A 195,371-nucleotide genomic window follows, 5' to 3' on the forward strand; every position below is an offset into this window, starting at 1 on the left:
GACGGCGATACCGATACCCATGCCCATGGCCAGGTTGCCGAGTGCCACTCCCAGGGCGGCACCGATGGCGACGCCGACGGCGATGCCCATGGAGAGTCCGGTGGCGGCCTTCGACGCTTCGTCTTTCTCATCCATGCGTCTGCCGCTTCCCCCGCTCCGGTGGAACATGCGCCCCATCGGGCAGACATCTTGGCGCGTCGGCCTTCCTTACTCACACGGACGCACGACGGCGGGCCCGGCCGGACGAATCCGGCCGGGCCCGCCGTGTTCCATGAGACGGATACCGGGATCAGGCGACGACGGAGCGGAGCGGAATGCCCGCGCCGTCCAGATCACGGATCAGGTCGCGAACGTACGGGTGCTCGTCGGCCGTCAGGCCGTCGGGGTTGGGGATCGTGATGTACGTCGAGCCCGCGGCGGACGCCGTCTGTGCCGTGTCGGTGTACTTCTCGATCACCGCCTGTGCCCGCGCGAGGTCGGCGTCGGCCACCTCGATGGTGATCGGCCGCCACTCCCCGCCCAGGTTGGGCAGTTCCTCCGCCTGCTCCGCGGCGCTGCGCGAGGGCTCCGCACGCAGGGTCCGCTGCTGGGCGGCGGGCGTTGCCCCCTGGTACAGCAGGGCGTTCGCGACGAGGTGGATACCGTTCTCGTTGTACGCCCTGAACAGCGGGTTGTAGGCGAAGAGGACGGCGCGTCCGGCACCGGTCGGCTCGTCGACGATGGCGGCCGTGCCCTTGAGCGCGTCGGACCCCACCGTGTAGCCGTTGGACCAGAACCTGTCGTCGGACGGGTAGGTGAGGACGTTCCTGCCGGTGGTGCTCGGGTTCAGGATGGGGTCACCGTTGTTGAACTGGAAGTCCTCCAGGGGACGGCCGAGCGCCACCGGGTTGTCGCTCGCCACGTCCACTCGGAAGTGCGATCCGATGACCTGGTAACCGGTCGGCTTGGGCTTCTCGGTCGTGGAGGTCAGACCCGCGGCACGGGCGACCCGGGTGCCCTCGTTGCGCAGTCCGATGTAGGTGCCGCCCGCGGCCACCCACTGCTTGAGGTTGGCCTGGCCCGTGGCGGTCAGGCCGCCCGTGGAACTGCTTCCGTCGGGCACGAGCACGACGGTCCGCTCGGTGAAGGCCGGGGTGTTGTCGTTGATGTCGGCCGTGGTCACCGGCTTGAGGTCCAGGCCCCAGCGGTTGCCGAGCACGTAGCGGGTCTCGCCGTACGACCCGGAGGTCGTGCTGATGCCGGTTCCGGCGAACAGGCCGACGTCCGGGGTGCGCAGCGGGCTGCCGGAGGCCGCCGCCGAACCGCCCGTGACGGTGACGCCGAGCGACTTGGCGAGCTTGTCCAGCGTGTTCGGGGTGAGCGCGCCCGCGGGCAGGCTGACCACACCGCTCGTCAGGTCACGCGAGAGCGGCACGCCCGAGGCGAGCAGCTTGAAGGTGAGCTCGGAGGCCGCGGCCGAGTCCAGCGGGTAGGAGTAGGAGCCCTTCGGCGGAGCCGAGGAGGCGATCCCGCCCTCGATGTCCTTGACGAGGTCGACCTTGGGTGACAGCTCGTCCCCGGTGTAGATCGTGTCGACCCCCATCAGCAGCGGGTTGCTCCACGAGGAGACGTCGTAGAAGTACGGGAACGGGGCGTAGGGGTTCTCGCCGATGAGCGCCTGGATCCAGTGCTTCTGCGGCTGGTTCATCGGGATCCAGTAGGCGCCCTTGGGAACCGTGAGGTTGGCGGCGCTCCGGCCGCCGAGAATCTTGGCGCTGGGCACCGTGACGGGGTTCTTCAGCCGGTAGACCTCGACGTCCATGTCGCGCAGCCGCTCGACCAGCCGGCGCACGTCGCCGATCTGCCGGTCGGGCAGCAGGAAGTACGAGCGGATCTTGATGTCGGGCACCGGGAACTGGACCGTGTTGGTCGGCTGGACGACCTCGTTCGGCTGAAGGGTGCCGGCCGCCCCTTCCTCGATCGCGGTCCGCCAGATCGAGTAGTAGCCGTTGAGGACCTCATTCTTGTTGTCGGCGGCCCAGCCGGTCGTGGCCCACTGGGTGTTGAACTGCTGCTGCACCCGGTCCTCCACGGCCGAGGCGCTGCCCTTCTCGTACGTCATGCCGGCGGCGCCGAAGCCCGCGGCCGGCACGGTGTCGCCGTAGCCCATGTAGAACAGGTCGTACGTCGAGTAGTTGAAGTAGCACTCGGTGGTGACGCCGGGGCGGCAGGCGCCGTTGTAGCCGAAGCCCTCGCCGTTCGCCGCTCCGATACGGTTGATCCAGTTCACCGGCTGGTCGGCGATCTCGTGGTGGATCGGGTCGGCGTTGGGCGGGAAGAAGTACTGCCGGCCGCCCATCTCGTGCGCGTCGACGAAGACCTGTGGCGGGTATTTCCGCAGCATCTCGATCTTGGCGTCGGTCTCCGGCTGGGTGCGGGCGAACCAGTCCCGGTTCAGGTCGAAGCCGTAGTTGTTCTGGCGGCGGTTCGCGTCGCGGCCGTCCGGGTTCTGGGTCGGCACGATGACCGTGACGAGGTTGTCGTTGCGCTTGGCGACGTCGCAGGACAGGCCGCTCGCGAGTTCGTACAGGGTCCTGAGCGCGGCGTCCGCGCCGCTCTTCTCGCCGCCGTGCACGTTGCCCGTGATCCAGACGATGGCGGGAGAGTCCTTGGCGATCCGCGCCGCCTTGTCGGCCTTCAGCGAGCGCGGGTCACGCAGCGAACCGACCTGATCGGCGATCTTCTTCAGCTGGCCGGGAACCATGTGGTGCTGGTCCGACACGATGGCGTAGGGCAGTTCCTGGCCGGAGACGCTGTGCGCCATCGTTCCCGTGACCACGCGCTTGGAGGCGCTTCCCACGGCCTTCAGATAATTGTTGATCTCTTCTGTCGTGAGGACCCTGGGCTGTCCCTGGCCCAGTGGGAAGCCGAAGAACTGCTCGGGGCTCGGCACGTCGGCCGCGTGGGCGGTGGGGTCGGTGCTGCACTTGTCGCCGGCTGGACCGGCCTGCGCCGAGGAGGTCGGTGTCAGGGCGAGCACGGCCGATACGAGGACCGCGACACCTAGCACCTTCCCATAGGGGGATTTTCTGCACGTCGTCGTGCGAAACCGCATTTCAACTCCAGACAGGGGGCGGGGGGTGACTCTGGGGAGAGCCCCGGCCAGGAAAGGATGAATTCACGGCGAACAGTATTAGAAAGCAGCAAACCGGACAAGGGGGAAGGAAACTTCACAACACCATGCGAATTGTCGTGATTTGTCGTTTCTCCAGGTGGGGGCATTGGCGAGTGGCCGAATCAGCTATACCGGAGTGCGTTGGACGGTCAGGACTCGGCTGAGGTGAAGGACGCTCATGCCGAACAGCAGCACCCCCAACGGGAGGTGCAGGGTCGTCATCCCCGCGATGCCCAGCGCCACCTGCGCCAGCGTGAGTCCCAGGAACACGGCCGCGTACAGGATGGGCCTGGGTGAGCCGCCGCCCGGACGCCACAACAGGATCGCGGTGGCCAGGTGCACCACCGCCACGGTGAACACGCTGTACGCCGAAGCGCTGTGCAACGCCCGTCCGCCGGGCGAGGACAGCAACAGGCCCGCGGTGATCGGCGCGGTGAAGACGACCAGGGTTTGCAGAGCGATCACGACACGCAAGAACACGGATGACTCCTTGACGGCTGCGGGACGGAGGAAGACGGCGACGGCGGCGTGCCTGCTATGCCGTCGTCCAGGGCCGGAGCTTCTCGGGGTTGCGTACGGCCCAGATCCGGGTGACCCGATCACCCGCGACCTCGAACGCCATCACCGCCTCGGTGACGCCATCGCGCTGAGCGACCAGACCGGGCTGACCGTTGACCGTTCGCTCCAGGATCGTCATCCCGGGCGCCAGGTCGGCGATCGCCATCGCGTAGCGCGCGATCTGCTCGCCGCCCTCGATCGGGCGGAGCAGGGCGCTGACGACACCGCCCCCGTCGGAGACCATCGTCACCTTGGGGTCGAGAAGTCCGATGAGAGCGTCGATGTCCTTGGCCTCCCACGCCCGCTTGAAGTCCCTGACGACGTCGGCGCGCCGGGCCGCCGGGGTCGCGGGGACCTGTGCGGCGCGGATGCGGCGGCGGGCCGAGGAGGCCAGCTGGCGGCAGGCCGCCGGGGTACGGCCGACGATCTCGGCCACCTCGGCGAAGGAGTAACGGAAGACGTCGTGCAGGACGAACGCGACGCGTTCGGCCGGGGTCATCGATTCGAGCACGACGAGGAAGGCCATGTTGACCGACTCGTCGAGAGTGACCCGATCGGCGGGGTCGGTCAGGTCGGTCACGGCGCCGCCCGGCCGCCCGCCGAGCAGCTCCGTACGGTCCGGCAGCGGCTCGGGGATCCACTCGCCCACGTAGCGCTCCCGCCGGGCACGTGCCGAACCGAGCAGGTCGAGGCAGACGCGGCCGGCGACCGTCGTCAGCCAGGCGCCGGGCGACTCGATGGCCTCCCGCTGTCGCCGCGACATGGCGTACCAGCGGGCGTAGGTCTCCTGCACGACGTCCTCGGCGTCGGCCAGGGAGCCGAGGAGCCGGTAGGCGAGATTGATCAGCTGACGCCGCTCGCTCATGACCGCGCTCAGGCTCGGATCGGTCCGGTCGTCTCCTGGCTCGGGCGGGACGGTCATGGTGTCGTCGGCTCCCTCGGTGTGGTTGCTGGTGTGGCTGCGCTCACCGGATCGACGAGACAGCGCGCCGAACTGTGAGGCCGGTCGCGTCGCCTCACATTCTCGGCGGTTGTGTCGTCGGAGTTCCCGGACACCGTCCAGCACGCGGGAGACCGCTAAAGAACGCTGGAGAACTCCGCACCCCGACCCGGGACGCGGGTCACCGTCGGAAGTCTCACCTCGGAAGACGGGCCGTCCTCCACGGGGTCGAGGACGGCCCGCCGCCGGGGCGTGAGCTTCGGAAACACCGCTGACATCGAGAGGAAGACATCGTGACGTCCACCCCCAGCAGTACCGAGCAGGACGACCTCAGGTCGCGTCTGCCCGATCCCTCCCAGTTCTTTCCCGAGGTGATGTCGATCGCCGGAGCCATGATCAAGGCCGTCCAGAACGGTGCGATTCCGCAGATCACCGTCGGCCTGGTACAGCTCCGCGCCGGGCAGATCGTCGGCAGCACCTACCACGCGATCCGACAAACCGACAATCTCCGCAAGGCCGGTGAGACGGAGGAGCGCATCACCGCCGTGGCGTCATGGCGGGACGCCCTCTACTTCACCGACGCCGAACGGGTCGCGCTGGAACTCGTGGAGGCCGTCCTCACCCCGAACCCGTCCGGGGAGCGCGTCCCCGACGAGCTGTACGCCAGAGCGTCGGCTCACTACGACGACAAGGCGCTCTGGACGCTCATCCTCGCGATCGGCCAGATCTGCTTCTTCATCCCCGTCGCCCTCATCGCCAAGCCGATCCCCGGCATGCCCCCGGGCAAGAACTACCGGGCGTAACATCCCTCGGACGTGAGCACCATCCCTGGCGGGGGCACCGGTTGTGGGCTACCTTGCTTGACGTGATCAGGGGCGCGGGTATGACGTTCGTGTCAAGCGAGGGAGCGGAGTCATGAGCCGCCTGGACACCACGGGTGACGACTACCGGGCGCGGCGTGAGGCGATGCTCGCCAAGCTGGCGGAACTCGACGCCGAGCACGCCAAGGCCGTGGCGGGCGGCGGCGAAAAGTACGTCGACCGGCATCGCGCGCGAGGCAAGCTCCTCGCCAGGGAGCGGATCGAGCTGCTCGTCGACCCCGACTCGGCGTTCCTGGAGCTCTCACCGCTCGCGGCCTGGGGCAGCGACTTCCCGGTGGGGGCGAGTGTGGTCACCGGGATCGGGGTGGTGGAGGGCGTCGAGTGCGTGATCGTCGCCAACGACCCGACCGTGCGGGGCGGCTCGTCCAACCCGTGGACGCTGCGCAAGACGCTCAGGGCGGCCGACATCGCCTTCGAGAACCGGCTGCCGCTGATCAACCTGGTGGAGTCCGGCGGTGCCGACCTGCCGACCCAGAAGGAGATCTTCATCCCCGGCGGCCGGATCTTCCGCGACCTGACCCGCCTGTCGGCGGCCGGGATTCCCACGATCGCCCTGGTCTTCGGCAACTCCACGGCCGGTGGGGCGTACGTGCCGGGGATGAGCGACCACGTGGTCATGGTCAAGGAGGGCGCGAAGGTCTTCCTCGGCGGGCCGCCGCTGGTCAAGATGGCCACCGGGGAGGAGTCCGACGACGAGTCGCTGGGCGGCGCCGAGATGCACGCCCGCGTCAGCGGCCTGGCCGACTACCTCGCCGCCGACGAGCACGACGCGTTGCGGATCGGACGGCGAATCATCAAAAGCCTGAACCGGCGCCGGCCCGGCCGCTCCCCCGGCGTCGTGCGTGACCCCCTGTACGACGAGGACGAACTGCTGGGCATCGTGCCGGAGGACCTGAAGATCCCGTTCGACCCGCGCGAGGTGATCGCGCGGGTGGTGGACGGCAGCGAGTTCGACGAGTTCAAGCCCCTGTACGGCGGAAGCCTGGTGACCGGGTGGGCCCGCCTGCACGGCCATCCGATCGGGATCCTGGCCAACGCCCGCGGCGTGCTGTTCAGCGAGGAGGCGCAGAAGGCGGCGCAGTTCATCCAGCTCGCCAACCAGGTCCGCGTCCCGCTGGTCTTCCTGCAGAACACCACCGGCTACATGGTCGGCAAGGACTACGAGCAGGGCGGCATCATCAAGCACGGCGCGATGATGATCAACGCGGTGTCCAACTCGTCCGTCCCGCACATCACGATCGTGATGGGCGCCTCCTACGGCGCGGGCAACTACGGGATGTGCGGCAGGGCCTACGATCCCCGCTTCCTGTTCGCCTGGCCCAGTGCCAAGTCGGCCGTGATGGGTCCCGCCCAGCTCGCCGGGGTGCTGTCCATCGTCGGCCGGGCCGCCGCGCAGGCGCGAGGACAGGTCTACGACGAGGAGGGCGACGCGGCGATGCGACAGCTGGTCGAGGCGCAGATCGAGGCCGAGTCACTGCCGTTCTTCCTGTCGGGCCGCCTCTACGACGACGGCGTGATCGACCCCCGCGACACCCGGACGGTCCTCGGCCTGTGCCTGTCCGCCATCGACAACGCCGCCGTCGGCGACACCACCGGCGGCGCCGCCTTCCACGGCGCGGCGGCCGGCAACACCACCGCCCCGCGGCCCTCGGGCTTCGGCGTCTTCCGGATGTGATCGTGACCACGCCCATGCCCATGACCACGCCCATGTTCCGGATGTGACCGTGACCACGCCCATGACCGGCGCCGCGCCGATCCGCCGCCTGCTCGTCGCCAACCGCGGTGAGATCGCCCGCCGCGTCTTCCGCACCTGCCGCGACCTCGGTGTCGAGACCGTCGCGGTCTTCTCCGACGCCGACGCGGACGCGCCGCACGTGGCCGAGGCCGACCATGCCGTACGGCTCGCCGGTGTCAGGCCCGCCGACACCTACCTCGCGGTGGAGAGGATCGTCGAGGCGGCCCGCCTGGCGGGGGCCGACGCGGTGCACCCCGGCTACGGCTTCCTGTCGGAGAACGCCGCCTTCGCGCGGGCCGTGACCGAGGCCGGGCTGACCTGGGTCGGTCCTCCGGCCGAGGCCGTCGCCGCGATGGGCTCCAAGATCGAGGCCAAGGCGCTGATGGCCCAGGCGGGGGTCCCGGTGCTGCCGGGCTTCGTCGCGGGACCCGGTCACTCCACAGACGACTTGGAGGCCATGTTCTCCCGGATGGGTGGACCGATCTCCGAAGGGGCCTTTCCCCTGCTGGTGAAGGCGTCGGCCGGTGGCGGCGGGCGCGGGATGCGCGTCGTGCGACGCGCCGAGGACCTGCCGGAGGCGGTCGAGTCGGCGCGCGGGGAGGCCGCGTCGGCGTTCGGGGACGGCACGGTGTTCGTCGAACCCCTGCTGGAGGGCGCCCGGCACATCGAGGTGCAGATCCTGGCCGACGGGCACGGGACGGTGTGGGCGCTGGGCGAACGGGAGTGCTCGATCCAGCGGCGGCACCAGAAGGTGGTCGAGGAGACTCCGTCCCCGGCGATCTCCGCCGCGATGCGGGCGCGGCTCCTCGACGCGGCGGTCACCGCCGCGCGGGCCATCGGGTACGTCGGCGCCGGTACCGTCGAGTTCCTCGTCAGGGAGGAGACGGTCGCCTTCCTGGAGATGAACACCCGCCTGCAGGTGGAGCACCCGGTGACCGAGTGCGTGTACGGCGTCGACCTCGTCGAGTGGCAGTTGCGGATCGCCGAGGGCGCCCGGCTCCCCGCGTCGCCGCCCGAGCCGTCCGGGCACGCCGTCGAGGTGCGCCTGTACGCCGAGGACCCGGCCCGCGACTGGCTTCCGCAGAGCGGCGTCCTGCACCGCTTCGAGGTCTTCGGGGTGGACTCCCGCTTCGCGTCCCCGCCGGGTGGGCGCCACGGCCTGCGGCTGGACTCCGGGGTCGAGGACGGTTCGGAGATCGGCGTCCACTATGACCCGATGCTCGCCAAGGTCGTCTCCTACGGTGCGAGCCGCACCGACGCGGTGCGCAGGCTCGCCGCCGCGCTGGCGGGTGCGAGGATCCACGGTCCGGTCACCAACCGGGACCTGCTGGTCGAGGTCCTGCGTCATCCGGCCTTTCTCTCCGGAGAGACCCACACCGGATTCCTGGAGGAGCACGGGCTCACCGGGTCCGGCCGAGACGCCCACGGGGTCGTGCGCCTGTCCGCCCTCGCCGCCGCGCTCGCGGGGGCGGCGGCGAACCGGGCGACGGCGACCGTGCAGGCCGGACTGCCGAGCGGGTGGCGCAATGTGGTGTCGCAGCCGCAGCGCAGCTCCTTCGCGGAGGCGGAGATCTCCTATCGGATCACCAGGGACGGCCTGCGCGCCGAGGGGTTTCCCGATACGGTCCTGATCGGCGCGACGCCCTCGCTCGTGGTGCTGGAGACCTCGGGCGTGCGGCACCGATTCGCCGTCGCCCGCTACGACGACGTGACGCACGTGGACTCCCCCCTCGGTTCCGTACGGCTCACCCCGCTGGCCCGCCTGCCGGAACCGGTGGAACACGTGCTGCCCGGCTCCCTGGTGGCACCCATGCCGGGTACGGTGCTGCGGGTCGACGTCGAGGTCGGCGAGACCGTCGGGGCGGGGCGGGTGGTCGTGGTGCTCGAGGCGATGAAGATGGAGCATCGGATCGCCGCGCCCGCGCCGGGTACGGTGGCGGCGGTGAACGTGGCGCCCGGCCGCCAGGTCGAGGCGGGGGCCGTGCTGGCCGTCATCGAGGAGCGGACGTGACCTTCCGGCTCTCCGACAGGCTCCGTGGAGTCCCGGGGAACGGGAGAAGGTCTTGGAGGAAAGGACCGAAATGAGGACCGACGGCGGCTGGCCGGTGGAACGCCTGGTGCACAAAGAGGTGTCCGGCGGGGTGGCGACGATCACCCTCGACTCCCCCCGCAACCGCAACGCGTTGTCGGTGCGGCTGCTCGGCGACCTGGAGGACCGACTCAACTGGGCGCTCGCCGAGGAGAGTGTCCGGGTGATCGTGCTCACCGGGACCGGTCCCGTGTTCTGCGCGGGCGCCGACCTGAAGGAGCAGCGGGTCGCGCCGGGGGACGCGCACGAGGCGCCGGTGACCGCGTCGTTCCCGGAGATCATGAGCCTGATCTGGGAGAGCCCGAAGCCGGTCGTCTGCCGACTGAACGGTACGGCTCGGGCCGGAGGGCTCGGCCTGGTGGCGGCCTGCGACTTCGCGATCGCCCCCGACTCGGCGTCGTTCGCGTTCAGCGAGGTGCGGCTCGGCGTGGTGCCCGCGATGATCTCGGTGACCGTGCTGCGGCGGCTCGACCCGCGCGCCGCCGCCGAGTACCTGCTCACCGGCGAGACGTTCGACGCCGCCCGCGCCGCGCAGATCGGGCTGCTCACCCGCGCCGTGCCCGAGGAGGAGCTGGACGCGACGGTCGCCCACTACACCGGCATGCTGCTGCGCGGCGGCCCCGAGGCGCTCGCCCTCACCAAGCAGCTGGTGCGGACCGTGCCCGAGCTGAGCGTCGAGGAGGGCATGCGCCAGATGGCCGAGCTGTCCGCGAAGCGTTTCACCTCCGCCGAGGGCCAGGAGGGGATCGCCGCCTTCATGGAGAAGCGGCCCGCGTCGTGGATTCCCGCGCCGGAGTCGAGCTGATGTTGCGCGTCGCCAACTGCTCCGGCTTCTACGGTGACCGGCTTTCCGCCGCCAGGGAGATGGTGGAGGGCGGTCCGATCGACGTGCTCACCGGCGACTGGCTCGCCGAGCTGACCATGCTCATCCTCGCGGGGAACCGGTCGAAGGGCCGTCCCGGCTACGCGCCGACCTTCCTGCGGCAGCTGGAGGAGGTCCTCGGGACATGTCTGGAGCGGGGCGTCAAAATCGTCTCCAACGCGGGCGGGCTGGATCCGGCCGGGTGCGCCGAGGCCGTGCGTGAGCTGGCCGGACGCCTCGGGCTGCCGGTGCGGGTCGCCCACGTCACCGGTGACGACCTGACCGGCCGTGACCTGGGCGGCGCGCCCAACGCCGACACCGGTGAGCCGCTGCCCGCCCCCGCCCTGACCGCCAACGCCTACCTGGGGGGCCGCCCGATCGCCGCCGCCCTGTCGGCCGGGGCGGACGTGGTGGTGACCGGCCGCGTCACGGACGCCGCCCTGGTCACCGGGCCGGGGATCTGGCGGTACGGGTGGGGGCCGGACGACTTCGACGCGCTCGCCGGTTCGGTGGTCGCCGGGCACGTCATCGAGTGCGGCTGCCAGGCGACCGGCGGCAACTACGCGTTCTTCGGCGAGGTGCCCGACCTGGCGCACTGCGGGTTCCCGCTGGTGGAGCTGGAGGCCGACGGCTCCAGCGTGGTCACCAAGCACCCGGGGACCGGCGGGCTGGTCTCGGTGGGCACGGTCACCGCGCAACTGCTGTACGAGATCGCCTCACCCCGCTACCTCGGTCCCGACGTGGTCGCGCGCTTCGACACGATCCGGCTGGAGCAGGAGGGCCCCGACCGGGTCCGCGTCTTCGGGGTGCGCGGCGAGGCGCCTCCCGACTCGCTCAAGGTCGCCGTCAACTACCTGGCGGGCTACCGCAACACCATGACGCTCGTGCTGACCGGCCTGGACATCGAGGCCAAGGCCCGGCTGGCCGAGGAGGCCATCTGGTCGCGGGTGCCGAGGGAGTCGTTCGACCAGGTCCACGTGGAGCTCACCCCGCTCGCCGGGACCGCCCTGCTGCGCGTCACCGTGATGGACGCCGACCGGCGGAAGGCCGGGCGCGCCTTCTCCTCGGCCGTGGTCGAGACCGGCCTGGCGAGCTATCCGGGCTTCTACGGCCTCACCCCTCCCGGTGACGCCTCGCCGTACGGGGTCTACTGGCCCACGCTCGTCCCGGCGGAGACGGTGCGGGCCCGCGTCTGGCTCGACGGCCGCGAGCTTCCGGCCGTGCCCGGTAGGGACGACGCGTCAGGCGCGGGCGAGGCGTCCGGCACGTACGTACCCGGCACGGACGAGAAGCCCGGTGTGCCCGGATCCTCGGAGGTGACGGCCTCGCCGGCCGCGAGCGGCGGTGGAGGTGAGGCGGCGGGCTCGGTGGACGACGCCGACCTCGGACGGCACGGCGGCGAGCGCGGCGACGGTGAGACCGCCCGGGTCGCGCTGGGAACGGTCGTGGGCGCCCGCTCGGGTGACAAGGGCGGCAACGCCAACCTGGGGGTCTGGGTCGCCACGCCGGAGCGGTTCGAGTGGCTGGAGGCCCACCTCACGGTCGACCGCCTGGCGGAGCTCCTGCCGTTCACCGCCGGCCTGCGGGTCGAGCGCTTCGAGCTGCCCAACCTGCTCGCCCTCAACTTCGTCGTGCACGGCCTGCTCGGCCGGGGTGTGGCCGCGAGTCCTCGTCTCGACGCCCAGGCCAAGGCCCTCGGGGAAGAACTCCGCGCCGGGTTCGCCGACATCCCCCGGCGCCTCCTCTGATCCGCTCACCCCGCCACGGCGACCTTCCATCACGCCGGGCCGGGGAGTACGCGGTGACGGCCTGCCGCAGACTCGGCATCGTCTTGAGGGCGCCCGCGGGGGCAGGGGTCCGGCAGCCGGGGTCGTGCTCCGCGCCACCCCGTTGAACCGGTTCGCCCTCGTCCGCAGATTCATGTCACATACGGGGAGATGTTCAGCTGCCGTGCGCCGAAATAGGCGGAATACGCGCCGTCCGGCTTTGAAACCTTCATGCAACCTTCCGAAATCTAGGATTGCACGCAATTGCTCCATGAGTGTGATTCGGGGAAGGACTCAAACATGCGCCTCCGGTTTCTTGGCTCCACCTCTGAGGCGGGGGCCTGTCCCTCCCTCTACGAAACCGATCGCGGGACCATCGTGGTGCAGGGTCTCCGGGTGACCGACGCCGAGGCGATGGCCGACCTGCGCCACGTCCTGGACGGCGAAACCGCCGTCGAGGTACCCCGTGAGCTTCTCGTAGAGATCGCCCGCCGAGTACTTTCTGTAAATATTGGTCACGATTAGGAGTGCTCTATGGTTTGATCCACATGCTCGGGGCTAGCGTCGTTCCGCACCATGGGGAGGCGACGTGAGCACGCGGGAACGACGGGCGGACCACAGCCGCGGCACACGGCCCGCAGGAACGGCCGAGGAGATCGGGTGAGCGGGTTCCAGCAGGCCAGGACCGAGCTCGGCATGCGACTGCGGCACCTGCGAGAGACCGCCCACCTGTCGGGCAAGGACCTGGCCGAGCGGCTGAGGTGGCAGGCGTCCAAGGTCTCCAGGATCGAGAACGCCCGCCAGACCGTCACCGAGGACGACGTCACCCGGTGGGCGCGGGCGGTGGACGCCTCCCCCGAGGTCGTCCAGGCGCTGTTGGAGCAGGCCGCGGGCCTGCTGGACCGTCAGGACTCCTGGCGGCAGCGGCACCGCGGCGCGCTGGTCACACTCCAGGAGGACATCCGCGACGTGGAGGCGCGGACGACCCTGCTGCGGGCCTTCGAGCCCGGCGTGATCATCGGGCTGCTGCAGACCACCGAGTACGCCCGGAGCATCTTCACGCGGATCAAGCGCCTCTACCGGGAGCCCGAGGAGATCGACGCGGCCATCCGGGTGCGCATGCAGCGCCAGGACGTCCTCTACGACCAGAGCAAACGCTTCAGGTTCGTCATCCCGGAGGCGGCGCTGCGCTACCGGCTGGCCCCGCTGAACGTGATGCGCGGGCAGCTCGACCGATTACTCGCGGTGACCGCGCTGCCGAACGTGGAGTTCGGGGTGATCCCCTTCGAGACGCCCCTGCCCTCGGCGCCGCTCAACGGTTTCTGGGTGTACGACGAGGACCATGTGACGGTGCCGACCAGGACGAGAGACCTGCTTCTGCGCGACCCGGAGGACGTCGCCTTCTACATGCAGGCTTTCGAGGAACTCCGCGAGGTCGCGGCCTTTGGCGAGGGCGCCAGATCGGTGATCGTCCGAGTACTCAGCGATTTATCCGGACAATTAAAGGACTAAACCCTGCAATTGCTTGATTAGCATCCCAAGATCGTGCAATTCTCTGTCCAGACGGAGGTGACTCACGATGCTGGACACGCTGTCTTGTCTTGAGAGATTCATTGCCGCCATACGGCTGCACGGCGACCTTTCCGTGCAGCGGATCTCGTTCGGCGACCCCGCGTACGTCTACGTCCGCAACCGTTTCAGCAACACCCTGGCGGAGACCGTGACCTGCGCCCAGGACGGCGGCTTCATCACCTCGTGGGGATATCGGCTCGGCACCAGCGACGACATCGACGACGCCGCGGCCCGGCTCGCCTTCCTCCTCGCCGCCATGCCCACCCCCCGGATCTGAGCGCCCCGGCACCGGGCCGGTCTCCCGTACGCCGGGTGCCGCGAAACCGCCCTCGCGCGTGGGCGCACGTGGGTCCGCCACTCAGTCCTGTCCATGCCGCCTCGACCCGTCCGACCGCGAATCCCGGTGCCGCCAATCGGACGGCAATCGGTCGTTCATCGCCTGCTCGGACACTCGTGGGGAGGCAGGCCGCCGATCCCGGCGGCCTTGCCGGCGCGTGACGCCTGTCGGGGCGATCGAGGCGGTCCGTCATCCAGCTCACACCGACGGAGAGGACTCCGATGTCCGAGCAGACGAGCACACCCACCTTCGCCGACCAGGTGCCGGAGACGGACTTCCCGGAGTGGGCCAGTGCCGTTCGAACCGACCTGCAGACCTATATCAAGACCCACGTGCCCGACTTGGCCAGCAAACGAGACCCTTTCGAGGCCATCGACAAAAAGCTGTCAAGCCTGACGTACGCCATCGCCTACTACGACAAGGCCGAGAGCACGGCTCGCGAGGAGTTCATCGCGTGGCTGGAGGAGAACGACACGGGCGCTTGGGGGACCTTCGTCGCCCATACGACCCGGATGGAGACGCTGAAGGCTCAGGAGAAGGAGAGGAAGGACAAGGACTCACTCGCCTCCAAAGCGCTGGAAGAGGCGCAGCGCCTGACCAGGAAGTACGGTGCGGGCGCGGGCAGAAAGGCGGGCACGGTGATCGCCGTCGTCAGCCATGCCGGGACGGGCAAGACCTGGTCGGGGACGAGCGGAGAATACTCCCTCTCCACGAAGCATCCGCTCATGGCGAAGGTCCTGACCGGCGTGAGCCAGGTCGAGGATTGGCCGATCACCGCGTGCGGAGAGGTCGCCGCGATGAACGCGTACCTCAACAGCACCGGTATCACCGAGATGGCCAAGATTCCCAAGGACATGCTCTACTTCCACGCCCAGACCTGGAACGCGACCGGCGGGAAGTGGCAGGCACGCTCCGCGTGCGGGAACTGCGACCAGTGGCTGAAGAAGATCGGCGCCAAACGGATCTGAGACCCGCTCGCGCCGGCCGCGCTCCGGCTCACCTTCCCCCCTGATCGAGGGCTGAGGAACAGGCGGTCCGCGCCGTCGCCCGGATGCGTGCCGAAGCCGTGCTCACCAGGATCAACCGAAGCCCCCGGGCCGACCGGTTCGGGGGGAGGGTCACCCGGGGACGTCAGCTCTCGGCCGGCACGTCGGGGAAGTCGGCGAGGCCGCGGCCGACCTCGCGGGCGGCGGCGACCCGGGCGTGATGGAGCATCCGGCTCCGCGACATGTTGCCGGCGTGCAGGGTGTATCGGACCACGAGGCCGTCGAGCATGCCGTCGATCCGCTCGGCCGAGCCCAGCGGGTCGTCGCAGGTGAACTCGCCCGAGGCGACACCGTCGGAGATCACCTGGCCGAGGATCTCGATCCAGGCGCCCTCAAGCTCCAGCAGGATCGCGCGGACGTGTTCCTCGCGCACCCCGACGGCCCAGGCGTCGACCCAGAGGATCCAGCTCTGGTCGGAACGGGAGGCGGGGATGTAGAAGCGCAGGACGCGGTCGAGACGCTGGAGCGCGGTGCCGGGACCGGCGACGATCTCCTTCAGCCGCTGGACCTCGGAGTCGCTGGTGCTGCGGAGCATCTCGGTGATGAGATCGTCCTTGGTGGCGAAGTGGTAGTGGATCAGCCCGCCGCTCACGTTCGTCGCCTTGGCGATGTCGGCGACGCGGGTGCTGGCCAGCCCGCGCTCCAGCACGACTCGCCTGGCGGCTTCAAGGAGCTCTGCTCGACGCTGGTCGGCCTGGTCGGCGCGGCTGCTGCGCGCCCCTCCTCCGCTATGCACGGCGCAAGACTACAGCAGCTCGGACCGCCGCTCACTACTCCTGATCAGCGGATCAGTCAATACCTGCACGCCTGTCTCATCGGCTGTATTCGGTCACCGTACGGGCGAAGAAGACGGTGACCGAATACGGGCGACCGCCGGGGCGTCGCAACGTCACCGCCGGCCTCAGCCGCGGCGGTGGAAGGGCTGGTCGGAGGCACAGGACGAACTCCCTCCTCTGCCCTCGGACGACGTTGAAGCCCGTGGAGAGCCCGCGAAGAGCCCGGTGCGGACGGCCAGGTCGCCGTGGCCGGTACGTCGCGGTGAGAGAGGCCTCGGCCATGGCCGGGGGCTGTGCTCAGAGGGTCATTTCGCGGCGGGGGCGGAGAACGTCATCACCCCGAGGTGGCCGTCGCCCTCCACGGTCAGCTTCATCAGCAGGCTGTCGTCGTAGATGGAGTCGGATTCGTTCCTCAGACGCTGCCCGGTGTGGTCGGCGTACGGCCGTGCCGCGTAGACCTGGTCGGAGACCGTCTCGTCGCAGAACATCTGGGTGGTCAGCACCCGGGAGTCGCCGATGTGCACCATCGCGTGGATGTGCACGCTACGTCCCTGATACCAGCCCGGGTAGATCGTGACGAACTCCACGATGCCGTCGGTGTTGGTGACCTGGGCGCCGCGCAGGTAGCGCTTCTCGTCGGTGGGCGTGGCGTCGGCCATGCCGTCGTCCGCTCCCGGCCCCTGGACGCCCTCTCCCTGGCCGCCGGGGCCGCCACTCGGCGGCGCGCCGGTCGGGCGCTCTCCCGTGGGGCCACCGCCCGCCGCCTGGGAGGCGCTCTCGAAACCGGAGTAGACGCCTCCCGCGTCGCAGTGCCAGATCTCCACCACCGCGCTGGGAATCGGTTCACAGGTGGCGGCGTCCAGCACCCGGATCGCCACCCGCAGCGTGCTCCCCTGCCTGTCCTCGCGGATGTCGCTGCGGATCTTGCCCGCGTCGAAGTGGTACGGCCCCTGGGTGGTCTCCTCGGTCAAAACGCACGTCGGCGCGTCCTCGAACAGCGCGGCCAGTCCGGTCGAGGAGGCGGTGGTCGGCTGAACGGTCGCGGTGCCTCCCGTCGTCGTCGCCACCTGCGTGGTGGTGCTGTCCGATCCGGCGCAGGCGGCCAGCAGCGTCCCGAGGCCCACGGTGCCGAGCCCTGCCAGAGCCGTTCTCCGGTCGATGTTCTTCATGGCGATGCCTTCCTCGTGTCGGCCCCTCGTGTCGGCCCCCACGCTCACCGCGCCCTCTGGACTCTCGCTGAGCGGGTCCTTAACGCTTGATGAGAAGCCTCACGGCGCCGCGGGAATGTGGGCGCGGGCCGAGGAGCCCGGCAGGCGGACCCGCGCCAGGATGCCGCCGCCCTCGGCGTTCCTCAGCTCCACCTCTCCCCCGGCGTCACGCACCGCCTTGGCGACGATGGCCAGCCCGAGCCCCGAGCCGGGCATGCTGCGGGCCGAGGAGGACCGCCAGAACCGGTCGAACACGTACGGCAGCTCCTCCTCCGGGATGCCGGGGCCGTGATCCCGCACGGTCAGCTCGCCGTCGCCGAGCCGCACCTGCACGGGTGCGGCCCGGTCGGCGGAGAACTTCACCGCGTTGTCCAGCAGGTTCACCACGGCCCGCTCCAGGGCCGCCTGGTCGCCCAGCAGGTACCAGGGGCTCAGCTCCACCTCGATCGAGGTGTCGGGGGCGCGCAGCCGCGCCCTGCGTACGGCCGCCTCGACGACGTCGTGGAAGGCGACCTCGACGTGCGGTTCGTGCTCGTCCTCCGACCGTGAGAGCTGCAGCAGGTCCCCGACGAGCGTGGACATCTCCTCGAACTGGGCCTTGAGGTTGGTCAGCAGCCTGCGTTTGGGAGCGGCGTCGAGAGGGCGCCCGGCGTTCTCGCTGCGCAGCAGCAGGTCGATGTTGGTGCGCAGGCTGGTGAGCGGGGTGCGCAGCTCGTGGCCCGCGTCGGCGATCAGCCGCCGCTGGCGCTCGCGGGAACCGGCCAGCGCGGTGGTCATCGCGTTGAAGGAGACCCCCAGTCTGGCGATCTCGTCGTTGCCCTCGACCGGGATCCTGGTGTCGAGGTCCTCGGTCCTGGCGACGTACTCGACGGCCTCGGTGAGGCGGCCGACGGGACGCAGCGCCGTACGGGAGACGAGCAGCCCGGCGGAGGCGGCGCCGAGCACGCCGAGCGCGGTGACTCCCGCGAGGATCCCGGCGAGCGTGGCGAGGGTGGTGCGGACCTCCTCCAGGGATCGGGACTCCATGACCGCGACACCGGGCCGGACGTTCCTCGTCAGTACCCGGACCTCCTCGCCGTCGTCGGTGACGCCGTTCCTGAACACCTGCCGGCCCGGGGGGCCGTGGGTCAGGGCCAGGTCCGCCGGGGTGACCTTGACGGGGGTGGAACCGGCCACGCACCTCTCGCCGTCGGCGTAGAGGAGCTGGATGGGCGCGAGGCGGGGCAGCGGCCTGCGACCGGGGGCCTCTCCGGGGTGATCGGGACCATCGGGGACCTTTCCGGGATGGTCGGGACCTCCCGGAACCCCCACCCCTCGCGGCCCTTCGTGGCAGTAGGGAGCGATCCACTCGATGCCCTGCGGCCGTCCCTCCAGCGAGCGCTCCACCTGCCGCAGCAGCTCGGCCTTCACCACGAACCAGCACAGCGCCGCGCACACCGCGATCGCGAGCGCCACGGCCGCCGCCACCAGCAGGGTGAGCCGGGAGCGCAGGGAGCGGCGCCCGTTCACGCGGAGGTCCGCAGCACGTATCCGACGCCCCGGACGGTGTGGATCAGCCGGGGGCGCCCGCCGATCTCGGTCTTGCGGCGCAGGTACATGACGTAGACGTCGAGGGAGTTGGAGGACGGCTCGAAGTCGAAGCCCCACACCTCGCCGAGGATCTGCTCCCGGGTGAGCACCTGGCGGGGGTGGATCATGAACAGTTCCAGCAGCAGGTACTCGGTGCGGGTCAGCTCCAGCGGCTCGCCCGCGCGGGTGACCTCGCGCCCCGCGGTGTCCATCCGCAGGTCGCCGAAGATGAGGACCCCGTCGTCTTGGGCCGTGGGGGCGCTCAGGGCGCCGCGCCGCAGCAGCGCCCGGACGCGGGCCAGCAGCTCGTCCAGCTCGAACGGCTTGACCAGGTAGTCGTCGGCCCCCGCGTCCAGGCCGGACACCCGGTCGCCCACGGCGTCGCGGGCGGTGAGCATGAGCACCGGCAGGTGGTTGCCCGCCGCCCTGAGCCTGCGGCAGGCGGTCAGCCCGTCCATCCTGGGCATCATGACGTCGAGCAGGACCAGCTCGTACGGCTCCCGGTCGATCGCCTCCAGCGCCGCCTGGCCGTCCGGGGCGACGCCGACCCGGTAGCCCTCGAACTCCAGGCTGCTCTGCAGCGCCTCCCTGAGCGCGGGCTCGTCGTCCACGACCAGCACCCGCGCCGCCTCACCCTCAGCCATGACCTCCACGGTAGACGCACACCATGAGAGCGGGATGAACGCCTCAGGTGAGCGGCGCCATCGCTGCCATCGCGGCGTTGTGGCCGGGGATGCCGCTGACGCCGCCGCCGCGCCTGGCGCCCGCGCCGCAGAGCAGGACGCGCTCGAAGGCGGTCTCCACGCCCCAGCGCCCCGGTTCCCCGTACGGCCAGGACAGGTCGCGGTGGAAGATGTGACCGCCGGGCAGGCCCGCCTCGTTCTCCAGGTCGACCGGGGTCTTGGCCTCCAGGCAGGGGCTGCCGTCGGGGGCGCGCAGCAGGCAGTCCTCGACGGGTTCGGCGAGCACCTCGTTCATCGAGGCGAGCGTGGCGCGCAGCGCCGCCTCGCGCGCCCCCACCGGGTCCTCCCGGAACAGCCTGGCCGGCATGTGCAGGCCGAACAGCGTCATCGTGTGGGCTCCGCTCCGGCGCAGCTCCGTGCCGAGGATGGAGGGGTCGGTCAGCGAGTGGCAGTAGACCTCGGCAGGGGGCAGCGAGGGGATCAGTCCCGCCGACGCCTCCCGGTACGCGCGGGCGAGCCGGTCGCGGCCCTCGTTGATGTGGAACGTGCCGCTGAACGCGGCCGCGGGGTCCACGCCGGTGTCCCTCAGGCGCGGCAGCCGGGAGAGCACCATGTTGACCTTGAGCTGTGCCCCCTCGGGGGTGGCGGGCTCGGCGTCCCCGAGCAGCCGGGCGAGCACGGCGGGCGGCACGTTGGCCAGAATCCGCTCGCCCGTCACCGTGTGCTCCCCGAGGGTGTCGCGGAAGGAGACCTCACCGGAGGGGTCGACCGCGAGGACCTCGGCGCCGGTCAGGATCTCCGCCCCCGCGGCGCGGGCGGCGTCGGCGAGCGCGCCGGAGACCGCGCCCATGCCGCCGACGGGGACGTTCCAGTCGCCGGTACCGTCGCCGATCACGTGGTAGAGAAGGCAGCGGTTGGCGAGCAGGTCCGGGCCCGCGGGGTCGGCGAAGGTGCCGATGAGGGCGTCGGTGAGGACCACGCCGCGTACGGTGTCGTCGGCGAACCGCTCGTCCACCACCTCGCCGATCGGGCGTTCGAACAGGTCGCGCCAGGCCTCCTCACCGACGAGGTTCCGCGTCGCCGCGCGGTCGGCGAGGGGTTCCAGCAGCGTCGGCGCGATCCGCCGGGCCACCTCGGCGGTCATCCCGTAGAAGCGCCGCCACGCCTCCAGCTCACCGGTGCCTCCGGTGACCCGGGCGAAGGAGGCGGCCGTCCGCGCGGCGTCGCCGTTGTCGACGAGCAGCCCGGTGTCGCCCACCGGCGTGTACGAGGCGTACCTGCGCCGGCGCAACTCGATCTTGAGCCCCAGGTCGGTGACGATCTTCGAGGGCAGCAGGCTGACCAGGTAGGAGTAGCGCGAGAGCCTCGCGTCGACCCCGGGGAACGCCTGCGCCGAGACGGCGAGGCCGCCGACGTGACCGAGGCGTTCCAGGACGAGGACGCGTCGTCCGGCGCGGGCGAGGTAGGTGGCGGCGACCAGGCCGTTGTGGCCGCCTCCGACGATCACGGCTTCGTAGCGAGAGCGGAGCACGAGACCTCCCGATCGGTGATGGATGAGGTGGATGGGATGAGGTGAGGGAGCCGGTCCGGGGTCATCGCCGCTCGCGGGCGGCGGAGAGGGTGATGTCGAGGAGGGTGGCGGCGGGGCCGGTGAGGACGCGGCCGTGGCGCCACACCGCCCGCAGGCGGCGCGTGAGGTCGATGTCCTTCGTGGGCACCTCGACCAGGCGGCCGGTGGCCAGTTCGGCCTCCACCGCGTAGCCGCTGAGCACGGCCGGGGCGGCGCCCTCGCGGGCGGCGCCCTTGACCGCGGTGTTGGAGCCGAGTTCCAGCCTCGGGGGGGCGACCGTGTGGCCGGTGAGCGCGAGGTCCAGCGTCTCGCGGGTGCCCGACCCCCGCTCGCGGACGACGAGCGGGGTGGCGGCCAGCTCCGCGGCGAGCAGCGGGGTGCGACGACGCGCCCACGGATGCCCCGGCGCGACCACCACCACGAGCCTGTCGGTGGCCACCACCCGCGACACCAGCCCTGCCGGGACCGATGGCCCCTCCACGAACCCGAGCTCGATCTCCCCTCCGATCAGCCTCGCCACCTCGGCCGAGTTCTGCACGTCCAAGCCGACCTGGACCTGGGGCTCGCGATCCTGGAGCTCGCCCAGCCAGCGCGGCAGCAGGTATTCGGCCACCGTCATGCTGGCGGCGATGTGCAGGTGCGCGGCCCGGCCGTGCCGTACCGCCTCCGCCCCCCGCATGAGCTCCTCCGCCGCGGCCAGCACCTGCGCGGCCCAGGCCGAGACCATCACGCCCTGCGGGGTGAGGGTGGATCCGCGCGGGGTGCGTTCCAGCAGGGGCAGCCCGAGACGGCGTTCCAGCAGGGAGATGCGCTTGCTCACCGACGGCTGCGCGATGCCCGCGGCCCGGGCGGCCTGGCCGAGACTGCCCAGGCGTTCCACGTCGACGAGCAGGCGCAGGGATTCGAGGTCGGGCAGCTCACTCATAGCGCCAGGCTATGACCTGCCACAGAGGTGACGGCTACCGGCCTCCCGGCGTCACACCGACACTCGGGGCATGCCCGTCTCGCACTCCCCCCGTCCTGTCGGCTCCGCCACTCAGTCCCCGACGACGCCCGTACGCCCGGCACCAGGCTCGGCCGCGGCACCGACATCGGCACCGGGCGCGCGGCCCGGAACCCTCGGGGCGTTCGGGAGGCTCGCGCCGGGGCTCGGGGCCGCGATCGTCGCGGTGGTCCTGGCGACGGCCGCGACCGGGGTCGTTCCGGGGGTGAGCGCCGGCGTGATCGCGGTGTTCCTCGGGGTCGCGCTCACCAACCTCGGCGGCCTGCGCCGGTCGCTCGTCCCCGGGCTCGGGTTCGTCTCCCGCCGGGTGCTCCGCCTGGCGATCGTGCTGCTCGGCCTGCAGATCGCGTTGCCGGAGCTGCTGGCGCTCGGCTGGCGGGCGCTCGCGGTGGTCGCCGCGGCGACGGGCGTCACGTTCGCCGCGACGCGGTGGATCGGCGGCCGCCTCGGGGTGGGGCCGCACAGGTCCCTGCTGATCGCGACCGGCGTGTCCGTCTGCGGGGCGGCGGCGGTGGCCGCGATGCACGAGGTCGCCGACAGTGACGACGACGACGTGGCGGCCGCGGTCGGCGTGGTCGTCCTGTACGGCAGCGCCTCGATCGTCACGCTGCCCCTGCTCGCGGGGGCGTTGGGACTGACGTCGCGGCAGCTGGGACTGTGGGCGGGGGCCTCGGTCCACGAGGTCGCGCAGGTGGCGGCCATCGGCGCGGCGGCCGGAGCGGGTGTCCTGGTGAGCGCGGTCGCCGTCAAGCTGGCCCGGGTCGTCCTGCTCGCCCCGATCGTCGGGCTGACCTCCGTCTCCCTGCGCCGTGCCGCGACGGACCGCTCCAAGACCGGGGGCCCTCGGAACGCGGAGAGCGCCGCAGACGACGGGAACTCCAGGAGCACCGGGAGTGCCGGGAGCACCGACGGCACGCTGCGGCGCCCGCCGGTGGTGCCGCTGTTCGTCGCCGGGTTCGTCGCGGCCGTGGCTGCGCGGAGCCTGGGCGCGGTGCCGCCCGAGATCATCGAGGTGGTTCCCGGTCTCACGGCGGTGCTGCTCGCCGCCGCGCTCTTCGCCCTGGGTACCGGTGTGGATCTGAGAAAGCTCGCGCGGGGCGGGCGATCGCTGCTCCTGGGCGGGATCGCCACGGCCATCATCGGCGGGATCTCACTGTTCGGGGTGCTGGTCATTGGCTGATCTTTAAGTGGACGTCTCCCCGCAACCGCCGTAACGTGCTCTTTTTGGGGAAGACGGTGTCGTTTACACCGTTCCAAAAGCAAGCAATGATTACGACCTCGGACAAGGAGACAGAACCAGCTCATGCGTACCACCCGACAGGCCCTCTCCGGTGTGCTCCGCCCCTCGGACGAGGTGGCCGAAGCACTGGAGCGGGGTGCCCCGATCGTGGCACTGGAGTCCACGATCATCTCTCACGGCCTGCCTCAGCCCCGCAACCTCGAGGTCGCGGTGGAGCTGGAGCGGATCGTCCGGGAGACCGGGGCGGTGCCCGCGACGATCGCGGTGCTGGACGGCGTGGCGCGCATCGGCCTCGACAAGAGCGAGCTGGAGCGCGTCGCCGGCGAGCCGGGGCTTCGCAAGCTGGGCTTTCGCGACCTGCCCACCGCCGCCGCGCTCGGGGCGAGCGGGGCGACGACGGTCTCCGCCACCTCGTTCCTCGCCGCCAGGGCGGGCATCCGGGTCTTCGCCACCGGCGGCCTCGGCGGCGTGCACCGCGGCTGGACCGAGAGCCAGGACGAGTCGGCCGACCTCGACATGCTGAGCCGGACCCGCATCACCGTGGTCTGCGCGGGGGTGAAGTCGATCCTGGACGTTCCGGCCACCCTGCAGCGGCTGGAGACGCGCGGCGTCACGATCGCGGGGTTCCGCACCGACGAGTTCCCCGGCTTCTACCTGCACTCCTCCGGCGAGCCGATCGACTGGCGCATCGAGACCCCCGACGAGGCGGCGGGCATCATGCGGGCCCAGGACGCGCTCGGCGGCCCGGAGACCGCGCTCATCGTCGCCAACCCGGTGCCGCTGACCGAGCAGCTCGACCCCGGGCTGCACGACCGCGTCCTCGCCGGCGCCCTCGCCGAGGCGGAGGAGCGGCGGATCACCGGTCAGGCCATCACCCCGTTCCTCCTGGGCTACCTGGTGCGCGGCACCGACGGCGCCTCGCTGGAGGCGAACCTGGCCGCGGTACGGGGCAACGCGCGTGTCGCCGGGCAGATCGCGGCCTCCTGGAGCCGGGGAGACTGAGGGCACCGTGGCCGGAACGGGTCTGCTGATCATCGGCGACGTGGTGACCGACGTCGTCGCACTTCACGGCGGGTCCGCCAGGAGCGGTCTGGCCGTCGGGACGGACACCGCCGCCGACATCGTGCTGCGTCCCGGCGGCTCCGGCGCCAACACGGCCTCCTGGGCCGCCTGGCTGGGCGCCGACGCGCGGATCCTGACCCGGGCCGGCTTCGACACCGCCGACTGGCACGCCGCCGAGCTGCGGCGGTTCGGGGTGCGGCCGCACCTGCGGGTCGACCCCGACCGGCCCACCGCGGTGGTGATCGCCATGGTGGACGTGACCGGGGAGCGTTCCATGCTCACCAACCGGGGCGCGGGCGGACACATCGGCACGGGCGACTGGGACGAGACCCTGCTCGACGGTGTGGGTCATCTCCATCTGTCCGGATACACACTGTTCGCCGAGCCTGGGCTCCAACTTTCCCGGCTGGCGATGGCCGAGGCGTCCCTGCGCGGGGTCTCGATCAGCGTGGACCCGGCCTCGACCGGTTTCCTGCGCTCGTTCGGCGTCGAGCGGTTCGTCCGGGAGACCCTCCCCGCCCAGCTGGTCATTCCCAACCTGGACGAGGCGCTGCTGCTCACCGGCGAGACGACCCCCGAGGGGGCGGCCGAGAGTCTGAGCCTGCGCTACGGGGCCGCGGCGGTGAAGCTGGGATCCCGCGGCGCGCTGATGGCCAGGGAAGGAAAGTTGGCCGCCCGGGTTCCCGCGCTCACCACCGAGGTGGTTGACTCCATTGGAGCGGGGGACGCGTTCGCCGCCGGGCTGCTGACGGCCCTGCTGAGCGGGGCCGCCGACGAGGTCGCGCTGGACGCGGGACGCCGTGCCGGGGCGGAGGCCGTGACGGTTCTGGGTGGCCGTCCACGTGTCCTACCGTCTGATTTGGGTACCAGGGAGCTTTACCCTCTTAATGCCAATTGATAGCTTGCGGCGTAAGCTGCACCATTAGCCACACGCGTCACTTTGGGGAGGTTACGGTCCGCCGATGGATGCCGAGTCATCGATCTGCCTGAGTGATCTGGTCCCGGCCCTGCGCTGGAGCCGTCCCCAGCAGGTCGCCGAAGCCCTCGCCGACCCCCGGCTGCCCGCCGGCTGGTGGTCGTCGGTCACCCTGCCAAAGGCCCTCGGCGCCGCGGGGCTCGACTGGGTTTGCGACAGGCTGGCCCGGCTCTCGCTGTCACGCTGGGATCATCTGCCGTTGAGCGACGTGCTGCCCGCGCTGCACGTGCACACGGTCGATCCCACCCTGCCCGACTGGCCGGAGCCCGCACGCTCGGCCATCGCCGGCCTGGGCGGCTGGAGCCGCCTGCGCCGCCTGACCGCGGGAGACCTGAGCGCGCCCGCGACGCCCTCCCCGGAGATCGTGGTCACCGCCGTCTTCCGCGAGGTGCTCAGCCACGTCCCCGGGCTCGCCGAGCAGACCGCGCCGTCCGCGCCGGCCGCCGTCCACGCCCAGGTCCCGCTCCAGGAGCGCGACCAGGACCCGGCGCAGACACCCGCGCCGCGGATTCCGGCTCAGCCGTCGGCGCCGTCGGCGCCCCAGGTGCCGGTCCCCGAGCCCGCGGCCGCAGAACCGGCGGTCCCCGAACCGGCCGCCCCCGCGCCCCCGGTCAACCTCAACGACTATCCGCTGGTGCGCCTGGTCGACAACATGTTCCGCGACTGGAGCCCGCTGGAGCGCGCGGTCGCCGTGGAACGGCTCTTCGCGGTCGAGCCGATCAGCCTGCGCGCGCTCGCGCACAAGCTGAACGCCGACCGTGACGCGCTCTCGGCGGCCCAGCGCGCCGCCGAGGAACGCATCCTGCTCTGGCTGCGCTCCCCGGAGTCCGCCCCGCTCACCGGGCACATGTTCGGGCTGACCGAGTGGCTCGGCGCCGCCGCCACCAAGGACCAGCTCATCGGCGCCGACCCCGCGCACCCGATCGAGGTTCCGACCCTGCGGACCCCGCTGTGGAGGGTGCTCGTCACGCTCATGCCGGACCGGCGGCTCCAGGACGACTGGCTCGTCGTGGGCGATCTGGGCGGCCTGCGCGAGCGGACCCGCCAGCTCCTGTCGAACAAGCCGATCGACAGCGACTCGCTCAGGCTCATGGAGCACCAGCTCGGCATCCGTGCCCACTCGGCCCAGCCCTGGCTGGACGCCCTCGCCGCCGCGAGCACCGCGCAGGAGGCGGCCCTTCAGGAGGGTTCCTCCGAGGAGGTCAGGCAGCTGCCACGCCGCACCCCGGGGGCCAACGGCCACCACCACCGCGGCGGGCAGCCGATCCCGCAGGTGAACGCCGGCGCCATCGACCCCCGCGCGGCCCTGGCCACCCTGTCGGCCCTGGCGAGCGGAAACTCCAGACCGCACCTGATCACCAGCCAGCGGGCCCCGCTGCACTCGCCCGCGAGCCCGTCGTCCGACCCGGGCCGCTGGCAGCGCATCGAGGTGACCAGCGACCACCTGCGGGGCGGTCCGGTGGCCGTGCCCGAGGGATACGCCACCCGGCTGGGCATGCGTCCCGGCACGCTGCTGTCGGTCACCGGCCCCGGCGACAACGCGGTGGTCCTGGTCTGGCGGGACCACCCCGTCTTCGACTCGCTGCAGCCCGTCCTGATGCGTCTGAACGCCCGTCCCGGCGACCAGGTCTACGTCACCGTCGACGGCTACCGCCTGGACGCCCAGCTGCCCGCCTGAATCCCGCGCCTCCCCTGCCCCGGACTTGAGGAAAAGGGCCCCGGGGAGGTGGGTCAGGGCTTTCCTCGACCACTCCCGAACAGGTCACTCCCAGACATCATCGTCAGGGCGCGGAACCGGACGATCTTTCCCGGCCGCTCTTCTTCGGCGCTATGCTTTTGGGACTCAAGTGACTTGGCAACACCACTGTGACCCGTTTTGACGAACGGGCTCTCATTGGTGTTGTTTTCTATGACTTTTTGTCAAGAAATTGTCATCGTTTCTCCAACAGCGGGAGTCCGTATAGCTCTCTCCCTCCATTGCCTTGTGAGGTGTTCCCTAGAACGCGGACGGGGACGGCGGGCGACCAGGTCGCGCTGGGGCACCCGGGATCAGAGAGCGACTTCGAACTAGCCGATGAGAAAATTCGCCCGCGTCTGGCTGGGGATGACATTCTCGACCGTGGGGTCACGAGCCGTGAGTGTCGCCTATCCCCTCCTGGCATTGACTCTGACCGGTTCCCCGGTGCAAGCGGGCTGGACCAGTTTCGCGCTGACCTTCCCGATTCTGGTCTTCTACATTCCGGCGGGTGTCCTGGCGGACCGGGTGAACCCGCGCTCGCTCATGCTCCTCACCGAGACCCTGCGAGGACTGATCGTCTTCACCGTGTTCCTCGCGCTCGTCCTGGACCGCCCGTCCCTGACACACCTCCTGGCGGCCGCCTTCCTCGAGGGCACTCTGTGGGTGCTCTACTCGCTGGCGGAGACGGCGCTGATCTCGTCCCTCGTCCCAAAGGATCAGGTCTCCCTCGTGATGGCGAGGAGCGAGACGATCTCGCATATCGCAGTGCTGGCGGGCAGGCCGCTTGGAGGGTGGCTCTTCGGGGTCATGTACGCGATGTCCTTCGCGGTGAACGCGGCGCTGTTCTTCCTCGCCCTCCTCTCTCCCCTGAGCGTGGCCGGCGGCAGGACGGAGCACAGGACAGGTCGTCCGCGACTGCGGGTGCTCCGCGAGATAGCCGACGGGGTGCGAAGCCTGGCGGGACGGCACCTGCTGAGGGAGATATCCGATGGTTTCCGGGAACTGTCCAGGCACAGCTTCCTTCGCAGGGCGATGGCCGTGACCACGGTCACCAACCTGATGGTGAACGCGCTCATCATGATCTTCATCGCGGGGTCGGCGAACCTGCCCTCGCACCAGGTCGGCCTGGTCCTCGCCGCCGGAGGCCTGGGCGGCGTGGCGGGATCGGCCCTCGCCCCCTATCTCAGGCTCGAACCGAGGAACTTCACGCTCTTCGCCCAGCTGTGGATATGGGTGCTGGCGCTCTTCGTCGCGGCGTACGGGGAGAGGCCGCTCTTCTTCGGGCTCGCGATACTGCTGACCGGCTGCACCGGGGCGCTCAGCAACGTGGCCATCAGAACCTTCGAGGTCGGCACCGTCGACAAGGGCAAGCTCGGGCGGGTGATGAGCGTGCATCGGCTCGTCGCGCACGGTGCCGTGTGCGTCGCCGCCCCCCTCGGCGGGATCCTGGTCGCCGGGTTCGGCGTCCGCAGAGCGGCCGTCATCCTGACCGTCCTGATGTTCGCCGTCGCCATGGGGGTGACGTTCACGTCACTGCTGCGCCTCCACGCCCGGCTCGGTCTCGCGGGGACGACCAGGAAAGTGAGGGCGACCGGTGCCCACGTGGCCGCCCGGGCGCTCACGACGTGGCGAGCAGCCGATCCGCTTCGGCCGCGAGATGCGCAGGCAGACTGGGCGCTCTCGCCTCCCTCGCCCGCCGGGCCAGATCGGCCGCCGACGCGGCGTCACCGGTCAGGGCGTAGACGCGGGCGGCGTACAACAGCGCCGGACCATGATCTCCCGCCTCGGCCGGCACCGCCCTGACCTCCCGTTCCGCCTCGGAAAAGCGTCCCAGGACAGCCAGCGCGAGAGCGTGGGCGGCCCTGGTGGAGGGCCACTGCAGCGGCCGGACCCTGTCGAGGTCGCGTAGCGCGGCCTCGGGCTGGCCGAGGCCGACGAGGATCTCACCGCGGGCGCGCAACGCCTCGGCGAGGTTCCCCTCCCTGCCCAGCACGTCGTCGAGGACGTCACGCGCCGCGTCGGGATGGCCGTCGTACCAGAGCGCCCAGGCGAGCTCGGTCTGGATGTTCATGTCATCGGGCAGGCGGCGTATCGCCGAGTACAGCTCCCGCACCGCGGCCGAAGGGCGTCCCTGGGCCAGTCGCAGCCTGCCGATCCCGGCGAGAAGGCCGCCGACCGCCGAGGTCGCCCCCAGCGACTCGAAGAGGACCGCGGCGGTGCGGTAGTGGGAGACGGCCTTCTCGAAGTCCTCGCGCCGGTGCGCGACGTTACCGAGGAAGGACTCGATCTCCGCCCGCGACCTGGTGTTGTCACCGCAGCGCTCCAGGGCCTCCTCCGCCTGCTTCGCGGCCAGCGCGAACTCCCCGTCGCGGAACGAGAGTTCGGCGGCGCGCAGGTAGTCGTCGGGGAACGACCCGCTCTCGGCCCGCACGACGAGATGGTCGTTCTGGAGGATGGGCTGGATGAGACGCTCGTGCGAGAGCTCACACCACCGAGTTCCGGCCTTGATGTCCTCACGCAGGATGTGGCGGTCGACCAGCGCCCTGACCAGCGCGTTCGGCATGCCGGCGGTGACGGTCTCCCCCTGGTAGACGACCTCGCGGGTGCCGAGCTCGGTGATGAAACAGCGGCGCAGCCAGCTCCTGAGCTCCGCGACGTCGTCCCCGAAGTGGTCACGGGCCACCTCGGAGATCATCCGCTCGGAGAAGTCGGTGAGCGAGCGGTCGGCGTTGGCGAACCTGCGGACGTGGTCGGAGGAGATGACCCGCACCTCCTCGGGCAGGGAGCGCCACATGGCCGAGCACACGACCTGCAGCTGGACGGGCTCGACCACCTTGGCGTCGGCGACGACCTCCTCGCCGAGCGCCCTGCCGACCCTGATCATGCGCAGGTCGTCCACCAGCCCCCGCGCCGCGCCGGGGGCGAACGAGCGGCCCGTCCCCTCGAGCGGCCCCTCGGTCGCCCGGACCGCGGCGGCCGTGTCGAGGGCGGTCAGTGAGAAGCGGCTTCTGGCCATGCCCGCCAGTTTCGGCTCGTGGGGCAGGATCGCGGCGAGGTGGTCCTCCCGGATCGAGACGAGCAGGCGCAGGTTCGGGTCGTCGTCCAGCGCCTCGACGAGCTGGCCGATGAACCACTCCCGGTACGGCTGGCGGTGGGCGAAGCCGCCGAAGAGCTCCTCGGCCTGGTCGATCGCGGCCAGGGTGAGCACCGGATCGCCGTACGGATCCTGGCGGGGCGGGCGCCGGCCCAGGAACTCGCGGATCGTCAGCCCCGCCAGCCGGGTGGGTGTCTCCAACGGGGACCACGACGACAGCAGCGCGAACACGTGCGGGTTGTGGCGTGAGAGCGCGGCGGAGGGGAAGGGCGAGCCGTGCGAGACCCGTCCTATCGGCAGGACGTCGGTCCTGCCCGCGTCCAGCAGCGGGAGCACCCCGGCCTGGATCAGCGAGGTCTTGCCCACGCCGGACGGCCCGTACAGCACGGTCAGGCGCCCGGCCTGCCACAGGTCGGAGACCTCGCGAGCCTCCCTGTCGCGGCCGAAGAACTTGGCGCGGTCCTCGCGGCGGAAGGCCCGCAGGCCGACGTACGGCTGGCCGGTCGCGTCGGACCTGTCGCGATCGGGGGTCACCTCGAAGGTCACGGCACCGGTCCCATCCGCCGGCGCAGCTCACGGCAGAACTCCTCCGCCGTCCCCCAGAAGATGGAGATCCGCCAGTCTTCGTAGTATCTGGCCAGCTGGCGCTGGACCTCCAGCACGTCCGCCTTCGTGCTGGCGAGCGAGGGGGCGAGCTGGACGCTCACGTGCCTGCGGCGGTTGATGCCGGGAACGGCTTTCAACAGCCCGTGGAAAAGCACGCGAAACGTCCAGTCCTGCAGGCTGTAGCCGATGAACAGCAGAGGTCTCCTGGTCAGCGCCGCGAGAATGGAGGTGGGCAGCATGCGCTGCCCACCCGCGACGCCGTCCACCGCGAGGTTGGTGAGAAACTCCAGATAGTCGTCCTCGGCCAGCACGATCGACGCCGGATCCTGCAGGTTGCCGTGCAGATGATAGATGAGCGGAGCCTCGGGCCTGGGGTTCCAGCCTGCCTCGCTGCTGAACAGATCTTCCGCGTAGGCAAGCCCTTTGTTCCATGGGCAAATTGCCACATTCGGCCTTTTTCCCACTGCTTCGAGCGAGCGCAGGATGAAGTCGTCGTAGTTCGTCGTCAGGTACACCGGAAGAGGGAAACTCGCCAGCAGGGCGTGCGGCTCAAGCGGGTCGAGGAAGTCGGGAGCTCCCCCGGCATCGAGTTCGTCGCAGATCCGCCTCTTCACATATACCGAATCCCCATATCTCATCACCGCGAACTGCGTCACCCTGGGGAGATCGTGGTCGTCGGCGAAGGGATAGTCCCATCGGCGCGCCATGTCGCGGCTCAGCGCCGTCCCCGTCGGCAGGGTGCCCACGCACGCCCCCGACCCCAGGAAGGGCGTGCAGTCTCCGCTGTTCAACTGGTCGAGCAGGCGCTCCCACTCGGCCTCCCCCATGTCGTGCACGCAGGGCACCACCTCACGGACGGCAGGTCCAATCAGGTCATGGACTCGATGCCGTACGACTCTATTGGCATGGTCAATCCCCCCCGCACGGTAAGGCATCCCCTGTGTCACCGAGGCGACCGGAGTGGGCGAATGATTCACGATCACCTTTCTGCCGCAACCCGCATGAAACGGCAAGGTGATTCCTCAGATCGAACTCGTGAATCCCGCCGCGGGCTCCGCCTTCTCCAGCAGCAATGGCTCCAGCATCCTGCGCAGCCAGGCCTCGTCGACCTCCGTGAGCTTCTCCAGGGAGAGGCCCTCAAGGTCGATGAGACCTCCCGGCCTTGAATCGTCATCGCGCATGCGTGCTCCCTATGACGTCGCGTCGCCTCCGGACCGACCCGGCACCGGTTTTTAGGACGCCCTAAAAGGGGGCGCGATACCACTCCCGAAAATTTCCGAGGCCAGGTTTTTTCTCAATGTGATTCTGTAATACCCCACTCTTCGAATCAACCTTTAGGATGACCGTACGATCCCTTTGGCTAGAAAAAGGCGGTGGCCCGAGGTGGTGGAGCTTTCACACGCGGCGAACACGGTGCCCGAGCGGCAGCCCGAGATCTGGGAGAAGGTCCCACCCCGCAACAGAAACTTCACCGGGCGCGACGACATGCTCCTCAAGCTCCGCCAGGGCATCAGCACCGTCACCGCCGTCGTCCCCCAACCCCAGGCGCTGCAGGGGTGGGGTGGTGTCGGCAAGACCCACCTGGCCATCGAGTACGCCCACCGCTACCGCTCGCACTACGACCTCGTCTGGTGGATCCCCTCCGACCAGCGCGTGCTGGTGCCGTCCGCACTGGCGGCGATGGCGCCCTACCTGGGCCTGCCGCCGGCGTCGGCCACCGGCGTCGAGGAGGCCGCCGAGGCGGTGCGCAGGACGCTGCAGAGCGGCACCCCCTACCGCCGCTGGCTGCTGATCTTCGACAACGCCGAGGAGCCGGGGCAGGTTCAGGAGTTCATCCCGCGCGGGCCGGGACATGTCCTGATCACCTCACGCAACCCCAAGTGGGAGGACCACTTCGAGACCCTCCAGGTCGACGTCTTCACCCGCGAGGAGAGCATGGCGTTCCTGAGGAAGCGGCTGCGCCGGGAGGTCCCCGACGACGACGCCTCGCGGCTCGCCGAGCAGCTCGGCGACCTTCCCCTCGCCCTGGAGCAGGCCGGCGCGCTGCAGTACGAGACCGGCATGTCGGTCGACGAATACCTGGAGCAGCTCAACGAGCAGGCGAGAAGGCTGCTGGGGGCCAACAGGGCACCGGGATATCCGCTCTCGATGACGGCGGCGTGGAAGGTGTCGGTGTCGCTGCTGGAGGACCGCCTCCCCGAGGCGATCACGCTCCTGCGGTCCTGCGCCTTCTTCGGCCCCGAGCCCATCCCCCGCGACGTCTTCCGCAGGGGAAACAAGGCCGTCGCACCCCGGCTCGGCGGAATCCTGTCCGACCCGATCCTGCTCGCCACGGCGCTGAGCGAGCTGAGACGCTTCGCACTGGCCAGGATCGAACCCACCACCCGCACCATCCAGGTGCACCGGCTGATCCAGGCGCTCCTGCGCGACGACCTGCCGGAGAAGGACCAGGCCGACATCCGGCACGAGGTGCACGTGCTGCTGGCCGGCAGCGCCCCCAACGATCCCGACGAGAGCGCCAGGTGGCGCCGCTTCGAGGAGCTGGTCGCCCACGTCACCCCCTCAGGCCTGGAGGAGTGCACCGATCCGGCCGTCAGACGGTTCGCCCTCAACATCACCCGTTACCTCTTCGTGTCGGGCAACTACCAGTCGGCCCGTTCCTTCCTGGAGAGCTTCGTCAAGAGGTGGACCGAGGTCAGCGGGGCGAGGCACCCGGACGTGCTCGTCGCGTACAAGCACCTGGGCAACGTGCTGCGCGGGCTCGGCCAGTACTCCGCGGCGTACGAGATCGACCGCCGGACCCTCGACGACATGCGCGAGGTCCTCGGCCACGACCACAACGAGACGCTCCTGACGACCAACGGCTACGGGGCGTCCCTGCGGGCGCGCGGCGACTTCATCGCCGCCAGGAAGCTGGACGAGGAGTCCCTGGCCGCGCACTCCGCCGGCCGTGGCCCCGGCCATCCGTCCACCCTGCGCGTGCTCAACAACCTGGCCCTCGACTACGCCCTCACCAGTGACTACACCGAGGCGCGGCGTCTGCACCAGGAGACGTATCTGGAGATGAGCGACGCGGGGGAGGGCATCGGCAGGACCGTCCTGCTGCTGTCGTGGAACGGCCTGGCCAGGGCCGTGCGGCTCTGCGGCGACTACACCGAGGCGTGCGACCTGGGCGAGGAGGCCTACGCCTACGGCGTCCAGGAGCTGACGCTCGACCATCACGCCACGCTGCTGACGGCGAAGGACCTGTCCATCGCCAAGCGACGCTCGGGCGAGGTGACCGAGGCGCTGGAGCTCGCGCGTGACACGCACACCCGCCTTCAGCGACTCTTCGGGGACGAGCACCCCGACACGATGGCCGCGGCGATCAACCTCTCCAACGCGCTGCGGACGACCGGCGACCTCGACGAGGCGTTCGCGACGGCGGAAAGGACGGTCGCCCTCTATCCCAGGGTGTTCGGCGAGGAGCACCCCTACAGCCTCGCCTGCGCCGGCAACCTGGCGATCCTGCATCGGTTGCGCGGTGACGTCGCGACGGCGAGGCGTCTGAACGAGAGGGTGAGGGAGGGCCTGATCGCCAAGGTCGGCCGGGAGCACCACTATCCGCTGACGTGCGCCATCAGCCTCCAGACCGATCTCGCGACCCTGGGGGAGACCACCCGGGCGTGCGAGCTCGGCGAGGAGACGCTCGCCCGGCTGCGAGGGCTCTTCGGCGAGAACCACTTCCTGAGCCTGTCCTGCGCCAACAACCTCGCCCTCGACCTGAGGGCCGCGGGCGAGAAGGAGCGGGCCGAGATCCTGTACGACGACACGATGCGACGCTACGAACGCCCGCTGGAGACCGGCCATCCCGACGCCCTCCTCGCGAGCGAGGGCCGTCGCATCGACTGCGACTTCGACCCCCCGCCGATCTGACCGCCGCCCCGTCCCGCTCCGGTGGAACGCCTTTGACCCCGCACTTTTTGGCCGGAACGCCGGTTTTCCGCCGCGGTCTCCCGGTCAGGGGCCGGTGTGGAGCCACCCGTTCGCCCGGAACCCGGGGTTGCGCCTTCTCCAGGCGTCGAGGTGACGCTCCGCCTCGCGCCGGGCCTGGCTCTCCGCGGCGGAGTCGACCGGTTCCGCGGCGCACTCCTCCAGCGTCTTCCTCATGCGCGCCACGAACTCCTCCCCGCGCTCGTTCAGGCCCCCGCTCGCCAGCAGCGTGCCGGTGACCGCGTAGGCGGCCCGCCTCCAGCGGGCGAGTTCCACGCGTGCCCGGAACGCCTCGGCGTCCCGCTCGAAACGGTGCTGCCTGCGCCAGAACTCCGCCACCCCGAGATAGGCGTACGAACCCTGCAGCAGGCCGTAGACGGGGCGCGGATCGTCCCGCCAGGGCGCGTAGTGGCGGGAGCCGTCGTCCGGCAGGGTGAGCGGGATCGCCTCGGTCAGCGCGGTGAGCTTCGCGTGCTGGATCTCGTGGGCGAACGTGGCCGCGAGCCCCACGCCGTGCCACGGGTCGGACATGGCGACGGTCCCGAACGTCTCGCGCGAGGTGGCGCTGTTCTGCCCCCGTTCCGGCGCCTTGACGGGGGTGAGCACCGACACGGTGAGCCTCACCTCCTCGGCCACGGTCGCGTGGTGCGCGGCGAGGATCCGCCAGGCGTCGTCCAGGTGCGTCCCCCACGCGCGAAGCCGCCCAGGGTCCAGCCGCGGCTCCGCGACCTCCTTCGCGGACCACCGGTACGGGTCGAGGTCGTCGACGACCGGCTCGAATCCCGGAGTCACCCGCAGCCCGTGAAGCGCCTGCCAGCCGGGCCGGTCGCCGCGGGGACGGACGCGGACCGTCAGGCCTGCGGCCTCGAGTTCGGCGCCGTCGGCGTCCGGTCTCACCGTGATGTCGACCGTCTCCTCCGCCCCCTCGGGGAGGGTGAGACGTCCCAGCGACGGCAGCATGATCGCGCCGTCACGGACGGGCAGCCGGACCCGGCAGGCGATCCGGGCCCGCACCGCGGCCACCACGGCCGGCGCGCCCAGCTGCGCGGGATCGTCGGACGTGCCGTTCCCGCTCCGCAAGGACCGGTAGGTCCGCCACGCCCACGCCCCCACCGCCGGATAGCGCAGCACGCGCTCGACCTCCTCGCCCGCCTCCACCTCCAGATCCGCCAGGAGGTCGTAGGCGCGTGCCGCCAGGGCGGCGCCGGGGTGGCTCGCCGAGCGCGCCTCTGTCACGACCCCGCGAATCAACATCCTGTTCTTGAGGCGCTGGAACGCGCTCAGCTCGGCCACGGCGTCGGCTCCGCCCTCACCGGCCGCCAGCGCGAGAACCGTCGTGTCGGACACTCCCTGCGCACCGAGCCTCATCGACTTCCCTTCAGCCGGGCGACGTCTCTCGCGAAACCTGTACGGATGTGGGTGATCAACCGGTAGAGGTCGGGACAGTAGACCGAGGGGCCCTTGAAACCGGTGGCCTCGCTGTATCTGTGCGCGTACAGCCCTCCGCCGCAGACCGAACGCAGGTCGCAGGCCAGGCAGGCGGGGGCGAGCGCGAGCTCGCCGATCTGCCGGGCGGCCATGGCCGGATGCCTGAGCGCGTCGTCGAAGGAGTCGCGGAGCAGATGCAGCCGGGTCGCGGCCGCTCCGTGGTAGCTGGACTTCAGGATGTCCGACTGCTCGATGCTGCCGTCGGTCTCCACCACGGCCATCCTGGCGGGTGAGAGCCCCACCGTCTCGCTGCGCGAGGCGCCTCCCGTCAGCAGGCGCAGGATCTCGCGGAACAGCCGGATCTCCGTCTGGTCGGCGGCCGAGCCGTACCAGCGGTCGAAGATCGGGATCAGCCAGTCGGCGTACGGTGTCACCTCGTCGTCCGGGAGGCGGTACGGCGGCGGGGCGGACCAGTTGCCGTGCGGGAGCAGGAAGTCGACGGCCGGTGGGTCGAAGGCGAGGAGCGCCTCGTAGGTCGCCAGCGGGTCGTTACGGACGTCGACGGTGCACAACAGGCCGCTGAACAGGTGGTGGAACGGGCCCGCGGTCAGCCTGCGGAGCGCGTCCGCGACGATCGCGTGGCTGCCCCGGCCGTCCGCGTAACGCCTGTGCCGGTCGTGGCCCTCGGCGTAGCCGTCCATGCTCACCCCGACGCGGATCTCCAGGCTCTCGAAGAGCCTCAGGTAGGCCTCGTCCAGGCGCAACCCGTTGGTCTGCACGCCGACGCGGACGCGGGTCCCGACGTCGGCGGCGGCCCCCCTGATGGTGCGCACGGCGTAGGAGATGAGATCGGGCCCGGCCAGCAGGGGCTCTCCCCCGTGCAGGATGACCTCGACCTCGGCCAATTCGTGGGCGAGCGCGTGCTCGGCGACGCGTCTCGCCGTACAGTCGACGATCGCCTTCGACATGCGCCGCGGCTGGGCCTTCCACGACTGGTCGGCCATCTCGTAGATGTAGCAATGGCGGCAGGCGAGGTCACACCTGCTGTGGATCTTCAGGATGAACTGCCGGAAAGCCGCCGGCCGCCACCCCGAGTCCAGCAATCCCCCGACATCGAGCGTCGCGGGGAACACGCTTCGAGGCAGGGGGATTATGGGGTCAGGTTTCTCCGGCAAACGTGGCACACCTCTCTTGCGCCATTCCCTATCTGGCATGACTTTGCCCCAATAGTCAAGTTTTCAGCCCCGCGCATTCCTACCCCTTCATCGACATGATCACTGGTTTTTCCTTCAATCTGGAACGACGGCCGAGCATCATCTATCGTGGAAACATCTTTCGGGCGTCACATAACGTGGTCTCGGCAGGGGGCTGATCAGCGATGCGCGAGTGGCCGTCGACTCTCGATATCGGAGGGCTGATGGCCGATGGCTGGCGGCCGACTCCGTTCCGGCAGTTCATCCTGAAGATCCACAGTAGGTGCGATCTTGCCTGCAAATATTGCTACATGTACGAAATGGCCGACTCCTCCTGGCAGACGCGACCGAAACAAATGTCACGGGAGATCTTCACCGCCACGGCCGAGAGAATCGCCCAGCACGCCCACCGCCACAACCTGGCCCACATTGAGCTCATCCTGCACGGGGGCGAGCCCCTGCTCGCCGGTCGTGAGGCGATCCGCGAGCTCGTCACGCTGGTCCGCTCCGCGGTCGGCCCCGCCACCAGGACCACCGTCGGCCTGCAGACCAACGGCACCCTGCTCGACCTCCGCCACCTCCGCCTCTTCGACGAGCTGGGCGTCCGGGTCGGGGTCAGCCTCGACGGCGACGAGACCATGCACGACCGGGGCCGCCGCCGCGCCGACGGCCGGGGAAGCCACGCCGACGTGCTGCGCGCCCTCGGACTGCTGGGCTCTCCCACCTTCAGGCACCTCTTCAGCGGCCTGCTGTGCACCGTCGACCTCAGGAACGACCCGATCGGGGCCTACGAGGCGCTCCTCGCCTTCGACCCACCGGCCGTCGACTTCCTGCTCCCGCACGGCAACTGGTCCGCGCCACCTCCCGGCCGGACCCCGGACACCGAGGCGACACCGTACGCCGACTGGCTGATCCCGATCTTCGACCGCTGGTACGCCGCGTCGCGGCGCCCCACCTGGGTCAGGACGTTCAACGAGATCATTCGCGGACTGCTCGGCCGCTCGTCGTCGAGCGAGCAGATGGGCCTGTCCCCCGTCGCGATGGTCGTCGTGGAGACCGACGGCGGCATCGAGCAGTCGGACGCCCTGAAGTCGGCCTACCGGGGAGCACCGGAAACCGGTCTGCACGTGGCGCGCGACTCCTTCGACGACGTCCTGCTCCTGCCCTCGATCGCCGCCCGCCAGATCGGCGAACTGGCCCTCTCCCCGACCTGCCGGGCGTGCCCGGTCTCCCGCGTCTGCGGAGGAGGCCACTACGCCCACCGCTACCGCTCCGGCCACGGTTTCGCCAACCCCTCCGTTTACTCCCCCGACCTCCTCCGCCTCATCGGGCACATCAAGGGAACGGTCGAAGCCGATCTGCGGGCCCGATCGAAACGGCAGAGAAAGGGCACGATGAACCTGCGTGAGCACCGGATCGCGGCCGGCACGTTCTCAGAACTCGCCGCCGGCGGTGGGGGCACCACCGCGGTCGCCGAACTGTCCGCCGCACAGCACAGCAAGCACATCCTGCTCGTACGCGGGGTGCTGGAAACCGCGCGGGCGAGCGGCCATCCCGACGCCGCCGCCACCCGCCGCGCCTACGACCTGCTCGCCACCGTCCAGCGCCGCTACCCCGGCGTCGTCAACGCGGTCCTGCGCCACCCGTCGGTGGGCGCCTGGGCGCGCCGTACGGTCAAGTTGCTCGACGCCGGCGACCGCGACGCGGCTCCGGGACAACTCGCGGCCCTCGCCGCCGCGGCGGCGATCCGTTCCGGAACCGCCTGCGAGATCGACGTACCGGCGGTGGAGGGGGTGGTCACACTGCCGTCACTGGGGCAGGCGATCCTGTCGCCGACCGTCTCGGTGGCCACGGTCGAGTGCGGCCCGGACGACACCGAGATCACCGCGGACGGGATCATCGTCAGGATTCCCGGCGACCCCCGCCAGGACGCCCCGGGCTGGCGAGGGCTGCGTTCGCTGTTCAGCGAGGCGGACGGCATCTCCCTCCGCCTGGTCATCGACGACCTCGACCCTTACCGGATGCCGGGGACGGGCAACATCGGCGGGCGTCTCACCGAGGCCGAGACCGAGCGGTGGCAGTCGACGCTGCATGAGGCATGGGATCTGCTGGTGCGTCACCACCGGACCGTGGCCGAGGAGGTGGCCACGGCGATCACGGTCCTCACGCCGCTCGTCGCGCCCGCCAGGGGCCAGTCGAGCTCGTCCTCACGGGAGACCTTCGGGTGCGTGGCCCTGTCGACGCCGCCGGACGCGTCCTGGCTCGCGGTCACGTTGACGCACGAGACGCAGCACGCGAAGCTCTCGGCCCTGCTCGACCTCGTTCCCCTCACCCTGCCCGACGACGGCTCCCGCTACTACGCTCCCTGGCGCGAAGATCCACGCCCCGTGCCGGGACTGCTCCAGGGCGCGTACGCCTTCCTGGGGGTGGCGGGCTTCTGGATGCGCCAGCGCGAATGGGAGTCGGGGGCGGCGGCCCTGCGCGCGAACGCGGAGTTCTTCCAGTGGCGCGAGGCCTCGCACCTCGTCACCGCCACCCTCCTCGGCAGCGGGCGGCTCACCCCCGCCGGTGAGAACTTCACGGCCGGTATGGCGCAGCGCCTCGACGACTGGTCGAGGGAGAGCGTGCCGGCCCGCGCACGAGCCATGAGCCGTGAACGCTCCGACGACCACTACGCGCGCTGGCTCGAACGCAACGGCTAGCGGCCGGAGCGGATCGGTCACGACATGACGTCCGGCGCACGGGAAATGCGGCGCGGCCGCCCGGACGCGCCGGTCACAGCGCGGGCATGCCGGTCACAGCGCGGGCGGATCGAAGTCAAAGTCGAGCCGCTCCCCCCTCAGCGCCACCGTCGTGTCGGGGTGCTCCTCGCCCAGCACCCGCCGATAGCGCTCGAAGGTGTCGGCCCGTAGTGTCTCCGCCTCCGCCGAGGCCCCCCGCGTCCGCAGGTCGATGACCAGGTTGTTCGCACAGGCGAGGGTGAGCGGGTGGTCGATGCCCAAAAGCTCCCGCAACTGGGCCAGGGTCTCTTCACCCAGTCGCCCGGCCTGGGAGACCTCTCCACCGGCGGCGAGGTCACTGGCGAGGTTGATCGCGCAGGTGAGCGAGTAGTGGTGCTCACGTCCCAGCGTGCGGTCGAAGCCCTCCAGAGATCTCAGGTCGAGCTCGGTCGCCTCCTCGATGTCTCCGTTGACCCGCAGCAGTAGCGCGAGGTTCATGTTGCAGCCGAAGGTGAAGGGGTGCTCGTCCCCGTAGCGCCTGGGATAACGGGCCGCCGTATCGCGCAACAGTCCCAGCGCCTCGTCGACCTCACCCCTGGTGCGCTGCGCGTTGGCCAGGCACAGGGCGGCCGCGAGCGTGTCGGGGTGGTCGCGGCCGAAGATGCGCTCCTCCAGCTCGAACGTCCGCTGGGCGATCTCGAACGCCTCGTCGATCAGTCCCGCCCTGCGCTTGGCGATGGACAGGTCCTTGGCCGCACGCAGGGTCCTGGGGTGGTCGGCCCCGAGCTCCTGGACGCTGAAGTCGTAGGCGTCCTCGCCGATGTCGCAGGCCTCCGAGTATTCGCCCCTGAGCCGCACGATGCGGGCCAGGCCGTTCCATGAGGTGAGGATGGACTGCTGGCTCGACTTGGAATCGCCGGAGCGCTGCAACGTGTAGGCGGTCTGCTGCAGCTCGCTCGCCTTCTGGTAGTCGCCGAGCAGCATGTAGTCGAGCGCGAGGTTGTTCATGGTCCGCAGCGTCCGGCGGTGTTTCTGGCCGAACAGCGTCCGGTGCTGACGCAGCGACTCCTCGTCGTGCGCCAGGGCGGCCGCGAAGTCACCTCGCATCCTCAGGTCGCCGCCGTGGCTGTTGGTGATCAGCAGGGTCTCCTCGTGGTCGGGTCCGAGGACCTCCCGCATGTGCGCCAGGGTCTCGCGGTTGAGCTCGAAGGAGGCCCGGTAGTCGCCGAGCTCGCGCAGGATGATCCCGAAGTGCCGCTGCGCGGAGAGCACGTACTGGTCCTCGTCCCCGCTGTCGGCCCGCCACCTCTCGATCAGGCGCCCGACAAGGTTTCTCGCCGACTGGTAGCCCCCCGACGAGTAGAGGTAGCGCACGACGTCCAGGGCGAAGGCGCGAACGCGGGGATCCTGGCTGACCTCGACCGCCGCGGGGGTCACGTGGGTGAGCAGCTCGGCGTAGCGTGGCCACAGGACGTTGTTGTCGGGGAGGCCCGGCACCGCCGCCGCCAGCAGCAGGTGCACCTCATGGAGGAAGGACGCCTGCTCCTCGTCGCTCAGCTCGTTGCGCAGAAGTGCCTGGATCAGCCGGTGCACCTGGATGGTCCGGTTCTCGGAGTCGATCCGGACGAGGGCGTAACGCCCCAGCTCCCTGATGGCCTTGCTCAGCAGGATCGGGTCGGCGAGGATCGCGCCGAGAGACGACCCCGGAGCGAACTCCTCGGTGAGCACTCCGAAGACGTCGCGAGGGATCGGATCCGGTCCGAAGAAGGCGCAACAGCGCAGGAGTTGCACGGCCTCGGGCAGTTTCGCCTTGAGCTGCGACACCGACAGCGACCACGCCGCGGTCATGGACAGCGGGTAATCGGGCGCCTTGTTGGCCCCGAGCAGCTGGGCCGTCTGCTCCCGCAGCAGCCGGAGATACTGCTCGACGGACATCCCGGTCTCCGTCTGCAGGGCCCCGGCCTGCTCCAGGGCGAGCGGCAGGTCGCCGAGCTCCTCGGCCAGCCGGTTCCTGTCGTCGAGGCTGGTCGAGCTGGGCACCCGCTTGCTGAGGAACTCGATGCTCTCGGCCCGGGTGAAGACGTCGACGGGCAGGGTGTCGACCACGCTCTGCCAGGCGTGGTTGCGTGAGGTGATCAGGACATGCCCTGGACCGCGCGGGATGATCTCGTTGATGTCCTCCGGCTGCTCGGCGTTGTCGAAGACGAGCAGCCAGCGGGAGTAGGGCTCACCGCGGCGCAGCGCGTCCAGCACGGCCGCCGAGGCGTCCTCCACGCCCATCGAGGAGGAGGAGGGGACTCCCAGGTGCGGGGCGAGCGCGGCCAGCGAGGAGCGCACCAGCATCGGCTGGTCCGCGGGAATCCACCAGACCAGGTCGTACTCGTGCCGGAAGCGGTAGGCGTACTCGATCGCGACGTGGGTCTTGCCGACGCCGCCGAACCCGTGGAGGGCGTGCGGAACCACCGCGGTGACCTCGGCGGTGACCCCCGTGTGCAGCTTGTCGAGAAGATCTTCCCTGCCGGTGAAGTTCTTGTTCTGCTGGGGAACCTTGCCCCAGATCTGGGGCTGGCGTCCCGTTGTCCGGGAAGACCCCGACGACTGTGAAATGGGCACGCGACCGCCTCCACTCACCCGATTTGGGATCAGCCTAGACGCCCGCCCCTCACACGCGCATAAACAAAGAGGTCAGAGTCTTATGGCTATGTCCCAAAAGGAGATAACTGTCACACCTTAAAAAGGATTGTTATCCGTAAACCATACCGGCCCGTCTTCCAAATTATCTTCGGAGGCACTCGTCCGACCACCGGAAGAGTGTAACGATGGGCCAGGGCGGGGACACACGGAGAGCCGGAAACGCAGGGGTGCGAGGGAGACCGCATGAGCGACGAAACCGTCATAGCCGACACCGATTACCACAAAGGCCTGATCGACCTCACAGGGATGAACCTAGCCGATCTTGATGGGATCGACGATTCCGCTCTTGGACTCGCGCTGCGGGAAATAGTCGAGGACGAGGACACCGGCCCGGTGGCCGGATTTGATTCGTTCATATCAAAACCTTTGTGACACCCCGGCGATGTGCGACATTGGAGTGCGATACTCACGCTCTTTGTCGACAAACATGGTGGAGCCGTGGACGACACCGACTGGGAACGTTTGATCGACCAGCTCGGCAGGGGTGACTGCGCCCCTTTTCTCGGAGCGGGGGCCTGTGCCGGCACCCTGCCCACCGGCGCCGCTCTCAGCAACCAGTACGCCCTCCGCTACGGCTATCCGTTCTCCGACGCGGGCGACCTGGCCCGTGTGATGCAGTACGGCGAGGCCGTGGTGCGCGATCCGGTCGACCTCAAGGAGACGGTCTGCGGCCACCTGCGCTCGCACGGCCGGCCTCCGGTGACTGATCCCGGCGAGCCTCACCGGCTGCTCGCCGGTTTCCCGCTCACGACGTTCCTCACGACGAACTACGACGACTTCCTGGCCGAGGCGTTGCGGGCGGAGGGCAAGGATCCCCACGTCGCCGTCTCCCCCTGGTGGGACACCGACCCCGGCGCGGCCCCTCTCCTGCCGGAGCCGACGGTGGAGCGGCCCATCGTCTACCACCTCCACGGGAGCTGGGCGGAGCCCGCGTCGCTGGTGCTGACCGAGGCCGACTACCTGACGTACCTCGTCAACATGGTGGACGCCGTCGCGACCGACGGGCGGCATCCGCTGCCGATCCCGATCCTGCGGGCGATGACCACCCGGCCGCTGCTCTTCGTGGGCTACAGCCTGCAGGACTGGACATTTCGGGTGCTGTTCCACGGCCTGGTGCGCAACACACCTCGCAGCAACAAGCGGCGGCACGTGAGCGTGCAGCTCATGCCCGAGGTGAGCCGCCCCACGGGCGGCACCGGGAGCACCGGGAGCGCGAAGAGCACCGAGAGCGCGGAAAGCAAGGCCAGGCGCTACATCACCCACTATCTCGACCGCTGGAACATCTCGATCTTCCTGGGGACCGCCTCGGAGTTCTGCGCGGAGCTCCGGCGGAGAATGGGACGGACGTCATGACGACCGCGACACGCGCCGGCGACGGAACCATCCGGCCCTACGTGGGGCTGCGTCCCTACGACCGGAGCGAGCACACCCTGTTCTTCGGACGGGAACGCGAGGCCCGCGACATCGCCACCATCTGGCAGGCCACCGGCCTCACCGTGCTGTTCGGGGCCTCCGGGGTCGGCAAGACGTCCCTTCTGCAGGCGGGTGTCTTGCCCCGCGTGGAGCCCGAGCGCGCCGACGTGCTGCCCATCGCCCGCGTGTCACCCCACGGCATCGCCTCGCTGCGTCCGAAGATGCCCGGCAACCCCTATGTGCTGGCGCTTCTGTCGGCCTGGGCCCCCGACCGGCCACTGCCCGCGCTGGCGGGGCTCACGATCTCGGACTTCCTGGCCGAACGCCCGGAACGCACCGACAGATACGGCGACCCGGTGCCCGTCCTGGTCGCCCTCGACCAGGCCGAGGAGCTGTTCGGCGGCCCGCTCGACCGCGAGGAGGACCGCAACGAGCTCCTGCGCCAGCTGGCGCGGGCGGTGGAGGATCACGACGGCCTCCACCTGCTGCTTTCCCTGCGCGAGGAGTATCTGGCCTCCGTCCTGCCGCACGAGCGCCCGCTGGGCCGAGGTTCGCGGGCGCGGTTCCAGCTGCCGCCGCTCACGCGCGCCGCGGCGCTCGACGCCACCACGAGGCCGGTTGAGCGCACCGGCAGGTTCTTCGCCCCCGGGGCCGCGGAACGGCTCGTCGACGACCTGCGCACCGTCCCGATCTCCAACGACGAGGGGCAGACGACCACGCTGACGCTGAACACGATCGAACCGGTCCAGTTGCAGGTCGTCTGCTCCGCGCTGTGGGAGTCGCTGCCCTCCGGGCTCAGGGAGATCAGCGTGGACCACGTGAACCTGCACGTGAACGTCGACCGGTTCCTCACCGGATTCTGCGATCGGATGCTCGCGCGCGTCTCGGCCGGATCCGGTGTCACGTCGAGCGAGATCCGCTCCTGGCTGCGCAGGACCTTCGTCACCGAGCACGGGACGCGCAACACCGTCTACGAAGGACTCCACGAGACGGCCGGCATGCCGAACGCCGTCGCCAAGGCCCTGGAGGACTCCCACATCCTGCGCGGCGAGCACCGGCTGGGGATCCGCTGGTACGAGCTGCAGCACGACCGTCTGATCGGGTCGGTGCGCCAGTCGCGGCCCCCGGCGTCCTATCTCGGCGACGCGCGGCTCGCACTGGCCAGAGAGAGCTGGGAGACGGCCCGCGGGCTCGCGGAGGAGGCGGTCCGCGCCTCGGGGAGCGGGGAGACGTGGGTGCGTGCCGAGGCCCTGCTGATCCTGGGAGAGGTGGCGTCGGCGGAAGGTGAGACGGAGAGCGCACGCAGCCGGTTCGAGGAGGCGGCCGACCTGTTCGCGACGCTGCAGCGGTTCAACGGCGTGGCCTCCGCGCTGACTGGGGAAGGGCGGCTCTGGCTGGCGCTGGGACACTACGACAGCGCCGTCGAGCGGCTGCGCGCCGCCCTCTCCTGGGTTCCCAACGACCTGCCGGCGCATCTGGCGCTCGGGCAGGCCCTGTGGCATCTGGGACAGCCGCGCGCCGCCCTCGCCCTGCTCAACGGGGCCGTGGCGCTCGCGGACGAGCCCCCCGCCGAGGCACTCGCGCTGCGCGGTGAGATCCTGGCCGACCTCGGAAAGCCGGTGGAGGCCCTGCGCGACCTGGATCGGGTACGCAGGCACCAGCGGCCCGGCACGATCGCCGCCAGAGCGCTCGCCCTCGCCCTGGAGCAGCGGTTCGACGCCGCCCAGCAGGAGATCCTCGACGCCCTCGCCGACGGCTCCGACAGCGACTCCGACAGTGGCCCCCTGCTGGTGCGGGCCGCACGTGTCCACGCCCTGCTGGGGCGGCCCACCCTGTCGGAGGAGTTCGCCTCGCGGGCGCTCGGCGCGGTCACTCCCGGGCTTCCCGGGCATCTGCGGGCGCAGGCCGAGGAGCTTCTGCGGAGGACGGCGTGACGTCGTCCGCTCTCGCCGCCTCCCACATGTGGTCGAACTGGCTCACCCAGTAGGTGTACCAGCGTTCGTCGCGGCCACGGGTCAGCTCGAGGTGCATGCGCGAGGAGATGGACGTGTTGTGGAAACCGTGAATCTCCACGATGACACGGCCCCCGGGGGTTTCCGGGTCGACAAGGACGAGGCTGAATCCCGGGTTGTAGGAAAGAAGGCGGTATTCGAACCGGCCCGCCGTTTTCCAGCCGCTCATCAACCGTAGGCGTTCCGTCGTGCTCTCCAGCGCGGCGGGAAGCCGCTGGACGGGAAACTCGACCGAATCGTCCAGCTGTTTCGCGGCCTGCCGGACCGCCGCCTTCTCCGTGGGGTCGAGAATGACGATCCTGGCGCTTCCCCGCTCCCTGGCGAGGACCGTGTTGCGTATCAGCTCGCAGGTCTGCGCCGACAGCAGGTTGACCGCGGAGGGCGCGAACACGCGCACGTCACGGGCCTGGGCGAGCAGCGAGGAGAGCGGCACCCTGTCGTACACGGAACGGTCGTGCAGAAGGTCGGTGCGCGATTCCGCGGGCTCGTCGGTGAGGGTGAGCCGGTAGAGGAGCAGCCCGACCCCGGAGAACAGGGCCGCCCATCTGAGGTCGTCTTCCAGCTTGTCGGCGAATATCGAGAGAAAGGCGAAAGCGAAGAGGACGACGGTGAGAGCGTACGCGTCGATATGCTGCCGGGCCTTGAAATCCCTGCCGATTCTCTGGATCAGACGCACACCGACCCCCAACTCTTGAGCGCTGTCGAGAACAGCTATGCCCATTGTCCGGGATCGGGACCTCGTAATGTTCGATGTCGTTGGTTCCGGTCGGCCGGGCCCTCCCGCTGGGGAAAGACCCGGCATCCGTAATTCCGGCGACCGGCCGAACCACCCGGAGCGGTGACCGCTCCAGGAGCCGGCTCCGTACGACGGCCGGTCGGATGGTGACGGCGGTGTCGGACAGGGTCCGACGGTGTCCTACAGGTTCTTACAGGTTCTTACAGGGTCAGACGGTGGCCGGCTGGCGGCGGCGCTGCCAGAGGGCGTCGACGGCGAGGGCTCCGCCGCCGCTGAGGGCGATGACCATGGTGCCCGCGGCGAGGGCCAGCACGTACTCGTAGCCGCCCTCGCTCACCGAGAAGCCGTTGGAGAGGTGAACGAAGACGAGGGCACCGAGCATGACGAGCGTGAGCAGGAAGCCGAACACGGGCAGGGCCGCGCCCAGGATGAGCGCGATACCGCCCACGACCTCGATGATGGCGACCGCCGGTGCGGAGACGACCGCGAGGGGGATCCCCATGGCGTCGAAGGCCGCGGTGGTCTGGGCCAGCCCCGAGCTCAGGAACTTCTGTGAGCCGTGGAATACGAAGATTACGCCGAGAGCGATCCTCGCCAGCAACAGGACATACGGTCTTAGCTGGTCAAGCATTCTGACTCCTCCTGTCATTCGAATTTGTACAAACCATAGCGGTTAGTTCAAATTTGAACAAGCAGTAGAATGTTCCGGTGAGCGACGTGAAATGGCTCAATGAGAGCGAGATGGCCGCATGGATGGCTTATGTGGCCGCGACACACCTCCTGGAGCGACGCGTCGAGGATCAGTTGAAAGTCGATGCCGATCTGACCCACGCCCAGTACGAGATCCTGGCGAAACTCTCCCAGGACCCCGGCGGGCGGATGCGGATGACCGAGCTGGCCAACCGGTTGATCGTTTCGAAGAGCGGCCTCACCTATCAGATCGGCCAGCTGGAGCGGAGAGGGCTCGTCACCAGGGAGGCCTGTCCCTCCGACGAGCGGGGCGTGCTCGCCGTGCTCACCGAGGAGGGCATCCGTTGCCTCAAGCGGACCGCGCCGGGGCACGTGGCCGTCGTGCGCGCCTTCCTGATCGACCAGCTCACCCCCGAGGAGGTCGAGAGCATGCGACAGATCATGACGAAGGCCACCGCGGCCATGCGAGCGGCCCCTGCGGGCCCGCTCCGGCCGGGCAAAATCCCAGGGTAAGGCGCGGAACGGACCCATGAGACCGGTTCTCCCTTTCGGCTACGCGGTCGGAGGGAAGGCGGAAGAATCCGGTACGGCTCGCGCGGGGGGCATACCGCGCGAGCCGTCCGGATCAGGGCCGCACCACCTGGTCAGGCGGCGGTGCAGCTGACCGAGGAGGGCGCGCCGTTACTTCCTGACCAGTTGCCGGTGAACCCGAAGTTCGCCGTGGCACCCGCGGAGAGGTTGCCGTTGTGGGACACGTTCCGCACCGAGACGCTCGCGCCGCTCTGGGTGTGCTGTCCGTTCCAGAGCTGGGTGATGCTCTGGTTGTTGGGGAAGGACCAGTTCACCGTCCAGCCCGTGAGGGCCGCGCCGCCCGAGTTCCGCACGGTCACCTCGGCCTGGAAACCGCCCGGCCAGGAGCCGATCAGCTGGTAGCTGGCCGTGCAGGCCTTGCCGCCACCCGGAGTGGGAGTCGGCGTGGGCGTCGGCGTCACCGTGGGGGTCGGGGTCGGGGTGGGATCCGGGCCGGGTCCAGCGGCCATGGCCAGGTCGTAGGCGCGCTGCGGGACGAACTGCCCGGCCGCGGCGATGCAGCCGTCGGCCTCGCCCGGCAGCTTGATCCACAGGAAGGCGTCGATCATCGAGTCGCCGGTGGCGTTGGTGCTCGGCGTGCCGATCGCCCGCCCCGGCGGGTCACACCACTCGCTGCCCTGCGGGCCGTTGCCGTTGCGGCTGGTGTCGATCACCGCGCGGAGCCTGGAGATCCCGGTGGCGGAGATGATGTTCTTGGCGTAGGAGACCTCGGTGGAGGTCCACCGGTAGTTGGAGACGTTCAGGGAGATGCCGTCCGCGCTGTTCGCCACGTCCGCGGCCCTCAGGCGGTTGGCGGCCTCCGACGCTGACAGCCACCCCGAGTGCCCGATGTCGAAGTAGACCTTCGCCGAGGACGAGCCCGCCTTCAGCTTCTTGCCCGCGTACGCCATGGAGGCGTTCGTCTCCTGCTGCTGGGAGGAGTTCATGCAGCTGGTCATGATCGGGAGCACGTCCGGCTCCAGGATGATCGTCGCCGGGCGTCCCTGCAGACCCGCGGCCACCTCGTCGACCCACTGACGGTAGGCCGTGTGGTTGGGCGCGCCACCCGTGCTGGCGCCGCTGCAGTCGCGGTTGGGGATGTTGTAGACGACGAGGATGGGGATCTTGCCCGCCGACGCCGCCGCTCCGACGAACGACGACACCTGGCCGCGCACGGTGGAGGTGTTGGTGGTGGTGAACCACCGGGCCTGCGGCACGGAGGCGATCCGGGTCCGGATCACCTGCGCCTTGGAGTCGCCGGGATTGGCCGCGACCCACTTGGCGGCACCGGTGTCCGGATCGACGTAGAACGGGGAATCGGCGGCGGACGCGCCGGAGGCGCCGGCGAGCGCCGCACCTGACGCGATCACCAAAGCCGCGCAGAGCGTGGCCAGGATTGATCTTCTTGGCATGGATCGGCTCCTTCGAAGGAGGCATGGGAGCGCTCCCACCATAGGTGGCACGCCTCTTCCGCTGTAGTCCCCGCCGTCGGCGCCTCACTTCCTCGCGCGCTGACCTGTGCGAACACTCCTGACATCCGTTGAAAGTTTCACCACCCGGCACCGCCCGGCTGATCGGCGAGACAGCGACGATCGACGGCGCCGCAGGCGCCGAGCGCGCGTTCCGCCGCCGCACGATCTTCATGGAATCCTTCGAAAGGGATGAGCCACACCAAATGACGTGGTCTGCAGGCCTGCGGTCTGGAAGCCTGGTCTCCTATGCCCCGAGCACCCGAGCCCCTCCCTCACAACGCCCCCGATCGGTCGCGCACCGGATTCGCCCCTCCCCCGCAGGCCCCCCGGTGAGCCTCACCGGCCGGATGAGCCCCGCGGGCGGGATCCGCGCCCGGCGGTGCCGCGAACGACCGCGACGATGAAGGTTTCCTCTGGAGTGCGGGCCACCCTCGACAACGCGCGAGGCACTCTCACGGGGGCGCGCACGAAGGCGGGGGCGTGGTTCGTGCGCGGGCTTTCCTGGCTCCGAACACGATGGCCGGGAGCGAGCCGTTCGCGGGTCGCCGACGTGCTCCTCGCGCTGGGCGTGTGGGCGGTGTACGTCACCCTCGCCGTTCTGCAGGACAGGTTCTCCGTCCTGGCGTTCGTGTTCTTCACGATCTCGTCGGCGGCGCTGCTGTGGCGGCGCAGCAGGCCGGTCGTCGCCGTCGCCGTCGCCGTGGCCTGTGACTGCGTGATCGTCGTGTCGACGGGCTGGAAGGGGTACGGCCTGCAGGCGATGCTGGCCCTGTACGCGGCGGGCAGGTACGGCGAGGCCCGGCGCGCCTGGGTCGCGGCCGTCGCGGTGGGGCTGTTCTACCCGTCGGTGTCGACGGCCGTCCAGCTCGCCACCGGAGCCGAACGTCAGGACTCCGGTTCCGTAGGGATCTTCGTCCCGCTGCTGCTCGTCGGGCTGGGCAGGCTGGCGCGGCTGCGCGCGGAGGCCATCCGCAGGAGGCAGGCCGAACTCGCCGAGGAGATCGTACGGGCGGAGCGCCGTCACATCTCCCGCGAGCTGCACGACGTGGTCGCCCACAACATCAGCGCGATGCAGGTCCTCATGGGGGCGGCGCGCACGACCATGGCCCGCGATCCCGCCGGGGCCGAGGCCGCCCTGCTCAGCGCCGAGCGCGCCGGGCGGGAGGCGATGGCGGAGATGCGGCAGTTGCTGCACGTGCTGCGCGCCGACCGGGCGGACGACCCGGCCCCCGTCGAGAGCCCGTCCTTCACCGGCGAGGAAACCGGCCTCTCGGGGAGGGTTTCCTCGCTGGTCGGCCGGGCCCGCGAGGCGGATCAGCCCGCCTTTCTGGAGGTGACCGGCACCCCAGGGCGGCTGCCCGCGGCGGTCGACCACGCCGTCTACCGGATCGTCCAGGAGTCCCTGACCAACGCGCGCAAGCACGCGGGAAACGTCCCGGTGAGGGTGAGGGTCGAGTACGGGCCCACCGCGGTCGAGGTGGAGGTCGTCGACGACGGGCCCGGGGTGCCCCCTGCCGGAAAGAGACACGAAAACCACCCCGGCGAGGGTTTCGGGTTGGGCGGCATGGCCGAGCGTGTGGCACTCTGCGGTGGGCGGCTGGAGACGGGTCCCCTGCCGGGCGAGGGCTTTCGGGTCCACGCCCGGCTGCCCCTCCCGGTTCTGGGAACCGCCGGACGACCGGAGCCGGGCCACGAACCGGCCTCACGGGAGGAAGGGACATGATCAGAGTGCTGGTCGTCGACGACCACGCGCTGGTGCGCTCCGGCTTTCAGATGATCCTGGACGCCCAGGACGACCTCTCCGTGGTGGGTGAGGCCGGCGACGGCGAGGAGGCACTCGCCCTAGCCCGCGACCTGCTCCCCGACGTGGTGCTGATGGACCTGCACATGCCGGAGGCCGACGGCGTCACCGCCACCGGACGGATCACCGCCGAGCTGCCCGGCGTGCGCGTGCTCGCGCTGAGCACCTTCGACCTGGACGAGTACGTCGTCGAGGCTCTGCGCGCCGGAGCCTCGGGCTTCCTGCCCAAGGACATCTCCCCCGAGGAGCTCCTGGAGGGCGTGCGGGTGGTGCACCGCGGCGACTCGGTCGTCGCGCCACGGCTGCTGACCCGGCTGATCGGCACCTTCGTCAGGGCCGTACGGCCCCGGCCCGCGACGATGCCGCCCGAGCTCGCCGGGCTGACCGACCGCGAGCGGGAGGTGCTCGTCCTCATCGCGCGCGGGCGATCGAACCTGGAGATCGCCGAAACCCTCGACGTCGCGACCTCCACCGTGAAGAACCATGTGACCAGCCTGTTCGCCAAACTCGGCGTCCGCGACCGCGCCCAGGCCGTGGTCGCCGCCTACGAGGCGGGGTTCGTCACCCCGGGCACCACCGGCTGAGCCCTTCCGGCCGTTCTCCCTTCTGGGACCGTACTCCCAAAAGAGGAGAGCGGCCGGTGCCCGGCTCCCAGGCGGGAAACCGTTCCCCGTGCCGAGGAAAGGGGGCCGATCGCGGACGAGCCTGGAAAGCATGAACGCAGACCAACGATCCATCACACGCCGGGTCGCGGCGGCGCTCGTCGGCGTGGCAACCTGCGGGGCGCTTCTCGTCTCGCCGCTCACCACCCAGAGCGCCGCCGCCCGCGACCGCGACCACGACACATCCCAGACGATCACGCGGACCGGGACCGCGGAGACGGCAGGAGAGACGAAGGACACGGGCGGGTTCCGACATCCGTGTGCCGCCGCGAAGACCCGCTGCGACGGAGAGATGACGGTGCCCCTCGACTGGAGTGATCCCGCCTCAAAGCGGATCACGGTGGCGTTCGCCTGGCTGCCCAGGAAGGACGCCGGCCGTCCATCGGCCGGGACCATACTGGCCAATCCGGGCGGGCCGTCGCCGGCGCTCCCCGCGGTGCCGTTCCTGACCGAGGCACTGGGACCGGTGCTCGACCGGCACGACCTCCTGGTGGTGGAGCCGCGTGGGCTGGGGAAGTCCAGCCCGCTGCTCTGCCCGGGGCTCGACCTGGAGCGCCGGGAGACCGTGAGCGCCTGCGTCGCCCACCTGGGTCCTCGCGCCCGGTTCTTCACCGCCGACCAGGCCGTCACCGACATGAACGCCGTCCGCGAAGCCCTGGGGGTGCCGAAGGTGACGTTCTACGGCATCTCGTACGGCACCGTGTTCGCCCAGGCCTACGCCACCCGCCACCCGGACGGCCTCTCCGGGGTGCTGCTCGACAGCATCGTGCTCACGGGCGAGGACGGTTACGTGACCACGCCGATCCGCTCCCGCGCCGACCTGCTCGACGTGGCCTGTGACCCCTCACGCGCCTGCCGCCGCCTGCCGGGTGATCCCTCCGGCCTCCTCTCCAGGCTGGTACCGCACCTGCGCGCCCACCCCGATCCGCAGCTGCGGCTCTCGTCCCTCACGAACCTGACGCACAGCCTCTACCTGCCGATGGTCGGCCGCGAGGCGAGCGCGGCCGTCGCCGCCTACCTGAACGGCGACCGGCTCCCGCTGCGCCGCCTCACACGAATGATCGACGAGGCACCGCGCCAGCCGCTGCGCGCGCCGGAACTGGCGGGCCTGCTCTCCTACATGTGCGCCGACACCGCCTTCCCGTTCGAGCGCACCGCCCCGGCCGACGAGCGGCGACGCCAACTGGATCGCTACTACAAGCGGGAACGCCCGTTCCGGCCGTTCGCCGTCACCGACCTGGCCGCACCGCCTCCGGCGAGTCCGATCCTCGGCATGCAGGACGTCTGCACCGACTGGCCGGCCCCTCGCGTCAGCCCGCCCGTGCCGCCGGGCGCGAAACACCCTCGGGTGCCGGTCCTCGCCCTGGGAGGGGACTTCGACTCCACCACCCCGGCGGAGGCCGCCGCGGTGACCCGGCGCTTCCCCGACTCCACCTTCTCCCGGGTACGCTTCGCCGGCCACAACCTCACCACCGGCGCCCTGGTGAACGAGTGCGTCCGCGACGCGATGCGCGCCTTCCTCACCGATCCGGACGCCTTCGACGACAAACCCCGCTGTGACGACGCGAACTACCGCGCCGTCGGCTCCTTCCCCGAGACCGTGGCGCGGGTGCCCCAGGCGCGCGGCACCGACCTGCCCGCGCGGGACCGCCGGGTCCTCGCCGCCGCCTTCGCCACCGTCGCCGACGCCACCGCCAGGCGCAACCCGCTCAGGACCCCGCCCTGGGCGCCGGCCACACAGGCGGGCCTGCGCGGCGGCGCGCTGACGTTCGACGACAAGGCCGCCACCGTCGATCTGCGAGACGTCCGCTTCGTCGGCGACCTCACCGTGAACGGCGAGGTCCGCCTGAGCGGCGGCGACGCCACGGCCCGGCTCACCGTCACCGGTGGCGGCGGATCCCGCGCGCTGGAACTGTCATGGAAGCCCTTCCGCGCCGAGGACGACACCGCCGTCTCCGGCACCTTCGCGGGGCACGGCTTCACCGCGACGATCCCCTCGCACTGACCCCCTTTTCTGGCCCAGGACCCTCATGAGACCGGGACGTCTTTCCCCGGAATCGCCGTAGCCGGTGCTCGCGCGGCCGGGACACCCATCGGCGAGACCTCCGTAACCGGTAACCATGCGACGGGAGGCAAGGGAGAAAAGGCCACGAGAGGCCCATACCCACCCCTTGCCTCCCGTCCGGCCGCCTCAGACGGCCGGCTCACACATCGGGGTCGTCGTGGCCGCAGCGACCACCGCCGCAGCACGAGCGGCCCGTGGTCTCCCTGCCGTCGGGACCAGTGACGGCCTCGAACACGAACTCGGGTCCCCTGTCCTCACGAGTGGTGTCATCGTTCACGATGTTCCTCCGTTCGCCGACGCCTGCCGGGGCAGGGCGGGATGACGGCCCGATGCCGGGCCGGCTTCTCCGCGATCCGGCACACCGGATGGCCGGACGCGGAGGATCGATGGCGACCGCCCATGGGAGGTCGCGCCCCGGATGCCGGGGCGGGGGCCGGTATTGGCGGAACGGGGTCCGCACGCGCCTCTCGTCCAGCCCTGCCGGTCACGACCGGCACCGCCTTCCACCTCGCGGTGACGCCCCGTCGCGATCTCGCGAGAGTCGGCAAGGATCCTCCCGCCGGGCGACGCGTGCGGAGTCAGGATCGCGGCCACACCAGACCGGCCACTACCAGCTGGGTGAGCGTTTCCGCGGCTCGGGCGCGGTCGCCGCCCACCGCGGCGATCACCTGGACGGCGTCGCGGGTGCCGTCGCAGCGGGCGAGCAGCGTGGCGGTGCCGTCTCCGATCCGGTAGGCCCGCAGGAGGGGCGCCCGCCATCGGCGCTGCAACAGCACCCGCGTCGTCGCGGCGGGCAGCTCACCGATCGGCGGCCCGGCGGTGACGTCATGGGTGTACGTCCCGATCCGGACGGCGGCCGACAGCCGCAGCGCCCCGGTCACGGTCCGGCCTCCGGGTTCCGCCATGGTGGCGGCCTCGCGGGCGGCCAGCGCCGCGTCACGGTCGTGGACCAGCGTGGCGCGCGCCAGCTCGTAACGGGCGTAGGCGGCCAGCCGCGGTGTCGCGTGGACCGCGAGCCAGGCCGTGAGCCGTTCGGACTCCCAGATACCGAACGGCCGCTCCGCCGGCTGCGGGCGGCGTACGACACCTCGGGCGAACTCCTCCCACAGGGCGCGGTGACCGCCGGTGAGCTCGGCGACCGTCTCGGGCAGGCAGGTGGCGATCGCCGACCGCAGCTTGCCCAGCACGCCGGCGCGCGTCACCCGGTAACCGCCAACCGCGGCACCGGCCAGCATGGCCAGCTCGGCCTCGCTCAGCCCGTACCGGAGCCGCAGCCTCTCGGGGTCCTCGCGCAGCAGCGCGGACTCACCCTCGCGGGTCAGCATCGCCGCGAGCGCGTCCTGCACGCCCATCAGGCGCCCCCCGCCGGTTGTGCCGCCCCGCCGACGGTCCGTCGGCCGGACGGTTCGTCGGCGATCCGCCCGGCCGACGGGTCGCCGACGGGGCGGGAGCGCAGGACGGTTCGCGCGCGGTCGATCTCGGCGAGCAGGTCACCGAAGTCGTCGGGGAAGTTCTGGTCGCGTTCGACCAGGGTGGCGTTGAGGTGCGTACGGGACACCAGCTCCGCCAGCAGCCCCCACACCCGGGCCGGGATCGCGGCACCGTGGCTGTCGAGGGACAGCCGCTCCCCGTCCTCGTCGACGTCCCCGTCGACGCCTCCGGCCAGATGCACCTGGACGACCCGTTCGACCGGGATGGCGTCGAGGAACTCCAGCGGGTCGAAGCCGTGGTTGCGCGCGTTGATGTCGAGGTTGGCCAGATCCAGCAGCAGGCCGCACTCGCAGTGCTCCATCACCTCGGTGATGAACTGCGCCTCGGTCAGCGGGGTCGCCATGTCCACGTAGTAGGTGATGTTCTCCAGCAGGAACGGCCGACCCACCGCCTCCTGCACCCGCCCCGCCCTGCGTCCCAGCCGCCGGGCGACCTCCCTCGTCCTCGGCAGCGGCACCAGCAGCCCCACGTCGACGCTGCCGGTGCGGGTGAAGGACAGGTGGTCGCTGAACCACGGCGCGCCGGCGTCGGCCACCAGCGCGGCCAGCGCCTCCACGTACGCCGCGTCCGGCTCCCGCTCCGAGCCGATGGACAGCTCCAGCCCGTGCGGCACGACCGGGAACCGGTCGGTCAGCCCTCTCAGCCGCTCACGCTCGTCGGCCGGGGCGAACAGAAAGCGCTCGGTGATCACTTCCAGCCAGTCGATCCGATCGGCATGCGCCTCGATCTCCTCGGCCAGCTCCACGCGATGTCCCAGCCCTGATCCCAGTGCGGGCAACCCTGTCAGCATGTGCTTCTCCCATCACTTCGCAGTGATGTTCACCGGCACTTCGCAACCGCTGTACCCGCAGCGTGCCCGACGGGGTCCCGAGCCACGCCGGGCCGCCTCGTCAAACTTCCGCAAAGCGCGCCGGCCGGTCCCCGCAACGGGGTCAGAGGCCGGAGAGCCCCATCTCCCGCGCGATCAGCATCCGCTGGACCTCGCTGGTGCCCTCGCCGATCTCCAGGATCTTGGCGTCGCGGTAGAAACGACCGACCGGGTACTCGTTCATGAACCCGTAGCCGCCGAAGATCTGGGTGGCGTCGCGGGCGTTGTCCATGGCGGCGTCGCCGGCGACGAGCTTGGCGATCGCGGCCTCCTTCTTGAACGGCTCGCCCGCGAGCATCTTCTCGGCCGCGTGGTGGTAGGCGAGGCGGGCGGTGTGGGTGCGGACCTCCATGTCGGCGATCTTGAACTGGATCGCCTGGTAGTGGCCGATGGGGTGACCGAACGCCTCGCGTTCGCGGACGTAGCGCAGCGACTCGTCCACGCAGCCCTGGGCCAGGCCGGTGGACAGGGCGGCGATCGCGACGCGGCCCTCGTCGAGCGTCTGCAGGAACTGCGCGTAGCCGCGTCCGCGCTCGCCGAGCAGGTTGCCCGCGGGGACCCGGCAGTTTTCGAAGGAGAGCTCACGGGTGTCGGAGCAGTTCCAGCCCACCTTGGAGTACTTCTTCGAGACGGTGAGGCCCGGCGTGCCGGACGGCACCAGGATCGTGGAGATCTCCTTCTTCCCTCCGGCCCGCTCGCCGGTGATCGCGGCCACGCCGATCACGCCGGTGATGTCGGTGCCGGAGTTGGTGATGAACGCCTTCGTACCGTTGATCACCCACTCGTCGCCGTCGAGCACCGCGGTGGTCCGCATGCCGCCGGGCACGTCGGAGCCGCCGCCGGGCTCGGTGAGGCCGAAGGCGCCGAGCATCTCGCCCGAGGCCAGCCGGGGCAGCCACCGGGCGCGCTGCTCGGGCGTGCCGAACCGGTAGATCGGCATCGCGCCCAGCGACACCGCGGCCTCAACGGTGATCGACACGCTGGAGTCCACCCTGGCCAGCTCCTCCAGGGCCAGGCAGAGCGCGAAGTAGTCGCCGCCCATGCCGCCGTACTCCTCGGGGATCGGCAGCCCGAACAGGCCCATCGCGCCCATCTGCCGCACGATGTCGTAGGGGAACTGCTCACGCTCGTAGAGGTCCCCGATCACCGGGGCCACCACGTCGCGGGCGAACGCCTCGACGGTCTTGCGAAGCTCCTCGTACTCCTCGGTCAGCTTGGGCATGATCACTCCTCGGCGTTCTCTGCGGTGGTGCGGGACGGGTGCTCGCCCAGGGCCTGGACGACCCGCGACGGGCTGGGGCGGCCGAGCCTCGCGGCGAGCCAGGTGCTGGTCTCCACCAGCGCGGCGAGGTCAAGCCCGGTCTCGACACCGAGACCGTGCAGCATCCAGACCAGGTCCTCGGTGGCGAGGTTGCCGGTGGCGCTCTCGGCGTACGGGCAGCCGCCGATGCCTCCGGTGGAGGCGTCGACGACGGTCACGCCCTCGCGCAGGGCGGTGAGGGTGTTGGCGAGGGCCTGGCCGTAGGTGTCGTGGAAGTGCACCGCGAGCCGGTCCGGGCCGCCGAACGCCTCGATCAGCGCGGCCACGTGGCCGGGGGTGCCGACACCGATGGTGTCGCCGAGCGACAGCTCGAAGCAGCCCAGGTCGAGGAGCCTGCGCCCGACGGAGACGACCTGGGCGACGGGCGTCGGCCCCTCCCACGGGTCGCCGAAGCACATCGAGACGTACGCCCTCACCTTCAGGCCGTGCTCCAGCGCCCGCGCGACGACCGGCTCGAACATCGCGAACTGCGACTCCAGCGTCCGGTTGAGGTTCCTGCCCGCGAACGTCTCGGTGGCGCTGGCGAAGATCGCGATCTCCTCGACGCCGTGTTCGAGCGCGCGGTCGAGGCCGCGCTCGTTGGGGACGAGCACCGGGTAGCGCACGCCGGGAACCCGTTCCATGCCCGCCAGCAGCTCCGAGGCGTCGGCGAGCTGGGGCACCCACTTGGGATGGACGAAGCTGGTGGCCTCGATCACGCGGTGCCCGGCGGCGGCGAGCCGGGCGATGAACTCGGCCTTGACCTCGACGGGAATCACCGCGGTCTCGTTCTGCAGCCCGTCGCGCGGCCCGACCTCGTAGATCGTGACCCGTTCCGGCAGCCCCGCGGCCTCGACCCTCTGTGGCTCGCGCATCATTCCCCCCTCACCGGTTCGTGCCTCGAGGTCCCCGTGGCCGGAATCCCGACCTCGGCGACCCATCCGGCCGTGACTCCGCCGTCGTCGTGGGTCACGGCCCATCCGGTCGTCCGCGTCGCGACCTTCCCGCGTTCCCGTACGGCCTCCGCGACCTGAGCGGAGACCGTCACGACTCCTCCTCGCGGACCACGGCGAGCACGGCGTCCATCGCGACCGCCTGGCCCGCGCGGACCCGCAGCTCGGCGACGACCCCGCCGATCGGCGCGGTCACGGTGTGCTCCATCTTCATCGCCTCCACGATGAGCAGCGGCTGCCCCTCGGCGACCCGCTCCCCCTCGCCCGCCTTCACCACCAGGACGGTGCCCGGCATCGGGCTGCGGACCAGCCCGTCACCCGCGCCTCCCGCGCCGGCCCGGTCGCCGGGGTCTCCCAGGTGGTGGCGGGTGAGCGCCCAGGCGTCGCCGTCGCGGCCGAGCCAGACGACGTCGCCGTCCCTGGCGACGGCGTAGCGTCTCGCGGTCTCGCCGAGAGTGACGAGCAGGTCGCCGTCCTCGCCGCCGCTCTCCTCGGTGAGCCGTGCCCGCACGGCCTCCGCGCCGGGCAGGCGGACCTCGGCCCCCGAGGCGGGCAGGCCGCGGACCCTGATCTCGCAGACCCCGTCGCGGCTCTCCAGCCGATGGACGGTCCAGGCCGCCTCGCCCAGCCGCCAGCCGTCGGGGACGTCCCACGGGTCGGCGGGCGTGCCCGCGGGCGCGTGCTCGCGGTGCAGCACCAGGGCGGCGGCGGCGAGGACGTCGGCGGGGACGTCCTCGCGGGAGACGAGCTCGTCGAGGTGGCGCTCCACCAGACCGGTGTCGAGGTCTCCGGCGAGGACGGCGGGGTGACCGACCAGGGCCCTCAGGAAGGCGATGTTGGTGGGCACCCCGAGTACGGCCGTCGCCGCGAGCGCGCCATCGAGCCGCCGCAGGGCGGCCGTCCTGTCCTTGCCCCAGGCGATGACCTTCGACAGCATCGGGTCGTAGTCGCTGCCGACCAGGCCCCCGGCCATCAGTCCCGAGTCGACCCGCACCCCCGGTGGCTCGCGCAGCGCGAGGACCCGGCCGCCGGTCGGCAGGAAGCCCCGGGAGGGGTCCTCGGCGTAGACGCGGGCCTCGACGGCGTGGCCGACGAGGCGTACCTCGTCCTGGGTGAGCGGGAGGGGCTCACCGGCGGCGACCCTGAGCTGGAGTTCGACGAGGTCCAGGCCGGTGACCAGCTCGGTGACGGGGTGCTCGACCTGCAGGCGGGTGTTCATCTCCATGAAGTAGTAGTCGCCGGTCGAGCCCTGGACGATGAACTCGACCGTCCCCGCGCCGGTGTAGCCGACGGACCTGGCGGCCTCGACCGCCGCCGCGCCCATCGCGGCCCTGGTCTCGGCGTCGAGGAGCGGCGACGGCGCCTCCTCGACGATCTTCTGGTGGCGACGCTGAAGGCTGCACTCACGTTCGCCCAGGTGGATGACGCCGCCGTAGGCGTCGGCCATCACCTGGATCTCGATGTGCCGGGGGTTCTCCACGAACCGCTCGATCAGCAGGGTCGCGTCGCCGAACGCGGCGGCGGCCGTGCGGCGGGCGGACGCCAGCGCCTCCGGCAGCTCCGCCGCGGAGCGCACGAGCACCATGCCCTTGCCTCCGCCGCCCGCCGACGGCTTGATCAGCGCGGGGAAGCCGACCCGCCCGGCCGCCTCGGCCAGGTCGTCGCCGGGCTCGGCGCCGCCGGGCACGACCGGCACCCCGGCCGCCGAGACGGTGGCCTTGGCGCGGATCTTGTCGCCCATCGCCTCCACGGCCTCCGGCGGCGGGCCGACGAAGACGAGCCCGGCCTCCGCGCAGCGCCGGGCGAAGTCCGCGTTCTCGGCGAGGAAGCCGTATCCGGGATGCACCGCCTGGGCGCCGGTCGCGGCGGCGGCGGCGAGGATGCCGTCGGTGTCGAGGTAACCGCCGGCGAGCCGCACCGCGATGTCGGCCTCGCGGACGTGCCGCGCCCCGGTGTCGGCGTCGCTGTGGACGGCGACCGAGCGGATGCCCAGCCTCCGGAGAGTGCGGGTGATCCGCAGAGCGATCTCGCCGCGGTTGGCGACGAGGACGGTGTCGAACATCCGGCCCCCGCGCGGCGGCGACGCGTGTGCCGAGGAGGTCTGGTGAGTCGAGTGGGCTGAGTGGGTCATGGGGCGGTCACATCCGGAAGACGCCGTAGCCGACGGGTTCGAGGGGGGCGTTGGCCGAGGCCGACAGGGCCAGGCCCAGGACGGTACGGGTGTCGAGGGGATCGATGACCCCGTCGTCCCAGAGGCGGGCGGTGGAGTAGTAGGGGTTGCCCTGCTCCTCGTACTGCGCGCGGATGGCGTCGGGGTCGGCGTCGCCCACGGTGGACAGGACGTTGGCGGCCTGCTCGCCGCCCATCACCGAGATGCGCGCCCCCGGCCACATCCACAGGAACCGGGGCGAGTAGGCGCGCCCGGCCATCGCGTAGTTGCCGGCCCCGAACGAGCCGCCGACGACCACGGTGAACTTGGGCACCCGGGCGCAGGCGACGGCGGTGACCATCTTCGCGCCGTGCTTGGCGATGCCCCCCGCCTCGTACGCCCTGCCGACCATGAAGCCGCTGATGTTCTGCAGGAACACCAGCGGGGTGTTGCGCCGGTCGCACAGCTCGATGAAGTGGGCGCCCTTGAGCGCCGACTCGCCGAACAGGATGCCGTTGTTGGCGACGATCCCGACGGGGTGGCCGTGGATGCGGGCGAACCCGGTGACGAGCGTGGCGCCGTACTCGGCCTTGAACTCGCCGAACCTGCTGCCGTCCACGATCCTGGCGATGATCTCGCGGACGTCGTACGGGGTGCGGGTGTCGGCGGGGACGATGCCGTACAGGTCGCGGGGGTCGTGCGCGGGCTCCTCGGAGGGCACGCGCTCCCAGGGGGAGGGCGTGCGCGGCGCGAGGGTGGAGACGATGTCGCGGACGATCCGCAGCGCGTGGCGGTCGTCGTCGGCGAGGTGGTCGGTGACGCCGCTGACGCGGGCGTGCAGGTCGCCGCCGCCCAGCTCCTCCGCGGTGACCTCCTCGCCGGTGGCGGCCTTCACCAGCGGCGGGCCGCCGAGGAAGATCGTGCCCTGGTTGCGGACGATCACCGCCTCGTCGCTCATCGCCGGGACGTACGCGCCGCCCGCGGTGCAGGAGCCGAGGACCGCGGCGATCTGCGGGATGCCGCGCGCGGACATGGTCGCCTGGTTGTAGAAGATCCGGCCGAAGTGCTCGCGGTCGGGGAAGACCTCGTCCTGTTCGGGGAGGAACGCGCCTCCCGAGTCGACGAGATAGACGCACGGCAGGTTGTTGTGGAGGGCGACCTCCTGGGCCCGCAGATGCTTCTTGACGGTGATCGGATAGTAGGTGCCGCCCTTGACGGTGGCGTCGTTGGCGACGACCACGCACTCGCGCCCCGAGACACGGCCCACCCCGGTGATGATCCCGGCGGCGGGGGCCACGTCGTCGTACATCCCTCCCGCGGCCAGCTGGGAGAGCTCCAGGAAGCGTGAACCGGGGTCGAGCAGCGAGTCGACGCGGTCGCGGGGCAACAGCTTGCCCCGGGAGACGTGCCGGGCGCGCGACTTCTCGGGGCCGCCCAGCCCCGCCACGGCCAGGCGCTCCCTGAGGTCGGCGACCAGACGCTCGTTCACCTCGGCGTTGCGTTTGAAGCCCTCACCGCCCGGATCACAGGCGCTCCGCAGCACCGGCCAGCCACTCATACGAGCCTCCCCGTCCGCTCCGCCCGGATCATCCGATCCGCCCTGGCGCTGCCATCGCCGGGGCACCGATGCCCGACTTCACCGCAGATGTTAGTCATTATTAACGTTACCGTCTACCATGCGAGAGGTGACGACTGCTCAGTCCCCTGCACGCACCCGTGGCTCCCGGCGCGCGGAGATCCTGGACGCCGCGGCGGAGCTGTTCGCCGCCCGCGGCTTCCACGGCGTCTCGATCGAGGAGATCGGCGGCGCGGTCGGCACCTCGGGCCCGGCCCTGTACCGCCACTTCAGCGGCAAGGACGCCCTGCTCGCGGAGATGCTGCTGGATGTCAGCGAGCGCCTGCACACCTCGGGCGCGCGCCGCGTGACCGAGGCCGCAGATGCGGAGCAGGCACTGGACGCCCTGCTCAGCTGCCAGATCGAGTTCGCGCTCAGCCACCCCGCACTGATCACCGTGCACGACAGGGAGCTCGGCAACGTGCCCGAGCCCGCGCGCCGCCGGATCCGTCGGCTGCAGCGGCTGTACGTCGAGGAGTGGGTCACCGTGCTGAGCGAGCTCTACCCCGCGCGTTCCCAGGCCGGGCTGCGCGCCGCGACCCACGCCGTCTTCGGACTGCTCAACTCCACCCCGCACAGCGCGGGCGAGCTGCCGCCCGCGGCGATGGCGGAGCTGCTGCGCGGTATGGCACGTGCGGCGCTGGCCGCCTCCCAAGGTTAAGGGTCGCTAACCTCTGGCGGACAGCTCCGCCCAGGTGGACGGACTCCACGCCTGCGAGGGGGTCACCACGACCGTGCACGGCGCCTCGCTCAGCATCACCCGGCAGACCGGGCCGATGGCGGGATCCAGCGGATCGTGGTGCTCCCGGTCGGGGACGACCAGCAGGTCAGAACGGTCGGCCGCGTGACGGAGCGCCTCGACGTGAGGGCGTGTCTCGATCATCGTCTCCACCACGACCGTGGGATACCTCTCCTCCCACACCGAGACGCTGGTGTTGAAGTGGACGGCCGCCGACCTGAGATCGCCGGTGTCCTCGGAGCAGAGGCAGATGATGAGCAGCGTCGCCCTGCGCAGCCTCGCCTCCTCGAAGGCGATGGCCAGCTCCTGCGAGTCGACGGCGGCGTCCTCCACCGCGATCGCCACGCGGCCGACGCGCTGGTGGCCCGGCCTCCTGACAACGGCCACCGGGCAGCGGGCGTGCGCGGCGACCTCGACGGTCGAGCCGATCCGCAGTTCCTCGGGGTCGCCCGCGCCACGCGGGCCGATCGCGATCAGCTCCGCGTCGTTCGACAGGCCCACCAGGGCGGCGGCCGGGGTCCCCTCCACCAGTCGCCCGTGTATGGACGCCCTGGGTGCCATCTCACGCGCGGTCATCAGCCCGTTCTCCAGGACGCGCCCGCCCATCCGCCGTACGACCTCGGTGGTCTCGGGGGCGAGGGAGAGCCTGGGGTAGGGCCACTGCCAGGCGTGGCAGACGAGCAGCGGGAGAAATCTCAGGCGGGCGTCCTCGACGGCCCATCGCAGGGCCAGGCGGCTCTCCGCCGAACCGTCGTATCCGACGACCACCGGTCGCCCTTCGTCCCGTACCGGCATGGCGGCTCCTCTCCTGCGTCACTCCTTTCCATCCTTCTCCGAGTCCGCCCGCCGAGAAGGGCACCCTTCCACAAGACTCTTCCTGTTTTGCGGCGCGCATCGGCAAAGACGCCTTCTCCCGCCCGGGGGCGGGAGGGCGATTGAAGACCGGCCGGGGCCGGGAGGGGTTTCGCGCGGGCCGCACGGCCGCGCGAATCTGCCGGAGTGGCACGGCGGCCGGTCGCCGGCACGGTCATCCGTAACGTCGCCGTGTCTTGTCCGCGTCTCACCCGCGTCTCCCTCGCGCGGGACGGTCACGGGCATGGGACCGTCACCGGCGCGAGCCGATCACAGATGCGGGCACGGGACGGTCACGAGCACCGGCGTGAGCCGGTTACAGACACGAGCCGGTCACGGCCACGACGCCGGTCGGCGCACAGAACGTTCCCGCCCATGCGGCGACGGCCGACGTGACCGCGAGCGGCGTGCCCGGCGCGGCGAAGATCACCGGCGTCGATACGACCTGGACCGGCGGGACGGTCACGGGCGGCGCGACGCCGACCGGCGGGGTGGTGCCGGGCGGGGTCGTGTCGACCGGTGGAGTCGTGCCAGGCGGAGTGGTGCCAGGCGGAGTGGAACCGGGCGGAGTGGTGCCAGGCGGGGTCGTGTCGACCGGTGGAGTCGTGCCAGGCGGAGTGGAACCGGGCGGGACGACGCCGGGCGGGGTCGTGCCGGGCGTGAGCGACGCGTCGGGCGGCGGCGGAGTCCCGGGCACCGCGGCCTCGGGCACCGGAGCGGTTCCCGGTACGGGCGGGGGCGGCGTCGCGACCGAGGGCGCCGGCGCGGACACCGGTGCGGACAGCGGCGCCGACGGGTTTCCGTACGCCGGTGCGCTCCCAACGGCCGGCATCCCGGAAACCGGCGTGTCACCGGAAAGCGCCGTGACGGACCTCGCCGTATCCGGAGACGGTTCGGCGGCGTGGGCGGCGGCCGGCAGCATGACGACCGCCCCCACCGCCCCGGTGAGAATCAATTTTCCAAGCATGCGCGTCTCCACTCATGTGACTGATGCGATGGACGTGAACTCCGAAGATGCTGGCAGCCGCAGTATCCGCCGATGGCAAAGAGACCCTCCGCGAGAAGTCCGCAGGAGGAACGGCTTGTGGCAACAGGGGCGCGAGATACCCATGGATCGGAACACAAGGCCGGAAACGAATGCGCTCACCCTGTTCGGGGCTTCCGCCCTTCTGACCCGACTCATCCTGCCCGGCAGGCCCGGTGTCGGATTCCCGTGTCAGAGCCCTGCGCCGGCAGTGTCCCGCCGGGGTTCCGGCGTCAAGGCCTCACCCTGGGGACCGGCGTGAAGTATCCGGCTCCGACGTTCCCGTTCATTCGTCGAACGGGCTGTAAAATCACGTCTGACAAGGTGTCATGAATGCTGGTTAAATGTGATCGGTCCGCCATCTCGTCGCCATCAAAGATGTCAAGGTTGGGGACGGCGTCCGTCGATGGGGGACATAATCGGGCTGTGGCGCGCGACACTGTTGAGACCCATTTCACCGACGCCGTGAGTGCCCTTTCCCCCGGCACACCGCGCGACCCCGGCCTGCCCGTGCGGGAGGACACCACCCTGACCGGGGCCAGGTGCCGCGAGCTGTTTCAGTTCCAGCTCGGCAGCAGGCTGCTGGACGTCACCGCCCGCTGGCTGCGCGAGCAGGGCGAGGGGTTCTACACGATCGGCTCGGCCGGGCACGAGGGCAACGCCGCGGTCGCCGCCGCGTCGCGCGTCACCGATCCGGCCCTCCTGCACTACCGGTCGGGCGCCTTCTACCTGACCAGGTCGGCGATGGCGGGACGGCTGCCCGAGGAAGGGCTGCGCGACGTGCTGCTCGGCCTGACCGCCTCGGTCGAGGAGCCGATCGCGGGCGGGCGGCACAAGGTCTTCGGCCACCCGGACCTCGCGGTGATCCCCCAGACCTCCACGATCGCCAGCCACCTGCCCCGCGCGGTGGGTGTGGCCTTCGCCATCGAGCGCGCCCGCCAGCTCGGCGTACCGGAGCCGTGGCCGAGCGACGCGATCGTGATCTGCAGTTTCGGCGACGCCTCGACGAACCACGCCAGCGCCCTGTCGGGCCTCAACACGGCCGCCTACGGCTCGTACCAGAAGCTGCCACTGCCGATCCTCTTCGTCTGTGAGGACAACGGCCTGGGCATCAGCGTGCGCACCCCCGACGGCTGGGTCAAGGCCGCCCGCCACCCGTTGATGAGGTATTTCGAGGCCGACGGCTGTGACCTGGCCGATATCCACGACATGGCGCTCGCCGCCACCGACCACGTCCGCACGCACCGCGCGCCCGCCCTGCTGCGCGTGAGCACCGTCCGGCTGATGGGCCACGCGGGCTCGGACGTGGAGCTGTCGTATCGGACCAAGCGGGAGATCGACGCCGACCTGGCGCGCGACCCGCTGGTGGCGACCGCCAGGCTGCTCGTCGAGGCCGGTCTGACCACTCCCGACGAGCTGCTGCTCCGGTACGAGACGACGCGCGAGCACCTGTTCAAGATGGCGATGGAGAGCTCTCGGCGCCCTCGGCTGATCTCCGCCTTCGACATCGTGGAGCCGCTCGCCCCGCGCACCCCCGCGGCCGTCGCCGCGGCCTGCACCGAAGTGGCGGCCACCGACGTCAGGTCGAGGGCCTTCGCCGGCAGGCTCCCCGAGCGGGAGGGCCCGCTGACCTTCTCCCAGGCCGTCAACCGCACCCTCGCCGACTCCCTGGCCGCCCACCCCGACGTGCTCGTCTTCGGCGAGGACGTGGCACGCAAGGGCGGCGTCTACGGCGTCACGCGCGGCCTGCAGAAGCGCTTCGGCCCCGGCCGGGTGTTCGACACCCTCCTCGACGAGCAGTCCGTGCTCGGCCTCGCGCTCGGCTCGGGGGTCTCCGGCCTGCTGCCGGTGCCCGAGATCCAGTATCTGGCCTACCTGCACAACGCCCTGGACCAGATCCGGGGCGAGGCCGCGACGCTCCAGTTCTTCTCCCAGGGGGCCTTTCGCAACCCGATGGTGGTGCGCGTCGCCTCCTACGCCTACCAGAAGGGCTTCGGCGGCCACTTCCACAACGACAACTCCATCGCCGCCCTGCGCGACATACCCGGCCTGGTCGTGGCCTCCCCCGCCCGGCCCGACGACGCCGCCTCGATGCTGCGCACCTGCCTCGCCGCCGCCCGCGTCGACGGCAGCGTCTGCGTCTTCCTTGAGCCCATCGCCCTGTACAACACCCGCGACATGTTCGAGGAGGGTGACAACGGCTGGCTCGCCCCGTACGCCCCCCCGGCGCGATGGGCGGAGACGCACATCCCGATCGGACGCGCCCGCAGCTACGGCGACGGCCGCGACCTGACCATCGTGACCTTCGGCAACGGGCTGCGGATGAGCCTGCGCGCCGCGGTGAGGCTCACCGCGGAGGGGCACAGCTGCCGGGTCCTGGACCTGCGCTGGCTCTCCCCCCTCCCGGTCGAGGACCTGATGCGAGCCGCGGAGCTGACCGGCCGGGTGCTGATCGCCGACGAGACCCGCCGCACCGGGGGCGTCTCGGAGAGCATCGTCGCCGAGCTGCTCGACGCGGGTTTCACCGGCAGGATCGCCCGGGTGACCTCCTCGGACAGCTTCATCCCACTGGGCGAGGCGGCGAGGCACGTGCTGCTGTCGGAGGCCGAGATCGAGGCGGCCGCCCGCAAGCTGCTCGGCTGACCGCCCTCGCTTTTCGAAATCGTCGACAACCTTGAGGTGAAGATGGACGCCCGGATGGAGTCCTTCGAAAGCCGGATGAAGTCCATGGAAGGCCGGATGGACGCCTTCGAGGTCCGAATGGACTCCATGGACGGCAAGCTGGACCTGATTCTGACCAAGCTCGGCTGAGCCTCGCCGATGGGCCTCGGGCCGGTGGCCCGGGGCTCACGACGGGTTCACAGCCAGTCTCGGCGTTTGAATACCAGATAAAGGGTGAGGCAGACGCCCGCCATGAGCATGACCGCGAAGGGATAGCCCCACGCCCAGTGGATCTCGGGCATCACGTCGAAGTTCATGCCGTAGATGGTGCCGACGAGAGTGGGGGCGAACAGGATCGCGGCCCACGCGGAGATCCGCTTGACCTCCTCGTTCTGGGCGTTGCTCGCCTCGGTGAGGTTGGTCATGTGCTCGTTCTGGGCCTGGGCCACCATGGTCGAGTTGACCACGAGGATGTCGTGGAGCATCTGGCGGAAGCCGCTCACCCGCTCGGCGACGGTGATCGCGTGGTCGGCCACGTCCCGCAAGTATCTCTGCAGTTCCTGGTCCACCCCGTACTTGTCCGCGCCCGCGATGAAACCCTCGATCATGCCCAGGAGCGGCTGGGTGGCCCGCTGGAACTCGATCACCTCGCGCGACAGCTCGTAGATGCGGCGGGAGACCCCGGGTTCGTTGCCGAAGACCTGGACCTCGATCTCGTCGATGTCGTTCTGCAGGCCGGCGACCACGGGGGCGTAGCCGTCCACGACCGCGTCAAGGATGGCGTAGAGCACCGCCTGCGGCCCCTGGCCGAGCAGTTCGGGGTCGTGCTGCATGCGGCGGCGGACCTGGGACAGGTCGGGAGCCTCACTGTGCCGTACGGTGATCACGAAGTTCTTGCCGACGAAGACGTGCAACTCGCCGAAATCGACCTCCTCGGCCTCGTCGAGGTAGCGGGCCGGGCGCAGCACCACGAACAGGGTGTCGCCGTAGCGGTCGGCCTTGGGCCGTTGGTGGGCGACGATGGCGTCCTCGACCGCCAGCTCGTGCAGGTCGAACTCCTCGGCGACGTTGAGGATGACGCCGTCCTCCGGCCGGTAGAAGCCGATCCAGGCCATGCTGTCCGGGGTGTTCTTCAGGCGGTCGAACGCCTCGGGCAGCGACTCGGGGGTCGCCGCCCGATGACCGTTGACGTAGATCGCGTTGTCGATGACGCGCGAACGGGGCGGGGCCGGCCGCTCCTCGCCGGCGGACCTGGGGTCCATCGATCGCTCGGGAGACTCCCGACCGGTGCCGGAACGCCCGCGCATCAGGCTCCGCAGGCCTCGCATTCGCCGGTCGGTCACACGTCTCTCCTCATCGGGCGCTCATGAACTCCTGCAGCGACCGCATCGCGGTGGCACGGATCTTCGCCCTCAGCATCGGGGTCCAGCCGAGGACGATTCCGACCGGCCGGCCCATCGCCATCTTGGACCAGCGCCTGAGGTCGAAGTCGTCGTGGTGGCGGACGATCAGTCCGTCCTCGAAGCGGAAGAGGGCGTCGACCTCGTTGACGACCCTCCTGCCCCTCTCGCCGAAGGTGTAACGACCGGTCCAGTGCGCCGTGCCCTCGTACGGGCGCACGGTGATGTCGCGTACGGTCACGGCGAGGTCGGGGCTGCGGCTCAGCAGCATCCGCCACATGCCCATGACCTTGTCGCGTCCTTCGAGGTCCTGGAAGACGGGATCACCGAAGGTGACGTCAGGGTGGTAGCAGAGCTCCATCGCGTCGGCGTCGCGGCGCGCGAATGCCTCGTAGAACGTCTTGATGAGCTCGGCGTTCCGATCGTTCACGAGTTTCTCCCGACCATCAATGTCCTGCCGACCGAAGTGTAGTGCGCGGAGGAGCCAAGGAGATTGTCCGCGTTTTGCCAGTACAGCGCATGGATCCGGTCGTCGCCAGGCCTGCCGGGCGCGTGGAGCCGAGGGGCGTACGGGTGGGGGACGTTCGAGAGGTCTCCGCCGAGCGGGATCTCTCCGGTCCGGCCCGGTCCTCGCCGGCGGGCGGAACCGCCCGCGGCCGCGAATTCCGGCATCATATTCGGCACGGTTCCGACTTTATCCCCAGCACACCGGCAGTCGTGGGACGCTTTACTCTCACGCCGCGAAGGAGAAACGAGCGTTGTCCGACCTCTGGGTGACCCTGACCACGTCCCGTTCCGGGCCGCCCCTGTGGGTTGTGCTGCTGTCCGCTCTGGCCGCGCTGGGCGTGGTGTCGTGGTCCACCTCGTGGCAGCTGTCGCGAGGGCTGATCACCATCGCCCACGAGGGCGGGCACGCGCTGGTGGCGCTGCTCACCCGGCGCAAACTGGAGGGCATCCGGCTGCACTCCGACACTTCGGGTGTCACCCTGACCAGGGGAAAGCCCCGAGGGTTCGGCATGATCCTGACCGCCGCCGCCGGATACGTCACCCCGTCCCTGCTGGGACTGGGCGGGGCGTGGCTCACCTCCTCCGGCTATGTGGCGGTGCTGATCACGATAGTGATCGGGTTGCTGTTCTGCATGCTGCTGCTGATCCGCAACCTGTTCGGCGTGGTGAGCCTGCTCGCCACCGGAGGCGCGATCTTCGCCTTCACCTGGTACGCGGCGCCCGACATGGACGCGGTCCTGGCCTATCTGGCCGTGTGGTTCCTGCTGCTGGGCGGCATCCGGCCGATCGTGGAGCTCCAGCGCAAGCGGCGTCGCCACCAGGCGCCCGACTCCGACGCCGACCAGCTCGCCAGGCTCACCTTCCTGCCCGGCGGATTCTGGGTCTTTCTGTTCCTCGTGGTGGCGGGCGCGTGCCTGGTGGCCGGAGCGTACCTGCTGCTGCCCTCGGCGCTCGGGCTCATCTGAGAGATCCCGCTGGATACTCCCGCCCGCCGTCCCCGCGCGGGAAGCATGGCGATCACGATTCGCCGACGAAGCATTAGACGGGCTATACCACCGCATTTCATGCTGATTTCCTGACGGTCCTCGCCTGCCGCCTCATGTCGCGGAACCACGCCTCTTGATTGACATTTAACGACTTTTTTGAGTTTATTAGCGGGAATATCATTTCTCCTGCGAGAGGCGTTCCATGCCCCACCCCGCTTACCTCGTCGGAGCGGTCGGAACGGGCATCCTGCTGGTCTCACTGGGCGCGACACTCGTCCTCGCCCTGCGGATCAGACGGCTCCACGCCGAGCGGGAGCGGGCACTCAGCAGAGCGTACGAGAGATTCGCCCGCGACATGCACGACATCGTGGGGCACTGGCTCTGGCTGGCATCCATCAAGGGAGAGCTGGCCCACAGGAAGGCGAACGGCGACGCGCGCCTGCGCGAGGAGCTGGAAGAGGTGTTGCAGGCGGTGCGGCAGGCCGCGCACGCCGTACGGAACGTGTCGGAGGCCGCCCGCCGTCTGTCGTTCTCCGGGGAGGTCACGCGGGCCAGGACCCTGATGGAGGGCTTCGGGGCCTACTGCTCGGTCCGGGTCGACGTGGACGAGCTTCCCGAGGTGGTGAGCACCGCGCTGGGCGCCGTGGTCCGCGAGGGCGTGACGAACATGCTGCGGCACAGCCGGGTGAAGCGGTGCGCGATCGAGCTGGTCGAGTACGACGGCCGGCTGCGCCTCACCGTCGTCAACGACGGGGCTCCCCGGCAGGAGACCCCCTCCGAGGGCGCCTTCGGGACCGCCTCCACCGGCAACGGCGTGGACAACCTGGGTCACCGCGTGGGCGAGCTGGGCGGCATGGTTCGGGCGGTCGGCGGCACGGACGGATGGTTCACGCTGATGGCCGAGATTCCCACTAATTTTCCCGAATCATATTCACGTTTGCCGCAAAAGCGCAGGTAGCGCACATCGTCATGGTTGACACTGTGAGTTTCGCATATACGACTGGTTTAGTTTGTAACTAGTGGTTTCTCGGGTTATCCGTAATTCTCTCTTCTGGAAGACAGCAGGGGAGAATGTGGTGGATGACCAGTATGAGCTTTATTGCCTGGCCGACCCGCTTTTTTATGACACGCTTGACGGCCGCCGGGGTGATCACCCCGATTTCGCGCTCGCTGCCCGAGATGTCCCGGACGGCTGGCAGCACCAGGCGACCGACACCTGGATGCACTACGCGCCGCTCGACGGTCGCACACCCGCCCAGGGCTGGAAGATCCACGTCTCCGCTCGCGCCGAGGACGCCGACCGCGCCATAGAGGCGGTCTGGGACTACTGCGTCCCCCGCGGCATCGCGTTCAAGTTCCTGCGCAACCTGCCGGTCATGACCATGCTGAACTCCAAGGCCGCCCCCCGCGGCTCCAGCGGGAAGCTCGTGACGATCTACCCGGTGGACGAGGCGCAGCTGGAGCTCACCCTCAAGGAGCTCGACGAGCTGCTCACGGGCGTCGAGGGGCCCTACATCCTCAGCGACCTCCGCTACGGCCAGGGCCCGCTCTTCGTACGGTACGGCGGCTTCGCCGGACGGCGCTGCCTGGCCGACAACGGCGAGCTGGTGCTGGCCATCGAGGACGGCGAGGGCCGGCTCGTCCCCGACGTGCGGGAGCCCTCCTTCGGCGTGCCGTCCTGGGTGACGCTGCCCGCCTTCCTCGAACCCCACCTGGCGGCCCGCAACGCGGTCACCACCGAAGGGCTGCCGTACCGGGTCGAGAGCGTGATGCAGTTCTCCAACGGTGGCGGCGTCTATCTGGGAGAGGACCTGCGCACCGGGAAGCGGGTCGTACTGAAGGAGGCCCGCCCGCACGCCGGCCTGGACGCCGCCGGCCGGGACGCGGTGGCGCGGCTGGCGCACGAGCGCGACATGCTGGAGCGCCTGTCCGGACTGGACGCGGTGCCCACGCTGATCGACTACTTCACCCTGGGCGGGCACCACTTCCTGGTCGAGGAGTTCGTCGACGGCAACCCGCTCCAGCGCCAACTCGTGCACAAATACCCGCTCACCAGGGCGACCTGCGACGAGGCGGCCATCGCCGAGTACACCGCCTGGGTGCTCGACATACTTCCCAAGGTGCGCCGGGCGGTCGAGTCCCTGCACGAGCGCGGGGTGGTCTTCGGCGACCTGCACCCGAACAACATCCTCGTGACCGAGGACGGCCGCCTGACCCTGATCGACTACGAGGTGGCGACCCTCACCGAGGACCGCGGCCGCGCGGCGCTCGCCCACCCCGCGTTCGGCGCCCCGGCCGACCGGCAGGGCGTCGACGTCGACCTGTACGCCCTCTCCTGCCTCTGCCTCGGGCTCTTCGCCCCCCAGCTCACGATCATGCTGCCGCTCGACCGCGCCAAGGTGACCGAGCTGGCCAGGCTCATCGGCGAGACCTTCCCCGTGCCGCGCGAGATGCTCGACGAGGCGGTCCTCACCGTCGCGGGCCCCGAACCCGCTGCGGCCACGCCCTACCCGAAACCGGGACGCGACAGCTGGCCCCGGCTCAAGGAGGCGATGACCCGGGCCATCCTGGCGAGCGCCACCCCCGAGCGCGAGGACCGGCTCTTCCCCGGCGACGTCGCCCAGTTCCAGCCCGGCGGCGGCGTCAACCTCGCGTACGGCGCGGCCGGCGTGCTCTACGCGCTGGCGAGCACCGGAGCCGAGCGCCGTCCCGAGCACGAGGACTGGCTGCGCGCGAAGGCGCTCGCCCCCGCCCCGGGGACGGGGATCGGGTTCTACGACGGCCTGCACGGTGTGGCCTACGTCCTTGACCTGCTCGGGCACCGCCAGGACGCGATCGACACCGCCGACCTGTGCCTGCGCCAGAAATGGGAGGCGCTGGAGCTCGGGCTGTTCAGCGGCCTGGCCGGCATGGGCCTGAACCTGCTCCACCTGGGCCGGACCACCGGCGAGCGGACCTTCACCGAGGTGGCCCTGCAGATCACCGGCATCTGCTCCGACAGGCTGGGCGGGCCCGAGGACGTACCCCAGGTCAGCGGCGGCGTCCACCCCCGGGCCGGGCTGATGTACGGCTCCTCCGGGCCCGCTCTTCTCTTCATGCACGCCTACGAGCACACCGGCGACGCGTCGCTGCTCGACAGGGCCGCCGTGGCGCTCCGGCAGGACCTGCGGCGCTGCGTCACCGGTGAGGACGGAACCCTCCAGGTCGACCAGGGCTGGCGTACGCTGCCCTACCTGGACGAGGGGTCAGTGGGCATCGGCATCGTCCTCGCCCGTTACCTCGCCCACCGGGAGGACGAGGACCTGCGCGCCGCGCTCGACGGCTGCCGGCGTGTCACCCGGGGACGCTACTTCGTGCAGTCCGGCCTGTTCACCGGCCGGAGCGGCATGCTCGGCGCCCTCGGCTGGGGTCTGGGCCCCGAGCCGAACGCCTCCCTTACCGACCACACCGACATGGCCGAGCAGCTTCGCGGGCTGGCCTGGCACGCGCTGCCCCACGGCGGCGGGCTCGCCTTCCCCGGTAACCAACTGCTCAGGCTCTCCATGGACTTCGCGACCGGCACGGCCGGAGTCCTGTTCGCGATGAGCGCCGTGCTGCACGACCGGCCGGTGTTCCTCCCCTTCATCGAGCCGCCCGGCGACACGAGCACCCCGTCAGGGGTGTCCGCGCACGAACCCGCCGGGCGGTTTGGCCCCCACGGCACATCAGTATCAAAGGAGGTGTAACGACATGGTCCTTCTCGACCTGCAGTCCCTGGAGGCCCCCACCGGCGGTGGTGGCGGTGGCGGCGGCAGCACCCTCACGGTCCTGGGCTGCCAGTCCGGCAAGCCCAGCAACCTGAGCGTCGCCCTCTGCCACTAGGCATCCCGGTTTTCCCGATATCCGTTCGGTTCCCACCAGAAGTGAGGCAATCCCATGGTTCTTCTCGACCTGCAGTCCCTGGAGACCCCCGGCGGCGGCCACGGCGGCGGCGGTGGCGGCAGCACCCTCACGGTCCTGGGCTGCGAGTCCGGCAAGCCCAGCAACCTGAGCCTCCTGCTCTGCCACTAGTAAGACCCCGTGCCCGGGACGGCCAGCGACGGCGGCCGTCCCGGGCACTCCCGTTCCGGGAGGGGCCGGAACACCAGGAAAGCCCGGGAGTTCGAGGAAACCCGGGAAGCCGGTCGGTTCAGGAAGGTGCGAACGTGCGAGCAGCGGATCGGCTGGTGGTCGACACCGTACGGCGTGGCGGACCCTGGCTCGCCGTCCTCGTGGCCACCTCCGTCCTGGGCGCCTTCGCGCAGCTCGCGCTCCCGCTCGTGCTGGGCAGGACGGTCGACGAGCTCGTCACCGGCGCGCCCGGCGGCACCGGAGCGGCGACCTGGCTCGGTGCCTGCGCCGCCGCCGTGACCCTCACCGTGCTCTGCGACGCCCTCGGCGTCTGGGCCTCGGGATCGAGCGGCGCGCGGTCCTCGGCCTGGCTCAGGAACCGGGTCGTACGGAACGTGCTCGGCGTCGGGCCGACGATCACCCACCGGTTCCCCGAGGGAGACCTGGTCACCCGGATGGGCCTGAACACCGAGGAGATCGGACGCGCCCCCGAGTCGATCGTCACCGGGGCCGCGCTGGTCATCCCCACCGCGGGCGGCATCGTGGCCCTCACCCTCATCGACCCCCTGCTGACCGTGACACTGGTCGCCGGGCTCGTCCTCATCGCCCTCGTCCTGCGGGCCTTCCTCACCGTGAGCACCTCGATAGCGGGCGACTACCAGGCGGCGCAGAGCGACATCGCCGCCCGCCTCGTCGACGCCCTCGCCGGGGCCCGTACGATCGCCGCGGCCGGTACCGCCGACCAGGAGCGGGCGCGGGTGCTGACCGCCCTGCCCAGGCTGCGCGGCCACGCCATGGACATGTGGCGGGCCAACGCGCGGGCCGGCGTGCAGGCGGGAGCGGTGGTCCCGCTGCTGGAGGTGGCCGTGCTCGGGGTGGGCGGGCTGCGCCTGGCCGCCGGGGACCTCACCGCCGGAGAGCTGTACGCCGCCGCCCGCTACGTCGTGCTCGGCGCGGGTCTCGGCTCGGCGCTGGGCTACATCGGCAGTCTGGCCAGGGCGCGGGCCGCCGCGGCCAGGGTGCAGGAGCTGGTCTCCGAGAGCCCGCGGGTCTACGGTGGGCGCTCACTGCCCGCCGGTCCCGGCACGCTTGAGCTTCGCGGCGTCGACGCGGGCGGCCTGCACGACGTCGATCTCGTCATCCCCGGTGGGCAGGCGGTAGCCGTGGTCGGCCGTTCGGGGGCGGGCAAGTCCCTGCTCGCCGCGGTCGCCGGACGGCTGGTGGACCCGCGCCACGGCACGGTGCTCCTCGACGGCGTCCCGCTGCCCGACCTCTCCCGCGAGGCGCTGCGCCGCGCCGTCGGGTACGCCTTCGAACGCCCGGCGCTGCTCGGCGAGACCGTCGGCGCCGCCGTCGCCCTGGGGCTCGACGCTCCCACCCCAGGCGCCGGGTGCGACGGCCGGCCGGGTGAGAAAGGCGAGGTCGTGCGGGCGGCGGCGCGGGCGGCCCGCGCGGACATCTTCGTCAGGCGGCTCCCCGGAGGGTACGACACACCGCTGGAGGACGCGCCCATGTCCGGAGGCGAGCGGCAGCGGCTCGGCCTGGCCCGCGCCTTCGCGCAAGGGGTGCGCCTGCTCATCCTGGACGACGCCACCTCCAGCCTCGACACCGTCACCGAACGTCAGGTCGCCCGCGCGCTGTCGCGGGAACTGCGCGACCGTACGCGGCTGATCGTGACCCACCGGGTGGCGACCGCGGCGGCGGCCGACCGGGTGATCTGGCTGGACGAGGGCCGGGTACGGGCGTGCGGCGGTCATCGCGCGCTCTGGGCCGACCCCGCCTACCGCGCCGTCTTCCAGGCGGACGCCTCCTCCGGTTCCGGGGCCGGCGCGTCCTCCCCGGCGGGTGCGCCCTTCCAGGCCCGCGTCCCTTCTCCGGCGAACGCGTCCTCCCTCGCGGCCCCACCTTCCCCGGGGGATCCCCCTTCCCTGGGGGACCCGTCTTCCCGGACCGGCACGTCTTTCCAGGCGGGCACATCGTGAATCCCTCGGACGCACGCGTCGCCGGCAGGCCCCTGCGGCGGGCGCTCAGGAGGGACCCGTACCAGCTGGTCAGGCTCGCGGGCTGGTCCGTCGCGGAGACGGCGCCCTCGCTCGTCATCGGCCTGGCCATCGCGCGGGCGATCGACGACGGCTTCGGCACGGGGCGTCCCGCGACCGGGTTCGCCTGGCTCGCGCTGCTCGGCGGCGCGTGGCTGCTCGCCGCGGTCGGCGCCCGGCAGGTGGTGATGGCCGTCGCCTCGATCGTGGAGCCGTTCCGCGAGGAACTGCTCGCGCACGTCGTCGACGACGCGCTGCGCCACTCGGTCATGTCCGGGCGAGGGCCGGGAGCCGCCGCGGTGGCCCGCTCCAACCTCCAGGTCGAGCTGGCCCGCGACGCCTTCGCCTCGGTCATCACGGTGGTGAGGTCGTTCGCGTTCACCGTGGTGAGCGTCGTCCTCGGGCTCGCGACCCTCGTACCCGAGGTGCTCGCGCTGGTGCTCCCCCCCTTCGTCGCGGGCCTTGTCGTCTTCCTGCTGTCGCTGCGCGCCCTGGCCAGGCGGCAGCGGGACTTCATCCTCGCCGACGAGCGCACCGCCGAGGCGCTGGCCACCACGGTGGGCGGGCTGCGTGACATCACCGCCTGCCGGGCCGAGGAGCGGCTGGCGGACGACGTCGGCCTGCGAGTGTCGGAGCAGGCCCGCGCGGCCCGGTCGCTGGCGCGGGTGACCGCGCTACGCACGCTGTCGCTCGCGGTGGGCGGCTGGCTGCCGGTCCTGCTGGTGCTGTTCGCGACCCCCCGGCTCGTAGGCGAGGGCGCGGGCGCCGGGGTGATCCTGGGCGCCCTCGCCTACGTCACGCAGTCGCTCGCGCCCGCGCTCGGCAACCTCGTGGAAGGGCTGGGCATCAACGGGGTCCGGCTGCGGGTGGCGCTGGGCAGGCTCCTGCGCGACGGCGAGCCGCCCGCGCGGGCGCGCGGGCGACTCGCGGCGCGGGGCGGGGGGGCCGAACTGCGCGGCGTGACGTTCGCGTACGGCCCGCACGCGGAGCCGGTGATCGACGGCCTGAACCTGGTGATCCCGGAGGGGGATCACATCGCCGTCGTGGGTCCCAGCGGCATCGGCAAGTCCACCCTCGCCGCGCTCCTGACCGGTGTGCTCCCGCCGAGGTCGGGCGAGGTCCTGGCGCGCGGGGTGCCCGCGGACCGGCTCGACCCCGCCGACCGGGTACTCATCCCGCAGGAGGCGTACGTCTTCCGCGGCTCCCTGCTGGAGAACCTGACCTACCTGGCCGACGCCTCGCGGGAGGCGGTGGACGACGCGGTGACCGCGGTCGGCCTGACGAACCTGGTGGCGCGGCTGGGCGGATACTCCGCCGAGATCCACTCGGGGTCGCTCTCCCCCGCGGAACGACAGCTGGTCGCCCTGGCCCGCGCCTACCTCGCCCCGGCCCGGCTGGTGATCCTCGACGAGGCGACGTGTCACCTGGACCCGGCCGCCGAGGCCCGCGCGGAGGAGGCGTTCGCCCGCCGTGGCGGCACGCTCCTCGTCATCGCCCACCGGCTCACCTCCGCCCTGCGCGCCCGGCGGATCCTCGTCATGGACGGCACCAGCGTCCGGCTGGGCACGCACGAGGAGATGCTCGCCACCTCCCCGCTGTACGCGGACCTGGCCGGACAGTGGGATCCGTCGAGCACCCAGGAGCTGGTGCCTTGACCTCCTTCGTGTTCCCTGCCTTCCGGCCCCTCGCGACCCGCACACCCTGCTCGCCGTGTTCCCCGCCCAGGGCCGAGGCCCGGGGACCTCACACCGGAGGAGTTCGATGATCTACCCCCCCGCGGAACGGCACCCGGTCGTCGACCACCTGCACGGTCGCGCGATTCCCGACCCGTACCGGTGGCTGGAGGACCCCGACAGCTCGGCGACGCGAAGGTGGACGGCCGCTCAGGGGGAACTGTGGCGCGAACACGCCGGCACGCTGCCGGGACGCGACCTGTGGCACGCGCGGGTGGCCGCGCTGACCGGGGCCGGAACGGTCGGCACGCCGATGTGGCGGGGCGGGAGCCGGTTCTTCCTGCGTCGTACGGCCTCCCAGGAGCACGCGGTCCTCTACCGCACCGACCCCGGCGGGACGGAGGAGACACTGATCGACCCGATGGAGCTCGACCCGAGCGGGCTCACCACGCTCGACCACTGGCAGCCCGACCTGGACGGCAGGCTGGTGGCGTACCAGCTGTCCAGGAGCGGGGACGAGCGGTCGGAGCTGCGGGTCATGGACGTCGCCACCCGCCGGGTGGTGGACGGCCCGATCGACCGCTGCCGGTACGCGCCCGTGGCGTGGCTGCCCGACGGCAAGGCGTTCTTCTACGTCCGTTCCCGCCAGGTCCGCCTGCACCGGCTCGGCACCCCCGCCGAGGACGACGCGGTGATCATGGGTGAGGAGCGCTCGTACGGCCTGGGGATCAGCTACAACGGGCGCTGGCTCACGGTCTCGGCGATGGCGGACGGCGGCAACGACCTCTGGCTCGCCGACCTGTCGTCCTCCTCCCCCGAGCGCCCCGACCTGCGGGTGATCCAGCGAGCGGCGGGCGCGATGACGGCGCCCGCCGTCGGCCGCGACGGGCGCCTGTACCTGCTCACCACGCTGGACGCGCCCCGGGGACGACTGTGCGTGGCCGACCCGGCGCGGCCGGGTCCCGAGCACTGGGTCGACCTGGTCGAGGAGGATCCGGAGGCGGTGATCGGCGAGTTCGCGATCGCCGACCAGGCGCTCCTGGTGAGCTGGACCCGGCACGCGGTCAGCGAGATCAGCGTCCACGACGCGGTGACGGGAAACCGGCGCGGCCTGGTGCCGCTGCCCGGCCTCGGCTCGGCGAGAGAGATGACCACCCGCCCCGAGGGCGGCCACGAGGTCTGGTTCACCTACACCGACAGCGTCACACCCCTGGGAGTGCACCGCTACGACACGCGCACCGGGCGGACGTCGCTGTGGAGCCCCGCGCCCGGCGCCGTGCAGGTGCCCGAGCTCGAAGCCCGCCAGGTGGTCTGCGTCTCCGCGGACGGCACACCGGTGCGGATGGTCGTGCTGGCCCGCCCCGGCTCGGGTCCCCGGCCGACGATCCTGTACGGCTACGGCGGCTTCGGGCTCTCGCTCACGCCGTCGTACTCCAGCTACATCCTGCCCTGGGTCGAGGCGGGCGGGGTCTTCGTCCTCGCCCAGCTGCGCGGCGGCGGCGAGGAGGGCGCGGCCTGGCACCGCGACGGCATGCTGGAGCGCAAGCAGAACACCTTCGACGACTTCGCGGCGGCGGCCGAGAAGCTCGTCTCCGACGGCTGGACCACCCCCGCGCACCTGGCCGCCTGCGGCGAGTCCAACGGCGGGCTGCTGGTGGGCGCCGCGCTGACGCGGCGCCCCGACCTGTTCGCCGCCGCCGTCTGCTCGGCACCGCTGCTCGACATGGTCAGGTACGAGCGCTCGGGTCTCGGCCCCGTCTGGAGGTCGGAGTACGGTTCGGCCGACGATCCCGAGCAGCTGGGATGGCTGCTCGGCTACTCCCCCTACCATCGGGTCACCGACGGCGTCGACTACCCCGCGACGCTGCTCACCACGTTCGGCGGTGACTCCCGGGTGGACCCCATGCACGCGCGCAAGATGTGCGCGGCGCTGCAGGCGGCGACGTCGGGCACGCGGCCGATCCTGCTGCGCCACGAGGGCGACGTCGGCCACGGCTCCCGCTCGGCGGGCCGCGCCGTCGACCTCGCCGCCGACATGCTCACCTTCCTCGCCGCCCACACCGGCCTGGAAGCCGACACGTGAGGGCATTCGAGATTCCGCAGGCCATCCTCTTCGGGCTTCTCGATATTCAGCCGTCGGTGTCCTTGGGGTGGCGCGTCGAGGCATAGACGAGGTGGACGGTCCGCCGAGGCTCGTCAACGAGGTAACGCACGCGACCACCTGCGGTGACCTCATACTCCCACTGCGGATATTCGCGACCTCCCAGAACCCCGGCGGCTAGACGACCTCGCAGGCGGTGCTGTCGATCGGGGTCGTCCTGCGACAGCGGGGCGTCGCGCAGCGCCTCAAAACAGCGCCGGGTGTTGCCCGCAGCCTCGGCGCACAGATCGGCCCACCCCTTGGCCGCCTCACTGGTGGCGAACCGCAGGTGCCACTCGTCACCGATCGGCGGCGGAGCCACCGCGTCGCCGCGCTTGGGACTCACGGTGCGATCACCTCACCGTGATCGTCATCGGGCAGCGGGCGGGTGAGCTGTGCGGTCAGCGAAGGGTCGGCGAGGACGCGAGCGGTGGCACGCCATTCGACGATGAGCCGATGCATGGTGGCATGAACGTCCAGCTCGACCGCGTCCCGTGTGGCGTCGACGAGTTCCTGGACAAACTCCCTCTTCTCCTCCAGGGAAAGGTGTCTCACCCAGGGGAAGACCGTAGGCAAGGCGTGCAGAACGGCGCGGGTGCCTTCGTCGCTGGCGAGGAGTGCCGCGACCATACGGGCCGCGATGTCCGCGGTCTCCTCTCTCTGCCGGTCATGCCGCGCGGTGGAGATGAACAGGTCTTCTCCGTCTCGGCGCTTCACATGCACTCGGTGAACTCGATCGAGGGTCTCGGCGACTCGTTTGGAGTGCTTTGACAGATCGGAGAACGGAACAGTCGGCGTAGCCATGCCACATGCTACTTCGGAACGTGTTCCGAAGTACAGCGAGCCGCTGGTAAAGACGTCCTCAGTCGCGGTAACAGTCGGCGAGGGCGGCGAACGCCGCCTTGGGCTCCCACGGCATGTCGGGGTAGGTCCGGCCGGGACGGTCTTCGAGCACCTTGACCAGGCCGTAGCTCGCCATGTCGAAGTCCTCGCGAGGGTCGTCGCGGTGCGGCAGGTTGTAGGACGCGAAGGTGCACCAGAACGCGGTGTCGACACCCTCGGCGGCGAAGACCTCCAGCGACTCCCTCAGGTATGTGACCTGCTCGGCCTCGTCACGGATGTAGTCGCCTTTCAGGGCGATCGCCTTCGCGCCGTCCCATTCGACCATGAACATGCCACGCGCACCCAGGTCGGCCGCGCCCCGGTGGGTCGTGCACCCGAACTCGGTGATCGCGACGGGCTTCCCCCGCGCGACGAGGGAACGGATCGCCTCGGCATATTGATCGGCCACCTCGATCGACGTGTAGGCGTCGACCGAGACGATGTCGAAGGGCGTCCAGTCGATCTGCTCGGACGGCAGCGCGGCGTAGGTGACCTTTCCTCCGAACCGGTCGTGGACCACGCTCACCGCCTTGGCGAGGAAGTCGTTGAGGAGGGCGGGGACCGGCGCCATCACCTCGCGCAGGCGATGCGGCTCGGCCAGCAGGGCGAGCCGGTCGGCGAGGGTGTCACCGGGCAGGAACCCCTTGGTGAACAGGGTGAGTTCGGCGCCGGTGACGAGGACGACCTCGGCTCCCCGCCCGCGTAGCCGCTCGGCGCGTTCGGCGCAGTCGGCGAGGAAGGTGAGCAGTTCGTCGGTGGTCAGGTCGCAGGTGAACGGCGAGAACCAGACCTCCAGTCCGGCGTCGGCGGCGTGGACGGCGGCGATCTCCAGCCGGTCCGGGTCACCGCCGGTGATCCGGACCGCGTTGCAGTGCAGGTCCTCGCGGATGACCCGCATCTCCCGCTTCACGACGTCGGGGTCGAACGGTTCGCGGGTGCTCGGTCCCGCGTCGGCGAGACCGGTGTCGATGAAGCCGGTGTCGTAGGTGATGCCCTTGCCTCGCATGACTCGTACCCTTCTCAATGCCGATTGGATACCGCCGCACGTCAGAGCACGGGCTCTCCGACGGGGAGGCATTTACGGTACTTATCGTACCTTAATCGGATGACAGTGCCGAGTGTCGGCGGAAAAACAGGGTACGCAGAGTACCCACTAAGGAGAGAAGATGACCGAGGAGCCCACCGCCGCCCCGACCAGGCGGCGCGGCGCCGCCCTGGAGCAGGCGATACTCCGCGCCGCGGTCGACGAACTCCTCGAATCCGGATATTCAGGCCTAAATATGGATAAAGTCGCCAGCCGAGCCGGTACCAACAAGAACGCGATCTACCGCCGCTGGCCGAACCGGGCCGCGCTCAGCATCGCCGCCTACCGGCAGCTGAGCGCGGCCTCCGCACCACTGCCCGACACCGGCGAACTGCGCGGCGACGTGCTGGAGCTGCTGCGTGGCGCGAACCGCCACTGGTCCTCGCCCACCGGTGACATCCTGCGCAGCCTGCTGTCGGGCGTCGCCGACGATCCGGAACTCCTCGCGCAACTCCACGAACAGTCCGGCGACGCCGGGTCCGGCATGTGGTTGACGATTCTCGGGCGTGCGGTGGCCCGCGGCGAGGCTCCGCCCGAAGTCCTTCACCCCCGGGTGGCCACCGTCGCCGTCGTACTGCTGCGCAACGAGTTCGTCACCCGCGGAGTCCCCACCGTGCCCGACAGCGTCCTCGTCGAGATCGTCGACGAGGTGTACCTGCCCCTGATACGCGGACACCGCCGGACCTCGGACTGACCCTTCGTCACCTCACCCGCCGTCGCGGAGCCGTACCGGATCCAGGTCGTCGCGGACCCCGGCGAGGGTGCTTCAACGTCCACTCCTCTGGACGGAGCCGAGACGGGTCATCTCCTCCTCCGAGAGCCGCAGGGCGCCGGCGGCCACGTTCTCGGCCAGGTGGTCGGGGTTGCCGGTGCCGGGGATGGCCAGTACGTGCGGCCCGCACTGCAACGTCCAGGCCAGCCGTACCTGCGCGGCCGTCACGCCGTGCGCGCGTGCGACGGCGAGCACCTCCCCGCTCTCGGCGACGCTCGCTCCCGTCTCTCGCCCGGTCCCGGCAATCGCGAAGAAGGGGACGAACGCGATGCCCTGTTCCCCGCAGGCGCGCAGGAACTCGTGGTCCTCGGGCCGTGCGCCGATGCCGTAGGCGTTCTGCACGCAGACCACCGGCGCGACGGCCTGGGCCTCGGCGAGGTGCGCGGGCGTGACGTTGGAGACGCCCAGGTGCCGGATCATCCCGGCCTCGCGCAGGTCGGCCAGCGCACCGAAATGCTCGGCGATCGAGCCGGGCGCCATGCTCCGCGGGATGCGCAGGTTCACCACGTCGAGGTGGTCCCGGCCGAGCTGGCGCAGGTTCTCCTCGACCTGGCCGCGCAGCTGCTCCGGCCTGGCCCACAGCCACTCACCCGACGGATCCCGGCCAGGCCCGACCTTGGTGACGATGACCAGGTCATCGGGGTACGGCGCGAGCGCACTGTTGATCAGCTCGTTCGCCGAGCGCAGCGCGGAGAAGTAGAAGGCCGCGGTGTCGATGTGGTTCACCCCGAGCTCGACCGCCCGGCGCAGCACGCCGATCGCCCGACCCCGGTCACTCGGGACGCCGTTCCCGAACGCCGCGCCGCTCTGTGTCAGGCGCATCGTGCCGAACCCGATCCGGTTGACCGGCAGGTCGCCGAGCTCGAAGGCACCCGCGGCCGCGGCGGTGATCGTCTTTGTGTTCATCGAATCTCCTTGCGTGTGGAGACCCCGCCTTCAGGCGTGGGAGGAAGTCAGGGCCGAAGTCCGCCGGCTCCATGATGGGAGCAGAACTTCGATGATCTACCCCATATCGCACGATTCGGCTTCGTATCATCGGTGATACGAAGCCGAATCGTGCGATATACCGCCCGTCCCGGGAGGTGAGCGGCGGTGATCGACCCTGTCAGCCCGCGAACGTCACCGTTCCGTACTGGTAGTACGTCTTGCCGTTCTCGTCACCGCTGTGGTTGCGCCCCGTCATGACCTGGTTGAAACCGGCCTGCGTGGTGTGGCTGCTCTCCGTGTAGGAACCCGTCCATGTCCGGTTGGTGATGCGGACCTGAATCCCCTGCCGGTAGAGAGCCCCGGTCTTGTACTCGGTGGAGCCGTTCTCGTCACCGTGGTGCCAACGCCCGACGATCGCCTGGTCGAGCGGTGCGGAGAAGTTCGACCTGCTCTCCTTCGCGTAGCCGTACCAGTCGCCGGTGAACACCTCCACCCGCACGCCGTCGATGAAGATCCAACTGCACTGGTAGGTGGTGTCGGCGTTCTCGTCCCCGTAGTGCGACCGCCCGGTCATGACCTGGTCCTCCGGGCAGACGGCCTCGCCCCCCGACTCCTTCACGGTCCCGCTGTAGACGTACTCGACCTTGATCGTTGCCGCCGAGGCCGGGACCGGGATGTTCAGCGCCGCGACGGCGGCGACCGTCAGCGCGGCGAACGCGAACTTCTTCATGTCGTCCCCCTTTCCGGAATCAGGCGTCGATGGTCACGTAGGCGTGCTGGTAGCGGGTGTTGCCGTTCTCGTCCCCGGAGTGCGCACGACCGATCAGGACCCGCTGGGTGCCGGCCTGGTAGTTGTGTCTGCTCTCCTTGAGGTCGCCGGTCCACACCGGATCGATCAGCCGCACCGTCTGCCCCCGCCACGACAGGGAGGCGGAGCGGTACCGGGTCCAGCCGTTCTCGTCCAGGATGTGCCGGCGCCCGACGAGCGCCTGGTCCGGCGGGGAGGAGTAGTTGGAGTTGTTCTCCCGGTATTCGAGGCTCCAGTCACCGATTTTCACCTGCACCTGCTCGTCGTTGATGAAAATCCAGCTACAGGTGTACGTCGTGTCGGCGTTCTCGTCCCCGTAGTGCGACCGTCCCGTGAGCACCTGGTTGGTGGGGCAGACGAACCAGGAGGAGGACTCCTCCTGGGTCTCGGAGTAGGCCGGCACGACTCTGATCGTCACCGCCGCCGCGGACGCGGCCGGTGCGGGCGAGACCACGGCCAGGGCCGCCGCCGAAGCGGCCACCACCGCGGCGTGTACTGCCTTGCTGTACGTCCTCATTTTCTTTGGTTCCTTTCCGCATAGGAATACGTCCAGAGAGGCGGCGCAGCGCAGGCCAAAGTATGAGTCGCGCACAGCGGAGACGGCGTCCGCCTGGCGGGTGATCAACTATCCGCCCGCCTGCGGACGACTCCTCGTCATCCACCGACGGGACGGAGCTCCGGTCCTCTTTCCTGCGGGGGCCGGGGCTCCGCTGTTTCGTTCGGTCGGTTGTCGTGGTGACCGCTCACAGCGTGGTTCGCCGGGGATGAGCTGTCCGACCTGGTAAGGACGCCTCCGAGGAGGGGAAGAGCTCAGTGATCGACGCTGCCCCGGGAGGACTCGAGGTCAGTGAGTCGTCAGTCGATCGTGGTGCGCTCGATTGGCGTCGATGAGCCGGTCGAGGGCGTCGCGGGCGCTGAGGATCTCCTTGATGTGCTGGTCGATCCGGCCTCGCTCGTACACCAGCCGCTCGAACGCCTCCTCGGAGTTCTGCTCGCTGGGCGAGTCGACGCACGGCAGCAACTCGACGATCGTACGGCTGGAGAGCCCGGCGGCGTACAGGCGCTGGATGAACACCACCCGCTCGACCTCGTCGTCGGTGTAGTGGCGCTGGCCGCTGGAGCTGCGCGTGCTGGTGAGCAGGCCCTGCTCCTCGTAGTAGCGCAGCGAACGGACGCTCACCCCGGCCCTCGACGCCAACTCACCGATCCGCATCGCGCCTCCTCTCGAAAATCCTCGACCAAAACACTTGCCTCTGACGTCAATGTCAGGTTCTAGCGTAATCGTCGTGTCCAGCCGACGGACGCGACCGTTCTCAGGAACCTCGGAAAGGCGTACGCAGATGACGACCCTGTTCGACCGCTACCGGTTCGGTGCGCTGACCCTGCCCAACCGCGTGGTGATGGCCCCGATGACACGGGTCCGCGCGGGTGCGGGCGGCCTGGCGACGCCCTCGATGGCGACCTACTACGCCCAGCGCGCCGCCGCCGGGCTCATCGTGACCGAAGGGGTGCAGCCGAGCCTGGTCGGGCAGTCCAATCCGGGCACCCCCGGTCTGTACACCGACGAGCAGGTCGCGGCCTGGCGACCGGTCACCGACGCGGTCCACACCAACGGCGGTCGTATCTTCGCCCAGATCATGCACGGCGGCCGGGTCTCCCACCCCGACACCACGGGGACGCGGCCGGTGGGCCCCTCGGCTGTTCCCGCCACCGGGGAGGTGTTCACCCCGACAGGCCCCAAACCGGCGCCCGTGCCGCGGGCGCTGGAGACCGCCGAGGTGCCCGAGCACGCCCGGTCCTACGCCGAAGCCGCCCTCCGGGCCGTCGACGCCGGTTTCGACGGCGTGGAACTGCACGGCGCGAACGGCTACCTCATCGCCCAGTTCCTCTCCAGCAACGCCAACCTGCGCACCGACGTCTACGGCGGATCGATCGCCAACCGGATCCGATTCGCCGTGGAGGCGGTGTCCGCGACCGTCGACGCGGTCGGAGCGCACCGGACGGGCATCCGGCTCTCCCCCGGCGCGGGCATCTGGGGCGCGCAGGACACCGACGTCCCCGCCCTGTACGGCGCGCTGCTCGCCGAACTCGCCACCCTGGACCTGGCGTACGTCCACCTCGAGGCCACCACCGACGAGGACGTGCTCGTCGGGCTGCGCAAGTCCTGGCCCGCCACGCTCATCGTCAACCCGGTCTTCCCGATGGGCCCCCGACAGACCGACAGGGCCGCCGCCGACCACTGGCTCGGCCTCGGCGCCGACCTGATCAGCTTCGGCCGCGCCTTCATCGCCAACCCCGACCTCGTGGAGCGGCTGCGCCAGGGGCTCCCGATCGCGCCGCACGACGAGTCCACCTGGTACCAGGGCGGCGATGCCGGCTATCTCACCTACCCCGCCTACCGGCACACGGCGTGAATCTGAGCGGCTCAGGGCTCCGGCGTAGCGGATCGGTCCGGCCTTCTCGCACCAGAGGGGCGCTGCGGAGCTCGAACATGACGGCGATGTCGCGCGGGCCGAGGTTCTGTCCGCGCAGGTGCAGGGCCATTGACGGCATTGACGGCACGGCTCGTCGACGACGGCCGCGCCGCCGATGCTCGTGCCGCGCTGCCCCGCGGCGGCAGCGCGGCCTCAGCTCCGAGGGCGGTTACAGACCGGTCATCTCAAGGCTGACCACGTACGAGTAGTCCGTCTGCTCGGTCCCGGTGAGGGTCCTCGTGATGATCCTGACGGCGCCCGTGGCGAGCCCGGCGCAGGTGCTGCCGAGGGCGGTCACCGTGCCGAGCCGGTCGCCCTGTCCCCAGACCGGGCCGTCGACCTCGCGCAGGTCGAAGACCACGTCCTGGGTGTTCAGGATGATCGACGTCGGGTATTCGAAGTCGCGGGGATCCCCGTCGTCACCGGCGTTCATGCCGTAGTAGTTGGCGTTGATCCTGGGAAACAGGTTTCCGTCGACCAGGAACCGGAGCTCGTCCCGGCCGTCCCGGTCGGCCACATTGCCGGCGTCGATGTCCTCCAGTTCCACGCGGCACGAGCCTGCCATGGCGGCCGCCGGGGTCGCGGCCAACGCCATCGGCGCCACCAGACCTCCGGCCAGGGCGAGTGCGGCGATCACCTTACGAGAATGCATGCTGCTCCTCCTGGAGACGCTGACGTTTCGCGACCGTCGCGAAACGCGGCATCAGAGTCGCGGGCGGAGCGTGAGCACATCGTTAGATCGCAGGTCAATGGCATAGAGCATACGATCTGCGTGCCTTCTGACACAGTCGGTCGGCGGGCACGCGCCTACTGTCTTCGCATGGGAGACTCCTTCAGTCTGCTGCTGCTCGGCACACCCGAGCTGGCTGTCGGGGGAAGGCCGGTGCGGATCCGTTCCGCCAAGACCCAGGCACTCCTCTGCTACCTCGCCACCGTGCCGGGGGCGCGCTCGCGGGCCGAGCTCGCGGGGCTGCTGTGGGGCGAGCGTCCCGACACCAACGCCAGGGGCAGCCTGCGGCTGGCGCTGTCGGAGCTGCGCAAGGACGTGGGCGGCCGGCTCGACATCACCCGCGACCACGTCTGCTTCCGCGCCGACGACGACTGCTTCGTGGACTACCGGCAGCTCACCCGGGACCCGACGGTGGCGGGGGCGCTCCGGTTGTGGCGCGGGGAGTTCCTCGACGGTCTCTCCTTCGGGGACGCGCCCGCGTTCGCCGGGTGGCTGGAGTGCGAGCGGCAGCGGGCCCGGCTGGTGCTGCGCGAGCTGCTCGTACGCGCTGGGCCCGCCGCCTCCGAACACGTCGTACGGCTGGCCAGGATCGTGACGGAGCTGGACCCGTACGACGAGGAGGCCCACCGCGTGCTGATCGCCTCCCTGGCCAGGACCGGAAACCGGGCCGCGGCCCTGGCCTGCTACGAGGGGCTGCGCCTGCGGCTGGCGCGCGAGCTGGGCGTCGATCCCGTACCCGAGACCCGCGCGCTCCGCCAGGGCCTCACACCCCGGCCCGCGACCCCCCGCAAGGCCGCCCTGCCGGTCCCCGGATCGGAGCTGATCGGCCGCGAGTCCGACATCCGCCGCCTACGTGCCCTGCTGTCCCGGGAACGCCTGATCACCCTGTCGGGCCCGGGCGGCATCGGCAAGACCCGCCTGGCCATCGCCGTGGCGGAGGCCGGGAACCGGGATGCCTCGTCCCTCTCCTCTGCGGGGACCAGGAAGCACGACATCGCGTCCCTGTCCTCCGTATCCTCCGCGCGAGCCGGCGAGCGCAATGTTGCCCCGCTTTCCTCAGCGAATGTCGCGTTCGTATCTTTTGTCGGGGTGCAGGCGGAGGCGGCTGTGACGACGCTCGCGCGTCGGCTCGGCGTGGACCTCTCGCCGCCGCGGCCCGCCGCCGAGCTGCTGCTCGCCGCCCTCGCCGGTCGCTCGACGCTGCTGGTGCTCGACAATCTCGAACATCTGCCGTCCTTCGACGGGGTGATCGCGGAGATCCTGCGGGTGGCGCCGGGCGTGCGGGTACTGGCGACCAGCCGGCGGCGGCTGGACGTGCCCGGACAGGTGGTCGTCCCGGTGGAAGGGCTTGCCGAGCCGGCCGCCGAGGCGTTGTTCGTCGTGCGGGCGCTCAAGGTCCAGCCGGGATTCGACTCCGAGCGCGAGGCCCCGCTGGTGGCCGCGATCTGCGCCGCGACCGGCGGGCTGCCGTTGGCGATCGAGCTGGCGGCCGGCCTGCTGCGTGCCGTGCCGTGCGCCGACCTGGCCGAACGCCTCGGCGTGGACACGGCGCTGCTCTCCACGGCCGGGCCCGCCGCACGGTCCAGGCACACGAGCATGCGTACGGTCTTCGAGACGTCCTGGCGGCTGCTCGACCCGGCGAGGCGGGCGGCGCTGGCGGCGTTGTCGGTATTCGGCGGCGGCTGCACCCTGCGCGCGGCCCTGGAGGTCACCGGAACCAGCCCCGAGGTGCTGGTCCACCTGGTCGACCACAGCGTGCTGCAGCTCACCCCGTCCGGCCGGTACACCCTCCACCCTCTCATCCAGCGGTTCGCCGCCGCCCGTTTGGAGGACCCGGAGGTACGCGAACGGCACGCCCGCCATTACGCCCGCCTCCTCGACCGGCACGCCACCGCGCTCCAGGACGGCTCGGACGCCGAGGTCGTCCGCGTGCTCGGCGCCGAGATGGACAACATCCGCCTGGCCTGGCGGGTGTCCCGGCAGCCGCGCTTCCTGGACCACTACTGGACGTTGTGCCTGCGATTGCGCCTCTACGAGGAGTCGGTGGCGATCGTCCGCGAGCACCTCGACCGTCCTCAGGAAGACCTGTGCCTGCGGGCCCGCCTGCTCCGGATGGCCGCGGTGAGCTCCCACCAGCTCGCCAGGGAACGCGCCGCCACCCGCCTGGCCCGCGCCGCCCTCGACACGCTCGGCGAGTCACTTCCCACCACCCCCACCGACCTCGCGACCGCTCTCCTGACCGCCGCCGCCCGCCAGACCGCCCACCGCCTCCTGCCGATCACAGCCGCCCGCCGTCTCCCTCCCGTACTCCGTCCATGCGAGGCCGAGGCCGCGCAGGCGCTGACCTTGCTCGCCCGGCTCGCCTACCACCGGCGGGACCTCCCCGTGATGCTGGTGACCTCACTGCGCCAGCTCAACGCCGCCGACCGCGGCACCGACCCCGCCCTGCGCGCCGAGTCCTACGCGAACTTCGCCACCATCGCCCGCCTCGCCGGCCGCCACCGGATCGCCACCCTCTACGGCAGCCTCGCCGACCAGGAACTTTCCGTCATCGACCACCCGGACGAGGCCGTGCACCGGGCCCGGCTGGCCCGCGGGATCGACCTGCTCCACGCGGGCCGTTTCGAGGACGCCAGGCGGTCGTTCGCGGAGGGACGGTCGCGGGCGATCGCCCCGCGGGTGGCCGAGAACTGTGCTGGCATGCTCGCCGAGACCGCGCTGTGGCAGGGCGAGTTCGCCGCGGCGGCCACCGGGTACGCGGAGACGGAGGAGTTGGCGGTCGCGCGGGTGGGCGGGGACGACATCGGCCGTCACTGGTGCCTGACCGGCCGGGCGGAAGCGCTGCTGCGCCTGGACGGGGTACCGGTGGAGCGGATCCGGGAGTTGCTGGCGGCCGCCCGCGCCTCACACGAGCGGCGGCGTACGCACGCGAAGGAGATCGGCCTGCGCGACAGCCCGGCGAGCCGCACGATCCAGGAGCTGCGCCTGCTCACCATCGCGGCCCGCCTGGACCCGCCGCGGGCGCCCGCGGCGCTGGCCGAGGCGCTGACGCTGGCCGAGCGGCTGCCGGCGGTGCAGCCCGGCATGCTGGAGTGCTGGACCGGCCTCGCCGAGTTGCTCGGGGACGCGGGACAGGACCGGACCGTGGCCCACCTCCTGCTCGGGCACCTCCACCGGTACGCCGCCCGCAACCCCGGTGCCGCCGCCCGGATCGGCTGGGCCCTCGCGCTGATCCTGGCCGCCCTGGGCAGGCGAAGGCAGGCCAGTCGGGCGGCCGAGCAGGCGATGGCGACCGCCGAACACCTGGCCGCACCGTACGACCGCCGCAGAGCCGAGTCCCTGGCCCGCACCCTTGGATAAAGGTTCACCGTCTTCACGGACGGATGGTGCGCACGCGGCGGAATTCGCTGCGCATGAGATCAGCCACGTCAGGCGGACCTCTGCCGACACAGAATCGACCATAGGCCAGAACCAGCACAAACAACCAAACAAATGACTGGAATAATTACGCTATTTAATGTTTGGTCGCATTCATTTTAATAGTCGCATTTGACTTCTTTGGCGGCCAGTCATGTCGCAGACCGCGAGTCACAACTCGACATAGTCATGTACAGTCGGGGTCAAGATTTCAGCCCTCGTTCCGAGTGGCAACCAAAGAAAGGTCATGGAATATGCAGAAAGCGGCTATTGATCGAGTAGGTCTCGTCTTCACCCTGCTCGACGCCGACGGCACCGGCTTCCTGGAGGCCGACGACTTCGAGCTCATGGCGAGCCGGGTCGTCGCGGCGGCCTCCGACTCCGACGACACGGCCAAAGCCGCCGTGCTGGCCGCCTTCCGGGGCTACTGGGCGGCCCTGTCCTCCGAGCTGGACGCCAACGACGACGGCCGCATCAGCTTCGAGGAGTACACCGCGTGCGTCCTGTCCCCAGAGCGTTTCGACGCGGCGATCACCGACTTCGCCGAGGCGCTGGCCGAGCTGGGCGACCCAGACGGCGACGGGCTCATCGAACGGCACGTCTTCATGGCGCTCATGACGGCCATCGGCTTCGAGCGCGCGAACATCGACGCGCTCTTCGACGCGTTCGGGCCCTCGGAGACCGATCAGATCACGGTCTCGGTCTGGGCCGCCGGCATCAAGGATTACTACCGCCCGGAGAAGACCGGAATTCCCGGCGATCACCTGGTCGGCGGGCCGATCTGATCGGAGTCCCGGCAACCCGACATATCCGGTCTTCGACGTAAGGAATATCCGTGGAACCAGTCATCGGACTTGCCGTCGGCCGAGGAACGGGCCCCGAACTCGCGACGGTCTTCGAACGGGTGCTGACCGGAATCACCGACAGATATTCGGCCGGAATCAACATCACCCGGTCGAAACGGATTTACCACTCCTATTTCTCGTTGAAGGCCGACGCCGGGATCGAGCGGGTCCGTGAACTCACCGGGGAGGACGCCGACCACTACGCGGACTTCTGCCGCACACTGGCCGCTCTCGGCGTTCCCGCCGTCTTCCGCACGGCTGTCAACGCCCAGTCGCTCTACCTGGTCCGCCGACGCCTGCAGGCGGTGAAGATCGACGTCATGACCACCCCGGACGCGTCACTACTGCTGGTTCGGGACCAGGCCCAGGGCTTCTACACCGGGGAGAACACCCACGTGCCAGGCGCGCTGATCCGCACCATGGCGTTCAGCCGGGAGATCACCGAGAAGGTCATCGCCTTCGCCGTGCGGCGTGCCCGGCAGGAGTGGCCGGACGGCGGAATCGGCCAGATCGTCATGGCGTACAAGTTCCACCTGCTCGACGGGGCCCTCGACGAGTGGGTCGCCGAGAGCGCCGCGCGGCACGGCGTCGAGATCCGCCTGTTCCAGCCGGACACGGTGAACCGCAACCTGATCGAGCACGGCCCGCATCCCCGCACGCTGATCATCGCGGGCAACGAATGGGCCGACATCATGCACGTGGTCCTGCTGGACCGCTTCGGCTCCGAACGTCAGGAGAACCGCTGCACCGAGAACGTCTACCTGCACCCCGACGCGGCCGGACTGGTCGAGTACCAGACCGTGCACGGCTCCGCCGACGACCTGGCCGGAACGGACACGGTCAACCCGGTGGCGACCGTACGCGCCGCGGCGGCGATCGCCGAGCGGCACGCGGGCTGCGCCGGGGCGGTGCGGATGGTGGAGCGCGGTCTCGAATCACTCGTCCGCCGAGGCATCGGCACCCCGGACCTCGGCGGACGGCACTCGACCACCGCCATGGTGGACGCACTGCTCGACGCGCTGGAGCCCGCGGGGCTGCCGACCGCGGCGGTGAACTCATGACCACCGCGCTGGTCGTCGTGGACCTGCAGAACGACTTCTGCGTCGGGCCGACCGCTCACGCCCGCTACTCCGGCGACCCCGCGACCCTGGAGGCCGTCGCGACGCGCACCGCGCTGGCCGTCGACCGGGCCCGTGCCCACGACATGGAGGTGATCTTCGTCCGGTTCGTCGGCGACGCCGAACATCAGGGTCCGAGCTGGCTGCGCCGGGATCGCATACAGAACAAGCCGCTCAAGTGCCGGGAAGGTTCGTGGGGGGCGGAGTTCCACCGGGTGTCACCTCTGCCGGGAGAGCGTGTCTTCACCAAGCGAGCGTGCTTCGACGCCTTTCTCAGCACCGGGTTCGAGCAGCACCTCGTCCACAGGGGCGTCGAACGGCTCGTACTCGCGGGCCTGTACACCGACGTCTGCGTGGACTCCACCGCCCGGACCGCGTTCCAGAAGGGCTTCCACATCACGGTGCTGACCGACTGCACCACCGGCCGGCACCTGCCGGACGCGGACGTCCTGCGCTTCATGGCCCGTCTCTATGGCGCTCACCTCAGCACCCACGACCACCCGTGGGTGCCCCAGGCCGGAGAGGAGGACGCGTGCCAGGTGTCGAAGGCGGCGTCGGCCTGACCGCCCTCATGGTCGCCGCCGCGCGGGCGATCGAGACCCACCGGCCCGACGCTCTGGCCGCCGACACCTACGCCGAGCACTTCGTACGCGCCGCCGAGGCGTCCGCGGCCTGGCCGGTCCGCCCGGCACAGGTTCCGGGCGGGGACGCCAACCCCCTTTGGGGCAGGCTGGGGCGCTACTTCGGCCTGCGCACCCGAGTCCTCGACGACTTTCTCATCCGCTCGGTCCACGAGAGCGCCCGGCAGGTCGTGCTGCTCGGCGCGGGCCTCGACACGCGGGCCTTCCGGTTCGGCTGGCCACCGGGCCGGGTCGTCTACGAGATCGACCGCGACGGCGTCCTGGCGTTCAAACACCACGTGCTCGACGCCCTCGCCGCCGTCCCGACGACCATCCGCCGCCCGATCGCGGCCGATCTGCGCGAGGACTGGGCCCGGTCGCTGCTGAACACCGGCTTCGACCCGGCCCTGCCGACCGCGTGGCTGGCCGAGGGCCTGCTGCTCTATCTCCCGTCGGCCGCCGAGCGGCGTCTCATCGACACCGTGGACCGCCTGAGCGCCGGGGGAAGCACCCTGGGCTTCGAGGTCAAGCTCTGGGCGGAGTCTTCACAGGTCCGTGCCAGCCCCGTGTACGTCGCGACCAGGCAACAGATCGGCGTCGACCTGCTCGCCCTGTTCGACGGGGAGCCGCGCCCCGACTCCGCCGGCCGCCTGCGGGAGCTGGGCTGGTCCACCGCGATCCACACGCCCTTCGACTTCACCCGCCACCACGGTCGCGGCCCGCTACCCGAACCGAACGACGCCCTGGCGAGCAACCGCTGGGTGTTCGCCGACAAACCCGGCGCGTAGGTCTGATCAGCTTCTTGGCGGTAAACACCTGACGTCACGCCAAGGCGCCTACCGGCACGCAGCCTTAATATGAGCCGCCTCAGTTCTGCGCGAACAGCAACGCCCGCAGCGCACGCGGCACGGGCCGCGACGGCGTGTGCAGCACGCCCAGCCGCTGGGTGGCGCGGGTCAGGGCGACGTAGAGGTTGTTGAGCCCGCGTGGCGACTCGGCCACGATCAGACCGGGCTCGACCACCAGCACCTCGTCGAACTCCAGGCCCTTCGCCTGCCGCACGTTCAGCACGACGACGGGCCGGGGCGCGTCGGGGTTCTCGCCGACCGACGCCTCCGGCACGCTCGCCGCGATCGCGAGTCCGAGCGGTTCCAGCAGCGAGTCCGGCACGATAACCGCGAGCCGCCGGTCGGTCAGCTTCGCGGCCTCGGTCGCGACGACCTCGGCCAGCCGGTCGGTGAGTTCCTCCTGCGACACGCGAAGTGCCCACGGCTCGACCCCGCTCTCCCGTACCGAGACCGGCGCCTCAAGGTCGGCGTCGATCTCCGTCAGCACCTCGGCGGCGACGGCCATGATCTCCGCGGGCACCCGGTAGTTCCTGGTGAGGTTCGCAAGACGCCAGCGGCCCTTGACGTAGGGGTCGAGCACCCGGCCCCACGACAGGGTGCCGCCCGGCTCGCCGCTCTGCGCGGTGTCCCCGACGACGGTCATCGACCTGGCGGGGCATCTGCGCATCAGCAGCCGCCAGGCCATCTCCGACAACTCCTGCGCCTCGTCGACGATCACGTGTCCGAACGTCCAGGTCCGGTCGGCCGCCGCGCGCTCCGCCGAGGTGCGGTGGTCCTCCTCCTCGTGCCACCCGGCGAGCGTTTCCGCGTCGATCAGGTCGTTCACCGTGAGAATCTCGGCCTCCTGGTCGTCCTCCAGGTCGGTGGCCCGCGACCCCATCGCGACGTCCAGTACTCCCTGCGCGTAGCGGACCTGCTCACGCCGTTCGCGCTCCCGCCGGATCCGCTCCGCCCTGGTGTCCTCCCCGAGCAGTTCGGCCGCCTCGTCCAGCAGCGGCACATCGGCGGGCGACCAGCCGCCGCCGGGCTCCCGCAGCAGTGACGCCCGATCCTCGGGGGTGAACCCCTGCGTCGCCGAGGCGATGCGCTCCGGCGAGCCGAACAGGTCCGTGAGCAGTCGCTGTGGTGTCAGGTCGGGCCAGAGCTCGTCGAGTGCCGCGAGGACCGCCTCGTCGGTGAGCATCTCCCTGCGGATGCCCTCCACCTGGTCGGCGTCCAGCAGGAGCTCACCGTCGAACGGATCGGTGGCGATGCGTTCGGCGTACTGCTGGGCAAGGACTCCGCTGATCTCTCGTACCACGATCGGCCTGGCCGGGTTGTGCAAGAGCAGGGAGGACCGCGCCAGGTCGCGTACCCGCTCACAGGTCCGCCGGTCCAGGCGCAGTGTCTGTCCCTCGTACTCCACCTCAAGGTGGTCCTCGGGCACCCACTCACGGTCGCGTACCGCGGCGGCGACCACCTCGGCCATCGCCGACCGGCCCTTCACCTCGACGGTCTCCGGGCTTTCCTCCCGTTCCGCGGTCAGGCCGGGATACAGCTCGCCGATCGTCGACAGCAGCACGCTCGTCTCCCCCAGCGCGGGGAGCACGTTGCCGACGTAGCGCAGGAACGTCGCGTTCGGCCCGATGACCAGCACCACCCGCCGCGCCAGCTGTCGCCGCCGGGTGTAGAGCAGATAGGCCGCGCGGTGCAGCGCCACCGCGGTCTTTCCCGTCCCTGGCCCTCCCTGCACGACGAGCACTCCGGTGTGCTCGGAGCGGATGACGCGGTCCTGCTCGGCCTGGATCGTCTGGACGATGTCGGTCATCCGGCCGGTTCTGCCTGCGTTCAGCGCGGCCAGCAGGGTGGCCTCGCCCGCCAGCCCCTCGTGCCTCGCCTCCGCCGCGGATTCGAGGTCGAGCACCTCGTCGTGGACCTCGACCACCGTACGGTCGCGGTCCTTGATGTGCCGGCGCCGCCGGACGCCCTCCGAGGTGACCGCGGTGGCGAGGTAGAACGGGCGGGCGGCCGGTGCCCGCCAGTCGATGAGCAGCGGGGCAGCGTCCTCGACGTCCTCGGCGTCCCCGGCGTCGTCGGTGCCTTTGACAACGGATGCGGTGGTGGCGTCGTCGGCGAGCAGGCCCATCCTGCCGATGTGGCGACGCTCGCCGTCGAGCATGTCGAGCCGTCCGAAGCACAGGCCGTGCTCGGCCGCGTTGAGCTGGGCGAGGCGTTCGGCGTGGGCGGCGTGGGCGGCCTCCCTCTCGACGCGCGCCTGGGCGTTGCCGCCGGTCGTCGCGAGCACCCGGGTCAGCCGTTCGGTGACGTGTTCGCGGAGCTCATCGAGCCTGCCGTACAGCATCGACACGTACTCCTGCTCCTCGCGCAACGCCTCGATTGACAACAGCACTCCCCGTGATATAATTAACCAGCAGACGTGTTTGTTTTTCCTTTCAAACGGCCAGCAGTGTAGCTTTCGCCGACGTGCCCGTCTACCTTCTCCCCTCTTCAGTCAATGCCGGGCAGCGCCCCTTTTTTTTGCGGGCCGATCCCCCTGGACCCGAGCATCGCCGGAGAAACGGCCGACGTGGTCTCGGAACGTGGCGTGACGAGGTGTCCTGTGGTCACCTACAGTTCGTTGTCCAATAGCCACCGTTCCAGTCGCTCCGGTGACGCGGCACGCGACGCGAGGAGGCCGCCGATCCCGGGGATGAGCGCGAGCATCCACACCCTGCGGCGTCCGTCCATGACGAGGACGGCCGTGATGACCGTGGCGGTGTAGGCCAATCCGTGCACAGGACCAAGGACTCGTGAGACTTCCGGCAGGTGGACGGTGACAATGTTGGCGAGCATCAGCACGAGCGTGGCGAGTTCCACCGTACCGACGATTTGCAGTGTGCGACGCGGGCTCATAGTCCGACTCCCGTGGTCGAGCCGGGCCGGTAGATCATGAGGACGACGACGATCGCCCATAGCAGGTTGAACACGCCTGTCAGCATTCCGAGTCGGCGGGCGATTCTGTCAGGCACCGCCTCGTCCACGTCGTCCGAGCCCGCGTCGAGTGTGCGGACGACGCGCGTCTGATGGGGCAGGATGAACGCGATCAGCAGCGCAGCGGCGGCGGCGGTCAGGATCATGGAGACGATCAACCATATGTCGCCGAGCACACCGATGCTCGCGCCGGTTGCGATGCCGAACACGGGAACGAGCACTCCGATCACTGTGTAGACGCGGGTGATGCGGTGCAGGATGCGCACCACGGCAACGTTTCTCGGGTCATCGGGTGCGGCGAGGGCGAGGCGCGCGAAACGTGGGAACATGCTCGCCGCGACGGCGACCGGGCCGATGGTGAGGATCGCCGCGAGCACATGGACCGAGAGCAGGAATGCGCTCACGCGCTGGTCCGCTCGCCGGTCACGCGCGTGCGTGGCAGTCGCCCGGCGCGGGACTCGCCGGTGAGGACATCGCCGTTGACCGTGACGTCGTATTCGAGGTTCAGTCGTAGCGGCTTGGTGATGCGCTGTCGCCAGGTGACGCGCTGACCGGCCGGGCCGTCCTCGACCGCGACGTCCGTGAGGGGCGTGGTTTCGCCGCCACCGCTCGCGCTACCGCGGATCACCCCGTCCTCTTCCTCGAAGCTGTAGTCGGCTTCGATGGTGCCGACGGGTGTCTTCATGCGCAGCAGCCAGGTTCCGGCGATGGCGCTCATTTGTTCGGGACTTCCGTTCTCTGAGGGATCGAGGTGAATGGATCAGGCCGCAAGTCGGCGCGCGCTCTTCCAGGTGGTCCCGCGGCGCTCGTACTCGAAAAGCTCCTCGACCGCGTGCGCGGTGTGGGAGCCGAAGTCGCGTTCGAGCAGGTACAGGGCGACGTCGAGGCCCGAGGTGACACCACCTCCGCTGATGAGGTCACCGTCGTCCACCACGCGTGCGCGGATGGCGTTCACTCCCGTGGCGTCGAGCATGTCGATGCCGAGCACATGCGTGGTCGCGGTGCGCCCCTCGATGAGGCCGGCCATCGCAAGCGCGAGTGAACCCCCGCAGTGGGCCGCGACGGTGATGTCCGGGTTGTCGAGCGCGCGGCGAATCAGGGGTATCGCGTCGCTCGACGCGAACCGGCCCAGAAGTACGGGAATGGTCTCGGCTCCGGCATCGGGATCTCCATCGACGGGACCGGCCGCTCCTGGGACAAGCACATAGCCGGGCGCATCAGGGTCCAGTACGGCGACGGCCGTGAGGGATATCTGGGGCGTACCGGATCGCACGATGCCGGGACCGCTCGCGCTGACGAGTTCCACCGCGAACGCTCCGCCGAGGAAGTCACTGCCGGCGGTGAGCGCCTCGAACGGGGCGATGACATCGAGCGGGTCGAACCCGTCGAAGAGCACGAACTGGGCGCGGAGCTGAGGCATGGATGGTTCCTTTCAATGGACGCTCCTTCCATCCTCACCTTCGCCGGCAGGTCAGACCAATGGCTATCAAGACAGAGAACACCTGAATCCAGCCACAGGCTGAGATGGCTATCATGCGAGGATGTACACGGTCGTCGTGCTCGCGCTTCCCGATGCGATCGCCTTCGATATGGCCACACCCATTGAGACCTTCGGACGCGTACGCCTACCGGACGGAAGGCCCGGATACCGGCTTGTCGTTGCCGGCCACGAGCAGTCGATCCAGGCAGGCCCCCTGCGCCTGGCAATCGATGAGGGACTGGACGCGCTCGAACGTGCCGACCTCATCGTGGTACCGGGGAGGAACGACCCGTTGCAGCCGTCGCCGCCCGCGGTTCTCGCAGCCCTTCGTGCCGCGGTGGAGCGGGAAACACGGATCGCGTCGATCTGCGTCGGCGCCTTCACTCTGGCCGAGGCGGGCTTGCTCGACGGCCGGGACGCGACAACCCACTGGCTCGCCGCGGACCAGTTCGCATCCAGGTACCCCGCTGTCCGACTCAACCCCGACGTGCTCTACACGGACAACGAGAACATCCTGACATCCGCCGGCGCCACATCCGGTCTCGACCTGTGCCTGCACATCGTCCAGCGCGACTACGGGACGGCGGTCGCGGCAGACGCCGCCCGCCTCGCGGTCGCGCCGCTGCACCGCCCGGGCGGGCAAGCACAGTACATCGTCCGGAACCGAGCGACCTACCGGACGACGACCCTTGAACAGGCACTCTCATGGATCGAGGCGAACGCGCACCGCGACGTGGCGCTTGCGGACATCGCCGCCGTGGCCGGTATGAGCGTGCGCACACTTACCCGTCGATTCAAGGACGAGACAGGGCAGAGCCCTATGCAGTGGGTGTCGGGCGTGCGCATCCGTCACGCGCAGGAACTGCTCGAAACCACCGACCACACCATAGACCGAATCGCCGCCCAGACCGGATTCCCGACGACGAGCAACTTTCGTTCGCAGTTCGGCCAAGTCCTCGGCGTCACACCGGGCGCGTACCGCAAGGTGTTTCGCCCACAGGTGTCCAGGACATGAACGGCCTTGGATACGGAAGGAACCGCATCAGTCCTTTAAGGATAGGCGGGCCCAAGTCGAACAGAGCCGGCAGAACAGCCGCATCGACCTCGTCCGGCGGCAGACAGAGGCAGAGCGCCAGTTGAACGACCGGCACAGCGCCGCCGTACAGGCCGGCGAACAGGCGCTCCAAAGGGCCAATCAGCGACTGGCGGCGTTACGTGCCGAGCATCGCACGGCGGTTCAGGAGGAGCAAAGACTCGCTCGCGAACTCACCGCTTATCGCAAGATTTCCTATGGGCGTTTTCTACGCACGGTCCTAATCGGTCGCTGGCGCTGGACGTACTACGCCTGTCACCATGATCGCACCTACTCGTCGAGCGGCAGAAAGGACCTGCCGGCTCAGATCAACGACACCGAACTCCAACACTCATCATCGAGAGGATCTTCCAGCGTGCTGGGCGCACGAAAAGGGGCAGGGGCTTACAGAGCTCGAAGCCATCGATCGAGGACTGCGAAGTCTTCGCTGGTGAGCCCTCGATATGACTCCACTCGGTGCAGGAGAGCCCGGCCGCCATGGTGCCTGGACACCCACTCCCTGTCGGCGTCGGTGATCTCGTCGTCGACCCAGGCGAATGGGCGTCCGTCCGCCCACTCCACCAAGGTCCGGGTCTTCCAGCAAAGCCCGAACCATTGGTCTTCACGTTCATGCCGGCCGTTTGACTCCGGCCAGCTCACGACGGGTAGCCGTGACAGCCCGACTCGGGGCGCTATCTCGGCATTCGCCGCGTCTTCCCAGGTCGTCGCCCAGACGAGTTCACAGGGCAGCGCCGCCAGCCGACGCCCCGTCTCGGAGGTGAGCCGCGCCAAGCCGGAGTCCGGTGCGGTAGCCCGTGGTGCGCGTTGCGGGTCCTCCCCAAACGGGAGAAGTGGCCCGTCGACGTCGAGAAAGAGCAGCGGGCGTACGGTATGGCCGGTCATGCCGCGTTGCCTCGGTCACGTTCGATGAGTACGCTGCGCTCGAAGCGGGCTCCGGCACGTACGAGAGCGACCAAGCGGGGCCCACAACGCATCGGGACTGTCAAGATTCCTCTAGAAGCTCGGCGGCGGCCTTGGGATCCATGATGTTGGACCAGACCTGTTCTGCGGGCAGGAGGTCACGTTCGGGCAGTGCGTATTCGGGGAACCAGCCGTCTGCCTCGCAGCCGGGAACCCGGCCCAGGATCATCGCGACCAGGTTCGCCGGGACTGAGCCGGTAATGCGAATCGCCGCGTAGGTTTCGTTGCCGTTGTCGGCGCGGACCTGGATCCCGAGGCGGAAGCCGGAGAAGTCAGCAGCGTGTTCGTGGCCGTCGTGCAAGGATCCACGTGCGAGAGCGCGGATCGTGGAGTTGAGTCGTAGGGCGAATCTGGTTGCCGCTTCGAGCTGGTAGCGGTCATGGTCGTCACGGGTGGGTAGGAGATGCCCGCTGTAGGTGCCGGTGGTCAGGGCATGATCGTGCTCGGCGTTGTAGCGGGCACGGGCCGCTTTCCCGCTGGTTTCCAGAGCGGTGTAGAAGTCATCATTGGAGCCGTCCTCGCGGGTCCCGGCGGCGACCATCCACATTGGGATCTCGACCTCGGGGTCGTCCGCCCATACGGCTCCACGCCAGCGTTGCACCTTCACCTTGAACAGCACCACATCATCGATGGCACGGATGCGCTCATGCGCGGCGCCAGGATCGGCGAACTGTTCGGAGGCCTTGTCCAACAGCGGGTGGCAGACCATGTCCAACGGAGTCCGCGCGGACGGTATGGGCAGTTTCAGGTCGTCACGGAGGGCACGCAACGTAGGACGGACGCGGTGCATGGAGATTTCATTCCTCCCAATCGCCGGTGCCACCGAGTTCGTTGATGCGGTCGGGCGTCAGGCCGGTGAGCAAGGACACATTGGACGACAGGGAGCCGTCCAGGACCTTCATCGACTCGACCATCCCGCGGCGGATCTGTTCGCGCTGCTGGTCGAGGTAGACACGAACCGCAGCGGCCACCAGGTCTTTCTTGGTCATCCCGAGGAAGTGGGCCGCCTGGGAGATCAGTTCGTCGGTCGCCGGGTCGACTTTCAGCGGTGATTGCCGCTTGGCCGGGTGGGGCGTCGTCATGACTTCCTCCTTTCGCTCCCACGGTACCTAGGTACCTCAGGGTGAGTAAACACAGAGGACCAGAGAGTGAGAGTCAGACCGGCACCTCAGGCGAGAACTCACCGAGTGCCGGCAAGACCCTTTGGAATTTCCCTGCCCCCTCAGCAGTCGTACCGCGATGATCAGGATTTTGCGTGTCGATCGCGCTTCTTGAGGGCCGTCGGGGCGTCGGGACTTGGTGTGTCCGACGCCCCGGGTTGGCGAGGTCATGCGGTCAGGGCGGCCAGTCGCTGGTCGAGGTCGCTGCGGCGGGTGTCCTTGGGGAGGCGGTCGCGGGCGGCGAGGAGTCTGCCGATGTTGCGCTTGGAGGGGGCCTGCTCGACTATCGGGATCACCTGGTGCAGCAGATCGGCGGCGTGGTCGGCGTTGCCGAGGTCGTTCTGGACCTGAGCACGCCTGATCAGGTAGGTGGCATAGTCCCTGCGCCTTGTCCGGGAGAACCTCTCCTGCGCCTGGTCCAAGAGGGAATCCGCACCTCGTGGGTCCCCCAGATCAAGGTGGCACACGGCGGCGTGGTCGTGAAGAGCTCCTTCGTCGAACCAGTCGACCCATGGCGAGTCGTCGTCGTGGGTGCCACGCTCGAACTGGGTGTGAGCAATGCCCAACAGGCGATGGGACTCGGTTTTGTCGCCTACGCTCGCGTGGGCACAGGCCAGGCGTGCGGCCAGCATGCTGGCGGTTCGCGGAGTGACACGCCCCGCGCTCTCGTAGGCGGTACGGGCAATGCTCACGGAGCCCGGGAGATCTCCAAGATCCTTGCACTGCAGGGACATCGACCTGAGGATGCTCGCACCCACGGCACGGTCACCGGCCGTATGTGCGGATCGAATGGCCGCGGCCCAGTAACGCTGGGCCGCAGCGTGCAGGCCCGTATCGAAGGAGGCGTAACCGGCCAGTTCTCCGATTTCCGCAGCCAGGCCGTGAAGGCGCTGGGCAAGATCCTCGCTGTAGGAGGACTTCTTCAGCACCTTGACGACCACGCCGAGTTCGGCGTCGAGCAGATTGCGTGCCTGTTCTCCGCCGTACATCGCTTCCAGCCTGACCAGGCGTGGCAGGCCCGCCTCGATCTGGGAGACGAACTCCTCGGTGATCCGGTCGCCGCGCAGCACCGAGGCGAGCTGGGCCGGTTCGACGTTGAGCCAGTCGGTCGCGAACGCGGTCAGGCTCATTCCGGTCAGTTGCATGAAACCGCGCCGATCCATCATCGCCTTCTCCAGTGCGTGGTCGAGGGCGAGCAGGCTGCCCGCCTGGTCCCAGGGGAAGTCGACGCGAATGGCCTCACCGACCGGCAGCCAGGCGGGCCAGGGGTGCGTGACGAGCATCTCCTCGCACACCCCGAGCTCGGCCGCCAGCGCGAGCTGCGTGTCCCGATCGGGAACAGTGCCCCAATGCTCCCAGCGCCACGCCTTTTCTTTTCTTCTCGCCATATTTCCGACTCGCCGGGCGATAATGGTGACCAGATCCTGGTACGTCCAGCCACGCTCGGCACGGACGTAACTCAAGGGGTGTACGAAAACACCACCGGTCGGCGGGAGAACCGGTCGAGGCATTCGCATCTCCTCCTTCCTTCTTACCTGGACTGTAAATCCGATTAACCCAGCCGCACAGGCCACCCGAACCTTCCCTCCGGGTGCGGACAACCGTGAGACAACAAACCCTCTTTCCATCCGACTTTCCAGACCGGGCTGAACCAACCTCCCTCATCACATCACACCCTGCAATCAATCCGCTACGCTAAGACAACAAGGATCATCGATCTCGCGAACACTTCGATGAGATCAGGACTCGTTGAAGCCCTTTTCCCTCGCAGACGCGACCAGAGCACACCAAAAGCCAAATCGCTATTATTTGCGCTGTCCACTCCTGGACCGAACACCCCGAAATCCATGTCGAGCCTCCAACGGCGAAGACCCTTTGCAGTTACTCCTCAAACGAAGCCGACTGCCTCCGCCCACACATTCACACCGACCCGCAAATCCATCCTGCCGGAGAAAGGCAGGTAACACCTTGGGGCTTTTCATACCGGGCCGATTCGGAGCAACTCCCGGCCCTCGGCCAAGGGCTCCAGTCCTGCGCGGAAAGAAACGCCCGCAGCACACGCACAGCTCGCGACGACGGGAACCTCATGTTGTCGGAGACGATCCCCCGCCGAACGTCCGGAAACCCGCGCCACCTCTCGTCGACCCGCCGCATGATCCCCGGTGGTTAGGATCGCGGCATGCCCGCCTTCCTTGAGACCGAACGGCTCGTGTTGCGTCCGTTCACCGAGGCCGATGCCGAGCATCTTCTCGCGCTGGACAACGATCCCGACGTCATGCGCTTCATCAACGGCGGCCGGCCGACGACTCTTGAGACGATCCGGGCACGAAACCTGCCACGGCTCCTGCATGTTCACCCGTGCTTCGGGACCCGTGGTTACTGGGCCGCGGAGGAGAAAATCGGCGGCGTCTTTCTGGGCTGGTTCGAGTTCAGGCCCCTGGCCGACGACAGTCCCGCCGTGGTCGAACTCGGCTACCGCCTGCACAAGGCCGCCTGGGGCAACGGCTATGCCACGGAAGGGGCGCGAGCCCTGATCCACAGGGGGTTCACCGACCTCGGAGTGGAACGGGTGATCGCGAACACCATGGCGGTCAATGCGGGATCCCGGCGGGTGATGGAGAAGGCGGGCCTGTCGTTCGTCCGAAGCTTCACCGAGGACTGGCCGGAGGCCATCGAAGGTTCCGAGCACGGTGACGTCGAGTACGAACTCACCCGGGCCGAGTGGGAGCAACGCGGCCGGGACAAATAACCCTGAGCTTCCCGTGGCAACCCGACTCTGGGTGCTGTCTCGGCATTCGCCTCGTCCGAGTGGTGCCCACGCTTCATGCCTGAAGGCGTGGGTCGCGTCGCGATCGCGGATCATCCGGCTTGATCCGGACGTCTTGTGATCGCGGTTCGCAAGTCTCCGTAGGCGGTGCTCAAGCCTCCGGTAAGCGGGGCGCCGTATCACTGGAGGCACGACGCCCGCAGCGAGCAGAACGGCGGGTCTCACCTTCCAGGAGTCCACCATGAACCGTCGCGCGATCCTCTCGGTGACCACCGCCTTCGTCTCGGCCGCAGCCCTGGCCGTCGCCCTCCCCGCCCACGCCGAGACCACCAAGGCAAGCGGCTGCAGCATCCAGCCGTACGGTCTCATCGGTGCCCGCTGGGCACAGCTCGGCGGCGAGAACGGCAAGCTCGGCTGCCCGACCACGACAGAGCGCGACATCTACCAGAACAACGTCGGCTGGGCGGGCCGCCGCCAGACGTTCGCCCGCGGCCAGATGGCCTGGTCTCCCAAGAACGGCCCCAACCTGGTGGTGGCCGCCTGGTCGAGCAACGGCTACGCCTACTTCGACTGGCGCACGACCGATCGCGCCTTCGACAAGTTCCTCGTCCGCTGGACCAGTGCCGCCGACCCGAACGGCGCCCAGGAGGACTTCATCGGCGGCATCCGGGGACGCTCCTACACGCGCATCCGTACCAACAGCGGCTACCGCTGGAACGTCAAGGGCTGTGACACCGGTGTGTTCGGCTCCAGCTGCCAGAAGACCTGGACCATCTCCGTCACCGGCTGAGCTCCCCCTCCGGTGTGCGATCCTTCACTTCCGCCCACCTCGCATGGCCGACCCTGCCGGGAAAGACCGGCCGGCCGATCACCTCGTGTCCTGAGCGTGCGTGTCGGCGAATTTTCAGGCTCGTATCAGAAAAGCTCCGACGAAATCGAAGAGTGCGAGCCGTCGTATGACGCCCCACTCCATGAAAGGCTCATGCGATAGGGGCCGTCTCCGAGAGAGCGGTGCCCCTCCTTTATGGGCCGGTGATTTCACCTGCCGAAAAAACGAACACGACAAAAACGCTCCACTTCGTTGATCAACGGTCTCCGAGTCGGCGATTTCATCGCCATGACCGTCAGGCGACTCGATCGCGGCACCCAACTCGAACAGCGGCGATCACATCGGGCGGTAAGCCACCCCGCGGCCCGTTCGCCGGCGCCGTGTCAGACCGGAGCAGCGGCACCGAGCCTGCCAAGACGGCGATCGCGCCCCGACGTCGCCGCCGTGTCCGGCTGTAAAGCAGGCACGAACCTGTCACGACTTCGAACTTTGTCTTCAGCGAATATCCCAGCTCCGACCTGCACGTTCTCGCCTTCGAACAAAAATCTTACAACTTCTTACAAGTATCGCGGTTTGCACCCGTTCGTCGGCGACGGTACCAATGGAATCCGACCAGCACGGCTGTGTCGACATCGGCGCGGGCCCCGCCATTTCACGTCCTCACATCCAGCAAGCAGCGAACTTCCTGGAAAGGAAATGATCCAACAATGGGGCGAAAAATTGCCGCCGGAATGGCACTCGCGGTCGTACTGACGGGTACGCAGCTCGCAATGGTTTCACCGGCGTCGGCAGCGGCGGGGAAGACCGGTGTCTTGGAAACTCGGGCCGCAACCGCGCCCGGGTGGTCTGGCAAGAAGACACTCCGGATGGGCTACCACGACAAGTGCAAGGGCTGGCACCGCCTGATCACTCCCTACAAGTCCGGTGGCTCCATCAAGACGAGCCGGCAGGTCCACTGCGCCAAGGGCGAGTGGAGCAGGAAGGCCGAGGTCAAGGTGCTTCTCCAGCAGTACCGGGGAATGGGCTACTGGCGGACCAAGGCCACCAAGAGCGTGAAGAAGGGCAGGGACGCGTTCACCGTGAGCCTGACCGCTTCCTGGAAGTGCTCGGGGGGCAGCCAGCTCTACCGTAACCAGACCAGGGTTCACCTCTTCTCCGCCCTGAACGGAAGCAAGACGAGCACCCTGCACAACCGCGCGGAAGAGCGCCGGATCCGGTGCTGAGTTCCCAGAGTCGTCCGCCCCGGCACGGTAGGTGCTGAGGTCCTCTCCCTGGATTGGCATGAGGTCGCTTAAGAGAAATTCCCTGGTGGTCACCGCCACCGTGGGAGCGGCGATCCTCGCGGTCACGGCGTGTACGTCGCGGGCGGAACCCGCCCGCGACGTACACGCTGACGCGAAGGCCCGCTACATCGCCGCCGCCGACGCCCTGTGCGCGGAGGCGGCCCAGTCGTCGGCCTACACCGAAGAACCTCCCTCTGGCCTACGCGGGGAGGTGGCCGAGCTACGGCTGGCCGCGGAGACCCTCACCGTGACCGCCACCGGAATCGCCGCTGTCCCACCGCCCGCCGACGACGCCGAGCAACTGCGCGAGGGGTTCGTGGAGCCCGCCGAGGCCCTGGCCGCACGACTGCGCGAACTGCGGGATCGGGCGGAGGCGGCGCTACGGGCGGGTGACGAGGGCGAGGCGAGGAAGGTCGTGGAACTGTCCCTGGCTCCCGATGCGAACGAGGTCGCCCTGAGTGCTTTCGCGCTGAAGTACGGTATGCGCACCTGCGCCGGAGAGGAATAGGCCTGGACCGGGAGACGTCCTGCTCCGGCCACTTTCGGCGATGGCCCCGAGGATGACCGTGCGCTTCCTCGGACCCGCCACGCACCGGCTCGAAGCGGTATGTCCGGCCCGGGTGAGAATTCGAGACGATCGGTCCCTCGCGCCCTTCGGCATTCGACGACCCGGTAGGTCGGCGGTGCCGGGCCGACGGAGACTCATCGAACCTGATGCGCCCGGCCGGATGGACCACCCGTGTCCCGGCAGCGGATCAGGGCGAGTTCCGTCAGGTCGTCGAACCACAGCCAGCCCGCCTCCCTGGCGATCCGCACCGCCTCGACGCGCGTGCGGGCGTCGACCTTGTTGAGGATCCGGGCCAGGTAGTTGCGTACCGTCCCGCCGGACAGGCAGAGACGGTCGGCGATCTCCCCGACCGGCGCCCCCTCGGCCGCGGCCTGCAGGACCTCCAGTTCGCGTGCGGTGAGCGGGTTTCTCTTCGCGTTGAGTGCGGCGACGGCCAGCTCGGGGTCGACGACCCGCTCACCGGCGGCCACGCGGCGTACGCAGTCGGCGAGCTGGTCCGCGGGGGCGTCCTTGACGACGAAGCCGCGCGCCCCGGCGTCCAGCGCCCGGCACAGCGCGGCCGGGGTCGCGAGCCCGGTCAGAATCACCGTCCCGCACTCGGGAAGCCTGCGATGCAACTCCGCCGTCGCGGTGAGGCCGTCGGTGCCCGGCAGACCGATGTCGACGAGCGCGATGTCCGGGCGGTGCAGCAGGCAGGAGCGGACCACCTCGTCACCGTGACCGACCTCGGCGACGACCTTGATGTCACTCTCCGTGGAGAGCAGGGCGACCATGGCTCCCCGGACGAGATGCATGTCCTCGGCGATCAGGACACTGATCATGAATCGTCTCCCCTTGCTGCATCGCGCGCTCTCACCCGGCCCGGGGACACTACCCAAGGAAGTCGGGTGACTACCGCAAGTCCGAGTTAAACACGAAACAGGGGGCGTTGAACCGTGATTCGCGCAGGTAGGAGACTTCAGCGCGCGGAAAATAGGGGTAGGCGGCCATCGAGTGCGCTCTCAAAAAGTACGCGCTACCCGTACGAAACGACCTAAAAGGCCGTAAGAATCAGGGACAAAAAGCGGTGCACCCCCTCCCCAGGAGCGGTCGGTTTCGTGTTCGCCGGACGCCGGACGCCGATTCCAGGGAAGGGCTTTCGACTGCGGTCCGTTACCGGAACGCCGCCACGCCGGACGCGGTCGGACCGAGACGCCCCCGATGGACGCGGTCAGACCGGCGCACCCCACTGTGCGCGGTCAGACCGGCGCCGCGGCCTCATGATGTTCCAGCAGGACGTCGGTCAGCAGGTAACCGCCGTGGATCAGGTGGGCCAGCGGGCGGGTGCGCAGTTCCCGGTAGTGGTCGGCGATCCGGACCGCCGCCGCGGCCGGAGTGGCGGCACTCGTCCACAGCGGCCTGTCCCGTTCCTCGGAGACGGGGACGATCCACCAGAAACGGCACGCGTCGTCCAGGCGGGCGACCAGGCCGTAGTAGACGGAGATGACGACCTTTCCTGACGGCAGGCGGTGGACGTCCGCCGGGATGTTGTGGGATCTGGCCAGCAGGGCCGCCAGCTCACGAGCCCGGAGTTCGACTGAGGGGCACTCAACGTCTTCTGGGGTTCTGTGATCAACGGTCACGCTGGCGAGAGTAAAGATCCAGAGGCTCCCGCCTCAACGATGTTGCGTGATGTTGCGAGTCCGCTCCTCGCGAAGAATCGCCCATCACGAGACCGCACCGCTCAAAAGGGCGTCTCGCGGGGCATCGTTCTCACGAAACTCCGCTCCTGATGGCGCTTCACCTCTCGCGGAACGCACTCGCCGCGGTTCGCAGCAGTGCGCGGGCCTCCTTCCCGTACACCGCGGCGCCGCTCAGCGCCTGGAACGCCTTCTCGTACACGACCACGTCGCCCGGCGCCTTGTGCTGGATCTGACCCGGCACGGTGTCGACGCGGACGCGGTTGGCGTCGTATATCCAGAAGTTCTCCGGCGGCATGAGCGGCGGCCTGATCGTCGCGGGGACGATACCGAAGGACACGTTCGCGGTGCCGGAGGTCAGATCCGCCAGCCGGTCGAGTTGGGCGACCATCTGCTCGGGGCCGACCAGTGGCATGCGGAGCGCCTGTTCCCCGACGACGAACGCGAAGCGCTTGCTCCCGTTGCGCAGGATCTCCTGCTGTTTCAGCCTCGCCGCGACCGCGGCGTCGATGTCGTCGGGGATGCCTCGGAAGTCGATGACGGCGCGCAGGTGACCGCGGGCGTAGTCGCCGGTCTGGAGCAGGCCGGGGACGGCCGAGTGCTGCCAGACGCGGAACTGGTGGGTCTTGTCGTACAACGGCTGGAACGAGCGCTGGACGTGGCCGAGGCCGCTCTCCTCCAGGCGGCGCCACTCGGTGTACATCGCGTCGATGTTCTGGGCGGCCGCGATGAGGTCGACCACCTGCTCGTCCGCGTCACAGGCCTCACACCAGGTGCGGATGTCCGCCTGGTTGGGCATCTGGACCGCGTTCTCGATCTTGGAGATCTTGGTGTGGTCCAGGCCGGTCTTCGCCGCCAGCGCTCGCCCCGTCAGCCCGGCGTCGGCGCGGAGCGCCCTGAGCCTGGCGGCGAGAATGCCTTTGGCCTCGTCGATGCGTGCTGTGGAGGTCGCCATCTCCATCACCTTGTCACCGCGAAGGGTTGGTGCTCCGACAGTACGGCGGATGTTGCGACCTGTCTCAAATGTTGCAAATAGTTGCGAGCACGCTCCCATCAAAACCCGACATCCGTCACCGACGACCGGAGTCCCCGGATCGGACTGCCAAGATCAGCCGAGCGTGAACGTCCTGGCGCGGATATGGCGCCGGCTGGAAGGGTGGCCCTCATGATGGAGGACTTGCGGGACGCCGAGCGCCGGCTCCAGGCCGCGCAGCTCGCTGGAGATGTCGAGGCGCTGGATCGGCTGCTGGACGATCGGCTGATCTTTACCTTCGGTGCGAACGTTGCGACCAAGGCGGACGACCTGGAGCTGCACCGCACTCGGACGCAGGTGATGACGAGGGTGGCCGAGGAGGAGTTGACCGTTCTCGCCGATGGACACACCGGGGTGACGTGGTTTCTCGGCACCGTCGAAGGGACCGTCTCCGGTACGCCGTTCGCGGCCAGGATGCGCTACACCCGTACTTGGCTCTACAGCGAGACGCACGGCTGGCGAATCATCGCCGTGCACGCCGGCACGACCGATTGACATAGCCGACACGTTGTCCGACGGCCGGCCGGATGGTCTCCGGCGAGGTTCGCCCCCCGACTCCGGGCCTTCATGGCCCAGGACCCTTGGTTCGACCGCGTCTCTCCGTGGAGCGCTTCTCCGCGGTCCGGGTCAGGATTGTCGGGCACAAGCCTTACGGTAGGGCGCGTGCCAGAGACGAACCACGAGATCACGCTCGACTCGGCCCTCACCGAGGAGGCCGTGCTCTCGACCTACCGCCGCATGTTCGCGGCGCTCGCCCGCGACAGCGGCGCGGTGGTGGACGATCCCGCGCTGGTCGACATCGCCGAGACGCTGTTCGCGGCGTTCGCCGAGGCGGGCGAGGAGTGGCTGACCCACGAGCAGATGCGCCACGTCTGCCGGGCCTACCCGCTCGACCGGTTCGAGAACCGGCTCAGGGTCCTGCGCGGCCTCGGCGCGATCCGGGAGGTGTTCCCCAAGCCCAACCAGCTTCGCTACCGCGCGTCGTTCACCAGCGTGGTGGGGCTGATGTTCATCCGCCGGATGATGGACGACGGCGGCCAGTCGGAGATGCACCGCCTGCTCGCCCTCGAAGACCTCAACGTGGCCGACCCTCGCACGACGATGGAGGAGGCTCGCGCCAGCGCGCAGAACCTGTCGCGCGCCTTCCGGCTGTGGGCGCTGGAGCTGATCACGCTGACCGGCGGCACCATCGAGGAGCTGCGCGAGCAGGCGCCCAAGCTGTGGGGCACCGAGGAGATCGCCAGGCGGGCGCAGAGCCTGCACGGCACCATCCTCACCCGCTGGCCCGACCTCGACCGCACCTGCACCGAGCTGCGCGCCGCGATCTACTCCTACAGCGACGCCTCGCGCCGCGCCGCCGGGCGCCTGGCCGACTCGGCGGGCACGACGAGAAACCTCACGCTGCTTCCCGCGGAGACCTGGCGCACCTTCGCGCAGACCGCGAGCAAGGAGCGTCTGGCCTCCGTGCTCGACGGCTTCGTCTTCGACGCCCCCGCCCCCTGGCACGACCCGGCGGCGATCGTCAGGGCGGTGGACGAGAGCCCTCGCCCGGCACCCGCCCAGCCCACTCCCCCGCGTTCGGCCCTGCCCGACCCCGGCACCGCCGACACCCACGACCCCGGCACAGGCGGCCTCGACCGCCTGGCCGCGGTGGCCGAGGCCGCGCTCGCCGGGCGCTCCGCCGCCCGCCTGGAGGAGCTGCTCACCGCCGACGGCGAGTGGGTCTCCGCTCGCAGGCTGCTCGCCGACCTCGTCTCGGCCGACCTGCGTCCCGACTCCCCGTACCGCCTGCGCTGGTCCGACGGCCTCACCGCCGCCCCCGGCGGCGAGCCCGCCTGGCTCTCCCACGGCCATCTCGAAAGGACCGGCGGTGCCGACTGATCCGCGACACACGTCGTCCACGACGTCTCCCGCGCACGACCGGGTGGTCGTCACCGGGGTGGCGCACGAGCGGGCGGCGGGATCGGCCGACGCCGAGCCGTCCGGGATGGCACATGTCCGTGCCAGGGCGGGCGGACCTCTCACACTCGCGGCGGGGGAGGCGGCTCCCGCCGGGATGGCGCGGCTGGGGCGCGGCGACGGCACGGGGCTCGCGCTGCCGGTCTGGCCCGACGGGGCGACCCCGTCGCTCCTGGAGGAATACCAGGTCGCGCCGGTCGCGGTGGAACGATCCGGGGAGACCCGGCGGGTGCTGGCCGCGGCCCTGCGATGCTGCTGGACCGATCTCGCCTCCGACCCCTGGCCGGGCACCCCGGCCAGGGTGGACGACGTGCTGTCGGCATACCGTGCGCTGATCGGGCGCGGCGACGATCTCATGCGCAACTGGGCGGTCGGCGCGCTGCGCCGCCTGCACGACTCGGCCTGGCTGGAGGTCGCCGACGGGCTGGTACGGCTCGGCCCCCGGTGCGCCTCCTGGCCCGTGGCGTCCCACGCCCAACTGCGGGAGCTGATGCGCCGCCTGCCCACGGGTGAGGAGGTTCCCGGCGGTCTGGAGGTGCTTCCTGTCGCGGAGTCCCTTGACGACGCGGAGGCGGGAGCCGCTGTCACGATCCCCGAGGAGGTCGACGAGGATCTGCTCGGTCCGTTCGACGAGCGGCGCAGGGCAGAGGTCGTGGCGGCGTTCATGGCGGTGGAGCACGCGGCCGAACCGGTGCACGAGGCCCGTTTTCCCGCGCTGCGCGACCCGGTGCTGCGCCGTACGCTCGCCGAGATGCTGGAGCGTCGCGGCCGGGTCCTGATCCACGACCGCGACGCGTGGATCTCGGGTTACGCGCCCGAGACGCTCACGGGGACGGGGACGGGGACGGGAGCAGGCTCGGGCTCGGCTCTGGGTGAGTCCGAGCGGGCGGTTCTGGTCCTCGTGCTGATCCACTCGGTGGCGATCCCGCGGGCCGACGGCCTGCTGCCCGCCGACAGCTGGCTCTCGCCGTTCCCCGCCCAGGTTGACGAGCTTCGGCGGCACACCAGGTTGCCGATCGGCGAGCTGGACGCCGCGCTGCGCACCCTGCGCCACGCGGGTCTGGTGACCCAGGTGAAGGCGGGCGAGGAGGCGGGGGGTTACGTGCCGGGGCCGCAGTTCCACCGGCTCACTCCGCAGGCCAGGCGTCACCTGCAGGAGGAGCTGATCCTCGCGGCGGGGCCGCACACCCCGCTGGCCGCGGCCGTACGGGCCAACCGGCGGTGAGCGGACCCGATGACGGAGTGCCGGGGGCCCGCCGGGCCGACCGCCTGGTGGGTGTGAGGTGGCCCTCTCTCATGACGAGCCGAAGCCGGGACAAGGGTCCGGAGATCCGGTGCTCCGGGCGCCGGAAGCCGGATGGAAGAAAGGAACGACGGGGTTGACCGAGCAGCGGAACCAGGCCGCGAAGAGCTCGCGCGAAAGCCGAGCCGGGGGCGCGGAAACCCGCGCCGACACGGCCGGGGCCGAAAACGCCCAGGCTGCAACCTCCCAGGGCGAGGTCACCGGAGCCACCCGCGCCAAGAAGGTCAGGGCGGAGGGCACTCGGAGCGAGGACGTCAAGGACTCCCGGGGGGAGAGCGGCAGGAGGAATCGGGCAAAGAGCACCCTGAGCGGGGAGGTCACGGTCTTCCAGGGGGAGGGCGGCGGAAAGGCCCGGCGGAGCGGGGAGAGCGGAGGCTCCGGGGACACGGGCGGGACGCAGGCGACCCTGGTCCCCGTGGAGCCGGCCCGCGCCACCGCCCCGAGCGAGAACGTGGTGGGCGACCGGGTGCTGATCGCCGTGCAGCCGGTCAACATCTCGCGGCTCTCGACCCATCCGGTGCCGACCGTTCCCGGCACGCTGATCGTGGTCGCGGGCGCGGGGCCGAAGGACTCCAACGGCGCGGGCAAGTCGTCGTTCATCGCGATGATCACCGCGCTGCTCGGAGACGAGCAGTGGCGGTTCGCCTCGGGCGCGAAGGCGGTCTCCGAGCTGCTGTTCAACGCCGAACTCGCGGCGGGCGGGGGTGGCCGCACATGGGCCAGTGCCGACCACGGCTACATCGTCGGCGTTTTCGCACCGGCCGACTCCGTGCACACCGGACGCAACGACTCCTCGCGGAGCGGTCCCGTCCGCACCGGCTCCGGCCACACCGTTGCCGGAAGCGCCGACCCCGTGGACGACACCGGTCCCGCGAACGGCGACTCCCCGGGCATCGGCCACCCGAACGGCGACTCCCCCGACCACGCCTCCCTGGACGACGCGGTGACCGTGTGGCTGCGGGTCAACCAGGAGGCCCCGCACCTGGAGATCCGCTGGATCCAGGGGGTGCACCTGGCGGTGGCGGCCTCGGAGGCGGAGCGGGTGACGCGGGCCGACGCGCTGTGGGCGACGCTGCCCCGCTCGGCGGGACGCCGCGACGTGGTGGCGCGTGATCTGACCAGGTTCCTGTACGGCGACCGCGTCAGGTGCGTGTCGTTCCTGTCGACCTCGGTACGCAGCAAGGTCGCCACCAACCTGCTCTCCCAGCCGCTCAACGAGATCTCCCCCGAGCGGGTCTTCGAGGCGATCGCCGCGTTGACCGGCCTGGACGCCGAGCTCGACCAGGAGCGGGAGGCCCGCCGCGACGAGCACGCCAGGCGGGTGCGGGCGACGCGGGCCGTGGAGCTGCTGCGGGAGTTCGAGGCCGAGTCCCACACGCTCCTGGAGACCTTCGACAGGCGTGACCGTGCCCGCGTCCGGCTGGCCGGTGCGCTGCGCTGCTGGCGGGGGCGGCTGGCGCGCAGGCTCACCGACGCCGGGCAGCGGGACGAGGCGCTCGCGGCCGAGCTGGAGCGGGTCCACGCGGCGGGCGCGCGTGCCACCGCGGCGATCGGTGAGGTCAGGGCCGAGATCGCCACGCTCAAGGACGACACGCTGGAGCGTGGGCTGGCCGAGGCCCGCAGGGAGCTGAGCGCGCTGCAGGCACGCGCGGCGAAGCTGGACGCCGACCGCGCGGTGGCGGAGAACTCGGTCGACGAGCTGCGCGGCTGGATCCCCGGTCTTGAGGAGCAGCGCCGCCTGGCCGACGGGCGCGACGTGACGACGGCCGGTGCGGAGCTGACCGAGGCGAGGACGCGGCTGAACGAGGCGCTGAAAGCGCTGGGCGTGGCCGACCGGGAGGCCGAGGGGGCGAAGGCCGCGCTGGACGACGCCGAAGGTGGCCCGGCGGCGGCCCAGCTCAACGCGCTCGCCGCTGCGGGTCTCGGCGCGACCGGCCTGCTCGACGCGATCGACGTCGCCGAGCAGGCGCGCGACGAGGAGGGCGCGCCGGGCCGGGGCGGTCGGGTGGGGCCCGCGCTGGGAGCCCGCGGATGGCCGCACGAGCACACGGTCGTCGTCGACGCGGCCGACCTGGAGGCGGCGGCTCGGGCGCTGGACGCGCTGCCGGGGTCCGTGCTGGTCAGCGCGGCGGGCGTCACCGTGGTGGGATCGTTCGAGGTGGCCGTCACCGGCAGGGAGGCCCGCATCAAGGCGGCCGAGCAGCGGCTGCACCGGGCGCGCGACGCGCAGGAGAGCGCGGCGGCGGTCGTGCGGGCCGCCGAGGACGCCGTGGCCGAGGCGGGCAGGAGGCTTGAGGGGGCGAAGGCGTCCGTGCAGCTGGCCGACATCGAGCGGCGGCTCGCCGAGCGCAGGGGCGCGCTCACCGAGCTGTCCGAGGCGCTGGCCACGATCGCGCCGAAGGTCGACGAGGCCGAGCGCCGGGCGAGCGCCCTGGACTTCCGCGCCCGTACGAGAAGCATGGAGATCGAGCGTCTGGAGGGGCGTAGGGCCAGGTACGAGTCCGACCGTGACCAGGCCGCGGAACAGGCGGCGAGGATCACCGCCGACCGCGACGCGCTCGGGCTGGACGCGCTGGCCGGCGACTGGGGCGGCACCCTCGACGGAGCCCGCGAGTGGCTGGGCGCCCTGGAGGAGCAGGAGCGTCCGCTCACCTCCGAGGAGTGGTGGCGGGCCGCCGAGCGCCACCTGGACGAGGCGCTGCGCGACACCTTCCCCGCCTTTCCCGGCGAGGACGAGGAGATGCCCGAGGAACTGCGCTTCCTGGTCGGCGAACGGACCGCGCCCGGTGCCGGGCGCACCGCCCGCGAGCAGGCGACGTTCCCCGGCGTGTGCTCCACGCTCGCCTCCTACCTGCGCGGCCAGGAGGAGTACGAGCGGCATCGGCGCCGCCAGATCGAGACGCAGATCGTCACCCGGCAGCGCGACCTGACGGCCGCGGCCAGGGGTGCCGAGGAGGCCGCCCAGTCCACCGCCGTGCACCGGGCCGCGCTGACCGCCGCGATCAAGGCGCGGCTGACCCGGGTGGCCGAGGAGTTCGACAAACTCGACACCTCCTACGGTGGTTACGGCGCGACGCTGGAGTTTCCCGTGCCGCCCGCGCCCGCCGACCCCGAGCAGCGCTGGGCGTGGCGGGTGACGCCCAAGTGGCGCAGGGGCGAGGGGCAGGGCTTCGTGCCGTACAACCGGCGGGCCAACACCGCGCTGATGGATGAGAAGGCGGTGAAGCTGGTCTGCGCGGCGGCGATCGCGTCCTCAGGGGGCGGGCACCTGTGCCTGGTCCTCGACGAGCTGGGCCGCAACCTCGGCAAGGAGCACCGCAGGGAGGCGGTGGCGCTGTTCCGCAGGATCGGCGAGACGTACGGGATCACGGTGATCGGCGCGCTGCAGGACGACATGGAGCCCTACGCCGTCGACGCCTGCGGACAGTACGTCAAACTGCGCCGCTCCTCCGACGCCATGCCGTACAACGAGCCGCCGGTCGTCATCGGCCACGACCTGCACGCCGAACGGGTGCGCGCCCTGGCCTCCGCGGTGAGCAGGTGAGCAGGTGAGCGTCCCGCGGTCGCGGCGCGGACGCGCGCCGCGACCGAGGACCACCCGCCGGAGGCCGGGGCCGCCGAGCGGGGACGGTCGGGGCGACCGTCCCCGCTCGGCGTCAGGTGGTGTCAGGCGGCGAGCCGCATGTGCTCGTACGCCCATTCCTCGAAGGTCGTGAGCGGGATGCCGAAGGCCCGCGCGTACTCCGGACGGGCGGGCTGCTCGACCGTGTTGAGGAACTCGTGGGAGGAGACGCCCGCCCACGGCATTCCGGCTGCGACCGCCTCCTCCATGGTCATGTCGGGCGCGGTCACCTCGGTTCCCAGGGTGCGGGAGAGAACGGCGGCGACCTCGGCCATCGTCAGATAGTCGCCGGCCAGCTCCAGTTCGACCTTGTGGAAGCGTTCCGGCTCGGCGATGGCCGCGGCGGCGGTCGTGCCGACGTCGGCGGCCGCGACGAGGGAGAGCCGGGTGCCGGGCTTCAGCACGGTCGCGAGGCCGCCCCCGATGCCGCGCGGGAACAGGTACGCCAGGGACGGGAGGAAGTTCTCCATGAAGAAGCCCGGTTTGATGATCGTCCAGTGCGTGAAGCCCGCCTCACGCACCCGGTCCTGTGCGCCGGACTTGGCGGCGAAGCCGGGCTCAAGCATCGCCCAGCGGCCCTCGGCCCAGCCGGGGGTCTCCACGTGCTGCCCCGCGCCGGTCACGGAGGTGTGCACGAACTGCGGCACGTCCGCGGCCAGCGCTCCCTCGACCAGGTTGACGGCCTGGGTCAGCTCGCCCTCGAAGTCGAAGGCGTCTCCCTTCAGCGCGGGCATCTGCATCGAGAAGACGGCCCGGGCTCCTCGCGCGGCTCTCACCAGGGAGTCTCGGTCGTCGAGGTCGCCGGTGACCAGTTCGGCGCCGAGCGCCTCGACCGCCCGTGCCCGGTCGGTCGTGGGGTCGCGGACCAGCGCCCGGACGGGAACGCCGTTGGCGAGCAGGGCGCGGGTGGTGGCGCCCCCCTGCCGTCCGGTGGCGCCGGTGACCAGGACGGGTGCGGGATTGGTGGGCATGAGGCCTCTCCTCGGGTGATCGCCGATTAAACGGCGGACCCCGCCGTTTATATTCGAGTAAGATACGGCGGGCCCCGCCACTTAGCAAATGTTGAGGTGAGACCATGCCCGTCAAGCGGGCGGACGCCCGGCGCAACTACGCGCGCCTGCTCGCCGTGGCCGAGGAGGCGGTCGCCACGTACGGCGCCGACGCGTCCCTGGAGGAGATCGCCCGCACCGCGGGGGTCGGATCCGCCACCGTGCGCCGCCACTTCCCCAGCCGCCACGCACTGCTGCAGGCGGTCTTCCGCGAGCGGGTCGAGGCCCTGTGCGCCCGTGCCCGCGCGTTGACCGAGAGAACCGACACCCGGGCCGCACTTCTGGAGTGGCTGCGCGCCGTCACCGCGGACGCCGCGACCATCCGAGGGCTGGCCATCGCACTGACCCGCGAACGGGCGGCCGGCCCCGACGTGGCTCCCGAGAACTGCTGCTCGGCGCAACTCACCGAGGCGGGCGCCCCCCTGGCGCGCCGCGCCGCGGACGACGGCGCCCTCGCACCGGGCGTGACCATCACCGACCTGCTCAACCTGATCACCGGCATCGCCCTGGCCACGGAGCACCACCCGGACCCCGCCACCGAGGCGGACCGGCTGTTCGCCCTCACCGTGGCGGGGGTGAGCCCTCCTCGGCGGTGAGCGCCACGCTCCGGAGTGAACGCCGGCGCGTGGTCACCCCCATCCCCCGCCACCGCGGCGTTCCCGTCCACCCTTCGCATCACGGAGCCCTCACAGCCGCCGGACGCGTGACGCCAGGTGCCTCCAGACGACCGGCTCGCCCCGGTAGCGGCTGAGCACCGCGGGGTGCGGGGAGGACCGATCCGTTCAAGGGCGGCGGACCGGTGAGCGCGTTCGAGCGCTGCTCACCGACCCGGACAGTGCCGTTTCGGGGCGATTCAGCGCCCTTCTGCGTCCTTCAGCTGTTACGAGGGAGGGCTCACGATGCTGCGCATCGTGAGCTCCGCGTCCTGGAGGGAGAGGGAGACACGCACGGAGCCCAGTTCGGAGGTTCGGGAGACGTGCGTCCCACCGCAGGGGATGCTCGCCTCGCCCTCGGGCAGCGAGCAACGCCACGTCCGCCGCCCCGACAGGGACGGAGACGGGCTGTCGACCGTGACCGGCGCGTCGGCCGCGATCCACTCCATGAGCTGCTCGTCGATCCGCCGGGTGAGGTCGCCGAGGTCGAGGTCCCCCGCCTCGAACCCCTTCCTCCGCAGGGACTTGCCCAGGCGGTAGACGTCGCTGCTGCCGTGTTCCACGATCCGCGACGTGGTGATCGCAGCCTGGTCGAAGTCGGGACGGCCGAGCGAGTCGGGCTTCACCTCTTTGCGCCACCGGTCGGCCAGTGCCGCGTTGAGGGCCAGGGCGGTGAGGTGGCACGCGGTGTGCCCGGCGGAGAGCGCCGAGCGGTACGCCTCGTCGACGGCCAGCACGACCGGTCCGGCGTCCCCGGTGACCGGTTGCTCCAGCACGTGCACCACGAGCCAGTCCCACCCCTCGGCGCCGCGTCGCACCGGGATCTCCTCCCCCAGATAGAGCCGCTCGCCGTCCGACGCACCGGTCACGCAGTCGAGGACCGGCAGCCCGTTCACGGTCCCCCGGTCGGCGGGCTGGTCAGGCCAGGTGTGGTCCAGGGGATGGAACGGAGTCTCCGCCGTCACCACCCCGTAGCCGCCGTCCAGCGGTGTGGCCGAGACCACTCTCGAAACCCCGTGCACGTCGCCGTGCGGATAGGTGACCTGGGTGTCCATGACTGATCCGTGACTCCAATCGTTCCGTGTCGTCCCCCGATTCGTGAGGACCGCGCCGGACACGATAGGGCCTCGCGGTCCCCTCGATCCGGACTCCGAGCATCAGGCGGTCTTCGCGGCGGCGGCACCACCGAGGCGGGCAGCGCGCGGACGATCCGCCCGACCGTCACTTCCAAGTGAATTACAAGATCGTGCGCCTAGGGTCACCGGCGTGCGAGAAGTGGTTGTCGTGGGTGTTCTCATCGCGGCCCTGAGTGGCTGCGCGTTCGAAGGCGAGGAGCGGATGACGGGTACGGCGGATGCCGGGCGAGAGACCACCGCTGAGCGGCAGGCCGGGGCGGAGCAGGTCGAGGCCGGAGTGCTCAAGGGGCGGGTCGTCGACGCGGCGGGCAGGCCCGTCCCGGGCGCGGAGATCGTCGCCGACAACCAGCTGCTGTACAACAGCAACCTGGTCGTGACGACCGACAAGGACGGCCGCTACCGGGTGAGCAGCGACGTCGCCGCGGCCACCTTCCGGGTGACCGGCACCGTGACCCGCCGCTTCGAGGGCCGCGCCTACACGATGGACCTGACCCCCCACGACGACGCCTCCTTCGCCGGTGCGGACGGTGCGATCCGCGACTTCACCTGGCGGCTCACCGGTGAGCGATCCGACGGGCTGGGTTCCTACGGCGGCATGGTCCTCTTCTACCTGGAGTTCTACAACCCGCAGAACCCGCAGACCTTCCTGCAGGACGAGGACGTCACGCTCACCCTGACTCCGCAGGGGCCGTTGATCGACGGCTCGGCCGGCGAGGTCATCACCCGCCGAGCCGAGCGCGGCGGCGACGGCTGGGGGCTGCTGGACGTGCCCATCGGCCGCTACCGGATCACCGCCGAGCATCTCGGGCACCCTCTGAAGATCCGGATTCGCGACACCGGCGAGTACGGCGAGTCCGTCGTCGCCGACTTCGAGCGCCTCCTGAGCACCGTCTACCAGATTCAGCTCGATCTCAAGCCTTGACGAGGCGTCCAAGGCGCCCGGGCGCATGGCCGACGGGAGTCCGAAGGGCGAAGGTCGCGCTGGAGGACGCCGAGGGCGGCCCGGCTCAACGCGCTCGCCGAGGCGGGCCGGCTGTCCGCCCTCACCGTGGAAGCCCTCCTCAGCGGTGAGCGCCGCACTCCGGCGGCGGGTGCCCTCGCCTCTCTCCAACGACCGCGAAGGACACCATCGAGTGCCGGTTCGACTGGGATTGCACGCTCGTTCCATTGACGAGATCTTGTGGGGGTAACCGATCCCCCTCAGGAGCCGACATGCTGCCCCTTCACATGCGCCGCCGGGAGTTTCACCCCGATCCCGAACTCGCCACCGCCCGCGAGGAACCCGGCCTGCGGCGTGTTCCCACGCCCTACGGCCAGGAGGCCTGGCTGGTCACCCGTTACGACGACGTGCGCGACGTGCTCAGGAACGCCGAGCTGTTCAGCTACGCCAGCGGCATCAACCTGCCGCCGATGAGTGAGGAGCAGGCCAAACGTATCCGCGCGGGCGCGCTGCTGATGATGGATCCGCCCGACCACACCCGGTTACGCCGCATGCTGACCCCCGAGTTCACCATGCGCCGTATCCGTCGGCTGGAGCCCAGGGTCCGCGAGATCGTCGCCGACCACCTGGACGCGATGGAGCGTACCGGCGCGCCGGCCGATCTCGTCTCCCAGTTCGCCACCCCGATTCCCGCGCTGGTCATCTGCGAACTGCTCGGGGTGCCCTACGAGGACCGAGACTCCTTCCAGGCCGGCAGCGTCGCGGTCCTCGACTTCAACCGCTCGCCCGAGGAGCGCGGAAGGGCTCAGATGGAGTTGGTCGCCTACATGACCGGGCTGGTCGGGCGGGCGCGGGCCGAACCGGGTGAGGACCTGATCGGCATGCTGGTCCGCGAGCACGGCGATGACCTCACGACCGACGAACTGGTCGGCATCGGCGGGTTGTTGCTGGTCGCCGGGCACGAGACGACGGCCAACATGATCGGCCTGGGCACGCTGGCGTTGCTGCGACACCCCGACCAGCTCGACCTGTTCCGCGAGGACCCCGGCAGGGCTGGCGGCCTGGTCGAGGAGCTGCTGCGCTGGCTGACGATCGTCCACCAGGGCGCCACCAAGGTGGCCATGGCCGACACCGAGATCGGCGGCGTGCCGATCGCGAAGGGCGACGTCGTGGTGGTCTCCCTGCCCGCCGCCAACCGCGACCCGGCGCTGACCGAGGACCCGGAGCGGCTCGACATCGAACGGCCCGACCTGGCCCACGTCGCGTTCGGTTACGGCGCGCACCACTGCATCGGGGCTCCGCTGGCCCGGATGGAGATGCGCATCGCGTTCTCCGCCCTGTTCGACCGTTTCCCCGGGCTGCGCGAGGCGGGCGAGCCGGAGTTTCGTTCGTTCAACGTCGTGTACGGCCTGTCGGCGTTCCCCGTCGCCTGGTGATCCACCGTCCCGGGGGCGCCGGTGACGGCTGACCCGCCGGGCGGCACGGGTTCGGGCGGCACGGACACCCGCCGCCCGCGCTCGGCGAAGTTGCCGGTCCTCATGCCACCCGTACGGGTGGCATGAGGACCCGCCGCTCGCGCCCTCTGTCGTCAGGGGTTATCCGAAAGTCTTTCCGGGCAGCACGCGGCCATGCGTGGACGATCGATTGCTCACAGATGGGGCGTGGTGCTCGACGCACCCGACGCCCAGGCGCTCGCGCGGTTCTACGCGCGCCTTCTCGACTGGAGGATCACCAAGGACGAAGTCGACTGGGTCACGGTCGCACCGGCCGACGAGGGAGCGTATCTGGCGTTCCAAACCTCCACCGACTACGTACGCCCGGTCTGGCCGTCCGCCGACGGCTCGCAGCAGATGATGATGCACCTCGACCTGGAGGTCGGCGACCTTCACGACGCGGTGGCCCACGCGCTCGGAGAGGGCGCGACACTCGCCGCCCACCAGCCGCAGGACGACGTCCGAGTCCTTCTCGATCCCGCCGGGCACCCGTTCTGTCTCTACCAAGTTCGTCGGCAGTGCTCCGGCCTTCAGGCCGGGGGTGAAGCCGGCCGTCCCGCGTAGCGGGGCAGGAATAGCCGATTCGCCGCCAGGCGAACCGGCGTCTGCCTTGCTCAAAGTGGTCGTTGCTGCTGCTCGATGTACTGGCGCAGGACCGTCAGCGGTGCTCCACCCACCGATCCGGCGAAGTAGGAGCCGGACCAGAAATGCCCGCCCCACAGATATTGGCGGACGTGGGAGGTGTATTCCTTGCGGAGCAGGCGCGCCGAGACGCCTTTGAGGCTGTTGACCAGTTTCGAGAGGGCCACTTTGGGTGGGTAGTGGATGAGCAGGTGGACATGGTCTTGTTCGCCGTTGAACTCGCGGAGTTCGGCCTCGAAGTCCGTGCACACCTCCCGCATGATCTCCTCGCAGCGGGTCAGCATCGCGTCGGTGAACACCCCACGCCGGTATTTTGTGACAAACACCAAATGAACGTGAAGGCTGTAGACGACATGGCGTCCGGTGCGGACATCGGGATTCGGTTCCCATCGCGGTGACATAAACCAAACGCTACGATCATCGAGTGAAGCAGGAGAAGCGGGTCCGGGCGCACGTGGCGCGTCTCGACCTGACCGCCGCGCAAAGCGCGCTGCTGGACGGTCAGGCGCACACCGCTCGCACGCTATGGAACCTGCTGCACGAATACACCACGTTCCGCCAGGGCCGACTGGCTCCGGTGAAAGCGTGCGACCAGGCAATCCGGGTCGCCCGCCACCAGATCGACTGGATGGCCCGGCTTCCCGCCCAGGCCGCCCAGGCGGTGCTGAAGACCTACCGGCAGGCATGGGTGAACTTCTTCAACCCCGACCATCCGGCCGAACGTCCGACGTTCAAGTCCCGGCGTTCCCGGATGGCGGTGGACGTTCCCCAAGCCCGTGACCTGCACATCGGGAGGATCAACCGGCGGTGGGGAGCGGTCAACCTGCCCAAAGTCGGCCGGGTCCGGTTCCGGTGGACCAAAGACCTGCCCGGCGTCACCCGAGGCGGGCCAGCCGGGCGGATCACCGGTGCCCGGCTGGTCAAGGACGCCTACGGCTGGCAGATCGTCTTTCGTGCCGAGATCCCAGCCGTGATCTCGGCACCGCATCCGGGTGGCCGGATCGGTATCGACCGGGGCATCAACGTCGCCCTGGCCATGTCGGACGGCACCACCCGTGAACATGGGCCGTGGCTGAGTGAGGGGGAGAAAGAACGGCTGCGCCGGTTGGAGAAGAAGGCCGCCCGGCAACGGGCCACCCATCGCACGGGCCAGCCGATCTCGAACCGGCAGGCCCGCACCTACCGCCAGATCGGCAGGCTCCGCGCGACAGCCAAGCGCCGAGCCGTCTGCTGGCAGCACCAGACCAGCACCGAACTCGCCGAAGCGTTCAGTGAGATCGGGGTGGAAGACCTGCAGATCACCAACATGATCCGCTCAGCACGCGGCACCGCCGAGCAGCCCGGCCGTAACATCGCACAGAAAGCCGGGCTGAACCGGGCGATCAGCGGCGAAGCCTGGGGCCGAACCGTCACCATGCTGGAGTACAAGACCGCTGATCGCGGCGGCCGGGTGGTGAAAGTCCCGGCGGCAGGCACGTCGCAGACCTGCCACCGATGCCGTCACCGCGACCCGGCCGCCCGCGACGGGATCAGGTTCTCCTGCACCAACCGCGCATGCGGGTGGACCGGTCACGCCGACACCAACGCCGCGATCAATATCGAAACCGCCGCAGGAACTGTGGTGGCAGGACGTGGAGGCTCAGGGGTTACCCGGTCTGTGAAGCGTCAACCCCCGCGCGCCGCTTGACCGCGACGTGACGGGAGAATCTCCGGCCTTCAGGCCGGGGAGGAGTTCAAACGGACGGGTGACGAGCCACCCGGGGAGCGACGCCGCGTGAACACCGGCATGCCGGTGTGCACCAGGGAATCTCCGGCACGGAGCGGACGGTATGGCCTCTCTCCGGAAGGAGAACGGGCCGACGCCTTCGCCTCGTCCGCGAAACGCACGCCTGAGCGGGCCGGCTAGTTGTTCTTGCCGTTCCCCTGGTTCCCCTGGTTGCTTCCTTGGCCTTTGCCGCGCTGCGCCGGATTCCGGTACTTGTTCGGGTTCGCCTTCTTCACGGCAGGTCCAGACGTGCCGGCCCTGGGAGCCCCGGTGGCCGTCCTGGGGGCGGCCTCGGTCTGTCCTGTGCGGCGAGACACGACGGTGGATTGCCGTTCGTCGAGCACCTGCCGTGTCTTCGAGGGCTCCGGGGTCTCTGTGGTCTCCGGGGTCTTCGAGGGCTCCGGGGTCTTCGAGGGCTCCGGGGTACGGGAGGGGTGCGGCGGCGCGACGGAGGCGGCGCCGGAGGGAGCGCCCCGCTCAGGCCCGCCTGCCCCGCTCGTCCCCGCACCGCGCCATTCGGCGGTGACGGCGGCGGCGACAATGACGCCGACGGCCAGGGCCGCGACACCCGCCGCCAGGTGCCGACGTTCGGTGTTCCGCTGACGCACCGGGGTGTGCCGGGCGTCCTCACGGGCGCGGCCCCCCGTGGAACGGCGACCGGCGTCCTCGCGAAGGTGCCGGCCCGTTTGACGGTCGGCGTCCTCGCGGAGGTACTGCCCCGTGGAACGCAGGTCGGCCTCGGACCGGCCGGTGGGCCCCTGGTCGAGGGTCGGCTCCGCGACGCGAGCAGCGAGGAGAGGTGCGTCGGTGCTGCCCGCCTCCCACTCCCAGAGCGTGGCCACCTCCTCCAGCTGTGTCCTGGCACGGGCGATGTCGGTGCGCCGGGCGGGATCCTTTTCGAGCAGGCCGGTGATGACGGGCGCCAGGGGGCCGGCGTTCCGGAACGGTTCGGGGTCGGCCGTCAGTACGGCGGCGAGGGTGGCGAGTGCGCTGCCTCGTCCGAACGCGGAACGGCCCTCAACGGCGGCGTACAGGGTGGCCCCGAAGGACCACAGGTCGCTTTCCTCGTTCGATTCGAGACCGGCGGCACGCTCGGGGGCGATGTAGGCGGGCGTGCCCACCACCATTCCCACACTGGTGAGCGACACGTCCTCGTCGACGGCGATGGCGAGCCCGAAGTCGGTCAGGATCGCGTGCCCGTCATCGGTGAACAGGATGTTGGCGGGTTTGACGTCGCGGTGTGTGATGCCGACCTCGTGGGCGGCCTCCAGCGCCGACAGCACCTCCAGCCCGATGCGCGCGGCGGTGGGAGCGAGCAGAGGTCCCTCCTCCGCGAGGATCTCGGCGAGGTTGCGTGAGCGCACGAGCTGCATCACGATCCACAGGCAGTCGTCGTCGGCCCGCACCACGTCGTACACCGCGGCGATGTTGGGGTGGCTCAGCCGCGCGGCGAGGCGAGCCTCCCGCATGGTGCGCTCCAGCAGGACCTCGCGCTCCGGCACGGTCAGGTGGTCCGGGATCGCGACCTCCTTGACCGCGACCTCACGATCGAGCAGCTCGTCGTGGGCCTGCCACACCGTGGCCATGCCGCCTTTGCCCAGCCCTGCCACGAGGCGGTACCGCCCAGCCAGTAACCACCCCTCGTGCCGTGAGGAAGATGAAGAAGCCATGGGGCATGCCTACCCGATGATTGATCCCGCATGTCGCGGTTATCACCGCATCCGATGCCGACCGGTTATCGGATCGTCCTCCAAGGCGCCCTCGGCACTCCGTGTCATCTCGCGGCTCTCCCAGGCCCAGGCCACGATCTCGACCCGGTTGCGCACACCGAGCTTGACCATGATGCCCGAGACGTACCCCTTCACCGTGCTCAGCGAGATGAACAACCCGTCGGCGATCTCCTGGTTGGTGTGCCCCCTGCCGATCGCCCGGACGATCTCGGTCTCCCGCGCGGTCAGGGGCCGCGCGGGCACGCGGATCTCGGTTCGGGCTCCGCGGTCGGCGAGGTGGTGCAGCAGTCGCAGCGTGATGGACGGCGAGATGAGCGCGTCGCCGGTGTACGCGGCCCGCACGGCCTCGACCAGCAGGCGCGGGCCCGCGTCCTTCAGCACGAATCCGGCCGCGCCGCAGCTCAGTGCGCCGTGGACGTACTCGTCCAGGTCGAACGTGGTGACCATCACCACCTTCGTCGGGGCCTCCGCCAGGGTGCGGGCGACCTCGATCCCGTCGAGGCGGGGCATCTGGATGTCCACCAGGCACACGTCCGGACGGGTCCTGCGGGCCTGCTCGATCGTTTCGACACCGTCGCCGGCCTCGGCGACCACGGTGATGTCCGGCTGGTCTTCGAGAATGGTCCGCAGGCTGGCCCGGATCATCGCCTGGTCGTCGGCGAGCAGCACCCGGATGGTCATCCGCGCCCCCTGCCGGGCTCGGGCGGTGTCGTCCGACGCCGAGGTGCCCTGACGGACACGAACGGCACCGTACGGCACCGACGCCCTCCGGCGGGTGCGGGCGGTGTCATCGGTGCTCGCCGAGCTCGCCGAGCCGTTCGCGGCCCCCGGCGTCGGGAGCGGCGGCAAGAGCGGCGTCGCGCAGGAGACCGACCGCGCGACGGGTGGCGGCCAGGGCCTCCGAGCCCGCCGTTTCGATGTCGGCGAGGGAGTCGGTCGCCTCCTCCGGGTGCCTGGCGGTGACGAGCTGGGCGGCCTGGGCCTGGAGCACGATGCTGGTGACATGGTGGGCGACGACGTCGTGCAGCTCTCTGGCCAGTTCAAGGCGTTCGGCACGCCGTATCCGCTCGGCGACGGTACGCCGCCGGACGGCGAGCAGCCGGAGACCGGTCCCGGTCACCACGGCGGCGAGCCAGAGCAGACCGTTCAGCACCGGCACGGCCGAGCCCGGGTTGGCGAGAAAACCACTCGCCACCACGGCCAGACCTCCGGCGCCCACCGCGCAGGCCGCGCGGACGGGCAGTGTCCTGACCGCGGAGCCGACGAGCACCGCGAGCCCCAGGAACGCGGCGGGACTGGGTTCCGCGGGCAGGTGGACGAGGCGGGTGGCGAGGACGGCGAGCGCGGCCACGGCCAGACCGGCGACGGCGATCCACAGCGGGTCGCGGCGGCGCATCAGGGCGAGCGCGCACACCGAGGCCGCGACCACCGCGCCGAACGGCGAGTGCTCGGCGCCCCAGCTGTCGGCGATCTGGTACGCCTGGAAGGCCACGGCGACCGCGAACACGACGCCGAGCCCGGCGTCGGCCGCCGTCTTGAACCGATCGGGAACACGCACGGCGTTCAGGCTAGGCGAGGCACCCCGCCGGCCAGTACCGGCCGAAAGTACGGTCCTTTCCCTGCTTTCCGCCGATATGGGAGCGAGCTCGGGTCCGCAGGATGGGGTCCCATGCCACCCGAAACTCCTCCCCCGACGCCGGATGCCACCGGACAGGGACACCCCATGACGACCTCCTCCGGCCGGTCGCGGGTCGTCGCGCTCGACGTGCTGCGCGGGTTCGCCCTGTGCGGAATCCTGCTCGCCAACGTCAAGCCGATCGCCCACATGATCCACACCACGGACGCCATGCGGCCGGTGGTGACGGCTGGTCAGGACGACTCCTGGCTGGGGCTGGGCCTCTTCGTCGACCAACGCTTCTTCCCGATCTTCTCGGTGCTGTTCGGCGTCGGCTTCTCGCTGCTGCTGGACTCCGCGGGACGCCACGCCCCGCGCCCCCGGGTGCTCCTGCTGCGTCGGCTCCTGGTCCTGCTCGCCGTGGGCCTGGCGCACATGTTCCTGCTGTGGCGGGGCGACATCCTCACCGTCTACGCCGTCGTCGGCCTGGTGGTGCTGCTGCCCTCGACCTGGTTGCCGCGTCGGGCCGTCGCCTGGCTCGCCGCCGTCCTCGTCGCGACGCCGTTGATCCTGGGCGGCAACGGGGTGCCGCTGGTGCCGGGACTGTTCCTGCTGGGCTCGGTGCTGACCCGGTACGGCGTGATCGACCGGCTGGAGCGCTCGGTGCGTGTCCCGGCCGCGCTCGCCCTGCTCTTCGCGGCGGGGGCGGTGCCCGCCGTGTGGCTGCAGGTCGGGACGCGGGCCGACGGGGCGTACTTCAACACCTGGTTCGGCCTCGCCGGACTGCTGATGGCGGGCGGATACGTGTGTGTGCTGCTGCTCGCGCTCAAGACGCCGTTCCGGCCGGTGCTGCTGGGGGTCTTCTCGCCGCTGGGCCGGATGGCGCTGACCAACTACCTGTCGGCCACGCTCCTCGTCCTGGGGACCGCCCACCTCGTGGGCGGCTCGCCGGACGACTGGTCATCGGCGACGGTGCTCCTGATCTCGGGAGCCGTTCTCGTCCCCCAGTGGCTGGTGTCCACGCTCTGGTTGCGCCGCTACCGCCAGGGCCCGCTGGAGTGGCTCTGGCGCTGGGCCACCTGGGCCCGGCGTCCGTCCCTGCGCCGCACCCCCTGACCGGTCCACCGGGCGCGTCCGGTGTTTCCTACCGGCCGGGACGAACGCGGCGAGGCGTGCCGCGACGGGTTGCCCGAGAAGGATCCCGAGGAGGGCCAGCGCCAGCCCGCAGAGCTGTCGCGCGGTGAGCACCTCCGCGGCGATCACCGTGCCGAGCAGCACCCCGGTCACCGGGTTCAGCAGCCCGACGAGTCCCACCGTTCCCGCCGTCAGGTGTCGCAGTCCGGCGAACCAGGCGACGAAGGCGAGCGCCGTCGCGACGACGCTGAGATAGACGAACCAGAGGGTCTCGGGTCCGTCCAGGCTCGGCGGGGCGCCCTCCACCGCGACGGCGAAGGGCAGCAGGACGAGACCTCCGGCGACGAGCTGCCACGAGGTCGAGGAAAGCACGTCGACCTCGGTGCTCCACCTCTTGGTCAGCACGTATCCGAACGACGACATCACCATGGCCGCGACGGACGCGAGAACACCGAGGGGGTCGACGGCGGTCGCACCGGTGAGCAGCATGAGGCAGACCCCCGCGATGCCGACGCCGGCTCCGGCCAGGTGCAGGACCCGCGGGCGCTCCGAGAGCAGCGACCAGGCCAGGAGCATCATCACGATGGGCGACGTCGCCATGATCGTCGAGGCGACGCTCGTCGGAAGCAGCTGGGCCGCCAGGTAGACGAGCGCGAAGAACGCGCTCATGTTGAGAGTCCCGAGGACCAGGGACTTCCACCACCACGCCCCCCGGGGAAGCCTCCTGCCGATGAGGAGGAGCAGCAGTCCCGCGGGCAGCGCCCTGATGACCGCCCCGTACAGCGGATAGCCGGGCGGGAGGAACTGGTGGGTGACGAAGTAGGTCGTCCCCCACGCGATCGGCGCCATCGCCGTGACCGACGTCCAGCGGAAATTAGCTTCCATGGAAGACAATATAGCTTCCCTGGAAGCTACACTCCAGACATGAGCGAACCCCTGGACCACGTGGCCCGCATCCAGCAGGAATGGGCCCGCGAGCGGCCGGACCTGGATGTGAGCCCGCAGGGGGTGATCGGGCGCCTGCACCGCCTCGCCGGGCACCTCACCGAACAACTCTGTGTCGTCTACCGGCGCTACGGGCTCGGCGAGGGAGAGTTCGACGTCCTCGCCACCCTGCGACGCGGCGGACCACCCTTCGAGCGCGCCCCCGGAGAACTCGCCGCCTTCACCATGGTCACCACCGGCGCGATGACCAAACGCATCGACCGGCTCGAACGCGACGGACTGGTCACCCGCCGCCCGAGCGAGAGCGACGGCCGCGGACGGGTGGTCGCACTCACCGACGCCGGCAGGGAACTGATCGACCGGGCGTTCGCCGAGCACATGCGCAACGAACGCCGCCTCCTCGACGAGTTGGCCCCCGAGGAGGCCGCACACCTCGAATCACTCCTCACCACCTGGCTGACCCGCTTCGAGGCCCCGCTCCGGACGGACATCTGAACCGATCGCGGGCGGACGAGAGCGGGCCCCCGCTGAAAAGCGGGGGCCCGCTCGTCGTTCGAGGTCGTTCGGACGGCGGACACGTCCAAGGTCGTTCGGACGGCGCGCATGGCGCGCGTCGACCCACGTACGGGGCTGTCAGCCGTTGGGTCTGTCAGCCGTCCAGACGGACGGTGACGGTGACACGACCCGCTTCGTCACGTCTCGCGACCGCGTGCCCCGCACGATCGACGCCGTCCAGCTGCAGCGATATCGGCCCGCCCGCCCCCAGGAAGTTGCGCCACCACGTCTTGGCGTCGGGAAACTGAACACCGATCGTGACGGTGTCGGCCACACGCTGAAAGGCGACGGGTGTGCTGAAGGTGCGTCCCGAGCGGCGTCCCGTATAGGTGACGACCGTGAGGCGTTCGCTGATCCGCCGGCCCCATCGAGGAGAGGAGCGCAACGTCATGACACACGAATTGAAACGGCCGATCGCCCGCTTCGGAAGCGGCGCCCGAAATACCACAGAACCTCCACACGACGAGTGTCTCTTGCCGACCATCGTAACCGGCTAAGCGGAGGACCCATCCGTTTAGCCGGAAATGGGAAACACAGGCACCGAGACATCTCAGATGTCCTCCCTCCGACGCGCCCACAGGGGCCGCGCCGACGCGCGGCGGAGTCGCGCCGGAATCCTGCACCGACCGTCCCCGGGCCGTGTCGTCGTCGGGCGCGTCACTGACGGACCGTCGAACCTCGGCGTTCCTTGCGGATGTGCAGCTGCGCGGGCACCCGGGTGCGCAGCTCGGCGACATGGCTGACGATGCCGACCGCACGACCGCCGTCGCGCAGGCCGTCGAGGATGTCGAGCACCCCGTCGAGGGTGTCCTCGTCCAGGGTGCCGAAGCCCTCGTCGACGAAGAGCGTGCCGATCTCCACTCCCCCGGCCTCCGCGCTCACCACGTCGGCGAGGCCGAGGGCGAGGGCGAGCGAGGTGATGAAGCTCTCGCCGCCGGAGAGGGTCGCCGGGTCGCGGCCCACACCGGTCCAGCTGTCCAGGATGTGCAGGCCGAGCCCGCCGCCGGACCTGCTCCGGTCTCCGGCGGAGCGGTCACGGTTGTGCTCCAGGAGATAACGCCCGCCCGACATGTGGTCGAGCCGTTCGTTCGCCGACGCGACCACCTGGCCGAGGCGCTCGCCGAGCACGTAGGACGACAGCCGCATCTTCCAGCGGTTGTCGGCGGAGTTGCCGCCGGTCAGGGTGGCGAGCCGTTCCGTCAGACGGTGTCGCTCGTCGGCCGGCTCCCAGCGTCGCAGGCATTCGGCCAGTTCGGTGCGGAGCGCGGCCAGCCGCGCGAGGCGGGCCTCGCCCCGGTCCCGTTCGGACAGCAGGCGGGCGTGGGCGGCGTCGGCCGCGTCCCGCGCGTCACGCAAGGCCGCGAGGTCGGGTTCCGGCTCGGCCGCCGCGGCGACCAGCTCGGGGTCGGCGAGCATCGCGGCGACCGCGGCGCCCTCCTGGGCGAGCTCGCGGAGCCGGGCGGTCTTCTCCCCCCGCTCGGCGGAGGAGCGGACGGCCGCGCGGGCGTCGTCGAGCCCGAGGAAACCCACCTCGACGACGGCGCCCAGCGCCTGGTTACGGGCCGCCACGAGCTCCTCGGCGGCGACCCGCTCGTCCCTGACCGCCTCGACGGCCTCCCGCAGCAGCTCGGCCTCGTCGGCGAGCCGGTCCAGCCTGGCGACCAGCGTCGGGTCCTCGCCGCGCGCCTCGTCGAGGCGCGCGGTCAGCCGCTCGGCCTCGACGGCAAGCCTTTCCGCGTTCGTCCGGCGGGAGGCCAGCCCGACGGCGAGCTCGCGTGAACGCTCCCCGAGCCGGTCGGACTCGGCGGCGACCTTCTCGACCTCGGCCACCAGCGCCGTCTCGGCCCGCGCCGACTCGCGCAGCGCGGCCAGTGCCCGCTCCGCCCCGGTGAGCTCGTCCGCGGCGTCCCGTACGGCCAGGCCGGTCCTGTCGCTCGCCTCGCGGTGGGCGGCGGCGAACTCGATCACGCGGGTCGCGGCGGCGAGCGCGGCGGACAGGTGCGCGATCTCCCGTGCCAGGCGGTCGCGGCGGGCCCGCACCGTGGGGTCGGCGCCCCGGGCGTCGTCCAGGCGGGCGGTGAGACGCTCGCGCTCGGTCTGCCAGCCCGCGCGGCGGGCGCGTCCCTCGGCGAGCCGCCCGGCGATCTCCGCCGCCCGGCTCCTCGCGTCCTCCAGCTCGGCGGTGATCCGCTCCACCTCGGCGGCGAGGGTCTCCTCGGCGCTCGCCGCAGAGGTCAGCGCCTCAAGCTTCCTGCCGGCCTCGGCGAGGATCTCCCCCGCTTCCTCCCCGGTCGTCTCACCCGCGACGGCGAGAGCCTCGTCGAGGCGCAGGGTCAGCGTCGTGACGGTGTTTTCCGCGGCCTGACGGCGTTCCATGGCCGCCTCGTAGGCGCTCTGGGCCACGCGCTCGTCGTCGGCGGTGGGTGCCTCGTCGGCAGGGGCGGCGGGAGCGGGGTGTTCGGGTGAGCCGCAGACCGCGCAGGGGTGGCCCGGGGTGAGCTTCGCGGCGAGTTCCGCGGCCATGCCGTCGATCCTGGACTGCCGGATGTCCAGGTGCCGGTCACGGAGCGTCTGGGCGAAGTCGGCGGCGTCCGTCCGCGCGGCGCGGGCGGACTCCAGTTCGGCGCGGAGAATCTCGCGGCGCCGTGCCGCGGCGAGCACCGCGGTGGCGGTGTCGACGCTCGCCCGCGCCGCCGGGACCCCCGCCGCTGCGGCCCTGGCCTCACCGAGCCGAGCCGACACCTCCGCCGAGGCGGCGGGCAGCCTCTCCAGGATCTCGCGGACCTCGGCCTCCTGCCGGACTACCTCCGGGAGCTCCGCGTCGAACGCGGCGATCAGCCCGTCGACCTCGGCCAGCCGGTCCTCCTCGGCCCGCAGCCCCTCCAGCGCGGCCAGTTCCCGCCCGCACTCCCTCTCCCGGACGGTGAGAACCTCACGAACCTTCCCGGGGTCGAGGTGCTCACGTATTTCCTTGGGGCCGGGAGCCTCACGGCCCTCGTCGGGGTCGAGAGGCCCACCGGGCCCCAGGGCTTCACGGACGTCCTCGAGACCGAGGGCCTCGCCGAGGCCCAAGGGGTCGCGAACCTCGGGAGAGAGGACGGCCAGGCCGGCGGCGAGGTCGGTGCGGGCCGCGGACAGGTCGGCGGCGAGGCGGTCGCGCTGCTCGGCCGCCCGGAGACGGGTGACGGCGGCCTCCACCGCCGACTCGGCCGCGGGGACGCGGGCCGCGTCCAGGCGTGCGGCGGTGAGGCGTTCGTCCAGTTCCCTGCGGAGGCCGGGGAGGACCTCCAGGCGGGCGTCGGTCTCCGCCTGCGCGGCGGCCAGCTCGGCGATCTCGCGAACGGCCCTCTCCCGCTCCTGGACGATTCCCGCCAGGCGTGACTCCTCCGCTCGCAGCTCGCCCAGGCGGGTGATCTCGCCCTGGCGGTCGCGTTCCAGCGCGACCAGGTGGCCGAGCACCGCGTGGCGGCGGTCCGCACCGGCATCCGTATGGTCACGGACGTCACCGCGAGCGCCCGCACCCGCGTGGTCACGAGCCTCGCCGTAAGCATCGGCGCCCATGCCGGCACGGGCGCCGCCAGGAGCGCCACCGCCCGTGTGGGCGCTGGTCCCGTCGCCGTGGCCCGCACCCGCCACATCGTCACCGTCGTGCGCGGTGCCGGTGCGGTCGCGGACGACGCCCCACCGGCCGACGGGAGCACCGAGGAGGGGAAGGGCGCGGGCGACGGCGTCGGCGGCCAGCCGGTGGGCCTTGGACGCGGCCTCGGCGCGCTGCTCGGCGCTCTGGATCAGCGGCAGCACCCGGTCGGCGGCCGACGCCTCCTCCAGGATGATCTCCAGGTCCGCGCGTTCCTCGGCCGTCTCCTCCAGCGCCCGGCTCCGGGTCAGCGCCTCGGCGTGACGCCGTCGCCGGTCGGCCAGCGCGGCACCGCGCTCCAGGCTCTCGCGTGCCCGCCGTACGGCGCCCTCGCCCTCGGCTCCCTGCCCGTCCAGCCGCGCGGCCTCCAGGCGTGCGAGCTCCTCAAGCGCGCGGGCCCACCCCAGCGGGTCGTCCTCCACGGAGTTCGCGGAGTTCGCGGAGTCCACAGGGTTCGTGGGGTTCGCGGGGCCCGCGAATCCCACCGGCTCCATCGACTCCGCGGGGAGCCCCGAGTCGGGGAGGGCGTCCAGCGCGGCCAGCAGGGCGGGACCCGCGGCCTCCTCCAGTCGCTTGACGGCGAAGTCGACCTCCTTGCGGAGGGCCTGCTGCTCGCGGTACGCCTCGGTGCGCTGCTCGGCGAGCCAGGACTCGGCGGTGGCGTAGACCTTCACCGAGAACAGGCGCTCCAGGACCCTGCGGCGTTCCTCGCCGTCGGCGCGCAGGAACTTGGCGAAGTCTCCCTGGGGCAGCATCGCGACCTGGAGGAACTGCTCGGCGTTCATGCCGAGCAGGGTGCCGACGAACTCCCCGGCCTCGTCGACCCTGGTCGTGAGCCCCACCCACTCCCCGGATGGCGCGAGTTCCTGGAGAAGCGCCTTCTCGTTCTCCCTGGTCGTGCCGGTGCCCCTGAGCTTGGGACGCTGCCAGGCCGGTGAACGGGTGATCTTCAGCCTGCGGCCCCGCACCGTGACCTCCAGCGCCACGCTGGGCCCACGCCCAGGAGGCGCGTGGTCGCAGCGCAGGCTCTTGGCGCTGTCGCGCCTGCCGGGCACCCTGCCGTACAGGGCGTAGCAGAGCGCGTCCAGCACGGTGGTCTTGCCCGCGCCGGTGGGGCCGTGGATCAAGAACAGCCCCGCCTCGGCGAGGGCGTCGAAGTCGACCTGCTCCTCACCGGGAAAGGAGCCGAAAGCGGTGATCCACAGACGGTGCGGGCGCATCTACGCCTTCGCCTCCTTCATACGGGAGAACTCCACGGCCTCCCGCAGCAGCCGGGTCTCAGCGGGGTCGGCGGCCTCGCCGCGCACCTCGCGGACGAAGTCGAGAGCGACGTCGATCTCGGGGCGCCCGGCCGCCCTGGCGCGGGTCACGGTCTCCTCGCCCCCGCCCTCGGGCTCGAAGGACAGGGCGAGCGTGTGCGGGAAGCGGGCCCTGAGCCGCTCCATCGCACCCTTGGGCCTGATCCGGTCGACGAGCGTCACCTGGAGCCAGTGCTCCTCGTGACGGGCGTGCTCGGGAGCGGTCAGCAGGTCGTCGATGCGGCCGGTGAGGCGGCTGACCGGCCTGGGCACCGGGGCCTCGACGAACTCGGCGCCCTCGTACCCGCCGGGACCGATGTCGACCACCCAGGAGCCCTTCGTCTGACCGGCCTCGGAGAAGGAGTAGGCGATCGGGGAGCCGGAGTAGCGGGCGGTCTCGCTCATCCGCTGGCGGCCGTGCAGGTGGCCGAGCGCCACGTAGTCGACGCCGTCGAAGGCGCGCACCGGAACGTGCGCGACGCCTCCCACGCTGATGTCGCGCTCGCTGTCGCTGCCCCGCCCTCCGGTCACGAACGCGTGGGCGAGGACCACCGACCGGGGACCGCGCCGGGCGAGGTCGGCGCGGACCAGGGACATCGCGTGCTCGATCGCGGCGGTGTGGGTGCGCTCGGACAGCTCCCAGGGGGCGCGTACCAGCTCGGGCTCCAGGTAGGGGATGCCGTAGAAGGCGACGTCGTCGACGACGACCGGCTCGCCGACCCGCCCCGGATCGGTACGCAGGTGGACACCCGCCGCGTCGATGAGGTCGGCGCCGAAGCCGAGGCGGCGGGCCGAGTCGTGGTTGCCGCTGATCAGCACGGTGCGCACGCGGGCGTCGACCAGCCGTCGCAGCGCCTGGTTGCACAGATCGACCGCGTCGACCGAGGGAAGCGCCCGGTCGTAGACGTCACCGGCGACCGCGACCACGTCGATCCGCTCCGACCTGACCGTCTCGATCAGGTGGTCGACGAAGACGCCCTGGGCCGCCAGGAGGCTCTCCCGGTGGAACGATCGGCCCAGGTGCCAGTCCGATGTGTGCAACACCCGCATGTCGCACGAAGCTAACAGGACTCAGCGACAAATGTGGCCACTCACGTCACGCCGATCCCCCGCTCTGTTCGGGGATGGCGGCGATGAGTACGCTTGAAGATCGGAAGGAACGATACCGGAGCCGGCGACGAGCACGGAGGCGGATCACCATCGGGGATCGCGGTGACATCCAGGTGGGCCGTGGCGTCCTGAGCGTCGCATCCGGCCTGATCCTGGTGATTCTCGCAACGGTGGGCTACACGCTGCCGCCGCCGTTCGATCCGACCCCTCTGCACGCCGACCCGGTCTTCCAGACCCTTCCCCCCCAGCCGCCCGCAGAGCTCCGTCCGGTCGCCGCGAACAGGCAGATCACCACGCAGGACATCACCGTCACGGCCGAGGACGGTACGCCGCTGGGTGCGACGATCCGCGCGCCGGTCGCCCCCGGACGACACCCGGCGCTGGTCTTCGTGCAGGGCGCGGGCCCCGGGGTCAGGGGCGAGTTCACCACCCAGGCCGAGTGGCTGGCCAGGTCCGGGATCGTCACCCTCGTCTACGACAAGCGGACCGTGGGCTACGACTTCCTCAAGCGCGACTTCGGCCTCCTCGCCCGCGACGCCCTGCGCGTGCTGAAGGAGCTGCGCTCACGCGAGGACGTCGACCCGGCCAGGGTGGGACTCTGGGGGGTGAGCGAGGGCAGCTGGGTGGTGCCCATCGCGGCCAACGAGAGCAGCGCCGTCGGGTTCACCGTGCTGGTGTCGTCCCCCAACGTCTCCCCCATGCGGCAGGTGACGTGGGCGCTGGGCGAGCAGCTCCAGCGGCTGTACGCGCCCAGCGGGGTGCGCGAGCTGCTCATCCGCGCGATCGGCGCCGTCGACGCGGACTTCCTGCGCTACGACGGCCTGCCCGCGCTGCGCGAGATGCGGCAGCCGGTCCTGGCCCTGTACGGCACGCGCGACCCCTCGATCCCGTTCGTGGAGAGCAGCAAGGCGCTGACCGACGCCCTCACCGAGGGCGGCAACGACGGCTACACGATCCGCTACCTCGACCGCGCCGACCACGGCATGCGCTTCCACGGCGGTCCCCTCGTCCCCGACTACCTGCGGACGCTGTCCAACTGGGTGACGGGTCTGCCGGACACGGCCAAGCCCTCGGTGCACATCGCCGGCGCCACACCGGTACAGCGCCTGGAGGCGAGCGATGTTCCCGCCGCCCCCTGGTACGCCGGGGGCACGATGATCGGCCTGACGCTCTGCCTCGCCGTGGTCGGCTACGTGGTCGGGCCGGTCGCGGAGATGGCGGCGCGACTGCGGGGCCGCGCCACCGCGGCGCAGGCCGACGCCCTGATCTGGCCGCCGATCCGGCGGCGGTTCCGCCGGATGGCGTGGACCGGGGTCGGGCTGCTCGTCTCGGTGGTGGCGTTCATCACGCTGCTCGTGCTGTTCTCGGTCAACCAGGCCGGGGCGTGGCCCGCGGTGCTCGCCGGGTGGCTGGTCATCAGGATCCTGGCACTGCTGATGCTGCTGCAGGAGGTCACGGGCGTGGCGGCCGTCGTGTCGGGACTGCGCGAGGGCTGGCAGCCCTCGCGCCCGCAGAGCTTCGCGGTCGCCGGCGTGCTGGGCGGCACCGGCCTGCTGCTGGTGGCCGCCGCCTACTACGGCCTGTTCTCCTTCCCCTGGTAGGACCGCTCACCTCGTCCGGTCCTCGCGAGTTTCCCTGGATGACCCGTCTCCCCGCGACGCGTTCCCGGGGGCGCGTGGGTCCCGGGAACGCGAAGGCCCCTTTTGGGGAGATGGCGGGCGCCGGCCAGGTCGGCGTACGGAGCGCGGGGTCAGTCGGCGGCCGGGATGGCGGGCTTGTCGTCGGTCCAGCCGACCCTGTAGTAGTCGACCCTGCTCTTGCCCTTGTCAGAGGAGTCGACGTAGTGGGCGAGCAGCGTCATCGTGGTGGTGTCCACGACGAACCGCTCGTCGAGCGACCAGCCCTTCTGGTATTTCTGGACGAAGGGCGGCAGGGCGAACTTCTGGCCTGAGCGGTTCAGCGGGTCCTTGGCTCGGCCGAGGTCCTTGACACCCTTGGTGGTCTTCAACACCTGGTAGGCGGCGGACCTGACCTTGAGCGGCACCGGGTTCTTGTAGAGCAGATCGATCGCGTACTCGGCCACGTACCGATCCAGGTTGTTCAGCCAGTCGTCGATCGTGGACTTCGGAGAGGTGATCTTGGCCTCCTCGGCGGACTTGTCGATCCAGGCCCGCACGTCCTTGACCATGTACGCCCGCAGAGCGGCGGGATCGGTGGGCAGCGACTGGAGCTGCCGGTAGGTGACGAACCGCGCTTCGCCGCCCAGTTGGAAACCACCGGGCCACTTCGGCGTCTTCTTCACGTACCCTTCTCCGGGCTTGGTGGACAGGGAGATCTTCATGCCCTCCGTGCGATAGGTCCACGAGGTCGGCGAACCGTCGGCCTTCCAGGCCGCCCTGTCCTTCTCGCTCTTGGGCCGGGCGCCCAGCTCGCGGTAGGCGCCCCAGAGCTTGCCGTCGGGCGTCTGCCAGTCGACGCTGACCGATCGTTCCGTAACGGTGTAGCCACTGCCGACCGGACGCGGGTGGTCCCTGGTCTGCACCACCTCGACGCGCCAGTAGTCGGCCTCGGGCGGTGTGGCGGCAACCGCGGGAACGGCGAGCAGACCGGTGAGCAGCAGCCCGGCCAGTACGGTCATCGGATATCTCATTTCTTCTCCTTCAGTGGGTTGTCATCGGCCCAGCGGTTTTCCCTGACGGCGGTGAAATTCAGGAGCATGCCGTCGGCCACGGAGCGGGTCTCAAGGGAAAGGGGTGCTCCACTGCCCGGATCGACCACCAGCCGCGTCCGCGTCTCCCCGGCGTACGGTCTCGTGGGGAACTCCCCTGAGCGGTACTCGACCGCCTGCCCGGTGCGGCCCAGCACGTCGGTCACCTGACCGACGGCGTCGGTCTCGGGCATCGAGGCCAGCAGCCGGTAGGCGGCGGCCCTGGTCCCGCTCGTCACCGGCGCGAAGAAGAGCAGGCGGACGACGTTGTCGACGGTCGACCGCTCGTCGGTGCCCTTGAGAAGCTCCCGCAGGTCCTCGGAGGTGTCGGGCAGTTGCTCCAGCTTGGTCAGCGGTCGGCCCGCCATCACGACACGGAAGTCCCAGTCCTCGCTCGAAAACGTGTCCGGCTTCCCCCGCGCCGCCCGTACGACGCCCGGCGGCTCGTCGAACGACAGCATCCCCGGGGTGTTTCCCTCGTAGGTCCACGAGGTCGGCGCTCCGTCCGCGCGCCAGGCCTCCTCGTCCCGGGGCGTCGCGGGCTTGACTCCAAGACGTGTCCAGCGGTACCAGGTCCTCGCCTCCGGGTCGGCGGGGATCCAGCTCTCCTCCAACCGGGTCTGCCGCAGCGTGTAGCCACCGCCGGGAGAACGGAACTCCTCGCCGCTGACCAGGGTGCTTCCCCACCACGCGCCGTCGTCGGACATGGAGGCCACCGAGGCCGCGGCGGCCAGCAGGAACCGCTTGCCGTCCTGCGCGGCGATCACGCCACGTGTGGCGGGCGGGCTCGGCGGCGCCGCCGAGGTGACGACCAGGGTCGCCGCCGCCGCGCCGGCCAGCCCGAGGCCCAGCGCGCTCCACCAGGCGGCCCGGAGGGAGCGCCGTGCCCGCTTCGTGGCGAACGCGGCGTTCAGTCGTTCGCGTCCCGCCTGTTCCACCTCGAGCGACAGCGGCGGCACGGGCAACAGCTCCCGCACCGCCTGGTAGTCATCCATTGGAACCTCCATGCAGGGGGTTGACGCCGCCCAGGGCGGCGCGGAGCCTCTTACGCACCCGCGACAACCGGGATCCGACGGTGCCGTACGGGATGCCGAGCGCCTTAGACACCTCTTCGTGGCTCAGTTCGCCCAGCGCGCTCAGCATCAGCACGTCCCGGTCGCCGTCGGGCAGCGCCAGCAGCTCCCCGGCGAGGCGCTCCTGGGCGTTCAGCGCGTCGACGCGGGTCGCCACGCGCTCCTCGTGGCCGTGCTCCGCACTGGGCTGTGCCGCGGCACTGCGCCGTAGCGCCGCGAGCCTCCGGGTCTCGGTACGGCGGTGCAGCCCGATCAGGTTGGTGGCGATGCCGTACAGCCAGGGACGTACCTCGCCGCGCTCGGGGTCGAACCGATCGCGCTTCCTGAACGCCGTGAGAAACACCTCGGCGGCGAGGTCGTCGGCGGCCTGCTGGTCGAGTCGCCTGCCCAGGTAGCCGTGGATCTCGCGGAAATGCCGGTCGTAGATCTCACCGAACCGTTCTGGACTACGGAGCGACAGCTCAAGCAGGGTCGCGTCGCTGATCTCCCCCGGCGGATCGGCTCGGCCGACCGGACGTGTCACTTTGGCAGTCACGCCTTCTACTCAACCGATGGGACATTTCGCTTTCACGGCCCTTCTCACCAACGAGTGCCCGGCACCCGTGAACGCCCCACGCCTTCGAACGCCGACCGTTCGAACACTGACAGGCGGGCACGCCGACGCCTCTGGACCACGACTCCGCACTCGACGCCCGTGGAGGCCTGACACTCGTGCCGACCAGGCAACTTTGAACGCCGGGCGTCGGGAAACGCGGCTACCGGTGAACGCCCGCCACCGAAGCCGCCGGAGACGAGTCCGGAGTCGCCGAGGGGGCATCTCCCGGCGGACGGGCCTAGAGGCAGCCGTCGAGCCAGCGGTCCATCTCGGCGAGGACGCGCCTGCGGACCGGTTCGGGTGACAGCACCAGGTCGTGTATCCCGCCCCGCACCCGGACGCACGTCACGTGCGAGCCGATGCTGGTCGACCATCGGGCGATCTGGCCGGGGTCGAGCACGACGTCCGCCTCCTGGGCCTCGGGCATGAAGGCGCGCAGCCGCAGGCCCTTCTCCGCGCAGAGCACCAGCACCGGCACGTCCACCCGGAGGCCGTCGTGCAGCCTGCGCTGTGCCCGGCGGATCGCCCCCAGCCAGGCCGCGTGCACCGGGAACCCTCCGATGGGCTTCCAGTCCAGGTCGAAGTCCCACTCGCCGTGGTGGCTGCGGTGCAGGCTCGTGCCGTACGCGGTGGCGGCCACCAGGGGCAGGACGGCGCGGGCGGGCAGCCTGGACAGTTGTCTTCGCAGCAGGTCGGCGGCGATCCGCACGGGAAGGGGGACGTTGAGATCGAGGAAGGGACTGTTGAGCACCAGCGCCTGGACGAGGCCCCGGCCGCGGACCCGGTCGGCCCAGAGCGGGGCGATCAGGCCGCCGGTGGAGTGGGCGTTGAGGACGACGCGGTCGTGCCCGTCGCGCTCGCGGATGACGCGTACCGCCTCGTCGATCTCCGGGAAGTACTCGGTGACGCTGCGCACGAACCCGCGGGTCTGGTGCGGCAGCAGCGAGCGGCCGTACTTGCGCAGGTCGAGGCCGTAGAAGTCGAAGCCCCTCGCGACGAAGTGGTCGGCCAGGTGGGTCTGGAAGAAGTAGTCGGTGAAGCCGTGCACGTAGAGCACGGCGCCGCGGGCGGGCTCGGGAGCCCGTCGCCGCACCAGTGAGGCCACCACCGTGCCCTCGTCGTCGTCGGCCATCGGCAGGACCGTGAGCTCGTAGTCGGGACCGAGAACGTCGGGCATGACGGTCAGGGTAGTTCGTGCGAATCATCCGGCCGCATCGGGACCTCCCGAAGGGCTTCGGGGCCTCACGCGGGAAGAGGACCGGGGTGATTCGTCCGGGAAGGCGGCGGTGTTCTCGGCGGCGCCGAGCGCGCGTGAGAGGTCGAGGGGCGTCGGGGATCATCGGGGATCACTGCGGCGGCGCTGTTTTTCGATCTCCGCGAAACCCTGATCGAACCCGATTGCAGCAGAAATGATGAGATATAGGCGTATTAGCTTCCCGGTTTGTTCACCCGTTTGTCGCCCGCGGCCTGGTTTCGCCCCCCTACCATCTCCCCTGCGGCGGTCAAGCGCGAGGAAACGGGGAGCAATTGCGGGACAGATCAAAGCCGCCCGGCGTCGGTGCGGTCATCGGCTGGACGGCACTGGCCGCCGTCGCCCCGGGCGCCGCGCATCTGCGTGCCGGATGGCGCAGGACGGGACTGGCGATCCTGTGCGCGTACGCGGCGCTGTTGCTGGCCCTGCTCTGGGTCGCGCTCACCTCCGACCTCGCCGACCTCGCCGGGCAGCTGGTCACCTCCTCCTGGCTGACCGTCGTCACAGTGGCCTCCCTCGCGCTCGGCGTCGCCTGGTTCACGCTGATCGTGCACTCGTTCGTGGTGATGAACCCCGGCACGCTGCCCAGTACGGGACAGGCGATCGCCGGAGGCGTGGCGGGGACACTCGCGGTGGCCGTACTCCTGCCGTTCGGCCTGGTCGGGCAGTACGCGGCGGTCTCGCAGTCGGCACTGGACGACGTCTTCAACGCTCCGTCCACACCGCGTCCCGCGAGCGACGGGGACGGCCGCGAGGAGGACCCCTGGGCGGGCCGCGACCGGGTGAACATCCTGCTGCTCGGCGGTGACGCCGACACCCACCGGGTGGGCGTGCGGACCGACAGCATCAACGTGGCCAGCATCGACGTCAAGTCCGGCAACACCGTACTGCTCAGCCTGCCGCGCAACCTGGAGAACGTCCGCTTCGTCCCCGGCTCCCCCATGGCGAAACGCTTTCCCGACGGGTTCCGGCTCCCGGCCAACCCCGACGGCTCGCGCGAGGACCTGCTCTTCGCGGTCTGGGAGTACGCCGACTCGCATCCGGAGATCTTCGGGGGCCGTAAGAACCAGGGCACCAAGACGCTCGTCGACACGGTCGGCTACACGCTCGGGCTGAAGATCGACTGGTACGCCCTGGTCAACATGTGGGGGTTCGCCCGGCTGATCGACGCGATCGGAGGCGTGACGCTCACCGTTCCCCAGGACGTGGTCTTCGGCAAGTACGACGAGGGCCTGGTCAAGGCCGGAACCCGCAAACTGCGCGGCGCCGACGCGATGTGGTTCGCCCGCTCGCGCACCAACAGCGACGACTACACCCGGATGGGACGCCAGCGCTGCGTGCTGGGCGCGCTGCTCTCCCAGTCGGACCCGGCGACCGTACTGTCCAGGTTCAACCAGGTCGCGCTCGCCACCAAGGAACTGCTGCGGACCGACATCCCGCGCCCGATGCTGGAGCACCTCGTGCCGCTGGCGTTGAAGGTCAAGAACGCGAAGGTGACCAGCGTCCAGTTCGTCCCGCCGCTGATCAACACCGGCTACCCCGACTGGACCAAGATCCGTACGGTCACCGCCAAGGCTCTGCGCGCCTCGGTCGTCACCCGGCGCCCTCTCACCGCCACCGCGGCCCCCGGCGCCACCCCGAAGGCCACCACCGAGCAAGAACCCACCCGCACCCCCCAGGCTGCGGCTGAGCAAGGGCCCACCCGCACGCCCCTCCCGGGAACGAGCGCCACGGCGAAACCGGACCCGACCACTCCCAAGGGCATCACCGAAGGCTGCGGCTGAGCGAGGGCCACCCGTCTCCGGACGACGGCTCTCCTGGCGACGGTCCTCCGGACGACGGCCGAAGCGCGACCGGGTTCCCCGGACAGGCCAGGGCGCGGTCGACCTCCCGCACGATCCGTCACCAGGCCCTCGGCCACCACATGGCGGGCCGGCGCTCCGGCTTTCACGCCGGGGAGCGCGTCAAGCCAGGTACGACTCCTTGGACAGGCGACGGACCCGGTCCTCGTCGATGCGGTGCCCCAGCCCCACCTGGGTGAGCGGCACGGCCACCACGCCGCCCGAGGCGCCGACCGGCGGGTCGACGATCTGCGCGCTGCGCGGCGGCTCGGCCACGTCGCAGGGCAGGTCGCAGCCGGGCAGGCTGGCCGCGGCTACGGTGGCCGCGCGGGCCAGCCCGGTTCCCTTTCCTCCCGCGCAGGCGATCTCCCACCCGGCGCGCACCGCGCGGTCGTGCACCCGCCGCACCTCGCGCAGGGAGCCGAGGGCCGCGGGACGGAGCAGCAGCGCCCGGCCCGCCCTCGCGGTGACCGCCTCGTCCAGCTCTTCGGCCGAGGAGACCTCGAGCAGCACCGGGGCGGCGACGCGCTCCTGCAGGTCGGCATGGTCGCCGAGACTCGCGAGACCGGCGAAGGGGCGCTCGATGACGGAGAGCGTGTAGGCGTCCAGCGCCTCGAGGGCGCCGATGTCGGTGTAGGCGCCGCGGGCGTCCACGCCGATGCCCAGCGCCGGGTACGCCTGACGGACGGCGCGCAGCGGCTCGATGTCCCAGCCCGGGTGAACGTCCAGGGTGACGTGGGCGTACCCGGCGCAGACGTGCCGGTTCACCCGCGCGACCAGGCTCTCCAGGTTGCGCTCCGCGCCGATCCTGACGGTGGCCATGAGTGAGGTGCGGGTGCCGCCCAGCGCGTGGGCGAGCGGCACCCCGCGCATCTTCGCCCACAGATCCCAGCAGGCCATGTCGGCGGCCGACCCCCCGGGAATCGAGCCCAGCTCGTCGGGATGCTCCCAGTCGACGCCGATCAGCGCCTGCGCGAGCCCTTCCTCCAGCGCGACCCAGGTCTTGGGGTCGGCATCGACGACCTCGCCCCACCCGGTCATCCCGCCATAGTCGGTGAGCCGGACGAGGATGCTCTCCGGCCGCCTGCCGTACGGCAGTATCAGCCGGAACACCTCGAGCTCACGGATACGCGGCATGGACCCCTCGATCTCTCCGAGCCCGAACGACCTCGGACTCCGGCGACTTTCCGTGCCCGGAGAAGCCGGGCCAGGAAACACGAATCCCGCCCGAAGGCGGGACTCCCCCCTCAACACCACGAAGAACGGCGTTCTTCCCATGGTGCCACGGCGTCTGGTGAACGCCTCCGGCGCGAAGGGGGATTCGGTGGAGAGTCCCCCTTCCACCTGAGGTCTCGGACGCGCAGGGGGTTCGGAGCGCAGAGACGAGCAGGTCTCACGTCCTGGGCAGGACCCGGCCGGCGACGAGTGCCCCGGTGGCCGCCATCAGCGCCGTCAGCCCGAAACAGAGCACGTAGACGGCGACCGAGGCGCCCAGGGCCGCGAGGAGAGCCCCGGTGATCGCTACCGCGACGACCGTGTAGACCGACTCGGCGACACCGAGCGACGCGCTGTTCTCCCCCTCCTGCCCCGGGGGCGACAGCTCCAGGATGAGCACGGAAAGCGTCGGGTAGACGATGCCTATACCGAAGCCCAGGATGATCTCGCCGAGGAAGGCGGTGGCGACCGGGACGACGGCGAAGACGGTCAGGCCCATCAGCGCGAGGCCCGCGGCGATCAGCACCGAGCCGGAACGCAGCACCACAACCCGGTCGAACCGCTTGCGGCCCACCAGCCAGGACCCGAACGACCAGCTCAGCGCGCCGCCGGTCAGGGTGAGACCGGCCATCGTCAGCGACAGGCCACGCTCCTGGTTCAGCATCAGCGGCAGGAACGCCTCACCCCCGATGGCCGCGCCCGCCGCGATCCCGCGCAGGGAGATCACCGAGGGCAGCCCACGGGCCGCGCGCAGGGTTCCCGGGGGGAGCAGCCGGGGCAGAGCCGCGATCAACGTGGCCAGGCCAGCGGCGAGCAGGACGAACCCGGTGCCGCGCGCCGCGCCGCCGGCCTCCGTGAGCGCCGACGCGCCGTACTGTATGAGCGCCGCCCCTGCCGCGACGAGCAGCGCCCAGCCCAGCCGGCGCGCGATCGAGGACCGGGCGCCGGACGGCCGCTTCGTCACCTCTCTTTCACCCGTCCCTGACACCGCCGCACCCGCGCCGGCCTCCGGAACCGGCTCCATCACCGCCCCCGCCCCTGGTCCCGCTGACACCGGCACCGGTTCCGTCTCGGCCTTCTCCGGCTTCGCCATCGGCGCGGAGGCCAGCCCGCGCCAGAGCAGCAGCGCCGCCGGGAGGAGGATCCCCGTCACGCCGATGAAGACCCAGCGCCAGCCCACGTTCTCCACCACGATGCCGGTGATCACCGGTCCCACCATGGAGGGCACCACCCAGGCCGTCGCGAAGATCGAGAACACCCGGGGATGAAGCTCCGCCGGGTAGGACCGCGAGACCAGCACGTACATCGAGACCTGCAGGATGCCCGCGCCGAATCCCTGTACGAACCGGCCCACGATGAACGCGTCCATCGTCGGCGCCGCCCCGGCGACGACCAGCCCGACGGCGAAGATCGCCACCCCGGTCCACAACGGCGCGACCGGCCCTTTGCGATCCCCCCACCACCCGCCCAGCACCGTCGCGACCACCCCGGCCGCCAGCGCCCCGCTGAACGCCAGCCCGTACAGCGCGTGACCGTCCAGCTCGTCGGCCACGACCGGCATCGCGGTGGCCACCGCGAGATATTCGAAGGCGGCCAGGAAGATGAGGGCCACCATCCCGACCGTGAGAGCGCGGTGGCTCCGGGCGAATATCCCGGCGGGAGGCTTGTCGGTCATCACGGTGGTCATGGGGTCGACGGTACGGCCACCGCGCGGCGGCACGCATCGGCCCCCGGATCAGCCCTTGGTCGTAGGACCGGTGTCCACCGACGCGGGAGGCCGGGCTCGGGGCGCCCCATACCGTTTCACGTCGATTCCGGCCGACGCCCACGACGCGGGAGGCCAAGCCCAGCGAAGCGGCGAAGCGGCGAAGCGGCGAAGCGGCGAAGCGGCGAAGCGGCGAAGAATATTAACGACCGTTCGGTCATATTGTTTGCTAGGGTTCCAGACATGATCGACGGACGACTCCAGCGCGGAGAGCGCACTCGCCGGACGGTCCTCGACGCCGCCGTCCGGCTCGCCTCGGTCGAAGGGCTCGACGGCCTGTCACTCGCCCGGCTGACCGCGACACTCGGCGTGAGCAAGTCCGGACTTTTCACTCATTGGTCCGACAAACAATCGCTTCAACTCGCGATCGTGGAACACGCCAGAAAACAGTGGACCGAGCACATCGTCGAGCCCGCCCTGCGCGGCCCTCGGGGGGTGCGCAGGCTGTGGACCCTGCACGAGCGCCGCATCGACTTCTACCGCGCGGGACACCTGCCCGGCGGCTGCTTCTTCGGCACCGTCGACGGCGAGTTCGACGACCGCCCCGGCCCGGTCCACGACGCCGTCGCCGACGCCGTCGGCAGCTGGATGAACCTGCTGACCCGGCTCAGCGAGCTCGCGATCGAGCTGGGCGAGCTGCGGCCCGGCACCGACCCCGCCCAGCTCGCCTTCGAGATCGAGGCACTCGGCTCGGTCGTGGTCGTCCACACCCACCTGCTCAAACGCGAGCACAGCTACCGGTTCGCGCGCACGGCCGTCCTCGAACGGCTCCGTTCCCTCTCGACCGACCCCGGCGTCCTCCCGGAGACCTGACATGACGACCGTCCTGCGGAGCGGGCACATCCAGCCCGTCCAGATCCACTTCGACGACCTCGACGCGATGGGCGTCGTCCACAACGCCCGCTACGTCCTGCTTCTCGAGCGGGCGCTGTCCGACTACTGGGCCGAGCAGGGGTGGCCGTTCGACCCCGCCCGGTCGCACTTCGCCGAGATCTTCTTCGTGGTACGTGAGTTCTCCATCACCTACCACACGCCGATCAACACCGTGGGCGAGGCCGCGGTGCACTTCTGGCTGGAACGCCTGGGCACCACCAGCGTGGTGTACGGCTTCCGTGTGCTGTCGGCCGACCACACCGTCGTGCACGCCGAGGGCCGCCGGGTCCAGGTCAGGCTCGACCCGGCCACGCTGCGACCGAGCCCGATGAGCGAGCCCCTGCGCGACTCCCTCAAGCAACTGCTCGCCCTCACGCCCTGACCACGCCACGAGCCGGCCCGGCCTCCTCAACCCCGACCGCGCCACGAGCCGGCCCGGGCGCCGCACGTTCCGGCCGCGCCACAATCCGGTCCGCGTCACTCACGCCGCGGACCGCGCCACGGCCCGGTTCGGGTCCCTCGGACCACTGACCGTGCCACGGCCCGGTTCAGGTCCAGGCCACGGACCGCGCACGGCGGGCCGGGGCCGTCGTCCCCTGACGTCCCGGTGAGGGCGGGCCCCCGTGGCCCTACCGCCCTCACCGGGACGGGATCAGGTGGCGGTGCGCTCCAGCCTGCGCTCGGCCCACTGGCCGATGTCGCGGCGCTCGATCGCCGCGGCCATCAGGTCGGGGAAGGCGTCGGGAGTGCAGGCGAAGGCGGGTACCCCCATCGCCGCGAGCGCCGCGGCGTTGTCGTGGTCGTAGAAGGGCGCCCCCTCGTCCGAGAGCGCGAGCAACACGATCACCTGGACACCGGACGCGGTCATCTGGGCGACCCTGCGGAGCATCTCCTCCCGTACGCCGCCCTCGTAGAGGTCGCTGATCAGAATGAAGATCGAGTCGTTGGGCCGGGTGATGAGCCCCTGGCTGTAGGCGATGGCCCGGTTGATGTCGGTGCCGCCGCCGAGCTGGGTGCCGAACAGCAGCTCCACCGGGTCGTGGAGCTGGTCGGTGAGATCGACGACCGCCGTGTCGAAGACGACCAGCGAGGTCCTCAGCGAACTCATCGAGGCGAGCACCGCTCCGAAGACGCTCGAATAGACGACGGAGGCGGCCATCGACCCGCTCTGGTCGATGCAGAGCACGACCTCGCGCTGGACCGCCCGCTGCCGCCTGCCGTACCCGACGAGCCTGGACGGGATCACCGTGTTGCGCTCGGGCAGGTAGTTCTTCAGGTTGGCCCGGATCGTGCGGTCCCAGTCGATGTCGGCGACCCGCTTGGGCCGGTGGGTCCTCGCCGATCGGTCCAGGGCGCCGGTCACCGCGGCCTTCGTCTTCTGCACCAGTTTCCGCTCCAGCTCGGAGACGACCTTGCGGACCAGCGCCCTGGCCGACTCGCGCGCCTTCTCCGGCATCACCCGGTTGAGCGAGAGGAGCGTGCCGACCATGTGGACGTCCGGCTCGACGGCTTCCAGCATCTCCGGCTCCATCAGCAGCCGGGTCAGGTTCAGCCGCTCGACGGCGTCCTTCTGCATGACCTGAACGACGGTCGAGGGGAAGTAGGAGCGGATGTCGCCCAGCCAGCGCGCCACCCTGGGCGCGGAGGCGCCGAGGCCACCGCTCCGCTCCGACCCCTCGCCGCCGCCGTTGTACAGGGCGGCCAGCGCGCCGTCCATCTGGGCGTCGGTACCGGTGAGCGAGCACCCTGTGCCGTCCGCGTCGCCGCCCAGGACCATTCGCCAGCGGCGGAGTCTCTCATCCATCGGCACTGCCCGTCCTTCCAGAGATCGCCGGTCCCAGAATCGTCAGCACGGTCCGCACGGCCGCCGCCGCGCGCTCCTCGTCGAAGTCCTCCGCGTCCGGCGCGAGGTCGCCGCTGCCCGTGCCCAGGGAGCGGACGCGCGAGCCGATCGAGCGCCGCTCCGGGGCGGCGAAGGCGCCGAACGTCCTGCGGAGCAGGGGGAGCACGTCGACGAAGGTCTCGGGTGCGAGCCCGGTGAGCCACTCGTCGATCAGCCCGAGCAGCCGGGGGTCGTGCACGAGCAGCAGCCCGCCCCCCGACAGGAATCCCTCGATCCAGGCGGCCGCCCTGGCCGGCGGGTGTCCCGCCGACATCGCCCGCGACATCCGCCGCCCGACCTCGGCCGTGTCGAGGTCGGCGGCGTCCAGCAGGATCCTGGTGAGCCGTCCCTCGATGAGCCCGTGCAGGTCGGTGCGGCCGCAGGCCCCGCGCAGTGCCACCAGCCACCGCTCCCGCGGCGCCTCCTCTCCGGCCTTTCCTGACTCCCCGGAACCCCCCTCGGGGGCATGGGCGCCGTCCGGGTCGGTGGGGCCGGTGTCGAGCAGGGCGACGGCGGCGTGTACGGCGTCGATGTGCCGGATCAGGTCGCGGGCGGCGTCGTCGTCGAGACCGGTGACGGCGCCACCCAGGCCGACGCAGATCCTGGTGAGCATCGCCTCCACGATGGTGGCCAGGCCGGTGGCCGGGGTGCCGCGCACGTCGCCGTAGCGCTGGGCGCGGACCATCGCCGGGAGCGCGTCCATCAGGTGCGTGACGTCGTTGTCGAGAGCGGCCCGCGCCGAGAGGGCGTCGAGCACGTACGGCAGCGCTTCCGGCAGGTCGGCGACGAGGCAGCGCTCCACCAGGCCGGTGAGCCCGGCCAGCGTCACACCGCCGGTCCCGCCCCGCCCGCCACCTCCCGGGCCGGCCGTCCCCGGAGCACCGCCTCCCGGACCGGCCGCACCGCCGGAAGCACCGTCCCGGGAGACCGTGCCGGGTGCTCCTCCCCCGTCGGCGAGGTCTCGGACGCGCGCGGCGGCGGCGGCCGGGACGGTCGTGCCCCAGGAACTCGCCTCGATCAGGTCGATGTCGAACTCGGGCCGCCAGGCGAGCGACCACGACTCGCGGAAGGTGCCCTTGCTCCGGCTCTCCTGGGGGGTGCCCCAGCCGACGCCGAGCAGTCGCAGCCGGTGCAGCAGCCTGCTGCGCTCCAGGTCGAGCGGTTTGCGCAGGTCGAGGTCGTACTCCCGATCGAGCGCCTCGGGCTTGAGCCTCACCCGCCGCTGCTCCTCGCGCAGGTGACGCTGGAGAGGGACCATCGGGGTGTCGTCGGGCACCTGGCCGAGCCGCTCCCCGACGACCATACGCCGCTGGATCAGCTCGACCGGCAGGTCGTCGCCCTCGCACAGCACCGCCCTGACCGCCTCGGTGACCTCGGCCAGCCCGGCCAGCGGCCGTCCCCTGAGCACGGCCAGGCTTTCCGCGAGCCGGACCGCCTCGATGACGTGCGCGGAGGAGACCGGCAGGTCCTCCTCGCGGAGCACTCCGGCCGCCGCCGTCAACCACCGCTCGACCGGCCGGTCGGGGGAGGCGAACAGGTGGTCGTACCAGCCGGGGGAGGTCACTCCCGCGCCGTACCCGCTCCAGGCGGCCAGCCGCCCGTACGTCCACGGCACCCAGGTCATCTCGGCCTTGACCTTGGGCAGTCCTCTGAGCAGCGCGTCGTCGGCCTTCGCCGTGGGCAGCCCGGCTCCCCAGGGCGCGCCCTCGCGCGACGTGCCCGCCAGCGCGGGGACGTGCCAGGCCCCGCAGACCACGGCGATCCGCTCGAACCCGTCTTTCACCGCCCTGCGGATCGTGCGCCGCATGAATGCCTCGCGCCGCGCCTCGTACGCGTCGGCGACGTGCCCCTCGCGGACGGCCTCCATCGCCTCGGCGATCATGTGGAACGGGGTGTCGCCGCGGTGCTCGACCGCGTCCTCCCACCACCGCTCCGGGTCGTCGTACCCGGCGGCGCGGGCGAGGGTGCCGATCGGATCGATCCGTACGGACTCCGGGGCGGCGTCGTCCGCCCCGCCGTCCGTGTCGCCGTCCGTGTCGCCGTCGTGGGCCGCTTCGTCCCGGGTCTCGGGGGCCTTGTCGTCCGGTTCTCCCGCTCCGGCGTCCTCCGGTGCCTCCTGCCGCCTGCGCTCCCCCGGCCCGGCGCTCTCGGGCCCGCCGGGACGGGAGGCGAGGCCGTGCACGGCCGGCAGGTCGCAGAAGCGGACCGGGATGTCCGCCGCGACGGCGTGGCGGATCGCCTGCCACTCGGGGGAGAACACCGCGAACGGCCAGAAGGCGGCCCTGGACGGCTCACCCGGTACGTGGGCGAGCAACGCGACCGGCGGCCGCAGGTCGGGATCACGTGCCAGCCTGACCAGTTCGTCCGCCTCGGGCGGACCCTCGATGAGAACGACGTCCGGCTTGAGGCGTTCGAGCTCGTCGCGCAGGGACCGCGCCGACCCCGGGCCGTGGTGCCGGATTCCCAGCACGGAGACGCTCATCGGCGTCCCCCGCCCGCCCGGGGAAGAAGCGTGACCGGCGGCACCGACGACATGGAAACCGGGAGGGCGAAGACCTGTGAGAGGGGGACCTGACGCGCGAAGACCGGCGGCACGGAGACAGGAACCAGAGGGGCCGAGAACGCGGAGACCGGGAAGGCGCCCGTCTCGGGGGCCACCGCCTCAGCCCGCGTCACGGCAGGCCCGGTAGAAGTCGCGCCAGTCCTGGCGCTCGCGCACCACGGTCTCCAGGTATTCGCGCCAGACGACGCGATCGGAGACCGGGTCCTGGATCACGGCGCCGACGATGCCCGAGGCCACGTCGGAGGCGCGGAGCACCCCGTCGCCGAAGTGCGCGGCCAGGGCGATGCCGTTGGTGAGGACGGAGATGGCCTCCGCGGTGCTGAGCGTTCCGCTGGGGGACTTGACCTTGGTGCGGCCGTCCTCGGTGACACCTGTGCGCAGTTCCCTGAAGACCGTGACCACGCGGCGGATCTCCTCCAGGCCGGTGAGGGTCTCGGGCAACTCCAGGGAACGGCCGAGCTGACCGACCCGCCGGGAGACGATGTCCACCTCCTCCTCGGCGGTGGCGGGGACCGGCAGCACGACGGTGTTGAACCTGCGGCGCAGCGCGCTCGACAGGTCGTTGACGCCCCGGTCGCGGTCGTTCGCGGTGGCGATGATGTTGAAACCACGCGCGGCCTGGACCTCCCGGTTGAGCTCGGGGATCGGCAGCGTCTTCTCCGACAGGACGGTGATCAGCGCGTCCTGGACGTCGGAGGGCATGCGGGTCAGCTCCTCCACGCGGGCGAGCCGCCCCTCGGCCATCGCCCGCATCACCGGGCTCGGCGTGAGCGCCTCCATGGACGGGCCCTCGGCGAGCAGCCTGGCGTAGTTCCAGCCGTAGCGGACGGCCTCCTCCGCGGTGCCCGCCGTCCCCTGCACCAGGAGGGTGGAGTCGCCGCTGATCGCGGCGGCCAGGTGCTCGGACAGCCAGGTCTTGGCGGTGCCGGGCACGCCGAGCAGCAGCAGCGCGCGGTCGGTGGCGAGCGTCGCCACGGCCACCTCGACGATGCGCCGCGGCCCGATGTACTTGGGGGTGATCTGGTCGCCGTCGCCCAGGACGTAGGTGGTCACCGCCCAGGGCGACAGCTTCCAGCCCGGCGGACGGGTGCGATCGTCGCCCTTGGCCAGGATCGCCAGCTCCTCGGCGTACTGGTCTTCGGCGTGGGCCCGCAGAACCGTTGTCACTATCTGAGCTCCTTCAACATGTCGTCACGGAAACGCAGGAGGGCGGCGACCTCCTGGATGGGGGGCTCCGGCGAGAGGCGCCCGGCCATGTCGTGCAGGGCGGGGTCGACGCGTTCGCCGGCGAGTCTGGCCAGCTCCCCGAGGTTCCACGGCTGGGTGCCGGAAACGTCGATGATCTTCTGGAGGACGGCCGTGGCCAGGACGGGTCCCCAGGGGGCCGCGGCCCCGCCGAGGACCATGATCAGCTGACCGTCCAGGCCGTGCCGCCGGACGAAGTCGGCCGCGACGATCTCCTGCTTGTCGCGGGGCAGCGCGGCCAGCAGATCGGCGAGCGGATCCCAGGCGAAGAGCTCCAGCGCCCACTCCGGGTCGCCCTGGATGACGGAGGCCCTGACCCAACCGGCCATGAGCTCCCGACCCCAGTCGACGACCTTCATTCGGACCAGGTCGCGGGGCGGTCGTCCGAGCAGCCGAGGCCAGACGCCGAGCGGGGTGCGGGCCACGGCCTGCTGCAGCCACCAACTCCGCTCACCGGTCCCCCGGGGCGGTTTCGCCCGGATGCCGTCGCGCTCCATGCTGCTGTCGCAGGCCACCGGCGGGGTGACGTGGATCTCGCCGCCGGAGACGGTGACGTAGCGGGCGACCCGCTCGGCCATGCGCAGGGCCAGGCGCGATCCGGGGAGCCGGGTGAGCAGGTCGGCGGCCTGGTTGCGGACCTCACGGCGGCGGTCGTCGAGCGCGGCCTCCAGGAACGGCTCGTCGTCGGGCGAGAGCCCGGTGACGAGCACCTCCAGGAACGCCGCCCTGTCCTCGGCGGTCTCCTTCTCCCAGCCGGCGGCGAGCAGCTCCCTCGCTCTCGCCGGGTCGGTCGCCCGCAGCGCTCCCAGATGGACGCGGCGGTCACCGAAGGTGCCGAACTCCCAGATCTCGGAGACCTCGTCGGAGCCGGTGGCGGCGGCTCCGGTGACCTCCTCCAGCAGGAAGGCCCACGCCGGGTTCAGCCCGGCCAGCCAGCGTCCGCGGTTTCCCGCGAGGACGCCGAGGTGCGGGCGGATCGACCGGTCCTTGGCCGCGTGGTCGAGAAGCTCGGGCAGCAGGTGCGGCGAGAGGCGGTATCCGCGCGCGGCCGCGGTCTCCAGCCACTCGGTGAGCATCCTCGGCTGCTCACCGCCGAGGATGCGGGAGAGCCGCTCCCCCGCGGCGCGCGAGACCGCGGGCTGCTCCTCGGGCGCCGCGACGGCCGGCGGCTCGCCCGCGGCGACCGGCCGCCGTCCCGCGCGCATCCGCAGCGTGTGCACGGCCGCGCGCCCGAGCAGCTCGACCTCGCTCGCCTCCTGACCCGGCAGAGGGCGCCGGTCGGTCCCGACGAGCGCGGTGGACACCAGGTCCTCCCATTCGGCGGAGGTGCTCACAGGACGATCACCCTGCCTTCCTCGTCCCAGGTCGTGAGAGGGCGCAGCCCTCTCGGGGTCCATTCGGCGGCGACGGTCAGCGGGTGTCCGCCGGAGATGGCGACCAGCCGCCACGGGGTGCCCGCGGACGGATGGAGCGGCAGACCGCCGGAGGGCCCGGCCAGCAGCCGCGAACCGCTGCCCGCGGGGGTCACCCCCTCCAGCACGAGCGGCCAGGAGTCGAGCCAGGGGTCGCCCGCGAGGGCCTCGGCCACCTCGTCGAGAGCCTGCTCGACGGTGAGGCCTGGCGGCGGCCCCGCCATGGCGCCCCGGTCACGGGCGACGTCATGAGGGGCGGGACCGTCACGAACGTCGCCATGACGACCGGGATCTCGGTGGGCGAGGTCATCGTGAGCGGGATCGCGGTGGGCGGGATCATGGCGAACGGTGTCGTGACGGGCGGCGACCACCGCGCGCAGCGGAGCGGAGCCGGGATAGAACGCCAGGTCGGCGTCGATGGTCGTGCCGGTGACGAGTGAGGCGTCGAGGGCCTGCCCGACCGGGGCGAACGAGAGCACCAGCGCCGCCCGGCCCGTCGCGCGCCCGCGAAGCCAGACCCGGCGCGCGATCAGCCGGTCGTGCTCCTCGTCTCGCCGTCCCAGCACGTCCCACAGGTCGCGCACGGTGCCGCGGGCGAGCACCTCCTCCTTCGTCATCGGGAAGCCGATCCGGTCGCGCACTTTTTCGAGAAGCCCCACGGGAGCCGCTTCCCCGCGTACCTCCTCGCCGTCCCGCGCGTCGGAACGGACCTCGGAGCCGCCGCCCACCCGGAGGGGAAGGCTGCGATGGGCCACGCAGAGCAGGTGCAGCAGCGCGTACTCGCTGAGGAGACGTGCGGGCCAGTCGTCGCCGTCCAGCGCGGCACCGAGGCGCGACAGCGAACCCGCGACGCCGGGCGCCTGGGCGTCGATCAGGCGTTTGACCAGTTCGTCCCACTGATCGTGGCGCCGCGACTTCGCGATGCCCTGTCTGACCTGGTCGGCGAGCCAGCGCTCCAGATCCGACAGCCCCGCGGTCACCCGCTGCTCGCGCTGCACGGCCCGGCGACCGTCGGCAGGACCGGGCTCGGCGGCCCTGGCCGCGCGGGCCGTCCCCGCCTCCGCCGCCTTGGCGGCGCGACCGCGCCGCCCTTCGAGCCACTCGGCCACCCAGTCGGCGGGCTCCTCGGCGGCCGGAACACCGTCCGCCGACCACAGCAGCAACAGACCGAGGGCGTGTTTGCAGGGAAACTTCCTGCTGGGGCAGTTGCACCGGTAGGCGGGCTCCGACAGGTCGACGCACGCCCGGTAGGGCTTGGAGCCGCTGCCCTTGCACTCGCCCCACACCGCGTCGGCGGTCACGCCGCATCCCGACCACTTGCCGGGGGAGGAAACGCCCTGGGCCGCTTTCTTGGACGAGGCGTCGGGCGCGAGCGCCAGCACCTGATCCCGGTTCCACCGTTCGATCACGGACCGAACCTAGCCAACCCCGCCGACAAATCCGGACCCGTCCGCGACGGCCGTCCCACAGCACGTCGAACGGAACCACACCCCTCACGGAACCGCACCCCTCACGGCCGTCCCACAGCACGTCGGGCAGAACCGCACCCTCACGGAAGCACACTCCCGAGGGCCGTCCCCCAGCACGTCGAACAGAACCGCGTCCCCGGAAGTCCCTAGAATCGGTGCGATGACGACTCCTTCACGTCCTCCGCTCGCCGAGGCCCTCGACCTGCTGCCGCACCCCGAGGGCGGCTGGTTCCGGGAGACCTGGAAGACCTCCGTCGACCTCACCCCGCCCGGGTACGCCGGTGCGCGAGCCACCGCCACCGGGATCTACTTCCTGCTGGAGCCCGGTGAGGAGTCGCGCCCGCACGTGGTCACCTCCGACGAGGTGTGGTTCTGGCACCGGGGCGGCCCGCTGACCCTGATCCTCGGCGGCCACGAGGGCCAGCCCTCGGAGAGCGTGACCCTGGGGCCCAGGGTGGAGGACGGGCAGGTCCTCCAGGCCCTGGTGCCCGGCGGCACCTGGCAGGCCGCCCGTCCCATCGGCGACGAGGGCGTGCTGGTGAGCTGCGTCGTGTCACCGGGCTTCGACTTCGCCGACTTCCGCATGCTTTGACGGAATGCTTTGACGGAGGACGTGCTCGGCTCCGCCGCACGGCCGGGGCCGAGCTCCGCGTGGCTGGACGGGTCGCGTACGGGTTCCGCCGCCCTTCGCATGCTCCGATGGACGACAGGGCGGACGGACCGGCGCGAGGAGATGACGCGAACGGCCTCCCGCCGAGGTGACGGGTTCCCGGATCGCGGGGAGAATGCGGTCAAGGTCCACACCGGGAGGTCGAGGATGACCAGCGAGATCGTCTCCGTCATCGGCGGAAAGGAAACGTCCAACGGCACGGCCTACGAGTCGGTCAACCCGGCTCGGGTGGACGAGGTGGTCGCGCGGGTCCGGCTGGCGGACGCGAGCACGTTCTCCTCCGCGTGCCGCACGGCCGCCGCCGCGCAACGGGAGTGGGCGCGGGTCCCCGCGCCCGTGCGGGGTCGGGTGATCGCCTCGATCGGACGCCTGGTGGAGGCGAACGCCGAGGAACTGGCCCGCCTCGTCACCCGCGAGATCGGCAAGCCGTACGCCGAGGCGCTGGGCGAGGTGCGCGAGATCGTCGACACGTGCGACTTCTTCCTCGGCGAGGGCAGACGGCTGTACGGGCAGACGGTCCCCTCGGAGATGCCGGACAAGAACCTGTTCACCTTCCGGGTCCCCGTGGGGGTGGCCGCGGTGATCACGGCGGGCAACTTCCCCGTGGCGGTGCCGTCGTGGTATCTGGTCCCGGCCCTGCTGTGCGGCAACGCGGTGGTGTGGAAGCCCGCCGAGTACGCGGCGGCCTCCGCGCACGCGCTCTACCGGCTGTTCGTCGCGGCGGGGCTGCCCGACGGCGTGCTGAACCTGGTTCTCGCCGACGGCGCCGCGACGTTCGAGGGGTTGGCGGCGGCCCTGGCGGAGGGCACGGTGCACAAGGTCGGATTCACCGGCTCCACCGAGGTGGGCCGCCGTGTCGGCGAGCTGTGCGGGCGCCACCTGCAGTCTCCGTGCCTGGAGCTGGGCGGCAAGAACCCGATGGTGGTGATGCCCGACGCCGACCTCGACCTGGCCGTGGAGGGCGCGCTGTTCGCGGGCTTCGGCACCGCCGGGCAGCGGTGCACGTCGCTCGGCACGGTGATCGTGCACGAGAGCGTCCACGGGGAGTTCCTCGGCCGGTACGCACGCGCCGTGGCCGGGGCCGCGATCGGCGACCCCTCGGGGGACGTGCTGTGCGGGCCGCTGCTCGACCAGAGGTTCGCCACGCGCTACGAGGAGTATCTGGGCTGGATCCAGCCGCACCACGCGGTCGTCTCCGGCCCCATCGGCCGCATCACCTCGGACAACCCGCGCGGCGACTTCACCGGGGAAGGCGGTCTCTACTATCACCCGGTGATCGTGGACGGCGTCCGCCCCGGCGACCGGCTCTTCCTGGAGGAGACCTTCGGCCCCATCGTCGGCGTGACGTCTTTCGACACGCTGGACGAAGCCGTCGAGCTGGCCAATCTCCCCGGCTACGGGCTCTCCTCCTCCGTCTACACCACCGACCCGGCGTCGGCGTTCCGCTTCCGCGAGGGCATCGGCGCGGGCATGGTCAGTGTCAACAACTCCACCTCGGGCGCGGAGGCCCACCTCCCCTTCGGCGGCAACGGCAAGTCGGGCAACGGCAGCCGCCAGTCGGGGATGTGGGTCCTCGACCAGTTCACCCGCTGGCAGGCGATGAACTGGGACCACTCGGGCAGGCTCCAGAAAGCCCAGATGGACGTCGCCGAGATCGTCCCCGACCTGGACTTCCGCCTTCCGACCTGACCCCTTTCAGTGGTGGGTCACCACGTACTCGAACACCTCGAAACCGGTGAAGAGCACGAACGCGACGGTGAGGAGGGCGTACAGCAGGACGGGCTGCGCCAGGAGGCGACGCGGCCGGGGTACGGCGGGTGAGAGTCCGGGCTCGACGTCGGGAACGGGGGTGGGGTCGGGAACCACGGGGGACATCGCCGAGGTCGGCGCGGCGGTGACGCGGGGGTGCGCGCTCGGTGGGAGGGCTCGGACGCCGTCGCGGCCGCAGGCGGGACAGCTCGCCCCCGACCAGGGCGGCTGGACCACGACACCCGACCGCAGCCAGAGAACGGCATCGTGTCCGTGTCCGTCGCTCAGATGGCGGACGAGGTATTCCTCCTGCCACCGGTGCCCGCAGTGCGCGCACCCCAGCGGCCAGGTCTCGTGAGCACTGAATTCCTCGTGCACGAGGACCCCCTCAGTCGTGTCAACGAATATCCGTCCTGAGTGTGAACTCACTCCCCCGTCACAACAAGTGATGAAACAGTACGAAAACCGTTACGACCACATAGTGAGACTATTCTTCTTGAAATATGAGACTCCTGCTACGGTCCGAAGAGCGCGACGACAAGGGAGGGTTCCCATGACAGGCAAGGACGCCGTCTACACGCACGGGCATCACGAGTCCGTGCTCAGGTCCCACAGGTGGCGTACGGCGGAGAACTCGGCGGCACACCTTCTGCCGCACCTGAGACCGGGCATGAGGCTGCTGGACGTGGGGTGCGGACCGGGCACCATCACGGCCGACCTGGCGGAGCGGATCGCGCCCGGCGCGGTCACCGCGGTCGACATCACCGAGGAGGCGCTCGGGCCTGCCCGCGTGGAGGCGGAGCGGCGCGGCCGCTCCGACATCACGTTCGCCGTGGCGGACGTGCACGCACTGGAGTTCCCCGACGACACCTTCGACGTCGTCCACGCCCACCAGGTGCTGCAGCACGTCGGCGACCCGGTCCAGGCGCTGCGCGAGATGCGGCGGGTCTGCGCACCGGGCGGCGTCGTCGCGGTACGCGACAGCGACTACGCCACGTTCACCTGGTTCCCCGACACACCCGCGCTGGAGGAGTGGCTGGACCTGTACCAGAGGGTGGCGAGGGCGAACGGCGGCGAACCCGACGCGGGACGGCGGCTGCTGTCGTGGGCGCACGCGGCGGGGTTCACCGACGTCTCGGCCACCTCCTCCGCCTGGTGCTTCGCCACCCCCGACGACCGCGCGTGGTGGGGAGGCATGTGGGCCGATCGGGTCCTGAAGTCGGACATGGCCCGCCAGGCGCTCGCCTCGGGCGCCGCCACCCAGGAGGACCTGCACCGTATTTCGGAGGGCTGGCGGTCCTGGGCCGCGAATCCGGACGGCTGGCTGTCGCTGCTCCACGGCGAGCTGATCTGCCGCGTCTGAGCCTCGACGCCTCGGGAGCCATCTCGCGGACCCGCCTCCCCCGAGGCTTCCCGGCCGCTCCGCCCTCCCACACGCCCGCGCGATCCGGCGTTCCCGAGGTTCCCCGATCTCGGGCGAGGGGAAGGCCGACGGACTCGGGGCGCCCGGTGGGGGCGCCCCGAGGAAGGGTCAGGGCTGCTGAGTGATCTTGACGTTGTCGATCCCGGCCTCGACCAGGGAGGCGCCCGAGGCGTCACCGGCCTCGATCAGGATGCGGACCGTCTGCCCCGCGAAGGCGGAGAGGTTGGCCGTCGCCACGGCCCAGGCGCCGTTGCGGTTGGAGGCCGCGCCGAGCTGCTGGAACACCTGGGTGGTGGTGGAGCCGACGACCTTCACGCGCAGGAAGTCGGCGCTTGAGGAGTTGGAACCGTGTGCCAGATACCACGACAGCGACAGGTTCAGCGTCCCGGTCGACGGCAGGGTGATGGCCGGGGAGCGGATGCTGGTGATGCCTCCGTCGACGTCGTAGTCGCCGGCCGCGGCGCCCGCGAGCCTGCCGGTGACCAGGTCGTTGGTGCCGCTCACGGTGGTGCCGAGCTGCTTGGCGCCGCTGGAGTTGGTGGCCTGCGGGACGCCGCGCTCCCACTGGCCCGAGGTGGCGGTGTCGGTCCCCGACGGGTTGGTCGTCCAGCCGGTCGCCGTCTCGAACTCGTCGGAGTAGACGGTCACCGGCGGGGTGCCGGTCCCGCAGTACTGCGACTCCTTGCCGATGATCCGGTAGACGCAGTCGGCGTACTCCAGGAAGCGCAGCGTGGCCTCCTTGTTGCGGGTCGTCTGCGGGCCGATCTGCTCGTCAGGGGGATAGAAGCCCGGCGAGGAGCTGACCGGGTACATCTCGAAGGTGTAGCTGAAGATCTTGTAGACGCCCCACAGCCAGTCGTCGATCGTGCCGTCGGTGATGTAGAGGTCGCTGGCCTGTTGGGGGGTGTAGTTGTTGGTGGAGGCCATGTTCTGTCCCAGGGCCGCGTGCGCGTCGCGGTCGTCCTGGGTGAGGCCGGGGCCGGTGTCGTTGTAGGTGTAGCCGTACGGCCACAGGATCAGCTCGCTGTAGGTGTGCCAGTCGATGTGCGCCTTGATCTGCTGCACACCGCCAACGACCCGGCTGCGCACCCAGTTGGCCACCGCCCTCACCTCGGGGGCCGATTCGGCCGCCGAGCCACGGTAGGTGTCGCTGGAGGCGGAGCCCGAGGAGCCTCCGCAGCAGCCCCAGTTGTAGCCCCAGTTGCGGTTCATGTCGGTGCCCACCGCCGAGGAGCCCGAGTTGGGCTGGCGGTTCTTGCGCCAGGAGCGGTAGGAGCCCGTGGCGATGTCGTACTCGCCGCCGTCGGGGTTGAGGTCCGGCATGATCCAGATCTCGCGGCCGTTGACCAGGTTGGTGATGCGGCTGTCGGTGCCGTACCCGTCGGTGAACAGGTTGAGCAGATAGATCGCCATCTCGACGGTCAGATGCTCGCGGGCGTGCTGGTGGTGGGTGAACAGCACCTCGGGTTCGTTCTCGTCCGTGTTGACGTTGTCGCTGATCTTGACGGCGATCAGGTCGCGTCCCTCGTACGAGGTGCCGTAGCTGATCTTGCGGGCGATCGCCGGGTGGTCGGCGACGATCTGGTTCACCGCCGCGGTCATCTCGGCGTAGTTGTGGTAGCCGGAGTCCGCCGACGGGAAGTCGGCGAGCCGCTCCGGCCCGGTCGGGTATAACGACTTGGGGATCTTCGTGACGGTGTAGCCGAGTTTCTTGATCTCGGCGACCTCCGCCTCGCTGGCGGTGATCACGACCGAGTCGGGGTCGACCTGGTCGATCGCGGCGCCGGTGGCGGCCACCGCGCTTCGCTGCTGGGCGGTGCTCGGCCCCTGGACCTTGTACTGGCTGTTCGGTTGCGGCTCGGCCGAGGCTCCCGCCCCGGTCACACCGAGACATAACAGCGCCAGGGCGGCGAACACCACGATCAGACGGCGTCTCACCTGCGTCCTCCTCAGGCACGCACTCTAGGGTTTTGTCGCATGCCTCCACTGAGAGTCAAACAGCGGCGTTGATTAGCAAAGGCCCAAATTTTTGCGGCAGCGGTAACTTCGCCGCACAGCCGAATGGAACCCGGGGTGAGATCGGGGTGAAACCCGGCCAGAGCTCAGAACGCGACCTCGAACCAGAGAATCCTGGACCCCTCGGGGGCGTCGTCCTGGACGCCCCAGTCGTCGGCGAGCAGATCCACCAGGAACATGCCCCGCCCGCCCTCCGCCTCCGGCTCGTTGCGCACGTGCGGCACCGACGCCCCCGACCCGGCGTCGCAGACCTCGACCAGCACCGCGGTCGATCCCACCGCCACGGTCATCGCGACCTCGCCGCCACCTCCGGAGCCGGAGTGGAGCACCGAGTTCGTCACCACCTCGCTCACCAGGAGGACGACGTCGTCGGACGCGGGATGCCCCTCACCGAGCAGCTCCCTGACCCGGCTCCGCGCCACCGACACCGACTCCGGGACTCCTTTGAGGGTCATCGTCGATCCTGGCGAGACGGCCCGCCGTCCGGTCGTCATGGTTCCTCACTCCCCGACACGCGTATTCCCTGCGCGTCGCCCTCTGAGATGGCACACTCACTCACGGTGAACTGTTCTATCAAGGACTGCAATACCTCATGTTGGGATTCCACAGATTTGCTATCAAAGGACGGAGGGAGGTGGATGCGTGGCCTCTCGACACAGCCCCACGGCCCGTCATCGCCGTCTGATGGCTGAGCTGAGCCGTCTGCGAAAGGACAGTGGGCTGACACGGGGAGAGGTGGCCGAGCGGATCGGTTCCACCGACACCACCGTCTGGAGGTACGAGACGGGCCAGTCCCGGCCTCGCCCTTCGGACGTGTCGGCCCTCACCGAGGTGTACGGCGTGACCGGGGAGGCGAGAGACTCCCTGATCCAGATGGCCGTCGAAGCCAGAAGGCGGAGCTGGTGGCACCCCCACCGTCAGGCTTTCAAACCGGGCTTCGACTCCTACATCGGGCTTGAGGCCGAAGCGTCGCTCGTGCGCTCGTACGAGCCGCTGGTCGTCCCCGGCCTGATGCAGACCGAACCGTACGCACGCGCGGTGATCGAGGCGACCTCAGTAGTCCAGACCCCCTCCACGGTCGAGGAGACGGTCTCCGTGCGCATCTCGCGTCAGCGGTTGCTGCACGGGCCCGGTGACCCGATCCACCTTGTCGCCGTGCTCGACGAAGCGGTGATCCGGCGTCGGATCGGCGGTGGCGACATCATGTCGGAGCAACTGGAGCATCTCGTCCATCTCAGCACGCTGCCCAACGTGGAGATACGGGTCGTCCCGTTCTCCGCGGGGGCGCACCCCGCGATGGACGGCCCGTTCTGCCTGCTCAGCTTCCCCGAACCCGAAGACCCCGACCTGCTCTACCTGGAGCAGGCCGCGAGCGGGGACGTGCCGGACAACCCCGAGCAAGTCCGCCGATACGCCTCCATGTTCGAGAGTCTCTGCGAGATGGCTCTCGGCGAGGATGCCTCGGCAGCCTTCATCGCCCAGATGGCGAGAAGGTTCTCCTCCCCCTAGCAGTAGAAGGAAGAAAAAAGTGCGAGGGTCCACGATGGATCTGTCCGGCGCCGAGTGGCGTAAGAGCGGTCGCAGCACCAACGGAGGCAACTGCGTGGAGGTCGCGGTCGTCCCCGGCGAGCAGGCGGCCGCCCGGCACAAGGCGAACGCCGATCGGCTGTATCTCGTCCGCGACTCCAAGGATCCGGGCGGCCCGGCGCTGGCGTTCACCCGGAGCGAGTGGGACGCCTTCGTCGGCGGCGTGAAGGACGGCGAGTTCGACTGACGGACCTCCGGGGGAACCAGCCTCACGGTTCCCCCGGAACCTCCGACCACAGCCCGCCCGCGGCCCCGGCCCGGCGGGCTGTGGTCGTCGTCTCTCACCCGCTATCCGTCACTCCTTACCCGTCGCCGTTTCCCGGTCCTCGTCACTCGCCGGCCGTCGCTCGCCGGAGATTCCAGGACCGGCCGGGAGTTCTCAGTGCGGAGGCCGCTCCTCGGTGCCGTTGTAGCCGAGGATCCGCATCGCGACCTGCGGGTCCATCGCCGCGGCGAGCAGCTGGGCACGTTCTACGGCACTGTCCCGCTGAGCCTCGGCCCTGGCCTTGGCCGCCTGTGTCCCCCTGGTGAGCGCGGCCACGATCGCCGCCCCCACGAGTGCCGCCAGCACGGCGACGAACACCACCGTGAGCGTGCCGGAGTCCGGCGAGCCCGCGCGGCCCATCGCGACCGTCCCACCACCGAGCACGTAGGCGCCCAGCGTCGTGAAGACCGCGAGTGCGGCCAGGCTGGCCACGACCACGAACACCATCCGCGACTTCCCGCCGCGCGAGGCGGGCGTCGGCGGCGGTGGCGGTGACGTGGACTGTGACGGCGACGGTGCCGGGCGAGGCACCCGGGTGTCGTCGCCCCAGGGCACGAAGTCGGGTCCAGCCGCGGAGGCCGGCGGCACCGGAGACACAGCGGTCGACATCGTGGCCGGCAGCGTCGGCACCGGGCTCGACACCGCGTTCGACACCGGGGCGCCGTGGCCGTTACCCGTGAGCATCGCCCCCTGGACGACCACGGCCGCGGGTTCGAGCACAGGCACGGCCTGCGGAACGGGCAGGGCCCGCGCCACGTGGCTGTGCTCGCGGTGCGCCCGCGCCGCCTCCAGGTGATACTCCTCGATCTCGGCGTAGAAGTCGTCCGAGGCGTAGACGGAGCCGTCGATCAACGGCCCCCGTCCGCGTTCCAGGATCGCGACCACGTCGTCGCCGTTGAGCGTCTTGTGCGCCTCCAGCGCGTGCGCCAGGCACAGGACGTCCCGCCGGTGTTCGCGCAGCAGTCGCTCGGTGCGGTCGAGCAGGCTCACCAGGTTGAACTCGATGCGCTCGCCCAGCACGTCGGGGGCGAGCGGCTGGCCGCCACCCGGTGTCTTGGTGAAACCGATGCCTCCGCCACCCGGCTTGGGCATCGACTTGCCACCCAGGATCTCCAGCTCCTGCAGCGCGGGCACCGAGGTCACCCCGCGGCCCATGCCCCAGTGCGCCTCCATCAGCGCGGTGAGGTACGTCGCGGAGAACAGGTCACCGGAGACCCCTGAGGAGTTGTCCTCGCCGAAGAACATCCGCTCCCCCGCCAGGGAGGCGAGCGAGACCATGATGTCGGCCTCGTGCTCGGACTTCCAGCGGGTGAACTGGTCTTCCGGCTTGATGCTCGCCACCATGCCGAGGTAGTCGGCGCCCTTCTCGATCGTGGCGATGTCGATCTCCAGGTGGTAGCGGGTGCGGTACGCCGCCACGGCGTGGCAGGCCTCGTGCACGGCCACCGCGTGCCGCTCGCGCTCGATGTACTCCACGTCCTCTGGCGGGCCGAGTTGTTTGAGCCGCTTGGCGCGGGTCACGTCCGACCAGGTGATGGTCTCCCTGCCGTCGCGGATCGCGGTGATGAGCGACTCGTTCACCAGGTCCTTGATCGTGGCACCGGTGGCGTAGGGGGTGATCGTCGCCAGCTTGTCCAGCTGCGCTTCGGTGAGCTCGTGGTCGACCTTGTCGAAGTAACCCCGGTAGGTGCGCACCCGGCCCGCCTTCGAGGGGTAGCCCACCTTGTAGATGCGGTCGATGCGGCCAGGCCGCAGCAGAGCCTCGTCCAGCGAGTTGGGCATGTTGGTGGCCATCATGACCAGGATCCGGTACTTCGGCGGCGGCTTGGGACGCATGCCGAAGAGCCTTCGCACGTGCCGGTTGACGATGCCTCTCGGCTTCTTCAGGCCCGACAGCTCGGTGAGCAGCGCCTGCAACGTGCCCGCGTCACCGCCGCCCCCGCCCATGCCGCCCATCATGAAGCGGCTGCGGCCGGTGTCGGGCTCGCTCGGCTCGGCCGCGCCCTTGCGGGTCAGCAGCCACCGGGTGTCCTCGCTGAGGTAGCCGAAGCCGTGGCATCCGGCGGCGTGCGGGGAGAACCCAGGGGCGCCCCTGGGACCCTGCTGCGCCAGCGAGCCGCGTTTGCCGAGGGAGTCGGCCTCGTCGAAGAAGACGATCACGCCGCCGTAGCGCAGTGAGAGCTTGCGGAGCTTCCTGAACAGCGACTTCACCTTCAGGATGCCGATGCCCATGAACATGTTGACGAACGCGCCGGGGTCGACGAACACGTACGGTTTGCCGGTCTCCCCGGCCACGGCCTCGGCCATCAGGGTCTTGCCGGTGCCCGGCGGCCCCCACAGCAGCAGGCCGCTGGGCACGTAGCCGCCGCGCTCCTCGATCGCGTCCGGCCGCTCCAGAAAGACGATGTTCTCCTTGACCCGCTCGACGACGTGGTCCTGGCCCCAGACGTCGGTGAAGCGGGTCTTGATGTCGTCGGGGAAGTACGTCTCCACACCGCCCCGCGACAACAGCCAGAACAGGCCGATGAACTGGAAGGCGATGAAGAAGAACGCGAAGGCGAGCTGCGCCATGTACGGCAGGGCCTGCCAGAGCAGCGCGGGCGCCTGGAACAGGGCGAGCGCCGGAGAGGTGTCCAGCACCTCCCCGAGGATGAGGGCGAGCACCGTGATCCAGAACACCCACTTGATGGCCCGCGCCATCCTGAAGCGGTTCCAGTCGGAGAAGCGGCGATGGGTCCAGCGTTCGAAACCGCCGAAAACACCGCGCGTCCAGAACCGGTTGTATCCGGCGGAACGCTCGCTGACGAAGAAATGGAGTTGCCTCAGGAACTCGGCCCCGAGGAGCCAGAAGATCCACGGCGCCGCGATCGCGGTGATGATCATCGCGTCCTGGAACGTGATGATGCCCTCGTACGAGGCCATCTCACTCCACACCAGAACGAAATAGATGATCGTGAGAATGAGCAGGAATTTAATCCGGTCCCAGAACGGCATCTTCTTTCGCCTGTCGGGGTGCGGATCTGTCGGGCCGGAGCCGGGAGCCCGGAGTCCTTCGAAGTTGGGGGGCGGTGGAGGTGACTGCATGGACGGGCTTCTCCTCACCCGGTGAGTCGCTTGACCTTGAAGGATTGCGCGATCTTCTCGAGTTCCCCGGCGCGCTTCCGGTAACAGGCGGCCGAACAGCGGATCAGCAGGGTGGAGATCTGCTTGCCGTCCTCGGCCAGATAGGAGGTGAGGTCGAAGGTCTCGATCCCGGCCCCCTGGATCGCGTAGTTGAACCGCACGTGCACCCCGCGCAGGCCGTCTCCGGGCCGGAGCACCTCGTCGGCGAGCAGCTCGAAGTCCTGCAACGGGTAACCGGGGATCTTCGCGTACTCCTTGCGCACCGTCTCGGTGACGGGCAGCACGGAGTTGCGCATGGTGTTCAGGGACAACGAGTCCTGCTCCTCGGGGAGGAGCTTGGTGATCCTGGCGAAGACGAACGGCTCGTCTCCGGTGCCGTAGCCGAGAAGGTGGTCTGGAGAGGGCTGGGAGTGGGCGTCGTAGGCGGCCGACCAGATGAGCTGCTTCTGCAGTCGCGCGGTGGCCGATTCGGGATCGGCCGCGATGGTCGCCTTGTCCAGCGCGGCCTGGTCGACCTTCCGCCAGGTCGCCGGAACCTTGAAGTAGGTCTGCCCGTCGTCGTGGCGGACGTAGGTGAACTCAGCACGTGCACATCCCGTGAGCCCGCCGACCATGGCGGAGACGACCGCCACAGTCACCACGGCGAACCCGGCCCTTGATCTTTTCACCAGGGCTATACCTCCGCTTTACGGGTTTAACGAGGTGGTTGTGCCCGTTTTTTGCGCGACTCTCTCCTGTCCCGACTCACCGAACTTCGAAAATCTTGACCAAATCTTTCCGGGAACCCGGCCTCACTTGTTACACAAAGTCGATGTTGGATTCCCGACATCATTGAACCTCCCCCCTCCGCCCCAGTACAGGGGCCGGGCGGGCCCACTCCACCTTCCCTGCGGACCGGATCCCCGTGAACCACGGAGATCCGGTCCGCTTTGCCGTTTTTTTACCTACATATACGGTTATCCACCCTTTTAGGGGTATAAGGCTCATAATCCCTAAAGTGTGACTCTTTCTGCCTTTGCCGAGAAATGGCATTAAACAGCACCAATGCCTTCTTCTTCGGCGATATACCGGCGAAAACCCCTCAGGGACCGGAACGACGACGAAGCGGCCGACAAGGAGTGATTACCGTGAGGAACGAAGTACGCATAGCCCTCGCCGTGGCCGGCGGCTACCTTCTGGGGCGACGCCAGAAGCTGCGACTGGCGATGGCACTGGCCGCCGCCGGGGCGACCGGTCGGCTGAGCGGCGGCCAGAGCGACCTTCTGCAGCAGGCGCTGAAGGTGATCAGTTCCTCCCCGGAACTGGCGAAGATCACCGAAAGCGTGCGTGGCGACCTCGTCGACGCGAGCAAGGCCGCCGCCAAGGCCGCGGTGAGCAGGCAGGTCGACTCGCTCAGCAACAGACTCCACGACCGGGCCGAATCCCTGCGCAACCCCCTGGAGGACCTGGGAGAGGAACCAGAGGAAGGCGAGGAGGGCGAGGAGCCCAGGCGCGGGCGCGTGAAGGGCATCCTGTCCCGCAGGAAGGCACGGCGCCGGGCCGAGGAGGAAGAAGAGTACGAACCGGAGACGGACGAGGAGGAAGAGGAAGAAGAGGAAGAAGAAGAGGAGGCTCCGCCCGTCCGCAGGCGTTCCGCCACTTCCGGGCGCCGCAAGCCTGCGGCCAAGTCCACCGGTAAGGCACCCCGGGACTCCGAGGACGAGGAGGAAGAAGAAGAGGAGGAAGAGGAGCCACGGGCCAGGGCCAAGCGCCGCCCTCCTTCCCGGAGCGGATCCACCTCTTCCCGCACCAAGCCGACGCCCGCCAGGGCACGGAGGTGACCTAGATGGCCGAGACCTCGAAGAAGCGCCCCGACGGTGAGGGCGACAAGGAAGCACCCCCCAGCCGACTCAAACAGGAGTTCCAGAACCTCGCCGGAGCCATTGGGGAGCGGGCTCTGTCAACGGTGAGCGAGAAGATCCAAGGCGCGACCGGCCGGTTGACCGACTACGCAGAAGGCGGCGGGTCCGGCCTGCTCAGCGCGATGACCGGATCCAAACACCCCAAAGCGTCCATCGCCGGAAGCATGGTGAAGGGCCTGGGCAAGATGGCGATCGGCGGCCTGACCAAGAAACTGACGGGAGGCGGGGGCAAGGGCGGCCAGAGCGGGAAGCTGAAGATGATCAACATCATCGAGACGATCGACATCGGCGCCCCCGTACGCGTCGTCTACGACCAGTGGACCCAGTTCGGCGACTTCCCGAGCTTCATGAAGAAGGTCGAGGGCGTCGACCAGAAGTCCGACGAGAAGCTCGATTGGACGGCGAAGATCTTCCTGTCCCGCCGGACCTGGGAGTCGACGATCCTCGAACAGCTGCCCGACAAGCGGATCATTTGGCGGTCGAAGGGACAGAAAGGGCACGTCGACGGTGCCGTGACCTTCCACGAGATCACTCCCGACCTCACCCGGGTCCTGCTCGTCCTGGAGTACTACCCGCAGGGCCTCTTCGAGCGCACCGGCAACCTGTGGCGCGCCCAGGGCAGGCGTGCGCGCCTGGAGCTCAAGCACTTCCGGCGGCACGTCATGAGCCGGGTGCTCCTGAAGCCCGATGACCTTGAGGGATGGCGCGGCGAGATCCGCGACAGCAAGGTCGTCAAGGACCAGGAGACGGCACTTCGCGAGGAGAAGGAAAAGGAGGAGGCCGAGAAGGGCTCCGAGGAGGAGCGCGGCGAGGCCGAGGAGCCGGAAGAGGGCGAGGAGGAGTTCGAAGAAGAGCCCGAGGAGGACGAATTCGAAGAAGGCGAAGAGGAAGAGGAGCCCGAGGAGGAGCCGGAAGAGGAGCGCGCAGCCGACGAGGACGAAGAAGAGGAAGAAGAGGAAGAGCCTCCCAGGCGTCCGCGGCGTCGCAGGTCCGCCGCTTCCCGGAGCGAGGAAGAGAAGCCCAAGCGCCCCACCCGCCGCAGGACGGCCAGTCGTACGTGACCGGGCGTGACCGGGAAATTCTCGGGGACAGCGGGGAGGAGACGCCATGAGCATCGTTCAACCTTCGGGAGCCGGTGCGAGCGGTCGCGGATCCTCGTCAGGATTGGCCGACGTCATCGACACGATCCTCGACAAGGGACTCGTGATCGACGCCTACGTCAGGGTCTCCCTGGTCGGGATCGAACTGCTGACGATCGACGCCCGGATCGTGGTGGCCAGCGTCGACACCTATCTGCGCTTCGCCGAGGCCGTCAACCGCCTCGACCTCACCCAGACCGGCAAGCAGAAGGGGCTGCCGGAACTGGTGGAGGACATGACGCAGGGCGGTAGCAAGGCGAAGGTCAAGGGCGCGACGCAGGGACTGCTGGACGCGGCAGGGGAGAAGATCAAAGGCCTGACGACCGGCGAGGACGAGTTCGAGGAGGCCGACGAGGAACGTGAGCCGGCGCCCCGCCGCAGACGGCGCAGGGAGGAGTGAGATGTCCGGTTCCACTGACAAGCGCGGGGCGGTCCGGTCGGACAACCCTGGGAGCGGTACCCGCGGGACGACACAGCACGACACCGCTCGCGCCGAACGAGCCGCCACGGCCCGCCCCAAAGGACCCCGATCCAAGGAACACGGCGCCCCCGGGAGCGTCACCGGCACCTACGTGTACGGGATCATTCCGTCCGACGTCGAGCTGACCCCGGGCACCCGAGGCGTGGGAGATCCGCCGAACGTGGTCGAGTTGGTACGCCACAAGGAGATCGCCGCCCTGGTGAGCGACGTCTCCACCGACCGCCCCCTCGGCAGGCCGGACGACCTCATGGCCCACGAGCACCTGCTCGACGCCACCGCCACGCAGGTGCCCGTACTCCCCCTGCGTTTCGGAGCGGTGGTGACGGACGCCCAGGCGGTCGTCGACGAACTGCTCGCCCCCTACTACGACGAGTTCCTCGCCACGCTGAACGAACTGGAAGGACGCGCGGAGTACGTCGTGAAGGGACGCTACGTCGAGCGGGCCATCCTGCGGGAGGTGCTCGACGAGGATCCGGAGATCGCGCGGCTGCGTGAGGCGATCCACGGACGCCCCGAGGAGGCGACGTGGGACACGAGGATGCGGCTCGGAGAGCTGATCAACACGTCGATCGCGGCCAAGCGTGAGGCCGACACCGACGCGTTGGTCGAAGCCTTCGACCCGCTCTGCGTCTCCGCCATCGTCCGCGAGCCCACCCACGAGCGGGACGCCGTCCACGTGGCCCTGCTCGCGGACACCGACCGTGGCCGGGAGATCGAGAAGGCCGTGGACGAGTTCGGGACCCGGTGGGCAGGCCGTGTCGAGCTGCGCCTGCTCGGCCCGCTGGCACCGTACGACTTCGTCAAGACGTAGGCGCCGGGATGTGTAAGGAGGTTGATCGATCGTGGAACCACTGGGGCTCATCTTCGGCCTGCCGCTCGCGCCGCTGCGCGGGCTGATCCGGCTCGCGGAGCTGCTTCAGGAACAGGCCGAGCAGGAACTCCGGAGCCCCGCGGCGGTGAGGCGCCGCCTGGAGGAGCTGGAGGAGGCCAGGGCCTCCGGCGAGATCTCCGAGGAGGAGGAGGCCGCGGCCGCGGAGCGGATCCTCGGAGATCTGCTCACCTAGCCGGTAGGACCGCATCGCTGCGGAGACGACGAGGGGAATGATCCCATGCCTGTCAGGCGCGGAACCCGTGAGAAGCGTTCCGCCGACGATTCCTACGAGACCGCCGGCGACGAGACCTTCGACGAGGACTTCGACGAGGACGAGGAGCCCTACGAGGACCTCTCTGAGGAGGACCTGGACGAAGAGGACGAAGAGGAGGAGGACGAGGACGAGCCCGCGAAGAAGCCGCGGCGGCGTTCCTCCGCCCTGTCCGCGGCGACCGCCGGAGCTGCGGGGTTGCGGCACATCGCCGACCTGACCTCGAAGGAAACGGAAGGGGTGACGCTGGTACGACGGGCCGAGGACGGCTGGCTGGTCGAGGTCGAGGTCGTCGAGAGCCGCCACATCCCCTCCTCCGGCGACATGCTGTCGCTCTACCAGATCGAGCTGGACGCCACCGGCGACCTGCTGTCGTACCGCAGGGTGAAGCGCTACCGGCGCGGCCGGGCGGACAGTGCCGAGGGGGGCTGACGTGGCCGACGTGATGCGATCCGGCGGGTCCTTTCCGCGCTCCTCCGGCGGGCGGGAGTCCTCCGCCAACCTCGCCGACATCCTGGAGCGGGTGCTCGACAGGGGTGTGGTGATCGTGGGTGACATCCGGGTGAACCTGCTCGACATCGAGCTGCTCACCATCAAGCTGCGCCTGCTCATCGCCTCGGTCGACACGGCGCGGGAGCTGGGGATCGACTGGTGGGAACACGATCCGTGGCTCAGCTCCCGCGACCGCGACCTGATCGAGGAGAACCGCGTCCTGCGCGACCGGCTGTCCACCGTCGAGGGCGACGAGGAGATGGAGGGCACCCGGCGCCGTTCCCTCGACAGAGGATCCTCCGGTGACGCCCGGGAGCTTCGATCGGCAGGAAGGTTCAGGGAGGAGCGCGATGGCTGAGACGGGCACATATCTCTACGCGATCGCCCAGGATGTGGGGCACCCTCTCCTGGAGAACGTGGCGGGCGTGACCGGAGCGCCGGTGCGCGCGATCACCCACGAGGGCCTGGCCGCGTACGTGAGCCCGGTGCCCCTGGAGGAGTTCGGCGAGGAGCCGCTGCGGCGTTTCCTGGAGGACCTGGACTGGGTCGGGGGGACGGCCCGCGCCCACGACCGGGTCGTGGAGGCCGTGGCGAAGGAGGCCCCCACGGCCCCGGTCAGGCTGGTGACGGTCTACAGCAGCGAGGACCAGGTCCGTGACCTGCTCCGGCGCAGGCACGACGACCTCGCCGAGGTGCTCGCCCACGTCACCGGATGCAGGGAGTGGGGGGTGAAGGTGTACGCCAAACCGAGTGAGGAGGCCCCTCGCGCCGAGGAGGCCCCCGAGGAGACCGACAGCCCGGGAACGGCGTACCTGAAGCGCCGCCGGGCGAGCCTGCGCGGCAGGGAGGACGCCTGGCGTCTGGCGGCGCGGCGGGCCGAGGACATCCACACCACCCTCGCGTCCATCTCGGTCGCCTGCCACCGCCATCGGCCGCAGGACCCGCGACTGTCCGGCCGCGAGGAGACGATGCTGCTCAACGGCGCCTACCTCGTCGCCGAGGACCGCCGTGAGGAGTTCGTCGCGGCCGTCGACGCGCTGCGGGGCGAGGAGATCGAGATCCAGCTCACCGGCCCCTGGGCGCCGTACTCCTTCACCTCGGTGGACCTCGGCCCGACCCGTGCGGAGATACTCGATGCCCCGTGACCACCAGCCGAGGGGCGCCGAACTCGCCGCCGCCGGATACATCCCCCCCGAGCGCGTGGCACTGGTGGACCTGCTCGACCGGCTGCTGGCCGGCGGGGTGGTGGTGAGCGGGGATCTGGTGCTGTCCATCGCCGACATCGACCTCGTCCGCATCTCCCTGCGCGCCCTCATCACCTCCGTGCGGGCCTCCGACCCGATCCCGTCCGCCCACCCGCACGGCGCGGTCGCGCTCCCGTGGAACTCGGGCGAGGAGGGAGCGCTGTGACGAACCGCCCCCCTGGCGCCCCTCGGGCGAGCGATGTGAATCCTCTGCCCGGCGCCCCCCGGGCAGAGGACCTCGGCGGCATGGAGGATCCTCGTGTCACCCGGGAGCGACTCCGCCCTCCCGCGAGGAGACGGTTCAAGGTCACGCGAACCACCCCCGCGGGCAGGGCCGGGAACGCGCGAGGACCGGCGCGGACCGTCCGCTGGAAGGTGAACACCGATCCCGAGGCCGTCGGACGGGACCTGTCCCGCCTCGTGCTCACTCTCGTCGAGCTGATACGGCAGCTGGTGGAGCGCCAGTGTGTGCGCCGGATGGACCAGGGGGACCTCTCGGACGAGCAGGTGGAGGTGCTGGGCGTGACACTGATGCGCCTCGAGGAGGCGATGACCGAGCTGTGCGAGCGCTTCGAGCTCTCACCGTCCGATCTCAACCTCGACCTCGGGCCGCTCGGAACCCTCCTGCCCACCGACTGACGACGACGATGTCCACGGTGCACCACGGTGTCGTCAACGGGGTCTGCCCCACCGACCGGGAGGCGTTCACCCGCGTCCGGTGAGCGCGGGCGAACGCCTCCCGGTCGGAGCCGGCCGATGCCGGCCGATGCCGGCCGATCCCGTTGACGACACCGTGGTCGGTCATCGGGAGAGCCAGGGCCCACCGGGAGGCGTTCGCCTACGTCCTCGGTGTCAGGTCAGGTCCTCGCACTTCTTCGCGTCGGGATCGTCGGCCGCCTGCGGCACCCAGCGAACGTTCGCGAACGACGCGGAGAAGGCCCCCTCGGTGTAGACGAGGAACGGGGTGTTGACCACCTCCAGGTCGAGGCCCGCCGCGGCGAAGCAGGCGACGGGGATCTTCACGGTCGACTTCACGCCGACCGGAAGCCCCTGGAAGAGGGAGGTCGCCACCACCTCGGAGAGGCACGGATAGACACAGTGGACGCCGAGCACGGTCCTCGCGGCCGGCGCCTGGTGGACGATCGTGTCGAAGACCAGCGCCCCCTTCGTGTTGAGGTAGCCCCGCAGGTCCGTGCCACCCGCCGGGTTCTGCAGGTAGAGCTGGGCGGGACCGATGCCGGTCCAGGTCGCCTTCAGAGCGTCCTGCTGCACGTTGACGTCGGAGGGCACCACGGTGATCTCGGCGTGCGCCGCCTCGCCGTCGGCGCCGATCTCGGTGCCGCCCCAGTTCTCGGCGGAGCCGATGAAGCTCTTGTACGGCGCGATGTCGGTGCGGTTGAAGATCTCCAGGTCCTCGCTCGCCTCGCCGCCACCGCCCTGCTCACCGCAGCCGAACGGCGGCGCGGTCTCGTCGAGCTTGCCGACCTGCCCGCTCTGGCCGTCACGCAGGCCGTACCCGAGCGGGAAGAGCGGGTCGTATCCGTCGGCTCCCGGGTTGAGCGGCGACTGGCAGGCGCTCTTCGGCCACGAGTACGGCAGCCTGCCGGTGAAGCCGTCGTGGTGCTTGCCCCGGACGAGCACGTCGGCGACGCCGCCGCCCTCGGTTCCCGGCAGCCACGCCGCGACGAAGGCGTCGGAGCGGTTGAGCTCCTTGTTCATCCACAGCGGCCGGCCGCCGACGTAGACGGTGACGACGGGGGTGCCCTTACCGGTGACCTTGTCGAGCACCGCGAGGTCGGCCGGGTAGATCTTGGCGGCCTCCAGCGTGCGCCGCGCCAGGTCGCCGATGCCCTCGGCGTACGGGGTCTCGCCGATCACCGCGATGACCGCGTCGTACGCCGAGGGGTCGACGCCGTCGCCGGTCTCGCTGAAGGTGACACGGGACTGGCCGAGCGCCTCGCGCAGCCCGCCGAGGATCGTCGTGCCCCTGGGGAAGTCGGCGTTGACGTTGTTCGTGCCCTGCCAGGTGAGGGTCCATCCGCCGGTCTGGTTCTGCAGGCTGTCGGCGCTCTTGCCGACCACGAGGACCTTGGACTTCGCGGCCAGCGGCAGCACCCTGCCGTTGTTCTTGAGCAGGACCTGCGATTTGCGCACGGCCTCCCTGGCGAGCCTCCTCGTCTCCGCCGCGTCGGCGGACCCGGCGAAGGCGCGCTTGGAGGGCTTGGGACCGTCGAGCACTCCGGCGCGCAGTTTCACCCGCAGGATGCGCGTCACCGCGTCGTCGATGCGCGCCATCGGGATCGCGCCGCTCTCGACCTGGGCGATCGTGTTGGTGATGAACGCCTTCCAGTCGTTGGGCACCATCACCACGTCGATACCCGCGTTGATCGCCTGGGGACAGCTCGCGTTGGTGCATCCGGCGACCTGGCCGATGCCGTTCCAGTCGGAGACGACGACGCCGTCGAAGCCCATCTTCTGCTTGAGGATGTCGGTGACGACGCGCTTGCTGCCGTGCAGCTTGCCCTCGTCGATACCGAGGTCGGCGTTCTTCCAGCTGTTGAACGAGACCATCACGCTCTGGGTCCCGGCCGCGAGGGCACCGTAGTAGCCCTGACCGTGCACGTTGATCATCTCGGTCTCGGACGAGGGGTTGACGCCCTGGTCCACGCCCTTGAGGGTGCCGCCGTCACCGATGAAGTGCTTGGCGGTGGCGATGACGCCGTCCTGGCCGATACCGCGCGGATGCTTGCCCTGCAGGCCCTTGACGGCCTCGTACCCGTACGCCCGGGTGATCCTGGGGTCTTCGGAGAAGCCCTCGTACGTGCGGCCCCACCGGTCGTCGAGGGGGACGGCGACGCTGGGCGCGAACGCCCAGTCCTGGCCGGTGGCGCGCGTCTGCCGGGCGGTCGCCGCCCCGATGTCGCGCACGAGACACGGGTCCTGGGCGGCGCCCAGTCCGATGTTGTGCGGGAAGACGGTGGTGTCGTAGACGTTGTTGTTGCCGTGGACGGCGTCGGTGCCCCAGATGACGGGGATCTTCGCGCGGGTGGCGACGGAGGCGTTCCAGTAGGCGTCGGCGAGGTCGAGCCAGGCCTTCCGCGCGGCGTGCTTGTCGCGGCCCGGCCAGGAGCCGCCGCCGTTGAGCACCGAGCCGATGAAGTATCGCCCGACCTCCTCCGGGGTGATCGCGACGATCTCCGGCTGGGTCATCTGGCCGACCTTCTCGGCGAGCGTCATGCCCGCGAGGATCTTCGCCACTCGCTTCTCGTCGGACCGGTTCTGCTCGATCCTGCTCTTGACCTTGGGCCATTCGGAGAGGGCGGGCAGCTTCTTCTCGATGCGGGCACAGCCGCGTGCGTCCAGGGCGGGCTTGCCGATCACCGGCTGCCGGCCGCCCGTCGCGATCTCGGCGCCCGCGCTCGGAATCCCGGTGACGCCCGCTGACAGGACGGCGAGACTCGCCAGCACCGCGAGTCCGCTCCGGCGGGCGCCCTGTCGGGCGAAGGGTCTGATCATCGAGGATCCGTTCTCGAGGTACTGCGATGGACCTGCGGATCCCCCGAGTCCGCACTTCGCAGATCCTGACGCTGTGACACAGCCGAGTCAATACTCTCGCGAGAGCGCTCTCTCATACAAAAACCTGCTCTGCGCATGCCTTGCGACCCTAGAACCGCTTCTACCAGGGGAATCTCAACATCCACACCTTCGGTGTTACATTTAAGTGAGAGCGCTCTCAGGAACCGGGCCCGCTCGCGGCGAGACGTCGCGAGCGGGTCGACGGTCAGGGCTCGGCGCCACCGCGGTCGACGGCGAGGGCGCGGGTACCCGAGGGAACCGGGGAAGCCGATCACCTCGGGGTCCCGTTCAGCCACGCGCCTCGGGAAGAAGCTCCTCGGGGATCTCGGGAATCACGTCGGGGACACCGCGCAGGCCGGCGAGCGAGACCGCCGCGAGTACGGCGATCATCACCGCGGCGGTGATCGCGGTCACCTGGACCCCGGCGACGAAGGCGAGCCTCGCGGCCTCGGCGACGGTCTCCCCCAGTCGGCCGGGAAGTGCCGTGGCCGCCTCCAGCGCGGTGGGCAGCGACTCCACGACGGGAGCGGCCACCTCGCCGGGCAGCCCTTCGGGGAGCCGGAGTTCCCCCCGGTAGACACCGGTCAGGACGCTGCCCAGCACGGCGATACCCAGCGCGCCGCCCAACTCGAAGGACGTCTCGGAGATCGCCGCCGCGGCACCGGCCCGTTCCCTGGGCACGCTCGCGAGCACGGTGTCGTTGGTGACCGCGAACGTCAGCCCGATGCCCACCCCGCAGACGATCATGGGGCCGAGGAAGTACAGGTAGGAGGTGTCCGGCGTGATCCGGCCGTAGCAGGCGAAGGCCACGGCGGCCATCGCCAGGCCGAGCGCCACCGTCCTCGCCCGGCCCCACCGGGCGATCAGACCCGCGGCCAGGACCCCGCCGACCGCCGCCGACAGACCTCCGGGCAGTCCCGCGAGACCAGCCTGAAGGGGTGACCAGCCCAGGACGAGCTGGAAGTACCAGGCGAAGATCAACGACAGCGCGGACATGCCGAAGATGGCGATGAGGTTCGCGCCGACCGAGGCGGAGAAGGCCCTGCGCCGGAAGAGGCGGACGTCGATCAGCGGCTCGGCCAGCCGGGTCTGCCGCCGCGCGAACAGCGCCAGGGCGATGATCCCCACCGCACCCCCCGCCAGGACACCGGCGTCGGTGACGCCGTACGCGGCCGCCTCCTTTACAGCGTAGATCAAACCGATCACGCCGGCGATGGACAGCGGAACGCTCACGAGGTCCACCCGCCCCGCGGCGGGGTTGCGCGACTCGGGGAGCACGAGGAAACCGGCGACCACGATGAGCAGCATCACCGGCAGGTTGATCAGGAAGACCGATCCCCACCAGAAGTGGTCGAGCAGCAGGCCGCCGCCGACCGGTCCCAGGGCGAACCCCGCCGCGCCCATCCCGCTCCACAGGCCGACCGCCGTGGTCCTCTCCTTCGGGTCGGTGAAGACGTTGCGGATGATCGACAGGGTGGAGGGCATGATCGTGGCGCCCGCCACGCCGAGCAGGACCCGGGCGGCGATGAGCAACTCGGGGGTGGGAGCGTACGCGGTCACCGCCGAGGCCGCTCCGAAGGCCACGGCGCCGATGAGGAGCAGCCTCCTGCGGCCGATCCGGTCGCCGACGTTGCCCATCGTGATCAGCAGCCCGGCGAGCGCGAACCCGTACGCGTCACCGATCCACAGGATCTGGGTGGACGAGGGCCGCAGGTCCGCGACGAGCTGAGGGAGGGCGAGGTGCAGGACGGTGACGTCGACGGAGAGGAGCAGCGCCGCCAGGCAGGCGACGGCGAGGGTCGCCCATTTGCGGCGATCCGTGATCGGGGAGTGATCCTTCATGCCCGCCATCGTGATCGGCGGCGCTGACGGCCCGCGCACCTCCCGCTGACGGTCCCCTCATCACCGCCGTGACCGGACCGCGCGGGTCCCCGATCATCTCGGAATCCAGGACATCCGGGCGAGATCACGTGGCGAACACCGCGAGCACCTCGCTGCGCGACAGGCGGGTTCCCGCGCGCCACTCCCGCTCGTAGGCGGCGTCACCGGTCCGGGCGCGGACGGCCGCCGTGACGCCGGTGTCGAGGTTCGCCGCCGGGGTGCCGCCGAGGGCCGTGGCCGCGCCCAGCAGCCGGGCCGCGCCCGTGGCGTCCCCCTCCAGTAGCGCGACCTCCGCCAGACCTTCGAGCACCAGGCCCGCCACCGGCGAGTAACGCCGCAGCGCGGGTTCCAGTGCCCTGAGGTGCCAGGCCCTCGCCCCGGCGCCGTCTCCGCCCGCCGCGGCGATCCGGCCCAGCTCGACGGTGATCCGCGACCGGATCTCCTCGGTGGTGTACCACTCCTGCGTGCACAGCTCCAGGGCGCCGAGGGCGAGGGCGCGCGCCTCGTCCAGATCCCCTCGGAGCCTCGCGACCTCGGCGAGGCCACGCCGGACCTTGGCCATCACATCGGGAACACCGGCCCTGCGGGCGTGGCCGGCCGCGCGCAGGTACTCGGCGTGAGCGGCCGCGAGATCACCGTCGCGTACGGCCGACGCGGCCTCCTGGCAGACGAGCTCCGCGATGTCCTCGTCCGATCCGAGCTCCCGCGCCAGCCGGAGCGCCTCACCGGCGAGCGCGCGCGACGCGGCCCTGTCCTGCCGCAGGTCGGCGAGCCCGGCCAGCTCGGCCAGCGTGAGCGCGCTCCCCCAGCGCTCCCCGATGGAGCCGAACAGCTCCAGTGCCTCCCCGAAGTGGTGCTCGGCGCTCGCGGCGTCGCCTCCGGACAGATGGAAGTAGCCGTAACCGAAGCAGCTGAGCGCCCGTACCCACGGATCGGTGATGACGGGCAGCGGCGGTTCCGGCAGGAAGTCGGGCGGTCCGGTGAGCATCGGCCACAACATGGCCAGGAACGGCCACCGGTACGGCCGGTCGAGCGGCGGGATGATCTCCGCCAGCGGGACGAGGCGCCAGGGCGACCGCGACTCGCCGAAGGCGGCCACGAGCACGCTGATCGCGTACTCCTCCTCCATCCCCTCGATCGGCGCGACCCCCGTCACTCCCCCGGACGGCACCGGCCCCGCCGCGCTCCCGACCGGCTCTTCGGCCTGCTCTTCGCCTCGCGCCGATCCGGCCGCCTTCTCGGCCGTTCCTTCGGCCGGTACCGACCCGGTCACCTTCTCGTTCGCTCCCTCGGCCGGTACCGACCCGGTCGCGTCCTCGGCGGAGGGCGATCCGATCGCGACGAGCAGGTCGGCGGCGAGGCCCGCGCCCTCCGAGCGGCGGCCCCGCAGCCACCAGTACATGGCGAGTCCCGCGACCAGGCGCAGCGCCTGCTCGTTCCTGCCGGTGTCGACGGCCCAGCGCAGTGCGGCGTGCAGATCGTCGCGTTCCTCGTCCAGCCTGCGCAGCCACTCCAGCTGCCCGGCACCGCGCAGGTGGGAGTCCGCCGTGGCCGCCAGGTCCGCGTAGTACGAGGCGTGCGCCTCGCGACGCGCCTCGGTCTCGCCGGTCTCGGCCAGCCGTTCGGCGCAGTACGCGCGGATGGTCTCCAACATCCGGTAACGCTCGCCCACCCGCTCGACGAGCGACTTCTCCGCGAGGGAACTCAGCAGGTCGACGACCTCCTCCTCGCTCGGTCCGCACACCCGGGCGGCCGCCTCCAGCGTGGCGCCGCCCACGAAGACGGTGAGCCGTCCGGCCAGCGACCGCTCGTCGTCGTCGAGCAGGTCCCAGCTCCAGGCGACCACGGCGCGCAGCGTCTGGTGCCGGGGCAGCGCGGTGCGGCTGCCGCGTGACAGCAGCCGGAAACGGTCGCCCAGCCGGGACGCCACCTCGGCCACCGGCAGGGAGCGCAGGCGCGCCGCGGCGAGTTCCAGCGCGAGCGGCAGGCCGTCCAGGGCGCGGCAGATGCCCAGCACCCGCTCGACGTTGGCGTCGTCGACGCGGAAGCCGGGACGCACGGCCGCCGCCCTGTCGGCGAAGAGCCGCACGGCGGGGTAGGCGAGGGCCTCTTCGGCGCCGGTGCCCGCCCTCGGCACCGGCAGCGGCGCGACGGGGTGGAGCACCTCCCCGGTGATACCGAGCGCCTCCCTGCCGGTCGCCAGGACACGCAGTCCCGGGCAGGCGGCGAGCAGGTGGCCGGCGAGCTCGGCGACCTCCGCGACCAGGTGCTCGCAGTTGTCCAGCACGAGCAGCACGGGCCGGTCGGCCAGCACCGCGACCAGCCTGGCCAGGGGGGCCGGAACCGGGCGTCCGGGGAGCAGACCGGCGTCGCGGACACCCAGCGCGCCGAGTACGGCCTGGACCGCCTCTCCCGCGCCGAAGACGGCGGCCAGTTCCACGAAGCACACGTCGCCGGGCTCCTTCGCGGCGACCTCGCCGGCCAACCGGGTCTTGCCCGCGCCACCGGGACCGACGAGGGTGACCAGTCTCGCCTCGCCGAGCAGCGCGTGGAGCCTGGACATCTCCTCTTTTCTGCCGAAAAAACTGGTCAGCGGGGCCCGCAGTCCCGACCTGACGGGCGCGGCGTCGCCCTCGCCGCCGGCGGCACCGTGAGCGGCACCGGCCGCGGGGACGCCGGCGAGGGCGGGGTCGGCCCTGAGCACCGCGAGGTGCACGGCGGCCAGCTCGGCCGACGGGTCCACCCCGAACTCCTCGCCGAGGACCCGTCTCGCCCCCTCGTACACCTCCAGGGCCTCGGCCTGCCTGCCCGAGCCGTACAGGGCGCGCATCAGCTGCCCGTACAGCCGTTCCCTGAAGGGGTGGGCGGCGGTGAGCCCCTGCAACTCGGCGACGAGCTCACGGTGACGGCCCAGCTCCAGCTCCGCCTGGACGCGGTCCTCCACGCAGTCGAGCCTGAGCCCTTCCAGCCTGGCCGAGGGCGCCGGGGCGAACGGCGAGTCCCCCACGTCGGCGAGCGCGGGCCCGCGCCACAGGGAGAGCGCCTCGCCCAGCAGCCGCACGGCCCTGTCGTGCTCGCCGGAGGCGAGTGCCCGGCGACCCTCCGCGACGAGCCCTTCGAAGCGGTGGGCGTCGACGGCGTCGGCCCCGCCCACGAGCCGGTAGCCCGCCGGGTGGAACTCGATCACCTCCTGGTCGCCGAGTGTCCTGCGCAGCCGCGAGACCTGGGACTGCAGGGCGTTGGCGGCGTTCGCGGGCGGATCGTCGCCGTACAGGCCGCCGATCAGCCGCTCGGTGGTCACGACCTTGCCCACGTCGAGGAGGAGCATCACGAGCAGCGCGCGCATCCCCTGTCCGCCCACGACGACCACGCGGCCACCGTCGAGCCGAATCCGGGTGGGGCCGAGGATGTCGAACCGCATATCCCGATTATCGCGGCATCCCGCCCGCCGCCGATCGGAACCCGCGCGTGTAACGCGGGATGGTCTCCGATACGAAATACATCTACATATCTGGACTTTAGGGAAAAAAGATCTTTCCCTGAGACCGGAAGCGGCGGGGCAGGCGGGGTAAGGACTCCACTGGCCGCTCCCGCCGGGGAACGGCTGCCGGGGGGCTTCCACACGGAGGTATTCGATGAGACAGGTCTACGGCTGGGAACACGGTGGGAACGAGCCCGGCGACCTCTTCGGGGTGACCATCGAGAACCTCTTCGCCGAGGTGTGGTCCCGGGAGGGAATCTCGAACCGCGACCGGCGCATGCTGCTGATCGGCCTGCTCGTCGGCCAGGGCATGAACGAGGACGTCGACCTCCAGTTGGACGCGGCGCTGCGAACCGGCGACCTCACCCCCGACGAGCTCCGCGAGATCGTCGTCTTCCTCACCCACTACGCGGGATGGCCCCGGGGCGGCAGGCTCAACAACCAGGTCGAGGAGCTGATCGCCCGCGTCATGAGGTCCTGACTCGTGCTCCGCGTCGGCGACGGCGCTCGAAACCCGATCGCCCGCGTCATGAGGTCCTGCCCCTCCGGCGCAACCACCCCCGGCCGGGCCCACCGCTCCCCCACCCCGTCGGATCGCGGTCATCCGGCGTGGGGCGTCCCGGCGGAGGCCGCCGGGACGCCCCACGGCGTGAGGTCACAGCCTCTCGACGTTCGGCCCCCGGCAGCGGTTGCGGGTGTCGAAGACGAGGGCGCTCGCCCGCTGGACGAGCTCGTAGTCGAAGCAGTCGTGGTCGGTGAGGACCACCACCGCGTCCGCCGCCGCCAGCTCCCGCTCGGAGAACGCGACGACCTCGATGCCCTGCGGCAACAGGAAGCAGTCCACGTGCGGATCGGCGGCCCGCACGTCCGCGCCCAGCTTGCGAAGACCCCTCACCACGTCGATCGCCGGTGACTCTCGGCAGTCTCCGGCGTTCTTCTTGTACGCGAGGCCGAGCGCGAGCACCCGGCTGCCGTTGACCGGCTTGCGCAACCGGTTCAGCGCGAGTCCGATCCGGTGCACGACGTGGTCGGGCATGTGGTCGTTGATGTCGTTGGCCAGTTCCACGAACTGGAAGTTGTGTCCCAGGCTGCGCTTGACCTTCCACGACAGGTATGACGGGTCGATCGGCAGGCAGTGCCCGCCGACGCCGGGACCGGGGGTGAAGCGCATGTATCCGAACGGCTTGGTGGAGGCGGCCTCGATCGCCTCCCAGACATCGATGCCGAGTTGCTGGGCGAAGATCGACAGCTCGTTCACCAGGGCGATGTTGACGTGCCTGAAGGTGTTCTCCAGGAGCTTGCACAGCTCTGCCACCTGCGGCGAGGAGACTCGGACCACCTTGTCCACTATCCTCGCGTAGAACGCCTCGACCCTCTCCAGGGACGCCCTGTCTATCCCGGAGACGACCTTCGGCGTGTTCCCCAGGCGCCAGTGCGTGTTGCCCGGGTCGATTCGCTCGGGACTGTAGCCCAGATGGAAGTCATGTGGTGCCCGCAGCCCTGAGCCCTCCTCCAGCAGCGGCAGCAGATACTCCTCGGTGGTCCCCGGATAGGTGGTGGACTCCAGGACCACCGCGGCGCCCCGCCGCAGCAGCGGGGCGAGCGACTCCCCCGCCGCGCCGATGTGGCTCAGGTCGGGAACGCCCTCGCGCAACGGCGTCGGCACGGTTATCACACAGACGTCGAACCCCTCGGCGGCGGCGTAGTCGGCGCTGGCCAGGTATCGGCCGGACCGGTGGGCCAGGGACAGCATCTCGTCGTCGACGTCCTCGACATAGGACTCGGCGGCGTTGAGGCGCTTGACCCTCCACTCGTCCACATCGATTCCCACGACGTCGAAGCCCGCTGTGACGGCCCCCATCGCAAGTGGCAGGCCGACGTACCCCTGGCCGATCACCACCAGTTTCTCTTTCACGGCAGAACCCCTGTCGATTCGGGACAAGACAACCTCGACTGTAAGAGTCCCGCTTTCCCGCACCGCCCATCCCGCCATTGTCCGGGCGTGTCGCCCAGGGGCCGGAGCTGCTCAAGCCCTGCACACGAGGCCCTGCCGACCACCGATAACAGAGTAAAAACCTTGAAACATACACAATTACTTTAAATATGCTTTTATATATTTTATGGTCACATTGAAGGCCGTCGACAAAGAGGGCGGGCGGACATGAGGGCGAAAGCAGGCCACCTCCACCCACCCACGAAGACCTCTCCGAACAGCGCAGATGTCACTTTAGTGCCGAAAATCAAGCAATATCCAGAAGTATTGGCGAGTAAATTTTCCATCACCCGCACGCCAACATGCGCTTTTCCCGGCCGCACACGAACCCGCGTACGCCAACCCCCACGGCAGAGTCGTCAGCGTGTTAGGTGACACCCTTAAGCGGCGTGACGATAATTCGATTATTTCTCTCAATATCCACCCTCGGTCACCTCTGTGGTTAATGCGACAAATCACACAGAAGGTCGACAAAAATTCAATTTTTATTCATGACAGATCACAGACGACGGATAGCACCGGGCGTCTGACGCATCACGAGATCAGTGAGGAGTTGTGTCGCATGTCCAAAACCGTTCGCGACGCGCTCGACCAGACGGTCGGCACGACCGCGACCATGATCGGCACCAGAGGAGCCCGGAGCAGACCGCTCCTCCGGCTCCGCCCGCCCCGCCCGCGAGGTTCCGTCGGCCGCGTCCTGCTGAAGGCCACCGTGGCGGCCGTCCTCGCGATGGGCGTGGTCGCCGGCACCCCCGGCGGCGCCAGCGCGGCCGATCCGGTGAACATCGGCAGCGCCGCGCCGTTCGGGGTGCTGGCGGCCGCGGTCACCAACGTGAACTCCACGACGATCACCGGCAACCTGGGGGTGAGCCCGGGGACCACGGTGACCGGCTTCCCGCCCGGCACGGTCTCGGGGACCAAACAGATAGGGAACGCCACCGCGGCGCAGGCCAAGGCCGACGCGACCGGCGCCTACAACGACGCCGCCGGGCGCACGCCCGACGCCACGGTGGCCGCCCAGCTGGGCGGGACGACCAAGGGGCCGGGGGTCTACAACTCCGTCACCGGGAGTTTCTCGATCAGCGGGACGCTCGCCCTCGACGCGCAGGGCGACCCGAACGCCGTCTTCATCTTCCAGGCCTCCAGCCTCGACGCGGCGAACATCAGCAACATCAGCCTCCAGCGCGGAGCCCAGGCCAACAACCTCTTCTGGCAGATCAGCGGCCCGGCGACGCTGGGCACGTACTGCACCTTCCGCGGCAACCTCCTGGCGCAGGGCACGGTCGCGATCGGCAGCGGGGCCAACGTGAACGGCCGCGTCTTCGCACTCAACGGCACGGCCGCCATCCAGGGCACCGGTAGCCTGCCGTTCACCCGCGTCACCGTGCCGAACGACCCGCCGACCACCACGAGCCTGACCTCCTCAGCCGACCCCGCCTGGAGAGGGGACCCGGTCACCCTGACGGCGACGGTGCAGCAGGTCAGCGGTACGGTCATTCCCGCCGGCGAGGTGGTCTTCAAGGACGGCTCGACGGTCCTCGGTTCGGCCTTCCAGACCGACGGCATCCCCGCCAGGATCACGGTCTCCGACCTCTCCGGGGGAGATCACAGCATCGTCGCCGTCTATCTCGGGGGGGACACCTTCGACAACGAGGCTCTGATCCACTTCGCGCCGAGCACGTCACCACCCGTCATCCAGAGCATGTCGGACAGCCTGTGGAACAGTGCCGGGGTGCCGGCGGTCCCCGCGCAGCCCGACACACAGGGGGTCACCCTCGGCGTCAAGTTCAGGGCGGCGACGAGCGGGACCGTGACCGGCATCCGGTTCTACAAGGGCCCGCAGAACACCGGCACCCACATCGGCAGCCTGTGGACGAGTGGCGGCACCCTCCTGGCCAGCGCCACCTTCACCGGCGAGACCGCCACCGGCTGGCAGGAGGTCAGCTTCTCGACACCGGTGGCGGTCACCGCCAACACCACCTACATCGCCTCGTACTACGCTCCGGTCGGCCGCTACGCGACGACCCGCCCCTACTTCGTCTCCGCGTACGTCAACGGCCCGCTCACCGCCCTGGCCGACGGCGCCTCCGGCGGCAACGGCGTCTACACCTACGGGGCGGGGAACACCTTCCCGACGAGCACCTACCAGGCGACGAACTACTGGGTGGACGTCGTGTTCATCCCGACGGACAGCCTGTGGGACAGGGTGGCGGTGCCCAGCGTCCCGTCGCAGTCCGATCCGCAGGGGGTTTCCCTCGGTGTCAAGTTCAAGGCGGCGACGAACGGGAAGGTGAGCGGGATCCGGTTCTACAAGGGCCCGCAGAACACCGGCGTCCACACCGCCAGCCTGTGGGGGATCGACGGCACACTCCTGGCCAGTGCCGTGTTCTCCGGCGAGACCGCCACCGGCTGGCAGCAGGTGAACTTCTCACAACCCGTCAACGTCACCGGCGGCACCACCTACGTCGCGTCCTACCACACCACATCCGGCAACTACTCGATGGACCGCCCGTACTTCACCTCTCAGTACGTCAACGGCGCCCTCACCGCCCTGGCCGACGGCGCCTCAGGCGGCAACGGTGTCTACACCTACAGCCCGAGCAACATCTTCCCGACGAGCACCTACCAGGCGACGAACTACTGGGTCGACCTGATCTTCCACAGCTGACACGATGCTCGTGTGACCGGTGCCCCCGTGGCACGGGTCCGGTGTCAGGGCGTCCGCTCCTTGAGCGGACGCCACCACCGCGGGTTGTCCCGATACCACCGGATCACCTCGGCCAGGCCGTCGCCGAAGTCCTTGCGGGGCTCGTAGCCGATGGACCGGATCTTCGTCCAGTCGACGGAGTAGCGGCGGTCGTGCCCAAGCCTGTCGGCCACCGGCTCGACCGCCTCCCAGCCCGTGCCGAGCGCGGCCAGCAGCCGCCCGGTCAGCTCCCGGTTGGTCAGCTCGACGCCGCCGCCGATGTTGTAGACCTCGCCGGGCGCCCCCTTCTCCAGCACCGTCTGGATGCCCCTGCAGTGGTCGTCGACGTGCAGCCAGTCGCGTACGTTGAGCCCGTCACCGTAGAGCGGGACCTTCTCACCGTCGAGGAGGTTGGTGACGAAGAGCGGTATCAGCTTCTCGGGGTGCTGGTAGGGGCCGTAGTTGTTGGAACAGCGGGTCACCCGGACGTCGAGCCCGTGGGTGCGGTGGTAGGCGCGGCACAGCATGTCGCCACCCGCCTTCGCCGCCGAGTAGGGCGAGTTCGGCAGCAACGGTTCGCTCTCGCTCCAGGCCCCCTCCTCGATCGAGCCGTACACCTCGTCGGTGGAGACCTGAAGGAACGTGCGGACTCCGCCCTCCAGCGCGGCCTGGAGAAGTCTCTGGGTCCCCAGCACGTTCGTCGTCACGAAGTCGCCCGCGCCGGCGATGGACCGGTCGACGTGGCTCTCCGCCGCGAAGTTCACGACCACGTCGTGGCCCGGGACGACGTCCGCGAGGAGCCGCGCGTCGGTGATGTCGCCCCGCACGAACGCGTAACCGGAGTGGCCGTCGAGGAGGGCGAGGTTGGCGAGGTTGCCCGCGTAGGTGAGCTTGTCCAGGACGGTGACCCGTGTGTCCTCGCAGCCGGGCCAAAACCCGAGCAGCAGCGACCTGGCGTAGTGGGACCCGATGAACCCGGCTCCGCCGGTGACGAGGACTCTCATGCGCGCACCTGGATCCTGCTGTGGTCGCCCACCATGAGCTCGTGGGTGTTGGAGACGCCGGCCGCGCGGCTGACCTCGACGCTGCGCCCGATCAGGGAGTGCGCGATGCGCGAGACGCCCTGCACGGAGGAGCCGTCGAGCACGATGGAGTATTCGATCTCGGCGCTGCCGACCAGGCAGCCGGAGCCTATCGAGGTGAAGGGGCCGACATAGGAGGAGAGGATCTTGGTGTCCGCGCCGATCACGATCGGACCGCGAAGGATCGAGTTCTCCACCACCGCGCCCGGCCCGACGACGACCCGTCCGGTGATCTCACTCAGGCCGTCCACGGTGCCCCTGATGTCGGGCTCGACTCGTTCGAGGACGATGCGGTTGCACTCCAGCATGTCCTGGAGGCGCCCGGTGTCCTTCCAGTAACCACTCACAAGATGCGAGTGGACGCGGAAGCCGTTGTCGAGGAGCCACGCGACGGCGTCCGTGATCTCCAGCTCGCCGCGCGCCGACGGGGTGATCGCCCGGACCGCCTCGTGGATCGCCGGGGAGAAGATGTAGACCCCGACGATCGCGAGGTCGCTGCGCGGGTGCTCCGGCTTCTCCTCCAGCCCTAGGATCTCGCCTTCGGGCCCTATCTCGGCCACTCCGTAGAACTGCGGTTCGGCGACCCTGGTGAGCAGGATCTGCGCGTCGTGGTCGGCCAGGCGGAAGGCGTCCACCAGATCGGTGATGCCGTCCACCAGGAAGTTGTCCCCCAGATACATCACGAACGGTTCGTCGGCGAGGAACTCCCCGGCGATCAGGACGCAGTGCGCCAGCCCGAGGGGAGCCTCCTGGGGGATGTACGTGACGTCCAGCCCGAACCGCGAGCCGTCGCCCACGGCGTCCCGGATCTCATGACCCGTGTCGCCGACGACGATGCCCACGTCGGTGATGCCGGCCTGCCGGATCGCCTCAAGCCCGTAATAGAGCACCGGCTTGTTGGCGACCGGGACCAGCTGTTTCGCCGAGGTGTGGGTCAGCGGGCGCAACCTCGTTCCCTTACCGCCCGCCAGAACGAGTGCCTTCAACGCTCTTCGAGTCCTTCCGCGAAGAACACATGACCGTGTGGCCGCATGTCCGCCCGATTTTACAGGAACCCGAAATCGACGCCTCTTCACCGGCTCACACCTTTACTGAAGAGCGTACGGCGTGTTGCCGATTTCACACTTTTCCTCGGTCGCGGAACACCCACGCCCGGTTTATCGCGTAACTCAGCGGCGGGCTCGTCACTATCACCATCCCCTGGGCCACCATGATCGGGACCCCGGCGAGTTCCACCAGAAGCGGGACCCCGACGACGGACGCCGCGAGGAAGCTCAGCCCGACCACGTAGAACCGCAGGTAGCCCGCCGGCCAGGAATACCCGGAGTCGCGGAAGACCACCAGCCTGTACCAGGGGTAGACGATCACCACGGTCATCAGGTGACTGACCACGACCAGGAAAAGATAGGGAACGCCATCTTCAAAGGCCAGCAATCCTAAGCCGAGGAGAACGTAATAGACCATAGCCGTCATGGCGCCGGCGAACAGATATGTGATGCGGTGGCCACCAAAGGCCGAGATCACGGTCGGCCGCCCGAAATGCGAGTTATTGTCACGGACGGTTCCACCTTCGACTTCAACCATGTGACGGCCGCTCCGGATCGTGGTCAGACATTGGGATGAAACAGGATTGTAGTGGGCGACAAGAAATAATCGGGGGATCAATGTCGGTGTCGGTGGTTATTCCGTGTTACCGCTCAGCGCGGACCCTTCCGGCGCTGGTGGACAGGCTCATGCCGGTCCTTCACGGCCTGGCCGTCCGGCACGAGGTGATCCTCGTCGTCGACGGAAGCCCGGACGACACGTGGGAGACCGCCGCGGAGCTGGCCCGCCAGGTCGACGCCGTCCGGGCGATCCGCCTGTCCCGGAACTACGGGCAGCACAACGCGCTGGTCGCCGGCATCAGGGAGGCGGCGTTCGAGGTCGTCGTCACCATGGACGACGACCTGCAACATCCCCCCGAGCAGATCCCCCTCCTCCTGGCCGCGCTCGAAGGCGACCGCCTCGACCTGGTGTACGGCGTCCCGCACGACGAGGAGCACGGGTTCCTGCGGAGTCTCGCGTCCCGGTCGGTCAAGGCCGCCATGGCCGGCGCGCTGGGCATCCGCACCGCGCGTACGATCAGCGCCTTCCGGGCCCTGCGCACGCACATGCGCGACGGGTTCGAGGGCCTGTCGGGACCACACGCGTCGGTCGACGTGGCCCTGTCATGGGCCACCACGCAGGTGGGCTCCGTCGGCGTGCACATGAACGAGCGCGACCACGGGCGATCGAACTACACGCCGCGCCTGCTGGTCGGGCACGCGATGAACATGCTCCTCGGTTACAGCACCGCTCCGCTCCGCGCGGCGAGCTACCTCGGATTCCTCGTCGGTGTGATCGGCCTGCTGCTGGGGGGCGCCGTCCTGTGGCGTTTCGCCGCGGGCGACACCACGGTGGCCGGGTTCACCACCGTCGCCTCGATGGTCGCGCTCTTCTCCTCCGCCCAGCTGTTGTCCATCGGAGTCCTCGGTGAGTACATCGGCCGCATTCACGGAAACGGCATGGGCCGTCCGACGTACGTGGTGCGCGAGCGCGTCGGGTCGTCCGCCGTCGATCTTCCCCAGCGGCCCGGCGGCCCTGGCGTTCCCGCACGCGCAGGAGCCGGCTCCGGACCAGATGAACGGTGAGAAAGGTCTGGACGGGCTCGAATCCGTACCTCGCCCATGCCCTCTGCACCCGCGTGTTGTGTCCCTGGGTGGAGATGACGACCTCCGCCGCGCCACGCGCCAGCGCGCGGTCCTCGACGGCCCTGAGCAGGTGAGCGTAGAGACCACGCCCCTGTGAGCCGGAGACCACTCCGGCCAGGAGGATCTCCGTCCGGGGACCGTCCTCCTCCAACGTGGCCAGCCCGAGCAGGCGGGGCACCTCCACTCCGGCGCCTCGATCCTCCAGTGTCAGGCACTCCCCCTCCGCGGACGACCTCAGCGCCCATTCCCGGTAGCCCGCCAGGGCCTCGGCCGCGTCGAACAGCGGATTGGCCAGATAGTGGTTCCCGTACACGCCGAAGATGTCGGAGACCAGTGCCTCCACCGCGGCGGGACCGGCCGGCTCCGACGTTCGCAGCCCGGGTGACGGAGCAGGCCCGCGTCCCTCTCCCGCGCGCAGGCGCCAGTACACGAGGGAGTCCGCGAACACGGCGGTCCGGCCGAGCGCGGCCAGCTTCGCGAACCAGCCGACGTGTTCCGCCGGGTACCGGAGCACGACGACGTCCGCGACCGACCCCAGGAGCGCCTCACGGACCGCGGAGAACGGCGCCCCGGACTCCACGGGGACAGTGAGGCGCTCCACGGAACATCCGAACCTGGCCGATTCCAGCGGCGACTCCACGGCCCGTACGGCCTGTGCCTCGATCACGTCGCGCCAGGCCATCAGCTCACCTCGTAGGACCGGACGGCGTCGACCACTCGTGCCACGCCGGTCTCGTCCAGGTCGGCGTAGAGCGGCAGCCGCACGAGGCGGTCGGCGACCCTCTCCGCGACCGGGCAGCCCCCCGGGGCCACGCGACCGAACCTCACCCCCGCGGGCGCGGCGTGCAGGGGCTGGTAGTGGAACGTCGCCTGCACGCCGCGCCCCCGGAGATGGTCGATGAAGGCCCGGCGATTCTCCAGATCCGGGAACAGCAGGTAGTACAGGTGCGCCGGATGCGCGCAGCCGTCGGGGATCGTCGGCCGGGAGATCCCGTTCCCCCTCGCCCAGTCCGCCAGTTCCTCGTGGTACCGGTACCAGACGGCGTGGCGCCGGAACTGGATCTCGTGGAACGACTCCAGCTGCGAGGTCAGTTGTGAGGCCAGGACGTCGGACAGCAGGTAGCTGGAGCCGATGTCGACCCATCGGTACTTGTCGACCTGACCGCGGAAGAACCGGCTGCGGTCGCTGCCCTTCTCCCGGATGACCTCGGCACGCGCGACGAGACCCGCATCGTTCAGCAGCAGCGCGCCGCCCTCCCCGCACTGCACGTTCTTCGTCTCGTGGAAGCTCTGCGCGGCCATGCTGCCGAACGATCCGAGCGGCCGGCCTCGATAGGATCCGCCCAGGCCGTGGGCGTTGTCCTCGATGAGGGTGAGGCCATGCCGGTCGCAGAGTTCGGCGATCTCCTCCATCGCGCACGCGACGCCCGCGTAGTGGACGACCACGACGGCCCGCGTGCGATCGGTGATCGCCGCTTCGATCAGCCGCTCGTCCACGTTGAGGGTGTCGGGCCTGCAGTCGACGAAGACCGGGACCGCCCCGCGCAGCGCATAGGCGTTGGCCGTCGACGTGAAGGTGAACGACGGCATGATCACCTCGTCGTCAGCCCGGAGATCCAGGAGGATCGCCGACATCTCCAGCGCGTGCGTGCAGGAGGTGGTCAGCAGCACCTGGCCCGCCCCGGTGATCTTTCCGAGGATCTCCGCGGCCCGCCGGGTGAACGGCCCGTCTCCGCAGGTGGATCGTCGGCGCACGGCCTCCCCCAGGTAGTCCAGCTCGTTCACCGAGATGTGCGTCCTGTTGAAGGGGATCGTCTTCAGGTCGGTTGCGTTCACGGCCGAAGTGAACAACGAAAGGACCGGCCGACACGCGTCGCGCCGTCGTTACTTGGCGATCCATTACGCAAGTCTTAGGTCACGCCGATCCGTCCGGAATCCGGTAGACGGCGCAGTCGCCGGAGCGGAACCGGAGTTCGGCGAAGTCCCCGATCCTGGAGGTCCGGCCGGTGCGGTGCTCGTCGGCGAAGAGCCAGCGCACCCCGTAGCGCTCGCGCAGCCGCCCGATCGTGGCCGCCGAGGGGGCCTGGAAGGCGGCGTCGTTCAGCCGGATCCGCTCCTCGTCCCAGAACGGCAGGTACTCCGGCGGGGACCCCGGCCGCCAGTGGCTCATGTTCGCCGCGGTGTAGGTCCATCCCTCGACCAGCACCCGCCGCTCCGACAGGGCGGCCACCCAGAACTGACGGCTGTCGCACGGGTTCTCGTACCCCCAGCGGCAGTGCGCGTTCGTGGCGACCAGGTCGTCGGGGTCCGAGTGGGCGCGCAGCCACCGGCCGGCCTCCAGGGCACCCTGGGGAACCGCCTGAACCGGCACCGGCGGGACCTCCCCGAACGTCCGGGCCACCGGGACGCTCTCCGCGCCCGGGAGAACGCGCGTGAACCAGGCGGCGGGCGGCCCGACCGCCGCGAACGCGACAAGCATGAAGGCCCAGGCCCGCAGGCCGCCGCGCCCGGTCGCCATCAGGGCGACGGCCACCAGCACGACGACGGCCAGGAGCGCGGCGTAGGGCAGGTACAGCACGGTGTCCGGGCGGCCAGGGGGCAGGGGGGTCCTGACGTCGCACAGCATGCGGATCAGGTAGGCCGTCATCACACCGGCGCCGACCGCGTACGCGATCGTCCCGAGCGGCATCCGTGCCCGTCGCACGATGACGGAGAGCCCGTAGGCCGCGACGATCATCATGTAGGGATAGCAGGCCCCGAAGAAGTAGAGCTGGCCGAGGTGAGGGTGCCCGAGCAGGAGCACGGCGGCGACACACGCGGCGCCCATGCCGAGCAGGAGGACCACCGCCGGTCGCAGGAGCAGTCTTGGCCTGCACAGCAGCCCGAGGATCCCGCACCACGCGACGGCCAGGCACAGCGCGTACAGCACCGTGACACCGAGCACCGAGAGCGGCGGCGGCTCGGCCGCGCCGACGTGGCCGGTCAGCTCTCCCCAGGCCCGGCGCAGCAGGGAGAGGGGGTCGACCATCGTCCCCTGCCTCGCACCGCCGAACAGTACTACCTGCGCGAAGAGGGAGCACGCCACCGTCATCCCGAGCGCGACGAGCGCGGACCGTGGTATCCGGCGCCGCCTGATCACCTCGACCCCGACGACGGCGGCCAGTCCCGCGGCGAGCGGGGGAAGGTGGGTGGCCTTGGCTCCCATCACCGCCACCATGAACACGCCGAGCAGGAGCCATCTGCCGACGTCACGTCTCCGGCCTTCGAGGAGGTCGACGAGCAGCAGGACGACCGGGGCGAACAGGAGGGCCCCGAAGGTCTGGGTGGGGCCTGTCCAGGACTGGAAGCCTCTCCAGGTGAACATCCCGAGGTTCACCCCCAGGTAGAGGTTCGGGGCGGTCATGAACACGGTGCCCGTGATGGCGAGGAGTGTGGCGGGGTGGGAGCGGGTGAGGCGGTGGGTGATCATGGCCAGGAGGATGGTCAGGGTGAACATCATGGGGAGCA

At 70.3% G+C, this 195,371-nt stretch carries 162 protein-coding genes and 3 pseudogenes (1 of these 165 only partly in view); 78 read left to right on the forward strand and 87 right to left on the reverse strand.

Annotation, left to right across the window (positions count from 1 at the left end):
- From ACFY3V_RS12325 to sigJ, 4 genes are all read right to left on the reverse strand, one after another.
- On the reverse strand, positions 1-135 hold the 5' portion of the coding sequence (locus tag ACFY3V_RS12325) for a hypothetical protein (RefSeq protein WP_350943992.1). 60 nt of this gene lie to the left of the window's left edge; 135 of the gene's 195 nt are visible here — the first part of the coding sequence; it begins with the start codon at positions 133-135; its stop codon lies beyond the left edge, outside the window.
- Positions 136-289: 154 nt separating this feature from the next.
- Entirely contained in the window at positions 290-3,049 is a 2,760-nt protein-coding gene (locus ACFY3V_RS12330) for a M14 family zinc carboxypeptidase (RefSeq protein WP_389772662.1), read from the reverse strand.
- 231 nt (positions 3,050-3,280) lie between these two features.
- Positions 3,281-3,634: a hypothetical protein gene (locus ACFY3V_RS12335; protein ID WP_389772664.1), complete on the reverse strand. Its 354-nt coding sequence runs from the start codon at positions 3,632-3,634 to the stop codon at positions 3,281-3,283.
- A 55-nt stretch (positions 3,635-3,689) separates the two neighbouring features.
- Positions 3,690-4,634, reverse strand: a complete 945-nt coding sequence (sigJ, locus tag ACFY3V_RS12340; RefSeq protein ID WP_389772668.1) for an RNA polymerase sigma factor SigJ — start codon at positions 4,632-4,634, stop codon at positions 3,690-3,692.
- 311 nt (positions 4,635-4,945) lie between these two features.
- Here sigJ and ACFY3V_RS12345 point away from each other — a divergent pair, with 311 nt between their 5' ends.
- The 9 genes from ACFY3V_RS12345 to ACFY3V_RS12385 all read left to right on the forward strand — a co-directional run bounded on the left by ACFY3V_RS12345 (position 4,946) and on the right by ACFY3V_RS12385 (position 14,862).
- Positions 4,946-5,455 (forward strand): carboxymuconolactone decarboxylase family protein, encoded by a 510-nt coding sequence (locus tag ACFY3V_RS12345; RefSeq protein ID WP_389772671.1) that lies wholly within the window; start codon positions 4,946-4,948, stop codon positions 5,453-5,455.
- 112 nt (positions 5,456-5,567) lie between these two features.
- Positions 5,568-7,208 carry an acyl-CoA carboxylase subunit beta gene (locus tag ACFY3V_RS12350; RefSeq protein WP_389772674.1) on the forward strand — a complete coding sequence of 547 codons (1,641 nt, stop codon included), beginning with the start codon at positions 5,568-5,570 and terminating at the stop codon, positions 7,206-7,208.
- Between the two features lie 61 nt (positions 7,209-7,269).
- Complete coding sequence (locus ACFY3V_RS12355; protein ID WP_389772954.1) at positions 7,270-9,279, forward strand: acetyl/propionyl/methylcrotonyl-CoA carboxylase subunit alpha; 2,010 nt, start codon at positions 7,270-7,272, stop codon at positions 9,277-9,279.
- A gap of 70 nt (positions 9,280-9,349) precedes the next feature.
- On the forward strand, positions 9,350-10,162 hold the full coding sequence (locus ACFY3V_RS12360; protein ID WP_362900754.1) for an enoyl-CoA hydratase-related protein: 813 nt from the start codon (positions 9,350-9,352) through the stop codon (positions 10,160-10,162).
- Positions 10,162-11,967: an acyclic terpene utilization AtuA family protein gene (locus ACFY3V_RS12365; RefSeq protein WP_362900844.1), complete on the forward strand. Its 1,806-nt coding sequence runs from the start codon at positions 10,162-10,164 to the stop codon at positions 11,965-11,967. Before ACFY3V_RS12360 ends, ACFY3V_RS12365 begins: the two co-directional genes overlap by 1 nt.
- Before the next feature lie 318 nt (positions 11,968-12,285).
- Positions 12,286-12,510 carry a hypothetical protein gene (locus ACFY3V_RS12370; RefSeq protein WP_350944002.1) on the forward strand — a complete coding sequence of 75 codons (225 nt, stop codon included), beginning with the start codon at positions 12,286-12,288 and terminating at the stop codon, positions 12,508-12,510.
- A 135-nt stretch (positions 12,511-12,645) separates the two neighbouring features.
- Complete coding sequence (locus tag ACFY3V_RS12375) at positions 12,646-13,497, forward strand: helix-turn-helix transcriptional regulator (RefSeq protein ID WP_350944003.1); 852 nt, start codon at positions 12,646-12,648, stop codon at positions 13,495-13,497.
- Between the two features lie 67 nt (positions 13,498-13,564).
- A complete protein-coding gene (locus ACFY3V_RS12380) occupies positions 13,565-13,834 on the forward strand; it encodes a hypothetical protein (RefSeq protein WP_350944005.1) in 270 nt (89 codons plus the stop codon).
- Between the two features lie 281 nt (positions 13,835-14,115).
- Positions 14,116-14,862 (forward strand): hypothetical protein, encoded by a 747-nt coding sequence (locus tag ACFY3V_RS12385; protein ID WP_362900749.1) that lies wholly within the window; start codon positions 14,116-14,118, stop codon positions 14,860-14,862.
- A gap of 163 nt (positions 14,863-15,025) precedes the next feature.
- On the opposite strand, the gene ACFY3V_RS12390 is transcribed toward ACFY3V_RS12385, so the two are convergent.
- The 6 genes from ACFY3V_RS12390 to ACFY3V_RS12415 form a co-directional block, all read right to left on the reverse strand.
- The gene (locus tag ACFY3V_RS12390; RefSeq protein WP_362900747.1) at positions 15,026-15,676 is read right to left on the reverse strand and encodes a TetR/AcrR family transcriptional regulator; all 651 of its coding nucleotides are present in this window, start codon (positions 15,674-15,676) and stop codon (positions 15,026-15,028) included.
- A 345-nt stretch (positions 15,677-16,021) separates the two neighbouring features.
- Positions 16,022-16,885, reverse strand: coding sequence for an intradiol ring-cleavage dioxygenase (locus ACFY3V_RS12395; RefSeq protein WP_350944009.1), 864 nt, complete (start codon positions 16,883-16,885; stop codon positions 16,022-16,024).
- A 99-nt stretch (positions 16,886-16,984) separates the two neighbouring features.
- Positions 16,985-18,433 carry a HAMP domain-containing sensor histidine kinase gene (locus tag ACFY3V_RS12400; RefSeq protein WP_362900744.1) on the reverse strand — a complete coding sequence of 483 codons (1,449 nt, stop codon included), beginning with the start codon at positions 18,431-18,433 and terminating at the stop codon, positions 16,985-16,987.
- A complete protein-coding gene (locus tag ACFY3V_RS12405) occupies positions 18,430-19,137 on the reverse strand; it encodes a response regulator transcription factor (RefSeq protein ID WP_362900742.1) in 708 nt (235 codons plus the stop codon). Before ACFY3V_RS12405 ends, ACFY3V_RS12400 begins: the two co-directional genes overlap by 4 nt.
- 43 nt (positions 19,138-19,180) lie before the next feature.
- Positions 19,181-20,707 (reverse strand): phytoene desaturase family protein, encoded by a 1,527-nt coding sequence (locus ACFY3V_RS12410; RefSeq protein ID WP_389772682.1) that lies wholly within the window; start codon positions 20,705-20,707, stop codon positions 19,181-19,183.
- A gap of 61 nt (positions 20,708-20,768) precedes the next feature.
- The gene (locus ACFY3V_RS12415; RefSeq protein WP_362900738.1) at positions 20,769-21,671 is read right to left on the reverse strand and encodes a LysR family transcriptional regulator; all 903 of its coding nucleotides are present in this window, start codon (positions 21,669-21,671) and stop codon (positions 20,769-20,771) included.
- A gap of 70 nt (positions 21,672-21,741) precedes the next feature.
- Between ACFY3V_RS12415 and ACFY3V_RS12420 the strand changes: the two genes are divergently transcribed.
- The 5 genes and pseudogenes from ACFY3V_RS12420 to ACFY3V_RS12440 form a co-directional block, all read left to right on the forward strand.
- Positions 21,742-22,929 carry a putative sulfate exporter family transporter gene (locus ACFY3V_RS12420; RefSeq protein WP_362900736.1) on the forward strand — a complete coding sequence of 396 codons (1,188 nt, stop codon included), beginning with the start codon at positions 21,742-21,744 and terminating at the stop codon, positions 22,927-22,929.
- Between the two features lie 123 nt (positions 22,930-23,052).
- Positions 23,053-23,991, forward strand: a complete 939-nt coding sequence (locus ACFY3V_RS12425; protein ID WP_362900734.1) for a pseudouridine-5'-phosphate glycosidase — start codon at positions 23,053-23,055, stop codon at positions 23,989-23,991.
- 7 nt (positions 23,992-23,998) lie between these two features.
- A complete protein-coding gene (locus ACFY3V_RS12430; protein WP_350944021.1) occupies positions 23,999-24,949 on the forward strand; it encodes a sugar kinase in 951 nt (316 codons plus the stop codon).
- A gap of 64 nt (positions 24,950-25,013) precedes the next feature.
- Entirely contained in the window at positions 25,014-26,705 is a 1,692-nt protein-coding gene (locus tag ACFY3V_RS12435; protein ID WP_362900732.1) for a hypothetical protein, read from the forward strand.
- A gap of 396 nt (positions 26,706-27,101) precedes the next feature.
- Positions 27,102-28,289, forward strand: a pseudogene (locus tag ACFY3V_RS12440) (MFS transporter); the annotation flags it as partial.
- Positions 28,290-28,383: 94 nt separating this feature from the next.
- Here ACFY3V_RS12440 and ACFY3V_RS12445 read toward each other — a convergent pair.
- From ACFY3V_RS12445 to ACFY3V_RS12455, 3 genes are all read right to left on the reverse strand, one after another.
- Positions 28,384-30,405: a tetratricopeptide repeat protein gene (locus ACFY3V_RS12445; RefSeq protein WP_389772688.1), complete on the reverse strand. Its 2,022-nt coding sequence runs from the start codon at positions 30,403-30,405 to the stop codon at positions 28,384-28,386.
- Positions 30,402-31,292, reverse strand: coding sequence for an SIR2 family protein (locus tag ACFY3V_RS12450; protein ID WP_350944250.1), 891 nt, complete (start codon positions 31,290-31,292; stop codon positions 30,402-30,404). The genes ACFY3V_RS12445 and ACFY3V_RS12450 overlap by 4 nt, the downstream gene beginning before the upstream one ends.
- A gap of 195 nt (positions 31,293-31,487) precedes the next feature.
- The gene (locus ACFY3V_RS12455; protein ID WP_362900728.1) at positions 31,488-31,646 is read right to left on the reverse strand and encodes a hypothetical protein; all 159 of its coding nucleotides are present in this window, start codon (positions 31,644-31,646) and stop codon (positions 31,488-31,490) included.
- A gap of 205 nt (positions 31,647-31,851) precedes the next feature.
- On the opposite strand from ACFY3V_RS12455, the gene fxsT (ACFY3V_RS12460) reads away from it, so the two are divergent.
- Positions 31,852-34,380: an FxSxx-COOH system tetratricopeptide repeat protein gene (fxsT, locus tag ACFY3V_RS12460; RefSeq protein WP_389772692.1), complete on the forward strand. Its 2,529-nt coding sequence runs from the start codon at positions 31,852-31,854 to the stop codon at positions 34,378-34,380.
- An 84-nt stretch (positions 34,381-34,464) separates the two neighbouring features.
- On the opposite strand, the gene ACFY3V_RS12465 is transcribed toward fxsT (ACFY3V_RS12460), so the two are convergent.
- Positions 34,465-35,805 carry an HEXXH motif domain-containing protein gene (locus ACFY3V_RS12465; protein WP_389772695.1) on the reverse strand — a complete coding sequence of 447 codons (1,341 nt, stop codon included), beginning with the start codon at positions 35,803-35,805 and terminating at the stop codon, positions 34,465-34,467.
- Complete coding sequence (locus tag ACFY3V_RS12470; RefSeq protein ID WP_362900722.1) at positions 35,802-36,998, reverse strand: FxsB family cyclophane-forming radical SAM/SPASM peptide maturase; 1,197 nt, start codon at positions 36,996-36,998, stop codon at positions 35,802-35,804. The genes ACFY3V_RS12465 and ACFY3V_RS12470 overlap by 4 nt, the downstream gene beginning before the upstream one ends.
- A gap of 284 nt (positions 36,999-37,282) precedes the next feature.
- On the opposite strand from ACFY3V_RS12470, the gene ACFY3V_RS12475 reads away from it, so the two are divergent.
- Positions 37,283-39,760 (forward strand): FxsB family cyclophane-forming radical SAM/SPASM peptide maturase, encoded by a 2,478-nt coding sequence (locus ACFY3V_RS12475; protein WP_389772699.1) that lies wholly within the window; start codon positions 37,283-37,285, stop codon positions 39,758-39,760.
- Between the two features lie 93 nt (positions 39,761-39,853).
- Here ACFY3V_RS12475 and fxsT (ACFY3V_RS12480) read toward each other — a convergent pair whose 3' ends face one another.
- Positions 39,854-42,391 (reverse strand): FxSxx-COOH system tetratricopeptide repeat protein, encoded by a 2,538-nt coding sequence (gene fxsT, locus ACFY3V_RS12480; RefSeq protein ID WP_362900718.1) that lies wholly within the window; start codon positions 42,389-42,391, stop codon positions 39,854-39,856.
- Positions 42,392-42,655: 264 nt separating this feature from the next.
- Between fxsT (ACFY3V_RS12480) and fxsA the strand changes: the two genes are divergently transcribed.
- The 3 genes from fxsA (at position 42,656) to ACFY3V_RS12495 (ending at position 45,819) form a co-directional block, all read left to right on the forward strand.
- The gene (fxsA, locus tag ACFY3V_RS12485) at positions 42,656-42,844 is read left to right on the forward strand and encodes an FxSxx-COOH cyclophane-containing RiPP peptide (RefSeq protein WP_389772703.1); all 189 of its coding nucleotides are present in this window, start codon (positions 42,656-42,658) and stop codon (positions 42,842-42,844) included.
- A 66-nt stretch (positions 42,845-42,910) separates the two neighbouring features.
- The gene (locus ACFY3V_RS12490; protein WP_389772705.1) at positions 42,911-43,825 is read left to right on the forward strand and encodes an SIR2 family protein; all 915 of its coding nucleotides are present in this window, start codon (positions 42,911-42,913) and stop codon (positions 43,823-43,825) included.
- Positions 43,822-45,819 (forward strand): tetratricopeptide repeat protein, encoded by a 1,998-nt coding sequence (locus ACFY3V_RS12495; protein ID WP_362900712.1) that lies wholly within the window; start codon positions 43,822-43,824, stop codon positions 45,817-45,819. Before ACFY3V_RS12490 ends, ACFY3V_RS12495 begins: the two co-directional genes overlap by 4 nt.
- Here the strand turns inward: ACFY3V_RS12495 and ACFY3V_RS12500 are convergent.
- Positions 45,755-46,573: a hypothetical protein gene (locus tag ACFY3V_RS12500; protein ID WP_389772708.1), complete on the reverse strand. Its 819-nt coding sequence runs from the start codon at positions 46,571-46,573 to the stop codon at positions 45,755-45,757. The two genes, ACFY3V_RS12495 and ACFY3V_RS12500, sit on opposite strands and share 65 nt — an antisense overlap.
- Before the next feature lie 268 nt (positions 46,574-46,841).
- Entirely contained in the window at positions 46,842-47,264 is a 423-nt protein-coding gene (locus ACFY3V_RS12505) for a DoxX family protein (protein WP_350944042.1), read from the reverse strand.
- Positions 47,265-47,341: 77 nt separating this feature from the next.
- On the opposite strand from ACFY3V_RS12505, the gene ACFY3V_RS12510 reads away from it, so the two are divergent.
- Positions 47,342-47,836: a MarR family transcriptional regulator gene (locus ACFY3V_RS12510; protein ID WP_362900707.1), complete on the forward strand. Its 495-nt coding sequence runs from the start codon at positions 47,342-47,344 to the stop codon at positions 47,834-47,836.
- A gap of 131 nt (positions 47,837-47,967) precedes the next feature.
- Here ACFY3V_RS12510 and ACFY3V_RS12515 read toward each other — a convergent pair whose 3' ends face one another.
- Complete coding sequence (locus ACFY3V_RS12515; protein ID WP_362900705.1) at positions 47,968-49,305, reverse strand: glycoside hydrolase family 6 protein; 1,338 nt, start codon at positions 49,303-49,305, stop codon at positions 47,968-47,970.
- Between the two features lie 460 nt (positions 49,306-49,765).
- Between ACFY3V_RS12515 and ACFY3V_RS12520 the strand changes: the two genes are divergently transcribed.
- The 3 genes from ACFY3V_RS12520 (at position 49,766) to ACFY3V_RS12530 (ending at position 53,833) form a co-directional block, all read left to right on the forward strand.
- Complete coding sequence (locus ACFY3V_RS12520; protein WP_389772713.1) at positions 49,766-51,088, forward strand: sensor histidine kinase; 1,323 nt, start codon at positions 49,766-49,768, stop codon at positions 51,086-51,088.
- The gene (locus tag ACFY3V_RS12525; protein ID WP_362900701.1) at positions 51,085-51,750 is read left to right on the forward strand and encodes a response regulator transcription factor; all 666 of its coding nucleotides are present in this window, start codon (positions 51,085-51,087) and stop codon (positions 51,748-51,750) included. Before ACFY3V_RS12520 ends, ACFY3V_RS12525 begins: the two co-directional genes overlap by 4 nt.
- Before the next feature lie 130 nt (positions 51,751-51,880).
- Complete coding sequence (locus ACFY3V_RS12530) at positions 51,881-53,833, forward strand: alpha/beta fold hydrolase (RefSeq protein WP_389772717.1); 1,953 nt, start codon at positions 51,881-51,883, stop codon at positions 53,831-53,833.
- Between the two features lie 199 nt (positions 53,834-54,032).
- Here ACFY3V_RS12530 and ACFY3V_RS12535 read toward each other — a convergent pair whose 3' ends face one another.
- The 8 genes from ACFY3V_RS12535 to ACFY3V_RS12570 form a co-directional block, all read right to left on the reverse strand.
- Positions 54,033-54,170, reverse strand: a complete 138-nt coding sequence (locus ACFY3V_RS12535; RefSeq protein ID WP_362900697.1) for a hypothetical protein — start codon at positions 54,168-54,170, stop codon at positions 54,033-54,035.
- A gap of 301 nt (positions 54,171-54,471) precedes the next feature.
- Complete coding sequence (locus ACFY3V_RS12540; protein WP_389772720.1) at positions 54,472-55,245, reverse strand: hypothetical protein; 774 nt, start codon at positions 55,243-55,245, stop codon at positions 54,472-54,474.
- The gene (locus ACFY3V_RS12545; protein WP_389772723.1) at positions 55,245-56,174 is read right to left on the reverse strand and encodes a DUF692 domain-containing protein; all 930 of its coding nucleotides are present in this window, start codon (positions 56,172-56,174) and stop codon (positions 55,245-55,247) included. The genes ACFY3V_RS12540 and ACFY3V_RS12545 overlap by 1 nt, the downstream gene beginning before the upstream one ends.
- Before the next feature lie 142 nt (positions 56,175-56,316).
- Entirely contained in the window at positions 56,317-57,474 is a 1,158-nt protein-coding gene (locus ACFY3V_RS12550; protein WP_389772726.1) for an acyl-CoA dehydrogenase family protein, read from the reverse strand.
- Between the two features lie 2 nt (positions 57,475-57,476).
- On the reverse strand, positions 57,477-58,430 hold the full coding sequence (locus ACFY3V_RS12555; protein ID WP_362900689.1) for a hydroxymethylglutaryl-CoA lyase: 954 nt from the start codon (positions 58,428-58,430) through the stop codon (positions 57,477-57,479).
- Positions 58,427-58,600 carry a hypothetical protein gene (locus ACFY3V_RS12560; protein ID WP_362900687.1) on the reverse strand — a complete coding sequence of 58 codons (174 nt, stop codon included), beginning with the start codon at positions 58,598-58,600 and terminating at the stop codon, positions 58,427-58,429. The genes ACFY3V_RS12555 and ACFY3V_RS12560 overlap by 4 nt, the downstream gene beginning before the upstream one ends.
- Positions 58,597-60,567 (reverse strand): acetyl/propionyl/methylcrotonyl-CoA carboxylase subunit alpha, encoded by a 1,971-nt coding sequence (locus ACFY3V_RS12565; RefSeq protein WP_389772731.1) that lies wholly within the window; start codon positions 60,565-60,567, stop codon positions 58,597-58,599. The genes ACFY3V_RS12560 and ACFY3V_RS12565 overlap by 4 nt, the downstream gene beginning before the upstream one ends.
- A gap of 76 nt (positions 60,568-60,643) precedes the next feature.
- Complete coding sequence (locus ACFY3V_RS12570; protein ID WP_350944066.1) at positions 60,644-62,212, reverse strand: carboxyl transferase domain-containing protein; 1,569 nt, start codon at positions 62,210-62,212, stop codon at positions 60,644-60,646.
- A 118-nt stretch (positions 62,213-62,330) separates the two neighbouring features.
- On the opposite strand from ACFY3V_RS12570, the gene ACFY3V_RS12575 reads away from it, so the two are divergent.
- Positions 62,331-62,930, forward strand: a complete 600-nt coding sequence (locus ACFY3V_RS12575; RefSeq protein WP_362900682.1) for a TetR/AcrR family transcriptional regulator — start codon at positions 62,331-62,333, stop codon at positions 62,928-62,930.
- 6 nt (positions 62,931-62,936) lie between these two features.
- Here the strand turns inward: ACFY3V_RS12575 and ACFY3V_RS12580 are convergent, their stop codons facing one another.
- On the reverse strand, positions 62,937-63,803 hold the full coding sequence (locus ACFY3V_RS12580) for a universal stress protein (protein WP_362900680.1): 867 nt from the start codon (positions 63,801-63,803) through the stop codon (positions 62,937-62,939).
- A 373-nt stretch (positions 63,804-64,176) separates the two neighbouring features.
- Positions 64,177-64,827, reverse strand: coding sequence for a hypothetical protein (locus ACFY3V_RS12585; protein ID WP_389772736.1), 651 nt, complete (start codon positions 64,825-64,827; stop codon positions 64,177-64,179).
- Positions 64,828-65,310: 483 nt separating this feature from the next.
- Here ACFY3V_RS12585 and ACFY3V_RS12590 point away from each other — a divergent pair, with 483 nt between their 5' ends.
- Positions 65,311-67,527 carry a thiamine pyrophosphate-dependent enzyme gene (locus ACFY3V_RS12590; RefSeq protein WP_389772739.1) on the forward strand — a complete coding sequence of 739 codons (2,217 nt, stop codon included), beginning with the start codon at positions 65,311-65,313 and terminating at the stop codon, positions 67,525-67,527.
- Between the two features lie 215 nt (positions 67,528-67,742).
- Here ACFY3V_RS12590 and ACFY3V_RS12595 read toward each other — a convergent pair whose 3' ends face one another.
- Positions 67,743-68,888, reverse strand: coding sequence for a magnesium and cobalt transport protein CorA (locus ACFY3V_RS12595; protein WP_362900674.1), 1,146 nt, complete (start codon positions 68,886-68,888; stop codon positions 67,743-67,745).
- A gap of 10 nt (positions 68,889-68,898) precedes the next feature.
- Positions 68,899-69,375 (reverse strand): nuclear transport factor 2 family protein, encoded by a 477-nt coding sequence (locus ACFY3V_RS12600; RefSeq protein ID WP_350944079.1) that lies wholly within the window; start codon positions 69,373-69,375, stop codon positions 68,899-68,901.
- 328 nt (positions 69,376-69,703) lie between these two features.
- On the opposite strand from ACFY3V_RS12600, the gene ACFY3V_RS12605 reads away from it, so the two are divergent.
- The 8 genes from ACFY3V_RS12605 to ACFY3V_RS12640 all read left to right on the forward strand — a co-directional run bounded on the left by ACFY3V_RS12605 (position 69,704) and on the right by ACFY3V_RS12640 (position 80,322).
- Positions 69,704-70,417 carry a M50 family metallopeptidase gene (locus ACFY3V_RS12605; protein WP_350944080.1) on the forward strand — a complete coding sequence of 238 codons (714 nt, stop codon included), beginning with the start codon at positions 69,704-69,706 and terminating at the stop codon, positions 70,415-70,417.
- A 223-nt stretch (positions 70,418-70,640) separates the two neighbouring features.
- Positions 70,641-71,396: a histidine kinase gene (locus tag ACFY3V_RS12610; protein WP_362900670.1), complete on the forward strand. Its 756-nt coding sequence runs from the start codon at positions 70,641-70,643 to the stop codon at positions 71,394-71,396.
- A 118-nt stretch (positions 71,397-71,514) separates the two neighbouring features.
- Positions 71,515-74,163 (forward strand): class III lanthionine synthetase LanKC, encoded by a 2,649-nt coding sequence (gene lanKC / locus ACFY3V_RS12615; RefSeq protein WP_389772745.1) that lies wholly within the window; start codon positions 71,515-71,517, stop codon positions 74,161-74,163.
- Positions 74,164-74,167: 4 nt separating this feature from the next.
- On the forward strand, positions 74,168-74,299 hold the full coding sequence (locus ACFY3V_RS12620; RefSeq protein ID WP_350944086.1) for a SapB/AmfS family lanthipeptide: 132 nt from the start codon (positions 74,168-74,170) through the stop codon (positions 74,297-74,299).
- Positions 74,300-74,353: 54 nt separating this feature from the next.
- Positions 74,354-74,488 (forward strand): SapB/AmfS family lanthipeptide, encoded by a 135-nt coding sequence (locus ACFY3V_RS12625; protein ID WP_350944088.1) that lies wholly within the window; start codon positions 74,354-74,356, stop codon positions 74,486-74,488.
- 134 nt (positions 74,489-74,622) lie between these two features.
- Positions 74,623-76,509 (forward strand): ABC transporter ATP-binding protein, encoded by a 1,887-nt coding sequence (locus tag ACFY3V_RS12630; protein ID WP_389772749.1) that lies wholly within the window; start codon positions 74,623-74,625, stop codon positions 76,507-76,509.
- Positions 76,506-78,221: an ABC transporter ATP-binding protein gene (locus tag ACFY3V_RS12635; protein WP_362900663.1), complete on the forward strand. Its 1,716-nt coding sequence runs from the start codon at positions 76,506-76,508 to the stop codon at positions 78,219-78,221. The genes ACFY3V_RS12630 and ACFY3V_RS12635 overlap by 4 nt, the downstream gene beginning before the upstream one ends.
- Positions 78,222-78,327: 106 nt before the next feature.
- Positions 78,328-80,322 carry a prolyl oligopeptidase family protein gene (locus tag ACFY3V_RS12640; RefSeq protein WP_389772754.1) on the forward strand — a complete coding sequence of 665 codons (1,995 nt, stop codon included), beginning with the start codon at positions 78,328-78,330 and terminating at the stop codon, positions 80,320-80,322.
- A gap of 46 nt (positions 80,323-80,368) precedes the next feature.
- Here the strand turns inward: ACFY3V_RS12640 and ACFY3V_RS12645 are convergent, their stop codons facing one another.
- From ACFY3V_RS12645 to ACFY3V_RS12655, 3 genes are all read right to left on the reverse strand, one after another.
- Complete coding sequence (locus ACFY3V_RS12645) at positions 80,369-80,725, reverse strand: hypothetical protein (protein WP_389772757.1); 357 nt, start codon at positions 80,723-80,725, stop codon at positions 80,369-80,371.
- Positions 80,722-81,096: a hypothetical protein gene (locus ACFY3V_RS12650; RefSeq protein WP_362900657.1), complete on the reverse strand. Its 375-nt coding sequence runs from the start codon at positions 81,094-81,096 to the stop codon at positions 80,722-80,724. Before ACFY3V_RS12650 ends, ACFY3V_RS12645 begins: the two co-directional genes overlap by 4 nt.
- 145 nt (positions 81,097-81,241) lie before the next feature.
- Positions 81,242-82,285 carry a hypothetical protein gene (locus tag ACFY3V_RS12655; RefSeq protein ID WP_389772760.1) on the reverse strand — a complete coding sequence of 348 codons (1,044 nt, stop codon included), beginning with the start codon at positions 82,283-82,285 and terminating at the stop codon, positions 81,242-81,244.
- A 142-nt stretch (positions 82,286-82,427) separates the two neighbouring features.
- On the opposite strand from ACFY3V_RS12655, the gene ACFY3V_RS12660 reads away from it, so the two are divergent.
- Complete coding sequence (locus tag ACFY3V_RS12660; protein WP_362900653.1) at positions 82,428-83,039, forward strand: TetR/AcrR family transcriptional regulator; 612 nt, start codon at positions 82,428-82,430, stop codon at positions 83,037-83,039.
- A 72-nt stretch (positions 83,040-83,111) separates the two neighbouring features.
- Here ACFY3V_RS12660 and ACFY3V_RS12665 read toward each other — a convergent pair whose 3' ends face one another.
- The 4 genes from ACFY3V_RS12665 to ACFY3V_RS12680 form a co-directional block, all read right to left on the reverse strand.
- Entirely contained in the window at positions 83,112-84,023 is a 912-nt protein-coding gene (locus ACFY3V_RS12665) for an oxidoreductase (RefSeq protein WP_389772763.1), read from the reverse strand.
- 199 nt (positions 84,024-84,222) lie between these two features.
- Entirely contained in the window at positions 84,223-84,774 is a 552-nt protein-coding gene (locus ACFY3V_RS12670; protein ID WP_362900649.1) for a hypothetical protein, read from the reverse strand.
- Positions 84,775-84,793: 19 nt separating this feature from the next.
- Positions 84,794-85,369 (reverse strand): hypothetical protein, encoded by a 576-nt coding sequence (locus ACFY3V_RS12675; protein WP_362900647.1) that lies wholly within the window; start codon positions 85,367-85,369, stop codon positions 84,794-84,796.
- Between the two features lie 327 nt (positions 85,370-85,696).
- A complete protein-coding gene (locus tag ACFY3V_RS12680; protein ID WP_362900645.1) occupies positions 85,697-86,065 on the reverse strand; it encodes a MerR family transcriptional regulator in 369 nt (122 codons plus the stop codon).
- Between the two features lie 127 nt (positions 86,066-86,192).
- Between ACFY3V_RS12680 and ACFY3V_RS12685 the strand changes: the two genes are divergently transcribed.
- Positions 86,193-87,266, forward strand: a complete 1,074-nt coding sequence (locus ACFY3V_RS12685) for an alkene reductase (RefSeq protein ID WP_362900643.1) — start codon at positions 86,193-86,195, stop codon at positions 87,264-87,266.
- Positions 87,267-87,495: 229 nt separating this feature from the next.
- On the opposite strand, the gene ACFY3V_RS12690 is transcribed toward ACFY3V_RS12685, so the two are convergent.
- Positions 87,496-87,978, reverse strand: coding sequence for a hypothetical protein (locus ACFY3V_RS12690; RefSeq protein WP_362900641.1), 483 nt, complete (start codon positions 87,976-87,978; stop codon positions 87,496-87,498).
- Positions 87,979-88,146: 168 nt separating this feature from the next.
- On the opposite strand from ACFY3V_RS12690, the gene ACFY3V_RS12695 reads away from it, so the two are divergent.
- From ACFY3V_RS12695 to ACFY3V_RS12715, 5 genes are all read left to right on the forward strand, one after another.
- Entirely contained in the window at positions 88,147-91,416 is a 3,270-nt protein-coding gene (locus ACFY3V_RS12695; RefSeq protein WP_362900639.1) for a BTAD domain-containing putative transcriptional regulator, read from the forward strand.
- Between the two features lie 311 nt (positions 91,417-91,727).
- Complete coding sequence (locus ACFY3V_RS12700) at positions 91,728-92,258, forward strand: EF-hand domain-containing protein (RefSeq protein ID WP_362900637.1); 531 nt, start codon at positions 91,728-91,730, stop codon at positions 92,256-92,258.
- Positions 92,259-92,308: 50 nt separating this feature from the next.
- Positions 92,309-93,379 (forward strand): isocitrate/isopropylmalate family dehydrogenase, encoded by a 1,071-nt coding sequence (locus tag ACFY3V_RS12705; RefSeq protein WP_389772771.1) that lies wholly within the window; start codon positions 92,309-92,311, stop codon positions 93,377-93,379.
- Entirely contained in the window at positions 93,376-93,999 is a 624-nt protein-coding gene (locus ACFY3V_RS12710; protein WP_389772774.1) for a cysteine hydrolase family protein, read from the forward strand. The genes ACFY3V_RS12705 and ACFY3V_RS12710 overlap by 4 nt, the downstream gene beginning before the upstream one ends.
- The gene (locus ACFY3V_RS12715) at positions 93,969-94,844 is read left to right on the forward strand and encodes a class I SAM-dependent methyltransferase (RefSeq protein WP_389772777.1); all 876 of its coding nucleotides are present in this window, start codon (positions 93,969-93,971) and stop codon (positions 94,842-94,844) included. Before ACFY3V_RS12710 ends, ACFY3V_RS12715 begins: the two co-directional genes overlap by 31 nt.
- Positions 94,845-94,923: 79 nt before the next feature.
- Here the strand turns inward: ACFY3V_RS12715 and ACFY3V_RS12720 are convergent, their stop codons facing one another.
- The 5 genes from ACFY3V_RS12720 to ACFY3V_RS12740 form a co-directional block, all read right to left on the reverse strand.
- Positions 94,924-97,293, reverse strand: coding sequence for a HelD family protein (locus ACFY3V_RS12720; protein WP_389772780.1), 2,370 nt, complete (start codon positions 97,291-97,293; stop codon positions 94,924-94,926).
- Positions 97,294-97,511: 218 nt separating this feature from the next.
- A complete protein-coding gene (locus ACFY3V_RS12725; RefSeq protein ID WP_362900627.1) occupies positions 97,512-97,796 on the reverse strand; it encodes a hypothetical protein in 285 nt (94 codons plus the stop codon).
- Positions 97,793-98,278: a DUF2269 family protein gene (locus ACFY3V_RS12730; protein ID WP_389772784.1), complete on the reverse strand. Its 486-nt coding sequence runs from the start codon at positions 98,276-98,278 to the stop codon at positions 97,793-97,795. The genes ACFY3V_RS12725 and ACFY3V_RS12730 overlap by 4 nt, the downstream gene beginning before the upstream one ends.
- Positions 98,275-98,592, reverse strand: coding sequence for a hypothetical protein (locus tag ACFY3V_RS12735; protein WP_389772787.1), 318 nt, complete (start codon positions 98,590-98,592; stop codon positions 98,275-98,277). Before ACFY3V_RS12735 ends, ACFY3V_RS12730 begins: the two co-directional genes overlap by 4 nt.
- A gap of 42 nt (positions 98,593-98,634) precedes the next feature.
- The gene (locus ACFY3V_RS12740; protein WP_389772790.1) at positions 98,635-99,294 is read right to left on the reverse strand and encodes a DJ-1/PfpI family protein; all 660 of its coding nucleotides are present in this window, start codon (positions 99,292-99,294) and stop codon (positions 98,635-98,637) included.
- Between the two features lie 121 nt (positions 99,295-99,415).
- Here ACFY3V_RS12740 and ACFY3V_RS12745 point away from each other — a divergent pair, with 121 nt between their 5' ends.
- Positions 99,416-100,369 (forward strand): GlxA family transcriptional regulator, encoded by a 954-nt coding sequence (locus tag ACFY3V_RS12745; RefSeq protein WP_389772793.1) that lies wholly within the window; start codon positions 99,416-99,418, stop codon positions 100,367-100,369.
- Between the two features lie 462 nt (positions 100,370-100,831).
- Here ACFY3V_RS12745 and ACFY3V_RS12750 read toward each other — a convergent pair whose 3' ends face one another.
- From ACFY3V_RS12750 to ACFY3V_RS12765, 4 genes are all read right to left on the reverse strand, one after another.
- The gene (locus ACFY3V_RS12750) at positions 100,832-101,329 is read right to left on the reverse strand and encodes an HAD domain-containing protein (protein ID WP_362900617.1); all 498 of its coding nucleotides are present in this window, start codon (positions 101,327-101,329) and stop codon (positions 100,832-100,834) included.
- A 100-nt stretch (positions 101,330-101,429) separates the two neighbouring features.
- Positions 101,430-102,098 carry a hypothetical protein gene (locus ACFY3V_RS12755; RefSeq protein ID WP_389772797.1) on the reverse strand — a complete coding sequence of 223 codons (669 nt, stop codon included), beginning with the start codon at positions 102,096-102,098 and terminating at the stop codon, positions 101,430-101,432.
- Between the two features lie 106 nt (positions 102,099-102,204).
- Positions 102,205-102,489 carry a hypothetical protein gene (locus tag ACFY3V_RS12760; protein ID WP_362900613.1) on the reverse strand — a complete coding sequence of 95 codons (285 nt, stop codon included), beginning with the start codon at positions 102,487-102,489 and terminating at the stop codon, positions 102,205-102,207.
- A 245-nt stretch (positions 102,490-102,734) separates the two neighbouring features.
- Positions 102,735-104,030 carry a hypothetical protein gene (locus tag ACFY3V_RS12765; RefSeq protein WP_389772801.1) on the reverse strand — a complete coding sequence of 432 codons (1,296 nt, stop codon included), beginning with the start codon at positions 104,028-104,030 and terminating at the stop codon, positions 102,735-102,737.
- A 716-nt stretch (positions 104,031-104,746) separates the two neighbouring features.
- Here ACFY3V_RS12765 and ACFY3V_RS12770 point away from each other — a divergent pair.
- The 4 genes from ACFY3V_RS12770 to ACFY3V_RS12785 all read left to right on the forward strand — a co-directional run bounded on the left by ACFY3V_RS12770 (position 104,747) and on the right by ACFY3V_RS12785 (position 107,954).
- Positions 104,747-105,316: a GNAT family N-acetyltransferase gene (locus ACFY3V_RS12770; RefSeq protein WP_389772804.1), complete on the forward strand. Its 570-nt coding sequence runs from the start codon at positions 104,747-104,749 to the stop codon at positions 105,314-105,316.
- Positions 105,317-105,575: 259 nt separating this feature from the next.
- Positions 105,576-106,124, forward strand: coding sequence for a hypothetical protein (locus tag ACFY3V_RS12775; protein WP_362900607.1), 549 nt, complete (start codon positions 105,576-105,578; stop codon positions 106,122-106,124).
- A 905-nt stretch (positions 106,125-107,029) separates the two neighbouring features.
- Positions 107,030-107,386: a hypothetical protein gene (locus ACFY3V_RS12780; protein ID WP_362900605.1), complete on the forward strand. Its 357-nt coding sequence runs from the start codon at positions 107,030-107,032 to the stop codon at positions 107,384-107,386.
- Between the two features lie 58 nt (positions 107,387-107,444).
- Positions 107,445-107,954, forward strand: coding sequence for a hypothetical protein (locus tag ACFY3V_RS12785; protein WP_362900603.1), 510 nt, complete (start codon positions 107,445-107,447; stop codon positions 107,952-107,954).
- 194 nt (positions 107,955-108,148) lie between these two features.
- On the opposite strand, the gene ACFY3V_RS12790 is transcribed toward ACFY3V_RS12785, so the two are convergent.
- From ACFY3V_RS12790 to ACFY3V_RS12800, 3 genes are all read right to left on the reverse strand, one after another.
- Positions 108,149-108,835: a response regulator transcription factor gene (locus ACFY3V_RS12790; protein WP_362900601.1), complete on the reverse strand. Its 687-nt coding sequence runs from the start codon at positions 108,833-108,835 to the stop codon at positions 108,149-108,151.
- A 417-nt stretch (positions 108,836-109,252) separates the two neighbouring features.
- Positions 109,253-109,636 (reverse strand): hypothetical protein, encoded by a 384-nt coding sequence (locus tag ACFY3V_RS12795; protein WP_362900599.1) that lies wholly within the window; start codon positions 109,634-109,636, stop codon positions 109,253-109,255.
- Positions 109,637-109,793: 157 nt separating this feature from the next.
- Complete coding sequence (locus ACFY3V_RS12800) at positions 109,794-110,648, reverse strand: helix-turn-helix transcriptional regulator (protein WP_362900597.1); 855 nt, start codon at positions 110,646-110,648, stop codon at positions 109,794-109,796.
- 210 nt (positions 110,649-110,858) lie between these two features.
- Between ACFY3V_RS12800 and ACFY3V_RS12805 the strand changes: the two genes are divergently transcribed.
- The 4 genes from ACFY3V_RS12805 (at position 110,859) to ACFY3V_RS12820 (ending at position 117,532) form a co-directional block, all read left to right on the forward strand.
- Complete coding sequence (locus tag ACFY3V_RS12805; protein ID WP_389772811.1) at positions 110,859-111,221, forward strand: nuclear transport factor 2 family protein; 363 nt, start codon at positions 110,859-110,861, stop codon at positions 111,219-111,221.
- A gap of 168 nt (positions 111,222-111,389) precedes the next feature.
- Positions 111,390-112,607: a hypothetical protein gene (locus ACFY3V_RS12810; protein WP_362900585.1), complete on the forward strand. Its 1,218-nt coding sequence runs from the start codon at positions 111,390-111,392 to the stop codon at positions 112,605-112,607.
- Positions 112,597-113,910: a hypothetical protein gene (locus ACFY3V_RS12815; RefSeq protein WP_389772814.1), complete on the forward strand. Its 1,314-nt coding sequence runs from the start codon at positions 112,597-112,599 to the stop codon at positions 113,908-113,910. Before ACFY3V_RS12810 ends, ACFY3V_RS12815 begins: the two co-directional genes overlap by 11 nt.
- A 154-nt stretch (positions 113,911-114,064) precedes the next feature.
- The gene (locus ACFY3V_RS12820; protein WP_389772817.1) at positions 114,065-117,532 is read left to right on the forward strand and encodes a chromosome partitioning protein ParA; all 3,468 of its coding nucleotides are present in this window, start codon (positions 114,065-114,067) and stop codon (positions 117,530-117,532) included.
- 122 nt (positions 117,533-117,654) lie between these two features.
- Here ACFY3V_RS12820 and ACFY3V_RS12825 read toward each other — a convergent pair whose 3' ends face one another.
- Positions 117,655-118,581 carry an NmrA/HSCARG family protein gene (locus ACFY3V_RS12825; RefSeq protein ID WP_362900579.1) on the reverse strand — a complete coding sequence of 309 codons (927 nt, stop codon included), beginning with the start codon at positions 118,579-118,581 and terminating at the stop codon, positions 117,655-117,657.
- A 104-nt stretch (positions 118,582-118,685) separates the two neighbouring features.
- Between ACFY3V_RS12825 and ACFY3V_RS12830 the strand changes: the two genes are divergently transcribed.
- Positions 118,686-119,255: a TetR/AcrR family transcriptional regulator gene (locus tag ACFY3V_RS12830; RefSeq protein ID WP_350944141.1), complete on the forward strand. Its 570-nt coding sequence runs from the start codon at positions 118,686-118,688 to the stop codon at positions 119,253-119,255.
- A gap of 284 nt (positions 119,256-119,539) precedes the next feature.
- Here ACFY3V_RS12830 and ACFY3V_RS12835 read toward each other — a convergent pair whose 3' ends face one another.
- Positions 119,540-120,367, reverse strand: a complete 828-nt coding sequence (locus ACFY3V_RS12835) for a metal-dependent hydrolase (protein WP_389772821.1) — start codon at positions 120,365-120,367, stop codon at positions 119,540-119,542.
- 211 nt (positions 120,368-120,578) lie between these two features.
- On the opposite strand from ACFY3V_RS12835, the gene ACFY3V_RS12840 reads away from it, so the two are divergent.
- The 3 genes from ACFY3V_RS12840 to ACFY3V_RS12850 all read left to right on the forward strand — a co-directional run bounded on the left by ACFY3V_RS12840 (position 120,579) and on the right by ACFY3V_RS12850 (position 123,445).
- Entirely contained in the window at positions 120,579-121,370 is a 792-nt protein-coding gene (locus ACFY3V_RS12840; RefSeq protein WP_389772823.1) for a carboxypeptidase-like regulatory domain-containing protein, read from the forward strand.
- A gap of 290 nt (positions 121,371-121,660) precedes the next feature.
- Positions 121,661-122,824 carry a cytochrome P450 gene (locus ACFY3V_RS12845; RefSeq protein WP_389772825.1) on the forward strand — a complete coding sequence of 388 codons (1,164 nt, stop codon included), beginning with the start codon at positions 121,661-121,663 and terminating at the stop codon, positions 122,822-122,824.
- A gap of 225 nt (positions 122,825-123,049) precedes the next feature.
- Positions 123,050-123,445, forward strand: a complete 396-nt coding sequence (locus ACFY3V_RS12850; RefSeq protein WP_389772829.1) for a VOC family protein — start codon at positions 123,050-123,052, stop codon at positions 123,443-123,445.
- 50 nt (positions 123,446-123,495) lie between these two features.
- Here ACFY3V_RS12850 and tnpA read toward each other — a convergent pair whose 3' ends face one another.
- A complete protein-coding gene (tnpA, locus tag ACFY3V_RS12855) occupies positions 123,496-123,924 on the reverse strand; it encodes an IS200/IS605 family transposase (RefSeq protein ID WP_389772832.1) in 429 nt (142 codons plus the stop codon).
- Positions 123,925-123,947: 23 nt separating this feature from the next.
- On the opposite strand from tnpA, the gene ACFY3V_RS12860 reads away from it, so the two are divergent.
- Positions 123,948-125,210: an RNA-guided endonuclease InsQ/TnpB family protein gene (locus ACFY3V_RS12860; RefSeq protein ID WP_389772835.1), complete on the forward strand. Its 1,263-nt coding sequence runs from the start codon at positions 123,948-123,950 to the stop codon at positions 125,208-125,210.
- A gap of 215 nt (positions 125,211-125,425) precedes the next feature.
- Here the strand turns inward: ACFY3V_RS12860 and ACFY3V_RS12865 are convergent, their stop codons facing one another.
- The 3 genes from ACFY3V_RS12865 to ACFY3V_RS12875 form a co-directional block, all read right to left on the reverse strand.
- On the reverse strand, positions 125,426-126,958 hold the full coding sequence (locus tag ACFY3V_RS12865) for a serine/threonine-protein kinase (protein WP_389772838.1): 1,533 nt from the start codon (positions 126,956-126,958) through the stop codon (positions 125,426-125,428).
- Positions 126,959-127,000: 42 nt separating this feature from the next.
- A complete protein-coding gene (locus ACFY3V_RS12870) occupies positions 127,001-127,699 on the reverse strand; it encodes a response regulator transcription factor (protein ID WP_362900840.1) in 699 nt (232 codons plus the stop codon).
- Positions 127,700-127,805: 106 nt separating this feature from the next.
- Positions 127,806-128,576, reverse strand: a complete 771-nt coding sequence (locus ACFY3V_RS12875) for a histidine kinase (RefSeq protein WP_389772842.1) — start codon at positions 128,574-128,576, stop codon at positions 127,806-127,808.
- A 165-nt stretch (positions 128,577-128,741) separates the two neighbouring features.
- Between ACFY3V_RS12875 and ACFY3V_RS12880 the strand changes: the two genes are divergently transcribed.
- Complete coding sequence (locus tag ACFY3V_RS12880; protein WP_389772844.1) at positions 128,742-129,749, forward strand: DUF418 domain-containing protein; 1,008 nt, start codon at positions 128,742-128,744, stop codon at positions 129,747-129,749.
- 87 nt (positions 129,750-129,836) lie between these two features.
- Here the strand turns inward: ACFY3V_RS12880 and ACFY3V_RS12885 are convergent.
- A pseudogene (locus ACFY3V_RS12885) lies at positions 129,837-130,652 on the reverse strand (EamA family transporter); the annotation flags it as partial.
- 39 nt (positions 130,653-130,691) lie between these two features.
- On the opposite strand from ACFY3V_RS12885, the gene ACFY3V_RS12890 reads away from it, so the two are divergent.
- Positions 130,692-131,207: a MarR family transcriptional regulator gene (locus tag ACFY3V_RS12890; RefSeq protein ID WP_362921880.1), complete on the forward strand. Its 516-nt coding sequence runs from the start codon at positions 130,692-130,694 to the stop codon at positions 131,205-131,207.
- Positions 131,208-131,361: 154 nt separating this feature from the next.
- On the opposite strand, the gene ACFY3V_RS12895 is transcribed toward ACFY3V_RS12890, so the two are convergent.
- The 3 genes from ACFY3V_RS12895 to ACFY3V_RS12905 all read right to left on the reverse strand — a co-directional run bounded on the left by ACFY3V_RS12895 (position 131,362) and on the right by ACFY3V_RS12905 (position 137,252).
- Positions 131,362-131,658 carry a hypothetical protein gene (locus ACFY3V_RS12895; RefSeq protein ID WP_389772848.1) on the reverse strand — a complete coding sequence of 99 codons (297 nt, stop codon included), beginning with the start codon at positions 131,656-131,658 and terminating at the stop codon, positions 131,362-131,364.
- A 266-nt stretch (positions 131,659-131,924) separates the two neighbouring features.
- The gene (locus ACFY3V_RS12900; RefSeq protein WP_389772851.1) at positions 131,925-136,124 is read right to left on the reverse strand and encodes an AAA family ATPase; all 4,200 of its coding nucleotides are present in this window, start codon (positions 136,122-136,124) and stop codon (positions 131,925-131,927) included.
- The gene (locus ACFY3V_RS12905; RefSeq protein WP_350944158.1) at positions 136,125-137,252 is read right to left on the reverse strand and encodes an exonuclease SbcCD subunit D; all 1,128 of its coding nucleotides are present in this window, start codon (positions 137,250-137,252) and stop codon (positions 136,125-136,127) included.
- Between the two features lie 83 nt (positions 137,253-137,335).
- Between ACFY3V_RS12905 and ACFY3V_RS12910 the strand changes: the two genes are divergently transcribed.
- Entirely contained in the window at positions 137,336-138,913 is a 1,578-nt protein-coding gene (locus tag ACFY3V_RS12910; protein ID WP_362900550.1) for a prolyl oligopeptidase family serine peptidase, read from the forward strand.
- Between the two features lie 149 nt (positions 138,914-139,062).
- Here ACFY3V_RS12910 and ACFY3V_RS12915 read toward each other — a convergent pair whose 3' ends face one another.
- The 4 genes from ACFY3V_RS12915 to ACFY3V_RS12930 form a co-directional block, all read right to left on the reverse strand.
- Positions 139,063-139,962: a hypothetical protein gene (locus tag ACFY3V_RS12915; RefSeq protein WP_362900548.1), complete on the reverse strand. Its 900-nt coding sequence runs from the start codon at positions 139,960-139,962 to the stop codon at positions 139,063-139,065.
- Complete coding sequence (locus ACFY3V_RS12920) at positions 139,959-141,014, reverse strand: CU044_5270 family protein (RefSeq protein ID WP_389772855.1); 1,056 nt, start codon at positions 141,012-141,014, stop codon at positions 139,959-139,961. Before ACFY3V_RS12920 ends, ACFY3V_RS12915 begins: the two co-directional genes overlap by 4 nt.
- Positions 141,007-141,627, reverse strand: coding sequence for an RNA polymerase sigma factor (locus tag ACFY3V_RS12925; protein WP_362900544.1), 621 nt, complete (start codon positions 141,625-141,627; stop codon positions 141,007-141,009). The genes ACFY3V_RS12920 and ACFY3V_RS12925 overlap by 8 nt, the downstream gene beginning before the upstream one ends.
- A 298-nt stretch (positions 141,628-141,925) precedes the next feature.
- The gene (locus tag ACFY3V_RS12930; RefSeq protein WP_389772858.1) at positions 141,926-142,864 is read right to left on the reverse strand and encodes an alpha/beta hydrolase; all 939 of its coding nucleotides are present in this window, start codon (positions 142,862-142,864) and stop codon (positions 141,926-141,928) included.
- 350 nt (positions 142,865-143,214) lie between these two features.
- On the opposite strand from ACFY3V_RS12930, the gene ACFY3V_RS12935 reads away from it, so the two are divergent.
- A complete protein-coding gene (locus ACFY3V_RS12935) occupies positions 143,215-144,723 on the forward strand; it encodes an LCP family protein (RefSeq protein WP_389772861.1) in 1,509 nt (502 codons plus the stop codon).
- A gap of 180 nt (positions 144,724-144,903) precedes the next feature.
- Here ACFY3V_RS12935 and ACFY3V_RS12940 read toward each other — a convergent pair whose 3' ends face one another.
- The gene (locus ACFY3V_RS12940) at positions 144,904-145,917 is read right to left on the reverse strand and encodes an enolase C-terminal domain-like protein (protein WP_350944170.1); all 1,014 of its coding nucleotides are present in this window, start codon (positions 145,915-145,917) and stop codon (positions 144,904-144,906) included.
- A 256-nt stretch (positions 145,918-146,173) separates the two neighbouring features.
- On the reverse strand, positions 146,174-147,682 hold the full coding sequence (locus ACFY3V_RS12945) for an MFS transporter (protein WP_389772865.1): 1,509 nt from the start codon (positions 147,680-147,682) through the stop codon (positions 146,174-146,176).
- A gap of 261 nt (positions 147,683-147,943) precedes the next feature.
- Here ACFY3V_RS12945 and ACFY3V_RS12950 point away from each other — a divergent pair, with 261 nt between their 5' ends.
- Together ACFY3V_RS12950 and ACFY3V_RS12955 are read left to right on the forward strand one after the other, a co-directional pair.
- A complete protein-coding gene (locus ACFY3V_RS12950) occupies positions 147,944-148,573 on the forward strand; it encodes a TetR/AcrR family transcriptional regulator (protein ID WP_389772868.1) in 630 nt (209 codons plus the stop codon).
- Position 148,574: 1 nt separating this feature from the next.
- On the forward strand, positions 148,575-149,015 hold the full coding sequence (locus ACFY3V_RS12955) for an acyl-CoA thioesterase (protein WP_389772871.1): 441 nt from the start codon (positions 148,575-148,577) through the stop codon (positions 149,013-149,015).
- 270 nt (positions 149,016-149,285) lie between these two features.
- Here the strand turns inward: ACFY3V_RS12955 and ACFY3V_RS12960 are convergent, their stop codons facing one another.
- From ACFY3V_RS12960 to ACFY3V_RS12980, 5 genes are all read right to left on the reverse strand, one after another.
- Positions 149,286-150,437 carry a VWA domain-containing protein gene (locus ACFY3V_RS12960; protein WP_350944177.1) on the reverse strand — a complete coding sequence of 384 codons (1,152 nt, stop codon included), beginning with the start codon at positions 150,435-150,437 and terminating at the stop codon, positions 149,286-149,288.
- Positions 150,430-152,997 (reverse strand): DUF5682 family protein, encoded by a 2,568-nt coding sequence (locus tag ACFY3V_RS12965; RefSeq protein WP_389772875.1) that lies wholly within the window; start codon positions 152,995-152,997, stop codon positions 150,430-150,432. The genes ACFY3V_RS12960 and ACFY3V_RS12965 overlap by 8 nt, the downstream gene beginning before the upstream one ends.
- 180 nt (positions 152,998-153,177) lie before the next feature.
- Positions 153,178-154,245 carry an AAA family ATPase gene (locus ACFY3V_RS12970; protein WP_350944181.1) on the reverse strand — a complete coding sequence of 356 codons (1,068 nt, stop codon included), beginning with the start codon at positions 154,243-154,245 and terminating at the stop codon, positions 153,178-153,180.
- Positions 154,245-155,657, reverse strand: a complete 1,413-nt coding sequence (locus ACFY3V_RS12975) for a DUF5691 domain-containing protein (RefSeq protein ID WP_389772877.1) — start codon at positions 155,655-155,657, stop codon at positions 154,245-154,247. The genes ACFY3V_RS12970 and ACFY3V_RS12975 overlap by 1 nt, the downstream gene beginning before the upstream one ends.
- Positions 155,654-157,144, reverse strand: a complete 1,491-nt coding sequence (locus ACFY3V_RS12980) for an SWIM zinc finger family protein (protein WP_389772880.1) — start codon at positions 157,142-157,144, stop codon at positions 155,654-155,656. Before ACFY3V_RS12980 ends, ACFY3V_RS12975 begins: the two co-directional genes overlap by 4 nt.
- Before the next feature lie 220 nt (positions 157,145-157,364).
- Between ACFY3V_RS12980 and ACFY3V_RS12985 the strand changes: the two genes are divergently transcribed.
- Entirely contained in the window at positions 157,365-157,796 is a 432-nt protein-coding gene (locus ACFY3V_RS12985; protein ID WP_362900526.1) for a cupin domain-containing protein, read from the forward strand.
- 225 nt (positions 157,797-158,021) lie between these two features.
- Complete coding sequence (locus tag ACFY3V_RS12990; RefSeq protein WP_389772884.1) at positions 158,022-159,563, forward strand: aldehyde dehydrogenase family protein; 1,542 nt, start codon at positions 158,022-158,024, stop codon at positions 159,561-159,563.
- Between the two features lie 6 nt (positions 159,564-159,569).
- Here the strand turns inward: ACFY3V_RS12990 and ACFY3V_RS12995 are convergent, their stop codons facing one another.
- Positions 159,570-160,001, reverse strand: a complete 432-nt coding sequence (locus tag ACFY3V_RS12995; protein ID WP_389772887.1) for a hypothetical protein — start codon at positions 159,999-160,001, stop codon at positions 159,570-159,572.
- Between the two features lie 175 nt (positions 160,002-160,176).
- Between ACFY3V_RS12995 and ACFY3V_RS13000 the strand changes: the two genes are divergently transcribed.
- The gene (locus ACFY3V_RS13000) at positions 160,177-160,986 is read left to right on the forward strand and encodes a class I SAM-dependent methyltransferase (RefSeq protein ID WP_389772890.1); all 810 of its coding nucleotides are present in this window, start codon (positions 160,177-160,179) and stop codon (positions 160,984-160,986) included.
- A 168-nt stretch (positions 160,987-161,154) separates the two neighbouring features.
- Here ACFY3V_RS13000 and ACFY3V_RS13005 read toward each other — a convergent pair whose 3' ends face one another.
- Together ACFY3V_RS13005 and ACFY3V_RS13010 are read right to left on the reverse strand one after the other, a co-directional pair.
- A complete protein-coding gene (locus tag ACFY3V_RS13005; RefSeq protein WP_362900518.1) occupies positions 161,155-162,984 on the reverse strand; it encodes a M14 family zinc carboxypeptidase in 1,830 nt (609 codons plus the stop codon).
- A gap of 164 nt (positions 162,985-163,148) precedes the next feature.
- Positions 163,149-163,517, reverse strand: a complete 369-nt coding sequence (locus ACFY3V_RS13010; protein ID WP_362900516.1) for an ATP-binding protein — start codon at positions 163,515-163,517, stop codon at positions 163,149-163,151.
- 229 nt (positions 163,518-163,746) lie between these two features.
- Here ACFY3V_RS13010 and ACFY3V_RS13015 point away from each other — a divergent pair, with 229 nt between their 5' ends.
- The gene (locus tag ACFY3V_RS13015) at positions 163,747-164,571 is read left to right on the forward strand and encodes a helix-turn-helix transcriptional regulator (RefSeq protein WP_362900514.1); all 825 of its coding nucleotides are present in this window, start codon (positions 163,747-163,749) and stop codon (positions 164,569-164,571) included.
- 19 nt (positions 164,572-164,590) lie between these two features.
- On the forward strand, positions 164,591-164,836 hold the full coding sequence (locus ACFY3V_RS13020) for a DUF397 domain-containing protein (protein ID WP_389772895.1): 246 nt from the start codon (positions 164,591-164,593) through the stop codon (positions 164,834-164,836).
- A gap of 192 nt (positions 164,837-165,028) precedes the next feature.
- Here ACFY3V_RS13020 and ACFY3V_RS13025 read toward each other — a convergent pair whose 3' ends face one another.
- Positions 165,029-167,998: an AAA family ATPase gene (locus tag ACFY3V_RS13025; protein ID WP_362900512.1), complete on the reverse strand. Its 2,970-nt coding sequence runs from the start codon at positions 167,996-167,998 to the stop codon at positions 165,029-165,031.
- A gap of 14 nt (positions 167,999-168,012) precedes the next feature.
- Positions 168,013-168,705, reverse strand: a complete 693-nt coding sequence (locus ACFY3V_RS13030; RefSeq protein ID WP_362900510.1) for a hypothetical protein — start codon at positions 168,703-168,705, stop codon at positions 168,013-168,015.
- Positions 168,706-169,164: 459 nt separating this feature from the next.
- Between ACFY3V_RS13030 and ACFY3V_RS13035 the strand changes: the two genes are divergently transcribed.
- The 10 genes from ACFY3V_RS13035 to ACFY3V_RS13080 all read left to right on the forward strand — a co-directional run bounded on the left by ACFY3V_RS13035 (position 169,165) and on the right by ACFY3V_RS13080 (position 175,075).
- Entirely contained in the window at positions 169,165-169,857 is a 693-nt protein-coding gene (locus tag ACFY3V_RS13035; protein ID WP_362900508.1) for a hypothetical protein, read from the forward strand.
- A gap of 5 nt (positions 169,858-169,862) precedes the next feature.
- A complete protein-coding gene (locus tag ACFY3V_RS13040; protein ID WP_389772900.1) occupies positions 169,863-170,999 on the forward strand; it encodes an SRPBCC family protein in 1,137 nt (378 codons plus the stop codon).
- 46 nt (positions 171,000-171,045) lie between these two features.
- Positions 171,046-171,477 carry a gas vesicle protein GvpJ gene (gene gvpJ, locus ACFY3V_RS13045; RefSeq protein ID WP_362921838.1) on the forward strand — a complete coding sequence of 144 codons (432 nt, stop codon included), beginning with the start codon at positions 171,046-171,048 and terminating at the stop codon, positions 171,475-171,477.
- A 1-nt stretch (position 171,478) separates the two neighbouring features.
- On the forward strand, positions 171,479-172,369 hold the full coding sequence (locus tag ACFY3V_RS13050; RefSeq protein WP_389772904.1) for a GvpL/GvpF family gas vesicle protein: 891 nt from the start codon (positions 171,479-171,481) through the stop codon (positions 172,367-172,369).
- A gap of 31 nt (positions 172,370-172,400) precedes the next feature.
- On the forward strand, positions 172,401-172,622 hold the full coding sequence (locus ACFY3V_RS13055; RefSeq protein WP_350944208.1) for a gas vesicle protein GvpG: 222 nt from the start codon (positions 172,401-172,403) through the stop codon (positions 172,620-172,622).
- A gap of 45 nt (positions 172,623-172,667) precedes the next feature.
- Entirely contained in the window at positions 172,668-173,132 is a 465-nt protein-coding gene (gene gvpO / locus ACFY3V_RS13060) for a gas vesicle protein GvpO (RefSeq protein WP_362921836.1), read from the forward strand.
- Positions 173,133-173,145: 13 nt separating this feature from the next.
- Positions 173,146-173,550: a gas vesicle protein gene (locus ACFY3V_RS13065; RefSeq protein WP_389772959.1), complete on the forward strand. Its 405-nt coding sequence runs from the start codon at positions 173,146-173,148 to the stop codon at positions 173,548-173,550.
- Positions 173,543-174,337, forward strand: coding sequence for a GvpL/GvpF family gas vesicle protein (locus ACFY3V_RS13070; RefSeq protein ID WP_362900497.1), 795 nt, complete (start codon positions 173,543-173,545; stop codon positions 174,335-174,337). Before ACFY3V_RS13065 ends, ACFY3V_RS13070 begins: the two co-directional genes overlap by 8 nt.
- Positions 174,327-174,602 (forward strand): gas vesicle protein, encoded by a 276-nt coding sequence (locus ACFY3V_RS13075; RefSeq protein ID WP_389772909.1) that lies wholly within the window; start codon positions 174,327-174,329, stop codon positions 174,600-174,602. Before ACFY3V_RS13070 ends, ACFY3V_RS13075 begins: the two co-directional genes overlap by 11 nt.
- Before the next feature lie 80 nt (positions 174,603-174,682).
- Complete coding sequence (locus ACFY3V_RS13080) at positions 174,683-175,075, forward strand: gas vesicle protein K (protein ID WP_362900493.1); 393 nt, start codon at positions 174,683-174,685, stop codon at positions 175,073-175,075.
- 213 nt (positions 175,076-175,288) lie between these two features.
- On the opposite strand, the gene ACFY3V_RS13085 is transcribed toward ACFY3V_RS13080, so the two are convergent.
- From ACFY3V_RS13085 to ACFY3V_RS13095, 3 genes are all read right to left on the reverse strand, one after another.
- Positions 175,289-177,952, reverse strand: coding sequence for a glycoside hydrolase family 3 N-terminal domain-containing protein (locus ACFY3V_RS13085; RefSeq protein ID WP_389772913.1), 2,664 nt, complete (start codon positions 177,950-177,952; stop codon positions 175,289-175,291).
- Positions 177,953-178,300: 348 nt separating this feature from the next.
- Positions 178,301-179,854 carry an MFS transporter gene (locus ACFY3V_RS13090; protein WP_389772916.1) on the reverse strand — a complete coding sequence of 518 codons (1,554 nt, stop codon included), beginning with the start codon at positions 179,852-179,854 and terminating at the stop codon, positions 178,301-178,303.
- A gap of 124 nt (positions 179,855-179,978) precedes the next feature.
- Entirely contained in the window at positions 179,979-183,314 is a 3,336-nt protein-coding gene (locus ACFY3V_RS13095; protein ID WP_389772919.1) for a BTAD domain-containing putative transcriptional regulator, read from the reverse strand.
- Positions 183,315-183,528: 214 nt separating this feature from the next.
- On the opposite strand from ACFY3V_RS13095, the gene ACFY3V_RS13100 reads away from it, so the two are divergent.
- Positions 183,529-183,855: a carboxymuconolactone decarboxylase family protein gene (locus tag ACFY3V_RS13100; protein WP_389772922.1), complete on the forward strand. Its 327-nt coding sequence runs from the start codon at positions 183,529-183,531 to the stop codon at positions 183,853-183,855.
- A 174-nt stretch (positions 183,856-184,029) separates the two neighbouring features.
- Here ACFY3V_RS13100 and ACFY3V_RS13105 read toward each other — a convergent pair whose 3' ends face one another.
- The gene (locus ACFY3V_RS13105; RefSeq protein WP_389772925.1) at positions 184,030-185,289 is read right to left on the reverse strand and encodes a nucleotide sugar dehydrogenase; all 1,260 of its coding nucleotides are present in this window, start codon (positions 185,287-185,289) and stop codon (positions 184,030-184,032) included.
- Between the two features lie 640 nt (positions 185,290-185,929).
- Here ACFY3V_RS13105 and ACFY3V_RS13110 point away from each other — a divergent pair.
- A complete protein-coding gene (locus tag ACFY3V_RS13110) occupies positions 185,930-188,035 on the forward strand; it encodes a DUF4082 domain-containing protein (protein WP_389772928.1) in 2,106 nt (701 codons plus the stop codon).
- A 44-nt stretch (positions 188,036-188,079) separates the two neighbouring features.
- Here ACFY3V_RS13110 and rfbB read toward each other — a convergent pair whose 3' ends face one another.
- The 3 genes from rfbB to ACFY3V_RS13125 all read right to left on the reverse strand — a co-directional run bounded on the left by rfbB (position 188,080) and on the right by ACFY3V_RS13125 (position 190,719).
- Positions 188,080-189,057, reverse strand: coding sequence for a dTDP-glucose 4,6-dehydratase (gene rfbB, locus ACFY3V_RS13115; RefSeq protein WP_389772930.1), 978 nt, complete (start codon positions 189,055-189,057; stop codon positions 188,080-188,082).
- The gene (locus ACFY3V_RS13120; RefSeq protein ID WP_389772934.1) at positions 189,054-190,121 is read right to left on the reverse strand and encodes a glucose-1-phosphate thymidylyltransferase; all 1,068 of its coding nucleotides are present in this window, start codon (positions 190,119-190,121) and stop codon (positions 189,054-189,056) included. The genes rfbB and ACFY3V_RS13120 overlap by 4 nt, the downstream gene beginning before the upstream one ends.
- A gap of 133 nt (positions 190,122-190,254) precedes the next feature.
- A complete protein-coding gene (locus ACFY3V_RS13125) occupies positions 190,255-190,719 on the reverse strand; it encodes a GtrA family protein (RefSeq protein WP_389772937.1) in 465 nt (154 codons plus the stop codon).
- Positions 190,720-190,799: 80 nt separating this feature from the next.
- On the opposite strand from ACFY3V_RS13125, the gene ACFY3V_RS13130 reads away from it, so the two are divergent.
- Complete coding sequence (locus ACFY3V_RS13130) at positions 190,800-191,804, forward strand: glycosyltransferase family 2 protein (RefSeq protein WP_389772940.1); 1,005 nt, start codon at positions 190,800-190,802, stop codon at positions 191,802-191,804.
- A 31-nt stretch (positions 191,805-191,835) separates the two neighbouring features.
- On the opposite strand, the pseudogene ACFY3V_RS13135 reads toward ACFY3V_RS13130, so the two are convergent.
- From ACFY3V_RS13135 to ACFY3V_RS13145, 3 genes and pseudogenes are all read right to left on the reverse strand, one after another.
- Positions 191,836-192,546, reverse strand: a pseudogene (locus ACFY3V_RS13135) (GNAT family N-acetyltransferase); the annotation flags it as partial.
- Positions 192,546-193,700, reverse strand: a complete 1,155-nt coding sequence (gene rffA, locus ACFY3V_RS13140; RefSeq protein WP_389772943.1) for a dTDP-4-amino-4,6-dideoxygalactose transaminase — start codon at positions 193,698-193,700, stop codon at positions 192,546-192,548. The pseudogene ACFY3V_RS13135 and the gene rffA, both read right to left, overlap by 1 nt.
- 79 nt (positions 193,701-193,779) lie before the next feature.
- The coding region (locus ACFY3V_RS13145; RefSeq protein ID WP_389772946.1) for a hypothetical protein at positions 193,780-195,371 on the reverse strand (1,592 nt) is incomplete at its 5' end.

Source organism: Streptosporangium sp. NPDC000095 (genome assembly GCF_042899335.1).
GTDB lineage: Bacteria > Actinomycetota > Actinomycetes > Streptosporangiales > Streptosporangiaceae > Streptosporangium.

Coding starts and splice junctions, on each gene's coding strand:
- ACFY3V_RS12725 (WP_362900627.1), bottom strand. CDS start 97,796: ATGAGCCCGCGTCGCACACTGCAAATCGTCGGTACGGTGGAACTCGCC.
- ACFY3V_RS13095 (WP_389772919.1), bottom strand. CDS start 183,314: ATGCGGTTCGACATCCTCGGCCCCACCCGGATTCGGCTCGACGGTGGC.
- ACFY3V_RS12540 (WP_389772720.1), bottom strand. CDS start 55,245: ATGGGCGTGCAGGACGCGCTCGCGGCGATGCTGACCCGCGAGGGTGAG.
- ACFY3V_RS12985 (WP_362900526.1), top strand. CDS start 157,365: ATGACGACTCCTTCACGTCCTCCGCTCGCCGAGGCCCTCGACCTGCTG.
- ACFY3V_RS13080 (WP_362900493.1), top strand. CDS start 174,683: ATGGAGGATCCTCGTGTCACCCGGGAGCGACTCCGCCCTCCCGCGAGG.
- ACFY3V_RS12690 (WP_362900641.1), bottom strand. CDS start 87,978: ATGCATTCTCGTAAGGTGATCGCCGCACTCGCCCTGGCCGGAGGTCTG.
- ACFY3V_RS12785 (WP_362900603.1), top strand. CDS start 107,445: ATGAGGTCGCTTAAGAGAAATTCCCTGGTGGTCACCGCCACCGTGGGA.
- ACFY3V_RS13125 (WP_389772937.1), bottom strand. CDS start 190,719: ATGGTTGAAGTCGAAGGTGGAACCGTCCGTGACAATAACTCGCATTTC.
- ACFY3V_RS12790 (WP_362900601.1), bottom strand. CDS start 108,835: ATGATCAGTGTCCTGATCGCCGAGGACATGCATCTCGTCCGGGGAGCC.
- ACFY3V_RS13040 (WP_389772900.1), top strand. CDS start 169,863: ATGGCCGAGACCTCGAAGAAGCGCCCCGACGGTGAGGGCGACAAGGAA.
- ACFY3V_RS12475 (WP_389772699.1), top strand. CDS start 37,283: ATGGCCGATGGCTGGCGGCCGACTCCGTTCCGGCAGTTCATCCTGAAG.
- ACFY3V_RS12900 (WP_389772851.1), bottom strand. CDS start 136,124: ATGCGCCCGCACCGTCTGTGGATCACCGCTTTCGGCTCCTTTCCCGGT.
- ACFY3V_RS12965 (WP_389772875.1), bottom strand. CDS start 152,997: ATGAGCGTCTCCGTGCTGGGAATCCGGCACCACGGCCCGGGGTCGGCG.
- ACFY3V_RS13015 (WP_362900514.1), top strand. CDS start 163,747: ATGGCTGAGCTGAGCCGTCTGCGAAAGGACAGTGGGCTGACACGGGGA.
- ACFY3V_RS12760 (WP_362900613.1), bottom strand. CDS start 102,489: ATGACGACGCCCCACCCGGCCAAGCGGCAATCACCGCTGAAAGTCGAC.
- ACFY3V_RS12570 (WP_350944066.1), bottom strand. CDS start 62,212: ATGAGTGGCTGGCCGGTGCTGCGGAGCGCCTGTGATCCGGGCGGTGAG.
- ACFY3V_RS13085 (WP_389772913.1), bottom strand. CDS start 177,952: ATGATCAGACCCTTCGCCCGACAGGGCGCCCGCCGGAGCGGACTCGCG.
- ACFY3V_RS12835 (WP_389772821.1), bottom strand. CDS start 120,367: ATGGACACCCAGGTCACCTATCCGCACGGCGACGTGCACGGGGTTTCG.
- ACFY3V_RS13090 (WP_389772916.1), bottom strand. CDS start 179,854: ATGAAGGATCACTCCCCGATCACGGATCGCCGCAAATGGGCGACCCTC.
- ACFY3V_RS12505 (WP_350944042.1), bottom strand. CDS start 47,264: ATGCTTGACCAGCTAAGACCGTATGTCCTGTTGCTGGCGAGGATCGCT.
- ACFY3V_RS12880 (WP_389772844.1), top strand. CDS start 128,742: ATGACGACCTCCTCCGGCCGGTCGCGGGTCGTCGCGCTCGACGTGCTG.
- ACFY3V_RS13000 (WP_389772890.1), top strand. CDS start 160,177: ATGACAGGCAAGGACGCCGTCTACACGCACGGGCATCACGAGTCCGTG.
- ACFY3V_RS13075 (WP_389772909.1), top strand. CDS start 174,327: ATGCCCCGTGACCACCAGCCGAGGGGCGCCGAACTCGCCGCCGCCGGA.
- ACFY3V_RS12610 (WP_362900670.1), top strand. CDS start 70,641: ATGCCCCACCCCGCTTACCTCGTCGGAGCGGTCGGAACGGGCATCCTG.
- ACFY3V_RS12520 (WP_389772713.1), top strand. CDS start 49,766: ATGAAGGTTTCCTCTGGAGTGCGGGCCACCCTCGACAACGCGCGAGGC.
- ACFY3V_RS12960 (WP_350944177.1), bottom strand. CDS start 150,437: ATGGATGAGAGACTCCGCCGCTGGCGAATGGTCCTGGGCGGCGACGCG.
- ACFY3V_RS12495 (WP_362900712.1), top strand. CDS start 43,822: ATGACGACCGCGACACGCGCCGGCGACGGAACCATCCGGCCCTACGTG.
- ACFY3V_RS12870 (WP_362900840.1), bottom strand. CDS start 127,699: ATGACCATCCGGGTGCTGCTCGCCGACGACCAGGCGATGATCCGGGCC.
- ACFY3V_RS12530 (WP_389772717.1), top strand. CDS start 51,881: ATGAACGCAGACCAACGATCCATCACACGCCGGGTCGCGGCGGCGCTC.
- ACFY3V_RS12395 (WP_350944009.1), bottom strand. CDS start 16,885: ATGAAGAACATCGACCGGAGAACGGCTCTGGCAGGGCTCGGCACCGTG.
- ACFY3V_RS12350 (WP_389772674.1), top strand. CDS start 5,568: ATGAGCCGCCTGGACACCACGGGTGACGACTACCGGGCGCGGCGTGAG.
- ACFY3V_RS13070 (WP_362900497.1), top strand. CDS start 173,543: ATGGCTGAGACGGGCACATATCTCTACGCGATCGCCCAGGATGTGGGG.
- ACFY3V_RS12450 (WP_350944250.1), bottom strand. CDS start 31,292: ATGGGGGAGGCCGAGTGGGAGCGCCTGCTCGACCAGTTGAACAGCGGA.
- ACFY3V_RS13010 (WP_362900516.1), bottom strand. CDS start 163,517: ATGACCCTCAAAGGAGTCCCGGAGTCGGTGTCGGTGGCGCGGAGCCGG.
- ACFY3V_RS12940 (WP_350944170.1), bottom strand. CDS start 145,917: ATGCCGCGTATCCGTGAGCTCGAGGTGTTCCGGCTGATACTGCCGTAC.
- ACFY3V_RS12405 (WP_362900742.1), bottom strand. CDS start 19,137: ATGGCTGAGGGTGAGGCGGCGCGGGTGCTGGTCGTGGACGACGAGCCC.
- ACFY3V_RS12365 (WP_362900844.1), top strand. CDS start 10,162: ATGTTGCGCGTCGCCAACTGCTCCGGCTTCTACGGTGACCGGCTTTCC.
- ACFY3V_RS12620 (WP_350944086.1), top strand. CDS start 74,168: ATGGTCCTTCTCGACCTGCAGTCCCTGGAGGCCCCCACCGGCGGTGGT.
- ACFY3V_RS12800 (WP_362900597.1), bottom strand. CDS start 110,648: ATGGCGACCTCCACAGCACGCATCGACGAGGCCAAAGGCATTCTCGCC.
- tnpA (WP_389772832.1), bottom strand. CDS start 123,924: ATGTCACCGCGATGGGAACCGAATCCCGATGTCCGCACCGGACGCCAT.
- ACFY3V_RS12665 (WP_389772763.1), bottom strand. CDS start 84,023: ATGAACACAAAGACGATCACCGCCGCGGCCGCGGGTGCCTTCGAGCTC.
- ACFY3V_RS12675 (WP_362900647.1), bottom strand. CDS start 85,369: ATGAGGACGTACAGCAAGGCAGTACACGCCGCGGTGGTGGCCGCTTCG.
- ACFY3V_RS12910 (WP_362900550.1), top strand. CDS start 137,336: ATGAGTACGCTTGAAGATCGGAAGGAACGATACCGGAGCCGGCGACGA.
- ACFY3V_RS12915 (WP_362900548.1), bottom strand. CDS start 139,962: ATGAGATATCCGATGACCGTACTGGCCGGGCTGCTGCTCACCGGTCTG.
- ACFY3V_RS12905 (WP_350944158.1), bottom strand. CDS start 137,252: ATGCGGGTGTTGCACACATCGGACTGGCACCTGGGCCGATCGTTCCAC.
- ACFY3V_RS12750 (WP_362900617.1), bottom strand. CDS start 101,329: ATGACCGGCCATACCGTACGCCCGCTGCTCTTTCTCGACGTCGACGGG.
- ACFY3V_RS12385 (WP_362900749.1), top strand. CDS start 14,116: ATGTCCGAGCAGACGAGCACACCCACCTTCGCCGACCAGGTGCCGGAG.
- ACFY3V_RS12930 (WP_389772858.1), bottom strand. CDS start 142,864: ATGCCCGACGTTCTCGGTCCCGACTACGAGCTCACGGTCCTGCCGATG.
- rfbB (WP_389772930.1), bottom strand. CDS start 189,057: ATGAGAGTCCTCGTCACCGGCGGAGCCGGGTTCATCGGGTCCCACTAC.
- ACFY3V_RS12695 (WP_362900639.1), top strand. CDS start 88,147: ATGGGAGACTCCTTCAGTCTGCTGCTGCTCGGCACACCCGAGCTGGCT.
- ACFY3V_RS12890 (WP_362921880.1), top strand. CDS start 130,692: ATGAGCGAACCCCTGGACCACGTGGCCCGCATCCAGCAGGAATGGGCC.
- ACFY3V_RS12360 (WP_362900754.1), top strand. CDS start 9,350: ATGAGGACCGACGGCGGCTGGCCGGTGGAACGCCTGGTGCACAAAGAG.
- ACFY3V_RS13050 (WP_389772904.1), top strand. CDS start 171,479: ATGTCCGGTTCCACTGACAAGCGCGGGGCGGTCCGGTCGGACAACCCT.
- ACFY3V_RS13065 (WP_389772959.1), top strand. CDS start 173,146: ATGCGATCCGGCGGGTCCTTTCCGCGCTCCTCCGGCGGGCGGGAGTCC.
- ACFY3V_RS12845 (WP_389772825.1), top strand. CDS start 121,661: ATGCTGCCCCTTCACATGCGCCGCCGGGAGTTTCACCCCGATCCCGAA.
- ACFY3V_RS12920 (WP_389772855.1), bottom strand. CDS start 141,014: ATGGATGACTACCAGGCGGTGCGGGAGCTGTTGCCCGTGCCGCCGCTG.
- ACFY3V_RS12550 (WP_389772726.1), bottom strand. CDS start 57,474: ATGCCCAAGCTGACCGAGGAGTACGAGGAGCTTCGCAAGACCGTCGAG.
- ACFY3V_RS12545 (WP_389772723.1), bottom strand. CDS start 56,174: ATGCTGACAGGGTTGCCCGCACTGGGATCAGGGCTGGGACATCGCGTG.
- ACFY3V_RS12525 (WP_362900701.1), top strand. CDS start 51,085: ATGATCAGAGTGCTGGTCGTCGACGACCACGCGCTGGTGCGCTCCGGC.
- ACFY3V_RS12585 (WP_389772736.1), bottom strand. CDS start 64,827: ATGCTTGGAAAATTGATTCTCACCGGGGCGGTGGGGGCGGTCGTCATG.
- ACFY3V_RS13025 (WP_362900512.1), bottom strand. CDS start 167,998: ATGCAGTCACCTCCACCGCCCCCCAACTTCGAAGGACTCCGGGCTCCC.
- ACFY3V_RS12565 (WP_389772731.1), bottom strand. CDS start 60,567: ATGTTCGACACCGTCCTCGTCGCCAACCGCGGCGAGATCGCTCTGCGG.
- ACFY3V_RS12945 (WP_389772865.1), bottom strand. CDS start 147,682: ATGACCACCGTGATGACCGACAAGCCTCCCGCCGGGATATTCGCCCGG.
- ACFY3V_RS12625 (WP_350944088.1), top strand. CDS start 74,354: ATGGTTCTTCTCGACCTGCAGTCCCTGGAGACCCCCGGCGGCGGCCAC.
- ACFY3V_RS12700 (WP_362900637.1), top strand. CDS start 91,728: ATGCAGAAAGCGGCTATTGATCGAGTAGGTCTCGTCTTCACCCTGCTC.
- ACFY3V_RS12455 (WP_362900728.1), bottom strand. CDS start 31,646: ATGCGCGATGACGATTCAAGGCCGGGAGGTCTCATCGACCTTGAGGGC.
- ACFY3V_RS12775 (WP_362900607.1), top strand. CDS start 105,576: ATGAACCGTCGCGCGATCCTCTCGGTGACCACCGCCTTCGTCTCGGCC.
- ACFY3V_RS12805 (WP_389772811.1), top strand. CDS start 110,859: ATGATGGAGGACTTGCGGGACGCCGAGCGCCGGCTCCAGGCCGCGCAG.
- ACFY3V_RS12575 (WP_362900682.1), top strand. CDS start 62,331: ATGCGAGAGGTGACGACTGCTCAGTCCCCTGCACGCACCCGTGGCTCC.
- ACFY3V_RS12770 (WP_389772804.1), top strand. CDS start 104,747: ATGCCCGCCTTCCTTGAGACCGAACGGCTCGTGTTGCGTCCGTTCACC.
- ACFY3V_RS12420 (WP_362900736.1), top strand. CDS start 21,742: ATGCCCGTCTCGCACTCCCCCCGTCCTGTCGGCTCCGCCACTCAGTCC.
- ACFY3V_RS12830 (WP_350944141.1), top strand. CDS start 118,686: ATGCCCGTCAAGCGGGCGGACGCCCGGCGCAACTACGCGCGCCTGCTC.
- ACFY3V_RS12465 (WP_389772695.1), bottom strand. CDS start 35,805: ATGAGGCTCGGTGCGCAGGGAGTGTCCGACACGACGGTTCTCGCGCTG.
- gvpJ (WP_362921838.1), top strand. CDS start 171,046: ATGAGCATCGTTCAACCTTCGGGAGCCGGTGCGAGCGGTCGCGGATCC.
- ACFY3V_RS12780 (WP_362900605.1), top strand. CDS start 107,030: ATGGGCTACCACGACAAGTGCAAGGGCTGGCACCGCCTGATCACTCCC.
- ACFY3V_RS12865 (WP_389772838.1), bottom strand. CDS start 126,958: ATGGCTTCTTCATCTTCCTCACGGCACGAGGGGTGGTTACTGGCTGGG.
- ACFY3V_RS12670 (WP_362900649.1), bottom strand. CDS start 84,774: ATGAAGAAGTTCGCGTTCGCCGCGCTGACGGTCGCCGCCGTCGCGGCG.
- ACFY3V_RS12825 (WP_362900579.1), bottom strand. CDS start 118,581: ATGCCCACCAATCCCGCACCCGTCCTGGTCACCGGCGCCACCGGACGG.
- ACFY3V_RS13110 (WP_389772928.1), top strand. CDS start 185,930: ATGTCCAAAACCGTTCGCGACGCGCTCGACCAGACGGTCGGCACGACC.
- ACFY3V_RS12895 (WP_389772848.1), bottom strand. CDS start 131,658: ATGACGTTGCGCTCCTCTCCTCGATGGGGCCGGCGGATCAGCGAACGC.
- gvpO (WP_362921836.1), top strand. CDS start 172,668: ATGCCTGTCAGGCGCGGAACCCGTGAGAAGCGTTCCGCCGACGATTCC.
- ACFY3V_RS12580 (WP_362900680.1), bottom strand. CDS start 63,803: ATGCCGGTACGGGACGAAGGGCGACCGGTGGTCGTCGGATACGACGGT.
- ACFY3V_RS12425 (WP_362900734.1), top strand. CDS start 23,053: ATGCGTACCACCCGACAGGCCCTCTCCGGTGTGCTCCGCCCCTCGGAC.
- ACFY3V_RS12660 (WP_362900653.1), top strand. CDS start 82,428: ATGACCGAGGAGCCCACCGCCGCCCCGACCAGGCGGCGCGGCGCCGCC.
- ACFY3V_RS12685 (WP_362900643.1), top strand. CDS start 86,193: ATGACGACCCTGTTCGACCGCTACCGGTTCGGTGCGCTGACCCTGCCC.
- ACFY3V_RS12680 (WP_362900645.1), bottom strand. CDS start 86,065: ATGCGGATCGGTGAGTTGGCGTCGAGGGCCGGGGTGAGCGTCCGTTCG.
- ACFY3V_RS12990 (WP_389772884.1), top strand. CDS start 158,022: ATGACCAGCGAGATCGTCTCCGTCATCGGCGGAAAGGAAACGTCCAAC.
- ACFY3V_RS12515 (WP_362900705.1), bottom strand. CDS start 49,305: ATGCCAAGAAGATCAATCCTGGCCACGCTCTGCGCGGCTTTGGTGATC.
- ACFY3V_RS12955 (WP_389772871.1), top strand. CDS start 148,575: ATGACGACCGTCCTGCGGAGCGGGCACATCCAGCCCGTCCAGATCCAC.
- ACFY3V_RS12415 (WP_362900738.1), bottom strand. CDS start 21,671: ATGAGTGAGCTGCCCGACCTCGAATCCCTGCGCCTGCTCGTCGACGTG.
- ACFY3V_RS13130 (WP_389772940.1), top strand. CDS start 190,800: ATGTCGGTGTCGGTGGTTATTCCGTGTTACCGCTCAGCGCGGACCCTT.
- ACFY3V_RS12380 (WP_350944005.1), top strand. CDS start 13,565: ATGCTGGACACGCTGTCTTGTCTTGAGAGATTCATTGCCGCCATACGG.
- ACFY3V_RS12740 (WP_389772790.1), bottom strand. CDS start 99,294: ATGCCTCAGCTCCGCGCCCAGTTCGTGCTCTTCGACGGGTTCGACCCG.
- fxsA (WP_389772703.1), top strand. CDS start 42,656: ATGAGCGACGAAACCGTCATAGCCGACACCGATTACCACAAAGGCCTG.
- ACFY3V_RS12555 (WP_362900689.1), bottom strand. CDS start 58,430: ATGATGCGCGAGCCACAGAGGGTCGAGGCCGCGGGGCTGCCGGAACGG.
- ACFY3V_RS12735 (WP_389772787.1), bottom strand. CDS start 98,592: ATGAGCGCCATCGCCGGAACCTGGCTGCTGCGCATGAAGACACCCGTC.
- ACFY3V_RS12745 (WP_389772793.1), top strand. CDS start 99,416: ATGTACACGGTCGTCGTGCTCGCGCTTCCCGATGCGATCGCCTTCGAT.
- ACFY3V_RS12355 (WP_389772954.1), top strand. CDS start 7,270: ATGACCGGCGCCGCGCCGATCCGCCGCCTGCTCGTCGCCAACCGCGGT.
- ACFY3V_RS12950 (WP_389772868.1), top strand. CDS start 147,944: ATGATCGACGGACGACTCCAGCGCGGAGAGCGCACTCGCCGGACGGTC.
- ACFY3V_RS13100 (WP_389772922.1), top strand. CDS start 183,529: ATGAGACAGGTCTACGGCTGGGAACACGGTGGGAACGAGCCCGGCGAC.
- sigJ (WP_389772668.1), bottom strand. CDS start 4,634: ATGACCGTCCCGCCCGAGCCAGGAGACGACCGGACCGATCCGAGCCTG.
- ACFY3V_RS12370 (WP_350944002.1), top strand. CDS start 12,286: ATGCGCCTCCGGTTTCTTGGCTCCACCTCTGAGGCGGGGGCCTGTCCC.
- ACFY3V_RS12710 (WP_389772774.1), top strand. CDS start 93,376: ATGACCACCGCGCTGGTCGTCGTGGACCTGCAGAACGACTTCTGCGTC.
- ACFY3V_RS12640 (WP_389772754.1), top strand. CDS start 78,328: ATGATCTACCCCCCCGCGGAACGGCACCCGGTCGTCGACCACCTGCAC.
- ACFY3V_RS12435 (WP_362900732.1), top strand. CDS start 25,014: ATGGATGCCGAGTCATCGATCTGCCTGAGTGATCTGGTCCCGGCCCTG.